General features: G+C 58.2%; 174 protein-coding genes, 4 pseudogenes and 3 riboswitches (2 of these 181 only partly in view). Of the genes and pseudogenes, 42 read left to right on the forward strand and 136 right to left on the reverse strand.

Features of this window, described 5'->3' with window-relative positions:
* The 12 genes from ACOYW0_RS00060 to ACOYW0_RS00115 all read right to left on the reverse strand — a co-directional run.
* On the reverse strand, positions 1–11,547 hold the beginning of the coding sequence (locus ACOYW0_RS00060) for an Ig-like domain-containing protein (protein ID WP_482416584.1). It extends 29,676 nt beyond the left edge of the window; 11,547 of the gene's 41,223 nt are visible here — the first part of the coding sequence; its start codon is at positions 11,545–11,547; the stop codon falls past the left edge of the window.
* Positions 11,548–13,049: 1,502 nt separating this feature from the next.
* A complete protein-coding gene (locus ACOYW0_RS00065; protein WP_482416585.1) occupies positions 13,050–13,715 on the reverse strand; it encodes a hypothetical protein in 666 nt (221 codons plus the stop codon).
* Between the two features lie 53 nt (positions 13,716–13,768).
* Positions 13,769–15,214 carry an acetaldehyde dehydrogenase (acetylating) gene (locus ACOYW0_RS00070; RefSeq protein WP_482416586.1) on the reverse strand — a complete coding sequence of 482 codons (1,446 nt, stop codon included), beginning with the start codon at positions 15,212–15,214 and terminating at the stop codon, positions 13,769–13,771.
* A 15-nt stretch (positions 15,215–15,229) separates the two neighbouring features.
* Positions 15,230–15,805, reverse strand: a complete 576-nt coding sequence (locus ACOYW0_RS00075) for a BMC domain-containing protein (RefSeq protein ID WP_482416587.1) — start codon at positions 15,803–15,805, stop codon at positions 15,230–15,232.
* 15 nt (positions 15,806–15,820) lie between these two features.
* Positions 15,821–16,474, reverse strand: a complete 654-nt coding sequence (gene eutL / locus ACOYW0_RS00080; RefSeq protein WP_180141234.1) for an ethanolamine utilization microcompartment protein EutL — start codon at positions 16,472–16,474, stop codon at positions 15,821–15,823.
* A 345-nt stretch (positions 16,475–16,819) separates the two neighbouring features.
* The gene (locus tag ACOYW0_RS00085; protein WP_482416588.1) at positions 16,820–18,337 is read right to left on the reverse strand and encodes an ethanolamine ammonia-lyase reactivating factor EutA; all 1,518 of its coding nucleotides are present in this window, start codon (positions 18,335–18,337) and stop codon (positions 16,820–16,822) included.
* A gap of 5 nt (positions 18,338–18,342) precedes the next feature.
* Positions 18,343–19,236 (reverse strand): ethanolamine ammonia-lyase subunit EutC, encoded by an 894-nt coding sequence (gene eutC / locus ACOYW0_RS00090; protein WP_482416589.1) that lies wholly within the window; start codon positions 19,234–19,236, stop codon positions 18,343–18,345.
* Between the two features lie 18 nt (positions 19,237–19,254).
* Positions 19,255–20,616, reverse strand: a complete 1,362-nt coding sequence (locus ACOYW0_RS00095; protein ID WP_482416590.1) for an ethanolamine ammonia-lyase subunit EutB — start codon at positions 20,614–20,616, stop codon at positions 19,255–19,257.
* A 114-nt stretch (positions 20,617–20,730) separates the two neighbouring features.
* Complete coding sequence (eutH, locus tag ACOYW0_RS00100; protein ID WP_482416591.1) at positions 20,731–21,933, reverse strand: ethanolamine utilization protein EutH; 1,203 nt, start codon at positions 21,931–21,933, stop codon at positions 20,731–20,733.
* Between the two features lie 1,338 nt (positions 21,934–23,271).
* Positions 23,272–24,759 carry a sigma-54-dependent transcriptional regulator gene (locus ACOYW0_RS00105; RefSeq protein ID WP_482416592.1) on the reverse strand — a complete coding sequence of 496 codons (1,488 nt, stop codon included), beginning with the start codon at positions 24,757–24,759 and terminating at the stop codon, positions 23,272–23,274.
* A gap of 57 nt (positions 24,760–24,816) precedes the next feature.
* Positions 24,817–27,399: a hybrid sensor histidine kinase/response regulator gene (locus ACOYW0_RS00110; protein WP_482416593.1), complete on the reverse strand. Its 2,583-nt coding sequence runs from the start codon at positions 27,397–27,399 to the stop codon at positions 24,817–24,819.
* A complete protein-coding gene (locus ACOYW0_RS00115; RefSeq protein ID WP_482416594.1) occupies positions 27,396–28,547 on the reverse strand; it encodes an ABC transporter substrate-binding protein in 1,152 nt (383 codons plus the stop codon). The genes ACOYW0_RS00110 and ACOYW0_RS00115 overlap by 4 nt, the downstream gene beginning before the upstream one ends.
* Positions 28,548–29,190: 643 nt before the next feature.
* Here ACOYW0_RS00115 and ACOYW0_RS00120 point away from each other — a divergent pair.
* From ACOYW0_RS00120 to ACOYW0_RS00165, 10 genes are all read left to right on the forward strand, one after another.
* Positions 29,191–29,730: a hypothetical protein gene (locus ACOYW0_RS00120; protein WP_482416595.1), complete on the forward strand. Its 540-nt coding sequence runs from the start codon at positions 29,191–29,193 to the stop codon at positions 29,728–29,730.
* A 978-nt stretch (positions 29,731–30,708) separates the two neighbouring features.
* Positions 30,709–30,795: riboswitch (cyclic di-GMP riboswitch) on the forward strand.
* Between the two features lie 41 nt (positions 30,796–30,836).
* Complete coding sequence (locus ACOYW0_RS00125; RefSeq protein WP_482416596.1) at positions 30,837–31,715, forward strand: DUF6160 family protein; 879 nt, start codon at positions 30,837–30,839, stop codon at positions 31,713–31,715.
* A gap of 86 nt (positions 31,716–31,801) precedes the next feature.
* Positions 31,802–31,907: riboswitch (cyclic di-GMP riboswitch) on the forward strand.
* A gap of 21 nt (positions 31,908–31,928) precedes the next feature.
* Positions 31,929–32,924: a DUF6160 family protein gene (locus ACOYW0_RS00130; protein ID WP_482416597.1), complete on the forward strand. Its 996-nt coding sequence runs from the start codon at positions 31,929–31,931 to the stop codon at positions 32,922–32,924.
* 176 nt (positions 32,925–33,100) lie between these two features.
* The gene (locus ACOYW0_RS00135) at positions 33,101–33,745 is read left to right on the forward strand and encodes a hypothetical protein (RefSeq protein ID WP_482416598.1); all 645 of its coding nucleotides are present in this window, start codon (positions 33,101–33,103) and stop codon (positions 33,743–33,745) included.
* A gap of 177 nt (positions 33,746–33,922) precedes the next feature.
* On the forward strand, positions 33,923–34,669 hold the full coding sequence (locus ACOYW0_RS00140) for a C39 family peptidase (RefSeq protein ID WP_482416599.1): 747 nt from the start codon (positions 33,923–33,925) through the stop codon (positions 34,667–34,669).
* A 71-nt stretch (positions 34,670–34,740) separates the two neighbouring features.
* Positions 34,741–35,796, forward strand: coding sequence for a transporter (locus ACOYW0_RS00145; RefSeq protein WP_180141207.1), 1,056 nt, complete (start codon positions 34,741–34,743; stop codon positions 35,794–35,796).
* 63 nt (positions 35,797–35,859) lie between these two features.
* Positions 35,860–37,725 (forward strand): OmpP1/FadL family transporter, encoded by a 1,866-nt coding sequence (locus ACOYW0_RS00150; RefSeq protein ID WP_482416600.1) that lies wholly within the window; start codon positions 35,860–35,862, stop codon positions 37,723–37,725.
* On the forward strand, positions 37,688–39,232 hold the full coding sequence (locus ACOYW0_RS00155) for a TolB family protein (RefSeq protein ID WP_482416601.1): 1,545 nt from the start codon (positions 37,688–37,690) through the stop codon (positions 39,230–39,232). The genes ACOYW0_RS00150 and ACOYW0_RS00155 overlap by 38 nt, the downstream gene beginning before the upstream one ends.
* Before the next feature lie 55 nt (positions 39,233–39,287).
* Complete coding sequence (locus ACOYW0_RS00160; protein WP_482416602.1) at positions 39,288–40,178, forward strand: hypothetical protein; 891 nt, start codon at positions 39,288–39,290, stop codon at positions 40,176–40,178.
* Between the two features lie 83 nt (positions 40,179–40,261).
* Positions 40,262–42,526, forward strand: coding sequence for a hypothetical protein (locus ACOYW0_RS00165; protein ID WP_482416603.1), 2,265 nt, complete (start codon positions 40,262–40,264; stop codon positions 42,524–42,526).
* A 394-nt stretch (positions 42,527–42,920) separates the two neighbouring features.
* Here the strand turns inward: ACOYW0_RS00165 and ACOYW0_RS00170 are convergent, their stop codons facing one another.
* The 27 genes and pseudogenes from ACOYW0_RS00170 to ACOYW0_RS00300 form a co-directional block, all read right to left on the reverse strand.
* Entirely contained in the window at positions 42,921–44,090 is a 1,170-nt protein-coding gene (locus ACOYW0_RS00170; RefSeq protein ID WP_482416604.1) for a YibE/F family protein, read from the reverse strand.
* A gap of 59 nt (positions 44,091–44,149) precedes the next feature.
* Complete coding sequence (locus ACOYW0_RS00175; RefSeq protein ID WP_482416605.1) at positions 44,150–45,745, reverse strand: alkaline phosphatase; 1,596 nt, start codon at positions 45,743–45,745, stop codon at positions 44,150–44,152.
* Between the two features lie 171 nt (positions 45,746–45,916).
* Entirely contained in the window at positions 45,917–46,486 is a 570-nt protein-coding gene (locus ACOYW0_RS00180) for an ANTAR domain-containing response regulator (protein ID WP_482416606.1), read from the reverse strand.
* Between the two features lie 106 nt (positions 46,487–46,592).
* Entirely contained in the window at positions 46,593–46,952 is a 360-nt protein-coding gene (locus tag ACOYW0_RS00185) for a BMC domain-containing protein (RefSeq protein ID WP_246317792.1), read from the reverse strand.
* A gap of 275 nt (positions 46,953–47,227) precedes the next feature.
* Complete coding sequence (cutC, locus tag ACOYW0_RS00190) at positions 47,228–49,633, reverse strand: choline trimethylamine-lyase (protein ID WP_482416607.1); 2,406 nt, start codon at positions 49,631–49,633, stop codon at positions 47,228–47,230.
* Between the two features lie 155 nt (positions 49,634–49,788).
* Entirely contained in the window at positions 49,789–50,340 is a 552-nt protein-coding gene (locus ACOYW0_RS00195; RefSeq protein WP_482416608.1) for a BMC domain-containing protein, read from the reverse strand.
* 94 nt (positions 50,341–50,434) lie between these two features.
* The gene (locus tag ACOYW0_RS00200) at positions 50,435–51,766 is read right to left on the reverse strand and encodes a 4Fe-4S dicluster domain-containing protein (RefSeq protein WP_482416609.1); all 1,332 of its coding nucleotides are present in this window, start codon (positions 51,764–51,766) and stop codon (positions 50,435–50,437) included.
* A gap of 17 nt (positions 51,767–51,783) precedes the next feature.
* Positions 51,784–52,467: a dehydroquinate synthase/iron-containing alcohol dehydrogenase family protein gene (locus ACOYW0_RS00205; RefSeq protein ID WP_482418810.1), complete on the reverse strand. Its 684-nt coding sequence runs from the start codon at positions 52,465–52,467 to the stop codon at positions 51,784–51,786.
* A 6-nt stretch (positions 52,468–52,473) separates the two neighbouring features.
* Positions 52,474–52,892: pseudogene (locus ACOYW0_RS00210) on the reverse strand (iron-containing alcohol dehydrogenase); the annotation flags it as partial.
* Positions 52,893–52,907: 15 nt separating this feature from the next.
* On the reverse strand, positions 52,908–53,360 hold the full coding sequence (locus tag ACOYW0_RS00215; protein ID WP_482416610.1) for a cupin domain-containing protein: 453 nt from the start codon (positions 53,358–53,360) through the stop codon (positions 52,908–52,910).
* Between the two features lie 177 nt (positions 53,361–53,537).
* On the reverse strand, positions 53,538–53,816 hold the full coding sequence (gene eutM / locus ACOYW0_RS00220; RefSeq protein ID WP_180141182.1) for an ethanolamine utilization microcompartment protein EutM: 279 nt from the start codon (positions 53,814–53,816) through the stop codon (positions 53,538–53,540).
* 241 nt (positions 53,817–54,057) lie between these two features.
* Positions 54,058–54,603, reverse strand: a complete 546-nt coding sequence (locus ACOYW0_RS00225) for a BMC domain-containing protein (protein ID WP_482416611.1) — start codon at positions 54,601–54,603, stop codon at positions 54,058–54,060.
* A gap of 5 nt (positions 54,604–54,608) precedes the next feature.
* Complete coding sequence (locus ACOYW0_RS00230) at positions 54,609–54,884, reverse strand: EutN/CcmL family microcompartment protein (protein WP_482416612.1); 276 nt, start codon at positions 54,882–54,884, stop codon at positions 54,609–54,611.
* 54 nt (positions 54,885–54,938) lie between these two features.
* The gene (locus ACOYW0_RS00235) at positions 54,939–55,529 is read right to left on the reverse strand and encodes a hypothetical protein (protein WP_482416613.1); all 591 of its coding nucleotides are present in this window, start codon (positions 55,527–55,529) and stop codon (positions 54,939–54,941) included.
* A gap of 10 nt (positions 55,530–55,539) precedes the next feature.
* Positions 55,540–56,373, reverse strand: coding sequence for an ethanolamine utilization protein EutJ (gene eutJ / locus ACOYW0_RS00240; RefSeq protein ID WP_180141176.1), 834 nt, complete (start codon positions 56,371–56,373; stop codon positions 55,540–55,542).
* Positions 56,373–57,038, reverse strand: coding sequence for a phosphate propanoyltransferase (locus ACOYW0_RS00245; RefSeq protein ID WP_180141174.1), 666 nt, complete (start codon positions 57,036–57,038; stop codon positions 56,373–56,375). Before ACOYW0_RS00245 ends, eutJ (ACOYW0_RS00240) begins: the two co-directional genes overlap by 1 nt.
* Positions 57,039–57,046: 8 nt before the next feature.
* Positions 57,047–57,805 (reverse strand): hypothetical protein, encoded by a 759-nt coding sequence (locus tag ACOYW0_RS00250; RefSeq protein ID WP_482416614.1) that lies wholly within the window; start codon positions 57,803–57,805, stop codon positions 57,047–57,049.
* A 6-nt stretch (positions 57,806–57,811) separates the two neighbouring features.
* Positions 57,812–58,096, reverse strand: a complete 285-nt coding sequence (eutM, locus tag ACOYW0_RS00255) for an ethanolamine utilization microcompartment protein EutM (RefSeq protein WP_092215742.1) — start codon at positions 58,094–58,096, stop codon at positions 57,812–57,814.
* Between the two features lie 129 nt (positions 58,097–58,225).
* Complete coding sequence (locus ACOYW0_RS00260) at positions 58,226–59,668, reverse strand: acetaldehyde dehydrogenase (acetylating) (RefSeq protein WP_180141170.1); 1,443 nt, start codon at positions 59,666–59,668, stop codon at positions 58,226–58,228.
* A 13-nt stretch (positions 59,669–59,681) separates the two neighbouring features.
* Positions 59,682–60,317: a BMC domain-containing protein gene (locus ACOYW0_RS00265; protein ID WP_482416615.1), complete on the reverse strand. Its 636-nt coding sequence runs from the start codon at positions 60,315–60,317 to the stop codon at positions 59,682–59,684.
* 12 nt (positions 60,318–60,329) lie between these two features.
* On the reverse strand, positions 60,330–61,013 hold the full coding sequence (locus tag ACOYW0_RS00270; RefSeq protein ID WP_482416616.1) for a cupin domain-containing protein: 684 nt from the start codon (positions 61,011–61,013) through the stop codon (positions 60,330–60,332).
* Between the two features lie 80 nt (positions 61,014–61,093).
* Positions 61,094–62,026: a choline TMA-lyase-activating enzyme gene (cutD, locus tag ACOYW0_RS00275; RefSeq protein ID WP_482416617.1), complete on the reverse strand. Its 933-nt coding sequence runs from the start codon at positions 62,024–62,026 to the stop codon at positions 61,094–61,096.
* A 66-nt stretch (positions 62,027–62,092) separates the two neighbouring features.
* On the reverse strand, positions 62,093–64,633 hold the full coding sequence (gene cutC, locus ACOYW0_RS00280) for a choline trimethylamine-lyase (protein ID WP_482416618.1): 2,541 nt from the start codon (positions 64,631–64,633) through the stop codon (positions 62,093–62,095).
* Positions 64,634–64,673: 40 nt separating this feature from the next.
* The gene (locus ACOYW0_RS00285) at positions 64,674–66,173 is read right to left on the reverse strand and encodes an aldehyde dehydrogenase family protein (RefSeq protein ID WP_482416619.1); all 1,500 of its coding nucleotides are present in this window, start codon (positions 66,171–66,173) and stop codon (positions 64,674–64,676) included.
* A gap of 69 nt (positions 66,174–66,242) precedes the next feature.
* Positions 66,243–66,860, reverse strand: coding sequence for a BMC domain-containing protein (locus ACOYW0_RS00290; protein ID WP_180141160.1), 618 nt, complete (start codon positions 66,858–66,860; stop codon positions 66,243–66,245).
* Between the two features lie 522 nt (positions 66,861–67,382).
* Positions 67,383–67,649 carry a hypothetical protein gene (locus tag ACOYW0_RS00295; protein ID WP_482416620.1) on the reverse strand — a complete coding sequence of 89 codons (267 nt, stop codon included), beginning with the start codon at positions 67,647–67,649 and terminating at the stop codon, positions 67,383–67,385.
* A 1-nt stretch (position 67,650) separates the two neighbouring features.
* Positions 67,651–68,496: a hypothetical protein gene (locus ACOYW0_RS00300; RefSeq protein ID WP_482416621.1), complete on the reverse strand. Its 846-nt coding sequence runs from the start codon at positions 68,494–68,496 to the stop codon at positions 67,651–67,653.
* A 1,101-nt stretch (positions 68,497–69,597) separates the two neighbouring features.
* Here ACOYW0_RS00300 and ACOYW0_RS00305 point away from each other — a divergent pair.
* Complete coding sequence (locus ACOYW0_RS00305; protein ID WP_482416622.1) at positions 69,598–70,443, forward strand: choline utilization transcriptional activator; 846 nt, start codon at positions 69,598–69,600, stop codon at positions 70,441–70,443.
* Between the two features lie 78 nt (positions 70,444–70,521).
* Here the strand turns inward: ACOYW0_RS00305 and ACOYW0_RS00310 are convergent, their stop codons facing one another.
* The 30 genes and pseudogenes from ACOYW0_RS00310 to eutH (ACOYW0_RS00455) all read right to left on the reverse strand — a co-directional run bounded on the left by ACOYW0_RS00310 (position 70,522) and on the right by eutH (ACOYW0_RS00455) (position 100,752).
* Positions 70,522–72,591 (reverse strand): methyl-accepting chemotaxis protein, encoded by a 2,070-nt coding sequence (locus ACOYW0_RS00310; protein ID WP_482416623.1) that lies wholly within the window; start codon positions 72,589–72,591, stop codon positions 70,522–70,524.
* A 113-nt stretch (positions 72,592–72,704) separates the two neighbouring features.
* Positions 72,705–74,222, reverse strand: a complete 1,518-nt coding sequence (locus ACOYW0_RS00315; RefSeq protein ID WP_482416624.1) for an ethanolamine ammonia-lyase reactivating factor EutA — start codon at positions 74,220–74,222, stop codon at positions 72,705–72,707.
* Positions 74,223–74,470: 248 nt separating this feature from the next.
* Complete coding sequence (gene eutC, locus ACOYW0_RS00320; RefSeq protein ID WP_482416625.1) at positions 74,471–75,349, reverse strand: ethanolamine ammonia-lyase subunit EutC; 879 nt, start codon at positions 75,347–75,349, stop codon at positions 74,471–74,473.
* Positions 75,350–75,363: 14 nt separating this feature from the next.
* On the reverse strand, positions 75,364–76,725 hold the full coding sequence (locus ACOYW0_RS00325) for an ethanolamine ammonia-lyase subunit EutB (RefSeq protein ID WP_482416626.1): 1,362 nt from the start codon (positions 76,723–76,725) through the stop codon (positions 75,364–75,366).
* Positions 76,726–76,917: 192 nt separating this feature from the next.
* A complete protein-coding gene (locus ACOYW0_RS00330) occupies positions 76,918–78,177 on the reverse strand; it encodes an HAD family hydrolase (protein ID WP_482416627.1) in 1,260 nt (419 codons plus the stop codon).
* Between the two features lie 235 nt (positions 78,178–78,412).
* Entirely contained in the window at positions 78,413–78,964 is a 552-nt protein-coding gene (locus tag ACOYW0_RS00335; RefSeq protein ID WP_482416628.1) for a BMC domain-containing protein, read from the reverse strand.
* A 92-nt stretch (positions 78,965–79,056) separates the two neighbouring features.
* Positions 79,057–80,388, reverse strand: coding sequence for a 4Fe-4S dicluster domain-containing protein (locus ACOYW0_RS00340; RefSeq protein ID WP_180141140.1), 1,332 nt, complete (start codon positions 80,386–80,388; stop codon positions 79,057–79,059).
* Positions 80,389–80,405: 17 nt separating this feature from the next.
* A pseudogene (locus ACOYW0_RS00345) lies at positions 80,406–81,514 on the reverse strand (1-propanol dehydrogenase PduQ).
* Positions 81,515–81,529: 15 nt separating this feature from the next.
* On the reverse strand, positions 81,530–82,069 hold the full coding sequence (locus ACOYW0_RS00350; RefSeq protein ID WP_218951026.1) for a cupin domain-containing protein: 540 nt from the start codon (positions 82,067–82,069) through the stop codon (positions 81,530–81,532).
* A gap of 192 nt (positions 82,070–82,261) precedes the next feature.
* Positions 82,262–82,540 carry an ethanolamine utilization microcompartment protein EutM gene (gene eutM / locus ACOYW0_RS00355; RefSeq protein WP_152004558.1) on the reverse strand — a complete coding sequence of 93 codons (279 nt, stop codon included), beginning with the start codon at positions 82,538–82,540 and terminating at the stop codon, positions 82,262–82,264.
* A gap of 108 nt (positions 82,541–82,648) precedes the next feature.
* The gene (locus ACOYW0_RS00360; protein ID WP_482416629.1) at positions 82,649–82,927 is read right to left on the reverse strand and encodes a hypothetical protein; all 279 of its coding nucleotides are present in this window, start codon (positions 82,925–82,927) and stop codon (positions 82,649–82,651) included.
* A gap of 39 nt (positions 82,928–82,966) precedes the next feature.
* Positions 82,967–83,512, reverse strand: coding sequence for a BMC domain-containing protein (locus tag ACOYW0_RS00365; RefSeq protein ID WP_180141134.1), 546 nt, complete (start codon positions 83,510–83,512; stop codon positions 82,967–82,969).
* A 3-nt stretch (positions 83,513–83,515) separates the two neighbouring features.
* Positions 83,516–83,791: a EutN/CcmL family microcompartment protein gene (locus ACOYW0_RS00370; RefSeq protein WP_180141132.1), complete on the reverse strand. Its 276-nt coding sequence runs from the start codon at positions 83,789–83,791 to the stop codon at positions 83,516–83,518.
* Positions 83,792–83,845: 54 nt separating this feature from the next.
* Positions 83,846–84,436, reverse strand: a complete 591-nt coding sequence (locus tag ACOYW0_RS00375) for a hypothetical protein (RefSeq protein ID WP_180141130.1) — start codon at positions 84,434–84,436, stop codon at positions 83,846–83,848.
* Positions 84,426–85,277 (reverse strand): ethanolamine utilization protein EutJ, encoded by an 852-nt coding sequence (gene eutJ / locus ACOYW0_RS00380; RefSeq protein WP_180141128.1) that lies wholly within the window; start codon positions 85,275–85,277, stop codon positions 84,426–84,428. The genes ACOYW0_RS00375 and eutJ (ACOYW0_RS00380) overlap by 11 nt, the downstream gene beginning before the upstream one ends.
* 2 nt (positions 85,278–85,279) lie before the next feature.
* Positions 85,280–85,942 carry a phosphate propanoyltransferase gene (locus ACOYW0_RS00385; RefSeq protein ID WP_482416630.1) on the reverse strand — a complete coding sequence of 221 codons (663 nt, stop codon included), beginning with the start codon at positions 85,940–85,942 and terminating at the stop codon, positions 85,280–85,282.
* Between the two features lie 8 nt (positions 85,943–85,950).
* Positions 85,951–86,727, reverse strand: coding sequence for a hypothetical protein (locus ACOYW0_RS00390; protein ID WP_180141123.1), 777 nt, complete (start codon positions 86,725–86,727; stop codon positions 85,951–85,953).
* A 6-nt stretch (positions 86,728–86,733) separates the two neighbouring features.
* Complete coding sequence (gene eutM / locus ACOYW0_RS00395; RefSeq protein ID WP_092210417.1) at positions 86,734–87,018, reverse strand: ethanolamine utilization microcompartment protein EutM; 285 nt, start codon at positions 87,016–87,018, stop codon at positions 86,734–86,736.
* 146 nt (positions 87,019–87,164) lie between these two features.
* Positions 87,165–88,607: an acetaldehyde dehydrogenase (acetylating) gene (locus ACOYW0_RS00400; protein WP_180141121.1), complete on the reverse strand. Its 1,443-nt coding sequence runs from the start codon at positions 88,605–88,607 to the stop codon at positions 87,165–87,167.
* Positions 88,608–88,621: 14 nt separating this feature from the next.
* On the reverse strand, positions 88,622–89,230 hold the full coding sequence (locus tag ACOYW0_RS00405; protein ID WP_180141119.1) for a BMC domain-containing protein: 609 nt from the start codon (positions 89,228–89,230) through the stop codon (positions 88,622–88,624).
* 15 nt (positions 89,231–89,245) lie between these two features.
* Entirely contained in the window at positions 89,246–89,899 is a 654-nt protein-coding gene (eutL, locus tag ACOYW0_RS00410; protein WP_092210414.1) for an ethanolamine utilization microcompartment protein EutL, read from the reverse strand.
* A gap of 23 nt (positions 89,900–89,922) precedes the next feature.
* Positions 89,923–90,795 (reverse strand): ethanolamine ammonia-lyase subunit EutC, encoded by an 873-nt coding sequence (gene eutC, locus ACOYW0_RS00415; RefSeq protein ID WP_482416631.1) that lies wholly within the window; start codon positions 90,793–90,795, stop codon positions 89,923–89,925.
* 14 nt (positions 90,796–90,809) lie between these two features.
* The gene (locus ACOYW0_RS00420) at positions 90,810–92,174 is read right to left on the reverse strand and encodes an ethanolamine ammonia-lyase subunit EutB (protein ID WP_180141115.1); all 1,365 of its coding nucleotides are present in this window, start codon (positions 92,172–92,174) and stop codon (positions 90,810–90,812) included.
* A 544-nt stretch (positions 92,175–92,718) separates the two neighbouring features.
* Positions 92,719–94,179 carry an ethanolamine permease gene (gene eat / locus ACOYW0_RS00425; protein ID WP_482416632.1) on the reverse strand — a complete coding sequence of 487 codons (1,461 nt, stop codon included), beginning with the start codon at positions 94,177–94,179 and terminating at the stop codon, positions 92,719–92,721.
* Between the two features lie 173 nt (positions 94,180–94,352).
* Entirely contained in the window at positions 94,353–95,783 is a 1,431-nt protein-coding gene (gene eutA, locus ACOYW0_RS00430; protein ID WP_482416633.1) for an ethanolamine ammonia-lyase reactivating factor EutA, read from the reverse strand.
* A 191-nt stretch (positions 95,784–95,974) separates the two neighbouring features.
* Positions 95,975–97,438, reverse strand: a complete 1,464-nt coding sequence (locus ACOYW0_RS00435; RefSeq protein WP_482416634.1) for a sensor histidine kinase — start codon at positions 97,436–97,438, stop codon at positions 95,975–95,977.
* A gap of 29 nt (positions 97,439–97,467) precedes the next feature.
* Positions 97,468–98,037: an ANTAR domain-containing response regulator gene (locus tag ACOYW0_RS00440; protein ID WP_482416635.1), complete on the reverse strand. Its 570-nt coding sequence runs from the start codon at positions 98,035–98,037 to the stop codon at positions 97,468–97,470.
* A gap of 65 nt (positions 98,038–98,102) precedes the next feature.
* Positions 98,103–98,543 (reverse strand): EutP/PduV family microcompartment system protein, encoded by a 441-nt coding sequence (locus ACOYW0_RS00445; protein WP_482416636.1) that lies wholly within the window; start codon positions 98,541–98,543, stop codon positions 98,103–98,105.
* A 3-nt stretch (positions 98,544–98,546) separates the two neighbouring features.
* Positions 98,547–98,906, reverse strand: a complete 360-nt coding sequence (locus ACOYW0_RS00450; RefSeq protein ID WP_281374493.1) for a BMC domain-containing protein — start codon at positions 98,904–98,906, stop codon at positions 98,547–98,549.
* Between the two features lie 610 nt (positions 98,907–99,516).
* The gene (gene eutH / locus ACOYW0_RS00455) at positions 99,517–100,752 is read right to left on the reverse strand and encodes an ethanolamine utilization protein EutH (RefSeq protein ID WP_482416637.1); all 1,236 of its coding nucleotides are present in this window, start codon (positions 100,750–100,752) and stop codon (positions 99,517–99,519) included.
* Positions 100,753–101,375: 623 nt separating this feature from the next.
* Between eutH (ACOYW0_RS00455) and ACOYW0_RS00460 the strand changes: the two genes are divergently transcribed.
* Positions 101,376–102,203: a hemerythrin domain-containing protein gene (locus ACOYW0_RS00460; RefSeq protein WP_482416638.1), complete on the forward strand. Its 828-nt coding sequence runs from the start codon at positions 101,376–101,378 to the stop codon at positions 102,201–102,203.
* A gap of 181 nt (positions 102,204–102,384) precedes the next feature.
* On the opposite strand, the gene ACOYW0_RS00465 is transcribed toward ACOYW0_RS00460, so the two are convergent.
* Entirely contained in the window at positions 102,385–102,951 is a 567-nt protein-coding gene (locus ACOYW0_RS00465) for a LolA family protein (protein WP_482416639.1), read from the reverse strand.
* Positions 102,952–103,859: 908 nt separating this feature from the next.
* Here ACOYW0_RS00465 and ACOYW0_RS00470 point away from each other — a divergent pair.
* Positions 103,860–104,351 carry a GNAT family N-acetyltransferase gene (locus ACOYW0_RS00470; RefSeq protein ID WP_482416640.1) on the forward strand — a complete coding sequence of 164 codons (492 nt, stop codon included), beginning with the start codon at positions 103,860–103,862 and terminating at the stop codon, positions 104,349–104,351.
* 434 nt (positions 104,352–104,785) lie between these two features.
* On the opposite strand, the gene ACOYW0_RS00475 is transcribed toward ACOYW0_RS00470, so the two are convergent.
* The 6 genes from ACOYW0_RS00475 to ACOYW0_RS00500 all read right to left on the reverse strand — a co-directional run bounded on the left by ACOYW0_RS00475 (position 104,786) and on the right by ACOYW0_RS00500 (position 110,679).
* Positions 104,786–106,378 carry a PqiB family protein gene (locus ACOYW0_RS00475; protein WP_482416641.1) on the reverse strand — a complete coding sequence of 531 codons (1,593 nt, stop codon included), beginning with the start codon at positions 106,376–106,378 and terminating at the stop codon, positions 104,786–104,788.
* Positions 106,379–106,437: 59 nt separating this feature from the next.
* Entirely contained in the window at positions 106,438–107,709 is a 1,272-nt protein-coding gene (locus ACOYW0_RS00480; RefSeq protein ID WP_482416642.1) for a paraquat-inducible protein A, read from the reverse strand.
* A gap of 195 nt (positions 107,710–107,904) precedes the next feature.
* Positions 107,905–108,123, reverse strand: coding sequence for an amphi-Trp domain-containing protein (locus ACOYW0_RS00485; RefSeq protein WP_180141088.1), 219 nt, complete (start codon positions 108,121–108,123; stop codon positions 107,905–107,907).
* Positions 108,124–108,222: 99 nt separating this feature from the next.
* Positions 108,223–108,879 carry a flavodoxin family protein gene (locus ACOYW0_RS00490; RefSeq protein ID WP_482416643.1) on the reverse strand — a complete coding sequence of 219 codons (657 nt, stop codon included), beginning with the start codon at positions 108,877–108,879 and terminating at the stop codon, positions 108,223–108,225.
* Between the two features lie 267 nt (positions 108,880–109,146).
* Positions 109,147–109,851 carry an FkbM family methyltransferase gene (locus ACOYW0_RS00495; RefSeq protein ID WP_482416644.1) on the reverse strand — a complete coding sequence of 235 codons (705 nt, stop codon included), beginning with the start codon at positions 109,849–109,851 and terminating at the stop codon, positions 109,147–109,149.
* A gap of 483 nt (positions 109,852–110,334) precedes the next feature.
* Positions 110,335–110,679: a GNAT family N-acetyltransferase gene (locus ACOYW0_RS00500; RefSeq protein WP_482416645.1), complete on the reverse strand. Its 345-nt coding sequence runs from the start codon at positions 110,677–110,679 to the stop codon at positions 110,335–110,337.
* 391 nt (positions 110,680–111,070) lie between these two features.
* Here ACOYW0_RS00500 and ACOYW0_RS00505 point away from each other — a divergent pair, with 391 nt between their 5' ends.
* Positions 111,071–112,708: a metallophosphoesterase gene (locus ACOYW0_RS00505; RefSeq protein WP_482416646.1), complete on the forward strand. Its 1,638-nt coding sequence runs from the start codon at positions 111,071–111,073 to the stop codon at positions 112,706–112,708.
* A 138-nt stretch (positions 112,709–112,846) separates the two neighbouring features.
* Here ACOYW0_RS00505 and ACOYW0_RS00510 read toward each other — a convergent pair whose 3' ends face one another.
* The 3 genes from ACOYW0_RS00510 to ACOYW0_RS00520 all read right to left on the reverse strand — a co-directional run bounded on the left by ACOYW0_RS00510 (position 112,847) and on the right by ACOYW0_RS00520 (position 119,168).
* Entirely contained in the window at positions 112,847–114,532 is a 1,686-nt protein-coding gene (locus ACOYW0_RS00510) for an amidohydrolase family protein (protein ID WP_482416647.1), read from the reverse strand.
* A gap of 414 nt (positions 114,533–114,946) precedes the next feature.
* Positions 114,947–116,296, reverse strand: coding sequence for a metal-dependent hydrolase family protein (locus tag ACOYW0_RS00515; RefSeq protein ID WP_482416648.1), 1,350 nt, complete (start codon positions 116,294–116,296; stop codon positions 114,947–114,949).
* 154 nt (positions 116,297–116,450) lie between these two features.
* Positions 116,451–119,168, reverse strand: coding sequence for a winged helix-turn-helix domain-containing protein (locus tag ACOYW0_RS00520; protein ID WP_482416649.1), 2,718 nt, complete (start codon positions 119,166–119,168; stop codon positions 116,451–116,453).
* Between the two features lie 677 nt (positions 119,169–119,845).
* Here ACOYW0_RS00520 and ACOYW0_RS00525 point away from each other — a divergent pair.
* Together ACOYW0_RS00525 and ACOYW0_RS00530 are read left to right on the forward strand one after the other, a co-directional pair.
* Positions 119,846–120,790: a hypothetical protein gene (locus tag ACOYW0_RS00525; RefSeq protein WP_482416650.1), complete on the forward strand. Its 945-nt coding sequence runs from the start codon at positions 119,846–119,848 to the stop codon at positions 120,788–120,790.
* Positions 120,791–120,930: 140 nt separating this feature from the next.
* Entirely contained in the window at positions 120,931–122,883 is a 1,953-nt protein-coding gene (locus ACOYW0_RS00530) for an amidohydrolase (protein ID WP_482416651.1), read from the forward strand.
* 178 nt (positions 122,884–123,061) lie between these two features.
* Here the strand turns inward: ACOYW0_RS00530 and ACOYW0_RS00535 are convergent, their stop codons facing one another.
* The 4 genes from ACOYW0_RS00535 to ACOYW0_RS00550 all read right to left on the reverse strand — a co-directional run bounded on the left by ACOYW0_RS00535 (position 123,062) and on the right by ACOYW0_RS00550 (position 128,709).
* On the reverse strand, positions 123,062–124,510 hold the full coding sequence (locus ACOYW0_RS00535; protein ID WP_482416652.1) for a DUF1214 domain-containing protein: 1,449 nt from the start codon (positions 124,508–124,510) through the stop codon (positions 123,062–123,064).
* A 673-nt stretch (positions 124,511–125,183) separates the two neighbouring features.
* Positions 125,184–125,912 carry an esterase/lipase family protein gene (locus ACOYW0_RS00540; protein ID WP_482416653.1) on the reverse strand — a complete coding sequence of 243 codons (729 nt, stop codon included), beginning with the start codon at positions 125,910–125,912 and terminating at the stop codon, positions 125,184–125,186.
* A gap of 127 nt (positions 125,913–126,039) precedes the next feature.
* On the reverse strand, positions 126,040–126,834 hold the full coding sequence (locus ACOYW0_RS00545; RefSeq protein WP_482416654.1) for a hypothetical protein: 795 nt from the start codon (positions 126,832–126,834) through the stop codon (positions 126,040–126,042).
* 354 nt (positions 126,835–127,188) lie between these two features.
* A complete protein-coding gene (locus ACOYW0_RS00550) occupies positions 127,189–128,709 on the reverse strand; it encodes a DUF1846 domain-containing protein (RefSeq protein ID WP_482416655.1) in 1,521 nt (506 codons plus the stop codon).
* Between the two features lie 699 nt (positions 128,710–129,408).
* On the opposite strand from ACOYW0_RS00550, the gene ACOYW0_RS00555 reads away from it, so the two are divergent.
* The 5 genes from ACOYW0_RS00555 (at position 129,409) to ACOYW0_RS00575 (ending at position 134,639) form a co-directional block, all read left to right on the forward strand.
* The gene (locus ACOYW0_RS00555; RefSeq protein ID WP_482416656.1) at positions 129,409–130,443 is read left to right on the forward strand and encodes an NAD(P)H-dependent flavin oxidoreductase; all 1,035 of its coding nucleotides are present in this window, start codon (positions 129,409–129,411) and stop codon (positions 130,441–130,443) included.
* A 103-nt stretch (positions 130,444–130,546) separates the two neighbouring features.
* A complete protein-coding gene (locus tag ACOYW0_RS00560) occupies positions 130,547–131,266 on the forward strand; it encodes a BON domain-containing protein (RefSeq protein ID WP_482416657.1) in 720 nt (239 codons plus the stop codon).
* A 341-nt stretch (positions 131,267–131,607) separates the two neighbouring features.
* Positions 131,608–132,138, forward strand: coding sequence for an ATP-dependent zinc protease family protein (locus ACOYW0_RS00565; RefSeq protein ID WP_482416658.1), 531 nt, complete (start codon positions 131,608–131,610; stop codon positions 132,136–132,138).
* Between the two features lie 3 nt (positions 132,139–132,141).
* A complete protein-coding gene (locus tag ACOYW0_RS00570; protein WP_482416659.1) occupies positions 132,142–133,653 on the forward strand; it encodes a UUP1 family membrane protein in 1,512 nt (503 codons plus the stop codon).
* Positions 133,650–134,639, forward strand: coding sequence for an alpha-L-glutamate ligase-like protein (locus ACOYW0_RS00575; RefSeq protein ID WP_482416660.1), 990 nt, complete (start codon positions 133,650–133,652; stop codon positions 134,637–134,639). The genes ACOYW0_RS00570 and ACOYW0_RS00575 overlap by 4 nt, the downstream gene beginning before the upstream one ends.
* 64 nt (positions 134,640–134,703) lie before the next feature.
* Here the strand turns inward: ACOYW0_RS00575 and ACOYW0_RS00580 are convergent, their stop codons facing one another.
* The 17 genes from ACOYW0_RS00580 to ACOYW0_RS00660 form a co-directional block, all read right to left on the reverse strand.
* Positions 134,704–135,969, reverse strand: a complete 1,266-nt coding sequence (locus tag ACOYW0_RS00580) for an OmpP1/FadL family transporter (RefSeq protein ID WP_482416661.1) — start codon at positions 135,967–135,969, stop codon at positions 134,704–134,706.
* Positions 135,970–136,445: 476 nt separating this feature from the next.
* Complete coding sequence (locus ACOYW0_RS00585) at positions 136,446–137,279, reverse strand: alpha/beta hydrolase (protein ID WP_482416662.1); 834 nt, start codon at positions 137,277–137,279, stop codon at positions 136,446–136,448.
* Positions 137,280–137,426: 147 nt separating this feature from the next.
* Positions 137,427–139,010, reverse strand: coding sequence for an FmdE family protein (locus tag ACOYW0_RS00590; protein WP_482416663.1), 1,584 nt, complete (start codon positions 139,008–139,010; stop codon positions 137,427–137,429).
* A 275-nt stretch (positions 139,011–139,285) separates the two neighbouring features.
* A complete protein-coding gene (locus tag ACOYW0_RS00595; protein WP_482416664.1) occupies positions 139,286–141,625 on the reverse strand; it encodes a molybdopterin-dependent oxidoreductase in 2,340 nt (779 codons plus the stop codon).
* Positions 141,626–142,078: 453 nt separating this feature from the next.
* The gene (locus ACOYW0_RS00600) at positions 142,079–143,251 is read right to left on the reverse strand and encodes a thiolase family protein (protein WP_482416665.1); all 1,173 of its coding nucleotides are present in this window, start codon (positions 143,249–143,251) and stop codon (positions 142,079–142,081) included.
* An 87-nt stretch (positions 143,252–143,338) separates the two neighbouring features.
* A complete protein-coding gene (locus tag ACOYW0_RS00605; RefSeq protein WP_482416666.1) occupies positions 143,339–145,753 on the reverse strand; it encodes a 3-hydroxyacyl-CoA dehydrogenase/enoyl-CoA hydratase family protein in 2,415 nt (804 codons plus the stop codon).
* A gap of 310 nt (positions 145,754–146,063) precedes the next feature.
* Complete coding sequence (locus ACOYW0_RS00610) at positions 146,064–146,828, reverse strand: LytR/AlgR family response regulator transcription factor (protein ID WP_482416667.1); 765 nt, start codon at positions 146,826–146,828, stop codon at positions 146,064–146,066.
* The gene (locus tag ACOYW0_RS00615; protein WP_482416668.1) at positions 146,815–147,882 is read right to left on the reverse strand and encodes a sensor histidine kinase; all 1,068 of its coding nucleotides are present in this window, start codon (positions 147,880–147,882) and stop codon (positions 146,815–146,817) included. Before ACOYW0_RS00615 ends, ACOYW0_RS00610 begins: the two co-directional genes overlap by 14 nt.
* Before the next feature lie 242 nt (positions 147,883–148,124).
* A complete protein-coding gene (locus ACOYW0_RS00620; protein ID WP_180141041.1) occupies positions 148,125–148,895 on the reverse strand; it encodes an enoyl-CoA hydratase/isomerase family protein in 771 nt (256 codons plus the stop codon).
* 179 nt (positions 148,896–149,074) lie between these two features.
* Positions 149,075–149,359: a hypothetical protein gene (locus tag ACOYW0_RS00625; RefSeq protein ID WP_482416669.1), complete on the reverse strand. Its 285-nt coding sequence runs from the start codon at positions 149,357–149,359 to the stop codon at positions 149,075–149,077.
* Positions 149,356–150,873 (reverse strand): sensor histidine kinase, encoded by a 1,518-nt coding sequence (locus ACOYW0_RS00630; protein ID WP_482416670.1) that lies wholly within the window; start codon positions 150,871–150,873, stop codon positions 149,356–149,358. The genes ACOYW0_RS00625 and ACOYW0_RS00630 overlap by 4 nt, the downstream gene beginning before the upstream one ends.
* The gene (locus ACOYW0_RS00635) at positions 150,870–152,279 is read right to left on the reverse strand and encodes a two-component system sensor histidine kinase NtrB (protein WP_482416671.1); all 1,410 of its coding nucleotides are present in this window, start codon (positions 152,277–152,279) and stop codon (positions 150,870–150,872) included. The genes ACOYW0_RS00630 and ACOYW0_RS00635 overlap by 4 nt, the downstream gene beginning before the upstream one ends.
* A gap of 172 nt (positions 152,280–152,451) precedes the next feature.
* The gene (locus tag ACOYW0_RS00640; RefSeq protein ID WP_482416672.1) at positions 152,452–153,378 is read right to left on the reverse strand and encodes a methylenetetrahydrofolate reductase; all 927 of its coding nucleotides are present in this window, start codon (positions 153,376–153,378) and stop codon (positions 152,452–152,454) included.
* Positions 153,379–153,455: 77 nt separating this feature from the next.
* Positions 153,456–153,854 (reverse strand): 4Fe-4S dicluster domain-containing protein, encoded by a 399-nt coding sequence (locus ACOYW0_RS00645; RefSeq protein ID WP_482416673.1) that lies wholly within the window; start codon positions 153,852–153,854, stop codon positions 153,456–153,458.
* Positions 153,855–153,889: 35 nt separating this feature from the next.
* Positions 153,890–154,525 carry a hypothetical protein gene (locus tag ACOYW0_RS00650; protein ID WP_482416674.1) on the reverse strand — a complete coding sequence of 212 codons (636 nt, stop codon included), beginning with the start codon at positions 154,523–154,525 and terminating at the stop codon, positions 153,890–153,892.
* 138 nt (positions 154,526–154,663) lie between these two features.
* Positions 154,664–155,335 (reverse strand): methylenetetrahydrofolate reductase C-terminal domain-containing protein, encoded by a 672-nt coding sequence (locus tag ACOYW0_RS00655; RefSeq protein WP_180141029.1) that lies wholly within the window; start codon positions 155,333–155,335, stop codon positions 154,664–154,666.
* A gap of 104 nt (positions 155,336–155,439) precedes the next feature.
* Complete coding sequence (locus ACOYW0_RS00660) at positions 155,440–155,862, reverse strand: cytochrome c3 family protein (RefSeq protein ID WP_482416675.1); 423 nt, start codon at positions 155,860–155,862, stop codon at positions 155,440–155,442.
* Positions 155,863–157,029: 1,167 nt separating this feature from the next.
* Between ACOYW0_RS00660 and ACOYW0_RS00665 the strand changes: the two genes are divergently transcribed.
* The 4 genes from ACOYW0_RS00665 to ACOYW0_RS00680 all read left to right on the forward strand — a co-directional run bounded on the left by ACOYW0_RS00665 (position 157,030) and on the right by ACOYW0_RS00680 (position 160,865).
* The gene (locus tag ACOYW0_RS00665; RefSeq protein ID WP_482416676.1) at positions 157,030–157,632 is read left to right on the forward strand and encodes a penicillin-binding protein activator LpoB; all 603 of its coding nucleotides are present in this window, start codon (positions 157,030–157,032) and stop codon (positions 157,630–157,632) included.
* A 149-nt stretch (positions 157,633–157,781) separates the two neighbouring features.
* Positions 157,782–159,086, forward strand: coding sequence for a COG3014 family protein (locus ACOYW0_RS00670; protein ID WP_482416677.1), 1,305 nt, complete (start codon positions 157,782–157,784; stop codon positions 159,084–159,086).
* 215 nt (positions 159,087–159,301) lie between these two features.
* The gene (locus ACOYW0_RS00675; RefSeq protein ID WP_482416678.1) at positions 159,302–160,423 is read left to right on the forward strand and encodes a hypothetical protein; all 1,122 of its coding nucleotides are present in this window, start codon (positions 159,302–159,304) and stop codon (positions 160,421–160,423) included.
* Positions 160,424–160,442: 19 nt separating this feature from the next.
* The gene (locus ACOYW0_RS00680) at positions 160,443–160,865 is read left to right on the forward strand and encodes a DUF3783 domain-containing protein (RefSeq protein ID WP_482416679.1); all 423 of its coding nucleotides are present in this window, start codon (positions 160,443–160,445) and stop codon (positions 160,863–160,865) included.
* Between the two features lie 78 nt (positions 160,866–160,943).
* Here the strand turns inward: ACOYW0_RS00680 and ACOYW0_RS00685 are convergent, their stop codons facing one another.
* The 18 genes from ACOYW0_RS00685 to ACOYW0_RS00770 all read right to left on the reverse strand — a co-directional run bounded on the left by ACOYW0_RS00685 (position 160,944) and on the right by ACOYW0_RS00770 (position 183,403).
* On the reverse strand, positions 160,944–161,501 hold the full coding sequence (locus ACOYW0_RS00685) for a GNAT family N-acetyltransferase (RefSeq protein ID WP_482416680.1): 558 nt from the start codon (positions 161,499–161,501) through the stop codon (positions 160,944–160,946).
* Between the two features lie 75 nt (positions 161,502–161,576).
* Complete coding sequence (locus ACOYW0_RS00690) at positions 161,577–162,395, reverse strand: SDR family oxidoreductase (protein WP_482416681.1); 819 nt, start codon at positions 162,393–162,395, stop codon at positions 161,577–161,579.
* A 174-nt stretch (positions 162,396–162,569) separates the two neighbouring features.
* Entirely contained in the window at positions 162,570–163,691 is a 1,122-nt protein-coding gene (locus ACOYW0_RS00695; RefSeq protein ID WP_482416682.1) for a sensor histidine kinase, read from the reverse strand.
* Positions 163,692–163,794: 103 nt separating this feature from the next.
* Positions 163,795–166,197, reverse strand: a complete 2,403-nt coding sequence (gene lon / locus ACOYW0_RS00700; RefSeq protein ID WP_482416683.1) for an endopeptidase La — start codon at positions 166,195–166,197, stop codon at positions 163,795–163,797.
* A gap of 370 nt (positions 166,198–166,567) precedes the next feature.
* Complete coding sequence (locus ACOYW0_RS00705; RefSeq protein WP_482416684.1) at positions 166,568–167,368, reverse strand: amino acid ABC transporter ATP-binding protein; 801 nt, start codon at positions 167,366–167,368, stop codon at positions 166,568–166,570.
* Positions 167,355–168,377: an ABC transporter permease subunit gene (locus ACOYW0_RS00710; protein WP_482416685.1), complete on the reverse strand. Its 1,023-nt coding sequence runs from the start codon at positions 168,375–168,377 to the stop codon at positions 167,355–167,357. Before ACOYW0_RS00710 ends, ACOYW0_RS00705 begins: the two co-directional genes overlap by 14 nt.
* Positions 168,378–168,524: 147 nt before the next feature.
* The gene (locus ACOYW0_RS00715; protein WP_482416686.1) at positions 168,525–169,310 is read right to left on the reverse strand and encodes an amino acid ABC transporter substrate-binding protein; all 786 of its coding nucleotides are present in this window, start codon (positions 169,308–169,310) and stop codon (positions 168,525–168,527) included.
* Between the two features lie 339 nt (positions 169,311–169,649).
* Complete coding sequence (locus ACOYW0_RS00720) at positions 169,650–171,356, reverse strand: long-chain-fatty-acid--CoA ligase (protein ID WP_482416687.1); 1,707 nt, start codon at positions 171,354–171,356, stop codon at positions 169,650–169,652.
* 212 nt (positions 171,357–171,568) lie between these two features.
* A complete protein-coding gene (locus ACOYW0_RS00725) occupies positions 171,569–173,278 on the reverse strand; it encodes a long-chain-fatty-acid--CoA ligase (RefSeq protein ID WP_482416688.1) in 1,710 nt (569 codons plus the stop codon).
* 210 nt (positions 173,279–173,488) lie between these two features.
* Positions 173,489–175,195 carry a long-chain-fatty-acid--CoA ligase gene (locus ACOYW0_RS00730; protein ID WP_482416689.1) on the reverse strand — a complete coding sequence of 569 codons (1,707 nt, stop codon included), beginning with the start codon at positions 175,193–175,195 and terminating at the stop codon, positions 173,489–173,491.
* A gap of 211 nt (positions 175,196–175,406) precedes the next feature.
* Positions 175,407–176,234, reverse strand: a complete 828-nt coding sequence (locus ACOYW0_RS00735) for a prephenate dehydrogenase/arogenate dehydrogenase family protein (protein WP_482416690.1) — start codon at positions 176,232–176,234, stop codon at positions 175,407–175,409.
* Entirely contained in the window at positions 176,222–177,283 is a 1,062-nt protein-coding gene (gene aroC, locus ACOYW0_RS00740; RefSeq protein ID WP_482416691.1) for a chorismate synthase, read from the reverse strand. Before aroC ends, ACOYW0_RS00735 begins: the two co-directional genes overlap by 13 nt.
* 314 nt (positions 177,284–177,597) lie before the next feature.
* Positions 177,598–178,122, reverse strand: a complete 525-nt coding sequence (gene aroL, locus ACOYW0_RS00745) for a shikimate kinase AroL (protein ID WP_482416692.1) — start codon at positions 178,120–178,122, stop codon at positions 177,598–177,600.
* Positions 178,123–178,156: 34 nt separating this feature from the next.
* Complete coding sequence (aroA, locus tag ACOYW0_RS00750) at positions 178,157–179,416, reverse strand: 3-phosphoshikimate 1-carboxyvinyltransferase (RefSeq protein WP_482416693.1); 1,260 nt, start codon at positions 179,414–179,416, stop codon at positions 178,157–178,159.
* A gap of 93 nt (positions 179,417–179,509) precedes the next feature.
* The gene (locus tag ACOYW0_RS00755) at positions 179,510–180,325 is read right to left on the reverse strand and encodes a shikimate dehydrogenase (protein WP_482416694.1); all 816 of its coding nucleotides are present in this window, start codon (positions 180,323–180,325) and stop codon (positions 179,510–179,512) included.
* Between the two features lie 5 nt (positions 180,326–180,330).
* On the reverse strand, positions 180,331–181,473 hold the full coding sequence (gene pheA, locus ACOYW0_RS00760) for a prephenate dehydratase (protein ID WP_482416695.1): 1,143 nt from the start codon (positions 181,471–181,473) through the stop codon (positions 180,331–180,333).
* A 5-nt stretch (positions 181,474–181,478) separates the two neighbouring features.
* Positions 181,479–182,474 (reverse strand): 3-dehydroquinate synthase II, encoded by a 996-nt coding sequence (locus ACOYW0_RS00765; protein WP_482416696.1) that lies wholly within the window; start codon positions 182,472–182,474, stop codon positions 181,479–181,481.
* Positions 182,475–182,596: 122 nt separating this feature from the next.
* Positions 182,597–183,403 (reverse strand): 2-amino-3,7-dideoxy-D-threo-hept-6-ulosonate synthase, encoded by an 807-nt coding sequence (locus ACOYW0_RS00770; RefSeq protein ID WP_180140989.1) that lies wholly within the window; start codon positions 183,401–183,403, stop codon positions 182,597–182,599.
* Positions 183,404–183,920: 517 nt separating this feature from the next.
* On the opposite strand from ACOYW0_RS00770, the gene ACOYW0_RS00775 reads away from it, so the two are divergent.
* The 3 genes from ACOYW0_RS00775 (at position 183,921) to ACOYW0_RS00785 (ending at position 188,027) form a co-directional block, all read left to right on the forward strand.
* On the forward strand, positions 183,921–184,664 hold the full coding sequence (locus tag ACOYW0_RS00775; RefSeq protein WP_482416697.1) for a 16S rRNA (uracil(1498)-N(3))-methyltransferase: 744 nt from the start codon (positions 183,921–183,923) through the stop codon (positions 184,662–184,664).
* Between the two features lie 332 nt (positions 184,665–184,996).
* Complete coding sequence (locus ACOYW0_RS00780; protein WP_482416698.1) at positions 184,997–185,497, forward strand: FKBP-type peptidyl-prolyl cis-trans isomerase; 501 nt, start codon at positions 184,997–184,999, stop codon at positions 185,495–185,497.
* A 277-nt stretch (positions 185,498–185,774) separates the two neighbouring features.
* Entirely contained in the window at positions 185,775–188,027 is a 2,253-nt protein-coding gene (locus tag ACOYW0_RS00785) for a nitric-oxide reductase large subunit (RefSeq protein WP_482416699.1), read from the forward strand.
* A gap of 519 nt (positions 188,028–188,546) precedes the next feature.
* Here the strand turns inward: ACOYW0_RS00785 and ACOYW0_RS00790 are convergent.
* The 7 genes from ACOYW0_RS00790 to ACOYW0_RS00820 form a co-directional block, all read right to left on the reverse strand.
* Positions 188,547–189,725, reverse strand: coding sequence for an NAD(P)-dependent malic enzyme (locus tag ACOYW0_RS00790; RefSeq protein ID WP_482416700.1), 1,179 nt, complete (start codon positions 189,723–189,725; stop codon positions 188,547–188,549).
* Positions 189,726–190,270: 545 nt separating this feature from the next.
* Complete coding sequence (locus ACOYW0_RS00795; RefSeq protein WP_180140979.1) at positions 190,271–191,578, reverse strand: 2-hydroxycarboxylate transporter family protein; 1,308 nt, start codon at positions 191,576–191,578, stop codon at positions 190,271–190,273.
* A 24-nt stretch (positions 191,579–191,602) separates the two neighbouring features.
* Positions 191,603–192,778 carry an NAD(P)-dependent malic enzyme gene (locus ACOYW0_RS00800; protein ID WP_482416701.1) on the reverse strand — a complete coding sequence of 392 codons (1,176 nt, stop codon included), beginning with the start codon at positions 192,776–192,778 and terminating at the stop codon, positions 191,603–191,605.
* 230 nt (positions 192,779–193,008) lie between these two features.
* Positions 193,009–195,327, reverse strand: a complete 2,319-nt coding sequence (locus ACOYW0_RS00805; RefSeq protein WP_482416702.1) for an ATP-binding protein — start codon at positions 195,325–195,327, stop codon at positions 193,009–193,011.
* A gap of 50 nt (positions 195,328–195,377) precedes the next feature.
* Positions 195,378–198,020: an ATP-binding protein gene (locus tag ACOYW0_RS00810; RefSeq protein ID WP_482416703.1), complete on the reverse strand. Its 2,643-nt coding sequence runs from the start codon at positions 198,018–198,020 to the stop codon at positions 195,378–195,380.
* Positions 198,021–198,343: 323 nt separating this feature from the next.
* Positions 198,344–199,672 (reverse strand): NADP-specific glutamate dehydrogenase, encoded by a 1,329-nt coding sequence (gene gdhA, locus ACOYW0_RS00815; RefSeq protein WP_482416704.1) that lies wholly within the window; start codon positions 199,670–199,672, stop codon positions 198,344–198,346.
* 259 nt (positions 199,673–199,931) lie between these two features.
* A complete protein-coding gene (locus ACOYW0_RS00820) occupies positions 199,932–200,960 on the reverse strand; it encodes a dihydroorotate dehydrogenase-like protein (protein WP_482416705.1) in 1,029 nt (342 codons plus the stop codon).
* A gap of 500 nt (positions 200,961–201,460) precedes the next feature.
* Between ACOYW0_RS00820 and ACOYW0_RS00825 the strand changes: the two genes are divergently transcribed.
* The 3 genes from ACOYW0_RS00825 to thiE all read left to right on the forward strand — a co-directional run bounded on the left by ACOYW0_RS00825 (position 201,461) and on the right by thiE (position 204,859).
* On the forward strand, positions 201,461–203,149 hold the full coding sequence (locus tag ACOYW0_RS00825; protein ID WP_482416706.1) for an alkaline phosphatase family protein: 1,689 nt from the start codon (positions 201,461–201,463) through the stop codon (positions 203,147–203,149).
* Positions 203,150–203,225: 76 nt separating this feature from the next.
* Positions 203,226–203,317: riboswitch (TPP riboswitch) on the forward strand.
* Positions 203,318–203,396: 79 nt separating this feature from the next.
* Complete coding sequence (thiM, locus tag ACOYW0_RS00830; protein WP_482416707.1) at positions 203,397–204,230, forward strand: hydroxyethylthiazole kinase; 834 nt, start codon at positions 203,397–203,399, stop codon at positions 204,228–204,230.
* The gene (gene thiE / locus ACOYW0_RS00835) at positions 204,227–204,859 is read left to right on the forward strand and encodes a thiamine phosphate synthase (RefSeq protein ID WP_482416708.1); all 633 of its coding nucleotides are present in this window, start codon (positions 204,227–204,229) and stop codon (positions 204,857–204,859) included. Before thiM ends, thiE begins: the two co-directional genes overlap by 4 nt.
* Positions 204,860–205,345: 486 nt before the next feature.
* Here thiE and ACOYW0_RS00840 read toward each other — a convergent pair whose 3' ends face one another.
* From ACOYW0_RS00840 to ACOYW0_RS00850, 3 genes are read right to left on the reverse strand one after another with little or no spacing between them, the layout of a single operon-like run.
* Complete coding sequence (locus ACOYW0_RS00840) at positions 205,346–206,020, reverse strand: M15 family metallopeptidase (protein ID WP_482416709.1); 675 nt, start codon at positions 206,018–206,020, stop codon at positions 205,346–205,348.
* Positions 206,017–206,508 (reverse strand): hypothetical protein, encoded by a 492-nt coding sequence (locus ACOYW0_RS00845; RefSeq protein ID WP_482416710.1) that lies wholly within the window; start codon positions 206,506–206,508, stop codon positions 206,017–206,019. Before ACOYW0_RS00845 ends, ACOYW0_RS00840 begins: the two co-directional genes overlap by 4 nt.
* Before the next feature lie 46 nt (positions 206,509–206,554).
* Positions 206,555–208,174, reverse strand: coding sequence for a sigma-54 interaction domain-containing protein (locus tag ACOYW0_RS00850; protein ID WP_482416711.1), 1,620 nt, complete (start codon positions 208,172–208,174; stop codon positions 206,555–206,557).
* 203 nt (positions 208,175–208,377) lie between these two features.
* Here ACOYW0_RS00850 and ACOYW0_RS00855 point away from each other — a divergent pair, with 203 nt between their 5' ends.
* From ACOYW0_RS00855 to ACOYW0_RS00865, 3 genes are all read left to right on the forward strand, one after another.
* Positions 208,378–210,180: an acyl-CoA dehydrogenase family protein gene (locus ACOYW0_RS00855; RefSeq protein WP_482416712.1), complete on the forward strand. Its 1,803-nt coding sequence runs from the start codon at positions 208,378–208,380 to the stop codon at positions 210,178–210,180.
* Positions 210,181–210,224: 44 nt separating this feature from the next.
* Positions 210,225–210,968, forward strand: a complete 744-nt coding sequence (locus tag ACOYW0_RS00860; RefSeq protein ID WP_482416713.1) for an enoyl-CoA hydratase/isomerase family protein — start codon at positions 210,225–210,227, stop codon at positions 210,966–210,968.
* Between the two features lie 140 nt (positions 210,969–211,108).
* Positions 211,109–211,516 (forward strand): hypothetical protein, encoded by a 408-nt coding sequence (locus ACOYW0_RS00865; protein WP_482416714.1) that lies wholly within the window; start codon positions 211,109–211,111, stop codon positions 211,514–211,516.
* Between the two features lie 180 nt (positions 211,517–211,696).
* On the opposite strand, the gene ACOYW0_RS00870 is transcribed toward ACOYW0_RS00865, so the two are convergent.
* The 7 genes from ACOYW0_RS00870 to ACOYW0_RS00900 form a co-directional block, all read right to left on the reverse strand.
* Positions 211,697–212,065 carry a (2Fe-2S) ferredoxin domain-containing protein gene (locus ACOYW0_RS00870; protein ID WP_180140954.1) on the reverse strand — a complete coding sequence of 123 codons (369 nt, stop codon included), beginning with the start codon at positions 212,063–212,065 and terminating at the stop codon, positions 211,697–211,699.
* Between the two features lie 104 nt (positions 212,066–212,169).
* On the reverse strand, positions 212,170–212,730 hold the full coding sequence (locus ACOYW0_RS00875; protein ID WP_482416715.1) for an ATP-binding protein: 561 nt from the start codon (positions 212,728–212,730) through the stop codon (positions 212,170–212,172).
* On the reverse strand, positions 212,727–213,497 hold the full coding sequence (locus tag ACOYW0_RS00880) for a PHP domain-containing protein (RefSeq protein WP_482416716.1): 771 nt from the start codon (positions 213,495–213,497) through the stop codon (positions 212,727–212,729). The genes ACOYW0_RS00875 and ACOYW0_RS00880 overlap by 4 nt, the downstream gene beginning before the upstream one ends.
* Positions 213,494–213,835: a DRTGG domain-containing protein gene (locus tag ACOYW0_RS00885; protein WP_482416717.1), complete on the reverse strand. Its 342-nt coding sequence runs from the start codon at positions 213,833–213,835 to the stop codon at positions 213,494–213,496. The genes ACOYW0_RS00880 and ACOYW0_RS00885 overlap by 4 nt, the downstream gene beginning before the upstream one ends.
* Positions 213,813–215,189 (reverse strand): [Fe-Fe] hydrogenase large subunit C-terminal domain-containing protein, encoded by a 1,377-nt coding sequence (locus ACOYW0_RS00890; protein ID WP_482416718.1) that lies wholly within the window; start codon positions 215,187–215,189, stop codon positions 213,813–213,815. Before ACOYW0_RS00890 ends, ACOYW0_RS00885 begins: the two co-directional genes overlap by 23 nt.
* Positions 215,186–215,620 (reverse strand): ATP-binding protein, encoded by a 435-nt coding sequence (locus tag ACOYW0_RS00895; RefSeq protein WP_180140943.1) that lies wholly within the window; start codon positions 215,618–215,620, stop codon positions 215,186–215,188. Before ACOYW0_RS00895 ends, ACOYW0_RS00890 begins: the two co-directional genes overlap by 4 nt.
* A gap of 212 nt (positions 215,621–215,832) precedes the next feature.
* Positions 215,833–216,186, reverse strand: coding sequence for a DRTGG domain-containing protein (locus ACOYW0_RS00900; RefSeq protein WP_482416719.1), 354 nt, complete (start codon positions 216,184–216,186; stop codon positions 215,833–215,835).
* Positions 216,187–216,640: 454 nt separating this feature from the next.
* On the opposite strand from ACOYW0_RS00900, the gene ACOYW0_RS00905 reads away from it, so the two are divergent.
* The 5 genes and pseudogenes from ACOYW0_RS00905 to fdhF (ACOYW0_RS00925) form a co-directional block, all read left to right on the forward strand.
* On the forward strand, positions 216,641–217,135 hold the full coding sequence (locus tag ACOYW0_RS00905) for an NADH-quinone oxidoreductase subunit NuoE family protein (protein ID WP_180140939.1): 495 nt from the start codon (positions 216,641–216,643) through the stop codon (positions 217,133–217,135).
* A 153-nt stretch (positions 217,136–217,288) separates the two neighbouring features.
* On the forward strand, positions 217,289–219,076 hold the full coding sequence (nuoF, locus tag ACOYW0_RS00910; protein WP_482416720.1) for an NADH-quinone oxidoreductase subunit NuoF: 1,788 nt from the start codon (positions 217,289–217,291) through the stop codon (positions 219,074–219,076).
* 27 nt (positions 219,077–219,103) lie between these two features.
* The gene (gene fdhF / locus ACOYW0_RS00915; protein WP_482416721.1) at positions 219,104–221,821 is read left to right on the forward strand and encodes a formate dehydrogenase subunit alpha; all 2,718 of its coding nucleotides are present in this window, start codon (positions 219,104–219,106) and stop codon (positions 221,819–221,821) included.
* 357 nt (positions 221,822–222,178) lie between these two features.
* Positions 222,179–223,627: pseudogene (locus ACOYW0_RS00920) on the forward strand (FAD-dependent oxidoreductase); the annotation flags it as partial.
* 402 nt (positions 223,628–224,029) lie between these two features.
* Positions 224,030–226,306 (forward strand): annotated as a pseudogene (fdhF, locus tag ACOYW0_RS00925) (formate dehydrogenase subunit alpha); the annotation flags it as partial.
* A 247-nt stretch (positions 226,307–226,553) separates the two neighbouring features.
* On the opposite strand, the gene ACOYW0_RS00930 reads toward fdhF (ACOYW0_RS00925), so the two are convergent.
* Positions 226,554–227,429: a leucine-rich repeat domain-containing protein gene (locus ACOYW0_RS00930; RefSeq protein WP_482416722.1), complete on the reverse strand. Its 876-nt coding sequence runs from the start codon at positions 227,427–227,429 to the stop codon at positions 226,554–226,556.
* A 675-nt stretch (positions 227,430–228,104) separates the two neighbouring features.
* Between ACOYW0_RS00930 and ACOYW0_RS00935 the strand changes: the two genes are divergently transcribed.
* The 3 genes from ACOYW0_RS00935 to ACOYW0_RS00945 all read left to right on the forward strand — a co-directional run.
* The gene (locus tag ACOYW0_RS00935) at positions 228,105–229,043 is read left to right on the forward strand and encodes an ABC transporter ATP-binding protein (RefSeq protein WP_482416723.1); all 939 of its coding nucleotides are present in this window, start codon (positions 228,105–228,107) and stop codon (positions 229,041–229,043) included.
* A 6-nt stretch (positions 229,044–229,049) separates the two neighbouring features.
* A complete protein-coding gene (locus tag ACOYW0_RS00940) occupies positions 229,050–229,751 on the forward strand; it encodes an ABC transporter permease subunit (RefSeq protein WP_180140931.1) in 702 nt (233 codons plus the stop codon).
* A gap of 252 nt (positions 229,752–230,003) precedes the next feature.
* Positions 230,004–230,686, forward strand: the 5' end (the start) of a protein-coding gene (locus ACOYW0_RS00945; RefSeq protein WP_482416724.1) for a Gldg family protein. The gene runs 1,474 nt beyond the window's last position; 683 of the gene's 2,157 nt are visible here — the first part of the coding sequence; it begins with the start codon at positions 230,004–230,006; its stop codon lies off the right edge, out of view.

Genomic DNA, 230,686 nt, shown 5'->3' on the forward strand with positions numbered 1-230,686 from the left:
CCAGGCACGAATCACGATACCGTCATGGAAACCGTACCCGGTGATTTCAACACGGTCGTCGGGGCCATCCTGATTGATACGAACCACCGCAGGATAAAGGTGAGAAACATGGAGAAGGTCCACATAGGTAAACCCGCCCATCACCTCATCTTCAAGGCCGACGTCATTCACCACCCTGACGGAGGCCGGCCCTGCATAGCCGGGAACGGTTCTGCCGCGCAGGGTGTCATAGGTTATCCCCTCGATCTCTGTTGTACCGACGTCTTCCACCACAATACGCCGCCCTCCGATGTACAGCTCGGGAGCCACGCCAAAGTCGGTCCCTGCCACAACAATCTCCGTGTTCCCATCAATAGTGCCTGTTGACGGAGAAATCCCCTCAATGACCGGTGCTGAGGCAGCTCCTGCCTGAGAGGTCGTGAAGGCGAAGGTGTAATCACTGGAAAGGGGAACACCTGTTAGGGGAGCCAGCCCCTTCTTGATTGTCACGAGATAGCGGGTACCGGGTAACAACTCGTCCTCGGAAACACGGGTGAGGAGAATCCTTGACATAACGAGTTCCCCGTCCCACTGAAAAAACGACGGGGTAAAATCATGGGAGACGTCTTCGCCCATAAGGAGATCCCCAACCTGCACGGTAATGGCTTCTTGAAGCACCGTATCCGAAGGCAGGGGGGCAGAGAGCTCTATTTCAATGATTTCGAGGTCCGTGCTAAGGTTCGATTCGTCCGAAACAGGAGAGTGAGAAATGACGGAAAGCTCCGGCATCTCTATCCGTTGGATTCCCTGGCGACAACCGGCCACCTGCACACCGCCCCTTGCAACGACGATTCCTCGCCCGCCCATGTCGGTAGCGCATGCCCTGTGATGCGTTACAGCCGGCACCGTGGGATCCGTATATGGGTTGCCCACTTCAGAAAGGTCAATCACCTCCACCACGGCTTGGGCTGGTTTGTCCTCCTGATCGGAATAATGGACAACTGCATATGCTTTGCCTCCTGCCACCGTAACGTCATACACTCCGTCGGCAACCCAATCGGCACGCATGGGATGAAGGGCCACGGTTCGCAAGAGCACCGGAAGGCAAGGTTCAGTGACATCCACCACATTGATTTGAGAGACCATCCCCTCACCGGCCATGTCCGCGACATAGAGCGTTGATCCATCCAGGTAAAGGCGATTTGCTACCCCCAGGGTATCCAGGGTCGCCACCACCGGCATGGTGGGATCACTCACATCGGCCACCACGACTCCCTGATGGGAAGCGGCGATAAAGGCATAGCGGCCCTTGACCACCACATCCCGGGTGTACCCGTCCGGCTTGATATACCCCACATGATAAGGGGCTGACAGATTGCTGATGTCCACCACCTGCACACCGCCGTGGCCATTGGCCACAAAGGCGAGGTCATCTTTTCTTGCCAGCCCGTAGACGCCCTTGTACGGCATATCGATCCGTCCTTTGAGTACATAGGGCAAACCGAAATTCGCTTCCCGGTTCACAGTGGTAAAAATCAGCAATTCACCGCCGCTGTTTTCGAAGTAAAGCTTACCCGAGTCGGGATCTTCAGCTATCTTTGCCTTGAGTTGTTTTACAAAATCTGCGCCTTCTGTTCCTCCGAACTCCACACCGGACTTGGCAGCCAACACAAAATTGGCGTCAGCATGAAGAGAGGTAATGGTCCCGGCAAAGATCTCCGAGGCACCGTTTGTGAGATCTGAACCGGCAAAGGCATCTCCCGATCCCCCAGACCCGCCATTGGGGTCTGTTACGGCATCGGCCATAAACAGCCCGGTGCAGCCCTTAAGTTCCGAATCCACCCGGTGACAACTGAGAAGCCCGTCTGCCGTTTCGAGGTCAAAGGGATTCCTCGTTGACCAGGCCCCAACCAGTGCGCCGGTCTTGTCAGGGGCCTTGAACTGGGCAACCGCACCATAATAAACAGACCTGGCAGCTGCCTCGGAACCGCTTGACGATGGCCACCCCGGGCTGAAGAAAAGCCGCCTGCTCACCGGAAGCCCTACCTCGTGAGTGCTCTCCCTTTTCACCACATGGTTCCGGGTATTGACCTTCACCACACTGCGAACGCGTTCATGGTCCTTGCCTTCGCGCTTGAGAAGGTGACCGTTCGCGTAGTCCTTCAGTTCATAGACATACACGAAATTAGCGACATCACTCTTTTCAAGGTTCAACGCCAGGGCAAGCTCCGGAGATTCGTACAAGGCTTCCCACTGACCGGCGTCTATCAACGAGATTGATTGACCGTTATCGCTCTGATCTGCAATCACGACTTCAAGGGCAGAAGCACTGCTCAGCCGGACCAAATCGCCTTCCCGGCTCACAGAAACCCCTGGAGCGCCGTGTATCTCATCGCCAAGGCAGGTAACGAGGCCCTCGGCATCACCAAAGGTACGGGTGTCCGGTGACGTTGAGGTCCCCATGGTATAGGCGACCCTGTTCACGTAGACCTCATCACCGACACCACCGCTGCTCAAGTCCATCAGGTACACAAACCGACCCGCCATGTACTCTCGGATAAAATGCACGTTGACCTGACGTTCATCAATGGAACCGATATCCACCACTTCAGCAGTGATATGAACCGGTTTTCCGGCTGTCAGGATCTCTCCATCTGCAGGAGAAAGAATTGACAGCACAGGCTTGACCGTATCCTCCACTGTGCCGACACGAACAGGTGCTGTCCTGACCGAATGCCCCATCACATCATAAATGTCGGCATAGATCACTACCCCTGTCACTCCCTCAGGGGGCGCCACGCGTGTCCTGTAGAGGTTGTCCTGGGCTGCAGAACCCGACTGGTCACTGATGGAATGGTACACCGTCTCCACGGGCACATCGTTCACATAAAAAACGACCCTGTCGATGCCGTCCGGCCCCAAATCGTCCCAGGTCTCCACGGTAACCTGAATTTCTTCCCCTTTGACCACTTTGGACTCATCGTTATCCGGCTCCACGATAACGCCTTCAGGGGGCTGGTCTGCAAGGATGGTAATGGACCGTTTCTTGTCTCCAACGGAAGCGTACCCGTCCAGGTCAATGGCCGTTGCCGAAAATGAGATCGTCTGGCCAACGGCTCCGCGGGGAACCTCCAGATGAAACTGGAACGGTGCGGCATCGTCCTTACCCATGGATATAAAGTCCGATGCCTCAAATGCCCCATCCCCCAACGCCCTTTTGAGACTCACCGACGCCACGCCGGTCTCCGGGTCCTGGGCCAGCACGTTGACCACAATGCCCCGCCCTTCAGTAACCCCTGAAACGGCATCCCCGAGGTTGTACCCCCGTTGGTCCAGAATCTGAAGCTGCACAACCTCCGGAGGCTGATTCCTCTTCAGTGTCACGCCTCGCGTATCTGAAGAGACGTTGCCCGCGCCGTCCACAGCCGTCATCACAAGCTTCATCGCCACCTCAGTGACATCAGACGCATCGTCTTCCAGATAATCTTCGAAGGCTCCGAGGGGAAGGTTCCCCCGATACGGCGAAGAGATCAGAAACGCCTGGGCTACTTTTTCTGCTTCTTTAAATTCATGGTCCCGATTTTTATCGGCAAACAACGAGAGCCGAACCGAGGCAACCTCGACGTTATCTTTGGCTGTTGCTTCATAATAGAGACGTTTTTTCTCAACCACATATGCGTTGCCCTCAGTTGGTTGGACAATTGAAATGTCAGGCTTTGTCTTGTCCTGTTCCACGATGACTGTAACGGGAGAAGGCGTGGTAGCCGTTCGGGCTTCACCGGAGTGCCTCGTCTCCCTGGCCGATGCCCGCAGCTTAAGATCGACACCGGCCTGGCCGTAGGGAATCGCCACCAGGAATTCAAACGGGTAGATGGTATCGATAAAGGTACGATCGCCTCCAAGGTATCCCTCAACATGAAGCACCACCTGGTCAATACCGATGTCGTCCACGGCATTTACCTGGACGAGAAGCTGATTGCCCTCACTGATCTTATCGTTGTTTTTGGGCTCTCCGATGCTTACGGCAGGGGGCGCATCCCTCAAGATCTGAACGGGTACCACCTCACGCACTCTGTGATCATCAGCCTCTTCAAAGACGTGTCCGAAGGTATCGATGGCTTCGGCCAAAAGATACAGCGTGTTGTTGCCTGCAGTCTCCTGATCAAAGGCGGGGACGGAAAACGTAAACTGATACGGAGGGGCAGTTAAATCCAGATGATATTTCGTCGCATCCTCAATTTCCTGGGGCGACATATCCAGAGGCGATTTCGGCCCCTGTATCACCTTCAGGTCAACCTTTGCGATGCCGATATCGTCAAAGGCATTGATGTTTATATTGGGACGACTCCCCTCAACCAGGCCCGCATTGGGAACAGGCGAAACGATGTCAATGACGGGCCGTTCATCGGGCCGGATAAGGTAGCCGATCTCCCGCTGCCTTGCGTTGCCTGCGGCATCGTATGCCACCACCTTCATCCAGATATGATAGATATTGTCGGGGTGAAAACTCAGCCCCTCAACGGCATCGTCCATTGTTGTCAGGCGCGGCGCATGGATAATCTTCCGATACTCCGGCGTGTCAATATTTACTGTGGTTACCGGCTCATAGTCCCGCGCCTTGATACCGGAAACGGAAAAGAAGGGCGAGGTGCCGTAGGCATTCTTCACGTATTCACCACCCGGAGATTGGCCCCCAAAGGTGGTATAAAGCTCAAGCCTGTCCACTTTTACATTGTCATAGCCCCTGAACCCAAACGTGAAATCCGAGGACTCCACCACAGAGAATCCTGTCCCCGGTTTTGTGACAGCCACTTCCGGACGGATGTCATCGGGCGCAGCGATCATGTTGACCTTGTCCCGCCCCATTTCACCGTCTGTGTCGAGGATTTCAGCTCGGAGAACAACATCCTCCTTAAACCGAATCAGGTTTGCAGGCACTTCCAGCGTACAGGATACCATTCCGGCATATGGGCTGGTCCACCGGCCGTACTCATCTGCAACAGCCATTGAGTACTTGGCACTGAGACTGTCGTATATCGAGTCAACAGCATCGCTCACCCGGCTGTCCGAACGCAACCCAGCCAGGGCAATGGGGGTTCGTGTTTTGATGGTCAGAGGGACATTGTTGGCATACACCTTCAACTGCTCGACGGAAACCGCCCGATCATCGGAAAAGACCACGTCCACCTTGATGCGGAAGGTCCCGGCCACAACGTTCTGGTTATCGGCAGGTGACGTAATACGGATTTCGGGTGCAACGTTGCTGATAGGATGGACGATAAAGGTTTGGCTGGTTGTTTGATCCAATCCGTCGGTTAATTCCACCAGGTATTCGGTGGCCTCGTTCCGGTCATACGATACTTCCGCATGTTCCTCGTGCGACACCACCGGATACGCCGGGCAATCGCCGACAGGGAAGGTATGATCATAGACCCGGTCCACACGGTTGCCCGAAGCATCAAGGCGCCATATGCTGAATTCCTTCAGCTCAGTGTCGTCTGAGACGCGGGCAACATACTTAAAGGTCTCATCCGGTCTCAACCAGAACTCACCGGATGCCAGGGCCTCTTTGGATGTCACCGCTTTCTTGTAGGTTCCACCTGGTACCAGGTAACTGTAAAACCCTTTGAGCTCTAGCTCCGGAACCCTGTTTTCACCAATAGGCAACGTGACCCGCTGAGTGGTTTTAAAGCCTGATGGGTCTTCTGCGATAACAAGCAGGTCCACTTCCCCCCCGAAAAAATCTTTTGGGACGGTGTATGGAATCGAATATTCGGATACGCCATAGAAACCACCATACTCTATGAGAGTTCGTGTGTTGTTCTCGATCACTTTCAAAGATGTGGCACACTGGGTGTTGTCCGAGGCAAGAAGATTGATGTCCAGCCGCTTTCCGGCCTGCACGAAGGAACCCGTTCCGGGCGAAGAGATAATCAGGGAAGGAGGTTCTTCATCGGCAACAAGCTGCTTTGTAAGCAAGGGGACAAGGGGTTGAGATTTGGGGGTTCGGTCGAAGGAACGACAATCCACCCCATGGCCAAAAATCGAAATTTTCGGAGCATCCCGAAGCACCGGCACCGGGATACGCGTGCTCATGGCCGAGGGCGACGACGTAATCTTCTTAACCCCGTGTGAAGCGATGAATGCGTCTTTGCTCTCTTCCAGGCCCCTGTCTTCAATAAATAGAAAAACAGCAACCTGATCCTTTTTGAATGTATGTTTCGTTCGAGCAGAATAGGAGGTAACCTCCCTGAGGTTTCGAGCATCAATACGAATGCGCTTGATAAAAGGAGCCAGCAATTGGCCATCCTCACCTCGAACCTGGGGCACAACGTCTGCATACCGGACTCCGGATGAATCCAAAGAGCCCAGCAGATCGTTTAAGGAAACCCCTTCTCCTGAGACAACCTCAAACTCTTGCCTTCCTGACGAGCACTCTGAGCCCTCCAGGGTCGTCACAAGGTACGAAACCGTCTTTCCTTCACCAAAGTCCAATGAAAGATAGCTGCTTGCAAGGTCCTTTTCTGGCAGGGGCCAGATTTCCAGTTTCCCGTCAACGGCCGTTACATAAGGCTGCGCTCCCACGAACAAGGTACCGGGAAGCTTGTCACCTTCCGGATAAAGCAGTTCCACAAAGGGGACTGTCTCGTCATCCGGGTTTTTCGCCACCTGGCCCGTGGGACCTCGGATACCGCCCTCCCCCACACCGGTCAGCGAAGTATAGACAGGGAAGACAGACACCGGCAAATCAGAAGACACGTTATCGTCATCCACGCGAAAGGTCTGACACGAAAGTGCCCCTTTAACCACAGGAGAATCGGGGTAGGAATCGGAAATTGCAACAACAGGGGCCTGGTCCTCCACAATCGTTACAGGCCTGACCTCACGGGTGCGGTTGCCTGAGGTATCTTCAGCAACAACAACGACCGTTACGCTGTTTTTCTCAGGATCGTGGGGGGCGTACCCGCTGATATCCACTTCAAACGACCGCGTCACCTTGGGGCTGTCAAGATTCTCCTCATGCACTACGGACGTGCTCACATCCTCTATGTCCACATCACCGATGAACACAGCATAGGACCCGATGCCAAAGTCATCTGTCATGGTGACACTCACCTTCAAAGGACTATGGGCAAATGCGGTGTCCGAGGGAGATTCCAGGCTTATCATCGGGGCATTCTCATCCCCTTTGATGGTCACATGACGATGCCCTGTTTCATGGGTATTGTAACCGTGATCCCTGACTCGAAGAAAAAACTCATATGTTTCATCAACATGAATAGCGGGCTCTTCGGGCAATGTGACGCCACCTTTGAAGTCCAGATAATATCGTCGACCTGCAAAGGAAGAGCCGAAGGAATCCGGATTGGGAACTTCAATGGTTTCAACCCGCTCCACAGGTGAGTAATGATCCCAAGCCAGCTCGATCTCCTGTCCCTCTTTGTCCAGAAGGATGGGGGTAACATCAAGAACATGGACATTGTCTTCGGCATGCCCCTCAACGGAAAGGATCGTACCCGGATAACACGAGGTATCCCCGGCAGGTATGTCTAAAGCCGCCAACGGAGATTCCAAATCGTCCCGGGTATCAACATCCAACAAACACTCTTTCACTTGACCGGCCGAATCCTTGGCAGAAACCCCGATCACCCATTTTGTTTCAGCGTCTTCCCCACGATGGGGCACCCGCATTTTTGAAGAGAGGTAGGCTCCGTTGGTATTTGCAGTGAAGACCTCTGCGCTGTTAAAGATTTTGGAAAAATGGGGAGTTCCGTCTTCACCACGGATAAACATCTCCAACTGAACGACCTCTCGATCGTCAGAGGCGGTTGCAGATAAGGTAAAAGAGTCGCCTTCCATCATCTGGATACCGTTTGCCGGACTTCGAATGGACACGGTGGGCGGGAGATCGGTTGTGACATCGTACGAGTAGTAAAATGTGTTGCTGTTCCCGTTAAAATCCGACGCAACAAGCGCGAAGGAAAAGGTCTGAACGTCTGTGGGAACCGTCAATGTAAAGACCCCACTGTCCTTGGGTTTGGACAATGAGGCCGTCTTGATTATCTGACCGCCCTGCATGAAAACCACAGATGAAAGCTCTGTGTCATCAACGGCGTTCCACGCAAAATCAACCGATGATCCGGCGTAAAGCAATGTCCCTGCAGCGGGTTCCGCTATGGAGGCAAGGGGTGGGGCGCTATCTTTGGATACCTGAATATCATGGCTTTTTGTTTCTGATAACTGCCCCTGGGTATCGACCGCCGTGACCCATACCTTCAATGACTGGTCGGTATTGTCCAGCCCGTAATCTCGCAGATTAAGGGAGACTGTCTTTTGGGAATTGATAAGAGGCGGCGTGATGGAAACCGTTGACTCGAAGAGGGTTTCACTACTGCCACCCACCACCTTGTCCCACTTCACCTTTAGCTCTTTCACGCCCTGGTCGTCCAATGTACGGATAAACAAGGTGGCACGATCGAGGCAAGAATACGTATTTTTATTTGACGTTATCTCAACAACTTCAGGCGCCCCATCTGGAACAACCGCAATCTTAAGGGACGCTGTCGAGGCATTGCCCGAAGCATCAACGGCTTCAACCTGAACCGGGTATGTGTCTGCAACAACCCCTTCCCCGCCGGTAAAGGCAGGGGCCGTCATCATTTTTGTTGCTGAAAACGCATGGAGCACACCGGGAATCTGCTGGGGTTTAAAGTGCTCACCATCCAATCCCGCTTTCAGGTTACCGGCCAACTGGAAGTAACCATCCTGAAGCGTGATACCTTTAACGGTCAGGCCCGTCACTTCGACGTTATCGTATCCCGACACCTTAAAAACAAAGGGACTGCCCTCCGTGACAAATGCCGTTTCATCGCCGGTTTGGGTACCTTGCACGTCCGGGGAGACAATATTAATCACAGGAGCCTGGAGATCCCGGCCCAGCGTCACCCTGACATCTGCACTGACAGTCGAAACGCCCCTGGTATCATATGCAACGGCATGAAGTTTCACGGGGACGTCTTCATCCAGATTTTTTGCCGTTTGATACGCCACACCGTAAGGGGCCGTGGCATCGCCCCCCACAAGCCTGTCATTCACGTAGAAATCGACCCTGGTCACCCCAACATCATCCGAGGCTGTTGCTGAAATCGGCATTGGAGCGCCTGCGATAAAATGGGCTCCCTCCAAGGGGGCTGAAATGGAGACAAAGGGAGCCTGATCCTGCTTCACATGCACACGTATCTTTTCGGTTGTATCTTCTTCACCATGAAAGTCCCGGACCTGGACCTTGCAATCCAGGGTGCTCCCCAGCATTTCCTCCCCAATACCCAGGCGGAACGTCTCCACATGCGTCTGTTCCTGAAACGCATCATCGCGTTTTTTATCATGGTCCACATAGAAGGCTTGATTCGTAAGCTTTCCATTCACCCAAAGCTCAATCCTGGTTCCGGAAGCCAGGGTGTCATCGATAACTTCCGCCTTGAATGTCAAAGTCTGCCCTGCACAAACCTCAGCACCTGAAACAGGTTCGAGACAGCGCACGGCAGGGGGAGTATTGCCGACAATACGGATCAAACGTGCATCACTTTTGGCATGATTTCCCTTTGACCCGTGGACAACGGCATGAAACGACCGGCTTGTCTCGTCTACAGAAATCTCATCCACCACTCCGTCATAGGCCCACAGCTCGTAAAAAGACTCGCCTCGCTTCTTATACATAGGAAAATAGGTGGTGCCCAGCAGGGAGCCGTCAAGAAAGAAGTCAACATGATCTATATCTCGGGATTGTGTGGCTGTCTCTATGTCCACGGCACGGGAAAGTTGATAGCGAACTGGCGTTGCTTCAACAAAGCGCTGCATCTGCGAAGGCATGTCCACAGCAAGCGTGGGAACCGGGACAACATCCTGTTTCACAACCGTCACCACTTTGTCACCGGATAGAGTTGTTTGCCCGGCACTGTCGGTAACGCGTGCAGTAAAGCAAAGCTTCTTTCCCACCAATGCCTCACTTGCTTCAAGGAACAACTCATAAGGAGGATTTTTAAGGGTCCCTGACGGTGCGTCGTTAATTAAAAAGGTCACCTCTGAAATACCGACATCATCCGTTGCCAGGGCCTTGGCCTTGATGCGCTCTCCAACGCAAGCGCTTTCCGTGACCTTCAATTCCACGTCGGGCAATGCATCCATTGCCACCACAGGGATGTGCGTCGACCAGGCCCCAGGCCCGTTTTGCAAGGTTACCGCGACCTGAAAAGGCGCGGTATCGCTTACGGGTGCCGTTGCTGCGATGCGATCCTCCACCAGCGTTAAAATACCTTGAGCAGATTCAGGTAATTCAAAGTGAATGCTAAACTGGGTACCGATTTCTGCCTCCGTTCCGTCGTCAAAAACACCCATAATGGACGGAAGCGTTACAGCATGGTTTAAACGATCAATAACAAAGGGATTATGGGCATCCACCCCGACAGCCTTAATACTCACAAGGGTCCGTTGAGAATCAACAACGACAGGCACCGCCAGCTCTTCTCCGGAAGCGGCATGGGTCACATGAATCGCCACCGACTCCACAGAGGCAGGAAAGGTTTCAACCAGAGGGTAAACAACGCCGGACGTCGTGACCCCCACCAAATCAGGTCGAGATGACGTGTAAGCAATCCCTTTCCCGTAGCCAGACAGGTTGATCCTGCCCCGGAACTGATACGCCACCGATGGAGCAAGACGGGCTGTTTCGAGAATATTCGTAAAAACAATACGCTGAGGCGTAACCTGAAGCCCCTCGGACGATTCCGAAACGTCGCTTCCGGTAAATGCAATTTTGGACATTGTATTTCGGTTACCGGAAGAATCCACGACACTGGCGTCAATCATTACGATTCCGTTGTGTTCAATGTCTTCAGAGGTAAGGGAAGAAACAATAGGAAGGGTCACTGAATACTCAGACTGAGTATCAGAATCCGGATAAACACGAAGGAGTTCGCCGGAATTTGCAAAAGCCTTGGGCAAGGCCTGATCAATCACACCAGAAGCCATACGGAGATCAGATGCCAGCAGACCGACAATTCTCATCTCAACATACGTCACGTCCACATCATCCTGTGAAGAGACAGATGTCGTTAAGTACTGATTGCCCTCTTCCCCTGTTGAGATATGTGTCTCTTTGAAAGAAATGGAGGGATTGTTTGTCTCCTGTTCAAACTGCTCTGAGTAGGGCTCAGATGTGCCGTCAGCAAAATACAACTCGACGTGGGGGTTTAAGCGTCGCTCCCCTGAACATGAGAAATAAAGTTCCCCCGAAGCACTGAGGGGGTCAATTCGTTTAAAGGCATCGTCAGACAGAGAGTATACGTTTTTGCCTTTCCCGCTGTCGACAGCTATGGAAACAATACTTCCACATTGCTTCACATGTAAAATATAATCTTCCGTCTCACTGTTTCCAGAGATCGCATTGGACTTTCTGATATCTATTCCAGGCCTGGCATGAGCATATGGAACAAAAATAAAGCCACTACAAAGAGTCAGTATAAAAACAAAAGTCGTGATTAATCGTAATCCATCAACTATCCGTTTCAAACCATTCCCTCCGGAAAAGAAGACTCAGGTTAGATTGCTTTTTTATTTATCGTAGAGGTGGCATAAGCATTCAGAGATATGGCCCAGACAATTTATTCGGGGCTTCAGAAATCGCGTATTATCTAGAGGCGGGACTGACAAAATAATAGCCAAATGCGCCCGGCACAGACCCTTCTGAGCATGAATACACGCTACTTATGCTACATTCTCATGTTTCACTAATATGATACATATAAATTTCAGGTCACCATACCAGAGCCCTGAATATACGGCATTTCGTGAATTATTTATTTTGATTAAATGGGCACAAACGCCTCATTCAAGACTCATAACACTGTGTACCAGCAACGATGGAAAGCTGTAAGGCCCAGCTTAATCCATACCCGAAGGCAAATGGAGAGGCTATGCTATCCTTACAATTAACTTTGGCAATACGAGTACAATCGAAATAATTTCCACAAACAGCTACAGGGAAATATTTCGAGTTGGTAATATAGATTGGCTATACAATTAGGCGGTAACCACTGGCTTTTAATGAACCAAGCCCAGTAGTTACTTATCAGTTTGGCTGAGCTTTTAGGGTCTAAATAAAGCAGAAGCGACTCATACCAAAAACAAGAATAAATACTACCTTAAAAAAGGTAGAACGACACACAGCAATATTACCTACAACACACCAAATGAAACAACAAGAAAAAAACGGAATTTCTCATATTATCAACGTTAACAATTTGTATTCATAAAAGATATTAATTATTCTCAAGTCATAAGTTCCTTGACCTACAAATCACCAACAAACAAATGATACAATTTCAAGAAATTAGAATTCCGAACCTATTTCTATTCAGTATTACAATCGGCTCAAAAGCCACTTATCAAGGAACATCAACCGAAATCAAAAAAGGAATCGGGTACCGCTTCGAATCAATTATCAGGGCACAGGGGGCATAGAAATTTTTCCTTATATTTCATTAGAAAGTACAGGCTCGCCTGAGGGGTGAGAAAAGCGATCAGAAAACGCTCAATGGCACTTTGCAGCTTTGAAATATCTCAATTTTACCAACAACAACTTTTAATAATGGCCTTATATTCGAAGCATTCGTTTCTTCATGTAATATCCGGGCTAAAACGCACACATCCCCACACACGAAAACCATTTCTTTTGGTTTCATGGTGGGGATGTGGATGCTGCGACAAGAACTGGATAGCCCATTGACATGAGGACACAAGTGGTGCCCCTCGCCCGGAGATTTCACAAGTCAAGTGCATTCATATTTAAGGCATCAAAGCTGCCGATGTAATGGTTTACCTAAAAGCTCTGATAGCGCTGAAGGTAGGTGAACTCGGCTCTCCCGAAGGGTGAGAAAAGCGACCAGAAAATGATGAATGACATTTTGCATTTTTCAAACGTCCAAGTATTCTCCAGGTAACAGTTTCGATCGTTTTCCCATGAAATATCCGGACTTGCTATTGACCAGCCCTGTCTTAATTGAGCTGGCCCTTTATTGATTTGCCCAGTCCGCAGGATACGTCACAAACATAAACCGGGCCGAGTCCGGGGTACTGAAGGTGATGGAGGAGTCTTTGGGGATAAAGAGGATATCTCCTTTGCTGGCCGTGACTTTCCGGTCGTCCAGGAGAATTTCCAGAGTGCCGTCGATGATGTAGTCCACCTCGTCGTAGCGGAGGGTCCAGTCAAAGGCGGAGCCTTCCTGCATCTCCATGATGCCGAAGCCGAGACGGGGGCTCTCTTCCAGGGTCGCCACGTCGGTGATAAAGACTTTGTCTCCTTTTTTGCCGGTGTCAAAGGGCTCGGGGGTGACCGTTGCGGCTTTGACGCAAAACACCCCGCTCTCTTTGTCGACGATTTTTTCAAACTCGCCGGCCTTGCCTGTGAGCTGCTCGGCGACGATCTTGCGAATCAAGGCTTCGATATTGACTTCTTGTTTATCCATGACACACTCGCTGCAGTTCATGCACACCGGGGCACCGCAAGGTGCCAGGGGCGCGATTTGGTTGTGGGCGCTTGTCCCCGCCATGAGCAACACCCGGTTGTCCCGTAACAGGTCCCGGGCGGCCGGGGTGAGGATGATCTCCTCGTTCAGGTGGAAGACGCCGTCCGTCACGTGGTTCATGACGGTCTCGGCGCCGATCAGTTTCTTCTTCATTTAGTCTCCCTTTCATGACGCCTTGTATGGCGCGAACATGCCGCCCAGGGCACTCATCTCCCGGACACCGCGCTCATCTTCTTGAGCTGCTCCATGATCATATGGGTCACTGCCTGGACGTCGACGGTATCGCCGGACCGAGCCGGGACGGTGGCCGCATCATCAACGCCGTAAGCCATGCGCCGGATATTAAAAAGGTGCTGCGGGCCGACGTTCTCCGAGGTGGCGCTGCCCCCCACCGTGCCGCACCCCAGGGTGAAGGAGGGAGAGAGGTTGGTGGTGATGCCCACGGCACCCTGGGTGGTGGGGGTGTTGACCAGGAAGCGGGAAACGGGCTTTTTCAAGGCAAACTCGCGGATCACGGTCTCGTTGTTGGAGTGGATCCCCATGGAGTGCCCCATGCCCCCGTTTTTGAGGAGCTTGTAGCAAAGCTCGCAGGCCTCCTGCCAGTCGTTGACCACGTAGAAACCAAGAAGGGCGGTGAGCTTCTCCTTGGAGAAGGGGAATTTGAGACCCACGCCGGGCTCGTCGCAGAGCAGCATGGTGGTGCCGGCGGGCACGTCAATGCCGGCCACCTTGGCGATGTCGGCTGCACAGCGGCCCACGATGGCGGGGTTCATGGAGCCGTTGGGGCGTTCCATGACGCGCTTGACCTTGGCCAGCTTCTCCCCTTCCAGGAAGTAGCCGCCCTGGGCGATGACGCTAGCCTTGACCTTGTCTGCGATGCAGGCTTCGGTAACGATGGCCTGCTCGGAGGCGCACACGGTGCCGTTGTCAAAGGTCTTGGAAGCAAAAATCTTCTGGACGGCCACGTCCACGTCGGCGCTGCGCTCGATGAAGGCGGGCACGTTTCCGGAGCCCACGCCCAGGGCGGGGGTGCCGGAGCTGTAAGCCGCCTTGACCATGGCGTTGCCGCCGGTTGCCAGAATCATGTCGGAGATCTTCATCAGCTCGTCGGTGCCCTCCATGGTGGGTACGCTGATGACGCCCACGAGGTCCTCTGGAAGGTCCATGGCCTTGAGGGCGCTCCGGATCATGTTCACGGTGGCCGTGATGCACTTCACCGCGCTGGGGTGGGGCGAGAACACGATGCTGTTGGCGCTCTTCAGGGCGATGATGGCCTTATAAAGCGTGGTGCTCGTAGGGTTGGTGGAAGGAATGAGCCCTGCGATGACCCCCATGGGCATGGCGATCTCGACGATTCGCTTTTCGGTGTCCTCGTTGACGATCCCGACGGTCTTCATCCCCCTGTAATAGGCGGCCAGCTTTTCGGTGGCGTGGATGTTCTTCTGGGTCTTGTCCCGCCATTTGCCGAAGCCGGTCTCTTCGGCGGCCATCTTGCCAAGTTCTTCGGCCATTTGTGCGCCCACCCCGGCGATGGCGTCCACCAGGGCGTCCACACGCTCCTGGCCAGCCTGTTCAAGGGAGGGCTGCGCTGCCCGCGCCGCTCGAACCAGTGCCCGTGTTTCCTGAATGGAGAGTAAATCCTTGTCTACCATAGTGTATCTCCCTACCTACGACTCCGATGTCGTTATGTACTGAACAAATGCTTCGAGAAGGTCTTTTTTCCTGGCGTATTTGATTTCGCTCCGTGCCAGGGGAAACCCGGGAATCCCCCGGGCAATCCGCCTCAGCGCGGTGACCTTCTTCTTCTTGAGATCGTCCATATCCGGAGCAACGGGTTCCCCTGCATCGGTTCTCCCGTCACCTGATTTTAAACTTGGCCCCGGCAAAGGTGCCTGGACGGTGTCACACGCCGCCTCTGCCCTGAGCCCTTCGCCCGGGTTTGCGGCAGGCACGCTTTTGGGCCGTGCCCGCTCCCGGACCAACACCTCCTCCAGCCCTTCTGCGGTGCGGGCGATAACGGTCACCGAGTGTACCTCGCCCAGGCGTGCCGCCGCCGTGCTCCCCGCATCCACCGAGGCTTTCACCGCAGCCACGTCCCCTGTCATCAACACAGAGACGAGGCCGCCGCCCACTGCCTGGGAACCCAGGATGGAGACGTCGGCGGTCTTCACCGCCACGTCCCCTGCCTCCACCGCAGGAACAAGCCCCACGGTCTCGATCATGCCCAAGGCCTTACCCTTCATGGCATCCCCCCCTCATCAGTATTTCAAAGGGTTGTCCGCCACGTGCTGAACGGCATCGGCAAAGGCGTCGCAGGCTGCTTTGCAGGCGGACTGGCTCCCGGTGAGAAGCGCCCCGCCGAAGTTGGTCTCCGAGGGAGGGCCGTAGAAAACCGCCATCTTCACGTCCGCCGCTTTCAGGGCCGCGTCCACGGCATACACCGCCTCGATGGGAGGGGCGATAAGATAGGCCATGGCCTCCCCTTCCTGAATTCCCCCTTCGGCAGAGAGAAACGAGCCGGTGCGGGAGATGCAGTGGGCGTAGTAGCAGATGGAGTCGTCGTCGTTGCAGCTGTAGAAACAGGCGTCGTTCTCCAGGAAATCCACAGCCGCGTTGAGGCCGCTCTTCACCTCCGCCGGATTCGGCCCGGAGAGAATGGCGATGAACTCTCCGGCAAGCTTGGTGTTGGCATTGACAGCCCCGCCGTAGAAACTCTTGGCGTAGGCCACCTTCACGTCGGCCTTCTTGGTGGCCTCGTCAATGGCGGTGTAGCCCACGTCGTCGATATCGCAGGTGAGCATTCCCACGCTGCGATGCCCGTCGGGAAGCGAAAGCTCCCGAACCATGTCCCGGTCCACGTTGGGTATCATTTTTATGCTCAGTACCTTGGACTTCAGGGCATCCCCTTTCATATCTCTCCTCCTTGCCGGTCTGTGCCGGTATCATTCATCGGTTGAAGCGACATCTCACCACCATGCGTCATTGCACGGAAACGAATCGGTCGTCGTATAAGCGTCGCAGGAGCTAAATCAACTCGTCTCACCCTTTTGTTATGCGACATCCTGCAAGGCTTGCTTGCGCATCATGTGTCCGCAAACCCAACGCGGGTTTGCCATTTTAATGTGCTTTGAATATCAGCCGGGGACATGATCGTTACGATTATCCGGCGGTGCGCAAGCGCACCCTACCTCACATCACCGGTACCGTCGGCTTCGCGTCACCCGTCACATAAAAAGACAGGTTGCCTTCATGTCCACTCACGACTGCCGGGTCTCGAACACCAGGGTCTTGATCACCACGGGCACCACCGTGCCTCCGGCCATGGAGCGGCCGATGTCGATGTAGTCCCCTTCGCTCACCTCGATCTGGTCCACGCAGATAACCTGGGCACCGGGGTTCAGGGCCCGAAGGCTCTGCCCCAGGACCTTGCCGCTGTCCTGCTCCATCACCACCACCACGGGGTGACCGGCCCGGATCAGAGGAGCCAGGCCGGAGAGCAGCCCCCGGGCGAGCACCTGCACCTTTTTATAGGAGAGGTACCCACCGCCCTGGATCCCGATGGCAAGGGGCTCCAGGTCCATGGCCTCGTAGAGGCTGGAAACACTGCGGCCCACGGCTTCGGCCATCTCATCCGGGGTGTCTGGAATGCCCTCCACAAAGGGAATGACCACGGGAACGTTCTTCATGGGCAGGCGCTCGTCGCTCACCACAATGGTGCTCCCGCTCACATCCACGGTCTGGGCACCGGCGCCGATCACCGTGGCCCGGATGGTCTCGGCAGGACGGATCATCTCCATGCCCTCGTCCCGGAACACCTGCCGGACCTGACGCCCCAGCAAGGGACCGATGTCGCCGTAGCGTGCAATCTCGTCCAGAGTGTCACATGGGGCTGTTGTGTAGGCATGGTCGGCCACGCCACCTGAGATCATCACGCAATCCACCTGGTAATCGAGGCGCAGGGCCGTGGTCATCATCAGCGCATCCTCCAGGCCGGTGAGGTGATTTTGCTTCAGGGCGTTTGACACCACCTCGGCCATGCGACGGCAGAGGATCTCCAGAAGCGACGGGTCCACACGGTCCCCGGGTGAAAGGGAAAGGCCCAGGTCATCCAGCACGCGGGCCATGGGCTCGCTCACCTGGACCACCCGCCCCTCAACCGGGTCAACCCGGAGCAGGCGCCCGCCGACGTTGATGCAACAGCTGTCGATGGCTTTGCCGCTCCGGTAAATCCCGATGTTGGCCGTGCCGCCGCCGATGTCGATGTTGGCCACGGTGAGAAAATGCCTGCGGGAGTAGTCCGAGGCCCCGGACCCGCGCCCGGCGATCACCGACTCCAGCTTGCCCCCTGCCGTGGCCACCACAAAGTCGCCCGCGTAACTCGCCATCTCGCCGGAGATGCGGCGGGCGTTCTCTTTTTTGGCGGTCTCGCCGGTGATGATCACCGCCCCGGTGTCGATGTCCGAAGGGGAGATCCCCGCCTTGGTGAACTCGGCGTTGATCAGGCGAAACACCGCATCCGTATCCACGAGGTTGTTCCCGGTGATGGGGGTGAAATGGATGCCGCTCCGGTAGACCACCTCCTTGTCCGTGATCTCCATACGCGGCACCAGGGTCCCCGGCGCCGTGTTTTTCACCGTCAGCCGACTCACCACGCACTGGGTGGTGGTGGTGCCGATGTCGATGCCCACGCTGGTCACCACCTCGGCGGCGGAGGACTCCGCCGTACCGCTCAGGTGAGCAGCATAAAGGGACGATATGGTTGAACTCTCAGACATGGCCTTTACGCTTTCATGGCCTCGGACAGGGCCACGCCGCTGGCTTTGTGGGCGAGCATCTGCTTGACCACGGTGGCCATGTGAGCCCCGGCCTCGGCAGGGGGCGTCCCGCCTTTGTGAATGTTGGAAATGATGGTGCGATCGGCCTCCACGGTTTTCTCGCCAGCCTTGTAGACCATATAGGCGCTCATGGACTCGGCGGTGATCAGCCCGGGGCGCTCGCCCACCAGTTCCACCACCACATCACAGCCCAGGAGGGCACCCACCTCGTCCATAACGCCCACGCGGCCGTACTTCACAAAAAAAGGCGTGCCCACGGTCAGGCCCTCGGCCTTAAGCCCCTGGATCAGGGCGGGGACCGTGTCCCCGATGTTGGCTTCAATGGCCGTGGAACTCAGGCCGTCCACCACGATGATCTGCACCTGGGCGCCCTTTTCGCAGCGCTCGGAAATCATCTTTTTGGCATCTTCGCTGAGCCGCTTGCCCAGCTCCGGCTTCATGAGGTACTCGTCCTTGTCCTTCACCACGGTCTGGACGCCGAACAACCCGTTCTCGGCCAGGCAGGCATCGGAGACATCCAGAAAAACGGCGTCCACGGCGGCTGCGTGGTCGGCCTGGAAATGGAGAAACGAGTGGGTCTTCTGACGCGCGCCGCATCGGCCCATGAGGATACGGGCCGGGGTGGTCTTGCGCATGGCCTCAAGGGCCGCCATGTTTTTGGGGCTGTCCACCTTCACCTCGTCCAGCGGAGGCAGGGTCACGGGGTCTCCGGAACAGAGGCCGGAGCCGGTGGAAGCCACCGGCGCAGCCCCCCTGTCCCTTGCCGAAGGGGCGCTTTGAAGCACTCCCTGCTCCACCAGCTTGCCGATGACGCTTTGAATCAGTTCCTGTTCGTTCATTGATCTGTGGTTCCTTTGCTATTTGTCAAACATTGATGCGTCGCCGGCAGCCTCGGTGAGGCAGCCGTCTTCCATGATACCCATCTTCTCAAGCCAGGTTTCGAACTCGGGGGCCGGCCTGAGGCCCAGGATCTCCCGGGCGGACGCATCATCGTGGAAACTGGTGTCCTGGTAGTTGAGCATGCAGTCGTCGCCGCCCGAAACCCCCATGAAAAAGTTGGACCCGGCCATGGCGCAAAGCATAGTGCCGATCTCCTGATCGTCCTGATCCGCCTTCATGTGGTTGGTGTAGCAGGGGGCGATGCCCATGGGCAGGCCGTGCATCTTGCCCATGAAAAGGTCCTCCAGGTCTGCCCGGATCACCTCTTTGCCCGTGTAGATGGTCTCCGGGCCAATGAAACCGGAGACGTTGTTGAGCATGAAGGGGGCATAGCGCCTTGCCAGGCCGTAAGTGCGGGCCTCCAGGGTCATCTCGTCCACGCCGTGGTGGCAGTCCAGGGAGATCTCCGAGCCCTGGCCGGTTTCGAAATACATCACGTTGGGGCCGGTGGAGGTGGCCCGGTGCAAGGCCAGGTCCCGGGCCTCGCCCAGCATGGCGGCGGAGATGCCGAATGCATCGTTAGCGGTCTGGGAACCTGCGATGCTCTGAAACAGAAGGTCCACGGGCACGCCCTTTTCCATGGCCTGCATCTGGGTGGTGATGTGGGCCAGGACAACGCACTGGGTGGGCACCTCGTATAGATCCCTGAAATCGGTGATGGCCCGCATCACCCGCGAGTACCCTTCCACGTTGTCTTCCACCGGGTTCACCCCGAAGCAGGCGTCCCCGGAACCAAAGGAGAGGCCCTCCTTCAGAGAGGCCAGAATCCCTTCGATGGCATCCGTGGGATGGTTTGGCTGACACCGGAACGACAGAGTCCCGGGCAGGCCGATGGTGGTGTTGCAATGGGCCGACACCTTGATCTTCTTGCTGGCGTACACAAGGTCCATGGTGGACATGAGCTTGGCCGCGGCGGCAATCATCTCGCTGGTGAGGCCCCGGCTGATGTTCAGCAGGTCCCCCTGGCGGCGGCTCTTCAGAATGGTTTCGCGCAACTCGGCCACGGTCCAGTTCTTGATGCTCTCGTAGATGGTGGTGTTCAGGTCGTCGTAGATCACCCGGGTCACCTCGTCATCGTCGTAGGGGATGACCGGGTTCTCATAGATGTCCTTGAGCTGCAGGTTGGCCAGGCAAAGCTTGGCCGCAACGCGCTCCGTGGCGGACTCCGCCGCGATACCCGCCAGGGCGTCGCCGGATTTCTCGTTGTTGGCCTTGGCCAGGACATCGCGGACCGATTGAAAGGCAAATACCTTATCGCCGATCTTGCTTCTCAGATTCACGTGTGTATCTCCTTACTTGATTATGGCAAATGCCTTGATAACGCCTTCATACACACGTCACCAAAGCACTCGCCCAGAATTTCAAGGCGCCCCCCTGCCGCCGGAGGCGCGCTTTTACTCGTCCCCCTGCTCCTGTTCGATCTTCACAGCAGCGGGAACCGAAAGAATGTAGGCCAGGCAGAAGCCTGCAATGCCCCCCGCCAGCTTGCCGCTCATGACGGGCAGGATCATGTTGGGCTGGAAGTTGGCGGTAAAGGCGAGATGATCACCGAACATAAAGGCCGCGCATACGGAAAAGGCGATGCACAGCACCTTGTCCTTTGCCCGCATGTCGGCGATGAGACGGAACATGGCCAGGATGTTGGCGGCGGCGGCCAGGATACCTGCGGCGCCTTCGCTCTTCAGCCCGAGCTTTCCGCCCACGGCTTCCATGGGCCCGGCCAGGTAGTGTTTGATGAGATAAACCATGGGAAAGGCGCCGCAGAGCATGATGCCGATGTACCCGGCGATCTCAAGGGCCCGGAACTGATCGGCCTCGTCGGCGATGATGGGATCAAACCCCCAGCCCCCCAGGACCGTGGAGAAGATGCCGGTGAAGTACTCCACCACGGAGAAGACCAGCACCAGGGTCAGGCCGATGCCCATGGCCCGGCCAAAGACGAGAAACCCCTTGATCATGGCCTTGGGGGCGAGCTTCAGGCCCACGGCAAGGGCCACGCAGAAGATGGTCAGGGGCAGCAGGTTGGCAAAAATGGTTCCGAAACTTAACGAGAGGATATAAGCAGACTCGGCGTTGGCCGAAATCACGCCCCGCACGGCAAGATCCGTGACCGAGAGAATGGCGCTGCTCACAAAAACGCCCACGGGGATGCTCAGGATCCCGGACATCACCCCCAGGGCCATGTACTTGTGGTCTTTCTTCTCCAGCATGGTCAGCCCCACGGGGATGGAAAAAACGATGGTGGCACCGGACATGTAGCCCACCACCATGGCCATGATCCAGCTCTCCTTGGTCTGGGCCAGGACCTCGGCCAACTGGTACCCGCCCATGTCCACGGCAATAAAGGTGGTGGCGGCAATGGCCGGGTCCGCTCCGATGGCGGAAAAAAGAGGCCCGAAAACGGTTTTTACAAAAGCAGAGATGTACGGCGTGGCCGCCATAATCCCGGCCACGGGGACGAAGATGGGGCCGATGCTGTTGAGGCCCTCGATGAACTCCCGGCCCAGGCCGCTCTCATCGTCCTTGATGTAGGCAAAGGCGCCTAAGACGGCACACCCCATGATAATGTAAATGATAATCGTACCGATGCTTCCCATAAGGCAATTCTCCTGATCTGTGGTGTCACTTCATCATGACGGTTGGTCAGGGCCGGGGTAAGACGACCGAGGGGGCAGTTCCTGTCCCGCGGTCGGAAAATCTTTGTGCCCGGCTCCCTCCATGCTTTAAGCGGCTCCCCGGTATCGTTCCGGGCCCGGTGCACGCACGGCCCGGTGCGACCGGCCCCTTTGCCTGTCACGCCGAGCGGAAGGCGCCCCTTCCCTGCACACGATCGCCACCCATGCCTGAGGTCCCCGCAACGCATCCATCCCGTTGCAGGTACACCCCTTCCTCAATCAAAATGCATACCAACCCGAAGAAAATGACTTTTTAAGTAGAATTACAGGAGATTAAACTCAAAGAAGAAATACTGATGAGATACCGGCGCGGTGTCCGTCCGGCAGGGATACGGATGTATTCACTTTTTATGAACGCTTGTGCAGGGGAAAGGGAGAAAGGGAACGGTTCAAGTCATAGGGGGAAAATAAGCCTCCGGCGGCAAGGGGCTACAGCCCCTTGACCCCAGGGTCGGGAATGCTCTTTCGCCTTTCGTTGTGGCGCCGTAGCCCGGTGACGTTGGTTGAGTGGTGACTCACAGACACGGGCGTAGGCGAATTCCTCAGGCTCATCACATTCCCTGACGGGCTTCGCCCGTGTGGAATACCGAACCCTTGCCGGGATACTGTTATCTTTCGTTCCCAGGCTCTGCCTGGGAATGCCCCTCGGAGGCTCTGCCTCCACCATCGATACCCCCGGCCCTGTGACGAACGCCACCCACGGAATGATTTTGCATACCGGCAAGGCGGAGCCTTGCTATTCACACTCCCAGGCAGAGCCTGGGAGCGAGACAAAGGTGGCACACCTTCCCGCCGGAATTATTGCGGCTACACCGATAATGGACAAGTGGTAACAACGTATCCCGTGACTTCGAAACTTATAAGTCAGCCCGCAGCGTTTATGTCGGGCGTAGCCCGAGCCGAAGGCCATTGCGCTTTGCCCTGAGGAACGAAGGGCAAAGCGCAATGACAATATGCTTCTTTCGTTCCCAGGCTCTGCCTGGGAATGCCCCTCGGAGGCTCTGCCTCCACCATCGATACCCCCGGCCCTATGACGAACGCTACCCAAGGAATGATTTTGCATACCGGCAAGGCAAAGCCTTGCTATTCACACTCCCAGGCAGAGCCTGGGAGCGATACGAGCGCCCAGAAGAAAAAAAGGGGCCTCCCCTGCAAAGACTTCTGCCCCATGTCACACATCACGCGAATGCCCCGAGAACCATGGCATAATGACGGCCTTCATGCATTCGCCACAGGGTTTCAAGGTGCCCCCACCTTGTTTTACGCCTGCACGCCCCACCCCATGCGATCCACGCTGTGTTTTTTAAGGAGGGTGTACAGACGGGTGCGGCCGAGGCCGGAGATGGCGCAGGCCTCTTTGATGGACCCACGGGTGGCTTTCATGAGTTTCTGGAGGTATTTTTTTTCTGCCTTGTTGAGGACCGACTCCCGGTAGGCCTTGTAGGTGGACAACGGAAGATCCGAAACGTCCTCGGCGTCCGCAGCAGGCTTTGGCTCCGATGGTAGGTCTACCGGTACGGCAACGGAGACTGACTCTTTTTCCTTACCAGGGTCTCCGAAGGTTTCGGCCACCGACGACCGGGCCATGGTGATTCGGATCTGTTCGGGCAGGTGCTTGGAGAAAAGCTCGGGCTCGTAGTAGGCGTCGCTGATGGAGGACTCCAGGGTGTTCACCAGTTCACGAACGTTGCCCGGCCAGTGATAGCTGCCAAGGGCGGCAATGAAATCCTGGGAGACCTCCTTGGGCTTGATGCCCAGGGCGCCGTACACTTTGGCGCTGAGCTGCTTCACCAGGCCGGGCAGGTCTTCGAGGCGCTCCCGAAGAGGGGGAAGGGTCAGAGAGACGGCGTTGAGTCGATAGAGCAGGTCTTCCCGAAACAGGCCCTGCCTCACCATGTCCGAAAGCTTCCGGTTGGTGGCAGCCACCAGCCTGAAATCGCTTTCCACCTCCTTTTTGCTCCCCACGGGACGATAGCGCCGCTCCTGAAGCACCCGCAAAAAGGCTTTCTGGAGGTTAAGGTTCATCTCCCCCACCTCGTCCAGGAACAGGGTGCCTCCGTTGGCAAGGCCCACCAGCCCTTCGGCGGCCTTGTCCGCCCCGGTAAAAGAGCCCTTCTCATGGCCGAACAGGGCGCTCTCCACCAGGGTTTCGGGCAGGGCCGCGCAGTCCACCACCACAAACCGGTGCCGGGAGCGTCCGCTGTTGGCGTGGATGGCCCGGGCAAACAGCTCCTTGCCCGTACCGGTTTCCCCGGTGATCAGCACGTTGGAGAGGCTCTGGGACGCCTTGGCCACGGTGTCCAGGCACTCCTGGACCTGGTGGCTGTTCCCGACGATCCCCGCCCGCTTGAGGGTCCTGGCGGGCCGGGCCGCGGTACGGATGTTGTCCCGGTACTGGAGCACACGGTCCAGGGGCTGGATGATCTTTTTGGGGGACAGGGGCTTCTGGATGTAATCCCAGGCCCCGTTTCGGATGGCTCGCTCCGCACCATCGGAATCGCCCATGCCGGTCATGACAATGATCTCCGGCGGAAAGTCGATCTCCAGAATCTCTTTCATGGCCTCAAGGCCGTTGCCGTCGGGCATGCGCACGTCCAGGAAGACCACGTCAAACCCGCCGGAAAGGGCCAGTCGCAGCCCATCGGCCAGGGTCTGGGCGTAGGCCGCTTCATGGTCCATATGGTGGACAAGGTCGCACAGCATGGTGCACATCTGCAGGTCATCATCTATGATCAATACATTGGACATCTCTTACTCCTCCGGTATCCGGTTCCCACTTCGCCTCCTGCCCGGAGACCTGATCCATCATGCCACCGGCTCGCGGCGCAGCACCCGGGAGACCAGGTCGGCCAGCTGTCGCGCCCCGATGGGCTTTTTCATAAAACATCGTATGCCCGCGGCCCGGGCCTCCTCCTCCAGCCGGGAGGAACTGAACCCAGTGCAGAGCACCACAGGCAACTCGGGCCTCACGGCCATCACCTCCAGGGCAAGATCAAACCCCGTCATTTCGGGCATGGTCTGGTCCGTGATGACCAGGTCAAAGGCTCCGGGATCCTGCATGAACCGCCTGCGGGCCCGGATGCTGGAGGTCTCTGCCGCCACGTCGTATCCCAGGTGGGAGAGGATCTCCGAGCTGAAGCTCACCAGCTCTTCTTCGTCGTCCACAAAAAGGATCTTCCCACGCCCCCGGGACATCGTCACGCGGGCCTCCTCCGTCACTGTTTCCCCGGCATCAGGGCAGGCGGGGATCAACACGTAAAAGGCGGCCCCCTCCCCAGGCTCGGAACTCACCGTAACGGCTCCATTGAAGTGCTTGACGATGCCGTGCACCACGGCAAGGCCCATGCCCGTGCCGTCCCCGGTCTGCTTGGTGGTAAAAAACGGATCGAAAATCCGATCGATCACCTCGGGTTCGATGCCAGGCCCCGTGTCCGCAACCGAGAGCTGAACATGGGGCCCTGGGAGCACCCCGGAGAGGCCCCAGGCCTGATCCGTGTCCACGTCCACGTTGCACAACGAGACGGTGAGGGTCCCGCCCCTCTCATGCATGGCGTAGGATGCGTTGGTGCACAGGTTCATCAGCACCTGATGCACCTGGGTGGCGTTGGCCACCACGGCATCGTCGGGGCAGTCGATCTTCTCGCAGATACGGATGGTGGACGGAATGGATGCCCTCAGGAACTTCAGGCTCTCCTTGACGATGGGGGACAGGGAGAGCTGGCTCTTCTCCTGCTCGCCGTGACGGCTGAAGGTGAGGATCTGGTCCACAAGCTCCCGGGCCCGGTACGCTCCTTTGAGGATGTGCTCGATGCGCACGGCCACCCGGTCGTTGCCCTCCACGTCAAACATCTCTATCATCTCGGCGTACCCGATAATCCCCCCTAAGATATTGTTAAAATCATGGGCAATGCCCCCTGCCAGGGTGCCGATGGCCTCCATCTTCTGGGATTGCTGGAGCTTGGTCTCAAGGGTCTTCTGTTCGGTAAGGTCCCGCTCGTTGACCACCACCCCGCTCACGGCCCCCGCCGCATCAAAGCTGGGGTAGAAGGTAAAATCCACAAAACGAAGCCCCCGCTTCGGAAACCCTACCCAGGCCCTGTGCCGGACGTTCTTTCCCAAAAGGCAGGCCTCAAGATAGGGTTTTACATGCTCTGCAAAGAGGGGCTCACCCAGTACCTCAGCCACGGGCCGGTTGATGAGCTCGTAGCGATCCCGACGCGTGGCAAGCAGGTAGGCCTTGTTCACCGCCTGCATGGAAAGAGCCCTGTCCACCAGCCACATGCAGTCGCTGGAGGCGGCCACCATCTGCTCGTATTTCCGCAACTCGTCTTCCGAGTGCTTTCGCCGCGTGATGTCCCGGGCAATGCCCATGGCCCCCATGGGGCTGCCGTCGAAATCCTTCTGGATGGTGATGTTGAGCTCCATATGAATAAGGGAGCCGTCTGCCTTGATCAGCTGGATTTCATGCAGGTTGGTCCTGCCCTCAAAGGCGCCCTGCTTCAGCTGCTCAAAGTCATCCGCCCCGTATCCCGAGGCAAGAAGTTCGAAAAAGGGTACGCCCAGAAAGTCGGTCACATGAAAGCCGGTCCATTTCTCAAAGTTCTGGTTCATATAAACCAGACAACCATCGAGATTGGTTCGAAAAATAATATCCGTTGTTCCCTCCACCAGGTTCCGGTAATTGGTCTCGCTTTCCCGGATCCTGCTGTCCCGCAGGGCCACCTGCTCCACCATGGTGTTGAACTCATGGGCAATGACCGAGAGCTCGTTGTTTTTCCTCAATCGCACCCGCCTGGAATAATCCCCTGCAGAGATCCGGTGAAAGGCTTTCTCCATCACCCCCAAGGGCTTTAAGATCTGTCGGTTCAGGAGGATCCAGGTGGTGCCAACCACCGCAAAAAGGGCTGAAAACATGATGGCAAGGTCGGAAAAAATCATCTGCTGGGTGAGCCGCCACACATCGCTGTTGGTAAAGGTCATGACCACCCGGCCGATGCCCTTGCCGTTGTAGCTCACCGTGCGATCAAGCTCCCAGCGGATACGCGCCGTGGCCGGGGCGTCTCCCGTGCGGTCTTTGACCACCAGGGTTTTGCCCTGCTCGTCAAAGACCTCCAGGTGGACCAGGCTGCTGTCGTTGGCCAGGATATCGGCAAAGGTCCGGATAAAATCCACGTCGTAGTGCCAGAGGGGCTGCTCCAGGGTCTTCACAGCCCTTTCCATGGTGCTCCCCGCATTTTTCTCCAGCATGCGGGTGTTCCGCACGTAGACCATGTAGCAGTCGATGATGGTCACGATGATGCAGGTGACCCCTAAGACCATGAAAAACGCATAGATAAAATCGGACCGCAGGGAGGTCTGCTTGCCCGACTCGCTGTGAAACGGCCTCATCGCCCCTCCCCGGCCCATTCAGACGGTCTCGTCTTCATGGCCTCGCTCCATAAGAATTTAAAGGCATTGCGATCCCGGGTCTCCAGGATCTGCCAGGGAATCCGCTTCTTCAGCAAGAGCCTCAAGGTGTCCCCGGACGCCGTGTCCGGAAGGGAGGCCACATAGTCTGAAAGCCCTTTGCGGGTCACGGGATAGGTCCCAAGTTCCATGGCAATGGACCGGGTCTGTACCTCATCGGTAAGCAGATAATTGATCCACTCTTCGGCAATGCGGCGCAACAGGGGCTTCTTTTTCAGGGTATGACTAATGAGCATGGCATCCACCCACCAGGGGGTGCCCTCTTCGGGGACCGCAATGCGCCATCCGTCAAAGGCGTCGTCCGCCGTCGGGAACATGCACCGCCAGGTGGTGGAAAGGGCCAGCCCCCGATAGTTTTCAGGCTTGTCAAACCCTTGCCAGAACGAAGCGGACTCGGCTGCAAGGTAGTCGATCTTCTCCTCCAGCGGCCTTCCCTTGATGGCGTCAAAGCGGAAAATGTCCGGGCTTCGGTGGCCCAGGGCCAAAGCGGAAATATAGACGTTCAGCTCGTAGTAATCCTTGTGGACCATGAATTTTCTTTTCCAGGCAGGCTCCCAGAACACCCGCCAGCTGGTGGGCTCATTCCGCACCAGGGCCGTGTTGTACGCCAGGGCGTAAGGCCCCTGCACCACGGGCACCGCATACACGTCGCCCCCTTCCATGGCCCAGGGCTGACGGTAGAGTTCCGGGACGAGATGCGCATAATTAGGGATGTTTTCCAGCCGAATGGGCAGGGTCAGGCCGTTGGTGGTGAGGTTGTACCGAAAATCCTTGGGCAGGTTGTGGGCAGGGGAGATCAGGTCCACCTTGTCGTTTCGCAGGGCATCAAAAAAATCATCGGGGTTGGAGGCATACGTAATGGAAAAGGCAAGATCCACGCCGTAGGTTTTCCGGACATACGTCACAAAGGTGTCCTGAACCGCCTTGGGAGCGTATCCATCCCAGATGAGGAGCCGCAGGGTCATCCGCTCCGGGGAGGCCGCGCCATCCCGACCGGCGAACGCAGCGCCGCAACATATGACCAGGCACAAGACGGCTCCCACAGCCGCCACACACCACTTCAGATTCATACCATTCATTCCCCGTTCCCCCGGCGACCTGCACCGATGTGGTCACCTTGATAACACCATAACCCGGGCTTGCCATGGGCTCGTAAATCATCGGCCAGCGACGGGTCTGTTTGCCGCGGCCACACATCCAGCGACACGAACGCCTGGCCTGATCACAGCAAAAAACCTGCCGCCCACCCTTAAAGCCGACACGATTTTCCAAACCGCTTTCATTGCATCGGTTTTTTCACCACACCGGCAAAAAGAATGTTCCCCCTGGACGCACCACTATCCACTATTTGTGAACATTCCGCCAGCCCTGAAGAACATCCGACCCATTTCTCTCACCCCGACCGGACCTGAAAAACCCTCCGCAAATTGAAGCGAAGTAAAAGGAACGAACCCGTCAAACGGGGAGCCGGGCCGCCCCCTACGCTACGAACCCACTGATTTGGTGAGCAATTCGATTTGACATCCAGCCTGCCACATGGGATATGTAGGGTATACGTCAACACGACCCAAAGCTTGCCTGTCCCGCAACACCCAAGTCCAGCGAGTAACACCGATTTTTTTAGAATAGAAGAATGAAGCACCCTGTCCGAGGCCCGGATATGTCACGGGTCGAGTGCACCCATTACCTTCCATTTGTTTCGGGGAGACAAATATGCTGAAGAGATCCCTTCGATCATGTGTCGTGGTTATCGCCGTCACCCTCTGGCCCCTTGGCACCATGGCCTTCACCCCCATGTCCGCAGACGCGCTCAAGGCAGCCACCGGCAGGGCCCTCACGCCCTCGGCGGAACACAGCGCAGACACACTCCTGCAAGCCTATTACGATCTCTTCGACACGTGGGACTACAACCTTTCCGCAACCACCTACGAAGAAAATGAGGCCTTTGCCAACGGTGAAGAGACCGGCGAACTCGGCGTCATGGGCTGGGCCTACCGCATGCTCAGCCCGGCCCCTGACGGTTCCCCTTCCCTGTTCGACCGCATGGGCACCTTCAATGCATCAGCAGCAGCCCATCGGATACCCCTTGTGACCATGGACATTCCCCGCCTGGTCATCATCGCACCCAAAACCTCCTATACCGTCATGTTCCGCTCCGATGACGAGAGTGACGACAAGGATTTCCTGACCATCACGCGGGACACCTCCCTCATGGCCCTCCAAACAGGCACCATGGAAGTGGCGGCGCGCTGACGGGCCTTGCGCCTCGACTATTTTTCCAGCCCCCTCACACTCCAAAGCGGCTGAACCCATCAGGGAACGCCGCGCCATCAGGAAGAAACCAATCCACGGCTTTCTGCCGTCGGCCTTTCGTATCCCCCTCGCCCCTTAAACGGCTTCACAGGTCGGTCCGTTCGCCCCTCCCACATTGCCCCCCTTGGGCCTGCCATATGAGTCCACCCACCTTCTGTGTTATCAGAGCGTTGAGGTAACAACGACATCAACAGCTCCGATGCCTTGAATATGGGTGCACTCGCCCCGTGACATATCCAGGCTAAAACGCAAAGCACAACGTGACACGTTTTGACTTACTCACTTTTTCGCCTAAGGGTTTACCATACGTACAAAATTGACTTAATTTTATTGTACGCCCATACAAAAACTTCCCATCCTCCACCACCACCCGCACCAACGCCCCCTCAGCCAATAAGTCTATTCTTTATTACTTTCAATACATTAGAATAAAGATACACAATTCAGAGCATCGCCAAGAAGGGCCACCCAGACGCCCAACTATCCAGAATAGTGGACAAAATCATCTTTCCACCGTTCTAAAATTATTTTCAGTTTTACTTTCAATAAGTTAAAAGCATTCCCTTGCCTTTATACCAAAATAAAATTTGACACGAAATATCATGCATGGCATATGAAAAACAAATCATACAAACTCTATCGACGTTCTAATATTAAAACAGAGTTCACTCCATGATGCGACCGACAACAGCCCCGCATCATGCCGTTTTCAAGCATTCCAAACCAATGAGGTGCATGTGACGGCCGCGTTACCAAAACACCCCCACGATGTGAACTTGTTTTCCATTGCCCCACGTTTTCATGTGGGAATGATTTCCCCCGCAATTGATACGCAATGCCGTCGCCAACGCTGGTTTTAAACACTTTCGTGTTTTGACGTTTCATAACAGGTTGTACCCAGGCATACCACACCACAGCCACCGACAAAGCCAAACCCGGAGCAATCCGGCGACGGAAAGCCACGAGTCCGCATTCCTGAAAAGTGCGGATCGTCGGGCCGCCTCTGGCACCATCTATTCACTTATTTATTTTGGAGGTAATTGTAGATGAAGAAATCAGTTCTTTCCCTCATCGTTGGTGCTGCCATCACCATCGCCCCCATGACGGCCTCTGCCCTCTCCCCCATGTCCACCGACAGCCTCAAGGACGCCACCGGTCAAGCGGGTGTAAGCATCGCCCTTGACAACATCGTGCTGTATCAGTCCGTGGGTGCCACCACCTATACCGATACCGACGGCTACTACGACATGGACGCAGCCAGCGGCAAGGGCGGCGTGGCTGAGGGCGCTGCGGCTTCAGTTGTTATCGGTAACAAAGAAAAGGTAACCACCATCTACGCCATTTTGGATGACACCGATCGCGGCGGCAAGCTTGCCAGGTCTTACAGTTCGGCTTCCCTGCTGAACAACGGCGACGCCTTCGGCGCCATCGGCATTGACCAGGGCGACATCCGTCCCCTGAACATTGACGTGGCCTCCCGCACCCAGGCACTCTCCTCCGGCATGATGTTCAACGCCTCCGGCATTGCCGTGGCCGATCAGGATGCTGCTGTGGCCGCATCCACCGCCGACATTGCTGCTGCTGTACAGACTGACTACACCGCCTATGTCACTGGCGGTGGTGCTGATGACTACGATACCTGGGCTGCTGCCGAAGTCTCACCCGGCGTCACCAATTACGATGCCTCCGTCGCAACCTTTGCCGCAGGCGGCGGAAACACCGCAGCCATTGCTTACGCAGGCACCCAGGTCGCCGGTGTTGTCATCGGCCTCCCCACCGTTGAAATCTGCACCACGGCTGATTCCTATGACGTAGGCATCGCAGCCTCCGGCGCTCACAATGACGGCGCCAAGTTCATCCACATCTCCAAGGGCAAGTCCGTTATGGCCATCCTCGGCGGAACCGTTGAGATCGCTGCTCACTAAGGGCCTTACCCGTCTCACGTTTCGCATCGTATGACGCTTGACGCGGGCCCCTTTCACCTGAAAGGGGCTCGTTTTTCACGCACCGAGCCAGACAAAGCCAAACCCGGAGCAATCCGGGGACGGAAAGCCAACGAGTCCGCAAGCGGTAAAGCCACCTGAGCAATGCGTGGAGCGGATGGTCGGGTTGCCACAGTGTCTGAGGATATCATGCCCATGACAAAGCCCCTGGTACCAACCGGCACATCCCCGCGCCATTGTTTGCCCGGCATGGCGAAAAGCCTCGCCCGCAAAAGCCATGGCGTCTTCACGCTCCTGGCCGTACTCTTTGCCCTGCCTTGCACTGCCCTGGGGCTGCACCCCCTTTCCAACGACCAGATGAAAAGGGCCACCGCCCAGGCGGGAATCAGCATCGCCATGGATGATGTGGTCATCTACCACCACGTCGACGCATTCCGTCTCACCGACCCGGACAACCCGTCCGGCACCATGGAATTCCAAAACATCGAATCCCTCACCACCATTGATGTGGGGACCTCGGATGTGAACGGCGACAATACCATGGGCTGCATCACCCTGGACATGTTCACCGTCTCCGACGCAAACAGCCCCATCAACGGGACTCCCCTGATCTACCTGGCGGGAGAAGATATCGATTACCACAAAGACCTCACCATCGAATCCATCCTTGTCTGCGGCAACGACATCGGCTCGGCATCCGTCGACAACCTCTCCAAAACGTCTTTTCATCTCACCCTCGGCGCCCACGACTGCGGGGTGGACATGGAGTACGGGGCCAGCATCACCATGGACCGGTTCTCCTACGGCACCGGGCCAGGCGACGAGCTGGCCCTCTCCGGAATCACCCTTGCCGGATCCTTTACGGACAACCCCACAGACACCCCCAGCGATCCGTCCACCTGGCAGGCAGGCGGCGAATTCGTCCTGGGAAACATCGCCTCAGGCAATCCCATGACCATCGACGTGGCAACGGACACCACCGCCTCCTGGGCCGACGACGCCGACGGAAACCCCATCCCCAACCCGCGCCTGGGAAGCGGGTTCATCGCCATCAACATGCCCATGGAGGGATCGCTGCGCATAGAAAGCATGGCATTCGGTGAAAATGATTTCGGGGCCCTGGCCCTGGATAACATCAAGGCCCACAAACTCTACATCGAAATCCCGGGACGGGGGTTGGGGGTACCGTAGGTCAGGTCATAGGGAATAGGGAATAGGGAATAGGAAGAAATAAAAAAACAGTGGTGCAGGGCAATAACAAACACAGGCTCACGGGATCACCCATGCTGACACAGACTCTTCACATAGCCTTGGCGGGCGTTTTTCCAGCAGGCAGACGAGCTGCCAGGTGGCGTGCGGCGGCCTTTGTGCTCCTTTGGTTTTTCTGTGCTGCAGCCCCGTCCGCGGCCAAACTGAAACCACTGGCCCCGTCCGAGATGAAAGAGACCACGGCCCAGCAGGGGTTTACCCAGTTCGTCATGGACAACAACACTGCGCGGATGTTCCTCGATATCCACATGGAAACCTACACCACGGTCAATGCCTTTTCAGCCGGTTACTATGAAAAAAACGGCGTCACAGCCTGGGACCAGCAATGGTCACAGGTCTCCATCGGAAACTCAGTGAGTGATGACATGGACATCGACGGCCTCATGTTCATGGCTGATTTCAACAGCTCCACCAACGAACTCCAGCGCGTGGTTTTAGGAAGCAACCGGCTCCAGGGTGATTTGACAGCCACCTTCAACAGCTACTCCGGGACCTACAACACCGCCCTCACCGGCGGAGACTGGGAGGCTGCCGAGCTCACCCGGGCTCCGGTGACCGAGCCCGCCACCCCGGGGGACCCGGTTCCGTCCACCACCTTTGCCTTCAACTCCGACGGATACGCCGACAAAGACATGGGGCTCTTCTTCATCATCAACATGGAAGGCCCCCAGCAGGGCGTCCAGGTGGTGGCCGGGTTCGACGAGCAGTCCCTGACGCCGGGCCAGTGGTGGGACAGACCTTAGCAAAAAGGCCAAAGACCGAGGGCTAAAGGCCAAGGGAAAAAAAGAACGCCCGACGGTTCATGCCACCGCTGCCGGGTAACTTAGTTTCAAAAACAACGCGCTCGTTCACAAACAAACAGATCACGCGCCCACACACGAGCACACGGGTTTCACCGCATCACACAAAGGAATGGTTTCATGCACGCTGCCCTGGGCATTATCCTCTGCATCTGCTTTTTTGCCGGGTTCCATCCCCAAAAGGACCTCCCGCAAGGTGAGCTCAACCTTGCCGTGGGAAACGAGCACCAATTCAGGGTGCGCCAGGAGGTCTCCCCCCTCTCCGAAGACCTTTTCAAAAACATCGTCAAGCAGCAGCACGATTACAGCTGCGGGTCCGCCTCCCTGGGCACCCTCCTCAACCATTGCCTGGGGGAAAACCTCACGGAAACCCAGATTATCAACGGCCTCATGAAATTCGGGGACATCGAGCAGATCAAGCGGCTCAGGGCCTTTTCCCTCTGGGACATGCAGCAGTTCGTCGGGGCACTGGGCTATGAGTCCGGGGGGTTCAACGCCGAACTCGAAGACATCAAGGACGCTGAAAACTGGCCCTGCATTGTCCCTCTGGAGCTCTTCGGCTACCGTCATTTTGTCGTCCTCAAAGGAGTGAACAAGGACCACGTCATCGTGGCAGACCCCTGGCGCGGCAACGGAAGCTACACCATCAGCCAGTTTGAAAAGATGTGGTACAAGAGCATCCTTTTTAAAATTTTTCCGGACAAAGGATGCGTGGTCTCCGGCCTGCGCCTGAAGGATGAAGACATGCGATTCATCGATCAGGACATGCAACGGAGCCTCATCATTGACAAGGAAACACCCTTTGACCTCCCCAAAGAACTTGAAACGGATTTCTACGTCGGGCCGTCGCAGCGCTACAAGCCGTGACGCCGATTTTCGCCATTGCAGGGCCCGTAACCGAAGGTCCGCCACTGTTGCCAAAGACCAAGGAGATTCTATTGACGAGGCGCCTACACATACTTCCCTTTCTGATTTTCGCGGTTCTCTTCTCTTCCGTTGCCCTGTGCGAGGAGTCGCAGGAGGTGCAGCAACTCAAGGAAAAGCTCCAGCTCCTCGAAGAGAGGCTCTCACAGATGGAAAAAGAAAACGACGTCCGAAAGGAGCTGCAAAGCACGGAAGAAGAAAAAAAAGGATCCACGGAGGACGTCCTCTCCGCCGCTGGCAGGGCCTACACCCTCATGCGGGAGGGAGCCCTGGGGCTGGAGTACAGCTTCCGTTACACCGGTTACACCTACGATGCCATCGTCGAGGCCTCAAAGGTCGAGCACAACGCCATGCACAGCATCACAAACGCCGTCCTCGTGGAATACCCCCACAAGGACAACATCACCCTGAGCATGAACGTTCCCTTTGTGTACAAAAAAAACAGTTCGAGCGGGTCGGACGCCAAGGACGTCACCGACCTGGGGGATGTCTCCTTCAGCGCCCAGTGGCAACCGGTGAAAGCCGGGGGCGGCACCACCTCCAAGATCCTCAGCGCCTCCCTCATCGTCCCCACGGGCAGGAGCCCCTACAAAATCGACAGCACCACGGAGATCTCCACGGGTTCGGGGGGCTACGCGGTCTCGGCCGGGTTGAGCCTGAGCAAGCCCATCGACCCCCTGGTGGCCTTTGGTAGCATTCTCTACCAGCACGGCTTCGACATCACGGGCCTTAACTACAAAACCGGCACCCAGGGCGAGGCCGGGATCTACTTAAGCGAAGTCCAGCCCGGCGACACCTACTCCCTGAGCATGGGCATCGGCTATTCCCTCTCCTACAAGGTCTCCCTGAACTTGAGCTACCAGTACAGCTACTCCATGAAAACACATTACGACTGGGTGGGCATCGACGACACCCGGTCCGAGGCCACCATGTCGTCCACCTTCAGCGTCGGCACCGGATGGAATTTGTCTCCCAGGCGATCGGTCAACGTCAAACTCAATTTCGGCCTGACCAACAACGACCCTGATTTTTCCGTTTTGGTGCGAGTTCCCTTTGAGTTCGAACTTTAGCCCGGATCGTCCCGGGTCGGATGCGCTTCCATGCAAGGCATCCCCTACAGGCGCGGAGGAATAATGGACGTGTTCCGTCACAGCAAAAAACGCCCCTCACCCAGAACAGGCTCCAGGCCGGACCATACCTGGCGATGCGCCGCATGGCTGGTCTGTGTCCTGGCAATTTTCTGGGGATCTCCTCCCCTGTGCCGCGCCGTGTTTAACGAACAGGTTGCCACCGACGCCCTGGCCCTCTCCCTGGCCAACACCGTCACCGCCGATCCCCCGGGCATCATGTCCATCCACTACAACCCGGCCGGGTTGTCCCTGCTCCCCGAAGGCAAGACCTTCGGCAACAGCCTGGTGCTGGCCCGCATCGAACGTACCGGTCGGTTCAACGCCGACCCAGACTGGCCCGGGCTCATGAGCGGCCAGTGGGGGCCGGACCCCGAAAAATGGCCGGACACCTACTCCAAGGAGACGGACCCCAACAGCGACCACGCCGGTCCCGATCCCCTGGACGGCACTGAGGGCACCAACTCCGCCAACCAGATGTACATCCCCTTTGTGGGCCCGGTGGAGGTCCCGGTGATGCCCAGCCCCAACCTCGGCATCGCCTCCCGGAAAAAAAACAGCCCCTTGACCTTCGGCATTGCCAACTACGTCCCCTACGGGGCCGGTTTTGTCCACGGAGACGAGGACGACCCCTACCGGTTCAGCGCCAAGAGTGTCTACACCCAGCACCTGGTCTATGCCGCCCCGGCCGCCTCCCTGAGGCTGTCGGACACCCTGTCCGTAGGGGTCTCCGTGGGGTTTGCCCAGCGGGCCATGGGCGTGGAGGTAGACCTCAGGACCCCCAACGAGCTGGTGGCCATGACCCGCGTCATCGGCGACGCCACCAAGGACCTGGAGATCCCCGTGGTCTCCGAACAGACCCTCCCTCCACCCTGGCTCGGGGGCGGCCTGGGCCCCTATGAGCACGTCCTGAGCCTCCAGCTCGACGAGCTGCGGGACGATTTCGTCCCTTCGTTCAACCTGGGGCTCCTCTGGCGTCCCAAGGATTGGTTCTCCTTCGGTATCTGTTACCAGAGCGAGTCCGTGGCCGAGCTCACCGGGGAGTACACATGGACCTACAGCGACCAGTTCCAGCGCCATGTGGAGTGGAACGGTAAAACCGAGATGACCATGCAAAGCGCGGGCATGCTGGACCTTCCTTTCATCCCTGTGGAGACTCAGACGGGCACGGTCACCGCCACCCAGACCCTGCCCATGCGCGTCCAGACCGGTATCATGGTCAAACCCTTCGACCGCCTGAAAATCCTGGCGGACCTCCACTGGGCCAACTGGTCCGTGGTGGAGGAGGACCGCTTTACCTTTGACCAGCGAATCCAGATCTTACGAATCGCAAAGCTCCTGGGTTACGCCCACGGCGACAACGATTACGTGGTGGAACGGAACATGAAAGACACCTGGCACTGGAGCGCTGCCATTGAGTACCAGGCCACGGACAACCTCGCCTTCCGCCTGGGCTACGAACGACGCCCCACCTCCCTGAACCAGGACCAGATGGATGCCCTCTACTTTCTCCCGGACGCCACCCTCTACGGGGCAGGCGTGGGCTTGAAACTCGACAAGGGGATCAAGCTGAACCTCACCCTGGGCCTGCTCCTCTCCGACGAACTCAAGCTGGCCAACAACGAGAGCACCAACCTCAACTCAACGGATTTCACCAAAATAGGCAACCACTATGCGGGCCTCCACTATGAACAGGAGGCGGCCATCTACATGGCCGGGTTCTCCATTGAGATGCCCCTGGAGGTCCAGATGGAACTCCTCCACCACCAGATGGAGACCGTCAAGCACCTGGTTGGAAAACTCAACCCGTTTAAAAAGGACAAAAAGGAGACGCATGAAGAAGTGGAAATACCGTCCCATGAGATGCACTGACAGTCGCCCATGGTTACGGGCCCTTGCGCTGACCCTCATCCTGAGCCTGCCCGGCGCGCACATTGCCCTGGGCTCGGAGATCCGGTTGAAAGAGACTCCCGTCTCTTTGGGAAAAATCCCGGCCAATGCCAAAATCTTCGGCATCCGGGTCAACCTGCCCGACGCCGATCACCTGGCCTACGCCACCCGGGTGAACGACATCATGGCGGTCTATGTGGACGGTATCAAAGGCCCGGATGCCAAGGCCGTTGCCAAGGGCACCCCCATCTTCAGCCCGTACACAGACCGCGTGGCCTATATCGTCTATGAGGGCGACAAAGCCCGCACCGTGGTGGACGGAGAAAAAGGGCCCGCCCTTGACGGGGTCTCGGATCTCATCTTCAGCCCGGACGGCCTCTCCTGGGCCTGCAGGATCCAGGAGGGAAAAAAGCAGGCCGCCATGGTCAACGGCAACATCGGGGAGCGCTTCGATTTTGTAAGCGGCATGCCCCTGTTCAGCCCCGATTCGCAAAAAACAGCCTTCCTGGCTGCCAACAACAAGGCGTGGTTCGCCGTGGTAGGGGATAAAAAATACGGCCCGTACGAAGGAGTCAAGGAACCCGCCTTCAGCCCGAACTCACGGCATTTTGCCTTTGCGGCCAGGACGAAAGGAAAGTGGACCCTTGTCTGCGACGGCGCCGAGGGCAAGGCCTACGAAAACATCAGCGCCGTCACCTGGAGCCCCGACTCCAGCCACCTGGCGTGTGTGGCCCAGGCAGACAACATGCTCCTCATTGTTGAAGACAAGAAGGAACACGAACCATACCGAACGGTAAGTGCCCCGCTCTTTACCCCCGACTCGGCCCGTCTCGTTTACTCTGCCCAAAAGGGGAAAAAATGGATGGTGATCACCGACGGCAAAAAGGGCCCGAAATTTGACCAGCTCGGCCCCACCATTACCAGCGCTGACTCGGCCAGGCTGGCTTACGTGGGCATTAAAAAGAACAAACCCGTTGTGGTGGTCAACGACAAAAAAGGAAAAAAATACGATTCCGTGGGCATGCCCGTTTTCAGCCCCGACGGCAGGCACCTGGCATACAGGGCCATGAAGAACAACCGATGGTTCATGGTGCTGGACGGCACCAGGGGCACCCCGTACGACGAGGTGAGCCGACCGACCTTCAGCCCGGACTCCTCATCCGTTGCTTATACGGCCTCCCTGGGCGACCGCAGGGTCATGGTGGTCGACGGCAAAGAGCAACCCTCCTTTGACGACATCGGCCCACCCTGCTTCAGCCCCGACGGCACCACCCTGGCTTACAAGGCCCTTGTGAACAGTCAATGGGGCATCTGCATCGACGGTACCCTCACGGACAACCGGTACGCGGGCTTTCTCAAATCCGTGCCCATCGTCTTCGGGTCCGACACCCGCCTCCACGGCATCGCCCTGAAAAGGGAACCCGAGGCCGAGTTTTTTCGGCTTGAGGTGGAGATAGAAAGGGCTGAAAGGCTAAAGGCTAAAGGCTAAAGGCTAAAGGCGAGGATAGCGGACAAAGCTGAGAACGAAAGGCTAACGTGGATATATGATAAACATTCGGTACACACGAGCACTCTTCACAACCGTCATGCTGCTGCTTATTCTGCACGCAGCCACGGGACGGTGCGCACCCGTGGGAAACATCGGAGACCCTGCCCTGTGGAACGGCAGGCTTTTTACGGAGCCGGGCTCCCGGACACTGTTTGTGGCGGTGGAGTACGACATCCAGGACAACACCCTCGACGACCAGCAGCGAAGGGTTCGATGGGACGATCCCAGATCGTCCACCGAAGAGGTGAGGCACTATGAGCAGATCCGCTCATCGGAAAGCACCTTCACCTGCATGGGCCTGCGCATCGGTGCGGTGATGTCCGACGCATGGACCCTTTACGCCCTTACCGGTACCTGCGACACCGAGCTCACCTTCCACTACACAGACACCACCATCAACTTCGGTTTTGATACCAGCAGCGATTTCGAGTCGTCGTCGGATCTCTACTTCGGCATCGGCACCACAGTGCTCCTGCACAAGGGGACCTTTCGCGAGGAGGTGCCCTTTACCCTCGGCATGGATATCACCTACCGGAGGTTTGACTTTGAAGACGACAGCTTAAGCGACAACGGTACCTTTTATTCCGCCACCCTGGATGAGATTCAGCTTGCCGTGGTGCTCGCCGCCGAGCTCTGGGGGATTCATCCCTATGCCGGAGCACGGATCTCCAGTATCACGGGCAACGAGCGCTACATCAACAAAACCATCCGGAGCTACTGGTACCCCCACGGGTACATCGACTACGAAGACGACATCACCTGGTCAAAAAACGTCGGGTTTGTCGTCGGCGCCTCGGTGCAGCTTCCCGGGGAAGCCTCCCTGACCGTTGAATCCCGGCTCGGCGACGAGGAGGCCCTTGGGATCTCCGCCGCCGTTGCCTTCTGACCATGGCCGGTCCCATGTGTCATGCAACCCGTCGGCCCCCGGGCCGAGAACCCAGAACCCGCTCCTTCACGGTGGATCGCATCATGAACCTCAAACACTGCACCTTCGCCCTGCTCCTCCTCTGCACCGCCACCACCCAGGCCCTGGCCTCCGCAACCCTGAGCGCCCTGGCCCGATGGCCCTACACCCCGGTGGCCTCCTTTTTAAACCCGTCCCCCAATGCCGTGACCTCGGGGGACCATGGGAACTATGCCCAGCCCCTTGTCGCCTGGTCCGTGGGGGACACCGTCTCCATCCTCCAAAGCGACACCATGGCAACGGTGAGCGCCATGCGTGTGGAGACCCGCACCGTCATCCACGACATCCACTACAATCCCGCCCCCGGCGCGGAAACCCTTTACGTGGCAGCAGGCCAAAACGGCCTGCTCATCTACGACCTGACGGGGCTCAGCGGAACACCCTCCGCCTCAGCGCCGGTCCTCAAGGGCAGCTTGAGCCAGGCCCCGGGAAACCCGGGCTCACGGCTCATTTCAGAGACCCAGACCCAGGCCGTGCCGCAGATCGACGCCAGGGGCCTGGGGTATCATGACGGGTTTATCTTTCTTGCGGACATGAACTTCGGCCTGCGGGTCATCAACGTCGCCGACCCGGAAAATCCCGTGGAAGAGCCCCTGACAACCCAGACCGCAGACCGCATCTCCGGGTACAAGCAACCCGACATCAACGGCACCTACAAAACCACCGGCGGCTATACCAACGCCACGGCATGCCGCTTCAACGGAAAGACCTTCGCCCTGGTCCTCGACTACTACCACGGTCTGCGGGTCTTTGACGTCACCGATCCCAAGGTGATTGCCGACCCGGTGTCCAAGGACATGCGAAGCAATCTCCTGTACGGATCCATCGCCCTGGTCACGGGCCTCTTTGCAGCCGAGGCACCGGACGGAAACCTCTATGCCTACGTCACGGCCATGGACGCTTACGCCGAATATTCCGTGGCCTCCAAGCTCAAAGTCCTTACTCCCGGCGCCGCCCTGGGAGCCAGCCCCATCGTCAACACCGGGCGAAGCCTCAGCCCGGGAGATGCCACGGGGATCGTTGTGGCAGATGTCACGGGCTTTCTCGCCGACGGGGACAAGGGCCTTCAGGTCATTGACTTTTCGGCCCCTCCGGTGGACGGCGTGGTACTGGACTACCCCATTATCGGAGCCTACCATACCGACACACGCGGCTCTTACAGCGTGGACCTCATCGGCGACGACGCCTTCATGGCCGCAGCCCAAAACGGCCTGCAGAAGATCGATGTGGCCACCCCTTCCGCCCCGGCCCACATCCAGACCGTCACCTCTCCGGTGAGCGGGGATGCGGTGTGGTACCATGCCGGATATGTCTATCTCCTGGACGGCGACAGCGGCCTCTTCATCTTTAACGCGGCCGAGCCCTCGGCCCCGTCCCTTGAAGGAATGTACGAAAACGAGGGCCCCGCAAACGACGTGGACGTCACCGGAAACACCGCCTGCATCGCCGACGACGCCAAGGGGCTCACCCTGGTGGACGTCTCCACCAAATCCGCCCCGGTCCTCTTCTCCACCACAGACACCTCTGGCACCGCCACAGCCGTGGCAACCTTTGTCTCGGCCTCCAGAACCTATGCCTGCGTGGCCAACGGCGCCGCACAGCCCTATGTGGTTGTAGAGATCACCGACCCGGCTTCACCCGGCACGCCCCGGGCCGCAAACCTCGCTGGCTTTACCCCGGGCACGGCCCGGGATGTGGCCACCATGGGCAACCATGCCTTCTTTGCCGACGAACGGGGGCTAAAAATCGTGGACATCACCAACCCGGGCGCCCCTGTGGTCATTGCGGAAAAGGCCACCCCCGGAACCGCTGTGTCCGTTGCGGTCTTTGGCCACGAGGGCCGCACCTATGCTCTCATCGCCGACCAGGGCCGGGGCATTGCCGTGGAAGATGTGACCAACCCCCTTGCCATTCCGGGAACCGTCGCCCTGATCCCGCCACCAGGAACCGGCAGCTACCAACACCTGGCCGTCCAAAACCAGGTGGCCTTTGCCGCCGCAGGGGCGGGAGGCCTCTTCACCTTTGGCCTGAACGACCCCGAAGCACCCGAGGCCCTTGCCTCCTACACCACCAAAAGCAGCGCCGAGCAGGTCTCTGCCTTTGTGAAAGACGGCACCGTCCACGGGGCCCTGGCCGAAAAGTACAATGGTCTGGTGATAACCGCACTGAGTCAGACCACGCCCCAGGAACCGGCCCCTCCCATGGAGAGCCCCTCCTCGTCCTCGTCCAGCTGCTTCATCAACAGTGTCGAAGGAGCTGCAGGGTTTTAACATACCTGTTTATTGGATTGGGTTGCGGCCGGGCCGCTCTATATGGATATGAGGCGATATCAACACTGGAGGGGATGTAAGATCAGGGTTAACGCATTTAGATTTTTGCCTCCGGCGGCCCTGCCGGGGGCCAAACTTTTGAAAAGTTTGACAAACAGATTTTGTTTTTTGAGGATGCATCCCTACAGAGCATAGCCCCTCTTCTTTATTAATTACCGGAACGTTTTTGCGGCTTGTCACGGCGTAGCCGAAGGCGCAGACGGAAGCTTTTTTCAAAAAGCGACCCGCCGGAGGCAACTGATTTTTTAAATGCGTTGCCCGTGGGTGGAAGGTAGGGTGCGCTTGCGCACCACAAAAAAGAAGGGGAAGGGGCAGGCACAACGCCCCACGCGGCTCAAAATGGCCTGCGGCGTGTCAGGGCTTGGCGCCATCCGACGATCCGCCATGCCTCGCTGCCTGCACTCAGGAGCACCCCGGCGATGACGGCCGTCACCGGGGCCACCATGACCAGGCCGATGCTGCCGATCAAAATCCGGAAGACCTCGGCGGCCACCAGTTTCATGTTGGCGATGCGGGAAAAACTTGTACCCTGGGAGACAAACACCATGAGCATGGTGAGGTAGCCCCCTGAATAGGCGAGCAGAAGGGTTGTTGCCATGGTGCCGATGACCATGCGGCCCACATTGAACCCGGAGGCGATGAGCTCACGCACCCCGATATCGGGCCGCTTGGATTTGACCTCCCCCATGGAGACGCTCACGTCCATGGCAATGTCCATGGCCGCGCCCGAGGCCCCCAGCAGCACCGCGGAATAAAAAATATGCTGCATGTTCAGGCCGTAACCGCCCTGGACCAGAAGCAGGGTGGAAAAAGGCGTGGTCATGCCCCCTAAATGAAGACGGGCTCCGAAAAAAAGGGTCAGCCCCAGGGTCACGCCCAGGCCGCAGACAGTGCCCAAAAATGCGGAAACCCCCTGACGGGTGATGCCGGACACGGTGAAAATGATCACCATGGAGAGAAGCACAAGAACCACAAGGCTCAAGGGGAGAGGCGAAGCACCATCGAGGAGGTTGGGGATGTAAAAACACCACAGCACCCCCAGGGCCCCCACAAAAGAAAGCAGGGCCTTGACGCCCACCAGGCGAGAGTAGATCAGCAGGGCCGCGGCAAAGACACCGAAGAGGGCCAGTTCCCAGTTCTGGCGATACATGTTGATGGCCTTGGCATTGGTGATGGTTCCATCCACCGCCTGCACGGCAAGGAGGATACGGTCCCCCGGCGCATAGATCTCATCCATGTCCAGCTGCCCGTTGAGGTGGTTGATCGCCCTCACCTGCCGACCCTTCCATTTCCCGTCCACGATCACCACGTTGAGGATCTGTATCCCCACGGCCCCGGCCCCGGCGTTAAGAATCTCGCCGTTATCCACGGAAATGACGGTTCCGGCCGTTTCGCAAACAGGTCGCCCTTTCCCGCCATGCAGCCAGCGCTGGCCACCCAGGCACACCGCCGCCAGGATAATCAGGAGAAGAATCCCCTCCAGTGACCTTTTCAATGCTCGCATGGGGCCTCCGGGCCGTTGGGGGGCGGGAAAACCCGCCCCCTTTTTAGCATGGATATGCGTTAGTTCTTCCCTGCCACGTTCTCGGTATGGCCGTAGGGAATTTTAGAGTACTTCTCGTTGGGACCGACGGTCTTGCCCAGCAGGGCCTTGGAGGGATCCACATCAAAGGAGGAGAGCTTGACCCCCATGATGTCCGCCATGATGCGGGGCAGATCCGTGTTGTCCCTGAAGCCGTTGAACTGTTCGGCCTGGTAGCCTGTTGCGGACAGGGCGATGACCGACGAGGTGTGGACATAGGAGGTCCAGCTGATGCGGGCACGCTCGGACACCAGGTGTGCCACGGCGATCATGGTGGGGGTGTAGGCATAGCCGTAGGTGGTCTGCTGCTCGGGTTTGAGGGTCTGGTTGCGATCCTCTACGGCCATGGCCGCCTCCAGCTGCTTGAGCTCCCGGGGGTTGAGGTCGGTGAGGCCAAAATTCTCGGCCACGTAGGCCAGGTAGGCTTTGCGGCGGCTCTTCACATCTGCATACTCCTTGATCATCCCGGGGTACACATAGGCAAGAACGTCTTCCACAGAGGCTTTCACCTTGAAGAGTTCGTCCAGCTTCAGGAAGTAGCCCTTGGAATCGAGGCTGATGCCCATGGCCATGCCGCCGGTTTCATGGTCGGCAGCCACAACGATGAGGGTCTCTTCGGGGTGTTTTTTGTAGAACGCGTAGGCTTCGGCCAGGGCGGCGTCCAGGGCCAGGGTATCGTAAATGGTACCGGCGGCGTCGTTGCAGTGGGCAGCGTAGTCGATGCGGCCCCCTTCCACCATCATGAAGAAGGGCTTCTCCTGGGCAGCCAGGAGCTCAATGCCCTTTGCGGTCAGCTCGGAAAGCGCGGGCATGACGTTTTCTTTTTTCGTGGTGAAGCGGCGGTCAATTTCCATGCCCAGGGCGCTGTACCCCAGGGGTGCCAGGACTTTCTCGCCCTTTTTCGGCTGGTAGGCACGGAAGGCGTCTCGGGCCTTGTCACCCACAAAGGTGGTGTACCCTTTGGCCTTGAACTCGGCTACGAGGTCGCGATCGTCCTTACGCTTGGACTTCAAGCCCTCGGTGTTGCCCTTGGCCACAAAGTGACGGAACCCGCCGCCTGCCAGGTAATCGAAACCGGAGTTCAGCTGATCCACGGCAATCTCGTTCTCGTTGCCGCGGCTCATGTTGTGGGCGGAAAACGATGCGGGGGTGGCGTGGGTAATGCGGGTGGTGGTGGCCAGGCCCACGGCATAACCGGCGTCGCGGGCAGCCTCGGCAATGGTCTTGACGTTCCTGCCGTCGGGAAGCTTGGCAACCAGGCCGTTGGTGGTTTTAAAACCCGTGGCAAGGGCGGTGCCCCCTGCGGCGGAGTCGGTCACCAGGGTGTTGTCCGAATGGGTGGTTACCAGAGCCGAGGTATCCAGGCTGTTCATCACCAGCTTGGCTTCGGGGTCTTTGGTTTCCATCTTGTAAAAATACTCGGCGGACTGGCGCTGGACAGGCCCCATGCCGTCTCCAATAAAATAAAACACATACTTGGGCGTCCCTGCTGCAAAAGCTGCAGAAGCCATCAGGATCAGCCCGGCGGACAGCACCATGGTGCGGACCGCCTTTTTACCACGTCGATAGAATGTCATGTATGTCTCCATTATGTAGCATGTTACGGATTACAGCCGACGGATGATTGCACCTCACCCGCCGACATCTCCTCTCAACATTGTTTCTCCAGTTCTCATCGTTACCATTGTTCACAACCAATGGTAAAAACGACGGGCCACGAATCCCCGCCCACGGCCCGCCTCAACACATCAGGCGTTCATGACAATGACCTTTGCGATCTCCTTCATGGAACAGCGCTTGTCCATGCTGAGCTTGCGCAGCCTCTTGTAGGCCGTATCCTCGCTGATATCGAAGGTCTTCATCAACAGGCCCTTGGCCCTGTCCACCAGCTTTCGGGCTTCCAGCTGACCACGGGCTTCCTCAACGTCGCCCTCCAGCTCGGCGATCTCGGCAGCCCGGGCCACGGCGATCTCCACCATGGGAAGAAGGGCCTCCTCCTTCACAGGTTTCACCACGTACCCGATGACGCCCGCTTCTTTGGCCAGGTCCACGCTCTCCTTGCCGGTGTTGGCCGTCACCAGGAGGATTCCCCCTGCTGTCTTTTCCGAGCGGATCATGCGAGCCGCCTTCAAACCGTCCAGAAGGGGCATGTTGATGTCCATCAACACCAGGTCGGGCCTGTGCTTGTGGCAGACCACCACCGCGTCCAGGCCGTCGGAGGCTTCGGCCACCACATCGTATCCCGCGCCTTCGAGAATCTCCCGGATGCCCTTGCGGATCAAGGGCTCGTCATCGACTACGACAATTCTGTATTTCATGCCTGTTTCAACACCTTGCGTTATGTCATGCACCACGGGCCGTCGGTACTCCCAACGGCTCCGGGTAATCTGTTTTTGTTTTTTGGTTCATGCTCTCACCGTCCGGTCACGAGCGCGTCATCTCAACGGAGGCGTACCGAAGCACCCCGTCGAAGAAATCCAGCACCCCTTCAAGGGCCGATTCCACGCCGGCTACATCCCCCACCAGCACCAGGGAACCGCCGAAGCGATCCAGAAAACCGATCTCCACAGCGGCCGCCTTGGTGGCGATGTCCGCTGCGATGATCACCCCTTCCGGCGGGGTAATGGTGAGGATGCCGATGGCGTCCCCGGCCTCGTCGTCGAGGCCAAGTTTCATGTAGATCCCCTGCTGGGGGCTTGCGATCACATGGGCCAGGGTCACCTGCTTACCCGGCACATACTCCTGGATGACCCGCTGTTTGTGTTCGTTTGCCTCTGTCTTCACATCATCTCCAAAAATGTTGGCCTTACCCCGGATATTTCACGAGTCGAGTGCACCCATATTCAAGGCATCAGAGCTGCAGATGTAGTGGTTTACCTCAAGGCTCTGATAACGCAGAAGATGGGTGCACTCGGCTCGCCCGAAGGGTGAGAAAATCGAGCAGAAAGCCATGAATTCATTTTGTATTTTTGAAATATCTATTTTTTTACAGTAGCGGTCCCTATTAACACTCCATTACCTCGGTCTGGCCGTTTTCTCATGAAATATCCGGGATAGAATCAATCCAGCATGGTACGGCTGATGATTTCGTCCTGCACCTCTTTGCAAAGTTCCACGAAAAAGGCGCTGTACCCTGCAACCCGCACCATGAGGTCACGGTACTCCTCGGGCGACTCCTGGGCCTTTTTCAGGGTGTCGTTATCGATATAATTGAACTGCATCTGCCCGTTGCCGAAAAGAGAGGCCGTGCGGAGCAAGGCGATGAGCCCGGCCTCGCCCTGGGGTGTCTCCAGGGAGCCTTCCATCAACTTGAAATTGTGAGCCATCCCCAGGCTCATGGACTCCACGTTAAGTTTTCCCACGGACTTGATGACGGCTGTGGGGCCCTTGGTGTCGGCCCCCTGGGAGGGACTCATGCCGTCTGACAGGGGCGCTGCGGCGGCCCTGCCGTTGGGGGTGGCCCCCACCATCTCACCCAGGGGGGTGTTGAAGGACTGGGACAGGGTGCCGTGGATCATGCGGGCGTAAAGGGTGGTGAACCCGTTGATGGTTTTCTCGGTGTAGTCCACGATGTCCCGGGCGATGAAATCAGCATAGTCGTCGTCGTTGCCGTATTTGGGCGCCAAAAGGCAATCCCGGCGGACCTCTTCATACCCTTCCCAGTTGGCGTCCATGGCTGCTTTGAGCTCGGCAAGGGTGACCTTTTTCTCATCAAAAACAAGTTTTTTCACGGCGGCCATGCTGTCCACGTAAGTGCCCAGCCCGGCAAAGATCGTTCCGGGCCCTTCGTAGAGCACTGCGCCCCCTGCGGTCACGTCTTTGCCGCTCTGCATGCACCCGTCCACGAACAGGGACATATAGGGGGTGGGCATCATGTCCCGCACCAGGGTCTGATTGATCACCGTGCCCCTGGCCGTGAGGGCCATGATGTGGTCCAGCTGCTTTTTCACGGCCGCGTCAAACTGCTCGAAGGTGGTGAACCGGTCCAGTTCACCGGTATCGAGCCCCTGCCTGTCGGGGCCGTAGGATGCCAGCACACCGCGGTTGAAGACAAACTCAATGGCAATGGGCCACTGGGTAAAGCCCCCGGCCGTCCACTGGTGGATCCGTCCGGATTTCTGGGGTTCCACGCAGCCCATGAGGCTGTAATCCCGGGCGTCCTCAAAATCAAAGCCCTTCCTCAGCATCATCTTGATGTGGGCGTCGTCAAAGTGGCAGGCGGGCATGCCTCCCCCGGCCTTGATCACCTCCACCACCTTTTGAAGATACGCCTGGGGGGACTGGTTGTGGATGCGGCAGGCCAAGGAGGGCTGATAGACACCCACCCTGGCCACGGCGTCCATCACAAGGTAGGTCAGCTCATTGGTGGCGTCCCCACCCTCGCGCTTCTGGCCCCCAACGCACAGGTTGATAAAGGGCATGTACCCGGCAAAATAGGTGGCGGTGGCCTCCGGGGTGTACCAGATCATCTCCGAACACTTGATGATAAAGCAGCCCATGAGCTCAAGGGCCAAGGCTTCGTCCAGGGTCCCCGCCTTGATGTCGGCCTCGTAACAGGGATAGACGTACTGATCAAAACGGCCCAGGGAGGTGCTGCACTGGTTCTCTTCCATGAGAAAGAGGGACTGGATGGTCCAGATGGACTGGAGAGCCTCCTGAAACGTCTCGGGCGGATGGGCCGGAACCCGGGCGTTGACCTCAGCGATCTTTTCGAGTTCTGCCTTGCGTGTTTCATCCTGCTCCCTGCCTGCAAGCTCCCTGGCATGGGCCGAAAGGCGGTCCGCATAGATGAGGATCCCCTCGCAGGTTTCAATGGCCGCCTGATAAAAGGATATTTTGTCCTTGTCTTCGGGGGCGTCGCCGGAGAGCTCTGCCAGATGGGCCTCGGCTTCGGCCTTGATGCCGCCGATCCCTTTGGTAAAGAGGATGATATCGTAGCCGGGGCTGGTGTCTCCGCCGCCGCTTGACATGTGATAGGTCAGATCGCTTACGCAGGACTCGGCACCGAACTCCCACAAGCCCTCTTTGCGAAACCAGTCTTCGCAGGCTTCCTCAAGGGACTTGCCTTCCCAGAAGGGAAAAATCTCTTCCCTCAGAATTTTTTTGTCTTCCTCGCTGATCACATACGGGTCCTGGGGACGGGAGCCGATGGTGTCGAGCTCATCACGCACCCATTTCCAGGCTGTGTCCGGTGAAAAGGCCCCTGCCCTTGCCCTGCCGCAGGGGTGCCCCACAATCAATTCGTCATTCTGAATCAGCATGGGTGCTGTCTCACAGGCCCTTTTAAAGCCCATGGCTCTGCGCAGGTTGTTGGGCAGCTCGGGGTACTCTCCGGCCACGGCCGTATAGGCCTGGGCACGGCCGATGGTCATGCTCGGTTTGACGCTGAGATACGCCTCTTTCAAGCGGGCAAGGCGCGCCGGGAGCTGGGCTCTCTTTTGACGGGGGTCTGTTGTGGGATTCATTATCACGTTCCTCGAAAATGGGGGGTACATACCGTACTGCATGATCCTGATCCGCGATATGCGAATAAACGCATATCGCGGATCAGGATCATGGGGGAACCGCAAAGCTCCCCCATGACGGAAACCGGTCCAAGGAAATAAACCGGTCGGCTGCGTTACACGAGCTGTGCCTTGAGGTCGTCGCTGGGTGAGGGAATGACCACATGGCTGTAGACGGGGCCGGACTCGCCCACCCCTTCGATGCCGGCGGCCACAGAAGCCTTCACCGAGCCCACGTCACCGGTCATGGTGACAAAGGACTTGCCTGCAAGGCCTGCGGCAAAACGAATCTCGATGAGATCAACCTGGCCGGACTTGGCTGCGGCATCGGCGGCAAGGATGCAGGAAGCCACGGTGTAGGTCTCGATGACCCCCAGGGCGTTGATGCGGGGCACGATGGTGGCCCCGGAGAGAGCGGGCAGCACCATGTGGTGAACGCTGGGAATCACGAACCAGTCGATGACCAGCTCCCCTCCCATCTCACGACCCACTTCCACGGAGCTCTTGACGGATCCGGTGTCCCCGGCCACCATGATCAGGTACCGTCCGGGACAGGTGGGGCGTGCCATCACCAGGTCAACGGTGGCGGCCTTGCTCATTTCGTCTGCGGTCTGGATCCCCAGGGCGATGCTGTTCATTTCGACAACACCGATTGTTCTGTAATTCATACATTTACCTCATTGATCTTCACGACGCCGAGCGCTCGGGCGTGACGTGTCGTTTTTTTGCTGCGGATATCTATTCTGGTGCGCACAGTGCACCCTACCCTCTGGAAATCCTCACCACACCGCCCTCCACGGAGGTCACCACGCCGTCGATGCTGGCGTGGATACGTGCGCCCAGTGCCCCTTCGGGAATCTCGCCGATGAGGTCGCCCTTGGCAACGCGATCGCCCTCCTTCACCACGCAGGCGGCGGGAGCGCCGATGTGCTGGGCAAGGGGAATGGCCACGCGCTCAGGTACGAAGGTCTCTTCGGGCATGCCGGGGTGGGTGTCGTACTTCAGCACGTCCAGGCGCTGCATCAGACGCTTGGTGGGAATGTAGCGCACGTCGCGCAAGGGGTGGTTTTCCGGCTCTTCGCCGGTGCCGTTCCAGCGGATCCCCTCTTTCATGAGCTCCTTGCGAATCATGGCGTTTACCTCACGGGGCGAAAGGCCCATGGGGCACGCGAATTTCTCGCAGGCACCGCATTCGCAGCAGAGAAGGGCTGCCTTGCGGGCCTCGGGATCGGCCACCAAGGCCGACAGGGAGCGCATGAGCTTGTGGGGTGCGATGGCGTGCCCCAGGAGGTGCCGGGGGCAAAGGTCGGTGCAGTGGGTGCACTGGCAGCAGATCGTCCCGGTGATGCGCTTGATGGACGCCGGATCCTTGATCTTGCCCTTGACCACGTTGTGCTCGGGATCAAGAACAATAAGACCGCTGGTGGTCTTGGTCACGGGCTGATCGGTATCAGGGAGCACGCGCCCCATCATGGGGCCGCCGTCCACCACGCGGTAATCGGAAATTTTGGAACCGCCCGCAAACGCCAGGAGGTCGGAGACAATGGTGCCCACGGGCACCTTCACCACCATGTCGCGGCCCACCTCACCGGTGACAGTGACGTAGCGCTCGGTGAGTGGAATATCCTTCATGGCATTGGCGATGTTGTACAGGGACTCGGTGTTGCTCACCACCACGCCCACCTGAAGGGGAATCCCGGCTTCGGGCACGGTGCGGCCGGTGACCTCACGGACCAGGACCTGCTCATCGCCTGCCGGATAGAAATCCTTCAGCTCAAAGGCTTCCAGGCGGCCGGTGGTGTCCTTGGCCACGGTGTCCTTGATGGTCTGAAGGGCCTTGGCGTGCTTGCCCTTGATGCAGATGACCCCGCGGGAAGCGCCTGTGGCGTCCAGCACCGCGTTCAATCCCTCGATCATGATATCGAGCTCATGCTCCATGATGTAGGGATCGCTCATCAGAAGGGGCTCGCAGGAGGCACCGTTCACAAGGACCGTGTCCACCGTCGCGTTGATCTTCACATGCGTCGGGAACCCGGCGCCCCCGGCGCCTACCACGCCGGCGTTTTTAACCTTCTCTACAATCTGCTCTCTCATATGACATTCCATTTTTGTTAGTAGGCTTTACGCAGCAACTGCCGGATGTCCCTCAGGGAGGGGCGCCTCGGGTTGGTGGATGTGCAGGCATCCTCCATGGCATGGCGGGCCATGGTCTCAAGGGATGTCTCGAACTCGTTTTCGTCGATATCCAAATCCCGGATGCGGTTGGGGATCCCCATCTGGCTGTTGAGCCAGCGCACCGCCTCGATGAGGCTCTCGTTGCCCTGCTCCACGGTCTCGCAGGGGAGTTCGAGCTTCTTGGCGATGGTGCGGTAGCGGTCCCGGACGTCAAAGCTGTTGAAACGGATGACGTAGGGAAGCAGCACGGCGTTGGCCTTGCCGTGGGGGATGTGGAACAGGCCCCCCAGGGTATGGGCGATGCTGTGGGCCACGCCCAGGCCACTGTTGTTGAAGGCCATGCCTGCCATGCACGAGGCAAGGAGCATGTTCTGGCGTGCTTCCATGTCGTCGCCGTTGCGGTAGCAGCGCAGCAGGTAACGGAACACGTACTTGATGGCGTGCACCGCGTACAGGTCGGTGAAGGCGTTGGCCGGGGTGGAGACAAAGGCCTCCAGGGCGTGGGTCAGAACATCCATGCCCGTGGTGGCCGTCACCGACGGGGGCACGGACCGGGTAAACCGGGCGTCCAGTACGGCCATGTCCGGAACCAGCAGGGGGTCGATCAAAGGGATCTTCATCTGCTGCTCGGTGTCGGTGACCACGGTGACCGCCGTCACCTCGGAGCCGGTGCCGCTGGTGGTGGGGATCACCACAAGCTGGGGCTTGCCCTTGGCCGGGTCCGCCTTGTGGGCGAAGTACATGATGGCCTTGGCCGCGTCGATGGAGGAACCGCCCCCCAGGGCAATGATCATGTCCGCACCGTCGGCCAGGAGTTTGACCGTGCCCTCACGCACGGTCTCCAGGGAGGGTCGGGCTCCACCTTGTCATACACGCTGCTGGTGATATTGGCGCGCTCCAGCCCGCTGATGATGCGATCGGCAAAGCCGATCTTCACCATGAAGGCGTCGGTGACGATAAAGGCATGTTTGCCCTTGAGCTTTTCCAGGGTGTTGATGGCGTTTTCGCCGTAGCAGATCTGGGTGCGTCCGTTAAATTGTGTCAATGCTGCGTCCTCCGGTTACTGCGATTCCCAGTCGGCGGGATAGGTAACGTACATGAAGCGTGCGGACTCGGGAACGCTGAAGGCGATGGAGGTGTTTTTGGGGATGAAGATGATGTCCCCTTTGTTGCCCACCACCTTGCGGCCGTCGATGACGATCTCCAGGGTGCCGTCAATGATGTAGTCCACCTCATCGTACTTGAGGGTCCAGTCAAAGGAGGTGGCCTCCATCTCCATGATGCCGCAGCCGAGGCGGGGGCTCTCGTCCAGGGTCACGATGTCGGTGAGAAGGACTTTGTCTCCGGCTTTGCCCGTGTCAAAGGGCTCAGGCTTGACGGTTTCGGTCTTCACGCAGAGCACACCGCTTTCTTTGTCCACGACTTTTTGAAAGGCCGGTGCCTTGGCGCCACCCATCTGCTCGGTGACCACTTTTCGGATCAGCTCTTCAAGGACTTTTTCATTGATATCCATGCTCGGACTCCTTTTTTCTTCGGTGTGGTGTATAGGATAACTCAGGTCGTGGGTGTCCCGGTGCCTGGTTCGTCGTCCCATCAAAGGCGCGTGCGCCCCTTGTTGAACGAAAAGCCACGAATCGGGACCCTGCCGCCGGCGGCATGGGAGTTCCCCACACCGCCGGTCACGGGCGATTTATGCTTCCTGCTTCTTGGGGAGGATGAGCTCCACCTCTGAGTGGGGACGGGGAATCACGTGAACACTCACGAGCTCGCCCACACGGTCGGCGGCGGCTGCACCGGCGTCGGTGGCTGCCTTGACGGCGCCTACGTCTCCGCGTACCAGGGCGGTGACAAGACCGGAACCAACCTGCTCACGACCTACCAGCTCTACGTTGGCTGCTTTAACCATGGCGTCCGCTGCTTCGATGGCGCCCACAAGACCTTTGGTTTCTACCATTCCCAATGCTTTCATTGTGCGTATCTCCTTTTTTAAAAAAGTAGGTATCCTGCTTTTAAAAAATGTTGCGTTCTACCTTATTATATAGATCCGCTTGCAACATACCGCCGTTGGCTGAGCGTTGCCTGTGATGCCGTACCGGAAATCAAAAGAGCAGCGACGGTGGTTTCAAGTTGATCACTTGGTACCGCCCGAGGGCTTCAAGCGCGCCCCGAGCGATGGTTATATGGTTTTAAAAAATCAAACGATTGGCCCGTTACGGGCGCTTCACCAGGGCGTTGACCACCGAGGTGTCGGGGGACGGAATCACCACCGCCTCCACAAGGGCCTTGCCCAGGGACTCCCGCGCCGCGTCCACGGCTTCCCGGACCGACGCCACATCGCCCGTCAGGACAAAGTAGGACTTCCCGTTGATGCCCTGCCCGGTGACGATGCGGGCCAGCTCCACGGCAGATCGCTTTACGGCCTCATCGGCTGCGGCGATGCCCGATGAAGCGGTGCGGCATTCCACCACGCCGATGGCACCCTGTCCCTGCACGGCCAGGCCCCTTTTGAGGGCCTGGAGCACCTGGGGCGAAACGCCCCCGATTGTGTAGCTTCCGGCCAGGGCATAGCCAGCGGCTTCGGCGGCCGTCACCGAGGCGGCCACGGCCGCCCGGTCTCCGCCCACATGGATCATGTAGCGGCCGGAGCAGATGGTGCCCGCCTTGAGGAGAGTCACCTCCGCGGCCTTGAACATGATATCGGCAAGGACCGCACCGGCGGCGATGCTTCGGCTCTCTATGATGCCCAGGGAATCCATGGCCCTTACATCCCCTCCTGAACCTCGACCTCGTCGATGATGCCGACGATGGTGGCATCCACGGGCGCATCTGAAATGGAGCCTGCGTTGCGGGCGGAGCTGCCGGTGGTCACGAGGACCCGGTCTCCGATCCCCGCACCGATGAAGTCAACGGCCACCAGGGAGTCGAGATCTTCGTTGGTGCAGGCGTCCAGGCGCCTGACCACCATGAGTTTCATGCCGCTTAAGCCGTCTTCTTTTCGTGTGGCCCACACATTGCCGATCACTTTTCCAACGATCATCCTGGTCGCCTCGTAAGGGTTGGGTCCGGCCCAGTGGCCATGGCCCTTTGGTTGTTATCCCCGGGTAAGGGTGATGCCGAGTTCCTTGGCGCTCTCCACGGCAAGGGGGGTGACCTGGGCGTCCGCGGGAAGCCAAAGCTCCGTTGCACCCCTGCGGCCAGCCTCTGCCACGTCCGCTTCGGTCACCAGGGGTTTCCTGATCCGAACGGTGTCGCGTTTCGTCATATCCATGGCGGACAGGCCGAAGGAGGCCAGTGCCGCCTCCTGTCCCTCGAAGAGCCGCATGAGGCCTTCGGGGGCGGTGTCGGCGTACCGCTTGTATTCAAACTCCATCACCTCCACCGGGTGACCGGCCAGAAGAGCGGTGAGGACCTTTTCCATCAGGGGTCCCTCGGCCTTGCCCGCGGCCATGTCCGCCATGTGGCGGATGGAAAGATACGGCACGATGCGCCGCAGGCTCTCCTTGGGGCCCGGGTCTTCATCCGGGTAGAGAAAGGCGTGCCCGTCGCCCAGCCGCTTTTCGGCAGCCTGGCACTTGGGACAGGTCTTCTCACCGATGATGAGTACCCTGGGTGCCTCGTCACCACCGCCGATCTGCTTGAGGACCTCGGCGGCGATGGCTTTTACCAGTGCTTCCACATCCATGGTGTCTCTCCTATTCGCCCTGTGGTACCGAGCTCAGGGCAATGCCCATGGGGGTCACGAGAAAGGGGTTGGCAGGTTTGTACACAGGGATCCCGAGCTCTTTTTCAAACACGGTCTCCATGTCCGTAAGGCAGCAGGTGCCGCCCACAAGGTAAACGGATTTTATGTTCCGCCCCTCGATGTGCCCTTTCACGATGGTGGCCATCTTCTGGATCACGGGACGGACCGCAGCAAAGATCTCCTTGTGCCGCCCGTAGTCCCGTTTGATCTCCTCGGCCTCTTCGAAGCTCACCTTGTAAGCGCCGGAGAGGACCAGGGAGAGATGGGTTCCGCCTGTGGCTTCGTCGGCCACGTAGACCACCTTGCCCTTCTCCAGGATGGAGAGGCCGGTGGTGCCGCCGCCGATGTCCACGATGACACCGTCTTCAACCCCCAACACGGCGTTGGCCGCCGTGGGCTCGTCCAGCAGGTTGGTCACTTCCATCCCCGCACCTTCCACCACATAGCCGTGGGTCTTGCAGTCCGACTCGCCGGTCCCGGGAGGCACGGCAATGGCCGCCTTCTCCAGTTCCCGTCCGAGGCGTTCCTCCAGCTGGGCCTTGAGACGCCTGACCACGGTCATGGCGCCCATGTAGTCCACCACCAGGCCGTCTTTGATGACCTGAGCGAACTCCATGGCACAGGCCACCGGCTCCCTCTTGCTGTTCATGACGACCAGCACGATGAAGGCGGTACCCAAGTCCACCCCCACCAGGAGCTCTTCGGTGGGAGAGACCTCCCGCGTGGTGTCGAGGCACGTTTCCAGATCGGCGATGAGCCGATCCACGGATGAAAAGTCCAGCATTACGCCTCCTGGGTGACGCCCACGATCCTGCCCCGGGCGTTTTTGCCCAGGCCGCAGCTGTTGGCTTCGTCAAAGTCGATGTGCATTGCCAGTCGGAAGTCCTTGTTCACCCGCACGATGACATCCTTGAACACCGCAGGGCGGGAGCCGTCCATGTGGACATCCACCTTCTGGTTGTCGGACACGCCGAAACGGGCCGCGTCCCCAGGGGACATGTGGATGTGACGGGCTGCAACGATCACCCCCTCTTCCAACCCGGCAAGGCCGCTGCCGGAGGTGAGGACGACGCCCGGGGTACCGGCCACGTCGCCGGACTGGCGAACCGGGGCCTTGATCCCGAGGATACGAGCGTCGGTGAGGGAGAGCTCCACCTGGCTCTTGGGTCGGGCGGGCCCTAAGACCGCCACGTTGTCGATGACGCCGCTGGGACCGATAAGGCGAACCCGCTCCTTGCAGAGATACTGACCCGGCTGGGAGAGCTCCTTGACGTGGGTCAGGGGGCCGCCGAACAGCTCTTTGATATCTTCTTCACACAGATGGACATGGCGACCGGAGAGCTCCACGGGGATGGCTGCGTCGCAGGACGCCGCCGCCTTTTCCGCCGGGGTCTCTCCCATCTGGTCCATGACCTTCTTGATAATGTCTTCTACGATAGTCTGTTGCATCGGATCTCCTAGGTGTACATGCCGCCCTTGTCTTTGAGCATCATGATATAAATGGCGCTGCTCATGCGGTTCAGGGCCTGGACCATGTCGGGTGTGCCCAGCTGAAAGGACTCTTTGAGCACGCTGACGGCCGACACCTCCAACTCACGAACCAGGGCTCGCAGGCGGTTGAGCTTCAGAATCATCTCCCCCATGTCGTACGTGGGGAGAAGGTGACCCACCCCGTAGTATTTTTTGGGGTTGTGGGAGTGGGCCCGGAGCTCCCCGTCGGTAAGCCCAATGATGGGCTTGTCCGGCATGGGGGTGTCCAGGACATCGCGGCGCATGATGTCGCGGGTCCACTCAAGGATCTCAGCGAGATCCGCCACCAATGCCTTTTTACCGGCATCGTGGGCTTTGGCCTGCAGCAGGAGAATCTCCCCCTGGCAGGTATCGAGACGGCCCCTGAACACAATGCGCGGATGGTCCTTGGGGACCAGGCGGTTACCCGTGAGCTGGGTCATGTGCTCGGGCTTTGTGTCGTAGAAGCTGCCGTCAACGGCCGACACGTATGTCGGGCCGGTTTTCCCTTCCGCCTCTGTTTTCTCCGGGGCGGCCTCGGGCTGCGAGGCGCATGACGCTTCTTCCCCCCTGACGACCTTGACCCCCTTCTCACCGAGAAGCTGGGATGCGGAGGGGGTCAGGATCTGACCCTCCTCCAGCTTGAAAGTCTCAGGAACGTCCTTTCTGAAGATCTCCCTCAGATAGGTTTCCGATATGACTTTCATGGCTTATTATCCTTCAATTTTGGGGAGAATCAGCTCCACTTCACCGTGGGGACGGGGAATGACGTGTACGCTGACCAGCTCGCCCACGCGGTCGGCGGCTGCGGCACCGGCGTCGGTGGCTGCCTTGACGGCGCCTACGTCACCTCGGACCATCACGGTCACGAGACCGGCACCCACCTGGCTGCGGCCGATGAGGGTAACGTTGGCAGCTTTTACCATGGCATCTGCTGCTTCTACTGCGCCTACGAGACCTCGGGTTTCGATCATTCCAAGTGCATTCTGTGAACTCATGATTCTTTTCTCCTAAAAATAAAGTATCTGTGACTATCTGTCGCCGGGGCCCCGCGTAAAGACCTGAAGGGCCCCGGTGCAACATCGTGTTTGGTTCAGGCCGCCGGCAAAGGCGACCTTGTCTTGCAATTAAACAGTGCCGCTCATCTTTTTGAGCTGCTCCATGATCATGTTGGTCACGGCCTGCACGTCCACGCTCTCGGTGGAGGCGTTGCAGGTGGTTGCAGCGGCGTCGTCCAGGCCGTAGGCCATGCGACGAATGTTGAAGAGCTGCTGGGGACCGACGTTCTCGGAAGTAGCGCTGCCGCCCACGGTCCCGCACCCGAGGGTGAAGGAGGGAGCCATGTTGGTGGAGATGCCCACGGCGCCCTGGGTGGTGGGGGTGTTCACCAGGAAACGGGAGACGGGCTTCTTCAGCGCGAACTCACGGATCACGGTCTCGTTGTTGGAGTGGATGCCCATGGAGTGGCCCAGGCCGCCGTTGTGGAGGAGCTTGTAGCAGAGCTCGCAGGCTTCCTGCCAGTCGTTGACCACGTAGAAACCGAGGAGGGCGGTGAGCTTCTCTTTGGAGAAGGGGAATTTGGGTCCCACGCCGGGCTCGTCGCAGAGCAGCATGGTGGTGCCGGCGGGCACGTCGATGCCGGCCACCTTGGCGATGTCGGCTGCGCAGCGGCCTACGATGGCGGGGTTCATGGAGCCGTTGGGGCGTTCCATGACGCGCTTAACCTTGGCAAGGTTCTCCCCTTCCAGGAAGTAGCCGCCCTGGGCGATGACGCTGGCTTTTACCTTGTCTGCAATGCAGGCTTCGGTGACGATGGCCTGCTCGGAGGCGCATACGGTGCCGTTGTCAAAGGTCTTGGAGGCAAAGATCTTCTGGACGGCCACGTCCACGTCGGCGCTGCGCTCGATGAAGGCGGGCACGTTGCCGGAGCCCACGCCCAGGGCGGGGGTGCCGGAGCTGTAAGCCGCCTTGACCATGGCGTTGCCGCCGGTGGCCAGGATCATGTCGGAGATCTTCATCAGTTCATCGGTGCCCTGGAGGGTGGGAACGCTGATGACGCCCACGAGGTCCTCGGGAAGATCCATGGCCTTGAGGACGCCGCGGATCATGTTGACGGTGGCCGTGATGCACTTCACCGCGCTGGGGTGAGGAGAGAACACGATGCCGTTGGCGCTCTTAAGGGAGATGATGGCCTTGTAGAGCGTGGTGCTCGTGGGGTTGGTGGAGGGGATGAGGCCCGCGATCACACCCATGGGAGCAGCGATCTCAACGATCTTGTTCTCGGTGTCCTCGTTGATGATCCCCACGGTCTTGACGCCGCGGTAGTAGCTCACCAGCTTTTCGGAGGCGAGGATGTTCTTCTGCTTCTTGTCCTGCCACTTACCGAAACCGGTCTCTTCGCTGGCCATCTTGCCCAGCTCTTCAGCCATCTCGGCACCCACTTTGGCAATGGCCTCCACAAGGGCGTCCACGCGTTCCTGACCGGCCCGTTCAAGAACGGGCTGCGCAGCGCGTGCCGCACGGACCAGGGCTCGGGTCTCCTGAATTGAGAGCAAATCCTTATCTACCATCTTACGTCCTCTCTTACTTCTCTAATGTCTTCATGTATTGAACAAACGCCTCAAGAAGATCTTTCTTCTTGGCATACTTGATCTCACCCCTCGGGATGGAAAAGGTGGGGATCTGCCGGGCGAGGCGCCGCAGTTTGGTCACTTTCAGTTTTTTCAGGTCTGCCATGTCAACGGTCAGGGCATCCTCGGCTCCGCCCTCATCTGCAGGGCTGGGGCTGTCGGTGAGGTCGGGTGTCGCCGCATCGGGCAGTGCCGCGGGCTCCGGTTCCGGTTCAACCTCGGGTTCAAGGATGATCTCCGGTTCCTCGGCCTCGGGGGCCTTGCGCTCGGGAACGCAGGTGGGCCGCTTGGCCTCTTCAATCAAAATGCCGTCCAGGCCTTCTGCGGTGCGGGCGATCACGGTGATGGAGAGAACCTCCCCAAGACGCGCGGCCGCCGTGCTTCCGGCGTCCACCGACGCCTTGACGGCAGAGACGTCACCGGTCATCAGGATGGAGACAAGGCCCCCACCCACGGCCTGGGAACCGAGAATGGAGACATCGGCGGTCTTCACCGCCACGTCACCGGCCTCGATGGCGGGGACAAGACCCACGGTCTCGATGATCCCCAATGCCCTGCCGTTTAGCTTCATGACTCCGTGTGCCTTCATGGCTTACCCCCTCTACTCTACGACGTAGGTGGCGAAAAAGACCTTGGCCTTGTCGGGGGAGCCCCAGACGACCTTGGCGCCGGAGGGGACAAAGAACACATCCCCGGCCTTGGCGGTGAAGGTCCGGTTGTCGATGCTCACGGTGAGGGTCCCTTCGATGACGTAGTCGATCTCTTCGTACCCTTCCATCACCCACTCAAAGCGGGAGGCGTCGATCTCAAGGAACCCGGCACCCATATGGGAGCCGTCGTCACCGCCGACGACCTCACGGAAGCAGGCCTTGGCATCGGGCGTTCCGGTGTCGAGGACTTCCATGGCCACGGACTTGCCGCGGACCAGCTTGACCCCGCCGCCGGTTTCGGCGCAGTAGGGTTCGGAGGCGGCGGTGCCGTCGGTCATGATGCCGTTCAAAAGCCCTTTGTTCATCATGGCTTTAAGGGCCCCGTAGATTGTCTCACAGCTGATCTCGCCCTCTTCTTCCGGGGCGGCGGCGTCACCTGCGGCGGCGCACTCAGGTGCCTGGGCCTTGCACGCGACGCACTCGGCTTCGGTCTTGCCCTCGCACAGCGTCAGCTTGGCGGCTTTTGCGGCGTCTTTTGCCGACGGGGTCAAAATCATCCCCGGTTCGACGCAAAGGGTGGTCTCCCCCTGCTTCACCAGCTTTTCGATATCATCCGCACAAATCAGTTTTTTCATGTGTTTTTCAACCCTTTCATGTATTTGCGCACGTTCCTGTTACCAACCTTGTATAAAATATCCATCCATGGGACCGTTTTTCAGTGTCTCACCACGGTCACCGGAAAATCTGAGTTCTTAATCCACGATTCAATACGGTCCAGATCTGCGTCGGAGAGGCTCGGATCTCCCTGGATGGGATAATCCCAACCCAGCTGCTTGTATTTGTTGACCCCCATCTTATGGTAGGGGAGCAGGTCAATGCCTTTGAAGTTCTTGTAATCCCGGTACGGCATCAGAAAATCGATGAGGGCGCGAATCTCCCCTTCGCTGTCGTTGACGCCCTTGAGCAGCGGCATCCGGATCTGGACGTTGTGCCGGTTGTCCAGCAGGGTTTTCAGGTTGCTTAAAATCATCTCGTTGCGGACCCCGGTCAGTTCATGGTGGCGATCGGAGTCCATGTGCTTCATGTCAAAGAGAAAAAGGTCCGTGAATTCGGCCACCTTCATGAGGGCCTCGGGCTTGGCGTAACCGCAGGTCTCGATGGCGGTGTTGATGCCCACCTGCTTGCAGACCATCATCAGGTTGGCCGCGGCATCCGGCTGCATCAGGGCCTCGCCTCCCCCTAAGGTCAGGCCGCCACCGGACATCTCGTAAAAGGAGCGGTCCTCCTCCACGATCTCCAGCAGCTCCGAAATCGTTTTCACATCCCCGACAACGGAGAGGGCGGACTGAAGGCAGGCCTCTTCACACTTGCGGCACCCGATGCACTCGCTGCCCTTGACGAACTCGTGGGCCCCGGTGTCCGGGGAGAGCCTGTGGACACCGGTGGGGCACACCGAGACACATGCCCCGCAGTTGACACACAGGCTCTCCTTAAACAGGACCTGGTGTTTCTTCTTCTGACTTTCGGGATTCGAGCACCACTTGCAGCGCAGGGGACACCCTTTGAAGAACACGATGGTCCTTACGCCGGGCCCGTCATACATGTTGTATTTCTGGATGTTGAATATCAGTGCTTTTCGTTCAATCATGGTTCCGCCTGTGCTGCTCATGGTGCTAAAAATCCCTATGTGTCTGTCAGTCTCGGTGTGATCCCCTTAGATCTCGTGCAACATGGTCCTGCTGATGATCTCGTCCTGAACATCCTTGCAGAGTTCCACGAAGAAGGCGCTGTAGCCAGCCACGCGGACCACGAGATCGCGGTACTTCTCAGGCGTCTTCTGGGCTTCCAGCAGGGTCTCGTTGTCGAGGTAGTTGAACTGCATCTCCCCGTTGCCCAGCATGCAGGCGGTACGGATCAGGGTGATGACACCGTTCTCCCCTTCGGGGGTGTCCAGCAGGCCGCTCATCAGCTTGAAGTTGTGCACCATGCCGATGTTCATGCTGTCGTTGGACATCTTGGACACGGACTTGATGATGGCGGTGGGGCCCTTGAAGTCGGCGCCCTGGGTGGGGCTGATGCCGTCTGAAAGGGGCATCCACGCATCACGGCCGTTGGCGGAGGCTCCCAGGAGCTGGCCGAAGGGCGTGTTGTTGGAGATGGACAGGGTCCCGTGGCTCAAGACAGAGTAGAGGGTCTTGTACTTGCGGTGCTCCTGCTCGGTGAAGCTGACGAGGTCGGCGGCGATGAGGTCGGCGTAGTCGTCGTCGTTGCCGAACTTGGGAGCGGCAAGACAATCGGCCTTCACCTGATCGTAGCCCTTGAACTCGGCCTTAAGGGCTTCGTTCATCTGCTCCAGGGTGTACTTCTTGTCGTCAAAGACCAGCTTCTTAATGGCAGCCATGGAGTCGGCGTGGGTGGCCAGGCCGCTCCAGATAACGCCGGGGCCGAAGTTATACATGGCGCCGCCTGCGGAGACGTCCTTGCCGGAATCCATGCAACCCTCGTACATCATGGACATGAGGGGCTTGGGTGCCAGGTCACGATGGATGCGCTGGGAGATAACGGTGCCCACGCTGGACCACTTGGTGACGTGCTTGATCATCTCTTTGACGGCCGCGTCGAACTTCTCGTAGGTGTCGTACTGGCTCAGGGGGCCGTAGTCGGGGCACACCTGCTTTTCGTACCAGAGGGGCACACCGTGGTTGAGGACCATCTCGATACAGATGGGCCACTGGGTGTAGGCCGTGGAGGTCCACTGGTAGAGACGCCCTGCTTTCTGGGGCTCAACGCAACCCATGAGGCAGTAGTCGCGGGAGTCTTCGATGGAGCATCCCTTGGCCAGCATCATCTTGATGTGGGTGTCGTCGAAGTGGATGGCGGGGAAGCCCATGCCGGAACGGATAACATCCACGATCTTCTTCAGGTACTTGTGGGGGGACCTGTTGTGGACACGGGTGGCCAGGGAGGGCTGGTACACACGCACGTGACGCACAGCGTCCATGAGCAGGTAGGTGAGGTCGTTGGTGGCGTCGATGCCGTCACGGGTTACGCCGCCCACACACATGTTGACGAAGGGCTGGTACCCGGCAAAGAACTTGGAGGCGTCTTCGCTGGTGAGCCACATCATCTCGGACATCTTGATGAGCATACAACCGGCCAGGTCAAAGGCTTCGTACTCGGTCATGCGACCGGCATCGATGTCCGCCTTGAAGAAGGGGTACATGTACTGGTCCACACGGCCGATGGACATTCCGGTCTGGTTCTCTTCCACCACCAGGAGGGACTCGATGGTCCAGACCGCCTGGATGGCTTCCCAGAAGGTCTCGGGCTTGTGGGCGGGAACGCGTGCGTTGACCTCGGAGATCTTCAGCAGCTCGGCCTTGCGCTGGGGGTTGGTCGCCTTGGCGGCCAGCTCAGCGGCGTAGTCGGAGATACGCTTGGCGTAGATCATCACGCCTTCGGCGGTGAGGATCAGGGACTTGTAGAAATAGATCTTGTCAAAGTCTTCGGGGTTCTCGTAGTCCAGCTCGGCCAGCTTCTCCTCGGCATCCTTGACGATGTCGAGCATCCCCTTTTTCATGAGGATCACGTCGTAGCCGGGGTTGGAGTCACCCCCGCCGTTCACGGCGTGGTAGGAGCAGTCGGTGACATAAGACTCACCGGAGATCTCCCACATGCCGGCTTCGCGGTACTGCTGTTCGCAATATTCGTCCACGGACTGGCCTTCCCAGAAGGGGAAGATCTCATCTTTCAGAACCTTTTTGTCCTCTTCGGAAATAAAGAAGGGGTCCTGGGCACGGGTACCAATGGTGTCCAGCTCGTCGCGGACCCAGCGCCAGGCAATGTCGGGAGAGAAGGCACCGCTTCGGGGAGAGCCGCAGGGGGAACCAACGATGAGTTCGTTGTCCTGAATGACCAGGGGCGCAGTCTCGCAGCAGCGCTTGAAGCTCATGCCGCGGAGGATGGCCTTGGGAAGACCGGGGTTCTCCTTGGCGATCTGGGTCATCACCTTGGCGCGGTGAATGGTAATGGAGGGAACCTGCTTGAGGAAATTCTCCCTCAGCTGGGCATGACGCGCGGTGGGGCCGTCGGGAATACCGGGGCCGTGGGTTGTGGCGATACCTGCAACGCCAGGGGCTGCCTTGGTGATCTCAGAAGAGATGCCCTCAAACATCTTTTTGAGCGATGCGCGCTCTTGAGGGGTCAGGTTCTTAGTCGCTTCTGCAAGCTTGCTTGAAAATTCATGAAGATCCAAAAGTATTCCTCCCTTATAACTGATCCTCTTCCAATGGTATCTACTTTGCGCCACCGATGGTTCGGATGGCCTCGTCCAGTAGCTTCTGGAAGGTCTGCATATTCACTAAATTGTCCTCTGCCCCATGTGCAACGGTGCCCGGGGCGGGGTTATCGTCGTGCTTGATATCGCTGTCGATCTCTTCCATGCGCCTGACCCCGTAGCCCACCTTGCGGGTGTAGATCAGGTTTAAGGGGGAGACGTTGTCCGAGGTAATGCCGTCCCCTGCCGATCCGCTGCCCAGGGTCATGGAGGGGACCAGGTTCGTGGTGGCCCCCAGGCCGCCGAAGGCAGCCGGTGTATTCACAAGCAGCCGGCCCACGGGTTTTTTCAGGGCAAACTGGCAGATGACATCCTGGTCGTTGGAGTGGATGACGAGGGTGTGGCCGTTGCGCTCGGTCACCAGGAGCTCGATGCACTTTTCACAGGCGTGCATCCAGTCGTCTTCCACGTAGTAGGCCAGCACGGGGCAGAGCATCTCCCTGGCAAAGGGGTCGGTGTCGGAGACGTATTTTCGCTCTGCCATGAGCACGGAAACATCGTCCGGGACCTCAAACCCTGCCCTATGGGCCAGGGTTTTGGCTGAGACCCCGACCATCCCGGGGTTAAGCTTGCCGTCGGGACGGAAAAAGAGAGCGGTAAAGGTCCGGGTCTCCTCTTCGGTCATGAAATAAGCGCCCTTTGCCCGGAGTGCTGCCTTGACGTCCCGGTCAATGCAGCTGTCCACCACAATGGACTGTTCGGCAGACGGCACGATACCGTTGTCAAAGGTCTTGCTGGCGATGATGTCGGCAACGGCCCGGGTGATGTCGGCGGTGCGTTCGATAAACGCAGGCCCGTTGCCGGTACCCCCGTAAATCACCGGTTTCCCGGCCTTGTAGGCTGTCTTGAGCATCCCCGGCACCCCGGTGTTCATGATCAGGGAGGTGCCCTTGTGCCTCATGAGCTCCCGGGTGCCGGAAGCGGTCACCGTGCCCAGGTAGGTCAGGCATCCTTCGGGCAGCCCCTTGGACTCTGCGGCCTCAATGAGAATGTCCAGCACCTTGCCCATGGTCTTGCGCGCCCTGGGATGGGGTGAAAACACGACGGCGTTGCCGGACTTTACGGCAATGAGCGCCGTGTAGATGGTGGTTGAAACCGGGCTGGTCGCAGGACTCAGCGCCACCACGACACCGACGGGAACGCCGATGTCCATCATGCGGTTCTGAGGGTCTTCGCCGATGACGCCCACGCAGCGCATGCCCCTCAAATGCTTGCGCGCGTACCCGCACACAAACCGGTTCTTGACGGCTTTGTCCTGACATGAGCCGTAATCAGTTTCTTCATGGGACAACACGGCAAGCGTTTCAGCGTGCTCCTGGGCGGCGTCCGCCATGCACTCGACGATCTCGTCCAGCTTCTCCTGGGAAAAGGTGGCGAGTTTCTTCTGTGCTTCAAACGCATTCTCTGCAAGAATCCGTGCTTCCTGGATGGAGAGTAAATCATTGTCGATGATCGTCATGCTGTCTCTCCCTCTCCTTTGCTTCATGGTCGTCTTTCGTAAAAGTCCCCTCTGCCGAGCCCGTCAAAATCAGGGCAGCAGCTTGTCGAGGGCGTACTGGCTGGTAATTTTTGTCAGCGCAGGATGGGGCGTGGGGATCACGCAGGAGCTGTGGGGGTCGACGCCCATCTCTTTGACGGCGGACTCGCCTGCCTCAACGGCAGCCTTAACCGCACCCACGTCACCTGAAACCAGAATGGAGATGTAACCCGACGCGGTGTTCTCGTAACCGAGCAGGTCCACATCCGCGGCCTTTACCATGGCATCCGCCGCTTCAAGGGCAAACACGATACCGAAGGTCTCCACCATGCCCAGGGCCTTGGACCGGGGAAGGTCTTCGGCATCATCGATCTGGGCATCCACATCGTGTACGGAGACAATGTCGCCGACAGCGCTGATGGGACGCGGCATGACGTTGTGCGCGGTAAGGGGTCCGATCTCCTTTGCCGCGGCAGCACCGGCTTCCACCGAAGCCTTGACGGCGGCGACGTCGCCCTTCACAAAAATCGTCACCAGCGTGGAGCCGATGTTCTCGTATGAAATCAATTCAACATTGGCAGCTTTGAGCATCTGGTCGGCGCCGTAGATGGCCGGAACCATGCCCGTGGTTTCGATGAGTCCTAACGCCTCTTCTCCGTAATATCGCATTAAAATCCCTTCCCTGATTTGATCCTTAATTTTGAACGATTCAGCCCTATGCTGGCAGTACCTTAACCCTTCCCCCATAGGGGAAAGTCAATGGTTTTTTAGGCTAAAATGCAAATTGGTCCGGCCAGTTTTTAAACCCGACAGCCCCAAACCCAACACTCTGTTTTTAAATAAGATAATTCACACAAAGCAAAACCCTTTCCAGGGCAAAAACCATCATGTGCGCTTAAAAAGCTGATTTTTCAAATGCAAAAAAGAAACCCTGCTTCATCATAGCCGTTACCCAGGGGGCACCCTCCCCCGGGACAAAACCACTGCCCCGGAGGCAACAACCTCAAACCCGCTTTCAGCGGCCCTGTCCGCTTCGTAAAAAAACGATGCGCAGCCGCCTGTCGCACAACAAAAAAAAAGGGCCCTGCCCCCATGGTATGGGAACAGGGCCCTTAAGGGCCGGCTGAAAACTCAAGCCTTCTATCGGCGACGCGACGATGGAACCAAGGCCACCGGCGCGTCAGAGCGTCATCAATCCTTGATGTAGTGGTTGATGGTCTCCGCCCCTTCCTCGTGGGCACGATAGTAGACGCGCAGCTCGTTGTTGGCGTCCATGTCGTAACGGGTCTCCTCAAGGAGACCGTTGGCCTCGGCGGTCATGATGGCCGCGATCATGTCGGGCTTATTGAAGGCCTTGAAGTTGCTGTATTCACCCTTGAGAGCGGCCATGACATCGTCGGCACACGCCTCTTCAACCGTGGTGAAAAACTTAAGAATCGCGTAGTTAAGGGGTTTCATCTTATTTATCCTCCTTGCCTTTGAGCAGGTCCAGGGGGTTCAGGGCAATGGTAAAGATACCGGCAACCATAACAACAGCTGCGATCCAGGAGATGGGAGCCATGGCCCAGCCATCGAGACCGAAGATCATGCCGAGGACAACCCAGCAGCAGAAGGGACCCCAGAAGGAGAAGGTGCCGTTGCAGGACATTCCGAGGGCGGCACCGCACATGCTGTTGCCTTTGTACCAGAACATGAAGGCGCCGTAAGCAGCAAGACCGGCACAGGCAAACCAGACAATGGATCCGTCGGTGACAGCTTCAGTCACCAGCGCGGCGGTGTTGCCGCCACCGGAAATCATACCGAAAAGGGGAACGAGGATGATGAAGTTGGAGAGGCCGGAGGTGACCTGACGGATGGTGATACCCACTTCGGAATCGATGAGGGCCGTGCCGTAACCGCAGACGCACCCTTCAAAACCCCAGCCGAAAGCGGCAAGGAAACCGAAGAAGATACCAAGGGCCATGCCTTCGGGGGCGTCGCCACCGAGGGTGGGATAGGCGATCATGACGCTGGCGCCGAAGCAGATGGCAATACCCAGCATCATGCGGGCATTAAGCTCCTGCTTGAACCAGAATCGGGCCAGGATAGCGCCGATGGCGGGGCACAGGGCGCTGATGGGAACCACAATGGAACCGGCTTTCTGAAGACCGATAACATAACAGGTACTTGCAAAGGGACCGCCGATAAGAGCGCCTACCATCATCACCACACCGGGCTTGGTTTTCAGGCAACGGAAAAAGTCGCCGAGCTTGCCCCTGATAATGGCGATCAAAATGGACCAGCAGGCGCTGCAGGAGTCAGTCACTGCCGCGCCAAGGGCACCGAGAAGATAGGTGATGGCAAAAGCGGACAGGCCTGCTGTGTTTGCGCCATACCAATCAATCCAAGGCCCCTTGGACATGCCAAGAGTCATAAAAGCAGTATAAAATCCGTAACATAAGCCGGAGAAGAGAGCAATCAACACGCCCTTTCTCTTAAAATCGGCTGCCATCTTGTTTTTGGCCTCCATCGCGGCCAAATTCTGTGAACCTGATGCTTCAAACATGAATGAACTTTCCTCCCTAAAAACCAAAACTTTTTTGGATAAACCCGGACACGCAAAACATACGTCTGCTGCATGATCAACACGGATTTCAGCTTTTCGAGGACTATAACTGTGCCCCTAAGGGGAATGTCAAAACCTTTTTTACCGAAAAATTGAGCCGTTCCGTGGGGTCCGGGAGGGGCAAATATCTCTTCGGGCCACCCTAGTATAATAAAGAGAATGTCCATGTCAGAGGTGCCTCAGCACGTCATGTCACCGCATTTTTTTTGTGACGTCTCCCCAAAAATTTGCTCATTGCCTCCCCATATCGGGGCCTTTGCCCACCAACTCCGGACATCGGCCCATGCAATGCCTCCACCTTTGTTCCCGGCGGCAAGGCGGCATCACCCCACCACAAGCCCGGGTTTCCACAGTCTTTAACCCCGGACACAGGCTTTTTTAGCGAGAAAAAGGGCCCATTCCGGAAACGCCGGGCATCCCCAAGGGAACATCCACCTTTTTTACACTAAAAATCGGCAATCAGTTGACTGAAAAGGGATACATGGGTATCATCTTTTCCATCATTTGCTACAAAAAGTGTCCCCCGTCATATGAAGGTTTCCTGTTTTTTGTTGGAGTTCGGAACCTTCAGGACAGCGCCGGTCCGACACAGGCAGCCTGTATCATCGGAAACATGTACAGGATTATAACAGCATGGCATACCTTTAAAAGGAACATCGCCGTTTTTTTTGGGTTGGCTGACATGCTGAACGGGGTATGCAAGGGAGGGATCGGTTTCCGACGGCAGGATACGCCGGTCCGGGTCAGGGCTTATGGGATGAGTTCATTCCCCGAGCCTTCATCAAGCCAGAAGGATGGTTCATGAAGTACAAAGACAGATATTCCATTGGCGAAGTCAGCCAGATCTGCAATGTGTCCAAAAAGGCGCTCAGGCACTATGACAAAATCGGACTCATCAAATCCGAGCGCTCCTGCAACAACAACTACCGGTATTATTCCAACGAATCCTTACTGGCGGTCCCCGTCATCAAGTATTACAAGCAGATGGGGTTCAAGCTTGATGAAATGAAAGATTTCATCGAGGGCACTGTGGACGCCCGCGGCAGGATCTACGCCTCCATCAAGCGCTCCTTCAACGCGAAGATCGAAGAGTTGAAAAAAGCCCAGGAAGAAATCCGGAGGCAGTACGAGTCCGTCAGGGACTGGCATGACCTGATCTTAGAAGCCGAAATGGTCATCGACAACAACATCCAGGAAGTCGCCGTCAAGTATGTGGAGGCCTCGGACTACCTGTTCCATGAGCAGGTCTTCACCAACGACATTGAGGCATCCATCATTAACATCGAGTTCACCAATTACGTGGAGAAGGTGAACAACGAAATCACCGGACCGGTGATGATCAATTTTTCATCGCTTGAGGACAGGGTCAAAAACAGGCATCAACCTGTCCGGATCATGCAGAAAACACTGAAGGAATGCAAAGAACACGAAAAAATGTCCTTCGGCGGGCAGATGATGATCACCTGTTACCACATCGGGTCCCATAAAAACATCAACGAAACCTACGAAAAGATCTGCAAATGGGCCCGAACGCACAATTACGTGCTGGGGAAAAAATCATACGAGCGGTACGTCACCGATTACTGGACCACCCGAAAGAGCTCCAAATTCGTCACGGAAGTCATGATCAACGTATCGCGCAATTAACCGGGAACGCCCAGCCCCCTGGGCATTCCCGGATCATTCCAAGATACCTTGCCGCGGCCGCGGCAACGCCTCACGTTTTTAAATCTTAAAGGTTTCCACCACCTGCTTCAGGGCAAGGGACATCTGGGACAGCTCTTCGGCATTGCCATGGACCCTCCTGCTTCCTTCAGAGATGTCTGCGGCATTGGTGTTCACCTCGGAGATTTCCCGGGTGATCTCGGTGATCACCCCGGAGCTCTGGGCCACCATACCGTTGACCTCCTGAATCCCCTGGGACGCCTGGGAGATATTCGCCGCGATTTCGCGCGTGGCAACAGACTGCTCTTCCACGGCCGTGGCGATGGTCCCTACGATGTCGTTTACCTCGGAGATCACCCGGGTCACCTCTTCGATATCGTCGACACTTTCGCCGGTGATTCCCTGGATCCCGTCCACCTGGGCCTTGATGTCCCGGGTGGCCTCAGCGGTCTGGTTGGCCAGGGCTTTGATCTCCCCTGCCACCACGGCAAATCCCTTGCCCGCTTCCCCTGCCCGGGCCGCCTCGATGGTGGCGTTCAGGGCCAGCAGGTTGGTCTGCTCGGAGATCTCGCTGATGGCTTCGGTGACGCTTCCGATGGCGGCGGCGGCTTCACCGAGACGGGCCATTTTCGTGGAGGCGCCCCCGGCCTGTTGAACGGCTTTCTCCGAGATATGTCGCGCCGTCTCCGACTGTTTCGCCACTTCGCCGATGGTGGCGGTCATCTCCTCGGCAGCGGTGGCCACCATGTCGCTGTTGGCCGAGGCCTGCTCCATGGAGGCGGCCACTCCGTTGATATTGGAGGTCATCTCTTCGGCGGCACCGGACACGGAAGTGGCGCGCTCTGACGTATTGTCTGCACGGGTGGAAAGATCTCCCGCCACATCGAGAAGAGCCCCGGACGCCCCTTCCATGGCACCTGCCTGGCCGGACAGGTCCCCCACGATGCGCTGGAGTTTTTCAATGAAGCTGTTGAACCAGGTGGAAAGTTCCCCGATTTCGTCCTGGGTGTTGACGGGCAGCCGAAGGGTGAGATCCCCCTCCCCTTCGGCGATATCGCGAAGGCCCTCCACCACGCCGTTGATGGGTTTCACCACCAGGGCAATGGCGATGAACCACACCACGGCCACCAGCAGGAGAAAACCGGCCAGGCCGATGACGATGCTGGTGTTCCGGAGCGTAACCGCCCCTTCCATCACCTTGGCAAGGGGCACGACGATGCCGATGGCCCAAGGTGTATTGGTCTTACCCACGGTAATGGGCGCAAGCACCTGGAAGGTCATCTGGCCGTCTTTGACCGTTTTCCGCTCCACGGCAAAGACCTGCCCCTCTTCCAGGGCGCTCAGCAGTGACGCCTGGACCTTTCCCGTCACGAGCTCTCTCAGATTTTTTCCCACCAACTCATCGGCGGGGTGCGCAACGATATAGCCCCCGCTGGAAACCAGGTAGCCGTATCCCGTGCCGAAGGGTTTCACCTTCTCCATCATCTTGCCGAAGGTGTCCAGGGCGATGTCTGCGGCCACGATGCCTAAAAACCGCCCCTCCACCATGATGGGGGCCACCACCGTGGCCATGAGCACATCCTTGCCGCCCACCGGATAGACGTAAGGTTCGGTGATAACTTCATGTCCCGTCCTCTTGGGATCCTGGTACCAGGCCTCGGTATCGAAGTTCACCAGGGGCTCCACCTCGATGGTCCCGCTGCCGCGGTTCCAGTAGGGCACGAAGCGACCCGTATCGTCATGGCCCGGCACACCGATGAACTCGGCGTCGCGCCCGTCCAGGGCGTTGGGCTCCCAGCAGGTGTCGATGGCTATGAGATCGGGATTCTGGCGCAGCACGTTCTTAAGCATGGCGTTGATCTGACCCCGATCCGGGGCGGTTTCGCCTTTTTTGATGCCTTCAAGGGAGTGGGCCACGGTGCGGACCACGTCCATGGCCCGGTCCAGCTCCGACTTGATCATCCGGCCGTGGTTGGAGGCGATCTCAAGGGTCTTCTCCTCCGCCTCGGCACGGGCCATCTTCGAGGCATTGTAAGTAATGTACGAGATACTCACGGAGTAGGATAACAACACCACCCCACAAATACTAAGCAGCATTTTGCCGCGCAGACCCATTTTTCCAAACATCATCAGTCTCCTTCAAATATACTCAAACCACATTTCTATCACGAATACGTCACGGGAAAGCGAGCCGTTAGTCACTACCAACGGTTGTTATAGATAGACCCCATGAAATACCGGAGTTATGCCTGACGCGTTTCAAACACCAGGGTCTTGATCACCACGGGCACCACCGTCCCCCCGGCAAGGGGGCGGCCGATGTCGATGTAGTCCCCTTCCGCCACCTCCAGCTGATCCACGCAGATCACACGGGCGGACGGGTTCAGGGCCCGAAGGCTCTGGCCAAGCACCTTGGCGCTGTCCTGCTCCAGCACAACAATAACGGGCAGTCCGGCCCGCACTGTCCGTGCCAGGCCACCCAGGATCCCCTTTGCAAGCAACTGCACCGTCGGATAATTGAGGTAAGTTTGCCCCCGGATCCCCACGGCGATCTGTTCCGGGGCCTCTTCTTCTTCGTACTGATTTGCGCTTTGGAAGACCGCCTCGGCGATGTCGTCGGCCTGCTCCGGGATCCCTTCGGCAAAGGGAACCACCACCGGGATGTTCGTCAGCGGCAGCAAGGTGTCGTCTGCCGAAATGGTGCTGCCGCTCACATCCACGGTGCGGGATCCGGCACCAATAACCGTGGCCCGGATCGTCTCGGCAGGCCGGATGAGCTCTACCCCTGCGGCGTCGAACACCCGACGCACCTGCTGCCCCAGCATGGGGCCGATGTCCCCGTAGCGGGCAATCTCGGAGAGGGTGTCGCACGGCGATGAGGTGTAGGCGGAGTCGGCCACGCCCCCTGAGATCATGACGCAATCCACCGTGTAGTCGAGCCGGAGGGGAGCGGTCATGAGAAGGTCTGCCTCCAGCCCCCGGGGCTCGGGGTCCCGGAGGACCGATGCCACCACCTCGGCCATGCGGCGGCAGATGATGTCGATGACAACGGGCTCAGCGGCATCGCCGGGCTTAGCCCTTACCCCCAGATCGTCCAGAACCCGCTGCATGGGCTCCGCCACATGGAGGATCCGTCCCTCTGCGGCGTCCACCTGCATCAACCGACCACCCACATTGATGCAGCAGCTGTCGATGGCTTTACCGTTTCGGTAGATGCCGATGTTGGCCGTGCCGCCGCCGATGTCAATGTTGGCAACGGTCTTGAAACGGTTTCGGGAGTAATCCGAGGCCCCGGACCCTCGCCCGGCAATGATCGACTCCAGGTTTCCCCCGGCCGTGGCCACCACGAAGTCTCCGGCATACCCGGCCAGCTCGCCGGAGATCCGGCGAGCGTTCTCCTTTTTGGCGGTCTCTCCGGTGATGATCACCGCGCCGGTGTCAATGGACGAAGGCGACACCCCGGCACGGGAAAACTCACCCTCCACCAGGCGAAACACCTCCTCTGTGTCCACCAGGTTCCCGTGGGTGATGGGGGTAAAATGGATGGCGCTGCGGTAAACCACCTCTTTATCGGTGATCTCCATGCGCGGCACCAGGGTCCCCGGCGCCGTGTTCTTCACCGTCAGGCGGCTGATGACGCACTGGGTGGTGGTGGTGCCGATGTCGATGCCGACGCTGGTCACCACCTCGGCGGCATCGGACACCTCCGCGCCGCCAAGATGGGCTGCATACAAAGACGCTATTTTGGGGCTGTCGGGCATAAAATGAACGCCTCCCTCCCATGGAATCGGGTTTGTTAAAAAAAGCCTCCGGCGGCCCTGACGGGGGCCAACCGTTTAAAACGTTTGACAAACAGGCCTTATGCAAGGATTTCCAGGCTTCGTTTTGATCACCCTTCAGGGCAATCAACCGAAGCGTGGGTGCATGAAGACCGTTTTTTGCGGAGCTTTTTTTCAAAAAAGCAACCCGCCGGAGGCAACGCTCCGGGTTTCCCAAAAACACCCGTAACCTACAGGCCCTTGCCTTTCATGGCTTCGGAAAGGGCCACGCCGCTGGCTTTGTGGGAAAGCATCTGCTTGACCACGGTGGCCATGTGAGCCCCGGCCTCTGCCGGGGGCGTGCCCCCTTTGTGGATATTGGAAACAATGGTGCGGTCGGCTTCCACGGTCTCTTTCCCGGCCTTGTACACCATGTAAGAGCTCATGGACTCGGCGGTGATAAGACCCGGGCGCTCTCCGATGAGCTCCACCACCACATCGCAGCCCAGCAGGGCACCCACGTCGTCCATGACGCCCACCCGTCCGTACTTCACAAAAAAGGGCGTCCCCACGGAGAGGCCCTCGGCTTTCAGGCCCTGGACCATGGCCGGAAGGGTATCGGCGATGTTGGCCTCGATGGCCGTGGAGCTTAAGCCGTCCACCACGATAATCTGCACGTTGCAGCCCTTCTCGCATGTGTCGAGGATGGTCTTTTTCGCCTCCTCGCTGAGCCTCTTGCCCAGCTCAGGCTTCATGAGGAACTCATCCTTGTCCCTGACCACGGTCTGGACCCCGAAAAGGCGATTCTCGGCCAGGCAATCCTCTGAAACATCCATAAACACGGCATCCACGGCAGCGGCATGATCGGCCTGAAAATGGAGAAGGGAATGGGTCTTCTGGCGTGCTCCGCACCGTCCCATGAGGATGCGGGCGGGGGTGGTCTTTCGCATGGCCTCAAGGGCCGCCATGTTGTGGGGATTGTCCACCGTCACCTCGTCCAGGGGAGGCAGGGTCACGGGCGATTCGGCTCGGGCCGCATCGGTGCCGGCGGCAGGCCCCTCGGCTGACGCCAGGGCCCCCTCTTCCACCAGCTTTTTGATGATACCTTCAATCAGTGCTTTCTCGTTCATGGTGCCTGCTCTCCTTATTTATCGAAAATGGACGGGTCACCGGCCGCCTCGGTGAGGCAACCCTCTTCCATGATGCCCCGGCTTTCCAGCCAGGTTTCAAACTCCGGCGCGGGCCTGAGGCCCAAAATCTCCCGGGCGGACGCATCGTCGTGGAAGCTGGTGTCCTGATAGTTGAGCATGCAGTCGTCTCCTCCGGAGACCCCCATGAAAAAGTTGGCCCCGGCCATGGCGCAAAGCATGGTGCCGATCTCCTGATCGTCCTGGTCGGCTTTCATGTGGTTGGTGTAGCAGGGGGCGATGCCCATGGGCAGGCCGTGCATCTTGCCCATGAAAAGATCTTCCAGGTCGGCCCGGATCACCTCTTTGCCCGTGTAGATGGTCTCAGGGCCGATGAAGCCGGAGACGTTGTTGAGCATGAAGGGGGCGTAACGCCTGGCCAATCCGTAAGTACGGGCCTCCAGGGTCATCTCGTCCACGCCGTGGTGGCAGTCCAGGGAGATCTCCGAGCCCTGGCCGGTCTCGAAGTACATGACGTTGGGGCCGGTGGAGGAGCCCCTGTGCAGGGCCAGGTCCCGGGCCTCGTCCAGCATGGAGACGGAGATACCGAAGGCGTCGTTGGCGCTCTGGGACCCAGCGATGCTCTGGAACAGGAGATCCACGGGCACGCCTTTCTCCATGGCCTGCATCTGGGTGGTCACGTGGGCCAGGACAACACACTGGGTGGGCACCTCGTAGAGGTCCCTGAAATCGGTGATGGCCCGCATGACCCGGGAAAAGCCTTCCACGTTGTCTTCCACGGGGTTCACGCCGAAGCAGGCGTCGCCGCATCCGAAGGAGAGGCCCTCCTTCAGGGAGGCGAGGATCCCTTCAATGGCGTCTGTGGGGTGGTTGGGCTGGCAGCGGAACGACAGGGTGCCGGGAAGGCCGATGGTGGTGTGGCAGTGGGCGGAGACCTTGATCTTCTTGCTGGCGTAGACAAGGTCCATGGTGGACATGAGCTTGGCCGCGGCGGCGATCATCTCGCTGGTGAGGCCCCGGCTGATGTGGAGCAGATCCCCCTGGCGGCGGGTCTTGAGAATGGTCTCCCGGAGCTCGGCCACGCTCCAGTTCTTGATCTTTTCGTAGATGGTGGTGTTCAGGCCGTCGTAGATGGTCCGGGTCACCTCGTCGTCATCGTAGGGGATCACCGGGTTTTCATAGATGTCTTTAAGCTGCAGGTTGGCCAGGCAGAGCTTGGCGGCCACGCGCTCGGTGGCGGACTCTGCCGATATGCCGGCCAGGGCGTCGCCGGACTTCTCGTTGTTTGCTTTTGCCAGAACATCTCGGACCGATGAGAAGGTAAAGACCTTCTCACCGATCTGGCTTCGTAAATTCACACGCACTCCTCCATTAAGTGACTGATTGGCAGGCCCGTCCCCGTTGACGCGCCCTTCACCGGGTCCCCGAATGCAGGGTCCCTTATGTGATGCCGAAGGCCCGGCCTGTGACAGCGGACCTTCGGATTGTATCCAACACCCATGGCCCGGGAGGCACCCCGGGCCATGTTTATCTCTTTTTTTCAGCGCACTTTAGAATGCCTTCAGTGCGCCGTTCTCTTCGAGGAAGCCTGCCACCTTCGCCGTCTTTTCAATGGCGGAGGGTTTGGGTGCCAGGCGCGCGTCCAGATCCGCGCGGGTGGAGACAAACCCGGGGGATTTTTTGTAGAGGACAGGCTGGATCATCCAGTTGCCGGGAAGGGAGTCTCCCATCTGCTCAACGAGCCCCTTCTGGTACCCCATTTTTTCAAGACGGGTGATCCAGAGGCGGTTCTCTGCGCGGTCCAGCATGGGCAGGTCGTTGGAGCTGTCCCCGCCGATGAGGTAGGGGCGTTCTTTGGTGACATACTTGATGATGTTGGCCACCTTGCCGAAGTACCCGGTGATGGGGTAGACCACCTGGGTGGTGAGCTCGTAGTTGGAAAGCTCGTCACGGTCCAGGGCAGCGTATTTCGGGTTGTTCTTCACAAGGAGACGGTCCTTGTAGAGCTTGCCGTCACGCTTGTCCTTCAGAAGCACGTTGACGCCGATGACATGGTCCGGGGCAATGGCCACCCCTTTACCGAACTTGGCTTCAAGAAGCTTGTTGAGGTTGGCGGCCACCATCCAGCGCACGGTCCAGACGTTGGACGCAGAGCAGACGTAAACCTCGTACCCGTTTTTCAGGAGGTTGCCGTAGAGGTCCACCATCTCGGGATAGAAGAAGGGCATGCGGTAGCCGTTGATCTTGGTCTCTTTGAGGTCGGCAGCTCCGGAATCCTGCTTGGCGACATTATTGCCGAAGGCTTTTTCGCTGTAAGGGAGGATCTGGTCGGGGGTCATGCCGGCCAGGATCTGGACCACCCAGGCGTAGCTGTTGGAATAGGGAGTCTTTTCGCCTTTCTGGTGCTTGGTGGCGGAGAGAAAATCTTCGTAGAACTCGGGAAGGTTTTTCACGGTCTCAAGGGAGACCTTCTTGTCCCCAAGGACAAAGGAGGGGGTGATGTCCCGGGAGATCCCGTCCAAGGTCAGCTGACCGGCCTCCACCATGGCGGCAAAGGTGGCCTCGCCGATGTCCCGGCAGATGGTGGTGTTGTCAAAATCGAAAACAGCTTTCTTTCCCTGGAAGGCCCCTTCGGCGATGAGGGTTTCCAGTTTTGCCTTGACCGCCGGATTCCAGTGACCTTCATCCAGCTTGACCACGGGCTTTGCAGGGGCAGTCTTCACATCGGCCTTGACGCCGCAACCGGTGAGCAGTGATCCGCACACGAACAGTGTCCCCACCATCCATGCCATGTGTTTCTTGAACATCATACGTCGAACTCCTTTACGATTGAATATAACAGCAGGCATGCACCCGTCGGATACGGCCGCATGCACATCAGAATCAGCGTTCGTTTTTTCAAAGAGTCTTGGTATTGCCGTGAACCTGAGCCCCGATACCACTGCAGGCATCGGGGCTCAGGTTCACGGGGGGAGGCGTATGAGTCCCCCCGTGAGGCGGACCGGTTCAGGGAAGAGACCGGTCCGCGCATATCTGGGCCGGGCCTTACATCAGCTGGGCTTTCAAATCGTCGCTGGGTGAAGGAATGACCACGTGGTTGTAGACGGGACCGGAGTTTCCCACGCCTTCCACACCGGCAGCCACAGAGGCCTTCACTGAGCCCACGTCACCGGTCATGGTGACAAAGGACTTGCCGGCAAGGCCAGCGGCGAAGCGGATCTCGATGAGATCCACCTGGCCGGATTTGGCTGCGGCGTCGGCGGCCAGGATACAGGCGGCCACGGTGTAGGTCTCGATGACCCCCAGGGCGTTGATGCGGGGCACGATGGTGGCACCGGACAGGGCGGGAAGCACTGTGGGATGGACGCTGGGGATGACGAACCAGTCGATGACCAGGTCCCCTCCCATCTCACGGCCCGCAGCCACGGAGCTCTTGACGGAGCCGGTGTCCCCGGCCACCATCACCAGGTACCGTCCGGGACAGGTGGGGCGTGCCATCACCAGGTCCACGGTGGCGGCCTTGCTCATTTCGTCTGCGGTCTCAATGCCCAGGGCGATGCTGTTCAGCTCGACAACACCGATTGTTCTGTAGTTCATACATTTACCTCATTGTTCTTCACGACGCCGAGCGCTCGGGCGTGACGTGTCGTTTTTTTGCTGCGGATCTATGGCGGTGCACACGGTGCACCCTACCCTCTGGAAATCCTCACCACACCGCCCTCGACGGAGGTGACCACGCCGTCGATGCTGGCGTGGATGCGTGCCCCAAGGGCCCCTTCCGGGATCTCGCCGATGAGGTCGCCTTTGGCCACGCGGTCACCCTCTTTAACCAGGCACTGCGCCGGGGCGCCGATGTGCTGGGCAAGGGGAATGGCCACGCGCTCAGGCACGAAACGCTCTTCGGGCATGCCGGGATGGGTGTCGTACTTCAGCACGTCCAGGCGCTGCATCAGCCGCTTGGTGGGCACGTAGCGCACGTCGCGCATGGGGTTGTTCACGGGCTCCTCTCCGGTGGCGGGCCAGCGGATCCCCTCTTTCATCAGCTCTTTTTTGATGAGCATGTTCACCTCCCGGGGGGAGATGCCCATGGGGCAGGCAAACTTCTCGCAGATGCCGCACTCACAGCAGAGGAGCGCTTCCATGCGGGCCTGGGGGTCCTGAACCAGGGCCGACAGGGAGCGCATGAGCTTGTGGGGATGGATGGAGTGGCCCAGAAGGTTTCGGGGGCAGAGCTCGGTGCAGTGGGTACACTGGCAGCAGACTGTCCCGGTGATGCGCTTGATGGCCGCGGGATCCATGACCTTGCCCTTGACCACGTTGTGCTCGGGGTCCAGGACGATGAGGCCGCTGGTCACCTTGGTGACGGGCTGATCCGTGTCGGGCAGGACGCGGCCCATCATGGGCCCGCCGTCCACCACGCGGTAGTCGGAAATTTTGGAACCGCCCGCAAACTCCAGGAGGTCGGAGACGATGGTGCCCACGGGCACCTTTACCACCATGTCGCGGCCCACCTCACCGGTGACGGTAACGTAGCGCTCGGTAAGGGGAATATCCTTCATGGCGTTGGCGATGTTGTACAGGGACTCGGTGTTGCTCACCACCACGCCCACCTGAAGGGGAATCCCCGCTTCGGGCACGGTGCGGCCGGTGACCTCACGGACCAGGACCTGCTCGTCGCCTGCCGGATAGAAATCCTTCAGCTCAAAGGCTTCCAGGCGTCCGGTGGTGTCCTTGGCCACAGCGTCCTTGATGGTCTGAAGGGCCTTGGCGTGCTTGCCCTTGATGCAGATGACCCCGCGGGAGGCGCCTGTGGCGTCCAGCACCGCGTTCAATCCCTCGATCATGATATCGAGCTCATGCTCCATGATGTAGGGATCGCTCATCAGAAGGGGCTCGCAGGAGGCGCCGTTCACAAGGACCGTGTCCACCGTCGCGTTGATCTTCACATGCGTCGGGAACCCGGCGCCACCAGCGCCTACCACGCCGGCGTTCTTTACCTTCTCTACAATCTGATCTCTCATATGACATTCCATTTTTGTTAGTACGCTTTGCGCAGCAACTGCCGGATGTCCCTCAGGGAGGGGCGCCTCGGGTTGGTGGGCGTGCAGGCATCCTCCATGGCATGGCGGGCCATGGTTTCAAGGGAGGTCTGGAACTCGTTCTCGTCGATGCCCAGGTCCCGGATGCGGTTGGGGATGCCCATCTGGCTGTTGAGCCAGCGCACCGCCTCAATGAGGCTCTCGTTGCCCTGCTCCACGGTCTCGCAGGGGAGTTCGAGTTTCTTGGCGATGGTGCGGTAGCGGTCCCGGACGTCAAAGCTGTTGAAGCGGATGACGTATGGGAGCAGCACGGCGTTGGCCTTGCCGTGGGGGATGTGGAACAGTCCCCTAAGGTATGGGCGATGCTGTGGGCCACGCCCAGGCCGCTGTTGTTAAAGGCCATGCCCGCCATGCACGAGGCCAGGAGCATGTTCTGCCGCGCCTCCATGTCGTCCCCGTTGCGGTAGCAGCGCAGCAGGTAACGGAACACGTACTTGATGGCGTGCACCGCGTACAGATCGGTGAAGGCGTTGGCCGGGGTGGAGACAAAGGCCTCCACGGCGTGGGTGAGCACGTCCATGCCCGTGGTGGCTGTGACCGACGGGGGTACCGACCGGGTGAACCGGGCGTCCAGCACGGCCATGTCCGGGACCAGCAGAGGATCCATGAGGGGGATCTTCATCTGCTGCTCGGTGTCGGTGACCACGGTGACCGCCGTTACCTCGGAGCCGGTGCCGCTGGTGGTGGGAATCACCACCAGCTGGGGCTTGCCCTTGGCCGGGTCCGCCTTATAGGCGAAGTACATGATGGCCTTGGCCGCGTCGATGGAGGAGCCGCCCCCTAAGGCGATGATCATGTCCGCGCCGTCGGCCAGGAGTTTGACCGTGCCCTCACGCACGGTCTCCAGGGAGGGATCGGGCTCCACCTTGTCGTACACGCAGCTGGTGATGTTGGCGCGCTCCAGGCCACTGATGATGCGGTCGGCAAAGCCGATCTTCACCATGAAGGCGTCGGTGACGATAAAGGCGTGCCTGCCCTCAAGTTTCTCAAGGGCGTTGATGGCGTTCTCGCCGTAGCAGATCTGGGTGCGTCCGTTAAATTGAGTCAAGGCTGCGCCCTCCGGTTACTGAGATTCCCAGTCGGCGGGATAGGTGACGTACATGAATCGTGCGGACTCGGGAACGCTGAAGGCGATGGAGGTGTTTTTGGGGATGAAGATGATGTCCCCTTTGTTGCCCACTACCTTGCGGCCGTCGATGACGATCTCCAGGGTACCGTCGATGATGTAGTCCACCTCGTCATACTTGAGGGTCCAGTCAAAGGAGGTGGTCTCCATCTCCATAATGCCGCAGCCGAGGCGGGGGCTCTCGTCCAGGGTCACGATGTCGGTGAGAAAGACTTTGTCTCCGGCCTTGCCCGTGTCAAAGGGCTCGGGCTTGACGGTATCGGTCTTCACGCAGAGGACGCCGCTCTTCTCGTCCACGACTTTGGTAAAGGCCGGGGACTTGGCGCCGCCCAGCTGCTCGGAAACCACTTTTCTAATCAGCTCTTCAAGGACTTTTTCATTGATACCCATGTGAAACTCCTTTTCCGGTGCGATGGTTCGGGGTGATGACAACGGCCGGTGACCTTCCATGCGCTCATGGCCAAGGTCACGGGTCATGCCGCCTCCCGCCGCGTCGGTTCATACAAAGCGGACATCCGTCCACTTTCGGTTGGCATGCATTCAAGATGGCAGTACATGGCGTCTCTGCCATCGCGTGACTGGGGAAAGGGACAACCGGCAGGTCCTCCCCTTGCCCGGGCACGCGAGGGCTGCCGGCGGCACCCCGAAAGGGGCCGCCGGCACACATCCCTATGCTTCGCGCTTCTGGGGGAGGATCAGCTCCACCTCAGAGTGGGGACGGGGAATCACGTGAACACTCACGAGCTCGCCCACACGATCAGCAGCTGCGGCACCGGCGTCGGTGGCGGCCTTGACGGCGCCTACGTCCCCGCGGACCATGGCAGTAACAAGGCCGGAGCCTACCTGCTCACGACCCACCAGCTCGACGTTGGCTGCTTTGACCATGGCGTCCGCTGCTTCGATGGCTCCCACAAGACCTTTGGTTTCAACCATTCCAAGTGCTTTCATTATTCTCTCCTCTTATGTATAGATTGGGTTGTCTGCCCGAAGGCGTTTCCGCACCCTGTGCACCCACGTGCCCAAGGTGCCCTGTCTCGGGCATCACGCCCTCAACACCTAAGCGTTGTTCTTGATTGCCTCGACCACCTTGCAGCACACCGCCTTGACCTGGGCATCGTCGGTGATGCCGTACTCTTTTTTGAGCAGGTCGGCGACCATGGCTGCAAGCCGGTCTTCTTCACACGTCTCGGGCCTGGGGCCGTAGACGATGGTGACGCCTTTGTTGCGTAAAACATCTTTGGCGCCGGGAGTCAGGATCATGGAGCCGTCCATGTAGACGGTACCGTCCACGATGATCTCCTCCACACCCTTTTCACTCACAAGTCTCTTTGCCATAATTCACCTCGTTATTTGTGCAAGGCCCCCGCAAAATGGCTACGGGCGCCTCACCAACGCATTGACGACCGAGGAGTCGGGCGACGGCATCACCACCGCCTCCACAAGGTCTTTTCCAAGGGTCTCTCTTGCCGCCGCAACCGACTCTTCCACGGAGGCCACATCACCTGTCATCACAAAATACGACTTGCCGTTGATGCCGTTGCCCGTGACGATCCGCGCCAGACAGGCCGTGGACCGCTTGACGGCCTGATCGGCAGCCACCACGCCCGAAGAGGCGGTGCGGCACTCCACCACGCCGATGGCGCCGCAGTGGGTAACGACGGGGCTGTGCTTCAGGGCATCGAGGACCTCCCGGGAGACGCCTCCGATGGTGTAGCTCCCCGCAAGGGAGTAACCGGCTGCTTTGGCTGCTTTCACCGAGGTGTCCACAGCCTGGCGGTCACCGCCCACATGGATCAGGTACCGGCCGGAGCAGATGGTCCCGGCCTTGAGGAGGGTCACCTCGGCAGCCTTGACCATGATGTCGGCAAGGACAGCGCCTGCGGCGATACTCCGGCTTTCTATGAGTCCCAGGGAATCCATGTCCTAAAGTCCTTCCTGGACCTCGACCTCATCGATGATCCCGACGATGGTGGCGTCCACAGGTGCATCGGTAATGGCCCCGGCGTTACGCGCCGAGCTGCCCGTGGCCACGAGAACCCTCTCGCCGATGCCCGCACCGATGAAATCGACGGCCACAAGGGTGTCGAGTTCTTCGTTGGTGCAGGCGTCCAGCCGCCTGACCACCATGAGTTTCATGCCGCTCAGGCCCTCTTCCTTTCTTGTGGCCCACACATTGCCGATCACTTTGCCAATTATCATCCTGGTCGCCTCGTATGCTGATGGAAAGGCCGGGTGGTCATGGCCTCTCCGTTGTTATCCCCGGGAAAGGGTGATGCCGAGTTCTTTGGCGCTCTCCACTGCCAGGGGAGTGACCTGGGCGTCGGCGGGGAGCCTAAGTTCCTTGGCACCCCGCTGCCCTGCCTCGGCCACATCCGCGTCCGTCACCAGGGGTTTCCTGATCCGGACGGTGTCGCGCTTTGTCACATCCATGGCCACAAGGCCGTATCCGGCAAGGGCAGCTTCCTGGCCCTCGAAGAGCCTCATGAGGCCTTCCGGGGCGGTGTCGGCATGGCGTTTGTATTCAAACTCCACCACCTCCACGGTCTGACCGGCCAGAAGGGCGCGGAAGGCCAGCTCCATGAGCGGTCCTTCGGCCCGTCCTGCGGCCATGTCCGCCATGTGGCGGATGGAGAGGTAAGGCACGATGCGCCTGACGGGCTCGTTGGGCCCGGGATCCTCATCCGGGTAGAGAAAGGTGTTCCCCTTGCCCAGACGCTTTTCAGCGGCCTGGCATTTGGGGCAGCTTCTGTCCCCGATGATGAGCACCCTGGAGGCTTCGTCCCCCCCGCCGATCTGCTTGAGAACTTCGACGGTAATGGCTTTCACCAGTGCTTCAACATCCATGGTCTGTCTCCTGTTCGCCCGTGCTCACGGAGCTCAGGGCAATGCCCATGGGGGTCACGAGAAAGGGGTTGGCCGGTTTGTGTACCGGGATCCCGAGTTCTTTTTCGAACACGGTCTCCATGCCGGTGAGGCAGCAGGTGCCGCCCACAAGGTAAACGGATTTTATGTTCCGCCCCTTGATGTGCCCCTTCACGATGGTGGCCATCTTCTGGATCACGGGACGGACCGCGGCAAAGATCTCCTTGTGCCGTCCGTAATCCCGTTTGATCTCCTCGGCCTCTTCGAAGCTCACTTTGTAAGCACCGGAGAGGACCAGGGAGAGATGGGTTCCGCCCGTGGCTTCATCGGCTACGTAGACCACCTTGCCCTTCTCCAGGATGGAGAGGCCGGTGGTTCCGCCGCCGATGTCCACGATGACACCGTCTTCGACCCCCAGGACGGCGTTGGCCGCCGTGGGCTCGTCCAGCAGGTTGGTCACTTCCATCCCCGCGCCTTCCACCACATAGCCGTGGGTCTTGCAATCGGACTCACCGGTACCGGGGGGCACGGCAATGGCCGCCCTCTCCAGTTCCCGTCCGAGGCGTTCCTCCAGCTGGGCTTTCAGGCGTTTCACCACCGTCATGGCGCCGATGTAGTCCACCACCAGGCCGTCTTTGATGACCTGGGCAAACTCCATGGCACAGGCCACGGGCTCTTTTTTGCTGTTCATGACGACCAGCACGATGAAGGCGGTACCTAAGTCCACCCCCACCAGGAGCTCTTCGGTGGGAGACACCTCCCGAGTGGTTTTGAGACACGTTTCAAGATCGGCAATGGTCCGATCAACGGATGAAAAGTCCAAGGTTACGCCTCCTGGGTTACGCCCACGATACGGCCGGTGGCATTTTTGCCCAGGCCGCAGCTGTTGGCTTCATCAAAGTCGATGTGCATGGCCAGGCGAAAATCCTTGTTCACCCGAACGATGACATCCTTGAACACGGCCGGACGGCTTCCGTCCATATGGACATCCACCTTCTGGTTGTCGGACACGCCGAAACGGGCCGCGTCCGCAGGGGACATGTGGATATGACGGGCAGCCACGATCACGCCCTCGTCCAACCCGGCAAGGCCGGTGCCGGAGGTGAGGACAATGCCCGGGGTGCCGGCCACGTCGCCGGACTGGCGAACCGGGGCCTTGATCCCGAGGATACGAGCGTCGGTGAGGGAGAGCTCCACCTGGCTCTTGGAGCGGGCGGGTCCCAGGACGGCCACGTTGTCGATGACACCGCTGGGCCCGATGAGACGAACCCGCTCCTTGCAGAGGTACTGTCCCGGCTGTGAAAGCTCCTTGACATGGGTCAGGGATCCGCCGAACAGCTCTTTGACGTCCTCTTCACACAGATGGACATGGCGACCGGAGAGCTCCACCGGAATGGCGTCCCCGGCTGCGGGGGCCCCCTGGGTACCGGTGCTGCCCACCTGGGCCATGACCTTCTTGATAATATCTTCTACGATTGTCTGTTCCATCTGATCTCCTACGTGTACATGCCGCCTTTGTCTTTGAGCATCATGATGTAAACGGCGCTGCTCATTCGGTTCAGTGCCTGGACCACATCGGGCTTGTCCAGGTGAAAGGTCTCTTTCAGCGCACTGACGGCCGATACTTCCATTTCCCGAATCTGGGCTCGCAGGCGGTTGAGCCTCAGAATCATCTCCCCCATGTCGTATGAAGGGAGCAGGTGCCCTACCCCGAAGTATTTTTTCGGGTTGTGGGAGTGGGCCCGGAGTTCCGCATCGGTCAAGCCGATGATGGGCTTGTCCGGGATGGGGGTGTCCAGGACATCGCGACGCATGATGTCGCGGGTCCACTCGAGGAGCTCTGCGAGATCCTCCACCAATGCCTTTTTCCCGGCATCATGGGCTTTGGCCTGCAGCAGGAGAATCTCCCCCTGGCAGGTGTCGAGGCGACCCCTGAAGACAATCCGGGGGTGGTCCTTGGGGACCAGCCGGTTGCCCGTGAGCTGGGTCATGTGCTCGGGCTTTGTCTCGAACTGACCGCCGTCCACGGCCGATACGTATCGGGGACCGGCCGCTTTGGGTTCTTCTGTCTTCCCTTCCGCCTCTGTTTTCTTCGGGGCGGCCCCGGGCTGTGAAGGGCTTGGCTCTTCAGCGCCCCTGACGACCTTGACCCCCTTCTCACCGAGAAGCTGGGATGCGGAGGGGGTCAGGATCTGACCCTCCTCCAGCCTGAAAGTCTCAGGAACGTCCTTTCTGAAGAGATCTCTCAGATAGGATTCCGATATGACTTTCATGGCTTATTATCCTTCGATCTTGGGAAGGATCAGTTCAACCTCGCCGTGGGGACGGGGAATGACGTGTACGCTGATGAGCTCGCCCACGCGGTCGGCGGCTGCGGCACCGGCGTCGGTGGCTGCCTTGACAGCGCCCACGTCACCACGAACCATGACGGTGACGAGACCGGCACCCACCTGGCTGCGGCCGATGAGGGTAACGTTGGCAGCCTTTACCATGGCATCTGCTGCTTCTACTGCGCCTACAAGACCTCGGGTTTCGATCATTCCAAGAGCGTTCTGTGAACTCATGTTGTTTTCTCCTCGTGTTATCATATGAAAATCGTTCGTTTTAAAAACCTGCCACTGAGCAAAGCAATTTGCTTGCCAGCGTCCTTGGGAAACCGGCCGGAAGCGGCAGGTTTCAAAAACCCCGCAAGGGGTGTGTCACGCCGTAATTAAACGGTGCCGCTCATCTTCTTGAGCTGCTCCATGATCATGTTGGTCACCGCCTGCACGTCGATGCTTTCAGCAGGGGCAGAGCAGCTGGTGGTGGCTGCGTCGTCCAGGCCGTAAGCCATGCGACGGATGTTGAAGAGCTGCTGGGGTCCAACGTTCTCGGAGGTGGCGCTGCCGCCCACGGTCCCGCACCCGAGGGTAAGGGAAGGAGCCATGTTGGTGGAGATGCCCACGGCGCCCTGGGTGGTGGGGGTGTTGACCAGGCAACGGGAAACGGGCTTTTTCAGGGCGAACTCACGGATCACGGTCTCGTTGTTGGAGTGGATGCCGATGGAGTGACCCATGCCGCCGTTCTGGAGGAGCTTGAAGCAGAGCTCGCAGGCTTCCTGCCAGTCGTTGACCACGTAGAAACCGAGCAGAGCGGTGAGCTTCTCCTTGGAGAAGGGGAATTTGGGTCCCACACCGGGCTCGTCGCAGAGCAGCATGGTGGTGCCTGCGGGGATGTCGATACCTGCAACCTTTGCAATGTCCGCTGCGCAGCGACCTACGATGGCGGGGTTCATGGAACCGTTGGCACGCTCCATGACGGCCTTGACCTTGACGAGATTCTCCCCTTCCAGGAAGAAACCGCCCTGGGCGATGACGCTGGCCTTGACCTTGTCGGCGATGCAGGCTTCGGTGACGATGGACTGCTCGGAGGCGCACACGGTGCCGTTGTCAAAGGTCTTGGAGGAGAGGATCTTCTGCACGGCCACGTCCACATCGGCGCTGCGCTCGATGAAGGCGGGCACGTTGCCGGAGCCCACGCCCAGGGCGGGGGTACCGGAGCTGTAAGCCGCCTTGACCATGGCGTTGCCGCCGGTGGCCAGGATCATGTCGGTGATCTTCATGAGCTCATCGGTGCCCTGCATGGTGGGAACGCTGATGACGCCCACGAGGTCCTCGGGGAAGTCCATGGCCTTGAGGACGCCGCGGATCATGTTCACGGTGGCCGAGATACACTTCACCGCGGTGGGGTGAGGGGAAAACACGATGCCGTTCCCGCTCATCAGGGCGATGATGGACTTGTAGAGCGTGGTGCTCGTGGGGTTGGTGGAGGGAATGAGACCGGCGATGACGCCCATGGGAGCGGCAATTTCAACGATCTTCTTCTCCTTGTCCTCGTTGATGATACCGATGGTTTTGGTGCCTCGGTAGTAGCTGACCAGTTTTTCGGAAGCGAGGATGTTCTTCTGTTTCTTGTCCTGCCACTTGCCGTAGCCGGTCTCTTCGCTGGCCATCTTGGCCAGCTCTTCAGCCATCTCGGAGCCCACCTTGGCAATGGCCTCAATCAGAGCGTCCACACGCTCCTGACCAGCCTGGGGGAGCGTGGGCTGTGCAGCGCGTGCCGCACGGACCAGGGCTCGAGTTTCCTGAATTGAGAGCAAATCCTTATCTACCATCTTCACGTCCTCTCTTACTTCTCTAATGTCTTCATGTATTGCACAAACGCCTCAAGAAGATCTTTCTTCTTGGCATACTTGATCTCCCCCCTCGCAATGGAAAAGGAGGGAAGCTGCCGGGCGAGGCGCCTCAGTTTGGTCACTTTCATTTTTTTCAGGTCCGCCATGTCGAATCCCGGTGCATCGTCCGCATCGGGAGCCGGTGCCGCTTCCTTCGCCTCGGAAGCTTCCCGGACAGGCTCGGCAACCTGGACAGGGCCGTCGCCTGGCTCCGCCCCAGGGCGGGCGGTGGGCTCAGACGGGGCATTGCAGGGGGCCTTGGGCTCGGGAACACACTTGGGGCGTTTTCCCTCTTCGATCAAGATGCCTTCAAGGCCTTCGGCGGTCCGGGCGATGACGGTCACGGAGAGAACCTCACCCAGGCGGGCAGCCGCCGTGCTGCCGGCATCAACAGATGCCTTGACGGCGGACACATCGCCTTTCATCAGGATGGAGACCAGGCCCCCGCCCACCGCCTGGGAGCCCATGATGGTGACATCGGCGGTCTTCACCGCCACGTCACCGGCCTCCACGGCGGGAACGAGTCCCACGGTCTCAATGATTCCTAATGCCTTGCCGTTCATAAGGACCTCCCGTGATTAGTATTTCAGGGGATTGTCGGCCACATGGATCACGGCGTCGGCAAAGGCGTCACAGGCTGCCTTGCAGGCAGACTGGCTCCCGGTGAGCAGGCCCCCGCCGAAGTTGGTCTCTGAAGGGGGACCGAAAAATTCCACCATCTCCACGTCGGCTGCCTTCAGGGCCGCATCCAGGGCGTAGATCGCCTCGATGGGAGGGGCGATGAGATACGCCATGGCCTCGCCTTCGGGGATGCCGCCCAGGTCGGACAGAAAAGAGCCGGTGCGGGAAACGCAGTGGGCGTAATAGGGGATGGAGTCGTCATCGTTGGCGCTGTAGAAACAGGCGTCGTTTTCGATGAACTCGATGGCCGCGTTGACACCGCTCTTGACCTCGGCCGGGTTGGGCCCGGAGAGGATACCGATGAATTCACCGGCGAGCTTGGTGCTGGCGTTATCGGCCCCACCATAAAAACTCTTGGCGTAAGCCACCTTGACGTCGGCCTTTTTGGTGGCTTCATCAATGGCGGTGTATCCCACGTCATCGCAGTCGGTGGTGATCATGCCGATGCTTCGGTGCCCCTCGGGGAGCTCCAGGCGTTTGATCATGTCCGAATCCACGTTGGGGATCATCTTGACGCTCAAAACGGTCGTGCGAAGTGCATCACCTTTCATGTGTTCGTGTCTCCTTGGTCTTCCTAAATTTGAAGATCGATGCCGCTTGCTTTCTGCTCGAGCATCTTTTTAACGATATCCGCAATCTGTGCACCGGCCTCAACGGCGGGGGTCCCGCCCTTGTGGATGTTGGAGATAATGGTGCGCTTGGATTCGGAGATCCCTTCGCGGCACTGGTACACCATGTAGGCGCTCATGGACTCGCCGGTGGCCAGGCCAGGACGCTCGCCAACGAGGGCGACGGTTACCTGGGGCTGGGTCACTTCGGAGGCGCTGTCCATGGAGGGCACGCGGGCGTATCGGACGAAAAAGGGCGTTCCCGCTTCGATGCCGAGGTTCTTCAGGCCCTGGAGGGCCGCTGCCATGGTGTCCTTGGCGTTGGTCTCGATGGCGGTGGAGCTCAGGCCGTCGATGACCACAAACTGAACCGTGGGGTTCATCTTGCACTCGGCCTTGGCCTTGGCGATGCTCTCGTCATCGAGCTTGCGCCCCAGGTCCGGACGGGTGAGGTACTCGTCTTTGTCGGCACACTGGGTTTTCAGCTCCAGCAGGCCCCAGTCCTTGATGAACTCGGAGCAGACGTTGTTGAAGACCGCGTCCTGGGCCACGGCGTGGTCGGCGCGGAAGCGAAGCGAGCTTCCGGTGAGGTACCGGGCCCCTGTGCGCCAGATCCCGATACGGGCCGGGGTGGTGGCCTTCATCTTGAGGTAGGCCTCGCGGTTGTTGGGCTCGGGAACCAGAAGCTGCTTGCGAAGGTCGACAGCGGCCAGGTCCTCGCCCACTTCGCAGGAGGCTGCGGCACGAGGCTCGTCTGAAGCAGCCGGAGCCGCATCAGCGCTGTCCATGGTGGTCAGCACCTCGGCGATGATATTTTTAAGTGTGTTTTCTGAAATCACGTCGATCCTCCCTGCTATCGAATGAAAAGGGACGCGTCGCCTGCGCGGCGGGTCATTTTACCGTTTTCCATGAGGCCCATCTTCTCGAGCCAGGCTTCGAACTCGGGAACAGGACGCAGGCCCATAATCTCACGCAGGGCGGGGGTCTCGTGGTAGCCGGGGCACTGATACATAAGCATGATATCGTCGCCCTGGGGTACGGAGATGAGGTAGTTCACGCCCGCTGCGCAGAGGAGCATGCCGAGGTTTTCGATGTCGTTCTGGTCGGCCTTCATGTGGTTGGTGTAGCAGGCGTCCACACCCATGGAGATGCCGGAGAGCTTGCCCATGAAGTGGTCTTCAAGGCCTGCACGGGTCACCTGCTTGGCGTCGTAGAGGTACTCGGGACCGATGAACCCGACCACGGTGTTGACCATGAAGGGGTTGTAGTGACGTGCAAAACCGTAGCAACGGGCTTCCATGGTGAGCTGGTCCACGCCGTGGTGGGCGTCGGAGGAGAGCTCGGAGCCCTGGCCGGTTTCAAAGTACATGACGTTGGGACCTACGGAGGTGCCCTCTTTCAGCATCAGGTCGTGGGCTTCGGAGAGAAGCGCGGCGGAGACACCGAAGTCTTCGTTGCCCTTCTGGGAGCCTGCGATGGACTGGAAGATCATGTCGCAGGGGGCGCCTTTACGGATGGCGTCCATCTGGGTGGTGACGTGTGCCAGCACGCAGTTCTGGGTGGGGATCTCATACTCATCCATGATCTCGCGGAACATGGTGAGGATGTTCAGGCAGGAATCCGTGGTGTCGTTCACCGGGTTCAGGCCAATCACCGCGTCACCGGAACCGTAGGAGAGGCCCTCCAGGGTGGAGATGCGGATTCCGTCGGGATCGTCGGTGGTGTGGTTGGGCTGAAGGCGCCAGGCCAGGGTGCCGGGCATACCGATGGTGGTGTTGCACTTGGCGGTGACGGTGATCTTCTTGGCGCCGTATACCAGGTCCATGTTGCTCATGAGCTTGGTGACGGCCGAGATCATCTCAGAGGTCAGGCCGCGGGAGGCACGGAGCAGGTCAGCACCGGTGGTCTCGCTTGCAAGGATCCACTCGCGAAGCTCGGCCACGGTCCAGTTTTTCATGGCGCCGTAGATCTTCTCGTTGAGGTCGTCCTGGATGATCCGGGTAACTTCGTCCTCTTCGTAGGGCACCGCGGGATTGTTTCGGATATCTGCCAGGGTGATATTGCTCAGGACCTCTTTGGCGGCGACCATCTCCGTGACGGAAGCAGCGGCAAGGCCGGCAAGGCGGTCACCGGACTTCTCCTCATTGGCCTTGGCCATGACATCATAGAGATCCTTGAACTCATAGACGGCCCCGAAAAGGGTTGTTTTCAATCTCATGTGTACGTCCTTATCTTAAGTAGAGTAAAACGCTGCGTCTTTATTTCCTGCGCACGCCTCAACCAATGACGAGTGCACAGAGTGCGGGATCATGCCTGACGGACATGGAAGTCTCCCATGAGCAGGGTGTTTCGTTGGAGTAAGGAAACAAGGCACACACCTCTTCCGGTAATGCGGCCAAAGTCATCGGGCAAATTGGAGTTTGCAGGCCCCACCCGTTCAAGGTCGGCCTGTTCCCTTACATGACGCAGAAACGGCAAAACACCTGCGCTGCATGGCGCTTCATCAGCCCGGCGCATCTTGTGATGCTGCGGGTCGCCTGCGTGTCGAGTCGCCATTGAGTCGAACGCGTGCGCTCCTTCCGAGCTCGGCGGAGGCGCGGACATGGGTCCGTCCTTCCACCGTGGTGCACTTCTCCCGAACGCCTTTGTAAGGGAATCCGCTTTGGGCGCCCCCGCCTGGGGCAGGGGCGCCATGTCATCATATGTTGCTTCATCGGTCGGCCCCGGCTGTGACAAACCAGGGCCGACCGATGATGTAAAACCTAGTTCAAATCGTCTTCGGACGGGTCGTAGTCGATGAGGTGGTGCCGACTGTAGACCAGGTAGTAGATGATCAGCAGCACGAAGACGAGGGCTGCGATCATGGTCATCTTGGCGTTGGCCAGGTAGCAGGCCACAAAAGCGAAACAGCCGAGGACCGTGCTGACGCCGGAGGTGATCCTGCCGCCCGGGGTTCTGTAGGGACGGTAGAGATCGGGTTCCTTGACGCGCAGCACATAGTGGGATGCCGTCATCATGATGTAGGAGATGGAGGCACCGAACACCGCCACCACCAGCAGGCTGTCGCCGTCCACCACAAGGGAAAGGGCAAAGCCGATGGACCCGATGACGATGAGCGAGACATACGGGGTCTTGCGCGTCCCGGTGAGGGACAAAAACGTGGGCAGCATGCCCGCACGGCTCATGGCAAAAAACTGCCGGGACGCGCCGTAGATGAGCGAGAAGAAGCTGGCCACAAGCCCGGCCAAGCCCACCACGTTGATCATGCGGCTGACAAAGGTCGGCCCGCCGTACGCGTTGGGAGACTGGATGGCCCCGATGAGGGGGTCTGCCGCGTCACGGATCAGGAAAGCCGAGGAGCCGCCGGGCCCGAAAAAGAGAATCAGGGCGGCAAAGATCAGAAGCGTGGTCATGGAGACGATAATGGCTTTCGGCATATCCTTGGTGGGATCCTCGCACTCTTCAGCTGCCAGGGGCACCCCTTCCACGCCGAGGAAGAACCACATCCCGAAGGGAAGCGCCGCCCACACACCGAGCCAGCCGTTGGGCAGAAAGGTGGTGGCACCTGCCACATCGGCAGCGGGCTTCATGTCAAAGAGGTTGGCCATGTTGAAATGGGGGATCATCGAGACGATGAAGGCCACAAGGGCTGCCACGGCGATGACGGTGACCACCATGATCAGGGTCAGGGCCTCGCCCACACCGTAAAGGTGCACACCCACAAAAATGCCGTAAAAAAGGGCCTTGGTCATCCAGGTGCCGCCCAGCAGCATGGAGACCCCTCCCTGCATGGCCTCGGGGACCATCCCAAGAAGAGAGCCTCCGGCTCCGAAGAGCGAGCCGCAGTACCCGGCAATGAAACATGCAATGGCCGCAGGGGCGATGGCGTATTCCAAAAGAATGGCCGTGCCTGTGATGTAGCCGCCCAGGGGACCGAAGGCCCGCTTGGCAAACTCAGACCCACCGCCCGCAGAGGGCATGATGGTTGCCAGCTCGGCCTCGGAGAGAACCATGCTGGTGTACATGACCGCCATGAGGACCGTGGCGATGAGAAGACCGCCCCACCCTGCTTTTTCGATACCAAAGTTCCACCCGGCGAAGTCACCGGAAATTACGTACGCGACGCCCAGAAAGGAGAGAAGGACCCAACCGGCCGCTCCTTTTTTCAATTCCCTCTGCGCGTAATAATCGTCTTGAACTTTTACAGCACTCTTGCCTGACATAACGCCTCCTTGAAAAACAGTATTCTTGAAAAAATCATCTCGTCGACTTCATCAATAAAACCGTCCGCTCTGTCTCGTCTCTTCTATCGCCCTCCTTGTCTCGTTTGACGGGGCGGTTTGCCCGGCATAGGGCTCACCGCCTCCGGATGATTCCTGTGGGTTGCGTCGCCGTGTTAGTAGCTGAACAACAGTGTCTTGACGATGACGGGGACCACGTTGCCCCCGGCAAGCTTGCGACCGATGTCGATGTAGTCTCCGTTTTCCACCTTCACCGTATCGATGCAAATCACTTCCTTGCGGTCCCCCAGCTTCACCTGGAGGGTCTGGCCCAGGGCCTTGGCCAGGTCGTTTTCCACCACCACGGTGAGGGGAGCCTCCTCCTGAAGCACCGCGTCCATGCCTTCCAAGATGCTCTCGGCAAGGCAGTGGATCTCCTGGAACCCGATGTCCCTGGGGCCTTTGAAGGCCAGGGCGGGCATCTGCTTCTCCCCTTCCTGGAGCCTGAACCAGGCCACCTTGTCCCGGATGATCGCGCCCCAGGACTCGAAGGGAAGGGCCTCGTCCTCACGTGAAAGCTTCAGCACCGGGATGTTCTGGATGGGAAGGGTGGAACAGCTCACAGAGATGGTGCTTCCGCTGATATCCGTGGTATGGGAACCGGCCCCCACCACCGTGGCGCCGATGGTCTCGGCCGGGATAAGCACGGGGATCTTTTTGCCGATGAGAGAGTGCGCGATGGCCTGGCCCAGCAGAAGGCCGATGTCCCCGTATAAAAAGGAGTCGCAGGTGATCTCGTCTTTCAGGCAGTCGGCCACGCCCCCTGAGATGGTCACGTAATCGATGGTGTAGTCCCGGCGCAGGTCCTTGTCCGTGCAGATGAGGGCCAGATCGTCCGTGGGGGGCCGGATGCCCACCACCTCTTCCAGGAGTTCGCTCATGCGGATGACGATCTTGGTGAGAAAGCCGCGGTCCACGGGCTGTCCCACGGCAATGGGCACATGGTTGGCCTCTGCAAGTTTTTGCATCTTCTCGGAGATGTAGGCGATCTTACCGCCGTCCACCTTGATGAGCCGACCGCCGATGTCCAGGCAGCTGGTGTCGATGACCTCCCCGTTGTCGAAGACGGCGATGTTGGTGGTACCCCCGCCGATATCGAGGTTGGCCACCACGGCCCCCCGCTTCTTGGATTCACCCGAGGCGTTGGCCCCCTTGCCTGCGATGATGCCCTCAAGGGCAGGCCCTGCCGTGGCCACCACAAACTCTCCGGCAAAATGGGAGAGGGCTTTTTGAACCTCGGCGGCGTTCTCTTTACGGGCGGTCTCTCCGGTGATGATGACGGCTCCGGTCTGGACCTGCTCGGGGACGACCCCGGCCTTTTCATACTCGTGCTTGACGATGAGGCGCACCTTCTCCCCATCGATTTCGGTGTTTGACTTCAGGGGGGTAAAGTGGATATCACTTCTGTAGACCACCTCTTTGTCGGCAATGGTGATACGGGGGACGGATATCATGGAGGCTGTATTTTCAATGGTAATCCGGCTGAAAACCAACTGTGTGGTGGAGGTACCGATGTCGATACCGACGCTTAAGATGCTCTCTTTCATGAATAAACTCCGTCCTTTTCTACGATACTGACCCGTTCCTGCGGTCCTGAAACAAAAAAAGCCTGAAGATCTCCGCACCACATCCGCGGGTTCTCCAGGCTTCATCGCCTTTAAGGCGCCCCCACCCCATTGTGGAGGCTTCAACTTGTATGCTCGTCGGGTTGTGCCGGTCTTACCGGCCCCGTTTATGTTCAGCTGGTTTGCGGAATCGAGGGATACTCCGGTCGTTCCTGGCTGGTGGCCTCATCCAGGGGAAAATCAAAGAGCACCTTGGTTCCCCCCTCACCCGATTCCGTGGTGAGGGTCCCGTGGAGCTTGTCTTTCACAATGCTGTTGACGATCCGTGTCCCAAGGGCCCCTTCCCGGACCTGGCCCAGGTCAAAACCCACCCCGTCATCGGTGATGATGATGTTTCCGTAGGTGGACGCCTTGCAGATCTCCACACAGATAGACCCCTTTTCCCGGCCCTTGAAGGCGTGCTTCAGGCTGTTCTGGATCACCTCGTTGGCCACCAGGGCGATGGAGGTTGCCGTGTCGGAGTTGCACATGAAGGTGTCCCCCTGAATAAGGATCCGCACCTCCTTGCCGCCCACCACCGAGTAGTCCACGATACTGCTCTTGATGCGCTGGAGCATGGTAAGGAGGTCCACGTCATCCACGCCGTTCTGGGCGAGGATCTCGTGGGTGGCCGCGATGCTCAGCACGCGGCTGATGCTCTCGCTGAAAGCGGTCTTTGCCGAGACGTTGTCCACCCGGCGGGATTGCAGCCGAAGCAAACTTGCGATGGTCTGCAGGTTGTTTTTCACCCGGTGGTGAATCTCCCGGATGGCCACGGATTTAAGGATCAGCTCCTTTTCCTTGGCTTTGGCGTCCGTCTCATCCCTCATCAGCATCACCACACCGGAAACCTTGAAATCCCGGCTCTTCATAACAGCATACTTCAGGTTCAACACCAGGCTGCCAACCTTGACCTCATTGTGGCTCAGCTGCCTTTTTTCAAGGACATCCTGAAAGACCACCTGGTCCAGGGCCATGTTGGAAAAATGGATCCCTTCCAGCTTGTCCAGATACCCCAGCTTCCGATAGATGGTCTCGGCAACGGGGTTGACGTAGGTGGAGATCCCGGTTTCGTTGAACATCACGATGCCGTCGCTGTCGTGGTACGGCAGGTTGTGATCCCGGTGACGCGACGTCATCAGGGCTTCCATGAGCTGCTCGGTGGTGCGGGAGAGGACCGAAATGTTGTTCTTGGTCTTCACATGATCGGTGATGTCCTTTTCCGCAATAAGCACCCCGATGACGCGGCCTTCGTCGTTCTTGATGGGCGAGACGTTCTGGCGGACGTTCTTGTTCTCCTGGGTCACGGCCCACATGTCGGAGGTGGGCATCCCCACATCCATGGTCCTTAAGACCGCGGGTTCCTTGCTGCGGTAGGCAAGCTCCCCCACAACCGAGCCTTTGTAGAGGGACTCCTGGCTGTTGGGCTTGGCCTGGGCCACCACCACGGCCTCGTCCGGGTCGCGCGTGATGCAGTCGATAAAGATATCGGCACCCGTGCAGTCGGCGATCATGCCGAGGTTCTCCGCCACGGACTTCAGCTTGGCGATGTCCTTGGCGGTGAGGTCGTTGTGTTTGCGGCAAAGTTCTTCGATCATGTGAATTCCCATCGATTTCCGTCCACCGGTCAACCGTTCAGAACGATGACCTTGGCGATCTCCTTCATGGAGCACCGCTTGTCCATGCTCAGCTTACGGATTCGGTTGTAAGCGACATCTTCGCTGATGTTGTAGGTTTTCATCAGGATGCCCTTGGCGCGTTCCACCATCTTGCGGCCTTCGAGCTGGCCCTGGGCCTTCTGCATGTCGCTTTCCATCTTGGCGATCTCGGCGCCCTTGGCCACGGCAATTTCCACCATGGGCAGCAGGGACTCTTCTTTCACGGGCTTAACCACATACCCCATGACGCCGACATCCTTGGCCTGCTCCACAAACTCTTTGCCGCTGTAGGCCGTCAACAGGAGAATCCCCCCTGCGGTGCTTTCATCCCGGATCATCCGGGACGCCTTGAGGCCATCCAAAAGCGGCATTTTGATGTCCATCAACACCAGATCCGGTTTGTGCTTGCGGCACATCTCCACGGCATCGAAGCCGTCGGACGCTTCACCCACCACTTCGTAGCCGGCCCCTTCGAGAATTTCCCGAATGTCCATGCGTGTAATGGGCTCGTCATCCGCTATGACAATTCTGTACCCCATGCTTTCTAAACTCCTGCGTGTCTCGTGTGCTGCCGTAAACTCAAAAAAAAAGAGATGCCCTTAAATCAGGCCAGCAGCTCCTGCAATTTATCAAGGCCGACGTTCGTCTTTGAACTGGACCGGATAATCTCTTTGACCCCGGCGTTTGCCAGGAATCGTTCCGCCCTCTCCACGTTGCACCCCTCGACATCTACCTTGGTCACGATACCGATGACCTTTCGGGTGAAGATGGAAGAAAACTGCGGCGGAAACAGGCTGCTGATCCGCGTGGCGTCCTGCACCATGGCCACCACATCGCAATCTGCCGATGAGGTGATCAGGGCGGGATAAAAACGCCTGTTTTCAAGAAACTCCCCGGGGGTGTCAATGAACCGACCGCAGAACTCCACGGCCTGGGTCTTCTTCGATGAAAAGCCTTCGCCGGAGAGCACCTGAATCAAGGTGGTCTTCCCCACCCCGGACTCCCCGATGAGCATCATCTTTTTCTGTTTCGTTTCATCTGCCATGGATCAGGACCTTGTCATTTCAACGGAGGCGTAATGCAGCACCTCGTCAAAGTAATCAAGGACCCCTTTCAGGGCCGACTCCACGCTGGCCACATCCCCCACCAGAACCAGGGAACCGCCGAACCGGTCGAGAAAACCGATCTCAACCCCGGCAGCCTTGGTGGCGATGTCTGCGGCAATGATCACCCCTTCGCTCGGCGTAATGGTCAGGATCCCGATGGCGTCTCCCGCCTCGTCGTCCAGCCCGAGCTTCATGTAAATGCTTTTGTGGGGGCTGGCAATCACATGAGCAAGGGTAACCTGCTTACCCGGCACATATTCTTGAATGACCCGTTGCTTCTGTTCGCTTGCGTCAACTATCACTTCATCCCCCAAAAACAAAAAAAGCCTGTAACGGGAATCTGAAACTTCCAACCCCGATACAAGCATCATCGCTGACATTACACGCCGTTGTGTAACAAAATAAGTTGCTTAGTGCGTACCATAACCACATAAATATTGACAAGCCTTTTTTTCAACACAGACGTCTCGCCTTGATGTCCAACCCTTAAGAAGAATCAAACACCATAGGTGTACAAGCCTGAATTTACGTACCATTTCCCCGACACAACCATTAACTAACCCGTGACAGGGCCGTATGTATTTCAGCAAAAAAAATCAGCCACACCCCCCATGGGACAACCCGCGGGCTGCCGAGGCCATCCGATGTGACATCAGGGAGTTAGCCAATAATAGGTATAAGCAATTCACATGCCAACAGTTCACTGTATTTTCTTTTTTTGCCACACGGGTCAGATATGTTCCCGATAGGTATACACCAATCAGCCTCGCACAACAAAAAAAGGCCGCGCACGTTTTCGTGCGCGGCCTTTCATGGCCTTACAGTGCCGTGTCCGGAATTTGCGAACAGATGTTACGCCATGGCGAGATTCTCACCACATATTCAGGACACATGCTGTGCTTTAAGCCGGGATCAGGCAGCAGCGCAAACCTCTTCGGAAGCAACGCCGTTTTCCTGCTCCTCTTTCTCCAGGGCCAGAGCCGCGGGAACAGAGAGGAGGTAAGCCAGACCAAAACCGGAAGCCCCGCCGAGAAGCTTACCTGCCATAACGGGAAGGATCAGGTTGGGCTGGAAGTTGGCGGTGAAGGAGAGGTGGTCGCCAAAGGTGAAGGCGGCGCATACGGAGAAGGCCACACAGAGAACTTTGTCCTTGGGACGCATGTCGGCGATGAGGCGGAACATGGCCAGAATGTTGGCGGCGGCGGCGAGAATACCCGCAGCGCCTTCGCTCTCGAGACCCACCATGCGACCAATCTTGTCCATGGGACCGGCAGCGTACTTCTTGATCAGGTAAACCATGGGGAAGGCACCGCAGAGCATGATACCGATGAAACCGGCAACCTCCAGGGCACGGAAGTTGTCCGCCTCGTCTGCGATGATGGGATCAAAACCCCAGGAACCGAAGACGCTTGCGAAGAAACCGGTGAAGTATTCAACGATGGAGAAGACAAGCACCAGGGTCAGGGCAATGTTCATACTGCGACCGAAGAAGAGGAAGCCTTTGATCATGGTGTTGGGAACCATCTTAAGACCGACGGCCAGGGTCACACAGAAGATGGTCAGGGGCATGAGGTTCAGGAAGATCATCTTGAACGTCAGGCCCAGTGCGAAGGCAGACTCTGCGTTTACAGAGATCATGCCACGAACCATCATATCGGAGATGGAGAGCATGCTGCAGGAGATGAATACGCCGATGGGAATACTCAGGAGACCGGCCATAACACCGAGTGCCATGTATTTGTGGTCTTTTTTATCCAGCATGGTCAGACCCACGGGGATAGAGAAGACGATGGTGGCACCGGACATGTAACCGACAACCATGGCCATGATCCAGCCTTCACGGGAGAGGGCCAGAACATCGGCAAGCTGGTAGCCGCCCATATCAACTGCGATGATGGTGGTTGCCGCAATTGCGGGATCAGCACCGATGGCACCGAACATGGGACCGCATACGCTTTTTACAAAAGCAGACAGGTAGGGGCTGGCGGCAAGGATACCGGCGGTGGGAATGAAGATGGGACCGATGCTGTGGAGGCCTTCGAGGAACTCCTGACCGAGGGGGCTCTCATCGTCCTTGATGTATGAAAATGCGCCCAGCACAGCGCAGATCATAATAATGTAAATAATAAACTGACCAATATTGCCCATGACAAAACTCCTAAATTCTACAAAAGTCTGTGGTGGATCGCCTGCCTGCACCGCCCAATAGCGTCTGGACGGATATCTAAGGTGCGACCAAAAATTATCCTCTTGTTGTGCAATTACCCGATAATTTTGGCCAAAAAAAAACTTGCAACTGGGTATTCCTCTCCCGGTAGCAAGCTTCATCGACTCTCTTCAGCAGCACGCCATTGTGCCGCCCTACTCCAATTTTTGAGAATCTTTAACACAGATAAACTCACATTGACAAGAGACCTTAGTGAATAATTTTATTTTACAAACAATGTTCATAGTTGGTCCGTTTATTGCTTTAGCCCTTCCCCTATAGGGGAACCCCTTCACAGCCGGGGATTTCAGAGCTCGTTTCATGAAAAAAACCGTATCTCACCATCCCCTTCCTGCCACTGCCCCCCCCCTTTTTCCGACGTGGGGCCCTGGCCTTCGTCGACTCGAATCGCCACACGCTTTGCAAGGGCACCCGTACCCACGGTCCGAAACCCGAGGACTACTGAATTGAATAATTATTTGCTACGGGACCCTTATGGCTTTTCATCCACACGAGGCTCGCATATGATAGGAGAAAAACTCACCCGAAACCAAGGTTGGCTCACATGACGAATCACCCGGAAAAACGAGACCATGAGCGCTACCAGGCGCGCCAGACCATTTCCTACCGCTTGGCATCAAGTACCGAGTACAAAAAGGGAACAACCCGCAACCTGAGCAAAACCGGTTTTCTCCTTGAATCCGACGAAACCATCCCCGAAGGGGAATCCCTTGACCTGGCCATACAGATTGACGACACCCCCGTCCATTTCAAAGGCCGATGCATCCACAGCGTACAGCCAGAGACCGGCCCTGCCCTCTCCGGTATCCTGGTGATGAAGATCAGCACAGCCGGCATGGCCCCCTTTCTCTCTTTCATCGACAGCCTTGAGAAACAGCAGCAAACCAACCGATCCGCCATGGACAACGTTGTCCAGCGCATCGCCTCCGAACACAAAATCATCACCCAATACGTAATGGTCGTCCAGGGCATCCTGGCCGACGCCAAGACGGGGGGCAGCTCCATGGAGCTCGACACCGTCCTTGACCTGATGCAGAAAGAGCTGTCCACCCATTTTTATATTGAGGAAAAACTGCTCTTCAAAACCGGGCTGATCCACCTTCCCGCAAAATTCCACGGCCTCATTGCGGAGTTGACCCATGAGCACTCGGAACTGGAAACGGCCCTGGCCCAGATTATCGAAGCGGTTCAGGGGCTCGGTGCCGATGAAGGGATCCTGCCAAAAGGGCTTGACGTACAGATTGAAGACTACCTGACCGCACTAAAACACCATGCCACAAGGGAACTCATGGAGCTTTTTCCCATCCTGGAATCCAATGAAAAAGCCGTTCAAAAGCTGACACAGGCCGTGGGTGAGATTGTGAATGGATAGATGGGGGCTAAGGGCTAAGGGCTAAGGGCTAAGGGCTAAGGGCTAAGGGCTAAGGGCTAAGGGCTAAGGGCTAAGGGCTAAGGGCTAAGGGCTAAGGGCAGGATATGCTGGGGGGTTTGTCCGTACAAGGGAAATCGGGCGCGGACACCCTGCGGATGAAAAAAACCGACCATTCGAATCTCTAAGGTTCGAACACGGCGTCGTCCAAGGGGCCGTCCACCTCCAGGTTCCGGAGAAACACGGTCTCCTGGGAGCTGTCTGCGTAAAGCTTGACCACCTTGACGGGGAGCAGAAGCTCCGGATGAACCCACAGCAGATAGGTGACCTCGCTGCCCTCCACCAAAAGCCGGGGACACAGATGAGACTGCACCGATTCGGGCGCAAGACGCGTCACCGAGCCTTCCCGGGCGTATCGCCGCACCGAACGGATGAGGGCGCCGATATCGGAGCGGTCCACGGTGTGCCCCTTGGGGTCGGTAATCAATGGGTTGTTTGGTGACAGGGTAAAGGCCGGCAGGCGGGTGGCAAAAGGACGAAGGGACACCTGGTTTTCACGGGGGTTGTAGATCAGGCGGGCGCCCTTGTGGGGATGGATAAAATCCATGCGGATAAAGCCCGGTTTCTTGTAGGTGTAGACAATACGGTTGCGCTTTGTCTCCCCTTCCGAGTCCAGCAGGGTGACATAGTTATTCAGGGAATTGAAGCGCTCCTGCATCTGGTCAAGGAGAGAATCCTGTCCACCCCACACCGTCCCTGCATGCAAAAAAAAACACACAAACAGCAAGGCCGGCAGTAACAAAAAAAAGGCGGGGTGTTGGCGTTTCACCCTGCTCTCCTTGTGCACCGGGGAGACCCTCACAGAACGACGGCTCCGCCGCCGCGACACTCTTCCTTCCACGTCGCCTCCCCTCTTCCTGTTGCCATGGTTTTTTGCTCCTGGCGGTGTCCCATCGTCGGACACCCGAGCCCGGCACAGTAACACAGACAGAATCGGGAGAGAAGACGTTACCTCGTTGGGCCCGTTTTTGTCTGCCACTGCCACCGGCATGGCACAGGCTTCCCATGCGGCAAATCAAGTCCGCGCATTGGGCGAATAAAAGCCCTGCCACCCCAGAATCCGACATAAACAGCCCAGGAGTCACACCCCTTGAAAAAAAGCCCCAGGGCTTGACAAGCCCCGGGGTCCGGGAGCAAGGTGATCTTGTCGCCTCCACCTCTTGCAAGGACGACACCCGATCTGGGGACACCAACGATGACGCAGACCGCCACCGCCGGAGCCGATTGAAAGAGGAAGACTTCCATCAATACGCCGAGGACATATGTCAAAATCAGTTGATTCAAAGCGAAACGTTAAAAAGAAACCCCAAAAAACCCTCAAGGAAAAGAGACAGGCCAAACATGAGAAAAAACTCAAAAAGGCCGCTCACTCAGACATCTAAGAGCCCGGGACCGCAAAAAAGCAACAGGTAGACAGCGCGGACGGTTTGCCATCAGGCCATGACCGACGCCGAGCGGGCACCCCGCGGGGCCATGTCTCCGGCTGCCAGACACCACGCTTTTTTTAAGGTCCCACCGCCTGACCCGCCCCCTGACGATGGGTGCACACCCCGTAAGGGGCGGGTACCAGAACCCAGGACACAGATACGGAATCACCCCATGCTTACGTACAGATCCATCTCGGTAACCGACTGGCCCCGTATCCTTGATATTCAACGTGAAAGCTACTCTCAGTCTTTCGTTGAGAGCCTTGAAGCCCTCCAAAGCCGATGGCTCGCCTCCCCGACCACATGCCTTGTGGCCGAAGGCCCGTCGAATATTTTAGGGTACGCATTGGCCCACCCCTGGAAACAGGGTCACGCCCCGGCCCTGGATACGCCCCTCGATGGAGGTCTCAGCCCGGAGCTTCTCTATATCCATGATCTTGCCGTTGCCAAATCCGCCAGGGGCTCCGGAGCCGCATCCATTCTGGTTCGCGCCCTTGCCTCCTGTGCTGCTGAGGCAGGCATGACCCGCATGGCCCTCACCTCGGTCCAGGGCAGCGTCCCTTTTTGGAAGCACCATGGATTTGTCCCCACCCCCATTGAAAATTCCCTGGCAGGTTACGGCGCAGATGCCGTTTACATGACCGCCACCATCCCTCGCCACTGACATTCCCGCATTCTGCAAAAAACGGCCACGATTCAGGGCATTTCAGCCTTCTATGGTTAAAGTGGGTGATAAAAGAAGGCCTCCGGTGGCCAGGTGGGTACACCTGGAAACCCTATGGCGAATGCATGGAGGCTGACTTCATGCAACCGTTTGCGGGGCATTCGCGTGGTGTGTGACATGTGGCGGCCGTTTTTGCAGGGGAGGCCCATTTCATTCTTCTGGATACACGATGAGGAGCACTTGAAATGCCCTTGACGTTAACCGGAATAACTCCGGTGGTCCTGACGGGGGAAATAAATTTGAGCCCAATATCCCTGCCCCCACCAGCCTGCCCATACAGGCGCTACGGCACCCCATAACAACAAAGGGGGGCCGTAAAGCCCCCCTTCTTTCGTTCGCTGCGGGATTCGAACCCTATAAAACAGTCAAGGATTTCATGGTGCGGCATTCTTTTCTTCAAGGGAGACAACAACATCGGAATCCCAGGCCAGCCAGTCCCGCCACTTCTCGTCCATCTCCCTGTGCAGGACAAAGTGGTGATCCTTTTTCACCCGCTTTCCCTGTGCCTCCGTTTCAGGAGTGGCAAAGGCGATGCCCCCTGCAATCAAGGTCTCAAAGGATTCGGAGGAGATTTTCATCTTTGTCATGAGGCCGCCCTGAATGCGGATTCCGCTGACATTCCAGAACCGTGTATCGGCGCTGACAAGGTCGGCGAACTGCTCATATATATTGATATACACATAGACTTTATCCCTTTTTTCAGACAGTTCGGAGCCGGTCACATGCCCCACCTTGACCTGTCTGTAGGTCACCGGGCGATTTTTTTTCAAAGAGCCTAAAGTCTCGCTCTCCAGAACGAGGTTCAACCCGGCCGGCTCATGCATGCGGACCGGAGGCTGTTCATACACCCTGAATTTCCGGGCCGGTTTTCCTCGCCCCGGTTCCATCTTCAGGTAAGCCCCTTTGATGATACTGCCGACGTTGCGGATCCCAGACACGGATATCTCCGGGGTCACCACCCAGATATAAGAGCCTTTGCGTAAAAGGGCCGCCGATTTTTTTGTAATGCTGGCAGTGGCCACCAATCCCTGCATGTCTTTGGCCAGGAACACATCGGTGACCGTTCCGATGGTGACATTGCGATAGGTGATCTTCGCACCGGTGTTGACGCCATGGTGCTGAGGCATGTAGAGGGTCACCTCGATGTTATCCGCATGGCGGGCATCGTCAATATCCTCATAGAGCGGAAACGATTGATCGGGAGCCACCGCTTTGCCCCCTGCAGGGGTTTCAAATTCGATCCCCCCTGCAAAAATAGACTTGAAGGTTCCGATCTTCAAATTGATGTTGGGCAGACTGGCCTTCAACTTGATGCCACTGACATCCCAGAAATAGGACGTGGTGGTCACAAGGTGTGAGTATTGCTCGTACACAAGGATCTCCACAAGAATCGTCGCCTCCTCTGAGAGCCATGACTTAAGCACCTCACCCACCTGGATTTTCTTGAAAAGAACCGGGGCCCCCTGGTCATGCATACTGGACGCTTTGGTCTGAAGGACCAGACGAAGGCCCGGCGCGCTTTCCATAAGGGCCGGCGGTTCCTTCTCCACGACAAAAAAGGAGGAAATAGCCGTAGCCTCGCCCGGTAGCACCCCGATGTAGCTGCCGGACACCAGGGTATCGAGGCCCGAGATCTGATTAACGGACACCTCCGGGCGAACCACCCAGAACAAGGTGTCCTCAACGATATGCTCCCTGGACGCCTTTTTCATTTCAATGATGGCATCCACATAAAGAAGGTCCCGCGAAACGGTCAACCTCTTGACCATGCCCACGGGAAGCCCCTTAAAAAGCACCTGGGTCTTCCCCGGGGTGATCCCCACCGCGTCTTCCATGCGCACAACAATCTCGTACCCGGCCTCACGAACACTCTTAAGCACCAGCCACCCTCCGATCATCAACGCGATGATGGGGAGAATCCACACGGGAGAGATGCTTTTCCTGGTCTTCACGACGGCTTTGTTCATGGTGTTCATTCCTTGACTGAAAGATGACTGTAGAGATACGCCCTGCCCGCCTCTATAAATCAGGTTTTTTCATGACGTTCGTCCCAAAGGAGACGCGCGTCAAAGGTCAGGGCCGCAAGCATGGTAAAGGTCACCACCCCGGCAAAAAACGGGGCTCCGATGGCCGCATGGGTGGAGGAAAACTCTCCGAAATTCACAAGCACCGCCATCAACGCAATGACAAAGATATCGAGCATGGACCAGCGCCCGATAAACTCGATAAATCGAAACATCAGGGTTTTTTGACGCCGTTTGCCACGCCACCCCAGCTGCACGGATAACAGCGCCAGGCCCAGGCCGATGATCTTATAGACGGGCACAAGAACCGAAGCGGTAAAGATAACAACGGCAATTCCGTATTCCCCGGAGTGCATAAAATAGATAATCCCGTCCATGATGGTGGAGTATTGAGAGGCCCCGAGAAAATCCACCCGCATGATGGGCAACACATTGGCAGGCACCAGAAAAATCGCGGAAGACGCCACCAGAGCCCAGGTCCTGCTGAGGCTGTCTGGCTTGCGATAATGCAGGTCTGCTCCGCAGCGGGGGCACTCTGGCTCCTCTTCTGTGGCGACATCATCGCCCTTTGTCAATTTCCCGCACTCGTGGCAACACATCAGCCCCGCTTCCATGGCGGTCTGCATCTCGGCTACAGGCCCGGAAATGCACCCATCGCCTTCCAACCCCAACTGTTCGTCTATCTGAAGCCAGAGACTGGATTTATCCAGGACGGACAATGCACAGAGGTTCATGACAACCATCACCAGAAAGCAGAAAAATCCAATATTAAAGGTGATACTTGCCATGGAGTACACCTTGATAATGGTCACCAGGACCCCGATGAGATACACCTCACCCATCCCCCACTCCTCAAGGGACTGAAAGGTCCTCAGGAGCCAGGCCTGAAAACGGGGAAAACGTTTTAGCCTGGCCAGAGCGGCAAGCAGGAAAAGCAGGGCCGGGTTTAAGAATGGAAGCAGGATCGCCGTGAGAAATACCATAGAAGCCACGGCAATATACCCCTGGCGGTACATGAAGATGCTGTTGTCCAGGATACTGCCGCTGGCCTCCATCCCCAAGGCATTCAGGGTCATGAGCGGCGTAAAAACAGCAGGGACGTACACGAGAAGGACGATAAACGTAAAGGCAAGCGTACGGTTGAGCGAATCCGTCTTGGGGGTATGGATTTTTGAACCGCACCTCGGGCAAAAGGCCGTACTGCCCGGCAGGACATCCTCTGTTTCCAAAAGCAAATCACAGCCATGGCACGAGGTTACGTATGGGGAGTTCATCGGTCACCTTGAATTGAAGGCCCCGTGGACGAGGCACATCATGGTGCATCGGTACCCACGGATAAAGGAATGCTCTGCGAAAGGGGGGAAAGCATGACGTCTTGACATGGACACACATCGTTTTAATTCTACCAAAGATATAAGCATCTTGTCACGTTCCATGATCACAACAGGAGAATGGACGCCCCCCTTTGGCTAATCGTTTCTCCACCGGACTTGAAACTCGATCTCTTCCTCGGCGCCTTCCCGTTCATGTTCCACAGTAAAGGTGGCTCGCACCGGGACGTAAATCCGTTCCCCGGCTATCTGGATCTCAAATTTCTTCCCCGTTTCCAGCGCATCGGCCAGCCGCCTGAGCTTGGCCACGAATTCCGAAGTGCTGTAGGCTTTTTCAATATCGCGTTCTTTCTTCATGGTGCTCCTTCTATCCATGGGTTGTCCCCTGAAGGTGGCGGGCTGCTCCCCGGCCACCCGATCATCTTTTGCAGGGGCGTCCCGTGCCTGTTAAACATGCTATCCTCTGGTTACGTCCCGGGTCATCCTGCACCCCAAAGCAAACGCTTTTTCACAATCTACGGGAAACACATCCCGCCGCCGACGCATTTTGGCGTCCACATCCACCCTGTCGCACACGACCTTGTCATGGTCTTCAAACTGGAGAGTATCGTAACAATACTGAGCCTCCGAGGCACCGAATATCATGGCAAGGGTCATCTCAGTGGATTCAAGGGCATATCGCATGCGCATCTCGGTCATCTCCTCTTCCGTGATGTTCATGGTGTAGATGAACCCGGTGGCCATGGTGCGGGGAAAAAGTGTCCGCCAGGGATCCCCATACTCAAGGTAGGGGAACATAAGACGCTCCAGAAAGGACCTCATCTCCCCGGTGACCCGCCCAAAATAGATGGGCGAACCCAGGATCAGGGCATCCACATCCCGGATAGCGTCCAGCACGGGCGCCAGCTCGTCTTTCACCGCACAGGCACCATAGCTTTTGCCATCTTTCTGCTTGCAGGCAAAGCAACTGCGACACCCCTTGTAATCCAGGTCGTAAAGATGAATCAGCTCGGTCTCCGCCCCTTCCGAAGCGGCCCCTTCCAGGGCTTTTTCAAGCAACGTCGCCGTGTTCCATTTCTTCCTCGGACTGCCGTTGACTGCCAGAACCTTCATGGGGTCGCCTCCTTCGTCTGTTTGTGCCCTGCCCCCGAGCCCCTGTTCGGCTGCCGGAGAGAGCTTGAGGTAAAACCAAGGCGTGACAGGACCATGGGAATCACATTGAAAAATTTTCGTAACAGGAAAAAAAAGCCGGATGATGACGCGAGCTTCGCACCCTATAATTAAAGAGCCAAAACGGCTGTGATGGCAACAAGTTAAACAGATAAGAATTTACGCCACACCATGATCAGAATCTAAGTCAATGACTGAGGCCACCAGACTTTATTGTTTTGGGTGTAGTGAGTGTTTAATTTTTTTACTTACAATTTTCCTAGCAAATTTCATCTTCAATCGAACTTTAGAGCTCACAATTTTCATTTTATCCAACAGTGTAACTGTTATTATTCCATTATTTACATAAACAGAATCGCAATCATCCAAGTACCACAAACTATAACCATGCGTTTTAAACCAGCTTGTTAATTGATCAAGGTAAGGATTCGTATAAATACCACCATGGGTTTCTATAGAAATAATGGCAGGCCTGCTGGTTAAATTTTTTATGATGAACCACTCACTGCCTTCGGTATCCACCGATAATAAATCTATGGACCCGTCATCAATGCTGCTGAACCTTACGGCCTTAGCGGTGAACTTTTCAGTGTCCTGAACAACACAGTTATCGTTTGTAATAGCCGGACTATTCGGAAGAAAGCTCACAAATGTGGAGCTTTCCCGCTTACAAAGCTCGACTTCACCATCAAAATCACAGACAGCAACCTCGTGTAACGTAACGTTTCCCTGGTTGAATTTCTTTTTAATCAGATTGATCGAATCAGGATCAGGTTCAACAAGAGTTGCTTTGATGCCGTTTTCAATATAACGAAGAATATTGGATGTATCTGGATGCCATACACCGACTTCAGCAACATGTGACGGAGAAAAACCATTTTTTATGGTTTTTTTATACAGCAAAGAGTTACTCATACCGTGTCCCTATCTATAAAAAAATATATGTGGTAATAAAGGTTGAAGCACCTCTGTAGCCAAAGCATGAGTACCTTACACGAGACAAGCGTATAAAAGAAAAGTATCCCTCAGGACAGACACCTCAGCGATAGGCAGCCTCAGCAATTCAAACAGACCACGTGCCGGGTGAATGCAAACTGGATTTGCCAGCGTCGTGAAACATATGAGAGTTGCAATGACGACCCATTATGGAAAATCAATACAAATTTTGCAACTAACAAGTACTATCGAAAGAAATCACTCATTCCCCTCATAGAGGGATAAACCCTTACAAGCCAGCACGTGCAAAGGGATTATGCAAAACGAATCGCCCCCTGACCCAAGCCTAAAGAAATCAAACAAGGTGCAACCCAACTCAATACTCTCAAAACGTATTTCAGAAATGGTTTCACAAGCTTGTAAAGTAATGAACCTGAGCCCCGTCGGACGAAATCAATATGATCAGGACATGATCCGAAACATCCCCGGAGCCTTCGCCTCCCGAGACACAAAACCAAAAGCAGTGTAAAAGGCCTCCAGCCCCTGTGACGCCATGAGCCCGACAAAGGCACCGGGTGGGGCCTCGGCACCGATGTACCCCATGACCTTTTGCATCAACTGCGTTCCCAGGCCTTTGCTCTGAAACGACGGATGGACCATCACATCCTGGACATAAAAATAGAGTCCGCCGTCCCCCACAACACGCCCAAGCCCCACCAGTAAACCGTCGTCCTCGGCGACAACGGAAAACAGGGAATGTCCCAAGGCGCGGTCAATGGCCTCATCATCCGGGATGTTCCAACCCACGGACGCCCTCAACGTCTTATACTCTTCAACCGTAGGAATCCTTTGCTGAAAATGCATTGCACTTAGCCCTTTAAAACCATATGGCTATGATGAGTCATGGAATATGTGTCGCGCCGAAGTGTAATTCGGAGATAATATGAGATAGCATTCCTTACTCCTTTACCACAAATCAAGCCAGACAGGTGACTGAAAAAAATATAAAAGCTCAGCATCTTCTCCCACGCCACCAAGGGAGATAAAATGGTTTCTGATTTTTTCTCATTGAATTCTTATCCATCACACATCATCACCTCACAACTCGCTGAACATATTTCACAGGACAGCCCCCCCCGGCAACTGACAGCAAACGCCCCACATCATGAAACGGCCCTTACCCCCACAGGAGGTTACGATGCAAAAACACCTTACACCGCATGCCGCATGGGCGGTTCTTTTTCTCTCCGCGATCCTGGTATTGGCAACACGACACCCGGCATCCGCCGACTTCGGCCGGAACACCGGCCTGGACTTCATTGTGGCCCCATACCTTATCAAACCCGGCCCCGATACCATGACGATCATGTTCGAAGCGTTTTGCCTCTCGCCGAGCCTCCTTGTCCAGGAGGCGGGAACATCTGCCTGGAACCGCGTGGAAACCAGGGTCACACCGGTCCTGCCCACCCTCCATAAAGCACGGCTCACCGGGCTCAAGCCGGACACCACCTATCTCTACCGTGTGGAAACAATCTTTCGCAGAAGCCCGGTATACCGCTTCCATACATGGCCCCGTACCGGAGGAGACACCACCGTCGCTAAACTCGTTGCCATCAGCGACAGCCAAGGGGATCACCCGGAACGCCTTGCCGATATCATCACCAACGGAATTATCGCCGTGGAAGGAAATGGCAGCGCGGACACCTGCGCAGAAACCATCTCCGCCCTTCTCGTAACCGGGGATCTGGTGAAAAACGGCGACAACAAGAGCCAGTGGACCGATGAATTTTTCGCGAACCTCCAGCCTCTTGCCTCCAGGGTCCCCCTGATTCCGGCTCTGGGCAACCATGATATGACGCCCTTCTTCTATGCCTGCTACTTTGACATGCTTCCCGACGGTAGCCTTGAGCACTGCATGAAGCTCTCCCGTTACAACCTGCTGAACACCATGATCCTCACCCTCAACAGCAACGACCTGATCCAGATCGACGCACTACCGGATACGGGGGGACTCCTCCAGCGGGAATGGCTCCTGGACCACCTCTACGACGCCCAGGACGACCCGGCAACGGACTTTGTCCTTACCCAGTTTCACCACCCCTGCAAATCCGAGCTCTGGCCCCCGGGTGAAGCCGAAAGGTCCTGCCGCTTTGTTGCCATGCTCGAACGGTTCACCGAAGACACCGGCAAACCAAGCTTTCACCTTTTCGGGCACACCCACGCCTACTCACGGGGCCAGAGCCGGGACATGCCCCATATCTGGCTCAATGTGGCTCCCACGGCAGGTGACATCGACTATTGGGGCGAATACGACATGACCGATTATGATGAGTTCCAGAAATCGGTGGATGAATTCGGCTACTGCCTCATCACACTGCACGCAGGAGAACGCCCCGCCGTGCAGGTGGTGCGCAGATCCGGTGGAAACGGCATCCAGTGGTTTCACTACACCGACGACACCATCAGCGATGCCTTCACGATCCGCTACGATAACCAGCCCCCCGAGATGCCGGGGATCTCAGCAACCGAACCGGGCGCCCTTCTCCTCCGAGGCACAGCCTTTAACGACCCGGATGGGGACTCTCACCTGGAGTCCCATTGGCAACTCCTTGCAGAATCAGGAGAGAAGCCCATGGACATTTGGGGCAACCGCACCCGGGCGGAAAACATCTGGATGGGAGAAAACATTCAGAAAGATGTGGACATCACAACCCATCGGGTAACAGGCCTCTCACCCGGTACCTACAACGCGCGTGTGCGGTACAGGGATGAAGGCCTTGTCTGGTCGCCTTGGTCTGAGACGGTATCCCTCACCCTGCCGGACACAAAACAATAGTAAGGAATATGCCTGCCCGCGTTTCGAATAAACAAAGCCCACCTCGAGATCATGAGGTAGGCCTTATTGTTCACCAAAACGTATGTGACAGCTCGCTCGCTTCAACTCAGAGGTAAGCTATTTCACCTGGCATCCATATCAATGCTTATGGTCACATGGCTTTTTGAAATCACAGCATCCCAGGTTGCTTGAGCCGCCGATGTCTTTGGGCAGTACGTAAAACGTTCTGGTCCAGTGGTCTGCATCAAGTTGTTGAAACCTGCCTTTTTCCTGCGGCTCAAAACGAATTGCCTGCCCGGCGTCAAAACGCTTCAGCGGCACTTCATCCCTCATAACAATAATGCCGCTGACAATGACATGCGGAATCCCCGACGAGGGGAGCGTTCCCGTCTCGTAGGTGGCATTGTCGGTGATGGTTTCAGGATTGAACATGGTGATGTCCGCAACCATGCCCTCCTGCATACGGCCCCTGAGCTGCATGGCTTTCAGCCCCATGTCGCCGAGGGGTTTTGCATAGTTGTAGCTGGACATGGACACGGCCTGCATCAGGGGAATGTTGTTTTCCCGGGCCATGCGAAAAACCTTGGCAAAGGAACCTGAAAATCGTGGATGGACATTGGGCAGCTTTTCGTAAGGAGTCTCCCATGCCAGGCCCTCATCGGGAATCATGGGCATGCCGTCGCTGCCGATGGCAACACCCGGCATCTTGATCCAATCCAGGATGGCTTTTTCGGGCATCTTGAATATCACCACAAGGCGAGTGGGCTCTTTCTTCAACATCTCTTCGCGGCTTTCCCGGGTGTAAAACTCACCGGTCGCCACATCCATCAGGGTTTCTTCATATGTGTTGCCGAGCTTTTCAACCCACACCTCCGGTTCAAGGAAGACGGCATTCAAGGCCGTGGAGCCTGCGTGATAGGGATATACCTCACCCCAGACATTGTAACCCTTTTCACGCATACGGAGCATCAGTTCGTGAACCATGGCGTAACCGGGGTTGTTAAAGTGAAAGGCAATGCCCGGTGACCCCAGAGCTGCAGAGTTGGCAAGCATCTCCTGAATGCCGAGCACTTCTTCAACATCATTTCCCGGCGTGAACCTGAAATGCATCCCGATCTGACGCCCATAATAGCCCCCGAGCCGCTGCAACTCGAAGATCTCGCGCGAAGAGACGCCATCCCGCATGTAGCCCACGGTAGAGCCGATACCAATGGCCCCCTGGCGCAGTCCTTCATCGATAATGGCCAGGATTTCGTTCCCCTGTGCCAGGGTGGGGCGTGTTTCTGACCATCCCTGTTTCACGCGGGACGCGATGGCATCGGGTGTGTGGAGGTATTTCCAGTCCTTAAATCCGTCCAGGACCTCTGCACGCGCAAATTCATGGGATACCGAAACCCCAAGGTTTAACGGTGTATTCCCCTCGATTTTATTGTAAAAGTCAGCCACCTGATTACCGGGAGCCCCCACTTCGAGATCCATGATGGTTGTGCGGCCGTCGCGCGCCATCAGGCGGTAGGCATAGGGTTCCAAACAGTGCTGGTGGCCATCGATAAACCCGGGAGCGACAACCAGCCCTGTGGCATCGATTGTCTCCTTTCCCTTGATCTCTTTGGGCGTGATCAATCCGATAACCCCATCTTTGATCCCGACATTACGGATGGCATCGAAGTTGGTTTCCGGGTCCATCACCCGGCCATTGAGGATAACGATATCAAAATCGGTATCGGCCGACATCGGCTTCATTTTGGTTCCTTGTTGGTTAACGCACCCGACCGTCATTCCAACCAGTAGCAAACAGATCATCCGGACAACACGTCTTCTCATGATCATCTCTCCCTGGGAGCTTTGTCATCTTTCACCATAAACGGTGGTCCAACTCAATTCGACGCCTACAGATTCAACGCAGGACGACGAAACGAGAAATTCGCAAAAGTCTCCCTTTCGCGACCCCCCGAATCTTCAGTTAAGCATGGAATTTGACATACGTATTTCAACAACACTCTCAAGATATTGCTGTAGTCATATCCGCTACACTGCCCAAATGATTCTGTCAACAACCAGAGATGTGCCTTTATCTAGCTCCATGTACCCCTGACACGTGTTGTGCCAGGGGATCATACATTCTCAAAAAGGTGCCGCCACCCCATAGATAACTTGCAGGGCAAGCAGTGAGCGCAATATCAGCTTGTCTCTCGTGGCGAGTTCCATAGCCGGAGTTTCCTTTCTGTGCCTGGGAGCCTACTCAATGGTATTCTTGTAGATCTTTCCGTCTTTCATGATCAGGGCGAGGTGCTCTTCAGGCTTTGTCAAAATACGTATATTTTCCAAAGGATTCCCGTTTATCAGGAGAATATCGGCCAACGCCCCTTCTTCAATAACACCAAGCTTCCCTGGGTAGGGGTTGCGTGGACCGGACAGCGCAAGCACCTCGGCGTTAACCGATGTGGCCTGCCTTAAAATTTCAGCATTGGAGAACCACTGGGTACGGTTGGTAAACTCCGTGACCTGGAGCTTTTTCAGCTCCATAGAGCCCACCATGTCGGTCCCGAACAGAACCTTGGCCTTGTGTTTTTTGCAGGCCTTCATCAGGTTGTCCAGTCCCTGCTTGGCCTGCTGCTGGCGATCCCTCTGGGCCGGGGTGAAGCTCTCGGGTGCAGGGCTCATAAAGAGTGCTGTCTGTGCGCTGATATAGACCCCTTTCTTGGCTGCCATCTTTACTGTTTTTTCGCTTATCAGGTTGGCGTGTTCCAAGGTCATGGCCCCGGCTTCAATGGCCATCCTGGTTGCGGCATCGGTGTAGGTGTGCACGGCAACGTAGGTGTTCCACCGCTCTGCTTCCCCGACTGCCGCCTTGAGCTCTTCAAGGGAGTATTCGGCGATATCGAGGGGATCGTAAAGCCCGGAAACGGCCCCGCCGGTAAACACTTTCAGAAAGTGCGCCCCTTTTCGAAACTGCACCCGGCTGGCAGTCAGAACTTCAGGAACGCCGTCAGCAAAGACAATCAATCCCGCATACTCGAGGTCGGTTACTCCGGGGCCACCCATCATTCGGGGCATGGTGGGCGGAGACCTGAAGTCGCCATGGCCGGTGGTCATGCTGAGGGCTGCACCGCCGGAATAGATGCGGGGTCCCGCAAAGTAGCCTTCGTCTACGGCTCGTTTGACACCGAAAACGGTCCCTGCAACATCCCTGATCGTCGTAAAACCCCTCATCAGAGTACTTTCCGCTTCAACCAGGCTGAGGGCTGCCTGATAATCGAGCGGCTTAAACATATGATCCGTCACGCCCATATTCCACTGAAGATGGGTGTGGGCATCAATAAAGCCAGGGGTCAGGGTCCTCCCGTTTCCATCAATCACCTTGGCACCTTCGGGCGCATCGATTTTCTGGCCGATCTTTTTGATGATATTGCCCACCACCAGCACATCTTGGTTAGGAATCAGTTTATCGGTTTTTCCGTCAAACACGTTGACATTTTTAATCAGAACACCAGAGGCGGTTTCCTCGTCATGCGTTTCGGCATTCACCATGCCGGCAAAGCAGAGGAAAAGGGACAGGATCAAGACAGAAACAATCTGTTTTCTCACCGGGGATCTCCTTGTCTTTAGAATGGTTTGAGAAGTATTCGCCTTTTAACGGGAATGGTGACATGGTGTACTTGATTTGTAAGAACAGCGTCAATACCACTTAAGTGGTAGACGCGATGTTTACCCCTCGCTTTTGCACCGAAAAGTTGGTGTTTCATTCAAAAGGTGAATCGATAAATCCCATTTCACAAGCTTTGCTCACGGCACCGATACGGTTTGTCGCATTCAGTTTCTTAAACACATTTCGCAAATGGACTTTTACCGTGGCAACGGAAATTGACAGCTCGTGGGCTATTTCCTTGTTGCTCATCCCTTCTGCCAGATAGGAAAGGAGCTCTGCTTCACGCTGGGTTAAAAGGTCGGAAGAAGGTAGCTTCAGGATGGGGCGCTCCGGTTTACAGGAAGGTATGTTGGGAGAGGTTGAAACAGCATCCTTGCGGCAAGCACCAAGGACAACGCCGGCAAAGGCGTGATCGGGGTGGTGGGTCACATAACATTCCAACAGGGGGACCATGGGCTGCCCCATGTCTATAAAGGAGCGGATCCACCTGCCGCCCTCAGCCAATTCCAAAGCGGTTCGAAGACACGCCACCGCCAGGGAGTCCTCTTGCCTTGACCGGTGTAAAATTGCTTGAAGAACCAAAACGTTGATACGCACATTGCTGCGATGGATCCTTCGCATCTCTTCGTCCATTTTGGTCAGTCGCTCGCAGGCCTCTTCACGGCTTGTGTCGGTACCTTTGGCCAGCAGGCATTTCACGTGTGTGAGAAGGGGGACATAGAAGAACCACCGAGGCGGGCCGGCGTCGAAGCACGCCTGGTCCCGGAGTTGAAGGGCCTGCCGGACATCACCCCGCCGAAGGCAGAATTCCGTTTCAAAGGAGTGGATCAAGTCCCCTGCCCTCATATGGTCATTTTCACGAAAATATGCCTTTAAGTCGTCCAGGACCTTTTCAGCCTTGGCCTCGTTGCCCTGGGCAAGGTAAATACAAGCAAGGATGCACCCGCCATCGGCAAGATAATTCGGATTTGCCGAATAGGGATTTGACTGAGCTTTAAGAAGGTAATATTCAGCGGCTTCGAGGTTATTGCGCATATACAACGCCGAGCCATAAAAGTAATACGCATAGACCTTGGTATGGCGAAACGGACCATCCTTCACGGAACCCAGGCATGCCTGGGCAGCATCTATTACGCCCGCCGGGTTGGCATTCAGGTAATGGACATAGCTTAGGCATATATGCATTCGTGCCCGGATATTCTCTGGTGTAAACGGATGTGACGCGGCCTCTTTGACCACGTTCTCTGCCATGAAACTGTCTCCTGTCATCTGGAACCCGGCAGACAGCCCAAACACAAGAAGGGATCTGACCATATAGGCATCGTCACGAAGATGGACCGACGCACCTTGCCCGCAGGCAACAGCTTTTACGGGATCGCCCTCAAGGACACTTATAAGACCTTGAAGAACAAGCACTTCGCCTTTCAATTCATTGTAGATGCCAGACTCGGGAGAAAGCCCTGCAAGCAAATGTTCGGCTTTCTGGGTGCAGGAATAGATGTCGATATTTCGCCCCAGATCGGTTCCCAAAACAGCTCGTGTTGTGAGCAACAAGGGGTCCTTCTCCAAAACGGCAGCGGGAAATGTCGCCAGCCAATGGCCAAGCCGCGTAAACTGTGAGGCGTTCATGAGCGTGTGGCGATTTCTCCTCACCACGCCAACCGCAGCGCCATTGTCCCCGGCAGCCACATAGTGCTGGATGGCCTCTTCAAACAAGCCGTTATCGGCAAACCACCCCCCCACGACGCGGTGCAATTCAGCAACCTGCTCTGCGGATCTTTTTCTATTCAGCTCCTTTCTCAAAAAATCTTGAAACAGGTGATGATATCGGAACCAATACCCGCGATCATCCAGACCGACAATAAACAGATTCTGTTGGGTAAGCCATCGGATGAACCCTTCTGCACGGGTGCACGGAGCCGGTTCTTTTTGCTTGTCGTGAAGTGTTTGGCACAAGGGCGCGCAAAACCGGTCTAAAATGGCCGTGCTTAACAGAACCGAGACCATGTCAGGGCTCAACCGAGAAAGAACTTCGGCAAAAAGGTAGTCGGCAATATGAACGGAACTTCCGCTCAGGATCTCGGCCTTTGACTTCAGGTCCTTATGCCCCTTCAGGTACAGCCCTGTCAGGCGCAACCCGGCAGGCCAGCCTTCTATTTTTTCTTCCAGGATGGCGGCCGTGGCATCATCCACGGAAAGCTGTCCCATCTGTTTTAGAAAAAGACGAACTTCCTGGGGAGAAAGGCGCAATTCATCCCCTCGGATTTCATTCACAAGCCCGCGCGCTCGCATCCCTGCAACGGACAAAGGAGGATCTTTTCGCGAAAGAATCACAAGGTGCAGCGCCTTTGCCGGGAAGTCCATGAGCCCAGCGACCAGGTCGTGGACCCGATGGTCCGTGATGCAATGATAGTCATCCAGCACAAGACAGAAGGGCTCTTTGAGCTTATTCAGGTCATTGAGAAGAGACCGCGTCAGGGTTCCCACGGGCGGAAGGGACTGGGCTTCTAGCAGCGACTCGGTCTGCAGGGCCCCTTGAGGCAAAACAGGTTCAATTGCGGCCAGAACATAGTATAAAAACTGTTGTAAATCGTTGTCTTCGGCTCCAAGGGAGATCCAGCCGCAGGCAGCCCCTCGTACCCTGGCCCACCGACTCGCAAGGGTGCTCTTCCCGTATCCGGCCGGTGCGATGATCAGGGTCAGGGGCCTTCGGGTTCCTTCATCAAGGCGCAGGAGGAGGCGCTGCCTCGGAACAATGTCCCCCGCCACATCGGCTCTCTGGAGTTTGGTATGAAGCAGTGCGTTTTTCATATCTTTCCCAGCAGTTGACAATGCAGACTCAAAGAGTAAAAGGGATCGTCGTCATTATGTGGCCGCATCTTACGATTACAGAGAGTTAACAATAAAAACCCGGCATTGGAAAAGCAAAGTGTTACGGCAACATAAACCCCTGACGCGGGCTGCTCTCAGGCCTTCGCCAAGCGCTTTGCAGGCCAAACGCGCGAGAGCCTGCCCATTCACTATCCATTACTCAAAATTTCCTATTCCCCAACTACCCATCACCAGCTTTTCCTATTTTTACTATTTACTCTCCAATCATCCACATCCCACCCCATCCATTACTTTGCCTTGATCGAAACATCTATTGCAAGCCACATCTGACAGGAGAACAAAAAAATCACACCATCAGCATTTGGCAAGCAAGAAAGAAAGAAAGTTCATCCGCACAACATCAAAACAAAAAAGCCACACTAACTATCTATGATACATAAATTAAATAGCACAATTGATTATTCATCACTGGAGAGGTCCCACCCCATAAAAAAACGTCATCTACCCCAAAAGGGGTAGTCCCAAACACTCAAAAATACCCCTTTTGGGGTATTGACGCTCACACATGAATATCTTACTCAGTACGCCACAAAAAATCCACTTTCACAAATCAAAAGTACTTCTCAGACACCACAGAACCGACTCAAGGGGACGTTATGCAGGCTTACATGAAGAAAAACGTGGCAAGAAAAAGCAAAACAACATATATCCTTTTAGCATCATGGCTTATTGTTGCTTCGGCAATCTCCGCATCAGCAAAGATCCCCGACGCTATCGTGGATACACCGGAAGAACTGCACACAGTAGAGCAAAAACCGGAGAGCCAGTCCTCCGAGGCCCTCTCAAAAGAACTCTCAAACCCGAACAACCCGCTGGCAAAGTTAACCCTAGAAAGCATCACGACCTTTTATCAGGGGGATCTTCCCGACAGCGACGATCAGGTGGGCAACCTGACTCTCTTTCAGCCGATTTTTCCTTTTCCGCTGACTGATGACGGTACCACCAACCTGTTTGTCCGACCGGCATTCACGTTCCTGACCGGTCAACCCACGTACGACCAAACCCAAGGCACATTCAACGAAACCACAAGCCTTGGTGACATGGGCTTTGACGTGGCGCTGGGACAGACCTATCCCAGCGGCTGGATCCTCTTAGGCGGCATCCAGGGAACGGTCCCGACGGGAACGAAAAGCGAACTCACCGGTGGTCAACTTCGGTTGGGCCCGGAACTGGTTGTGGTTTATATCAACACAACAGGGTTTATCGGTGCGTTTCCTGCACACCAGTGGGATGTTACCGGCTGGAGGGATGAGTCCTTTTCAACCTCCACCCTTGAACTGTTTGGCGGGCTGTTTCTGGGCAATGGCTTAAACGTACAGACCAACCCGGTGCTCTCTTACAATTGGGAAGATGAACAATGGACCGTTCCGCTGAATATCACGGTCAAAAAAGTCATAAAAATGGGCAATCTTCCAGTGCAGGTCGGAGCGTCCATCGACTATTTTCTTGAAGCAAACGATAACTTTGGACCGGATTGGGCGTTTAGCCTGAGCTTTACACCCATCGTACCTAATTTTGTTTATTCATGGCTGACAGAGTAACGCAGGAAGCATGAAGAGACGCTGTCAGCCCTGGTCACAGTAAAAAACTCGCATGTTCTCTCAAGTGCGTTGAAAACGCGATACACCGCCCATCGTACGAATAATACACACACGGCAATTACCCCCATAAAAAGGAAATCATGATGAACATGAACAGCTCCCGGAAACGGCCGCCTCGACACCTCGTGGTGACAGTCCTTTTTTGTTTTGTTTGGCTTTGTTCCAACGCATTCGCAGCAGAGTCGTTGCAAAACCTGTACGACACGCCTGCCCCTCCCCCTCCCGGGGTGACCGTGTATATCGCCAAAGAGGTGGTGACCATGTCTCCCACCCTCAAAAAGGCATCTGCCATCGCTGTTCGAGACGGACGCATTATCGATGTCGGAGACAAAGCAACCTTACTTTCCCGATTCGAACATGCCAAGGGGCTGGTCGTGGACAAGACCTTTTCCGATAAGATCCTGACCCCGGGCCTTATTGACCCTCACCTGCATTTCTGGCTGTTTGCCCTCGTGAGCAACACGCACTTCATTACCCCGGTGAGCTGGCAGCTTCCTTGGGGAGACGTTGAGGGGGTTGTGGGAGAGGCAGCTTACCTCAATCGTCTGAAAGAACTTGAGAAAAGCCTCAAAAACCCTGACGAGCCTCTCATTACCTGGGGGTACCATGCGGGCTTCCATGGAGAATTAAACAGAAAAAAACTTGATGACATCTCACGCACCCGTCCCATTATTGTCTGGCAACGATCGGTCCATGAATTTTATTTCAACAGCAAGGCTTTGGAGTTCCTGAAAATTAAAGAGTCCGACTGGAAAGGCCAAGGTGAAATGTCGGCCATGGCAAACTGGAAGGAGGGGCACGTCTGGGAAAAGGGCATGTATTTGGTGGTGTCAAAAGTGCTGCCGGTGATCGCATCAGAAGAGAAATTCAAGACAGGCCTGAAGCGCACACTGGACTATGTGCATGCAGGGGGTGTTACCGCAGCCAGCGACCCGGGAGTTCAATTACCGGAATCCATGATTATGCAGATGATCAGCACCCTGGAAAACAGCACCATGCCATTTGATTACTACCTGATCCCAGCGGGCAACGCACTTTACGACAAAAACGGAAAGGATGCCGACAAGGCCATCGCGGCAGCACGCAAGCAGGTAAGCAAACTGAGCAGCGAACACGTCAAATGGGTACCTGATCAAATCAAATTATTCACTGACGGCGCAATTTTTTCTCAGCTGATGCAGATGAAGGACGGCTACCTGGATGGGCATAAAGGCGAGTGGATCCAGACACCGGAGGATTTTGCCGACAGTGCCTGGGCCTTCTGGAAAGAGGGGTACCAGCTTATTGTGCATCAAAACGGAGACATGGGCATGGAGCTCTGCCTGAACACCCTGGAGGGGCTGTTGCACCGAGCCCCTCGATACGACCACCGTTTTCGCATCGACCATTTTGGCTATTCCGAAAAGCCGCAAGTGCTGCGGGCGGCCGAAATGGGCGCTGAGATCAGCTCCAACCCGTTTTATATCCACATGCTGGGAGAGTTGTACAGCAAGGTCGGTGTCGGCCCCGAGCGCTCCGAAGTGATGGTACGCGGTCGAAGCGTCGTCGATGCAGGGGCTCATCTGTCATTCCATTCTGATTCCCCCATGGCACCGGCCCGCCCCATGCTTCTGGCCTGGGCCGCCGTGAACCGCATCGGTTTGTCCGGCAAAAAAGTCCTTGGGCCCAAAGAAAAGATGACCGTAGAGGAGGCTTTCAGAGCCATAACAATCGAAGCCGCCCACGCTATACGCAAAGAGAATGAAATCGGCAGCATCGATATCGGTAAAAAAGCCAATTTTGCCGTCTTTTTTGAGAACCCACTGAAGTCATCCCCTAAAAAATTGAAGGACCTGGCTATCTGGGGGACTGTTTTTGAAGGAAAGCCCTACCCCGTAAAAAAGATTGCCAAAGGACTGACCTTCACCCCGGGTGTTCAGCAAAGACTTCTGGAACTTGCCGAAACTGACGCCAACCTGTTTCACCACCAGGGAGATGCCTGCGTCATCAACCAGATGTTCCAGGCATTCCTTGCCATGCACGAAAAGGAATAGCCATTCCGTTGCCTCTGCGGCAGGTCGCTTCGCGTGGAGCTCCCCGCCGCACGTGGCAACTTAGAATGCCTTGCACCGACTCATTCATCCACAAAACAGTCCGCCCAGGCACCCCGAAGAGGCACCTTATAGTGCTGACTGGGTATTGCGATTCCTTGTAATCCGGCTACAGGCCTGCTTATTCGACCAATTCAATATCGTTCAGCTCGAAGCTTCCGTCGAACAATGCAGGCTTGGGCCCGTAAAAGCGGCCAAGCAGGAAAAAATGCCGATCAGGGTCGGTGCGAAGCCAATTGCCCTTTTTATCTTTCTCCGGCTTGGGGCCGAAATAAATATCAACAGAGCCATCGGTGTTTTTTTTCACGTCTTTCATTGTGGAATCGATGCTGCTCTTTTCAATGTTGCGCAGGTAAGAAGCCGTCTTCAAATCATATGTCGTGACGGACCAGAAGTTTTCTACCGGGACATTGGGCGGCATCACAAGCTTGTAGTTCTTGCTGCCGTCAAGCCATTCGCCATCGGGTGTCTCCGCCAGGTCTAAGTAGAAGGTTGCTGTGCCATAGTTTTTGATGCTGGTGATGATCGCGTAATAGAGAGCACCCCGGGCCTGGTAATCATAGTAGGAAGGGAACTCATACCGCCACTCGGTCTCACGGGACCCGGGCTCCGGCACCAAGCTTGACCATTTTTTGCCTTTCCACATCCATGGATTCAAATTCCGGTGATACTGTTCAATCATGTAATCCAGTGCTTCTGGGCCAGCCTTATCGAATATGGCCTGTCGCTTTGCGTCCGGCTTGTATGCCTCACCCTTTTTGATCCCGAGGCGCGCCAGTAGTCCCATCATGGTGAGGTCGCGATCCAGAACAACCTCTTCCTGGATCATCTCATGGATGTGCTGATAAATGGTTCCGTCCATCTTGGGCGTCATCTCAAGCATCTTGCCGTAGACGTCCACGTACTTTGACTTTGTGGGGCTGTCAGCATTTGCTAAAGGATAAATCTTAATCTGCTTCGTGAGTGCCGTTGCCTTGGCCAGGTTGTCCTTGGTGGCGCCACCAGCCAGAATGGGACGCAGGACCGCAAAGCCGTAATAGGTTTCCTGCTCGTAAACCATCGCTTTTGGAAGAAGCTTACCGTCATACCCGGGTGGAATCAGCAAATACTTCGCTCCAAGTCCCCGGTCACGCCCTTTGGCACCCACATCCTCAAGGGGGCGCTGCCAGGCATCCATGAGCGTTCCGAAAACGCCCACCCCGTCGGCAGACGCCGGCATCTCAACCACCACAGGGCCATTCTCGAAATTCCAATACATATGGATATAGGGTGTTGTGTTGTTGGGTGTCGCGGTCTGGAACCTCCAGTCCTGAAGCTTTGAGTTATACCCCACATCGTTTGGGCCTACCCCGTTGTCGGCCAGTGAATCCCGGTAAAACTTAAAATTCATCAGCGGCATGGCCCAGACGGCGGCATCAATAGCACGATGGTAGGTCATTCGATCAGCCAGGTTGGCCTTGGATATATCAAACCCCTCCGCCCCTGCTCTGGCGGTAACGGTTACCGCCATCGTCATCAGAAAACCTAAGATCACTAAACTGCTTACGCTCCCTGGGCCTTGTTGTTTCATTTTTGGTTCTCCCTCATTTTGATTTACTTGATGTCGAAATGCTCCCGTAACCGCAACGCATATTGGCCCCCGCCGAGCAGACCAATGAAGCGTACCCCAGGCTTCGTACAGAAACCGTGGTTAACACACTGCAAACCGATGCCATTGAATGTATAGAAGGGCCCATGAAAAACGGATCAAAGAGTAAGGAAGGGAGATCGAAAGGAGACGAAACCAATGTCACGTCAGCAGGCGCGAAACTGCACGCAAAAGGGAATTTATTCCATGGGTTGAAAAACGCCCCAAAAAGGCCTTGGGTTTCCAAAGAGAATACCACACCATCAACAAAACCCAAACATCCCATTGAAAATATAAGCACTTCATATAGCATGAATTACGATGATTTATCTGAAATAACACCAGCAGCTGGATGGGTCGATGGAACCTCTTCGGTGGTTAACCTGTCGATGATGGGGACGCTTCGGGTTTGCCCACCCTACCCATGGCCCACGACAGCGTCCAGACAGACGTTATCGATGGGGCACTCTGGCAAAGAAGGTTGCCCTTTGTCACACCTATCCCCCCCCAATAACCCGTCCCATCCATTCGCCATACGCTTAACGGTGTTCCACGGGCACAGCCCGTCAGTACATGCGATGCCCTGAGGAGCAAAGGGACAAAGCATGTGCGGCCCCTACTCCCCAAAGTGCCCGGTTTCCAGAAACCTCAACGTCTCGTGAATGGCTGTTTTGTTTTTCATGATAAAGGGATGGGTGGCGGGGATGGCAAGGAAATCGGTCATGCCGGCGACAGGGGCCTTGCTTACAGCCACTTTGCCGTCGTCGGGGCCGGGAATCAGGGCGGAGAGGAGAAAATTGATGGTGCGGGTGCCGGTGAGGACGCCCACGGGGAAGGTCACAGGCCCGAGGGTGGCAGGGAGCTGATGGGGACCGGTGCCGAGCTGGTTTCCTGCGGGGCCGTTGATGAGCGTAAAGAGACGGAGCCGCCCCAGTTTGTCCACTACCTCGCTGCCCTGGTTGGGAGGACTGAGCATGACGGCGCGATATGGCAGGTTGATAAGCTCCTCTTTCACCAGATACCGAAGGACAATCCCGCCCATGGAATGGGTGACAAAGGCGATGGAGCCGCCGTTGGCTTCAGAAAAGACGTTCACCATAGGGGCCACGTGGTCCCGGCAGAGGACCTCCACCGGGTAATCGGTGGAGGGGTAGTCGATGTTGAGGGTCGTATAGCCTGCGGCCTGGAGGGCTTTTTCCATCTTTTCCATGGACGAGGCGGACCGCGCCAGGCCGTGGAGAAGAACCACGCCGCTGGGGCGAGTCGGGGCTGTATCCGCCGGATGAGCAGATGCCGTGGAGAGAATAAAAAGGATACTGAAAAAACAGGCCACGCCATGTTTCATCACTTGACCTCCAAAAGAATGTTCCCGTGTTAACGCAGGCACAACAACGCAGCATAGCGATGCCCCCCTCCCTCGCCCTTCGCCTTTCGCCCTTAGCCCTTAGCCTTTAGCCTTTAGCCCTTTGCCTTTAGCCTTTTCCCTTCCTCCCTCGAACAGCACCCATCACCGCCTCTTCCACCACACAGGCCCGTTCGGGAAGCAAGGGATCCGCCAGCACCCGCACCGTGCTGCCCCTTTTCTTTCCGTGCCAGCTTTCGTCAGCCACCACCACGGTGGAGCCCTTCACGGCCCTGCCCTCCTCTGTGACGCCGGTAAAGGCGACCTGCATTCGGGTTGCGGTAAAAGGCACGCAGTAAGCCGAAGAAAAGGAGTCCACGGTGCCGTTGATCAAAGCGCCCCGACGGTAGAGCCGCCTTTTGGCGGCAGCACCCGCCCAGGCATAAACCAGAAAAGGAAGGCCCATCATGGCAAAAATGCCACTGATGACGGCAATGGCCCACCCGGGAAAGACCACCGGAGGATAATCGGGAAGAATGGAATCGCCACCAGACACGAGGGCTGTCAGGGCCTGGCCGGGTTTGAGGCTGTAGCCTGCCTCAGCCATGGTCTGGACCGTGTCGATGACAGAAGCACCGTTTTCCCTGTAGCTGTAGGTAATACGCACTGGATTGCGGTGCTCGATGGTGATGCGTGTCACCGGCTTGACATCCACCACCGTGGCGGTAACCGGCCTGCCCTTTTCAAGGAGGGAATCAAAGTCCGGCCCCTTACCGTCCATGGAGGTGATGAGCCAGCTGAGCAGAACAAGGGTAAGGACGGGACAAACCGCCAGCATGAGCCCCACCCCAAGGGCGCGGGGTCGGTCCAGTAAAAACCGGATAAACAGACCGGCGGACACATGCCGGGAACTCGAACGGTTCATTACAGGGTCTCCTTATATAAGAATAAACACAATGCCCCCACAATGAGGATCGCGAATGCTGTAGGGTTATGCCATCGAGGTCCTTTGGCAAGGGCTCCAGGTAACGCTGCATACCGAAACACACTCGTATCACAGCTAACAAAAAAGACAAAAGGTGTTCTTTGTTCCAGCGCACATGGAATCCATCTCGCGGCCACAAAAAAAACGCACAGGAACAAAGGTGCTCCGGTGCGTTTCTTTGTGGTGTTCTTATATAAGGTCCAGGGCAACGCTTCACCCGAGCTTGCCGCCCGGGAAATCATGTTTCTCCCCTGGCCCTGTCACCTGTCAATCTAAGCCCTATGACCTGTTTCTTTAGGCCGTATACAGGTTGTTGGACGAAAAGAGGGGGTCGGTGGTGAGGTAGACACCCAGTCGCCTCAAACCGGCCTCGTCGCCGGGGGTGGGCATATGGGTCATGTGCATCTCACAGCCTTTGAACTCCTTGAGCCCTTCCATGGCCAGCTGGACCGCGTGGTTGCTGGTGGCGCTGATGGCCAGGGTGATGAGGGTCTCCTGGAGGTCCAGGGAGAGGTTCTTTTCTCCCAGCACATCGGTCTTAAGGTTGTTCACCGAGTCCACGGTGGCCTGGGGAAGGAGCTGGATCTTACCGGGAATCTCCGCCAGGTATTTGAGAGCACGCACAATGGCGCTGGCTGCGGCGTGCATGCGGGGAGAGTTGGAGCCGGTGATGATGGTGCCGTCTTTCAGCTTGATGGCGGCACCGCAGTGGAGCCCTTCGTTGCCCAGACGTGGGTCGGACTTGGCCTCTTCTGCGGCTCTTCGTGCAGGACCCACCACGGAGCGATCCTCTTCGGTAAGGTCGAACTCCTTCATCAGGAGTTCGGCGCGCTGAACCGTGTCTTTGTCCACCATGCCCAGGACATACTCACAGCGGTAACGAAGATAGCGCCGAATCAGCTCCTGCTTGGAGGCATCCTTGGCTCCCTCGTCATCAGCGATGGCAAAGCCCACGCGGTTCACGCCCATGTCCGTGGGAGAGAGGTAGCAGGACTCATCGCCGGTGATCTTCTGGAGGATCCTCTTAAGCACGGGAAAAACGTCCACGTCCCGGTTGTAGTTCACCGACTTGGTGTCGTAGGCCTCCAGATGAAAGGGGTCGATCATGTTGACGTCGGCCAGGTCTGCCGTGGCCGCTTCATAGGCGATGTTCACCGGGTGCTTCAAGGGCAGGTTCCAGACGGGGAAGGTCTCGAACTTGGCGTAACCGGCCTGGATACCGTGCTTATGATCATGGTAAAGCTGGGAAAGGCAGGTGGCCATCTTACCGCTGCCGGGACCGGGTCCGGTGACGATGACCAGGGGCTTTTCGGTCTTTACGTAGTCGTTGACTCCGTAGCCCTCGTCGCTGACGATGGTCTCCACATCTGTGGGGTAGCCCTTGGTGAAGTAGTGGGTGTAGACGTTGATCCCGCGGCGTTCCAGTTTGGTCTTGAAGAGCACGGCGGCAGGCTGATTCTCAAAACGGGTGATGATGACGCCCCGCACCTCGATGCCCCACTCGGAAAGGTCGTCGATGATCTTGAGGATGTCGGTCTCGTAGGTGATCCCGAAGTCGGCGCGGACCTTCTTGCGTTCGATGTCCCCGGCGTAAATGCAGATCAGTACCTCGGCCTGGTCTTTGAGCTTCTGCAGAAGGCGTATCTTGATGTTGGGGTCATAGCCCGGAAGCACGCGGGCGGCATGGTAGTCGAACATCAGCTTGCCGCCGAACTCCAGGTAGAGCTTGTTGTCGAATCGTTCAATACGCTTCCGGATCTCACCGGCCTGCTCCCGCAGGTACTTCTCATTATCAAAAATCTGATTTGCACTCATAATCAAAACCTCAAGGGATCGGTTCTCAAGCCGTGATGAGCACGCAGGAATTCTTTAGACACAGCAAAGCTGTGCCGCAATACCGGCATGTATCATTCAAACGACTCTTTCAGGGGGTTGGCACGATGGTCCCAAAAAACGCAGGACCCCGCCGCAACGGAACACTGCATGATGGCCGCTCCGCCACAAGTCACTGCCTGGACGGTGCGGTCGTCTCATCGACTTTGCAAGACGACATCTAAACTCAGCCCGGAACCGGGTTAAGGGGTGGTGAACGGGTTATCTATTGCCATAACGTTTGGGGATTACCATAGGTGGGAGGCAACTGCAAAGAAGATTCTTTGCATCCCTCCGAGGAGCGTTCCTGTAAAAATCCTGTAGAAAGCCCAATGACGGGCGGTCCGGGGTTTGAGCCTGCAACGGGGAAAAAATGAAAGAGACACCCGGGGCCCCCGGGCAGGGAAACACCGGTTCTGTAAAGGGCCGATGACGCCACCCGAAAGGGGGAATCCACAGGCCTTCCCCCCCGGAAAAATGGATACTTCCGGCGCCCATGCCTCCATGACCACGCCATGGTCCACGGGACGCGCCCTATCATTGACCCCATTTCCAAGCTTGTGCTAACGTATAGTCATCTCAACATATCTCACTCAGCACGTCCCGACATCCCAAACCCGTTCAACCCGCAAAGGACACCCCATGAAGACACGCATGACGGATCTCTTCGGATGCAGGTACCCCATTCAGTGCGGCGGTATGCTCTGGATCGCCAAACCCTCCCTGGCCGCGGCCATCAGTAACGCGGGTGCCCTGGGAAACCTCACCTCGGGAAACTACAACAGCGCAGACGACCTGCGGGCCGCCATCGATGACACCCGACGGCTCACGGACAAGCCCTTCATCGTCAACATCACCACCATGCCCTCCATCCGCCTTCCCGTGGAGCTGCTTCAGGACTTTTTCCGGGTCTGCTGTGAAAAAAGGGTCACGGCCCTGGAAATTGCCGGGGCCCCTGTGGACCGGTTCCTGGGGCCCGAATTCATCCCCATGGCCAAAGAGGCCGGGGTCAAGGTGCTGCACAAAGTCGGAACCGTCAAACACGCGGTGCACGCCCAGAAGGTGGGCTACGATGCCGTCACCATCGCAGGGTTCGAGGAGGGGGGCTTCCCCCACATGGACAATGTCTCCACCCTGGTGCTGGTGCCCCGGGTGGTCTCCGAAGTGGACATCCCCGTCCTGGCCGCAGGGGGCATGGCCACTGGCCGGAGCCTGGCAGCGGCCCTTTCGTTAGGTGCCGACGGCATCATGATGGCCACGCGGTTCCTTGCCACCCGGGAGAGCGGGGTCCACGCCAACATCCACAAGGTGCTCATGGAAAAAAAAGAGAACGACACCTCCCTGAACCTCCAGTCCCTCTTGAGCGCCTTCGGCCTTCAGGTTCGGGCCCTGTCCAACACCGTCATGCGCCAGGTGGCGGAGGTGGAGCAAAAAGGCGGGGACCTCACCGACCTTTTGCCCCTCATCTCCGGTGAACGTGCCAAGGCCGTCTGGAAAGAGGGAAACGCAGAAGAAGCCATGCTCACCATCGGTCAGTCCGTGGGGCTCATCGAGGACATCCCCGGTGTTGACGAACTCATCCGACGAATGATCGAAGAGGCCCGGCAGGCCCTTGCTGAAGCCGTGGGTCTCTTGTCCGACCCCGAAGAGACGTTACGCCGGAAAAACTCGGCTTGAGGGGTTCGAGCAGCCCCTTTTGTAAGGGTTCGAACCCTTGTTGCCCCCGATGGAAGCAGGCTGAATGGTATCAGAATAGTGACCCCATTTTTGCGGTGGATGCATGAAACGATATATGACAGCCACAGCCCTGGTTCTTTTACTGATGACCTCCTGCAGCGTGGGGTCGGCCATACGCAGTGGGGCTCGGACCGTCTACAAAACCGCCGTGGACGAGCGGAGCCTCAAGCACATCCTGAACGACAAAAAGCTCACCGCCCTGCTCATGGAAAAAATCCTGGCCGATGATGTCACCATGGTCCTGGATGTCTCGGCCAAATGCTACTACGGCTACCCCTTTATCGTGGGGCAGTGTGACACCCTGGGGGAGGCCGAGCGCCTCGTGACCATCGCCCGACAAGTCACGGGCAAGCCCCCGGTGCCCTACATCCTGAAAAAAGGGGACGAGCGATTCTGCGCCATCACCGACGACCTGCGCATCACCACGGAACTCAACGCCAGGCTGGTTGCCGACAGCGCCATCTTCTCCACCAACGTGTATGTCAAATCCGTGCAGTGCCATGCCGTGCTCCTGGGGGTGGTCGGCTCGGACAGGGCCGTGCAGGCCGCCGAGTATCACGCCCGCCACACACCGGGAGTCAAAAAGGTGCGCTCCTTTCTCCTGTCCACGGGAACCGGCAGGTCCTGGGAATCTGTCCTGGACACCATCGCCGAAATGGCCATGAAAGATGATGAGGAATTGATCACCGACGATCAATCCGAGGCACCGGCCCCCCAGCCCCCTGGCCAAGCCCCGGTAGAGAAGGCCGTTCCCTTGCCGTGACGTGGCCATACCCATGTCAACCACCCGTTTTCAATGCGGTACACACATCGTTTTTTCATTGAATCGCCCGGCCATATCGCGTATGTTTTTCTTAATCAAACTGAGAAGTTAAAGCAATCCAGCCATTCCATACCGTGACAACAGAGTCGACTCACGGTGTGACCCCGACACAAAAAAGAGCATTCAAACCCACCGCCCGACCCGGCCATTGCCCTGTCCCCTGGCATCCCCCCCTTTTTCTGCGCCTGCCGGGCCGTCGCACCTGAGTACCACTCAGCATGTTTGGCCAATTTACGCATGACAGAAGTCTCTTCACCCCAAAAGAAGGACAGCGTGCCTCCATGAAAAAAACTGCCTTTGTGTCCACCCGTCTCGTCATCGCCTCATCCGTTGCCATTCTGTGCGTCTCCTGCGCCGGGCACCGGTCTCACCCTGATATCCCGTCAGACAGAATGGTCATCGGCGAGGTGGAACCGGTGACCCTCGTCAAGGCGGGTATCACTCTGCCTGCACGTATTGACACGGGTGCCACCAGCTGCTCACTGGACGCCACGAACATCAAGCACTTCGAACGCGACGGCAAAAAATGGGTCCGTTTTACCCTCACCGAGAGAAAAAGCGGCGACACGCATGAGATAGAGAAAAAACTGACCCGAACCGTAAAAATCACCAGACACGGCGAGGAGAGCCAGAGGCGGCCCGTGGTCAAAATGAAGGCCTTGCTCGGCGGCGTTGCCCTCTACAAGGAGTTTACCCTTACGGATCGTTCGGAGTTTACCTACCAGGTGCTCATCGGGCGCAATTTTCTGGAGGGTGAATTCATTGTCGACGTGACCCTCAAAAACGTCACCACCCCCTTGGGCGAGGAGTAACTCATGAAACAACGTATCCAGATCATCGCCATCATCGTCGTACTCATTGCCCTTGGGGCAGGGGCCGCCGCATACAAGCACATCAAGCTCGGCTTTCCCTTGTTCCCGGAGCAAAAAGAGACGGTCTGGACCATTGAGGCGACCATCACGTTCACTGCCCTCGGCGGCCCCGCACAAGTCTCGGTCAACATGCCCAAAACCGACTCGCTCTCCATCACGGGCAGGCAATCCGTGACCAAGGGGTATACATTCGAACGGCAAAAAGACCAGGGCATCTGGACCACCGACAAGGCAGACGGCGATCAGAAAATCTTTTTCCGCACCACGGCATACCGCCATGCAAAGGACGTCAGGCTGAAACCCGGCGCCATGCAAACAACGCCTCCCCTCTCCTTTACGGGCCCGCAGCAGGCCGCTGCCACCAACATTGTATCGGAAGCAAAAAAAACAGAGGACCAACCGGTTGATCTTACCGATACCATCCTCAATGCCCTCAACGATCCCCTGAACGAGGACGCTGCCTTGCTCCTCTCCCATGCGGAGGAGCACGGCGGCAAGTACATCCTTACCAGCGGCCTTATCAACATGGCGGGGGTCAAGGCAAGAAAGGTCAAAGGGCTCAAACTATCAGAAGGAAAGAAAAAACAGACCCTCAAAAGTTACATCGAGTTTCTTGACGGCGACAAGTTAAAGCTCATCAACCCAAGAACCGTCGAAGTTGAAGAACGAAACGAATTTCTTCTCTGGAGATACGGCAACGACGCCATCCTCGATATCACCGGTGGCACTGGGGGAAAGATCACCTTTGCCACCCTTGAAAGGACCGTCTCCGCACAAAGGGCCGCCGTCACGCACGGGAAATTCAACAAACACATGCTCATCGATTTTTCCATCTACAGCCTCCCCGTCTCCCAGCAGAACACCTTCAAGCTCCTGCTGCTCATCCCCATCGGGGCACTCATCGTGGTGATCCTTCGCAACCTCGTGGGAATCCAGACCTCAGGGACCTTCATGCCCATCCTCATCGCCATGGTCTTTCTCCAAGTCAACCTCCTGGCTGGGCTGGCCCTGTTTCTGCTCATCGTCGGGGTCGGCCTGTTTCTGCGCTCTTACCTCAGCAGCCTCAACCTCCTGCTCGTGCCCAGGATTTCAGCGGTTCTGGTCTTTGTCATCATCATCTATGTGGCCATCAGCGTCATCAGTATCAAAATGGGATTCGAAGCGGGCCTGAGGGTCACCTTTTTCCCCATGATCATCATCTCATGGACCATCGAACGCATGTCGGTGCTCTGGGAGGAAGAAGGCCCTCGGGATGTCCTGATCCAGGGGGGAGGCAGCCTCTTTTCCGCTTCCCTTATCTTCCTTGCCATGCAGAGTAAACTCATCGGCCACCTGGCCTACTCCTTTCCGGAGCTGCTGCTGGTGGTCCTGGCCGTGATCATCATGATCGGGAGCTATTCAGGGTACCGGCTCACCGAACTGCGCCGGTTCGAACCCCTTGCCGGAGGGAAATGACCATGTTCTTCACCTCTCCTTCAAAGCTGAAAAAGGCGGGCATTGTGGGCATGAATCGCCGCAACGTGGTGATGATCGCCCAGAACAACCCCAGGCGGCTCTACCCCCTCGTGGACGACAAGCTCAGGACCAAAATCATCCTGGAAAAAGCGGGTATCTCAGCACCGAAACTCCTCGGCGTGATCAAAACCCAGGGCAATGTGGGGGAACTGGAAGATTTTCTGGAAGGGTGCCCGGCCTTTGTGATCAAACCGGCCAGGGGAAGCGGTGGGAAGGGGATCCTCGTCATCAGCGGCCGCCAGGGGCGGGATTTCCTGAAACCCGGCGGCGGTCTCGTTACCCTTGCCGAGGTCAAACGTCATGCGTCCAACACCTTGAGCGGCCTTTTCAGCCTGGGCGGCAGCAATGATGTGGCCATGATCGAAGAGATGGTGGAGTTCTCCACTGCCTTTGACGGGTTTTCCTACCAGGGAGTTCCCGACATTCGCGTCATTGTGTACAAAGGATACCCTGTGATGGCCATGACCCGTCTCTCCACCGCAGCATCGGACGGCAAGGCCAACCTTCACCAGGGGGCCGTGGGGGTGGGCATCGATATCGGGACAGGCAAGGCCCTGAAAGCCGTTCAATTCGGCCGCCCCCTCACCCACCACCCGGACACGGGCAAAGACCTCTCCACCTTTGTTGTGCCGGACTGGCCCAAATTTGCAGAGCTGGCAGCCCGGTGTTACGACATCACCGACCTGGGGTACCTCGGTGTGGACATCGTCCTGGACAGCACCAAAGGCCCCATGATCCTGGAATTGAACGCCAGGCCCGGCCTTGCCATCCAGATTGCCAACGGCACCGGTATCCAGCCCAGGGTCACCTGCATTGACGGTGAACGCCACACACCTCGAACACCGCCGGAAAGGGCCTTGTTTGCCATGGGCACCTTTTCGGCCCATGGCAACGCCCCCCAGCTGCCATCCGAAGCGCAGCTCTGATCCCGCCTCTTTTCCCGAGTCCGGGCACCGGTCCTCGACGCCTCTGTGGAGGACCGGTCTCTTTTTAAAACTTGTAATTAAAATTCACGGCAAAGGCATGGATCTCATTGGTGGCGTAATCACCCCGAAGGGTGCCGCGCAGGGGCTCGCTCTCAAGATCAATATTGGCCGCCCCCGCATCAATGAACTCATAGGCCGCCCCCACGGTCATGTCTGCGTTGATATCATACTGAATCCCGGTACCGATCCGTACCTGGCGATCCAGCGGGGCGTCCGGTGTTCGTGTGGTTCTGTCCAGGGGCGAGGTGTCGTAGGCCATGCCAAAGGACCAGAGCCAGGGGTCGTCAAAACGGTACTGGGCTCCCAGGGCAAAATGCCAGGTGTCGTCATAATCATGGTCCTGGGTCAGGCTTGTGGACGTGTTCGAACGAAACGTCAGGGTCTGCTGTCCGAAGGCGCTCCAGTCCTGCCAGCCGACGTTGGCCATAATTGCCCATTGGTCCGAAAGCTCAAACACCCCGCTGGCCATGATCGCCTGGGGAATATTCAACCCCAGATCCACGGTGCTCCCAACGAGCCCCAGGCTTTCCAGCAGCGCCTGCAACCCCGGTCCCACATTGGTCAAGGTCGCGGAATCCTTGAACTCCATCTCCACCTCCGAACGGTAGGTCAGCCCAAGGCGGAGCTTATCCATGGGCTCCACGAGAACGCCCAGGTTGAAGCCAAATTCGGTGTCGTCTTCCTCAATACTCAGCTGGCCATCCGCTCCGGGCTCCAGATTGGCCAGGGCCACCTTCTGGTCCAGCTCTCCGTAGACCAGGCTGATGCCGAACCCCACGGACAGCATATCATTGACCCGGTAAGAGACCCCGGGGTTGACCGCATAGGTGATGAGTTCAGCCTCCTGGATAAAGTAACGACCGGCCCAGTTGGCACCGTAATCCAGCCCCAGGCCGAAGTAGGACCCGGTGGAAATGCCCAGACTGACATCGTCGTTGAGCTTGTGCACGTAATTAAAACCAAAAATCGGAACAAACCCCCCGGCATCGCCGCCGTCCCCCCCGCCCTTGCTCGACTCATACGAAGAAAACTTGGCTTTGACCTCCAGCCCGACCAGGGCGAGCATGAGCTGGGACCGATCAAGGCGAGACATGCCGGCCGGGTTAAAACTTGCCGTGGAGGCATCATTTGCCAGGGCCGCGCGACCGGCCTGGGCCGTGCCCATATCCGGTGTCCCGGCCTCATAAAGCCAGACCCCCCCGCCAAAGGCCGCCTGTGCCGAAAGAAACAACAACCCAATACCCACCCATAGCCATCCCATAATTTTCATAGCGTCACCTCTGAGGAAATGATGGATTCAAATAAACAATCTCGCGTATTGGCCGAGGAGCAGAGCATCCCATGATCAGCCCCTTAGGCACACCGACCAATCGGTATTGCCATGCAATCGGACACGGTCCGCCTGAACCGGCGCCCGCACAATAAAGTGGGGAGCCAAACGCTTTGTTGATGATTTATCGGGAATACATTCGTGCTGATCGCAGGGATACGATCCAGCCATGGAAATGGCTACAGAAAGAGGTATCGGACAATGGAATGGACAGAACCAGAAAGACGTTGCCGGTCATCCCCCCAAATGAAGAGGGAGTCCATGGCGGCTTGATGGAAACCTACCCGCGGGTGTGGCAGGCATTCCACACGACATCCCGCAGGTAAAAAAAAGGGGTAAAACAAACCAACACAGCCTTCACTAATACTCTGTAAATATACGCAATACATCGCCATTATTCAAGCGATAAAACCTATTCACAGGAAACCGGCCGCCGGAATCGCCATCCGATGGGCGGTCTCCGACCACACGGCCGACCACGCACCTGAGAAGTAATGATCACCGGCATCGGGGACCTCAACGGCGGTCAGCCTTTCCGAACACCCGTCGAGGGTTTCCCTGTGGGGATACCAGTTGTCCCGTGCCGGAAAAAAAAGGGTCACATCGGCTTCCCGGCATCCCAGCTCTGGCATGGCATCGACCCCGGGGATAAAAAGCTCACGGAGGAAACTGCCCATGGGAAAAGAGCCGTTGCCCCCGTTTAAGACATGCTCCAGGTTGTGTGCATGCCAATACTCCGGGTCCAGCCAGGCGGTGTCGGCAAGGATGCGTTTGAAATGGGCAGGATCGGCGGCAAGACGGGAGGTTACGAAGACAAACTCCCCGATGGTCCCGGTCTCGTACATGTAAAACAGGGACCTGCGGGAATTGAGCACCGGAGCCGTAAAGAAAAATTCCTTCACAGCGAGCCCGGCAGCCGAGGCCTTGAGCCAGGCGGCACAGGCGCCGGAGTGCCCCATGGCGGTGAGGGGCAGCCCGGAAAGGTCAAAACGGTCCAGGAGGCGCTTCAAATCCTCCCCTGCCGTTTCAACGGATAGATACCCCGTGGACCCGCCATGGCCTCGCGGGTTGTAGAAAAGCACATGCCAGCCCGCTGACGCAAAGGTCTCCACGGGCATGGCATACATGCGGCAATCGCCCCCCATGCAGGGCCAGAGCACAACACATCCTTTGGGCTGCGGCGTGCTGCAGGGGCTCCATGCGGCTTCTATGGTCACGCCGCCGGGCATGGGATGGTGGGTCCAGGTCATGTTCATGTCAATACGTGAAGGGCATCAGAAAAAAGAAGGCGTTCATCCATAGCGTCTGTCATCAGTATGATGCAGACGCCCCATGAAGACAGGCCATGAAACGGGTCGATTTACGGCCGGTTCGGTAACGGCTTTACGACTCTCTGGTTATGCGCCGACAAGCAGCCCGCCAACCCCCATGGCGTACACATCCTCAGGCGTGACGTCCATGCCGGCCAAAAGCCGCGGCAGCACCAGATCAAATGCTGTCTTTTCCGAGGCCAGCGCCCCTGCGGGGACTCCCACCACGGCGGTATCCCCCAGGCTCCCAAGGAGCGTCATGGCCCCAGGGAGAACGGGAGACCGTGAAGAGGTGACGGTGACGCCCGCCTTTTCCAGGCCACGCTGGGTGACATCGTCGGGGTCCACGGAAAGTCCGCCCGTGGTGATGATGAGTTTGATCCCCTCCCCTGCCATACGGGTCACCTCGGCAGCGAGCCGGGCAGGCTCATCGGGCACAAAGGCAGACGCGGCAACACCGGCCCCGTAGGTTCCGAGGATGGACTCCACGTAGGGAAGGAACCCGTCCTTTATGCGGCCTTCGTAGACCTCGGTGCCTGTGACAATGACCCCTGCCTCACGGATGATGTAAGGAGCCACATGAAATAGCGGCGTATGGGCAAGGGCCATGCACCGGGCAAACTCGGGCCGAGACAAAAACAGAGGAACGGCCCGGGTCCCGGCAAGGAGCTGTCCCCCGGAAACGGGCGTGCATGAAGGGAGGGTGGACAGAATCACGTTGGCCATGGAGTTGAGCCTGTTGACCCGCTGGGTATCCACATAGAACAGGCCGTCATGCGCCGCACGGAACTCCACTTTTCCCTCTTTGGGCGGCCCGGCAACCACCGCCCCCTCCCCGCCCAGGGTATCGCCGAAGGCAATGGCCACATCGTCTTCGTGGACAAGGCTCTCCCGATGATTCTGCTCTTCGAGGTAGACCCTGTTTTTTCCCATGCGCTTCAGGACCTCCACGTCGGCATCGGTGATGCGCTGTCCCTTGACGATGGCCGGCCCTTTTTGCTTACGCGGTACGATGAGGGTCATGTCGTGGAGGGCGTGGCCGCCCACGGCCTCTTCCAGGGCAGTGGAGGTCAGGATCACCTCATCTTCGGTGCTGCGGACGTAAAGGGTCGCTTCCCCGGAACAGGCCGGACAGATCTCGGCCCGGTCAACAGAGCGGAACCCCTCGCCGCAAAGTGAGCAGCGGTGGATATGGCTCACGTGCTTTTTCTTGCCGCCCAGAAACGAGGGGTCCAGGGAAACAGGCTCACAGGTAAACAGGGAGATGCCCCCTTCCCTGATCTCATTCATCAACGCAGGGGTGTCCTGCTCTTTTTTGGGCACCAGCTTGAGCAGCCAGGCCTTAAACTGGGGCCACTGATCCAGGATATCGTAATCGGGGGCCACCCGCACGCCCTTGCCGGTATGCTTGTCGTAAAGGGAAAGGGCGAAACGCCCGGTGGGGACAATCTTGAGCCATCCGTTACCGATGGTGCAGGGGGTGAGGAGCTGAACCGCGTCCGGAATACAGGCCCGGGTCTCGCTCACCGCATCGTAGAGCCCGCCGTCCGGCAGGCGGGACAACGCCAGCTCCACCATAAAGCCGCCGGCCACCATCCCCGGGGCCACATGACCGTGAAATGCCTTCACCTCATCCACATACCCGTCAAACGAATACCCACGAATTGTCATAAAAAACCTCTCATCAGAACAGGAATTAGAATCATCCACAGAGTCACCAAGGTAGGCCAGAGACATAAAAAAGCATCTTTTGTATACTACCTACCTCGTGCAGACTCAACCCGGATATTGTACGAAGGGTGAGAAAATCAAACAGCAAACACTGATTTACATTTTGCATTCTCAAAAAAACTGGCATTTTTATTGTAGCCAGATGAAATCAGATTATTTTCCTTTTGAGCGGTTGTTTTCTCATGAAATATCCGGGTCAAGACCGGATTTTTTTACTATACCGCCTCCACCCGGCAAGGCACGTAACGGTGCAGGGGTGTTGCGGCAAAGGAATCCCTGTGGGTATTCTTGGTGAGGCGGTTGACGTTCACACCAAAGGCCTCTCCGTTGTGCACCAGGCCGAACCCATGGGGAATGGCCACCTGGCCTTCGCGCATGTGGTCGGTGATCTCCAGTTCTATCACCTCGGAGGCCGCCTCGGTGGTGATCGTCACCATCTGGCCGTCCGTCAGGTTGAACCGCTCAGCATCCGCCGGATGCATGGCCAGCGTGCAGGGGCGCCTTCCCTCGTTCCAGGCGGGATCGCGCATGAGGGTGTTGCTGTTGTTTGAGGTGTGCCGCCCGGCCATGAGCACAAGGGGGGCCTCCTTCGTTCTTTCAAGGGCTGCGGCCTCGGCCTCGGGGGTGACGGTCTTCACCCACGAATCCATTTCCGGGACATGGAGATGCATCTTCCCGTCAGGGTGCCGGATCTCGGCCAGATTCCCGTCCAGATCCATCTTGCCCACCCACAGGCCGCCGGGGTGATCGACAATGGCCTGGAACACCGCCTCACTCTGGGCAATCTGCGGGGTCAGAAGGGCCACCGGGGCCAGGGCGCGATACCGCACCATGCCTGCAAGGGCCTTTGCGAAATTGACAGGGTTCAAGGCGGTCTGCCAGGCTTTGGGCAGGCCAAACCCGGCCCGGGCCGCGTTCTTCCGGTTGGTCTTGGGCATGGCCAGGGTGATCCCCCAAAGGGCCGCCAGGTTGGCTGAGCCCAGCTCTTTCCCTAAGGTTTTGGCCAGCACAAAGGGGAGCACCTTCATGGCTTTTTTGTTTTTGGAAGCAAAACTGAACAGGGCCGCGGCAAAGGTTTTCCGGTCTTTTTTGGCCGCCTTGTACACATAGGCAGGGATCTCGGGGATGTACCCTGCAGCCTCAGCGATGCCGGTGTAAATCTCCCCAACCTCCTTGGGGTCCCCCTTGGCCGTCACCACGGGGGGACGCATCTGAAAATAGACTTCCGGATAGTTCCAGGGAAAAAAGGTGCCATCGTAGGACTCGTAACCGCTCTTGGCCGGAAGCACGTAATGGGCCAGCTCGGCCGTCTCCGTCATGGCAAGCTCCGAGACCACCAGCAGGTCGAGCTTTTTGAAAGCCTCTTCGTAGGCCGTGGTGTCCGCGTAGCTCCGCAGGGGGTTGGACCCGGAACAGAGCACCGCCCGGAGTCGCTCGGGGTGATCCGAAAGGATCTCCTCGGGCATGACGTTGGGAGGGTAGGCCCCATTCAAAGCGGGGAACCCGGTCTTCACGGTGCGCCAGTTCTTTTCGTCCCGCTCGTCGGTGTGGCTGCCCAAAGGCACGATGGTACCGGGAATGACGTTGCCGCCTGCCACCCCACATCGGCCGCACACAGCCGCCAGGAGCATGTAAAGGTAGCTGGTGAGGGTGCTGTGGCGGTTCATGTAAACCCCCAGGTCAAAGTGCATGCACCACTTCAGGGTCGCCAGTTTTTCGCACAGGGCAAGGACATCATCATAGGAGACCTCGCACACGGCAAGGGCCCCGTTGATATCGAACCCGCGGAACCAGGGCTCGATGTCGGCAAAACCGGTGCAATACGCATCAAGGTAATCGCGTTTTTCCCATCCCTTCTCCAGAATGATGGCTATCATGGCCCTGGCCAGCAGGGCATCGGTGCCGGGCCGCACCGGGATATGCAGGTTGGCAACCCGGGCTGTCTCGGATTTCCGGGGATCGATAATGGCCAAAAACTTGTCCGGGTTCTTTGAAAACTCCTTCAACACCAGAGGAGCCCTGGGCATCTGGTGACTCTCCATGCCGTTCCAGCCGATGCCCAGGATCATCTCTGCATGATGCTCGTCGGGAATGGCAAAACGGTTCTGGCGCCCCATCATGCGACCGCAGGCCCAAAAATATCCGGTGAGCTCCTGGCCCAGGGCGTTGTAGGAAAACTTGGAACCCACGGCCTTCATGAGGGTCATGCCGAAGGCCGCCTCAAAATGGCAGCCCTGCCCCCCTCCCCCCATGTACGCGTAAGACTTTGGCCCATGCTCGTCCACGATCCCCCGGAGCCTGGAGCCGATCTCGGAAAACGCCTGCTCCCAGGAGATCTCCTGAAACCCCTTTTCTGTGCGCTTCAGAGGCTGGGTCAACCGCCCCTCGTGGTTCTGGTGAAAGGCCACGTTGCCACCCTTCCGGCACATGTACCCCCGGCTCCTCACGTTCTCCTTGTCGGCACGGGCCTTCACGATACGATGCCCCTCGGTCTGCACCTCAAGCCCGCAGTTCTGCGCACACAACACACACCCCGTCTTCTTCCACTCGCCCATCTCTCTCTCCTTAGCCCTTAGCCCTTAGCCCTTAGCCCTTAGCCCTTAGCCCTTAGCCTATTTTATTTCACATGCGTAATACACAATCAAAAAAAAGAGCATCCGACAAGTAAAAACAGCGTCCAGACACCTCAACGGCATCGGTTTATGAGCAAAGCACGTGCATTGGAAGCAAACCCGAGCCCTTTCCAACCGCAGGGAATCATAGAACCTTGAGCAAAAAAACGGACCGAAGCACCATGTTAAGAAAAATCCACATACACACAGAAGGGAATCAGGCTTTTGAATATATGCGCGGAAGGAATCCGTGATGTTTCCTGTCCATGGCGTTCCGGTCCCTTGCCAGACCGGGCTTCGGTCTTAAGGAACCAAAAAGATGCGGAAAGAGGTGTCCGGCCCCTTTCCGCATCTTCGTAGAAGCCCTTTCATGCCCGCCGAGGCGGACACAACAGTCTAGACAAGTTCAAACACACCGGCAGCGCCCATGCCGCCTCCGATGCACATGGAGACGATGCCGCGCTTGGCCCCCACCCGCTTCATGTTGGCCAGCAGGGTGGCGGTGAGCTTGGCGCCGGTGCAGCCCAGGGGGTGGCCCAGGGCAATGGCGCCGCCGTTGAGGTTGATCTTGGATTCGTCGAGGCCCAGCTCCTTGATGCAGTGAAGGGACTGGGTGGCAAAGGCCTCGTTGAGCTCAATGACGTCGATGTCGTCCAGGGTGAAGCCGGTCTGCTCCAGAACCTTGGGAATGGCGTACTTGGGGCCGACCCCCATCTCATCGGACTTGCACCCGGCAACGGCGTAGCCCACGAGCCTGGCCAGGGGTTTCAGGCCGAACTTTTCGCAGGCCTCCTTGCTGGCAAGGAGGGTGGCGGCAGCGCCGTCCGTGGTCTGGGAAGAGTTGGCGGCCGTGGCTACCCCGCCGGCCTTGAAGGGGCTGTTCAAACGAGCGATGCCCTCTACGGTGGTACCGGCACGGACGCCATCGTCTTTGTCCACGATGAACTCTTTCTTCTCATAGGTCCCGTTTTCGCCAAGCACAAAGTTGTAGGCCGGGGTGGGGACGATCTCAGTGAACCACCCTTCCTCCTGGGCCTTGGCAGCCTTGGATACAGACCGTACGGCAAACTCGTCACACTCCTGTCGGGTGATGCCGTAGCGATCGGCCACGTTCTCGGCCGTCACGCCCATGGAGATGTACATCTCGGGATTGGTGGCGGCAAACTCGGCGTGGGGGCGCGGTTTGTTGCCCCCCATGGGAACGTAGGTCATGGACTCGATCCCGGCCCCCAGGGTCACCTCGGACCACCCGGCGGCGATGCGTAAATGGGCCAGGGCGATGGCCTCGATGCCCGAGGAACAGAACCGGTTGACGGTGGCCCCGGAGACCGACTCGGGGAATCCGGCCATCTGGTTGGCCACGCGGCCGATGTTGAGCCCCTGCTCCGCTTCGGGAAAGGCGCAGCCGCACATGACGTCGTCAATCTCTTTGGGGTCGACGCCGGCCCTCTCCACACAGGCCTTCATGATAAAGGAGAGGAGGTCTTCGGGACGGGTCTCCTTGAACTGCCCTCTCTTGTTTTTGCATCCGGGGGTTCGTACGGATTCAACGATATAAACTTCGCGCATATGTCACTCCTTACCTGGTGTCGTTTTTTTTCATCTACTTGGTCGCTTCACGCAGGCTGCGCTTAAAGCGCACGCCAAGGCTCCCCCTTAGTTGCGCAGGGGAGCGCCTTTCTTGAGCATGTGCTCGATACGGGCGATGGTTTTTTCTTCCTGGGCAAAGTCGATAAAGGCTTCCCGCTCCAGCTTGTACATGACGTCTTCGTCGATGGCCGTGCCCTCCTTGACGGAGCCGCCGGAGATCACCGTTGCGATGCGGGTGGCGATGAGAGCGTCGTGCTCGCTCAGGAAACCGCCCTTGAGCATGTTGTAGATCTGGGCGTGGATCATGCCGGTACCGGCCTCACCCATAACGGGAACGGGCTTCTTCACGGGCGGTGCGTACCCGGCATCCACCATGGCCAGGACCTCTTTTTTGGCCTCGCCGATGAGCAGGTCGCGGTTCATGACGATGCGGTCTGCCCAGGGATGCATGTGGCCGAGGCTGAAGGACTGCTTGGCGCTCATGGAGTACTTGGCCATGCCGATGGCCATGAAGACCGGCACGAAGAGTTTGGAGAGATCCGTGTCTTTCTGAACGGGATCGGGCAAGGCAAAGACAAACTTCTTCCAGAGGTTGGTGCAGCCGCCGCCTGCGGGCAGGAGCCCCACGCCCATCTCCACGAGGCCCATCATGAGATCGGCGGCACCCACGATCTTGTCGGCCGCGCCAATGCACACCTCGCAGCCACCGCCCAGGGTCATGCCATAGGGAGCGGCCACCACCGGAACGTTGGCATAGCGGATCTCCTTGATGCCGTTCTGGGCCATGGAGAGGAACTCGTCCATCTCTGCGAATTTCTTGCCTTTGCACAGCCCCAGGACATAGTCGAGGTCGGCACCGGCGGAAAAAGCCCCGGGCATGCCGCCAGCCTGATTGCCGATGACGATGCCTGCCGCGTTCTCCTGGGCAAACTCCTTGATTTCGCCCATGAACTCGATGATTTCACGGTTCAGGGCGTTCATCTTGGTGGTGAACTCCACACAGAAGACGTCGTCTCCGATGTCCACCAGGGAGACAGAGGGACAGCTCTTGACCACCTTGCCGTCGGCCTTGCAGGTGGCAAGGGAAAGGGCCGTTTCGCTGAGCTTCACGGGCTGGTAGCTCTCGGTGGCAAAGTCGTAGAAATACTGGCGCCCGTTTTCCACCTTGTAGAAGGAGTCGTTGCCTGCGGCCAGCATGGCCTTGACCTTCTCGGGAACGGGCAGGCCGTCTTTTTCCATGCGGGCAACGGACTCTTTGACACCCACCAGGTCCCAGGTCTCAAAGGGGCCGGTTTCAACGGCGTAGCCCCACTTCATGGCGTTGTCGATCTCCACCACGGAGGCTGCAATCTCCGGGATCCGGTTGGCGGCGTAGATGAGGCCGTTGGCCGAGCAGTCCCAGGCAAACTTAGCGCCCTTGTCGTCGCCGTAAACAACGGCCTTGATCTTTTCAGCAGGGGTGGACGCGGCCTTGGCCGCGGTGAGGCAGGGAAAGTCCGCCTTGACGAATTCTACGTACTCGCAGGTGGCCGGATCGAGCATCAGCTTGACCTTTTTGCCGTCGGCGTTCTTCTCTTTCTTGAAGAAGCCGCCCCTGGTCTTGTTCCCCAGCCAGCCCTTCTCCACCATGGTGGTAACGAACTCGGGGAGCACGTGGGTCTGACGCTCTTCGTCGTCGGGGCAGAGGTCATAGGAGTTTTCCATGACATGGGCCATGGTATCCAGGCCCACCAGGTCGGCGGTGCCGAAGATGGCGCTGGAGGGCCGGCCCATGGCCGGGCCGAACAGGGCGTCCACCTCGGCAAGGGTCAACCCCTGCTTCACCACCTCCTGCATGATCTTGCCCATGCCCTGGATGCCGATGCGGTTGCCGATGAAGTTGGGGGTGTCCTTGGCCCAGACAATGCCTTTGCCGAGGTTGATCTCACCGAAACGCTCCATAAAACGGAGCACCTCGGGGGCGGTCTCTTCCCCGGGGATCAGCTCCAGAAGATGCATCCAGCGAACGGGGTTGAAAAAGTGGGTTCCGAGAAAGTGGGTCTTGAACTCGGGGCTCAGGCCCTCGCTCATGGCTTTTAAGGGAATACCCGAGGTGTTGGAACTCACGATGCAGGAGGGCTTTCGGATGCCCTCGATGCGCTTGAAAAGCTCCTGCTTGATCTTCAGGTTCTCCACGACCACTTCACAAATCCAGTCGCAATCAGCCAGTTTGTCGAAGTCGTCGGTGAGGTTACCGATCTCGATGAGCCCTGCGTCTTTCTTGTTGTAGAAAAGCGGGGGCTGAGCCGCCAGGGCACCGTCCATGCCCGCCTTGACAATGCGGTTACGGGCTGCGGGATCGTTTTTCTCTTCATCCGAAAGGTCAAAGGGAACGATGTCCAGGAGCAGGACCTTCACCCCGGCACCGGCGAGGAGTGCGGCAATTCCGCCGCCCATGATACCAGAACCGATAACCGCAGCTTTACTGATCTTTCTAACCATAAATCCCTCCTACGTGTATATTTTGTTGACAATCATGATAGGCGAGTAAAAACAGTTCACACGGTTTTTGGATCCTACGGAGGGAGAGAAGGGGCTGGGAAATGGAAAGCGACGAATGGTCGTATACTCTGACGGCCGACTGTATATTATGACAAACGATGTTTATTACGCGACCACAATGAATTTACATTCACCGTTATTCATTTGGAAAAACAAACCAACTTCGGCGCATTGTCATGAGGAAAGAAAAAGGGCCCGGATCCATTGCGCGGCACCCCTTTAAAGCAGTGCCGAATCAGGAGAGGCCCTGCTACATCTGCTTGAATAAGTGGGAATAGCTGCGACTGACGGTGAGGATTTCTGAAGAGCCCTTCAGCTTGACGGCAAGGCGGCCGGTGAGGGAGTGACTGATCTTGTCGATGCACCCGGCATTGATGATGGTGCCGCGATGAATGCGCCAGAAGGTCTCGGGATCCAGCTCCTCGCTCAACTCCTTGATGGGCTTTTTGATAAGGGACTCCCCTTCGGCGGTGAGCACGGAGGTGTATTTGGCGCTGGACTTGAAGTAGATCACGTCATTGACATAAATCAGGCGGATGCTGTCCCGGTGCTGGGCCTTGATCCACTTCAGGCAGGGTGCGGGGGCCGACCGGCCCACGGCCCGGATCACCTCTTCGATGGCCGCCGTGAGTTCGGCAGGGGGCGGCGTCTTGGCCACCCGTTTTTTCAGGCGGGTGACGGTTTTTTCCAGGCGGGCATTGGTGACGGGCTTTAGAAGGTAATCCATGGCCCCGCTTTCAAAGGCATCCACCGCATACTGATTAAAGGCCGTGATGAACACCACCCGGGTGGAGCCACCGCACCGCGCCGCCACCTCCATGCCGGTGAGGCCGGGCATCTTGATGTCGAGAAAGGCAATATCCGGGGCGTGGGCTTCGATGAGCGCAAGGGCGTCCCGGCCGTTTCCGGCCCTGCCGCAGATCTTCAGCTCCGGCCAGATCCGGGAAAGCATGGACTCCAGATAGATGACGAGCTGCTCCTCGTCGTCTGCGATGATGGCTTTAACCTGTCCCATGGGGCACCTCAATGGTGGCCAGAAATCCGTTGGGCCTGTTCCCCCCCAGGCGAAGGCTGGCCTTGCCGTCGTAGAGGGTGTCGAGCCGTTCCTTGATATTGGTAAGACCCACTCCCCAGTGGCTGCCTTCGTGGAACCCCAGGCCGGAATCGGCCACGTCGATGCGCAGGGCCCCCGGGCGATGCGAGGCGGTGACACGGATATCCCCCCCTTCAATGCGTGGCTCCAGACCGTGCCGGACGGCGTTTTCCACCAGGGGCTGAATCAGCATGGGGGGAAAGGGGATGCACCTCAGGGAATCGGGGACGTCAATCTCGTAGGAGAGCCGTTCCCCCATCCTGATCTTGAAGATGTCCAGGTACGCCCGGATCATCTCCATCTCCTGGCCGATGGTGGCCATCTCCTCCCGGCTCGTGCACAGGGAGATGCGCAGGTAGGCAATAAGATCGCTGATCATCACCTTGCCACGGTCCACATCGGTGTCCAGAAGGCTCAATATATTGGAGAGGGTGTTGAAGAGAAAGTGGGGTTCGATCTGGGCCTGGAGCATGCGCAGGTTGGTCTCCACCACCTTTTTCTCGATGGTGAGGCGCTTGATCTTCTCCCGCTGGATCCGCTCCCCGGCCTGCCTGATCTTTTCCTGGGAGTTGAGGATAAACCGGAACAGGGAGCCGCCCATGACGGTTAAAATCACCACCTGGACGATGAGTTCGCTCCTCTCCGGGAGGTAGAAAAACAGATCCTTTCCCGAAAAAAACGCCCCCAGGATGATGCCGGTGCAGGCACCGGCCGCCATGGCAAGGGCAGCCCCGGTCATCTGGGCCAGGGGGCCCTTCCACCGGAGGCACACCAGGGCGGTGAAGGTAAAGGCGAAGGCACAGGTCCCCACGCACTGCCCGATGATGAAATTGGTGGCAAAGCCCTCCCCAAACCCCATCATGGTGCTGAGCATCACGATGACGGTCACCGTGAGCACAGCCGACACATACTTACGCGCTATGAGCCTTGCGTGGTCACGCAACACAAACGCCTTTCCGGGTTCAACCTCACGCATCTCGCACCTTGATGTCGGGCCCGGGAAAAAACGGTCGGTCAGGCAATGGGCGGCCAGCCCCTGTGAAGGCCATGGCGCCATGCCAAAGGCAGGTGACAACGACCCGTTGCCCGGCATGGCGAGGGCTTCGAAGCCCTCGCCTTGAGTCAATCTTGTCTATTCCAATCCGTGTGGCAGAGGGCAGCGGAAAAAATCACGGCGCCTGCAAGGGGTGCCCATGTTTTCCCCGCCGTCCCCAGGAATCAGTTCTTGCCGTCCATCATGGACTGAACGAATTCAAGGGTGCCGCGCACTTCCGGCTTGGTGAAGATGTCGAAACCGGCTCGCCAGGGCTCGCTGGCCAGGCGGCTGCGGATGCTGTCGGCGGTGTCCTGACGCATCATCTTCTTCATGACCAGGAAGGGCCGGTTGGGGGTGTCGATCCAGGAGGTAACGATCTGCTTGGCGCGTTCCACCAGCTGATCCTCTTCCACGATCTCGTCCACCATGCCGATCTCAAGAGCCTTCTCCACGCCCACCATCTCACCGAAGAACATGACGTTGCGGTAGGTGCGGTCGTCGTTGAGACCAAAGCGGACCACGTGGTACTGGGCAATGGACAGGGGCAGGCCGATCTTGATCTCGCTCATGCCCATGCGAATCTTAGGATGGTTCTTGACCAGGCGGTAGTCGGCGGCAAAGGACCAGATGAGGCCGGCGGCGGCGCAGTGGCCGTTGATGGCGGAGACCACGGGTTTTTCGCAGGTAAAAAAGTTGGTAAGGAGCTCCTCCTCCTCCTCGAACCAGGCCACGGCCTCTTCGTGGGACTGAAACCCGATAAAATCGGGGAGGTGGAACCCGCTGGAGAAAAAGCGGCCATCCCCGGTCAGGACAATGCCCTTCAAGGCGTCATCTTCGTTGACCTTTTTGACGATGGCATCCATCTGGCGCAGGGTGTCAAGGGTAATGGAGTTGGTGGCACCATGGGACAGGGTGATAATGACAATTCCGTCTTCGACTCTTTCCTTAATCATAATTCCCTCCGAAACGACCAATGGTCACAAAATACACAAAAATACCTACATAAACACACAGAACTTTGTTCACCTGCCGCCTGTCGTTTTTTTTACAGGCGGCAAAAAATGGATATACCCGACTTGCCCTGAAAAGTCCATCCCGCATTTCGGAAAGCGCTGGCTGTGAGACGGACGTCTCAGGGATTCCGGAGAGAGCCCGCATGGGCCATTTTCATGTAACGCTGCCTCTGATACATCGCTTTTCGTCTGACCTGATCCACAAACATGGATCGGCGTTCCCTGCCGGGTTCCTCCACCACCATCCGCTCAATTTCCATGGAGAGGCTGTGCAACTCCCCGAGCACTGAGGGGTCTGTGGTGGGAAGCTCTCGCATGAGTCGCTCCATGCGGGTGGCGGCCCGCCCCAACTCAGTGATATAGCCCTCAACGTTTTCGTTTCTAAAGGGGTTTTTAGGGTTCATGCATCCTCTGCAGCAACCTGGTATTTGTCTGGAAGCGTGACGGTAAAGGTGCTGCCCACTCCCGGCCGGCTCGTCACCTCCACGGCCCCGGCAAGTCCGTCCACCAGCTGGCGGACAATGGAAAGCCCGAGCCCCGTCCCTACGATAAACCGCCTTTTATCATCTTTGATGCGGTAAAACTTGTCAAAAATCTTTTCCAGGTGCTTTTCTTCGATGCCGAAGCCGTCGTCGGTGACGGCCACGCAAAGCCCGCCTCCCTCCGGCACGGACACGGACACCGTCACATGGCCCCCGCTGCCCGTGTACTTGATGGCGTTGGTGATAAGGTTGCCGTAGATGCTCTCAAGGGCCGTGGGGTCAGCGAAAAGCACGGGCAACTCTTCTTCGGGGAGGGCAAGGGTCAGGGAAACCCCCTGCGCCTGGGCACGGGCCCTTAAAAAGTCCACCATGGAGGTGAGAAGACCCGCGGGTTCCACCTCACGGGGGTGGGTAAACTCAGCCCCCCCTTCGATGCGCTGAAGGTCCAGGAGATCGCCGATGAGGGAGATCAACGCCCCGGCCTTGTCCCGGGCCCTGCGCACCATGCCCCGGTTCTCCTCCCCCAGGGCCGCCCCTGCCTCCTCGTCCACCATGCTGAGCTGCTCACAGATGGCCGTCAGGGGAGAGCGCAGTTCATGGGAGACCTTGGAGACAAACTCGGACTTCATCTGGTCGAAGGTCTTGAGGTCGGTGATGTCTGTGAGGGTCACCACGGCCCCCAGGCACTCTCCCTCGGCCGAGAGCACATGCTGGCCCCGGGCAAGAAAAAAGCCTTTGTCCGCCACCTGGAGCTCGCACGAGGGAATCTTGCCGTCGGTCATGAACACCCCGGTGGAGATGCTGTTGATCCAGAGGCAGAACTCGGCCTCCTCGATATAGCGTGAGATGTGATCCGGGGACCTCAAGGGTGCCCCACCGGCAAAAAGACGCTGGAACACCGAATTCATCAGCACCACCATGCCGAAGGCATTGGTCACCACCACGCCGTTGGGCAGGGATTCCAGAATCGCCGCCACCCGGCTCTGCTCCGTCCCCAGGTCCGCCAGGGTGCGTTCCCGCTCCCGTTTGAGCTCTTCGGCCCGCCGCACCACCCGGATATGGGCCAGGGCGCGACCGGCCACCAGGCGCAGCTGCTCGGGCTCGAAGGGCTTGGCGATAAAATCGTAGGCCCCGCTCTTCATGGCCATGATGGCAGACTCCACCGTGGCAAACCCGGTCATGATGATCACCAGGCAGACCGGAGCCGTCTCCCGGATCACGGCCAGCACCTCCATGCCGTCCATGCCCGGCATCTTCAGATCCAGGAAGACCACCCTGGGGGCCTCTGCGCCCAGGATCTCAAGGCCCTTACCACCGTCCGCCGCCGTGTACACCTCGCACCCCACCTTGGCAAGCGAACGCCGACACCCTTCCCGGATGTCCTCCTCATCGTCGATGATCAAGACCTTGACGACATCCTCATCCATGGGCTTCATGGCTCCCCTTGTGGCGGGCTGCAGGGAATCTCCACATGGAAGGTTGCCCCGTTCCCTTCGTTGTTGGACGCGGTAATGCTTCCCCCATGGCTCTCCACAATCCCGTATGCCAGGCTCAACCCCAGGCCCGTGCCCTCACCGGCCGCCTTGGTGGTGAAAAAAGGCTCAAAAATCCGTTCGAGAAGCTCCCCGGGAATGCCGGAACCCGTGTCGGACACCTCGGCGAACACGCGGCCGTTTTCGGCCACGCCGCTTTTCACCGTGAGGGTGCCTTCGTTGTCCATGGCATCGGCGGCATTCAAGATGATGTTCATGAACAGGTGATTCATCTGCTGGCCGTCGGCCAGCACCTGGGGAAGGGAGGGGTCCAGCTCCGAAACGATCTCGATGTTCTGGAAGATGGTCTGGCTCTCCAGGAGGTAGAGGGTCCGCCTGATGGCCCGGTTGATGTCCAGGGGGGACATCTCCCGCCGGGTCTGCCGGGCAAATTCGAGGAGTTCCCGCACGGTGTCCCGACACCGGCCTGCGTCGCGCAGGATCCGGTTCACATCCTGCCGGGCTTCCTCGGGAAGATCGTACTCTTCCAGGAGAAGCCGGGCAAAGAGCAGGATCCCCCCCAAGGGGTTGTTGATCTGGTGGGCGACCCCTGCGGCCAGCTTCCCCAGGGAGGCCATCTTTTCGGCCTGGAGGAGCTGGAGCTGGGTCCCTTTCAGCTCGGCCTCCATGCGCAACACCTCGCGCATGTCCCGGAAAAACCCGATGGTGGCCACCTCCCTGCCCTCTTCGTAGACAATGGCCGCGTCAAGGTTGATGGGCACGCGCGCCCCGTCCTTGTTCATTCCGTCCACCGGAAGGGCCTTGACCATGCCCGGCCCGCCGTATTCCGTGCCGCGCATCTTCTTCATGATCTCCTCGGCCACACCCGGCGGGTAGACCTTTCGGATGTTCATGCCGTCCAGGGCTTCGGAAACGGGAAACCCGCAGATGTCCGAGGCCGCATCGTTGAAGATCACGATGTGTCCCTGCATGTCGGCGGCGATGACCCCGTCCACGGCGCTGTTGATGAGGTTCTTCAAAAACGCGTTGGAACGCATGAGGTCCTCTTCCATCTCCTCAAAGGAGGAGACGTCGTAGTCCAGCAGCACCACATAGGCCACCTCATCCCCGCTGTAGAGGGGATAGGCATAGTGGCAGGCCTCATGGACCGCCTTGCCGTCCACCGCATCCACCTTCCGGACCGCGCGCATGCCCGTTCGGAACACCTCCACGGCAAGGCAGGGACTGCAGGGCAGGTCCCGCCGGTAGAGAAGCTCATGGCAGGTGCGGCCCAGGCACTGGCGACCCATGCGGCGGAGGCCCGGCCTGAAGTTGGTGGCGATCACCCGAAGATCCTGCGAAACCAGCATGAGGTTTCGCTTCTTCTCCTCAATGGCCCGTATGGTTCCATCTCGTTTGTCCGGATACACAGTGAGTCGGCTCCATCAAAAAAAAGGCCGCGTACAACGGTCTTCCTATTGCATCGCGGCCTTATCATTTATTCCGGTGGTTGTCTGGACACTCACATCATGCACACACCCGCTACTCGACGACAGGCCTGGGAAGCACACCGGCGCGTTCGGCAATCTCCGGCACCCTGTGTTCCCACTCGATGGCCATGAGGTGCACGCCATCCACGCCCTTCATCTCCTTGAACTCCTCGATCTGTTCGCAGGCAATCTTGATGCCCTCTTCGGCCACCTTGCCCTTGCCCGCATCCTGGAGCCGCTTGATGAGCTCGTCGGGGACCTCAATGCCGGGCACCTTGTTCTTCATGTATTTGGCCATACCCACGCTCTTCATGGGCGTAATACCGGCCAGGATGTGTACCTTTTCGGTGAGGCCCATGTCCACGGCCTGCTTCACCCACTCCCGCATCTTGTCCATGTTGTAGACACACTGGGTCTGGACAAAGTCGACCCCGGCCTCCACCTTCTTGGCCAGGCGGTGGACCCGCCACTCAAAGGGGTCGGCAAAGGGGTTGGCCGCGGCGCCGATGAACATCTTCGGGGGCACGTCGATCTCCTCGCCGGAGAGGAAGGTGCCTTCATCGCGCATGGTCTTCACCGTGTTGATGAGCTGGATGGAATCGATATCAAAGACCCCCTTGGCGTTGGGGTGGTCCCCGAACATCTGGTGGTCGCCGGTGAGGCAGAGCATGTTGCGGATTCCCATGGCCGACGCCCCTAAGACATCGGCCTGGATGGCCAGGCGGTTACGGTCGCGGCAGACCATCTGGTAGTTGGGTTCCAGACCCATCTCGTTGACCAGCAGCGCGGCGGCCCAGCTGGACATACGCACCATGGCGGTCTGGTTGTCGGTGATGTTCACAGAATCCACATGGCCGACCAGGTGCTGGGCTTTCTCCTTGACATGCTCGACATTGGAACCGCGTGGGGGACCCAGCTCGCCGGTGAATGCAAAGTGTCCTGCTGCGAGAATTTTTTCAAGATTGCTTCCTGATTTCATATCGGCACATTCCTTCGCTGTGTGTTACGTTTCCATGGCCTCGCACAAGAATAGATCAAGCCATATCGACGTGTCTGTTAACCCGCGTGTTTCTGCTCTTTCTCAAAATCTGGAAAGACGCCCTGCTCGCGACAGATGGTGCGGGCAAAGGCGAGCATTTCCGGGATGTCGATGCCGAAGGGACAGTAGCAGCGCGTGCAGAGCACACACCGTTCCCACACCACATCGCGGATATCCTGCAGGGTAGCCCGGTCCACCATCCCCTTTTTCTTGTACAGCACCCCGATGGAGTTGATGAACTTGTAGGAGGGCATGTAGGTGGGATCCTTGTCCCTGGCGTTGAAGAGAAAGCAGCTCTCGGCGCAGAGGGTGCAATGGGCACAAGCGGCCAGGGAAAGCTTCATCTTCGCCTTTCTGCTGTCGAGCCGTTTCTTGATCAGGTCGGTATCGACCCCGGCTGTGTTTTTTTTGAACATGTCGACTCTCCGTATGGAAGGGAGCCCTGTGGGGGCTACCAGTTTCTGTTGCCGCTGCCCAGTGCCCACTCACTCCTGACGGTGAAGCGCACCGCAAAGAAGTAGACCATGTGGACAAATTTCGTAAAGGGCGCCAGGATCAGCATGGCCTCACCGGCCAGGATATGCAAAACGATCATCAGCTTGTAATCGAGTACCTGGTGGTAGGCGAGAAACCCCGTAATGAAGGGCGCCGTGGCCAGAAGCAGCATCAGGTAATCGTACCCGCTGGTGATGATCCGCACCCGGGGCAGAAAGAGCCTGCGGTAGAGAAAAAAGACGCCGCAGAGCAGGAAGACCACAGTGAGAATATCCGAGGTTCTCTCGCTGAGGGAGAACAGGGAGAACCCGATGGCCCGCTCAATGAGGATGTTGTGCCCCAGAAGGGTCAACGGCACAGCCACAAGACAGAAGTGAAACACCGTGGTGACGATGATCATTCCCGGGCTCGTCTTAAAAATGGAGAGCTTCAGGGCATGGAGAAATCCCCCTGCCCCGGCAGGCGGCACCTCGGCCGCCAGGCCGGCCGGACGCTTCAGCTTCGGGTCCTCGACCGAGCGGGAGAGGGAGAGAAACCGAACCACCTGCCAGATGATGCCAGCGAAGAAGATCGCAATGGAAATCCAGACCATCGGACCCCTTATAAAATCATACATGAGAGCCCCACTTTCCTTTTCAATGGGTTGACGTCTGCGTGAAAAGGGACGCCCTTTTCACCGGTGCCCGGAGCCGATGACACGCATCGGGTAAAGGCCCCGTGCAACAAGGCATCACTTGTAATAGCGTTTCTCGTATTTGGGCTGGACCACGGTGCGCTGCATCTGGTTCTGCCACTGCATCACCTGCTGGAGCTTCAGGATATCGTCCAGACGGTCCTGGGCCTTGAGCCGCTCATAGATGTCCAGCCATGCACAGGGAATCTCCTGGCTCACCTCGCACATGCCGTTGTTGGTGCCCCCGCAGGGCCCGTTGAACAGCCCCTTGGCGCATCGGGTCACCGGGCAGATACCGCCGGTGTAGGCCAGCACGCACTCACCGCAGGCCCGGCACTTCTCTTCGTACATGCCCAGGCTCCGGTCCACCCCGATGAACATGGTGTTGACCGCCGGGAACACCGGCTTGTCCGGGTAGCGCTCGGCCATGAGCTGCACCCCGGCCCCGCAGGCCATGGAGAGTATGCAGTCGTAGCCGTCGGCAATGTCGTCGAGTTCCTGCATCAGATCCATGTTGCACTGACGTTCCACCGTGTAGTTGCCCAACTGTTTGGAGGTGCCGCTCTCCTTGAGCGTCAGCTCAAGCTCGGCATTGAGTTCGTAAACTTCCCGCTGCCCTCCGGCCAGACACACCGATACGCAACCGCCGCACCCCACGGTCAACACCTTGCCGTACGGGGATATGGCATCTGCGATCTCTTCCAACGGTTTTCTCTTGGCTTTAACCACGGTTCCCTCCCAATTATAAGTTGTCTCAACCCCACCTTGGGATGGGGCTGTCATCTGGCATAATCCACAGGCCAACGAGTGACCCTTGCCGTCGGCATCGTCCGTTATTCAAGCGTTTTCGGCCTCACATGGCACTCACCGCACATGACCGGGCCGGCTTTTTCCGCCTCATGGCAGGAGATGCACTGGTTGTGATAGGCGTCCATGGGCCCAGTTTTCGCATCGTCATTGTGGCAGGCGATGCAAGAGACAGCGCTGAGTTCTTCCCGGTTGATGCTGTCGAGTTCCATGGTCTCGTCGGGCTCCGTCTCCATGAGCAGGTCCTCATCGAGGACATTCTCCCCGTCCTGATAATCGTGATGGCAGGAGAGGCAGTCATCGGCCACATCGAAATGCATCTCATGGGGAAAGGAGACCGCGGGCCTCTGCTTGGTTGCCGCCTCCTGGGCCCCGGCAGACGACGCCACGGTAAACAGGGCCAGCACGGCGAGAATGAAAAGCGACGGTACGCAAGATCGTGTTCTCATTTTATCCATGGGATTGTCACACTCCTCGCAGGTATGGATGATCATAATGATGATGGGAGGAAGCACCCCTTCCAGCCATCACAACCAGGTGTCGTCAAAGGGAAAAACGTAGAGAGAGAGAAAATGCACGGATCGTGTCCTGAATCGCAACGAGCGACGCCGGGCCCGCCATTCGCGTACACCGTTCAGCCTCAAGCACACCTATCAGACACGTGATACTTTCAATACGCAAATTGACTTCTGATGTCAAGTAACTATAAAACTCAACTTTTGATTTCTTCGTAGCCAATTCGGAAATGCCCTCAAAACAAGAAAGAATTTCATATTCATAACATAAACACCACGTAAGGAACACCTGAACCAATAGCTAAACATTTGTCTTCACGGTCCCTTTGCACGCCTCCCGTTCCAGGCGTGGCCCCGGGCCGCCGACCCCACGCAACAACGGGCAACCCCCTTAAGGCCTGGTGCGAAACGCCGCCCATTATAGACGTCTCCGAAAATTTTACAATCGGACAATTCGCCTCCCCTTTGCTCAACACACCGAGCAAAGGGTCACTCTTCCCCCTCCATCCTGTCGCTTTCAAAGCATATATCGACCAAGCTGTTCCACAGGGGAAATCCCCCCACGCGATGAAACGCCGTGTGATCTATATCACTCGAAATTCACACAACATTCACGTCACACGGACGACTTTCCGGGAAACCATTTTTCATGTTGACATCACTTGATCCCGCTTCCTATAATTTCTAAGTTTGCAGGCGGGGAAACCGCAAGATTGCAACGGGAAGTCCCCCTCGGTACAGAGTGAAAACCGATGGTTATCCGACACACGTCGTCGTCTTCCCCACGGCCTGCACCATGCGTCCCGGGACGTCCCCGGCGACTTGTTTTCATGCAACCGTAAAAAATCGTACCCCGGTCAGGACACCGGCGTGCCCCGAGATTCGAGACCGCCACACCCTGCGCAACCGGAGTTCAGGCGACCTGATCGAATGATTTTTTACGAAGCCGTCAGTCCGGCACAGAAAAAGGAGAGACCCGTGAACACCGCAACGGCAGGCACCTTGCCTCCTGCCCCTCAGAACAAGCCATGGGTTTGGTGTCGTCTCCCTCATTTTCCGCGCCCCAACATCCAGACCCAAACTCAAGGAACCTTAAACATTATGAAAAAGAGCGCCCTTCTTGTTGCCTTTGCCCTGCTTGCCCTTACGACGGCATGCCAGACCATGTCCACCCAGCGGGTCGAGACCGACAGCGTCACGGATGTGGGGGACAAATGGAACGACACCGACTCCCGACTTGTTGCCGATGAGATGATCGACGACGTACTCTCCCGGCCCTGGCTCAATAAGTTCTACAAAGAGAACAACGGCGAGAACCCGGTGGTTATCATCGGTTCGGTAAAAAACAAAAGCCACGAACACATCAACGTCAAGACCTTTGTCCGCAACCTGGAGCGGGCCCTGCTCAACTCCGGTCAGGTGGAGTTCGTCGCGAGCCGCGGCGAGCGCGATGAAATTCGCGACGAGCGCCTGGACCAGGCCTCCCATGCCTCGGAAGAGACCGCCAAATCGGCCGGTCAGGAGATCGGGGCGGATTTCATGCTCAAGGGGGAGCTCAACAGCATCGTCAACAAGGACGGGGGAAAATCGGTTCGTTTCTACCAGGTGGACATGACCCTTATCGACCTGGAGAAGAACAAAAAAGTGTGGATCGGGGAAAAGCAGATCAAAAAAGTGATCAAGCAGAGCCGTTTCAAGTTCTGATCTGCCTGCTGCTCCGACATTCCATTGACGACACGCCGCCCGACCCTCCAGTGGAGATCGGGCGGCCCTTCGCCTGGTCGGTCTACGGCCGTACCGGCTGCCCGTTCAGACGCTCCGTGTAATGCTCTCATGAGGAAGGTGTGACCCCCATGAAACGACTTGTTCTCCTTGTGGCGCTGCTCATCGCCACAACCGGCTGTGCCCCGAAATTCGACTACGCCAACCTTGACAGCCTTCTCAAGGCAGGTGACTGCGTCGCCTCCAAAGAGATGATCAAAACCAGGCAATCCGACTACGGCAGCCACGCTCAGCTGCTCTATCACCTCGACTGCGCCATGATCTACTATGAGTGCGGCGACCTGAAAAATGCCGCCGCTGAGTTCAGTGAGGCCGATGAGATGGCCCAGGCCCTCTGGACCAAAAGCCTCAGCGCAGGGGCCGCCTCCTACCTGGTCAACGACCTGGTCATCGACTACCCCGGTGAAGATTTTGAGCGGGCCCTCATCAACTTGATGGCCGCTTTCACCTACATCCGGGACGGCAACTACGAAAGCGCCCTTGTGGAGTGCCGAAAACTCAACACCCTTTTGACGGAGTACAACGACCAGTACGAAAAGAAAAACGTCTACAAGGAGGACGCCCTGGGCCGCTACATCAGCGGTATCCTGAGCGAGATGGACGGCGAATACAGTGAAGCCTACATCTACTACTACGAGGCCCTCAGGGCCTACAAAGACTACAACACAGCCTACGGCACCCCCACTCCGCCCTCCCTGTACGCAGACCTGCTTCGCGTGGCGGTTCCCGCAGACCGGCTCAGTGAGGCCAAAAAGCTGACAAAGGGCTTCACCGGCACCACCCCCTCCTACCGGACTGCCCGGAAAAAGGGGCGTGTCATCTATGTCCAACTCAACGGAAAGGCCCCGAAGAAGGTGGAGGACAAGATCACCCACATGGCCCCCACGGGCCCCATCTCCATTGCCTTTCCCCGGTATGTCACCTTTCCCAAGGGCTGCACGGACAGCAGCCTGACCCTGAAGGACGACAAGGGCAACACCCTGACGTCGCCGGCCACCGTGGCCGAAGACATCACCGCCATCGCCGTCAAGAACCTGGACGACAGGAAAACCCGCATCTGGACCAAAACCATTGCCCGCGCCGTGGCCAAACAGGTGGCCGTCCATGCCGCGGCCAAAGAGATCGAAAAAGAGCAGGGCGAGTTTGCCGGTATGCTGGCCCAGCTCGCCGGCCAGGTGGCTGCCAGCGCAACGGAAAAGGCCGACACCCGCTCCTGGCGCACGCTGCCCGGTCAGATCTTCCTGACCAGCCGGTTTGTGGAGCCCGGCGAATACAAGGCCTTTGCCGGCAACTGCTCCGTGGTCGACACCTACCTTGAGACCATCAACGTCAAGGCAGGAGAAACCGTTTTCGTCTTCAACCACACCATGCACTAACCGGCGCTCCGCCCGGGCCCCTGACGCCGGGGCTCCGGGGGAGCCATGATGCCGCTGACCATGCCCGGAGATTTCACGAGCCGAAAGCGCTGAATTACATGGTGCATTATGAACATATTTAAATGCGTCTCACTAACCAGCTGCAATGACATCTTACTTATTTTGGCCTGGTCGTTTTCTCATGAAATATCCGGGCAAGGGAGATACATGACCCCATGAAACAACTGATACCCCTGATACTCGCCGCCTCTCTGGCCCTTTCCGGTTGCGTGGCCTCCTCGCCCACCAAGGCCCGCAGCGGCAGCAGCACCGACGCCCAACGCGAACGGGCCCGGCAAGCCTTCGACGAACTCGACGGACGTCCCCCGGCCCAGACCGCAACGTCCGCACCGGCCCCTGCGCCCCGGCCCGAGACAAAACCGGTGGAGACCGCCCCCGCCACCGCTCATGCGCCCCAGGTCTCCGAGGCAACCCACCTCATGGCCACAGGCTACGGCCAGTCCCGCCCCGAAGCCGTAAGGCGGGCCAAGGCAGAACTCTCCAACATCTTTGAATCCCGCATTGAAAGCGACATCTCCTCTGTGACCCGGTCTGTCACCGACTCCGGCACGGGGGACACCCTGTACAAAAACGTGCAGTCCAAAATCCGTGTGGCTTCGTCGGTTGAGCTGGAAGGTGTGGAGGTAGGCCCCGTCACCAAAGAGGGACGGGAATATGTGGCCGTGGCGGGCCTGGACAGGGCCCGTGCCGCAGAAAAATGGCAGCGGGACATCAACCGGCTCAACGCCCGCATCACCGTGGAAGAAAAAGCCGCAGCAGCAAGCCCCGGAAAGTTGATGCAGCTGAAACACCTCAACGAGGCCATGGACCTGTTCATCGAGCGGGAAGCCCTGGTGAGCCGCCTCCGGGTCATCAACCGGCCGGCTCACGGGGCCGGGCACAAAGAGTTTGAAGCCCTTGTCTCCCAACTCCAGGAGGTCAAGACAGACTTCCGGATCAACCTGGAGGTCAATGCCCCCAGCGGTCAGGACCTCACCTCCAAACTGGCCAGGAAGCTCACAGAGGCCGGGTACCTGGTATCAGCCAACGGGCGCAGCGGGGATGTCACCCTGCGCATCGCCCTGTCCCTGTCCCGGGTGGAGCTTAACAACCCCAACTTCAAATTCATGCGGGCGACGGCGGATGTGGCCATCATCGATCCCGTGACAGGCACCATGGTGGGAAACTTCAACGAGAACAAGCGTGAAGGCCACCTCACCTACCAGGAGGCCGGCGTCAAGGCCACCCGCAGCCTCGCCGGGGCCCTGTCAAAGAAAATCGTCGCCTATTTTAACTGACCCTCGAAAGGAGAACCCCATGACAGACGGCACCATGCGACCCATGGATATCGACGACACCCCGATTTACGGTCCCAAGGGCCTGCTGGTCTGCGGCCTTGATACCAAAGCGGCTGACGCCCTTGTGGCCCTTGTACGCACCCTTGGGTGGAGCGATGTCCCCGTTTCCTTTGCAGGACGAAAGGACCTGAAGACGTCTGTTGGATCCCTTTTTGAAGACCACCCGAACAATCGGGAAGACCTGGGCGGAGTGGCCGTGATCATGGCCGGCATCACAGGCAACCAGCTTCAGCAGCTGATGAAAAGCTGGCGGGAGCATGCATTTCCGCGACCCCTGTGGGCCACCCTCACGGAGACCAGCGAAACCTGGTCTTTGGGCACCCTGCTCAAGCATCTTGCCGAAGAGCAGCGGGAGATGGCCGAAGCGGCCCGCCGCGGCTGATCCCCAGGGACATAGGACAAAAAAAACCGCTTCGATATCATCGAAGCGGTTTTTTTATGCGTTTATGTGCAGGGATCGTCACCCATGGGTGCCGCAGATGCCCGTGCGGGTCACCGGCCGCACCTTCAGGTCAAAGGCAACCCGATCCACGGAGGCGGTGAACAGATTGGATCCGTAGCAGTCAAAGCGCTTATCCGGGAGCATGCCCACCTTGGTGAGTACGGCCACCGAGGCCTTGTTCTCCGGCATGGCCGCCCCGAAGATCCGGGGCAGCTGCAACCCCTGAAAGCCGTAGGTCACAACCCGCATTGCCGCCTCAAAGGCAAGCCCTCGCCCCTGGGCCGACTGGACCAGGCCGTAGCGCAGGTCGATGAAGGGGGTCTCCGTCACATGCTCGAGGCCGCAGTATCCCACGGGCCCCTCCCCGTCCCTCTCCTCCAGCACAAAGGTCCCGAAACCGTGCTGGTCCCAGTGCTCGAGCCGCCGATCCACATGGAGGTGAACCTGTTCCATGGGACAGGGGTAATCCACGGGAAGCCAGCGTGTCAGCTCCCCATCGCTCAGAAAACGCCGCATAAACCGCCGGTCCCGCTCCTCCATGGGGCGAAAGAGCAACCGGGAACTGATCAGATCCATACCCACCTTCGAGTCAAAGGTTCCGGGAACCCAAGGCCGACAACACGGCCCCGGGCCCCTCGGCTCGTCCGGGCTTCAGCAGAACATCCGCTCAAAGCCCCGTTTTTTCGTAAACACAGCCATGCCCCGGTGGAAAAGCTCGGGACTGAGCCGTTTCATCCACCACATGACCTTTCCGTCCCATTGGGGGATAACATAAAGCCTTTTTCTCCGCACGGCCTTTTCGATATCCCGGGCCACATCCTCTGCGGTATACCGGGTCTTGGCAAAAAAGCCCTCGGCCACCTTGCGCTGCTGGTCGTCCGTGGAGTGAAACCTCTCCATGAGATTCGTCTTGAAGAAGGTGGGAGCGGCCACGGTCACCCCGATGCCCTTGGACGCAAGCTCCGAATAGAGGGTCTCGGACAGGGAAATCACACCGGCCTTGGTGACGTTGTAACTGCTCATTTCGGGAAAGGAGACAATACCGGCGCTGGAGGCAACATTGACGATGTGCCCGCTTCCCTGGGCCTCCATGAGGGGAGTAAAACGACGGCATCCCCGAATCACCGCCTTCAGGTTCACATCCATGATCCACTCCCACCGGTCTTCGGGGATGGCATCCAAGGTCCCGGCGGCTCCCACACCGGCATTGTTGACGAGGACATCCAGGCCGCCCCAGCACTCCTCAACCGTTTGAGCCAGCTCTTTGAAAGCCCCTTCCTCGGTGACATCGCACTGCCGGGTCAATGCTTCGCCGCCCCTTTCGTCAATCAGTCGCCCCGTCTCCTCCAGGGTTCGCGGATCCATATCCGCGATGCAGACCCGCCATCCTTTTCGCGCATAGACAAGGGCCAGCGCCCTTCCCAGCCCGGAGCCTCCTCCGGTGATCACGATTCGCTTCTTCTGAGACATCTCCGCTCCTTTACCGTGCGATTTATATTGAGAATAACCCATTAAAAATCAGAGAGAAATACTTCATCACAAAACGATCACTACCCGGACAAACCACACCGGTCCAGCCATCCATCCATGGACACCAAGACTAAGGGGATCATACACCATGCGCCTGAGGAATCAAGGCATTCGTCACGACGCGTCGCGACAGGGGAGAAAAAGGGAAAAGGTGGTGCCGGAATCCGGCGAAGAGGTAAAACTGACGGTGCCCCCGAGGTATCGCTCGGCAAAGAGTTTCATGGAGTAGGTCCCCACCCCGCGGCCGCTGCCCTTGGTGGAAAAGGAGCGCTGAAAAATCCCGAGCTGCACCTCACGGGGAATATAGCCGGGGTTGGACACGGAAAAATGAACGGCGTCGCCCCATGGGGAGCAGCCGGCATCCACCCGTCCCCCTTCAGGGGTCGCTTCCAGGGCGTTCTTGAACATGTTGATGAGGATGCGCCGCAGAAGGACCGGGTCGGTCTCAACCACGGCATCCCGTGCCTGGGGAGAGAGAACCAGATTGCGGGAGTGGGTGGACTTGTTGCGGGTGTAGAGGCCCAGGCACTGGCTGAGGGTCTCCAGGGCGGAGACTGGCATGAGCTGGGGCTGAAGCTCTCCGGCTTCGGCCTCCAGGAGTTTTTTGTGGGAACGGATCTCATCCAGGAGCCACTGGGAGGCGTAAAACACCGTCTCCATCTCCTCGGTCTCCCCTCCGGGGCCGGAGTTCTCCATGAGCAACTCGGCCGTGCCGGAGATGGCCGCCGCCGTGTTGGAGATATCATGGAAAAAGGTGCGTTCCAGGCTTTTCCTCCGGTTCTCGTCGGAGATGTCCACGGCAGAAAAAACGGTAAACAGCTCCCCGTCCCGCCAGATGGGTGAGGTCCGGACCCGCAGCTCCAGCACCTCGCCCCCCTGGGCCGTGATGACGCACTCCATCACCGACGGCTGTTCGTTCTGGGACGCCAGGATCGATTTGACGGCACCGCAGACACTGCAAAACTCGGTGGTGCCGCAGCCAGCGCCCGAAGAGAGGGCGTTGACACAGCCCAGGGCCTCCCCGGGCCGCTTTCCGTACACCTGTTCCGGCTCCGTAAGCCCCACGACCTCGACAAACCGTTGGTTGGCACAGACGATCTGCCGGCAGCGGTTGAGAACCAAAAAGACCACGGGAAGGGCTTCGGACAATTCACGCATCTCAAAACTGGTGAAAAGCTCGCTCTGGGACCTGATCTCCAAAGGCCCCAGCCTCTCTGCAGAAGCAAATTGCGTCACCGCCTCATTCACCGGTCGCCCCTCCATTCTCGTGGTTAAGGAAAGCCATGCCACCGGGACCCGGGGAAAAGCGCCTCACCCCGGGCCCCAGGGCACACCATACTTATGTTGCCCGGCCGAACACCACCTTGAAGACATCCCGGTAAGCCTTGGCAAAGTGAAAGGTCATGCCAGAGCAGATGTAATCGGGCAGCTCGTCCACGTCCCGCCGGTTGTCGTCAGGCAGGACCAGCTCCCGGATCCCTATACGACGCGCGGCAATGACCTTTTCGCGGATGCCTCCCACGGGAAGGACTTTTCCCGTAAGGGTGATCTCCCCTGTCATGGCCAGGGGGCGGTCGATCTTGCGCCCCGTGGCAAGGGAGATCAGTGCGGTGGTCATGGTGACACCGGCGCTGGGGCCATCCTTGGGCGTGGCCCCTTCCGGCACGTGGAGATGCACAAAGGCCGTATCAAAATAGGCCTTGTCCACACCAAAATTCTCGATATGGGAGGAGACAAAGCTGTAGGCGAGTTCCGCCGACTCCCTCATGACATCCCCAAGCTGTCCGGTCTGTTTGAACCCCTTGGCGAGATCGTGGATCTTGGTGGCCTCCACCGACAAGGTGGCCCCTCCCATGGTTGTCCAGGCAAGGCCCGTGACGATACCCACCCCATCCATGGGACGCTCTTTCCTGAAAATGGGGGGCCCCAGATACTCAGGGATGTCCTTGACCCCCACGGATATCGGCTTGTCCCCGTTTGACAGGAATCCCACAACTGCCTTGCGGACAATACGGTTCATCTGCTTTTCCAGGTTCCTGACCCCTGCCTCCCGGGCGTATCCGTCGGCAATGTTTCGAATGGCCGCATCGGTAATTTTCAGTTGTTTCTTTGGAATCCCGCTTCGTTCCATGAGGCGCGGCCAAAGGTGCTTGCGGGCGATCTCCACCTTTTCGGCGGTGATGTAACCCGAGAGCCTTGTCATGTCCATGCGGTCCAAAAGGGGCTGGGGAATGGTGTCCAGTTGGTTGGCCGTGCAGATGAACAGCACCTTGGACAGATCCAGCCTCAGGTCGAAGTAGTGGTCGAGGAACTCGCTGTTCTGCTCCGGGTCCAGGGCCTCCAGAAGGGCCGAGGCCGGGTCCCCCTGGTAAGAGGCGCCCACCTTGTCTATCTCATCGAGCATGATCACCGGGTTGGAGACACCGGTCTCCTTGAGCGCATGCACGAATTTGCCCGGCAGGGCGCCGATGTAGGTCCGCCGGTGGCCCTTGATCTCGGCCTCGTCGCGCATGCCACCGACGCTGAAGCGGTAAAATTTCCGTCCCAGGGCCTCTGCAATGGACTTGCCGATGGAGGTCTTGCCCACCCCCGGGGGACCCACCAGAAGCATAATGGAGCCCGAAACCTGCTTTTTGTAGACGCCCACGGCCAGAAACTCGATGATGCGATCCTTGACATCGCCAAGCCCGGAGTGATCGCGGTCGAGGATTTTCCGCGCGGCCTTGATGTCCAGCTTGTCTTCGGAAGAGACCCCCCAGGGCACGGAGGTGATCCAGTCAAGGTAGTTGCGGCATACCGCATACTCCGGCGACCCTTTTTCAAGGACCTGCATCTTGTCGATTTCGCTCTCCACCCGCTCCAGCACATGCTCCGGCGGGTCCAGCTTTTCCAGGCGCTCGCGGAACTGGTCGATGTCGGCCGTGCGATCGTCCTTGGCGATGCCCAGCTCCTCCTGAATCACCTTCAGCTGCTCCCGCAGGAAAAATTTGCGCTGATTCTCGTTGAGGCTCTTGTTCACCTCCTGGCTGATCTCGCTCTGGAGCTTTAACGCCTCATGCTCTTTTTTCAAAAGGACCAACACCTTTTTCATGCGGTCCATGAGGGACGTGGTCTCCAGGATATCCTGGATCTCCTTTCCCGGCGCCGTGGTGATGGACGCCCCGAAATCGGCCAGGGGAGAAGCATCGTTGGGGCTGAACCGGGTGACGAAGTTCTTGACCTCCTCCCCGTACAGGGGGTTCAGAGGAATGATCTCCCGGATGCCCTTGATCACCGCAACCGAGTAGGCCCTGAGCTTTTCCGTGTCCCCCTTGATCTCCACGGGGTACGTCACCCGGACATGGAACGGGGCCTCTTTGGATAAGAAGTCTTCAATGGCAAATCGCCGGACGCCCTGGGCCACCACCTGGAGCTTTTCTCCGTCGGCCATGACGTTGTGAATCTGCGCCACGCACCCCATGCGAAAAAAACTGTCGGGGCCCAAGACCTCTCCGGCATCGGGCCTTACCAGGACAAGCCCCACCAGCCCGTTGCTGTCGTTGATGGCTTTTTCAATGGTGGGCTGCCACTTCTCCTGATTGATGATAAGGGGCTGGGCCTGAAACGGCAGGAAGGGCCGTCCGGTCACCGGCAGGACCACCAGGTTGTCGGGCATGATCTGGTGAGGAATGGCAAGGCTGGAGGTCTGGTCATCCTCGTTCTCGGATACGACTTCAGGAGTAATAGGCTCATCGTTTTCCATGGTCAGGCTCCTTTCACGAATAAGCATCGGTTGTCTGCGTAAGGAAATGATGCAACGATTCAGCGGGACCGTAAAATGGATTGACGGGAGTCGGGCTTTCCTTAAGGGGTGCCCTGCCCCGGTATCGATCACCGCTTGATAAAAAGTAAGGCACCTTCTCTTCATTTCAACCCGATGAGTCATTATTGCACAAACCCTGTCATCTGTGAACTTCGCAATCCGTCATCAACTATCCGGAATCAGACCCGGAACCCCTTCTGAAAAACGCCCTGCCTGTTTTTTCCGGGCTTCTCCGGCTGCCACAAAAAAACCCCGCCGCTTTAAAAAAAGCGACGGGGTTTTCAGTAAACGAAATATCTCTGCGAATGCTTTATAGAATGGAGTCCACAAAGCTCGCCACACGGGAGTGGGTCATGCAGGCCCCGAAAAACTCATCGGGAGGCGCCTCGGTGACAAACTGTCCTTTTTCCATGAAGATCACACGATCGGCGATCTCACGGGCAAAGCCCATCTGGTGGGTAACGATGATCATGGTCATGCCTTCATCGGCCAGACCCTTGATGGTGTTGAACACCTCCCCCACAAGCTCGGGGTCCAGGGCGCTGGTGGGTTCGTCAAAGAGCATGATCTTGGGCTTCATGGCCAGGGCGCGGGCAATGGCCACTCGCTGCTTCTGCCCCCCGGAGAGGGTCGCCGGGTAGACCCCGGACTTCTCGGACAGGCCCACCTTTTCCAGCATATCTTCGGCCAGGATGTGTGCCTCTTCACGGCTCTTACCCTGGACCGTTACGGGCCCTTCCATGATGTTTTCAAGGACGGTCATGTGGGGAAACAGGTGAAAGTGCTGAAACACCATGCCGATCTCGGCCCGTAAGGCGCAGATGTTCTTCTGGGTGTCCAGGACCCGTTTGCCCTTCTTCTCCACGTAGCCCACGGAGCGGCCCTCAAAGACAATATCCCCGTCGTCGATCTCTTCCAGAATATTCACCGACCGCAGCAGGGTGGACTTACCGGATCCCGACGGCCCGATGATCACCACCTTCTCCCCGGGCATGACGGACAGGTCCACGGCGTCCACGGCCGTTGTCTTTCCAAATCGCTTGGTGATCTTCGACAGGCTGATGATGGGCGCATCCGCCGGGGTCGGGTTTGATTGGTTATCTGTTTTCATAAGCTCCGACTCGTTTTTCAATTTTCTCGAAGGTCACCGTGAACACGGTGGTAAAAAGCAGGTAGATCATCGCCGCAATAATCAGCACGTTCACGTTGAAATAGGTATTGAACATCTGGTTTGCAGAGCGCATCAGCTCCACCATGGCGATGGTGGAGACCAGGGCGGTGTCCTTGATCAGGGCGATGAATTCGTTGCCCACAGGGGGCATGAGCCGCTTGTAGGTCTGGGGAACGATGACCCGCCGCATGGCCTGGGTATAGGTCATGCCGATGGCCTTGGCTGCCTCCATCTGGCCGCCGTCGATGCTTTCGATGCCCGCGCGGATAATCTCCGCCAGGTAGGCCGAGTAGTTGACCCCCAGGCCGATGATGGCCGAGGTGGTCGGGGAGAGCGTTATCCCCAGGGACGGCAGCCCGTAGTAGATGAAAAAGAGCTGGAGGAGAAGCGGTGTTCCCCGGAAAAACCAGATGATAAACCAGCAGACCCACCGAATGGGCGGCACGCCGCTGATGCGTCCCAGGGCGATGAGAAGCCCTCCCAAAGGCGAAATAACCATGGTGATGAGCACAAGGAACAGGGTGATGCCCGCCCCCTGGATCAGGGACGGCAGAAACATCCTCATGTCGTCGATGAAAAGAACCCACTTGGGCTTTTTGGCCTTGGCAAGGGAGGCCAGCATGTTGGTGGCTTCCACGTGATCAGGGAAAAGGGCCAGCACCTCCTTGCAGGATGCCTCCGCATCATCCGCCATGCCGAGGGCATGGTAGAGTTGAGCCTTCTGGATGCGGCTCTTGACAAAATCCCCGGCGTTCTCGGGGCCCTCCGGGGCCGGGATTCGATCCAGCACCTCCAGGGCAGTCTGGTAGTCACCGGAGGCAATGAGGTTGCTTGCCTCCCTGAACACCTTGTCCGGGTTGATGTCGCCTGCGGCAAGGGCCGCAGTCGGCAGGGCCAGCAGAACCAGCCATATGAAAAGCAGAAAGCCTCTGCGTATCGTGGGTTTCATGGATATGTCTCGCCTTCGTTGGACGGCTGTAACGTGGAAAAACGGCATCAATCTACACAGAGCCCCCATGGTGGTGCCGTTCCCACCAAACAGGAGAGGACGGCATCGCCGCCCTCTCCCCGGAATCTGACTATGGTCGGGTATCCACTACCACTTGGTGGGGTCGGTGATGTCCTCGCCAAACCATTTTTCGGAAATCTTGGCCATGGTGCCGTCGGCGACCATTTCGTCGAGGGTTTTCTGGACAGCAGCGCGAAGGGCATTGTCCTCTTTACGGAAGGCTACGCCAAAGGGCTCTTTGCTGATAAAACCGGGAAGGGTCTTGAAGGAACCTACCTGCTTGGCGATGGCGTCGCGGCCGGTGACGTTGTCGATGACAACGGCGTCAAGACGACCGGCTTTGAGGTCCAGCAGGGCCTTGGGGTTGTCTTCGTACTCGTTGATGGCCTTGGGGGCGTTGGGAAGCTTCTTGGCTGCGGTAACCGCAGGGGAGCCTTCCTGGCAGCCGACGATCATGCCGCCGAGGTCTTTGTAATCGGTAAAGCGTTTTTCAGTGAAACGAACCACCACAACCTGGCCGTCGAGGATGTAAGGCTTGGTGAAGTTGACGCGGGCGACACGCTCCTTGGTGATGGTCATGCCGTTCCAGATGCAGTCGAACTTGCCTGCATACAGGGAGTTGATCACACCTTTCCATGCTGTGGGCTGCAGAGCCAGCTCGATGCCGAGACGCTTGCAGACCTCGTTGGCGGCGTCGATGTCAAACCCGACAATGGTGCCGTCGGCAATTTTGTATCCCATGGGAGGGAACGAGTCATCCAGGCCGAGCACAAGCTTGCCTTCTTTCTTGACACGATCCAGGGACCCGTCTCCTGCAAAGGCCATGGTCGACATGGCAAACAGACAAATCAGGAAAACAACCGCTCTCTTCATAACATTCTCCTTAAGGTGTAGTGGTTTAATCTGAAACGTATGGGAAATATACGATCAGGCCTTATTTTGCAAGGTATTTTCGTTTTCGGGCCTTCTCGAATCCCTTAATTTTCAAAACAAAAAAGTCATTTTACACCCTGTATTCAGATGCGTTGAAAGCCTTAAAAGAACAAAAAAGGGAGGCGTTTTCACGCCCCCCTTGCCTCCCATTTCACCGGACGCCCACTGCGCCCCGCCAAAGGCGCGCAGCCAGCCAACCGCCTCCGCAGACATGGCACCGTACACAACAGACCGGTTTCACGCCCCATCCGCACAGGCAGCCCCCCTGAGGTGCATCCGTTAACGTTCAGAATCCGTTTTCTTGGCCATCTCTTCGTCTCTCAGGTCCTTGCGCAGAATTTTTCCCACCGTGGACTTGGGCAGGTCCGATCGAAAGGCAACGGCCACGGGCCACTTGTACTTGGCAAGCTTGCCCGCGCAGTAGTCGATGAGTTCCTTTTCCGTGGCGCTCTCACCTTCTTTAAGGACAACAAAGGCCTTGGCAGCCTCCCCCCGATGGGCATGGGGAATGCCGATGGTGCACGCTTCCTGAACCTTGGGGTTCTCGTAGAGCACCTCGTCGATGTCCCTGGGGTAGACATTGTAGCCCCCGGAGATGATCATGTCCTTTTTGCGGTCCACAATGTAGAAATAGCCGTCTTCGTCCATCCTGGCGATATCTCCGGTGTGGAGCCAGCCGTCACACAGGGTCTCGGCGGTAGCATCCGGACGGTTCAGGTAGCCCTTCATCACCTGGGGCCCGCGGACAACGAGCTCTCCTATTTCTCCCTGGGGCACCTCGGTCACCCCGTCGGCAATGTCCACGATACGGGCTTCGGTGTTGCTGATGGGCACCCCGATGCTGCCCACTTTCCGGGGGCCGCCGTGGAAGGGGTTGACGTGGGTCACCGGCGAGGATTCGGTCATGCCGAAGCCTTCGGCGATCACGGAGCCGGACCGCTTCTCAAACTCGCGGATCACCTCCACGGGCAGGGGCGCGCTGCCGGAAAAACAGCCTTTAAGGCAGGAGAGATCGGTCTTCTCAATGGCGGAGTCATGGACCATACTGATGTACATGGTGGGCACCAGGGGCGCAAAGGTGGGGCGGTACTTCTGAATCGCCTCCAAAAGCTGGGGGCCCTGGGGCTTGGGCACCAGAACAATGCCCCATCCCATGGAGACCGGCAGGTTCATGGCCGTGGTGAGGCCGAAGATATGGAAAAACGGAAGGGCCCCCACAAAGCTCTCTTCCCCCTCTTTCAGCCCCGGAAACCATGCCGTGGCCTGCTGGGCCTGACAGCTCAGGTTCCGGTGGGTGAGCATCACCCCTTTGGAGACACCGGTGGTCCCCCCGGTGTACTGGTACATGGCCACATCGTCCCAGTCCAGCTCCGCGCGGAAGTCGGACGGCGCGTGGGAGGCGACCATCTCCTTCCATTTGTAGAGATCAGGTGCCGGGGCAACGGAAGCGGCCATTTTTTTGCGCTTGCCCACCAGGGGAAAAAGCAGGTTTTTCGGGAAGGGGAGGTAATCGCCGATGGAGGTATAAATGATTTTTTTGATGCCTGTCTTGCTTCGCAGGGCCACCATGCGATCCGCGAGCAGATCCAGGGTGATGAGCAGCACGGCACCGGAATCGTTAAACTGATGGCTCAGCTCCCGATCGGTATACAGGGGGTTGTTCATGACGGCCACGGCCCCCATGCGCATGATGGCGTAATAGGCCACCACGCAGGGAATCATGTTGGGCAGGAGGATGGCAACGCTATCCCCTTTCTTGACCCCCATGGCCTGAAAGCAGGCCACCATGGAGCGCACCATGCGGTCCAGCTCCCGGTACGAGACCTTGTACCCCTGAAAGTTCAATGCGGTGTTTTCAGGGAATCGACCCACCGAACGGTCCAGGAAGTCCGAAATAAAAAGCTTTTCAAAATCAAGAAACTCCGGAACCCCTGCTTCGTAGCTGCTCAGCCACGGCTTGCTCTGGTAAGTCACTTTGTCGGTCACGCGTCTGTCCTCCATCTGATTTTCATACTGGCGTTGAAACTCATTTCTCAGAGTGTATGAATTAAGGGAGTGACGATGCGCTGTCAACAGGATTCGAACCTGGCGGTTCACATTATCAAGTTATTTTTATTAAACATCTTTTACGCGCATTAACAACCGATTAAACAAGGCATTTTCTTCGTCGCGGCCATGGGTTCGTCCCTCGGCAAAGATCAATTTCCCCCGGCTGATGGTGCCTGGCCCATAACCTCCTGGCGAAGGTCTTTTCGCAGGATTTTCCCCACCGTGGACCTGGGGAGTTCGTCACGAAATTCCACGGCCACGGGCCACTTGTACTTGGCCAGCTTGCCGCTGCAAAAATCGATCAGCTCCTGTTCGGTGGCAGTCTCCCCCTCTTTGAGCACCACAAAGGCCTTCACGGCCTCTCCCCGGTGCGCATGGGGAACCCCGATGGAGCAGGCGTCCTGGACCTTGGGGTGTTCGTAGAGTACCTCGTCGATATCCCGGGGGTAGACATTGTAGCCGCCGGAGATGATCATGTCTTTCTTGCGGTCCACGATGGAGAAGTAGCCGTCCTCGTCCATCCTGGCGATGTCGCCTGTGTGGAGCCAGTCCCCTGCCAGCGCCTCGTCGGTGGCCTCAGGGTTGTTCAGATACCCTTTCATCACCTGGGGCCCCCGGATGACAAGCTCCCCAACCTGCCCCACCGGTACGTCGGTTACTCCGTCGGCAAGGTCCACGATACGGGCGTCGGTGTTGCTGATGGGAATCCCGATGCTGCCGGCTTTCCGGGGTCCGCCGTCAAAGGGATTGATATGGGTCACCGGGCTGGACTCGGTCATGCCGAAGCCTTCGGCGATGACAGCCCCTGAGCGCATTTCAAACTCACGGATCACCTCCACGGGAAGGGGGGCGCTGCCGGAGAAAAGGCCCTTGATGCAGGAAAGGTCGGTCTTCTCAATGGCCGGATCATGCATCATGCTGATGTACATGGTGGGAACCAGAGGGGAAAAGGTGGGACGAAACCTTCGAATGGCTTCGAGGAGCTGGGCTCCCTGGGGCTTGGGAACCAGAACAATACCCGCCCCCATGGCCACGGGAAAGTTCAGGGCAGTGGTCAACCCGAAGATATGGAACAGGGGAAGCCCGCCGATAAAGACCTCTTCCCCGTGGGTCAGCCCGCGAAACCATGAGGTGAGCTGCTGTACCTGATAACTCTGGTTCCGGTGGGTCAGCATGACTCCTTTGGAAACACCGGTGGTGCCTCCGGTGTACTGGTACATGGCCACGTCGTCCAGGTGGAGTTCTTCACGGAAATCAGATGGTGCATGGGTGGCCAGCACCTCTTTCCACCGGTACACATCCGGGGCCGGGGCAACGGAAGCAGCCATCTTCTTTCGCTTGCCCACCAGGGGAAAGAGAATATTTTTGGGAAACGGCAGGTAGTCGCCAATGGAGGTGTAGATGATCTTTTTGATGCCGGTGTGCTCCCGCAGGGAGACCATGCGGTCGGCCAGCAGGTCAAGGGTGATGAGGAGCACGGCCCCGGAATCGTTGAACTGATGGGTCAGCTCCCGATCCGTGTACAACGGGTTGTTCATGACGGCCACGGCCCCCAGGCGCATGATGGCATAATAGGCCACCACACAGGGGATCACGTTGGGCAGAAGAATCGCCACGCTGTCCCCTTTTTTAACCCCCATGCCCCGGAGGCAGGCCACCATGGACCGCACCATGGTGTCGAGTTCACGGTACGAGACCTTGAATCCCTGGAAGATCAACGCGGTGTTGTCCGGAAACCTTCGAACCGAGCGTTCCAGAAAGTCAGCAATAAAGATATCTTCAAAATCAATGAATTCGGGAACGCCTGTCTCGTAGCTGCTCAACCACGGTTTGCCCTGGTAAGTCACCTTGCTGGTCACGCCCTGTCCTCCACTCTTCTCACTTGGGGTTAAAATCATCATCGCAAGGCGTATGAATTAAGGGAGTGGCGAAGCGCTGTCAACAGGATTCGATCTGTGGATTCACATTATCAAGTTATTTTTATTAAACATTTTTCACGACCCCTAACGCCCCATGAAACCTGATGGATCCCTTTCAGGATCACCGGCGTTACCAGCGAGAAAAATGGATCAAGCTCCCTTTGCCTCAGCACTTTTTGCCACTTCTTCCTCCCGGAGATCCTTCCTCAAAATCTTGCCCACCGTGGACTTGGGAAGGGAGTCCCGGAACTCCACGGACACCGGCCATTTGTACTTGGCCAGCTTGTCGCTGCAAAATTCGATCATCTCCTGCTCGGTGGCGGTCTCCCCTGCCTTGAGCACCACAAAGGCTTTCACGGCCTCCCCCCGGTGATTGTGGGGAATCCCGATGGAGCAGGCTTCCTGCACCTTGGGGTGTTCGTAGAGGACCTCGTCGATATCCCTGGGGTAGACGTTGTAGCCGCCGGAGAGGATCATGTCTTTTTTGCGGTCCACAATAAAAAAATACCCTTCCTCGTCCATGCGGGCGATGTCGCCGGTGTGCAGCCAGCCGTCGGTGAGGGACTCGGCCGTGGCGTCGGGGCGGTTGTGGTAGCCCTTCATCACCTGGGGACCCCGCACGAACAGCTCACCAATCTCGCCAACGGGCATGTCGGTCTCTCCATCGGCAAGGTCCACCACCCGGGCTTCGGTGTCCGGCGCGGGAATGCCGACACTGCCCACCTTCCGCTTGCCGCCGCTGAAGGGGTTCATGTGGGTCACCGGGCTGGATTCGGTCATGCCGAAGCCCTCCACGATCACCGAACCGGAACGCCTCTCGAACTCCTTGGTCACCTCCAAAGGAAGGGGCGCACTGCCGGAAAAGCATCCCTTGATGGAGCTTAAATCGGTGCGATCAATGGCCGGATCGTTGAGCATGCCGATGTACATGGTGGGAACAAGGGGCGCATAGGTGGGCCTGAATTTACGAATGGTCTCCAGAAGCTGTGGCCCCTGGGGCTTGGGTACCATCACCATCTCCCACCCCATGGAGACAGGGTAGTTCATGGCGCAGGTAAGCCCGAAAATATGAAACCACGGCAGGGCGGCGATGCAGCACTCCCCTCCCCTTTCGAACTCGGAGAACCAGACGCTGGCCTGCTGGATCTGAAACGAGAGGTTTCGGTGGGTAAGCATGACCCCCTTGGCCGCGCCGGTGGTCCCCCCCGTGTACTGAAACATGGCCACATCGTCCAGGTCCAACGCCTCGCGAAATTCCGTGGGGGCGTTGGCCGCCACCATCTCTTTCCACTTTATCACGTCCGGGGCCGGCGCCACGTCCGCAGCCAGTTTTTTGCGTTTTCCCACCAGGGGAAAAAGAAGGTTCTTGGGAAAGGGAAGGTAATCGCCGATGGAGGTGTAGACGATCTCCTTGATGGAGGTCTTGCTGCGCAAGGCCGTCATGCGATCGGCCAGGAGATCCAGGGTAAAGAGGACCCGCGCCCCGGAATCGTTGAACTGGTGGAGCAGCTCCCGGTCGGTGTACAGGGGGTTGTTCATCACACAGATGGCCCCCACCCGCATAATGGCGTAGTAGGCAACCAGACAGGGAAGAACGTTGGGGAGCAGAATCGCAACGCGATCACCCTTCTCAACGCCGATGGACTTCAACCACGCGGCCACGGATTTGACCATCCGATCCGTCTCCCGGTAAGAGAGCCTGAATCCTTGGAAATTGAGGGCCGGATTGTCCGGGAACTCCTTTACGGAGCGCTCCAGAAAATCGGTAAGGAAGATCTCTTCATAGTTCACCTGGAAGGGGACACCCTCCCCGTAACTGCTGAGCCACGGTTTATCCTGATAGGTGGTCTCGGTCATGGGTCCTCCATGGAAAGTGGGTTGAGCAGGTCGAAACGCGGTTTATAGAAGCAAACTTATGTTAGCCTCTCGCGGTAACATTATCAACCCAATTCCTCAATTGCCTTCCATTTATAAGCCCTGTGCCCTCAACGCAAAACAGCTGCATCACCCCAAAACAACGAGGAAAAATGCAGCTGATTCATGTGTACCCGCAAAGGAGGTGAACGGGTCAGACCATGGATTTCAGGATTTTATTGGATTCCTCAAGGCCCGCCTCGCAACTGGGCCCTAAAAAGGACCGGATCTCCGCCATATAGTCCAGGGCCCCGCCCCGTTCGGCTCCCACCATCTCCCGTGCGGTCTCGGCCAGGGCGCCCCCGAAGGCCTCCACCATCTCGCCCACGTAAGGATTGTCTCCCACCATGGCTGCATACAGGTCCGGGTCCTGGGCAAAAAGACGCCCGATGAGGTCGTTTTTCAGCTTAAAGATGGGCGTGGCATAGGGCTGGGCGTCATCCGGGGTAACCCCCAATTTTTGAAGGGTCCGTCCCATGGCAATGGTCACCACGTGGGTCAGCCCCTGGGCCAGGGCCATGGCCCGGTCATGGTCTTCGGCGGCCATGCGCGACACGTGGGCCCCGCCCGCTGAAAACTCACCTTCAAGAAACGTTAGCCACCGCTCCCCTCGCCCCGGGGTGAGGATGATGTTCTGCCCGACGACCCCGTCGGTATGGGGCCCAAACATGGGGTGGGTCCCCACCACCTCGCAGGAGGTGGCCGAAAGCATGGCACCGGTGATCTCTTCTTTGAGGGAACAGATGTCGAAAAGGCCCTGCTCCCTGGACATGCGAGGTCCCAGCGCTTCGGCCACGGCAGGGGCCACGTCCATGGGCGTGGCGATCATGATAAGGTCGCAACGACGCGTCAGCTCCTCGGCCGTGGTGGTTGTGTCCACATCGGCCAGGAGCACCCGATGGCCCCGCCTCACAAACCAGGCGTCAAAGAGCCGTCCCATGCCCCCCTTGCCGCCGACGATCCCAAGGGTTACCTGTTCCATGACACCGCCCTCTGCCTTAAGAAATGATCCACCAGAACCAGGGCCACCATGGCTTCGCACACCACGTTCACCCGGGGAACGGCTGCCACGTCGTGGCGGCCGCGTGTGCGGATGGTAGTGGCCTCCCCACGGGTGTTGATGGTCTCCTGCTCCCGCGTGATAGACGGGATGGGCTTCACCGCCACGCGCATCACCAAAGGTGCCCCGCTGGAGATCCCTGCCAGAACGCCCCCGGCGTGATTGGAGGCAAACCCGTCCGGGGTGATGGGATCGTTGTTTTCAGAGCCCGTAAGTCGGGCCGCGTCAAAACCGTCCCCGATCTCCACCCCCTTGACGGCGCCGATGCCCATGAGGGCCCCTGCCAGGGCCGCATCGAGCTTTTCAAACACCGGCTCCCCAAGGCCTGCCGGAACCCCGTCGGCGATGATCTCAACCACGCCACCCAGGGAATCGCCCTTCCGCCTCACCTCGTCCACCCGGGCGTCCATGGCCTCGGCAGCCTCGGCATCGGGACAGAGGTAAGGGTTTTCCGCCATGGTCCCGTAATCGCGCTTCAGGGCCCGCACCCCGCCCAGTTCAATGGTGGCGGCACGTACGGAGATCCCTGCGGCGGCCAGGATCTCCCCTGCCAGGGCCGCTGCTGCAACCCGGCCCACGGTCTCCCGGGCCGAAGCCCGTCCACCGCCCCGGTAATCCCGGATTCCGTATTTGGCGTCGTAGGTGATGTCCCCGTGGCCGGGCCGGTAGAGATCCATGATATCGGCGTAGGAACTTGACCGGGCATCCTTGTTGGCCACCATGATGGAGACCGGAGTGCCCGTGGTCTTGCCTTCAAAGGTCCCGGAAAGGATCCTCGCCCGATCCGGCTCCTTTCGGGAGGTACTGGTCTTGGCCCCTCCGGGTTTTCGTCGATCGAGCCACGCCTGGACATGCTCCTCGGTAAAGGGAATGCCTGCCGGGGCGCCGTCGATGACCACGCCCACGGCCTCTCCATGGGATTCTCCCCATGTGGTTATGCGAAACAAACCGCCAAGGGTGTTGCCTGCCATATATCTCTCTCCCTGGTATGCAAATGGGTTCCCACTCGCGTCGGGCATCGCCCGGGTCAAAAATCAAAGTAGCTATTCAAATCAAAAAAGCCTCCGGCGGCCCTGCCGGGGGCCAAACTTTTAAAAAGTTTGATAAACAGGTTTCAAGTGATCATTCATAGGCTCCGCCGAAGCAATTCCGACATTTTCTTAGAAACGTTTTTTGCGGAGCTTTTTTTCGAAAAAGCGACCCGCCGGAGGCAACTGAACAGTTACAAATCAAAATAGATACGAACGGCTTTCGAGGTGGCACACCTCGCCGCCGGATGCTTGCCTTACGCCTCTTTCACCTGTCGCAGGATCTCTTCGGCCACCTCGTCCGGGGACATGCCGTCGGTATCGATGATGATGTGGGCGGCCTCCCGGTACAGGGGTTCCCGTTCCGCAAGGACCGAGGCGATCTCATCTGCCACCTCCCCTCCGGTGAGGGAGGGCCGCTGCGACGCCGTGGTCTCATCGTCGGTGATGCGCCGGGCCAGGGTGCGGACGCGGGCTTTCAGCCAGATCACCACACCGGACTCGCGCATGAGGCGCCGGTTTTCAGGGCTTAAAACAATCCCGCCCCCGGTGGCCACCACCGCCTTATCCCCGCCCGCCACCTGCCTTAGAGCAAACCGTTCCAGCTTTCGGAAACCCTCCCAGCCATCCCTTTGTACAATCTCATCCACGCTGGCCCCGGCATAGCCGACGATAAACCCGTCGGTATCCACGACATGCCGGTGCATGCGCTCGGCCAGAATCCTGCCCACGGTGGTCTTTCCCGTGCAGCGATACCCTGTCAGGTAGATGTTGTTTCCCATGGCGTATTGCCTCGCTGTCTCTTGGCACCAATGTTTACTGCAAGGTCTCGAACACATCCCAATAGGTGGGGAAGGACTTCTTGACGCAACCGGGATCCAGGATACGAACCCCCGGGGTGGTGAGGCCTGCCACGGAAAAGCTCATGGCCATGCGGTGGTCATCGTAGGTCTCCACGTCGGAGCCTGTCAGGGTGCCGCCGGTGATCTCCAGGCTGCTCTCCTTTGCCACGGCGTCGATGCCCATTTTTCGGAGTTCGGTGGCCACGCAGCCCAGACGGTCGCACTCTTTCTCACGCAGGTGGGCCACGTTCTCGATGACCGTGGTGCCTTTGGCGTGGGCCGCCACCACGGCCAGGGTGGGCACCACATCGGGCATCAGGGCCATGTCCACGGTGACGGCGGAAAGCTCGCCCCCGGTGACCGTGGTGCCGTCCTCCTCGTGGGTGACGGTGCAGCCCATCTTCTCCAGAACGTCCACAAGGGCCACGTCCCCCTGGCGGGATTTTTTGGTGACGTTCATCACCTTGACGCTCTTGCCGGTCACGGCCGCAGCCGCCCAGAAGTAACTGGCGTTGGAGCCGTCGGGCTCGCAGTGGTAGGCTCCGGGACGGTAGCTCTGGTTGGGCGCCACTTTAAACACCTTGAAGTCGTCGTGGGTCACCTCGACGCCGAAGCGGCCCATGATGTCCAGGGTGATCTCCACGTAGGGCCTGGAGACCAGCTCACCTGCCACCGTCACCTCGATCCCCTTCGGGGCATAGGGCCCGGCAAGGAGCAGGGAGGAGAGGAACTGGCTGCTGATGCGGCAGTCCAGGGTCACCTTGCCGCCCTCAAAATGCCCCCCCGTTACTTTTACGGGCGGGCAATCGGTGGGGTTCACGCACTGGGCCGGGACCCCGGCCTGGCGCATGGCCACCAAGAGGTCCTCAATGGGCCGCTCCCCCATGCGCTTGGTGCCGGTAAGCACCGTCTCCCCCTCACCCAGGGCGGCGATGCCCGTAAGCAGCCGCATGGACGTTCCGGAGTTGGCCAGGTAGATGGGCTCGGCACAGGCTTTCAGCCTGCCGCCGGTGCCGGTGACCACCATGGCCTCCCCATCGTCTTCTATCACCGCGCCGAAGGCCCTTAAGGCGTCACGGGTCAACAGGGTGTCCTCGCTTCGCAAAAGGCCTGTAATCCGGCTCGTTCCATCTGCCAGGGCCGCTGCAATGAGCAGCCGGTGGGAGTAACTCTTGGACCCCGGAAGGGTCACCTCAACCTTATCTCTGCCCATGCCGGGCGTAATCTCTCTCATGGTCTGCCTCTTTTGTCTGCGCATTGCATCCGCATCACGCTCAATCTGTTCATGGGCTCCTGAGCCGTCGGTAACTCGACCCACCACTCACCATTAATGGCCCAAGGCCTCCAGCACGGTACGCCGCATCAGCTCCACCGGGGCTGTTTGGCCTGTCCAGAGTTCACACTGGGCAACGGCCTGGAAGACAAACATGGCCGTGCCGTCCACCGTGGGGCACCCTTTGGCCCGGGCCGCAGCCAGAAGGGCTGTCTCCAGAGGGTTGTACACGATGTCCATGACCAGGGTCCGGGAGGTCAGGCCCTCCACGGATACGGGCATCGCCTCGGTGCGGGGCACCATGCCCACGGAGGTGGCGTTGATCAGAATATCCACCCCGGCCAGGTCCAGGTGGTCAAGGGCGGTAAACCCGGCGCCAAGGTCCCGGGCCAGGGCCTGCCCCTTCTCTTCACCGCGGTTGGCGATCACAAGGGAACCGCCCCTCTGCACGATGCCGTACCCAACGGCACGGGCAGCGCCTCCGGCGCCGATGAGGGCCACCTTTTTCCCGGCGATGGCCCCCCTGGTCTCCAGGGCCCGCATGGCCCCTTCCGCGTCCGTGTTGAACCCCACAAGCCTGCCGTCGCGATTAACGATGGTATTCACCGCCCCGATCTTCCGGGCGGTGTCGTCCACCTCGTCCAGATGGGCCATCACCTCGGTCTTATGGGGAATGGTGACGCTTGCCCCGCCCATGTTCAGGTGCCGCATGGCTAAAGCCGCCCCTTTGGCCTCATCCAGACCGAAGGCAAGGTAGACGGCGTTCACCCCCAGGGCGTCAAAGGCGGCATTGTGAATGGCCGGCCCCAGGCTGTGGGTAACGGGATTCCCAAACACCCCGAAGAGCTGCGTTTTTGCATCGATTCCCATGGCCATCACACCTCCAGGGAGCTTTCATCGGCGCTGCGGTACCCGCCGTGGGCCCCTTTGGCGTAGGAGCCAAGGACCTTGAGATAAAGGCAAAGCCCCTTCATGGTGGCCAGCACCCGCTTCACCCTGGCGTCGTCTTTGTGGCCTTCGATGTCCATGATAAAAAAGTAGCTCCAGTTTTCCCGCTTGGTGGGCCGGGACTCCAGCTTCACCATGTTGAGCCCGGCGTCGGCCACCGGCTCCAGGGTGGTAAACAGGGCGCCTGGAATATGGGAGGTCACGAACATCACCGAGGTCTTGTCGTCCCCTGTGGGGCCCTGCTCTTCTTTGCCCAGGACGAGGAACCGGGTTTCGTTCCTGGAAGAGTCCTCGATCTTGGACTCCACCACCCGCAGGCCGTAGACCTGGGCCGCCTTGGAGCTGGCGATGGCCGCGGATTTGGGGTTGGCCGCCGCCTTCAAAGCGGCCTGGGCCGTGCTGCTGCACTCCTCCAGCACCACGTCGGGCAGGTTCCGCTGGAGCCAGCTCCGACACTGGGCAAAGGGCTGGGGATGGGAATAGACCACCTCCACCTCATCGAGGTTCCCCCAAAGGGAGAGAAGGTCGTGGCTGATGGTCTGATAATACTCCGCCGTGATGGTGACCTCTGACTCAAAAAGCAGGTCCTGGGTATGGGTCACCGCCCCTTCAATGGAGTTTTCAACGGGCACCACCCCGTACTGGCAGCCTCCGCGCTCCACTTCCGCGAAGATTTCAGCGATGTTGCGGTAGGGGGCAAAGCGCCCCGAATGGCGAAAGTGGTTGAGGGCCGCCAGGTGGCTGTGGGTGGCCTCCGGCCCCAGGTACGCGATGGTCAGGGGCTTCTGGAGCTCCCTGGACGCCGCCATGATGACGCTGAAAATGTATTGAAGCACGGTGTCGTCCACCGGTCCCTCGTTGAGGCGGCAGATGCGGTCCATGATCAGGGATTCCCGGGACCGGTCCAGGACCTTGCTGTCGTAACGGCGCTTCAGCTCCCCCACGGCCGCGCTCACGCCCAGCCGCTGGTTGATGAGGGCCACGATCTGGGTGTCGATGCCGTCGATTTTCTCCCGCAGACCGGCCAGCTCTTTTTCAAAGGAGTCCCCATCGGGGTGAGGCTTTTCCATGGTGGTTACTTCTCCGTAATGGTTTCGTCGACCTTGTGACCGAAATGGCGACCGCCCTCTTCATGGTAGGCCAACACGCGATCCCCCGGTGCAAGGGACACCACGGATACGGGCTCACCCTCGGGGGAGGTCAGGCGAATGGTCTCGGCGTTCTGGACGATGGTGGCAACACCCTTGTCCCCGATACGCGCCTTGATAAGGAGCATGGGGCGTTTCTCGATTTTCAGTCGTCCCACCACGGCGCTTGAAACGGAGCCGTCGTGGTTGACGATCTCCACCTCATCACCGGCCTCCAGCTCGCTCAGGTACCGGGTGCGCCCGCCGGGAACACGGGTGTAGGCATGCACTGCACCGGCGTTAACCCTGAAGGGCCTCGGCGCCACATAGGGGTTGGAGACGGTCTCGGCATGGACCAGAAACAGGGCGCTGCTTGAATTGCCCACCAGCATACCCTGGCCTTTCTCCATGTTCAGGCAGGTGTCCACACAGACGCGATCGCCCATGCCGATGTTCTTCACGTCGATGACCTCGGCCTCCACCAGGGAGAGGCTCCCGGTCTCGCCCTTGAGAAGCTCCAGGGTCTTTTTCAGCTCCATGGGATCCCGGGTGTCGAGCATCACCTGCTTCACCCCTTTTTCCAGGATGCCGAAGGCCAGCTGGGCCTCGTCAAAGGAGTGCACCAGGGCCGCCACGTCCGCGCCCTTGGCGATGAGGTTCTCCAGGGGGATGATGGTCCAGTCCGTGCATTCCAGGATCACCAGCTTCTGGGCGGCAAGGCGGCAGATGGCCTCCTCGTCGTCACCGCTGGTGATGGTGAAGATCTCCACGTCCTTGCCGGGGACCAGGTCGCCGTCGGCGCAGATGGTGGTGACGCGTCCCAGCTCTTTGATCTTTTCCGAGCATCCGTCGGGGACCATGATCCCGTCAGCACCTGACTCCAAGGCTGTGAGCACCAGTTCTTTGTCCCAGGGGTCTGCTTTTACCCATATTTTTCTCATCATCAAACCGTCCTTCATGTTTAAATGCATACATTCCGTTTCAGGAAGATATAAAATATCAATACCCTTGCAGGATAGCCCTGCGAATTAGGCGTTGGCAGCGGGTCATCCCTAAGCCGACGCCCTTAAGCCATGGACTCCAGGTGATCCAGTGCCTCATCCACGGAGAGGTCCTGATGGATGATCATGTGCATGGCCTTGACGAGGTTTTCCGGGTCGCGATGCTGGAACACGTTGCGGCCGATGGAGATACCGGCACCGCCCGCGTCGATGGATCCCTTGACCATCTCCAGGATCTCCCGGTCGGAATCCATGGTTTCGCCCCCGGCGATGACCACGGGCACGTTGCACCCCTCGGTGACCTCACGGAAACTCTCCGGGCTTCCCGTGTAGTTTACCTTGACGATGTCCGCCCCCAGTTCACCGCCCACCCGTGCCGCATGCTTGACGAAATTCACATCGTAGCTGTTGGTAATCTTTTCGCCGCGGGCGTAGCACATGGCCAGGAGGGGCAATCCCCAGGTTCGGCAATCGGCGCTGACCCGGCCGAAGTCGTGGAGCATCTCCTTTTCGTCGGCGTCCCCCAGGTTCAGGTGGAGAGAGACGGCGTCGGCCCCGAGCTTGATGGCTTCTTCAACACTGCAGACCAGGGTTTTTGCGTTGGGAAAGGGGGAAAGACAGGTGGAGGCGGAGAGGTGGATAATCAGGCCGATGTCGGGGCCGGTGCCCCGGAGCCCTTCGGCCACAAGGCCCTTGTGCTCCACAATGGCGTTGGCGCCTCCGTTGGCGACCTTCTGAATGGTGGATTTCATGTCGATGACCCCTTTGATGGGGCCCACGGTGGTCCCATGATCCATGGGGACGATGATGGTACGGCCGGTGGTTCTGTTGAAAATCCGTTCAAAACGAATCATCTTGCCGATGCTGCTCATGGTGTTCTCCTTCAGCGAATGGCCCCTCTCACAAGAGGCGCCCGAGGGTTTGAAGCATAAAAAAAGGCCGTGAAAGGTATCTTCCACGGCCTGGGTGCTTCTTTTTTGCTGATCTGGAGTGCCGTGGGACCTTGTGTTGGTCTACCCACGGCTGTTTTACGCTTACAAGTGTGTGTGGTTCAGCGCATGCCTGGGTACACCGATGTGATACCAGTAATAAAAATAATAAAATGCGCTGAAAAATCGAATCATTTTTTTTCTCTTTGCCGATTATCTGTACGTTTCACATGCGAAAGGCGCGTGTCGCCTTCCGTCACTTTTAGCGATAAAACTTCGTGAAGAATTAATCTATGGAAATGAGGTTGTCAAGATGTTATTTACCGAAAGATACCGGCCGGGGGTGCTTCCCGGCCCCGGCGAACAGTTACTACAGACAGTAACAATGCGCATATCCGGCCGCTGACCCCTGCGGATCGCGCCCACTATTTTCCCGAGAAAAAAGGAACACAACAAGCCCATGAGACGCTTTTTCATCAACAAAGAGGACATCACGGACACCCACGGCACCATCACAGGAGACGAAGCGCGTCACATGACGCGGGTACTCCGGCTGAAGCCCGGGAACACCGTCATCCTCCTTGACGGCCAGGGTGGAGAGTACGATGCCGTCATCGACGAAATCCGGGAACAAAGCGTCTCCGTCACCCTCTCCGCCTCCCGGCAGGAGACCCCCTCCTCCGCACCGTCCATCACCCTCTGCCAGGCCTTTTTAAAAGAGAAAAAGATGGACGACCTGGTGCGCCACCTGACCGAACTGGGCATGGCGGCCTTTCAGGCCTTCTTTTCCAGCCGCGTGGTGGCCCGTCCCAAAGGGGACAAGCTGGAAAAACGCGAAGCCCGATGGGAAAAGATCGCCGGAGAAGCCGTCAAGCAGTGCGGACGCACAACGGCCCCTGCCATCTGCCGCACCACCGAGCTGAAAACCCTGCTTGAAGGGCTGCCCTCCGGCCCCCACACCCTGAAGCTCTTCTTCTGGGAAGAGGCCCAGGTCTCCTTTAAAGAACTGGGCGCCATGGACACGACCGGCATCACCGACATCACCCTGATCATCGGCCCCGAGGGAGGATTTACCGCGGAAGAGGCCGAGCTGGCCAGGGAAGCGGGGTGCCTCATTGCCGGACTCGGCACGCGCATCCTCCGGGCAGAGACGGCCCCCCTGGCTGCCCTCTCCATCGTCCAATACCTGTTCGGGGATATGTAATGTAGCCCGGGTATTTCATGGGAAACGCCAGACCGAATCAATAAGGGGACACCCATCCTCACCGTTATCAGATCCTTCGACTCGTGAAATGCCCGGGTTAAGGGCGCCCCTTCACAAACCGCCCTTGACAAGTGACCAATCACCCCTATCTTTAACTGAAGTTCATGTCCTGCGGAACATTGCCGTCCCGGGACTCATCAATTCTTTTGCCGAGGAGCCCCTTATCCAGGGATCACGGCTCAAGGATTGGATACCTATGGATGCCCCGGACCCCGCCGTCACCCGGTCTGGTTGTTCCCGGGCCATCGCAAGTCTTCCAAAAAGGAGACCCCATGGAAAAAGTAGAAAACGGATTGTTCGTTCAGGTCGCATATAAAGGAACCCTTGCCGACGGCGAAGTCTTTGACAGCAGTGAAGGACGCGATCCCCTTGAAGTACAGATGGGAACCGGCCAGTTGATCCCCGGGTTTGAAGCGGCCCTGATGGACCTTTCGGTGGGTGACAAAAAAACCTTCACCTTAGGGCCTGAAGATGCATACGGCGAACGTTCCGATGATCACACCATGGACTTTCCCGCTTCCGACGTTCCCCCGGAAATGAACCCCCAGGTGGGCCAGGCCATTGCCCTGTCCACCCCCCAGGGCCAGCAGGTACCGGCGGTCATTACCCACGTGGACGACGAAAAGGTCAGCGTGGACCTGAACCACCCCCTGGCCGGCAAGACCCTCACCTTTGAGATCGAAGTGGTGGGTATCTCCAAAGAGGCCACCCAGCAGCCCGCGGGAGGATGTTCCCCCAGCGATTGCAGCGGGTGCGGAGGCGGTTGTCACTGATCCGAACCGGGCCCTTTCTCCTTTAGGGCCCGTCCGTATAGCAAGCCGATGCCCCGGGGCCACTGGCCGCGGGGCTTTTTTATTTTCTTCTCCCTTTGCTCCCTTCCGCGTCAAGGCCAATCGTTGACGCCTCCCTCCAGAAAGAGTACTATCCTTTCAACATTCCTACGCATTGAACCGTCGGCAACCACCCCGGAGCCCCTCCCCTGCCGGCAGATTCCCCAAGGTCGATCGCCCTTCCAACAACGCAGGTTTCCACTTACACAAGAGGTGTGCCATGCTCAGCCAACGGATGAAACTCTATTTTCTCCTGGCCATTGTCAGCTCCATCGCCATCGCATTGGTCGGCTTCGTGTACACAAAAAAAGACCTTCCCCCCTACCCCGGCACCGTCAAATCCATGTACGGCCAGACCCTTTCAAGCAAAAACGCCATTATGGCGGGCCAGCAGGTATGGCAACGGTTCGGCCTCATGGACCTGGGCAGCGTCTGGGGCCACGGCACCTACCGGGGGCCGGACTTCACGGCCCAGGCCCTGCACAACATGGGCGTCACCATGCGGGAAGTGATGGCCCTTCAGCGTTTTCGCACCAGCTATGACAGGCTCCTGACAGAAGAAAAAGGGGCGGTGGACGCGGTGGTTATCAACCAGATCAAAACCAATCGCTACGACAAAGAGAGCGACACCCTGACCCTGACCTCCCTTCAGGTGGCAGCCCTGTTCAAAAACCGCGACTTTTATCACAGGCTCTTCACCGAAGGGGACGAAAACGGCCCCATCAACCCCGGCACCATTACCGACCCTACCCAGCTCCGGGATCTGGCCGACTTCTTCTTCTGGACGGCCTGGTGTGCCGGGACCATACGCCCGGGAGACACCCACACCTACACCAACAACTGGCCCCACGACCCCAGCGTGGGCAACATGGTCTCGGGCAAGTCCCTGGTCTGGTCGGCCATCTCCCTGGTGGCCTTCGGGCTCTGCCTGGGGGGCATGATCTACCTTTACCACAAATACGGGTTCAACAAAGGCGCCCAGGGCTATAAACCGGAGCCTGCCATGGCCCTGGCCGGTGCCCCCATCTCAGCCAGCCAGAAAAAGGCCGCCAAGTTCTTCCTGGTGGTGGCGGCCCTCTTCTTTGTGCAGGTCAACGTCGGGGGGCTCATGGCCCACTACACGGTGAGCCCGGACTCCTTCTACGGCCTCAAGGCCATCGCCGCCTTTATCCCCTACAACTGGGTCAAATCCTGGCACCTGCAGCTGGCGATCTTCTGGATTGCCGTCTCATGGATCGGCATGACCCTGTTCGTGGCTCCCATGGTGGGCAACCGGGAGCCCAAAGGGCAAGGCTTCCTCGTGGATTTTCTCTTTATTGCGGTTCTGATCGTTGCCGTTGGCAGCCTCACAGGGGAAGTCCTGGGCATCAAGGGAATGCTTGCAGACTACTGGTTCTGGCTGGGACACCAGGGGTGGGAATACCTGGAGCTGGGACGACTCTGGCAGATCCTTCTCTTCATCGGCCTCATCCTCTGGCTCTTTCTGGTAGTCAGGGCCCTGAAGGATCACTTCAAGGCAGGCCAGGACAAGTGGGGGCTTCCCAATTTCCTGGCTTACTCCGGGGTGGCCGTGGTGGGATTTTTCAGCTTCGGCCTCACCTACGACCCCCAGACCCACATCACCATCGCCGACTTCTGGCGCTGGTGGGTGGTCCACACCTGGGTGGAGGGAGCCTTTGAGTTCTTTGCGGCTGCGGCCGTGGCCTTTGTCATGGTCAACCTCGGGCTGGTGCGCCTGGAGGCCGGTCTCCGGGCCGTCTACTTCACCGTGGGCCTTGCCCTTTTTGCGGGCATCATCGGGGTGGGGCACCACTACTACTGGTTCGGTGAGCCCTCCCTCTGGCTCGCCCTGGGGTCCACCATCTCCGCCCTGGAGCCGGTGCCCATCCTCCTTCTCCTCTCCGAGGTGTGGCACGGCCAGAGCGCCCTGGTAAAGGGGGGCAGCGACTTCCCATACAAATACCCCCTGATGTTCCTCATGGCCGCCATCTGCTGGGAGTTTGTGGGGGCCGGAGTCATGGGGCTCTCCATCACCACCCCGGTGGTCAACTACTACGAGCACGCCACCTACCTCACCGTCAACCACGGCCACACCGCCCTGTTCGGGACCTACGGAATCCTGGGTATCGGCCTCGCCCTGTTTTCCATGCGCGGGCTGGTGGAAGACAAGGGATGGAGCCCCACCCTGCTCAAGCTCAGCTTCTGGAGCATCAACATCGGGCTCTTTGTCATGTTCACCGCCACCCTCCTGCCCACGGGGATCCTCCAGGTGCTGGACAACATCAACCACGGGTTCTGGCACGCCCGTTCCAACGCCTTCTGGTCCAGGGACATCATCCAGCTCCTCGGCAATACCCGCATGGTGCCCGATGTCATGATCATCATCGGGTCCGGGGCCTTTCTCCTGTTTATGCTCAAAGCCATGGGGAATCTGAAAAAGGTAACCATCGGCTCAGGCGAGCCCTTTGCGTAAGTATGCCTTCTATGGTTAAAGTGCATGGAAAAACCTGCCTCCGGCGGCGAGGTGAGCCACCTCGAAAGCTTATTGCCATTGCGCTTTGCCCTTCGTTCCTCAGGGCAAAGCGCAATGGCCTTCGGCTCGGGCTGCGCCCGACATGAACGCTGATGGTTTATGCGGACTGGATCGCAAGCTTCGACGTTACAGGATACGTTGTCACCACTTGCCCTGTGTTGATTTAACCGCACGGCCTCCGGCGGCGAGGTATGCCATCTCGAAAGCTGGTTGCCATTGCGCTTCGCCCTTCGTTCCTCAGGGCAAATCGCAATGGCATTCGAATGAAGTTTGTTGAGGTAAAACGTGGCAGGCACGGTGCATGAAAGCCGAAACAAACATACCCAGACAATTCAATTGCCTGGGTATGGGGCTTGCTTCGATCAGGCCCGGTGATTCAGGTCGGCACCAATCAAAAAAAACTGTTTATCAAACGTTTCAAACGTTTGGCCTCCGGCAGGGCCGCCGGAGGCTTTTTTTTTATGATTTCTGCGTGGCAGCGCCCGACTCAAATGCCGCCTGCTTCACGGCTTCGGCAACGCGCTTGCCCACGCGCCGGTCCAGGGCATCGGGGATCACATACTCGGCGGTGAGTTCGTCGTCACCGATGATGCCTGCGATGGCATAGGCCGTGGCAAGGGTCATGGCGCTGTTGATCTCCCGGGCCCGGGCGTCCAGGGCGCCGCGGAAGATGCCGGGAAAGGCCAGGACGTTGTTTACCTGGTTGGGAAAATCGGAACGGCCGGAGCCCACCACAGCGGCCCCCGCGGCCCGGGCGTCGTCGGGCATGATCTCCGGGGTGGGGTTGGCCATGGCAAAGACCACGGCGCCCTCGTTCATGGAGGAGACCATCTCCTTGCTCACCACGTTGCCTGCAGAGACGCCGATGAACACATCGGCGCCTGCCATGGCGTCGGCCAGGTCACCCGTGCATTTTTCCTTATTGGTCAGGCACGCCAGGGCTTCCAGGTGGGGCGGGTTGTCCCCGCACTGGCGACAGAGGATCCCGCTCTTGTCGCAGGCCAGGATGTCTGTGACGCCCAGTTCCAGGAGAAGCTTGATGATGGCTCCCCCGGCGGCACCGGCCCCGTTGACCACCACGCGCACCTCGGAAAGGTTTTTCTTCACCACCTTCAAGGCGTTGATAAGGGCGGCGGCCACCACAATGGCCGTGCCGTGCTGGTCGTCATGGAAAACCGGAATCTCCAGTTCGGCCTTGAGCCGCTCTTCGATCTCCATACAGCGGGGTGCGGAGATGTCCTCCAGGTTGATGCCGCCGAAGGTGGGGGCGATCATCTTTACGGACTGGACGATCTCTTCCACGTCGGTGCTGGCTAAACAAATGGGAAAGGCATCCACATCGGCGAACTCCTTGAAGAGAATGGCCTTGCCCTCCATCACAGGCATGGCCGCCTCGGGACCGATGTCCCCCAGGCCGAGGACGGCGGTGCCGTCGGTGACCACAGCCACGAGGTTCCCCTTGGCCGTGTATCGGTACACCTCGTCTTTGGTCCCGCTGATCTCCCGGCATGGCTGGGCCACCCCGGGGGTGTACGCCAGGCTCAAGTCATCCCGATTCTCGACGGCCACCTTGGAGACCACCTCGATTTTACCCACACTCTTCTCGTGAAGCGCTAAGCTCGCCGCGTTGTAATCCATGTTCAGTTTCCTTCCCCTCCGGTCGGTTCCGCTCCGAAGTGCTCATCATGGGACCGGAGTCATTGCGATCATTGATAGAACAAACTGTCCGAATCCTTGGATTCGGGTCTCTCTTTACCTCAAGGTGGCGTTCCATGTCCCGCCCTTATTTGATCCTGCCCGGGGTGTTTCCATGGGCCCACAGGCCATCCATGAAAGAGACCTGTGAGATCACAGCGTTTTTTTGTCATTCCCCGGCACAATCCGCCGCCATAAAAAAAACGTGTACCGATTCAGCTTGCCTCCGGCGACAAGGTGGGGGCACCTTGAAACCCTGTGGCGAATGCCTGGAGACTGCCATTATGCAATCGTTTTCGGGGCATTCGCGTGATGTGTGACATAAGGCAACCGCTTTTGCCGGAGAGGCCCGTTTCATTCGTCTGAAAACACGATTCAAGGCACGTTGAACTCGCTTGACTTTAAGCGAAATACCCCCAACGACAAAACACCCCACGGCATCATTGCCGGAGGGTGTTTTGGTCGGGGGGATAGCCCGGGAGGTTACCTTACATAATCATCTTCAGCAGGGCGGTTGCCAGGATCAGCATAAAGGCTCCGCCGATCCGTGAGGAGATCTGGGCAAAGGGCATGAGGTCCATGCGCTTGGAGGCGGAGAGAACCGCCACGTCGCCGGTGCCGCCCATGTTGGCCATGCAGAGCCCGCCGGTGATGGCGGCTTCGATGGGGTAGAACCCGAAGAGACGGCCCACAAAACCGGAGCCGATGATGGAGCCCACCACGGTGACGGCCACCAGGACCACATACTGGATGGAGAAGGCGTCGATGACCTGGTTCAGGTTGGTGTAGGCCACACCGATGCCCACGAGAAGGGCCGGGGTCATGCTGACCATGACGAAGCGGAACCACTGGAAGGCGCCCAGTTCGTATTTACGGGGAAGAATCCCCAGGGCCTTGACCACGGCCACGCTGATAATCATCAGGGCATAGGAGTGCAGGGGAATAAAGCTGCCGAGGAGCTTGCCGAAGACGAAGAAGGTGGTGGCCATGAGCAGGCCGATGCCCATGAGCTGATAATCGATGGAGGTCTCTTCCTCGGTCTCCTCGGCCACGGCGTCCTGATTCTTCATGAGGGTGCCGTTGCCCGTGAGGGAAGGAGAGGATTTGCCGATCCTGTCCAGGATACCGGCGGCCACGATGGCAAAGGCGTTGCCCAGGGCCAGGGCGGGAACCATGCGGGACATCATGGCCGCAGGGTCGAGGTTCAGGGTGCTGCCGAAGATCTGGGACAGGGGAACCGCCCCTGCGCCCATGCCGCCGCCCATGATGGGAATGGCGATGTAGAGAATGGCCTCTTTAAACCCGTAACCCATGAGCATGCCCACGGTCCCGGTCATGAGAATGGAGACGAGCACGCCCCCAAGGATCACCGGCAGGTACCTCACCGAGGCGCGGATCAGGAGCTTGCGGTCCATGCCCAGGATACTGCCCGTGATAAGGGCCGCGATGTAAAAGCTCAAAAAGCTCTCGCTCTTCATGAAGCTGGTCATGATCTTCACCGAGGGCTGGGGAAGAACCCCATAGGTGACCAGGGCGGCAGAGCCGAAGATAATCAGGATGGGCCCGCCCCCCAAGTAATCCTTGATGCCGGGGGTGCGGTCACCGATTTCATTGAAAATGGCGCCCAGGGCCATCATCAGGGGCAAAGCCCCCACCATGCCCTTGGGAAGAACCTGGAGATAGGTGGTGAGAAACACCACGCCGGTTAACACGAGAAAAAACGGAAGGGGAATCCCCATGATCTTGTAGTCGCGAAGGCCCTGTGCGGGCATGACGGCGGTCGTTGCTGTGGACATCTTCATCTCTCCTAAAATAAAACGTTATTTCCTGATGGCTGCACCGGATTCATACGCCGCCTGCTTGACGGCATCGGCCACCTGCCTGCCCACGCGCCGATCCAGGGCGTCGGGGATCACATACTCGGCGGTGAGTTCATCGTCTGTGATGATCCCGGCGATGGCGTAGGCCGCGGCCAGGGCCATGGAGGGGTTGATCTCCCCTGCGCGGGCGTCCAGGGCGCCCCGGAAAATCCCGGGAAAAGCCAGGACGTTGTTCACCTGGTTGGGAAAATCAGAACGGCCGGAGCCCACCACGGCAGCCCCTGCGGCCCGGGCGTCATCGGGCATGATCTCCGGGGTGGGGTTGGCCATGGCAAACACCACGGCCCCTTCGTTCATGGAAGAGACCATCTCCCTGCTCACCACGTTCCCGGCAGAAACCCCGATGAAGACGTCGGAGCCCACCATGGCATCGGCAAGGTCGCCCGTGCGTTTGTCCCGGTTGGTCCTGCGGGCCAGGGCCTCAAGGTGGGGCGGGTTCTGGGGGTCCCCTTCCCAAAGCAGGCCGCTTTTGTCGCAGGCAAGAATGTCGCTGACGCCCAGGTCAAGAAGCATCTTGATGATGGCGCCCCCGGCGGCTCCGGCCCCGTTAACCACCACCCGAACGTCGGAGATCTCTTTACCCACCACCTTCAACGCGTTGATCAGGGCCGCGGCCACCACAATGGCCGTGCCGTGCTGGTCGTCATGGAAAACCGGAATATCCAGCTCCGCCTTGAGCCGCTCTTCGATCTCCACGCAGCGGGGTGCCGAGATGTCCTCCAGGTTGATCCCCCCGAAGGTGGGAGCGATCATCTTGACCGACTGCACGATCTCATCCACATCGCAGGTGGCAAGGCAGATGGGGAAGGCGTCCACATCAGCAAACTCTTTAAATAAAATGGCCTTGCCCTCCATCACGGGCATGGCCGCTTCGGGCCCGATGTCCCCCAGGCCCAGGACCGCGGTTCCATCGGTGACCACAGCCACAAGGTTGCCCTTGGCCGTATACCGGTACACCTCGTCCCGCTCATCGCTGATCTCCCGGCACGGCTGGGCCACCCCCGGGGTGTACGCAAGGCTCAGGTCATCCCGGGTCCCGATGGCGACCTTGGAGACCACTTCGATTTTGCCCACGCTTTTGGCGTGAAGCGCTAAACTCTCAGCATTGTAATCCATCCTGTATCCTTCCCCTTCGGTTCATCCTGCACCGTCATGGTGCGAATGGTTCGTTTGATCGGATGTATTGCAGCCCCCGTACCAAAAAGCATATTTTTTCATATCCCCTTCCGTTCCAGGATGTTGAACACAAAGACGCAAAAACCCCGCTTTTTCCAAAGCGGGTTTTTTCTTGCCGGACAGGAATTTTTCCCGGGGGACAGGAAGCTCGTCCCCCACATCCCTTCACGTCACCGGTTGTTCGTTGCCTCCGGGTTCAAGACCTTTCGAATGGTCCTGGCGAGCTCTGCCCGATTAAAGGGTTTCTTCATAAAGGCACGGATGCCGTGCTCTTCAAGATCACCTGCCGGGGGGCTCCCGGTGCCGTCCTGATAGCCGCTGTACAAAATGATGGGCATCTCAGGGCACAGGGCCCTGATCTCGCTGGCCAGCTCCATGCCGTTAAGGTAGGGCATCATGTGATCGGTCATCACCAGATCAAACCCGCGGGGGTCCGTGCGGACCGCTTTTAAGGCGGCCAGGCTCTCGGTATGGGCCACCACCTCGTACCCCATGCGGCACAGCATCTTCTCGGTGCCGTAAATCATCTGCTCGTCGTCATCCACCAGGAGGACCCGCTCCTTGCCCTTTGGAATCGGCGGTGCCTCCCCCCCGTCCCTGGCGGGCTCTGCGGCGTGGGCACAGGGCAGGTACACGGTAAAAATGGTCCCCCGCCCCGGGTGGCTGGCCACGGTAATGGCGCCCCGGTGACGCTTGACAATGCCGTGGGACATGGAAAGCCCGAGACCCGTGCCGCCCTGCTCTTTCTTTGTGCTGAAAAAGGGATCGAAAATCCGCTCCATGTCTTCGGGGGGAATCCCCTTTCCGTTGTCCCGAACCCTGAGGCGGGAGTAGCGCCCCGGACTCAGGTCCGGGTGGACCAGGGTCGCGTTTTTGTCCAGGTCCACGGCGTCCAGGGTGATCTCGATGATCCCCTTCTGGTTTTCCACGGCATGGGCGGCATTGGTGCACAGGTTCATGATCACCTGATGGATCTGGGTGGGGTCGGCAAGCACAAGGCCGGACTCGGCCTGAAGGTCCAGGCGAACGTCGATGGTGGCCGGGATGGAACTCTTCAAAAGCTGGCGGCACTCCGTCAGAAGCCTCGCCATCTGCACCGGCTGCTTCTCCTGCTGTTTGTCCCGGCTGAAGGCAAGAATCTGACGAACAAGGCCCTTGCCGCGCCGGGCGGCCTTGAGTACATGGGTCAGGTCTTCATGGGCTGGTCCCCCTTCCGCCACCTCCTCCAGAGCCAGTTCCGTGCAGGTGGTGATTCCGCCCAGGATGTTGTTGAAGTCATGGGCAATGCCCCCGGCAAAGGTTCCGATGGCCTCCATCTTGTGGGACTGCCGAAGCTGTGCTTCCAGTTTCTTCTCCCGGGCCTCGGCCCGTTTGCGCCGCGCAATGATCCGCATGAGCACCACAATGGTCACGGACTGGTAGGCAAGAAAACCAAGGGTGGCCCAGATGATGTATTTGTACTGATAGTAGACCGTCACCGGCTCGTTTCGGATCACGCTTCCCCTGGGAAGCCGGTTGTGGGCAATGGAGAAGTGCCGAAGAATCCGGTAATCGAAGATGGGCTCAATGGCGCTGTGGCGAAGGACGGGAATCTCACCGGGTGCTTCCCCGTTCAGGATACGCAGGGCAATGCGCGCGGCCTCTTCGGCCTGCCTTTGGCCGCTGAGCATCAGGCCGCCCAGCACCCCGCTGCCCAGGGTATACTCCCAGGGGGAATAGACCGGGCACCCGGAATAGGTAAAAACCAAGGACGTGCTCTCCTGCACGGTGAGCCTTACCCCGTCGGGGGTCAGGTAATAGGAGAGGTAAAGGATCAGGGTCTTGTCGGGAAGAGAGGAAAGGGAGGCCTTCAGGTCATCAATGGATTTCATGGACAGGTCCAGGAAGGTCACGCGCTCTTCATAGGCCGGTATGAGTTCGAGGAGCCGCTGCCGGTTGATGCGGCTGGAGGTGGAGGCCCCGCTCACATAGGCGACGTAACGCGCCTCCGGATGCATGGCAAGGGCCAGGTTCAGGGTGCCCGCCAGGTCGTAATCTTCGGCAACGCCGGTGTACCCCGCATGGCCGGCGATCATCGCCTTATCAAACCCGTTGATACCGCAGAACACCACAGGGGTCCCGGGAAACAGTTCATTGCGGTGGAGCAGGAGGAAGTTGAGGGCGTTGTTGTCGGCGGCCACGATCACATCAAAGCGCACCGCCCCGTACTTCAAGCGATACACCTCTTTCAAGGTGCCGAAGATCTCCTCCGGGCGATACCGCTTGGTGTCCATGTACTCAAAACTGACCCGAAGGGAACTCCCCCGGGTGTCGAACACCGACCGAAGCCCCTCGGTGACTGAGTCCGCCCACACATACCCGGGATGGTATGAGTTCAGGACCAGTACCTGACGAACAGGAACCGCCTTTGCAGGCTCCGCAGCCTGTGCCTGCCCGCCCAAAAGAAGCAAACACACGACCAGCACCAAGATAAAATTCAGACGCCCCATTCGGTCACCGAGGGGTTTGCATGTAATAAAAAGAGTTAAGACAGCACACGTCATCCCTTTTCGATCCCTTTTCCCGCCTCATCCAGAAGCCTTCGGACGACCCGCGCCAGCTCTTTTTTGACAATGGGCTTGATCATAAAGGCCTTAACGCCCATCTCCTCCAGGGCCTCTTCGCTCAGCCTGGTGCTGTACCCGGTGCAGAGAATAACCGGTAGGCCCGGCCGGATACGCAGCAGCTCCTCGGCCAGGAGCTCCCCTGTCATGCCCGGCATGGTCATGTCCGTCATCACCAGGTCAAAGTGCTCCGGCCCCGACCGAAACAACTCCAGGGCCTCGACGCTGTCCGTCCTGATCACCGCTGTGTACCCCAGGCGCCCCAGGATCTTGCCGATCATCCTGGCGATGGGCGGCTCGTCGTCAACCACCAGGATCCTCTCACCGCCCGTGGGCAGGATGCCGTCATCCGAGGGTGGCTCAGGCTCCTCGCGATCCGCCTCGGTGACGGGCAGGTAAACGGTAAACACGGCACCGCGCGGGATGTTGTCCTCCACCTTGATCTCTCCCCCCCACTTTTTGACAATGCCGTGGACCATGGCAAGGCCCATGCCCGTGCCTTCCCCGGGGCCCTTGGTGGTAAAAAAAGGCTCGAAAATGGAGGATTTCACCTCAGCGGGGATGCCGCACCCTGTGTCGGCGACCCTCAAGGTCAGGTAGTTCCCCGGAAGGAGCGAAACCGGAACCGGCGTCCCCCCATACCCCAGGGCCGTGTCAAAGAGCTTCACATCCAGAACCCCGCCGTCCCCCTCCATGGCGCTGGCCGCGTTGGTGCACAGGTTCATGAGAATCTGGTGCACCTGGGTCTCATTGCCGAGGATCCTGGATTCGCTTTCAATATCCCGGGTAATCTCCACCGTGCTCGGAATGGAGGAGCGGATGAGCTTAAGGGCCTCTTCCACAACGGGTTTCACCCGGATGGCCACGGTGGCTTCGTCGCCCTGGCGGGCAAAGGTGAGGATCTGTCGAACCAGCGTCACGGCCCGGGTCCCGGCCAGGTAAATCTCCTGCAGGTGGCCTTCCAGCCGCGTGTCCGGCGTCACATCATCCAGGGCAAGCTCGGCATAGCCCAGGACCGACGAGAGAATATTATTGAAATCATGGGCAATCCCCCCTGCGAGCCCTCCGATGGCTTCCATTTTGTGGGTCTGGCGAAGCTCCTCCTCCATCTTTTTGATCTGCGTGATATCCACCCCGTGATGGAACCGCACCTGCCGTCCGTCCACCCACTGGATGCTCCGCTCGTAGTTGATATAAAAGGCCCCGGCCTGGTTGCGGCTCTCCCACACCAGCGCCCCGGCACTGTCCGGAATCCCTCCCCGGGGGGAGCTGCCCGGAGGCCCTTCCCTCTCGCGACCGGCCATAAAGAGGGCATGGTACTCCTGCCCGGTGAGCCCCTCTCCGAAGCTTTCAATCATGGCCTTGTTCATAAACAAAATCTTAAAGGTCTTCGTATCCGATACACAGATGATGGCGTCCACGCTGTCCAAAACGGTCTTCAAGGTCTTGAGGGATCGCCTCTGGGCCTCCTCCGCCTTGACGGACTCGGTGATGTCCATCATGTTGCCCACCACGCGGACCACCCTCTCCCCGTCGAAAACCGGACGCCCCGTGGTTCGAATCCACTTCTTCTCCCCTTTGTGGGTGGTGATCTCACAATCCAGGTCATAGGGGCGACCCAGCTCGACACACTGGGAAAACGCCTTGGCCACAGCCTCCCCGTCGTCTTTGCAGTAACAGGACATGGACGCCGTAAAATGGTCCAGTGTCGGATCCACCTCCAACCCGTGAATTTCATAAAGCTGGTTGGTCCAGAGAAACAGCTCATCGTCCACGTGGAACTCCCAGCCCCCGATGTTGCTCAATCTCTGGGTTTCGTCCAGAAGGGCCCGGTTCCGCGCCAGCTGATGTTCCACCGCCTTGCGCCGCTCCATGTCGTGATACAGGCGCTGTCGCATCTGGTTCAACGCAGATACCAGTTCGTCGATCTCGTCCGGGCATTCGGGGTCGGCCTTCCTGTTGGGCAGCTCCAGGCGCGTGCCCAGCTCCCGGGGCCGTATGGACGTGGCGTAACCTGCAATGGCCGTTATGTGCCGCGTCACCAGGCGGTGAAGGACCGCAAGGATCGCCATGGAGACCAGCAGCGTTTTCAGGGCCTGGGTCACCAGGACCACAAAAAGGCGCTCAAACAGTCGGCGATGGACCCCCTCAAGGGAGGCATAGACGTCCAGCACACCGATGTGCCGCTCCCGGTTCCCGTGGGAAAAGAACATATCAAAACCCCTGCGAACCCACTGCTCGCCCTCCTTCAACCGACCCGCCGTAAAGAGCACCTCCCCGTTCTCGCGAATCTCCAGGTAGATGAGGTCCCGCATGGTGAGCATGTCATTGAGATGGGTGGTGATCTGAAGGTCATCGAGCTGCCACAGGCTCCCCGAAAGGCTCTCCAGGTGCCCTTCCCTGACCTGCGTGAACTGGTCGTCCACGGCGCTCAGGTCTTTTCTGTACTCCAGGAACAGGTTGAAGCTGGTCCCGATAAAGGTAATGAGAAAGCTGAAGACAAGGATATAAAACAGCTGCTTTGCAGCCAGGGAACCTTTAAGGCGACGCGAGATGGTCTTGATGCGGTGAAAGGGCATACACACCTCTGTTGGGAGTCAGGATCCCTCGGCATGTGGAGAAACATCCCGGCCACGGGATGCGCGATCCCCCAAACATAAGGGGGGATGAACGGGGGTACGGACCGCCGAAGAGACAGACACGGTCAACGGGCGGGGTGCGGAAAAGCAAGCAACAGGAAAAGACAGGGCAGAGAAAAGCACATGGTGCGGAAAAATCGGCAGGCTACCCATGGCATGCCGACATCCGCACCATCTGCCATCACGTCAGAGGTGTATCGATAAAACGGATGCCCGCCTTCGGCCGCAGGTTACGGCCCAACGGGCGTCCGTATGGGCAGGAGTCAGACAACCCCCTGGTCTATCATGGCATCCACCACCTTGATAAAACCGGCGATGTTGGCCCCGGCCACATAGTTGCCGGGCATGCCGTACTGTTCGGCCGCATTCAGGCAGGTGGCATGAATGTTCCGCATAATGTCCTTGAGGCGCCGGTCCACCTCCTCCCGGCTCCAGGAGAGACGCATGCTGTTCTGGCTCATCTCAAGGCCTGAGGTGGCCACCCCGCCTGCGTTGGCCGCCTTGGCAGGGCCAAAGAGGATGTTGTTGTCTTTGAAATAGTGGACCGCCTCCAGGGTGCAGGGCATGTTGGCCACCTCCACCACGGCGCGGCATCCGTTCTTCACAAGGGTTTCGGCGTCCGAGCGGTCCAGCTCGTTTTCAAGGGCCGTGGGCATGGCCACATGGCAGGGGACCTCCCAGGGACGCCTGTTCGGGACCCACTCGCAGCCGAACCTGTCGGCGTAATCCTTGGCGGGCCGCCTATAAACGGTCCAGAGATCGGCCATGTAGGCGAGTTTTTCGCCCTTGATCCCCTCGGGGTCATGGACGTAGCCGTCCTCGTCAGCAATGGTAACCACCTTGCCGCCCAACTCATTGACCTTCTCGATGACATAGGTCCCGACGTTGCCGTATCCTGAGATGGCAACGGTCTTGCCCTCCATGGTCTCGTTTGTGAGCTTGAGCATTTCTTCAAGGAAATAGACGGCGCCGTACCCCGTGGCCTCGGGCCGGACCAGGCTGCCGCCCCAGTTGAGGGCTTTGCCGGTGAGCACCCCGGTAAATTCATTGGTCAGCTTCTTGTACATCCCGAACAGGTAGCCGATCTCCCGGGCGCCCACCCCGACATCCCCTGCAGGCACGTCGGTGTTGGGGCCGATGTGGCGAAAAAGCTCGGCCATGAAGCTCTGGCAGAACCGCATCACCTCGTTGTCCGATTTGCCCTTGGGGTCAAAGTCGGACCCGGCCTTGCCGCCGCCCATGGGCAGGGTGGTCAGGGCATTTTTAAACACCTGCTCAAAGGCCAGGAACTTCAGTATCCCGAGGTTCACCGACGGGTGAAACCGGCACCCGCCCTTGTACGGCCCGATGGCGCTGTTCATCTGAACACGAAAGGCACGGTTGACCTGCACCTGCCCGTCGTCATCCACCCAGGGCACACGGAACATGATGACCCGTTCGGGCTCCACGATCCGCTCCAGGACATTGTGCCTGCGGTATTCGGGATTCTGCTCCAGGACGGGGGCCACCGACTCCACCACCTCGGTGACGGCCTGGTGGAACTCGGGTTCGTGGGGATCTCTGCTCTTTACGACCTCTAAAATGTCTGGCATATCGCATCTTCCTGTTTGATGAATAAACGAACGCATCAAAACAATGCGTCAGAATTTCGTATTGCGTATTTTTTCAATACAAAAATCCCGATCTTAGAAATGGCGTATGCCAAACAGCGCAAAGGGGTCAAGGAAAAAGGTCGCTGATCATGGCAGGTTGCCGCAGCCACGGGGAATATCTGGAAATCTAAAACCGTGCCAAACCAAATGGGAGCCTGCCGGCCACCCTTTCCTTGTTTTTTGGTAACGTTCAGCCCTTTTATTTCACGGCCAGTCTTTTCTTGTCCGCATAGTACTTCATAAATTGAGCCCGCTCGTAAACCGACGGGTCGCTGCTCTTCTCCTGGGAGAGGCGCCCCCTGAAGTCGGCAATGGTCTGGATCCCCTTGCTGCCCATCCACGTCTCCAGCTCCTCGATCATCACCCCCAGGTGCTTGACCCCGTTCTTGTAAAGGGTTGAGACCACCTGCACCACGTCCGCACCTGCCAGGATCTGCTTGACCACCCCTGCGCCGTCATGGACGCCGGTGGAGGCCACGAGGGCGCAGTCCACCTTTTCGGCCATGATGGCGACCCAGCGAAGGGACAGGGCCATCTCCGCAGGCGTACTGAAAAGGTACGAAGGCACCACCTCGATTTTCTTGATATCCACATCGGGGCTGAAAAACCGGTTGAAAAGCACAAGCCCGTGAATCCCCGTCCGGGAAAGTTTCTGGATCATGGGGCCAAGGTCGGTGAAGTAGTGGGAGATCTTCAGCACCACAGGAATGGAGAGGACCCCAAGAATCTTTTCGATAATCTTAAAATAGAGCTCTTCCTTCTCCTTACGACCCTGGTTGAACTGGGTCGGGGAAAAAAACATGTTGAGCTCCAGGGCGTCGGCCCCTGCCCTTTCCAGCTCCCGGGCAAAAGCGATCCACTCCAGGGAATCGGAATAACAGTTGATGCTGGCGATAACGGGTATATCCACCGAAGCCTTGGACTCACGTATCAGGGTGGTGTACCGGTTGAGGTTGTCTTCCCGGACCTTGTACCCGTAGAATTCAATGGGATTTTTCCTTCCATCGTAGTCAAAATACTGAACCGAGGCGTCCGCTGCCTTGGTGTCCCGGATCACCTTGTCGCTTTCAAGGTTGATCTCCTCCTGGAAAAGGGATTTCAACACAACGGCCCCTGCCCCGTTTTCCGCAAGGCGCCTGACCCCTTCCACCGTGCCGGACAATCCGGAGCTTCCCACGACAATAGGGTTCTTGATCGACATTCCCAGGTACGAGGTGGACGTATCCATGCGTCATCTCCTTAGATTTGGTGGTGATCGGACAGGAGCCGTCCCGTCCCGAAGGCCATGGGCCTCGCCCGGGAAGGGCGGCACATGTATTGGAATAAGCACCGCAATGAGGCGTCGGTGATGGAGCATGATGCCCCGGTGGATATGGGGGCGTGCCCTGCCGGGGACAAACGCAGGCGAGATATGGAGAGAAACGAACAGAGGGCACGCGATGTCAGGGGGAGGCAGCGTAAAGGCGCAACCGTAACCCCTTGGTTGAACAGACTTACATCTTACCCGATGCCAATTGGAGAATCAAGTTGCGGTGCTCGGCCCGACACTGGAAGCTTCAGCCCATCCGTTGACAGAAGCTGGCGGCCTTGATACGAATACATCCATCGCAAACAACAACATTGTTTCTAATACAAAACAAGACAGTCATTCTATACCGTACAAAAAACCCGACACCACGTTCATTGTAACCCATCACCGGCCCCGCCAACCCAAAAGAGGACACACCCATGAAAGCATGCCGACCCGTCTATTGGATGTTGCCGCTCCTGATGCTCGCCGCCGCCACCTGGACCCATGCAAAACCTCTGCGGGAAAAGCCCGCCCTGGTACTCCAGATCACCGTCCATGATATGCGCGGCGATTTTCCCATGCGATACAAAGACCGCCTGGGCAAGGGGGGCCTGCGCTACCTGATGACACAGGGGACCCATTACACAAACGCCAGCTTTCCCCATGCCGGAACCGAGCCCACCGTGGGCCATGCAGCCCTGTTCACCGGCACCTCCCCTTCCCGCAACGGCATTGTGGCCGGAAGCTGGTTCGACCGGGCCAAAGACCGCGTCATCACCAGTTGCGAGGATGACAGGTATCACCTCATCGGAAAAACACCGGTCGAAGGAGAAGGCCGGGCCCCCTCGCAGATGCTCGCGGCCACCATCGGTGATGAGCTGACAATAGCCACCAACGGGGGAGCCAGGGTGTTCAGTGTCTCCCTCAAGGATCAGGGCGCCATCCTCCAGGGAGGCCACACCGGCAAGGCGTTCTGGTACTCCACAACAGACGGTTCCTTTATAAGCAGCAGCTACTATTTCACCCAGTACCCCGACTGGGTTGCGCAATGGAACGCGGAAAAACATGCCGACGCATACAGAAACAGATCGTGGCAGCTTCTTTACGCCCCATCCACCTACCTCTTCGGCACGGATGACAGGCGCCCCTTTGAGGTGGACATGTTCGGCCTGGGCACGACCTTTCCACACCCCCTCAACGCTGAGCCCTCGCATTTCTACGCCAGCCTTGCCGCCACACCCTTCGGGGACGAGCTCACGGCGGACTTTGCCAAAGCCCTGATCAGGGAAGAAAAACTGGGGCAAGGGCCCCGCACCGACTTTCTGGCCGTGGGCTTCTCGGCCACCGGTTCCATCGGACGCCTCTTCGGAGCCTCAAGCCTTGAGGCGGAAGACACCATCCTACGGGTCGACAAGCTGTTGGCCGACCTGTTCCGATACGTGGACAAGGAGATCGGCCTGGACCGGACACTTGTTGTTCTCTCATCCAACCACGGCATGTGCGAGACACCCCAGCACCTGGCAAGTCTCGGCTTTGACGTGGGATGCCTGCCCTCCGGTCCCATAATCCGGGAGGTCCTGGCAAAGGCCCTGAACAAGCGGTTGGGTGTGCCCGAATCAATCGTCCGGCTCTACGACCACCCGTACGTCTATCTCGACGAAGAAGAGATCGCAAAAACCGGAGTCAGCCTTGCCCTGGTGGAGACAACAGCCGCCGAAGAGATCGTGAGTATCCCGGGCATTGCCGGAGCCCTGACCCGAACGGACCTTCTCAAAGGGACCGTGGCCCCCACCCCCACCAACATGGCGATCCTCGACAGTTTCCATGCCGGTCGCTCCGGCAACATCCACGTCATCGCTTCGCCTTCCACTTACGTTACCGGCAAAACGCCCTCCGCCTTGCCCCAGGGCGACGACACCTATGTTCCCCTCTTTTTCGCAGGCTGGGGCATCCCCGCCCAACGTATCACGCGACCCGTCACCCCCTACGACATCGCCCCAACCCTTGCAAGCGTCCTTGAAATCAAGGCACCTTCGGGCGCTGTGGGGATTCCCCTGGAAGAGGTGCTGAAGGAGGATACCCCTGCTGAAAACTGGATCACGGCAAGCCGCACCGCACTGCCATGAGATAAGGGCGAATGTGTTGACAACCTCGCCTGACCACCCTATACAAACTGCATCACACGATGCGGCTTTCCACAAGCCGTACACGCAGGGGTGGCTTAAGGCCTGAGATCATACCCGTTGAACCTGATCCGGATCATGCCGGCGAAGGGAATTGCGAAGCGCATCGATCTTTCTTTTTGGGGGGCAGTCGCCCCCCTCTCAAGCCCTCCTCAGCCGTTTTTCAACCAATGCATAAGGATTTAGGATTGTGAACGACCTTGCCCTAAAAGCAGCTGAGAACCTATCAAAAATCAGGGAATCCAACCCCCTTGTCCACAACATCACCAACTACGTGGTGATGAACTACACAGCCAACGCCCTCCTTTCCCTGGGGGCCTCGCCGGTGATGGCCCACGCGGAAAACGAGGTGGAGGAGATGGCCTCCTTTGCCGGTGCCCTGGTCCTCAACATCGGCACCTTGAGTGACCCGTGGATCCGGGCGATGATCTCGGCAGGAGCCAAAGCCCGCTCCCTGGGCACCCCGGTGATTTTAGATCCCGTGGGCTCCGGGGCCACCGCCTTGAGGACCCGCACCGCCACCCGCCTCATCCGGGAAGCGGGGGTCACCCTTATCCGTGGCAACGCCTCGGAGATCCTCTCCCTGCAACAGGCAGGCTCCGGCACCCGCGGCGTAGATGCCGTGGACACCGTTGAAGAGGCCGCGGCCATGGCCTCGACCCTGTCAACGGAACTGGGCGCCACCATCGCCATCACCGGCCCGGAGGACATCGTCACCGACGGCGCACGCACGGCAAAGATCCGGGGCGGCCACCCCCTCATGGCACGGGTCACGGGAACGGGCTGCACGGCTACGGCCATTACCGGGGCCTTTGCGGCCGTGGATCCCGACCCCTTTACCGCGGCCTGCTCTGCCCTGGCCTTCTTCGGAATGGCCGGGCAAAAAGCGGCCGAAAAAGCCTCGGCACCGGGAAGCTTTATGATCGCCCTTCTGGACGCCCTCTACACCCTCACCCCCGAGGAGCTGCACACCGGGTGCGCCATGGATGTCATTGGCTCTGGCCCAAAGGAACAGCGCCCATGAACCGCCCTTCAACCGTGGACTACGCCCTGTACCTGGTGACGGACCAAAAGCTCTCCAGAGGACGCAGCACCCTGGAGATCGTCCGTGGGGCTGTCTTCGGGGGCGTCACCTGCGTTCAGCTGCGGGAAAAAGAGGCCTCCACACGCACCTTCATCGAGGAGGCCCGCGCGCTAAAGGCATGGCTGGATGATAAAGGGGTGCCCCTGATCATCAACGACAGGGTGGATGTGGCCCTGGCCGTGGGCGCCTCCGGCGTCCACCTGGGACAGAGCGACATGCACATCCGCGATGCCAGAAGACTTCTGCCCCCGGAGGCCCTCATCGGGATCTCCGCAGAATCCCTGGAGGATGCCCTGGCCGCAGAGCGCGAGGGAGCGGAGTACATTGGCGTCAGCCCTGTGTTTGCCACCCCCACCAAAACCGACACCGCCCTGCCCCTGGGCCTTGACGGGGTGAGGCGAATCCGTGCAGCGGTGGGCATCCCCGTTGTCGGCATCGGGGGCATCGGCATGGCAAACGCGGCCGAGGTCATGGCGGCAGGGGCCGACGGCATCGCCGTGGTCTCGGCCATCGTGGCCGCAGACGATCCGCAAAAGGCCGCAAGGGGTCTTAAAAAAAAGATTGGATAAAACGAGGCGAGCGGGCGTACGGCTGGGCTGAGGGTAAAACGGATTTCAGCGCCCCGCTCGGATAGCCATTGGGGAATAATGATTACAATTCAGTTTATGCCTCAGGAGGCCCTGCCGGAGGCTAAACTTTTGCCTGATCTTACAACGACGGGTTTAACAAACAGGGCTTCACAGTTCTTCGAAAATGCCGTTTGGGCCTTGATTATCGTTTGGCCGCGACCTTCAAAAAAAACCGGAAAAATCGACCGAAACGGAGCGCCGCACACAGGGGCGGCTTTTTAATCCGTCGTTACCCGTGCCGCACAGGAGTGCGGCGCTCCATAAGGACAAGGGTGTTTGGGACGTGATGCAAATAGACCGATGGCCCAAACGATGATCATGTTTGAAGGGCAACTGCGATTTTCTCTGAGGAACGAAGGGTAAGCGCATTGGCTACCGGCTTTCGAGGTGGCACACCTCGCCGCCGGAGGCTCTTTTTATGATACCTTACTCTATGATGTGATACCTGGCCCGTGCTTCTGATTTGGGCATGCCGTTAAAATGCCACCACTCAAAGGAGAGGGGCAAAAATCCGGCGCCCGTCATGACATCGGCCAAGAGCTTTCGGTTGTCGCGCTGTCTTGGGGAAAGCTTTTTGCCGAGTTTTTTCATGGCAAACATGGCGCAGAGTTCAAGCCTGCTCTTGCGAAACGGGGTAAAGCCCATGTCCAGCTCCTTGCCCCGGCCGTCCACGATGGTGATGTCCACGGCAATGCCGTAGTTATGCATGGACCCTCGGGCGGGGTTTGCCACGAACTTTTCAAACCGGGTCCCCTTCATTTTATCGTACATCCTCTTTGAAACGCTCCGTGGGCGCGCCGCATCCAGGATAAGGAGAGAGTACTCCGAATGCCTTCTCTTCAGCCCGTCCTGGGCTTTGGCGAGCTTGGCGGCAACCTCTTTTTGGAGGTAGGCCGCCTTAAGGCCGGAGTAGAAGTCTTCCCGGAAATAATTTTTGCGGGGATCCGAGTTCACCAGGTCCACCTGAATGGTCACATCCATTTGATGCACGTCCACAAGACCGGCTTGGATAAAGATCTCCTCGATCCCATTTGCGTGGGCCCCACCCGCGGCCCACAGCATCACCATGCTCAACAGCACATATTTTTTCAAAACAGTCATCCGGCCTCCTTACCACGGGCAGAACGGATCACGCGCAGCCCCATGAGCCCAAGGGCCAGCCCCAAAACCGACATCCAAAAATCGGCCTCCACGGTCCATCGCCAGTCCCCGCGTTCCTTGTGAAACGTATAGGAGGTTTCAACCGTTTTCCCCCGGCTATACCCCGTGTAATCCAGATACGAATCCACATCGATAAAGCACAGCTGGCCGGTCTCGGTGGTCCCCCACACGGTATACGACTGCCGGGAAGGAGACGCCATGGTGGAAAACCGGGTCCCACCGCTTCCCCCGGGCCTTCCCGGTTCATACAGCGACATGGTCAAGGTGATGGTCACCGGCCCTTCACCCCGGCAACGGCCTTTGTCGTAACAGGCATACACAACAAGAAAAAAAAGGGGGATCAAAACCACCCCCACATACCCCAGGATAAACACACGCTGACTCTGCCACACCGATGCCGATCGCTTCCCGGCCCCTATGTCCATCATTTCCTCTACCACCTGATGCCTCTCCCCCATGACCTTTTGTTCCCTGTCACCTGTTTTCCCTGTTTCCCCTATCACCTGTTTTCCCTGTTCCCCCTGCCTTATCCACCTTCTTCCTCACCCCCAGCCCCAGCTTCTTCATCCGGCTCCTCAAGGTGGACGGGTGCATCCCCAAAAGCTCGGCTGCGCCCCCCGGCCCCTCCACCTTGCAACCGGAAAGGGACAGGGCCTCGCGGATATGATTTCTCACGGCCTCATCCATGGACGGGAACCCTTCCACGGCGTTATTCGGCAGACGGGTCTCGGACAAGGAAGCCTTCGGCTCCCAGAGAAGGTTGTCAAAGGAGAGATGGCGGCCCCTGCCGACGATGAGGGCCCGTTCGATGACGTTCTGGAGTTCCCGGATGTTGCCGGGCCAGTCGTAGGCAGTGAGCTGGCGAACCGCCGATTCGGTGAGCCCGGGCGCTGGTTCCATGTTCAGCTCCCGGGACTTGCGGGCAACAAAGCAGGTGGCCAGCTCAGGGATATCCTGTTTCCTGGCCCGCAAGGGCGGCACCCGGATGGGAAAGACGTTGAGTCGGAACCAGAGGTCCTCACGGAATCTCTTCTCCTTGACCATGGCAAACAGGTCCCTGTTGGTGGCCACCACCACGCGCACATCCACGGAGACGGGCCAGCTGCCCCCCACCCGGTTGAACTCCAGGGTCTGGAGCACCCTCAGAAGCTTGACCTGGGCGGCAGGGGGAAGCTCCCCGATTTCATCTAAAAAAATGGTGCCGCCGTCGGCCTGCTCGAAGTAGCCCCGCTTCAGGCGGGTGGCTCCGGTAAAAGCCCCTTTTTCGTGTCCGAAGAGCTCGCTGTCCAGAAGGCCTTCGGCTATGGCCCCGCAGTTCACCCGGACCATGGGGCCCCTGCTGCGCCCGGAGGCCCGATGGATGGCGTTGGCCACCACCTCTTTGCCGGTGCCGGTCTCCCCAAGGATCAGCACCGGGCTGTCCAGGGCCGCCACCTGATTCACCATGGCCGAAACCTCCCGGAGCCCGGAGTCCACCCCGATCACCTGCTCGTCTCGGTTATGCCCCAGGCGATGCTCCAGCTGTTTTTTTTCCGATGAGAGACGCTCGTTCTCGCACACCAGGTCCCTGTGGTGCAAAAGGTTCAGCACCGCACCGATAAGGGGCCGCCGGATAAGCTTCATCAGGGCGACGTCCCTTGCCCCGTAGGCATGGTCACCGCCCACCACCATGCCGAACCCACCCACCAGGGGCGGCACGATATCAAACCCCATGGTCACCACGGAAAAGTCGTTCTTCCGTGAATAGAGGGGTTTTTCCACATGGCTTAAAAAATGGGCATGGATGCTCTTGAGCATGGGGCTGTCCGCACTCTCCAAAATCCGAACCACCCCGTGGGCCTGGTCCCTGATCTCCTTGAAGTGCTCCCAGGAGAGCTGGATGTGCTCGTCGATGAGCCTGCCGCGCTTCACCGTGGCTTCGGCGAGGTACCGCATGGTCTGGGCCGAGGTGTCCAGCACAAAAACGTGGACCAGGTCCAGGGGCAGGAACTCTTTGAGCAAAAGAAGGGTTTCATGGAGCGACTTGTCGATCTCAAGGCTGCTGTAGAGGCACTGGGTGATGTCCCGTACCAGCCTGCTCTCGTCCTGTGTCATGGGCTCTCCCGCGAAATACAGTGGATAGTCTAAATACCACCGAAAAGAACTACTACATATCGCGGAAATTCACCAGAAACAATCGCAAGGGGCCCGAGAAGAGGGCCTCGCTGAAATGGCATGCAAGTTGCTGATCACAATAGCACCATCTTCTTGCTACGTTGACCATAGAAGGCTGTTTTTTATGAGCTGAAAGGATAATCATGGCGAACAAATTCGTGAGTATGCGCAACCTCAAATTCACCCTCCACGAAGTCGTGGGCACCGATGCCCCGGCCACGGGGACCCCAGCAAACGGTCACACCCGAAAATCCATGGACATGGTTCTGGATGCGGCCTTTGATTTTGCCAAAAAGGCCCTGCACCCCATCTTCGAGGAAATGGACAGGAACCCGCCGGAGCTTGTGGACGGCACCGTGGCCGTGCACCGGGATGTCCGCGCCATATTGGAGACCCTTGGAAAAGACGGCTGGATTGCGGCGACCTTTCCCCAGGAGTGGGGTGGGGAGGACATGCCAGCAAGCCTCTTGCACGCCGTGTACTTTATCTTTGCGTCTGCCAACTACTCGGCATCCGTCTACTCCGGGCTCACCATGGGGGCTGCCAACCTCATCCTCACCTTTGGTTCGGATGAGCTGCGCAACCAGTTTCTTCCCCCCATGCTGGAGGGAAAGTGGCAGGGCACCATGGCCCTCACCGAGCCTGAAGCCGGTTCTTCCCTGGGGGACCTCACCACCTGCGCCACTCCCATGTCCGACGGCACCTACCGCATCAAGGGGGAGAAAATCTTTATCTCCGCAGGGGACCACGACGCCGTGGACAACGTGGTGCACCTCATGCTTGCCCGCATGGACGGGGCACCGGCAGGGGTCAAAGGGATCTCCCTGTTTGCCGTGCCCAAACTGAGGCAAAGCAGGGACGGGGAACTCATATCCAACGACGTCACCGTCACCCAGGTTTTCCACAAAATGGGGTACCGCGGGGCTCCCATCACCGCCCTTGCCTTGGGCGACCGGGACGACTGCACGGGCTATCTGGTGGGCGAGCCCAACCGGGGCCTCTCCTATATGTTCCAGATGATGAACGGCGCCCGCCTGGAGGTGGGCATGGGAGCCACAGCCATTGCCACGGCAGCCTACCACGCAGCCCTGGACTACGCCAAAAGTCGAAAACAGGGCCGCCGAATCACCGACGGCACCGGTGGGGCGCCGGTCCCCATCATCGAGCATCAGGATGTCAAGCGCATGCTCCTGTTCCAGCGGGCCATCTCCGAAGGGGCCCTCTGCCTCATCCTGCAATGCAGCAGATACGAGGAACGCATGCACACCGGGCCTGAAGAAGAGAAGGCAGACCACAAGCTGCTTTTGGAGCTGCTCACCCCGGTGGCCAAGACCTTCCCCTCTGAGCTGGGGATCCACTCAACCAGCGCCAGCATCCAGTGCTTCGGAGGGTACGGGTACTGCGAAGACTTTCCCGTGGAGCAGCACTTTCGGGACATGCGCATCCATGCCATCCACGAGGGCACCACCGGCATCCAGGGCATGGACCTTTTGGGCAGGAAGGTGATGATGAAAAACGGAAAAGCCCTTCAACTGCTGGATCGGGAGATGGAGGCCACCATGGAACAGGCCAAGGCCTGCCCGGAGCTCCTCGACCATATCCAGGCCCTTTCCGACGCCAAAAAGGCCCTGGCCTCCACCACCATGGGGCTGGGCGGCGTGGCCATGGAAAAGGGGCCCGAGGCCTTCCTTGCCAACGCCACCGTCTACCTCGAACTCTTCGGGTACGTCGCCGTGGCCTGGCAGTGGCTGGCCCAGATGACCGTGGCCTCCCAAAAACTCTCTGAACAGAAAATCCGCACGTCGGATCGCCTCTTTTACCAGGGCAAACTGGCGGTGGGCCGCTACTACTTCACCCACGAACTGCCGAAAACAGGGCCGTTGTCCGTTACCCTCACCCGGCCACCCGTCTCCCTCGAAACAGAGACGGCCTGCTTTACAGACTGATAAAGGGTACCCACCCCGTATCGCAACAATCGAAGGAGAACCACATGGAACCGTTTGTTTACAAAAAAGAAGGAAAAATAGGCCGCCTGACCTTCAACCGGCCTGAAAAATACAACGCCTTTGACTTAGAGACAGTGGAGGCCTTTGAGGCCTTCCTGGCCGAGCGACGGCACGACGAAGAGACCACGGTCCTTGTTCTGGACGGAGGCGAATCCAAGGGCTTTTGCGCGGGCCTGGACACCGAGGCCTATGCCCCGGAGATCTTCAAAATGACCCCGGTGAAGGCCTATGACGCCCAGGCCCGCATGAGCCGTTTGTTCCTTGCCATGCGCCGCATTCCCCAGCCCGTTATCGCCTGCGTCCACGGAGCGGCCGCTGGCATCGGGTTTTCCCTGGCCATGGCCTCGGACATTCGAATCCTTGCGGAAAACGCACGGTTTTCCGCCGCCTACATCAACATTGGCCTGGGTGGGGCGGATATGGCCTCCAGCTACTTTTTACCCCGGCTCATCGGATCGGGGAGGGCCTACGAGTACCTTTTGACCGGAAACTGGATGGATGCCCCCACCGCCCTATCCCTGGGCTTTGCCTCCCGTGTGGTCACCAAAGGGGAGATGATCGACACCGCCATGGAGTTGGCCGTTGCCATGACCGAAAAGAACCCCATGGGGGTCCGCATGACCAAGGAGGCCATCAACGCCAACCTCGACTGCGCCGGGCTGGAAGCCGCCCTGCAGATGGAGGACAGGAACCAGATGATGATCGCTTACACCTACAGGATGAAATAAAAACAGGTGATAGGTTAATTAGGTCATAGATTATAGGGTAAAGGGCAATAGGATGCAGGGAGCATCCCTGCACCCCGCCAAAAAAAGAGCGGACGCAACCATGCACCTCACATGCCTTATTAATAAGGGGACTCAAAACGATGCAACCCTTTGACACGTCCAGCGGCGAGGTAAATCATCGGCCCCACATGGCCCACGGCCCATGCGGGTTCCGCTTGCTCTCCTGCGCCGGAGAGTCGGCCGTGGTCGCAGTCGCCCAGATACCGGAAGCCATGTGCGGCCACGGCAAACTGATCACAAGCGGTCTCCTTGTAGCCGTACTGGACGAATTGATGAACCGGACGGCCCGGGTGTATCTCGGGCCGGGCTTTACCATGAGCAACATGCGCGTTGTCTTTCCCTCTCCCCTTTTCAACACAGGCACCCTCAAAGGAAAGGGCTGTGTGACCGATTTCGGGAAGCAGGGTGAGGCAGCCGTGGAAGGGATCGTCTTCGACCACGGACACGGTATCGCCGCCAGGGCAACCTCCCGGTGGGTAAGGCCATGATGGAAAAGGCGTTTTAAGGGCAATGGCCCTTTGCGTCGCTTCATCCCACAAAAAAGGCGGCACGGCCACACTGAAGCCATGCCGCCTCATCGACGGATTCTCTTGTCACTTGTCACGAGTCCGTTTGTCTCCGGCAGGGCCGCCGGAGGCAAACTCTCGTTGAAAATCCCTTGCCGACAGCTACATCGTCGCCATGGCAAAATCGGACTGCACCTCCCCCAGGATCACGTGGCGCTTAAACACCTGCCTCATCTTGTTGGCGTCCATGAACTGATACGCCACGGGCTGTTCCCCGTCGATCTCCACGGTGACGTTGGGCTCACTGCTGCACATGCCCAGGCAGCCTGCGGCCATCACGCGGATGTCGCTTCGATCGCACGCGTCCATCTCTTCCATCAGGGCATCCATGACGGCCCGGGCACCGGAAGCGATGCCGCAGGTCCCCATGTGCACCGTCACAAGCACCCTGGCCTTTCCTTCACGAAGTGAAATATCCTTGGATACTTTTTCTTTGAGTGCTTTGAGGTCTGCAACAGAGAGCTTTGCCATATCAACGTCTCCTTCCCAATAGGATAATCGTAGGTAATGTAGGTCATAGGGTTCAGATCATAGATCATTGGGGCCAGGGAACCATGCGTCCTGGCCATGGCCCGTCATCTATCATCTGCCCGTTCAGTTCTGAGGGTTTCAAGTTCCTCTTCGATACCGGCTTTCAAGTGCCTGAGCACGGCGGGTTCATTTAAGGGGATCCCTTCCAGCTCCTGCCGAATGGTTCGCGTGTCAAACAGAAATTCGCGCCCATTGTACAGGTGGCGATAGAGAAAATCCACCTCCGGGTACCCGGCCATGAGAACTTCCATGGTCATGGCCATATCCCCCAAGGGGGCCCGGTCGATATGATCATACACAAAGGAGCAGAAAACACGGGAGCCTTTTCCCTCCTCGGAGGCAAAGGAAAAACGCCCGTCACACCGTTCGGCCGCGGCCTGGAGCAAGGAGAGCCCCATGCCCACGCGCCGGGTGGTGCGGGAGGTAAAAAAGGGATCCGCCACCTTTGCCTGCTGCTCGGGCGAAAGCCCCTTACCGTTGTCCGACATGGTGATGGACAGCCAGTTGTTTTCAACATCCTCATCCACCACAAGGGTCATCAGGTTGCCCCCTGCGGCGATGCCGTTTTCCACCACGTCCAGAATGTGCAGGGAGATCTCTCTCACGCAGACCTCCACGATGACGCCACACATTGCTGCCCTTCAAAGCCTTGCACGGCCCGTCCGGCCTCCCCGCGAAGGGCCATGGAGAGCTCGGCAAAGGTCGGTGCTTCCACGTCCAACAAGGTGATCCAGCGCCCCACATCCTCGGGGTAGTGGGCATCTGAGGCCGTCACCACAGGAAACCCGGCGGCCTGGGCAAGATCAAAGCCTCCGTGAATGCCGGGCAGTGTCACCTCCACGGCGTCCGGGGCAAAATCGGGGGGCATAAAACCGAGCTGGGAGATCACGGAAAAACTGGGCCGATCGATGTGGGCACAGATCACCAGCCCGCCTGATCTTCGCACCGCCTCCGCCACCTCCCTTAGCCCCTGGTCCAGGGCGCCCATGAGCAAATCGGTGCACTCCTCGGTAAACCGGCCCTCGGCGTCGGCTTCAATCTGGTACCCGAACACCTCCGGGGTGTTGGTCCCCGACAGGTGGGCATCCAGGTACCCCTGAAACCCGCGGGCCTCTTCAAGGCCTTCAAACAAAGCCACCACATGGACCTCTTCGGCCGTGCAGATCTCGCAGCCGGGAAGCACGCAGAGTTTTTCTCCCCGGGCAGCTTCCATCACGGCGGCGCAATTGCCCGTGCTGTTGTGATCGCAGATGGCGATGAGGTCGAGCCCCGCCCGTAATGCCCTGTCCACCACCCGCTTGGGATCCATGGAGAGATCCCCACAGGGCGACAGGCAGGTGTGGATATGCAGGTCGGCGGTTACGCGCCTCATGGGCAGCCGAGCCCTTCGCTGTAAAGTTGTCCGGCAAGCTCGTAGGCATTGCCCTTCCAGGTGAGAAGCGGGATGCCTTCGGCTTCGGCCTTGGCACAGGTCTCTTTGTCGGGGGCATTTCCCGAGGCGATGACCACCGCCGCAAACTCACGGAGAACAGCCACGGCCACGATGTTCTGGTGCCCCTGCACGGTGATCCAGACCGAGGCCTGGCCTGCGTGGGCGATCACTTCACTTAACAGGTCGCCGCAATATCCGAACCGAACCTCCCGGTCCAATCCTTTTTCTCCGGCCACAACTTCCAGGCCGTATCGTTCAACCAAGTCCCTGACACGCATGCCCGCACTCCTTGCTGTTGATAAATGTCATCACCTGCTCGCCTGTCATGCCCCTGGCCCGAAGCAGCAGGCAGGCATCCACGGGCACTTCACCACGCACCACGTCCTCTGCAAAGGTGCGGCAGTCCGGGGCGCCGCAGGCAGCGCAGTCCCGGCCGTTGATCAGCTGGATCAACCCGTCGATCTTTCGCATCTCCTCAATGGTAAAGGGGGTGCCGGTAAACCCGTCCCCTTCGCTCCCCTTCTGCTCCGAACGCTTGGAAAAAAACCACTCTTTTTCGTAGAGCCTGTTGATGCGATCCCGGTTGAGGCGCTTGCCCGTGCCCAGAAGGTTAATCATCCGAAGGCTGGCGCTCTTGGCCAGGTATTTATCGATGGCTGTCAGGGCACCGCCGATGCACCCTTCGGTGCAGGCGCGAAGCTCGATGTACTCCGTGTCGCGAAACAGGCCCATCTCAATTTTCTCAAGCATGCTCACGGTCTCTTCCAGCCCGGAGACAGACAGGGATTTTTCGATATCCGAGGCCACGGTCTCCCCCCCGCTCATGCCCCAGAGAAGGCCGTCGCCGGAGGTGCACTGCTCGAATTCGTAACTGGCAAAGGCCATGGGGATGGCCTCAATGTTTCGCACATGTTCCACCTCTTTTGCCAGTCGGGAATAGATATCACAGATACCCATAGCGTATGGGCCGTCATTGGTAAAGCTCTGATCCGGCAACGCGGGGTCGTCCCCCTTTTTCGTGGGGCAGGGGTTGATGTAGACCATGTTGATGAACCCCTCGTTGACCCCGTAATGCTTGCTCAGGATGCGGGTCACCTTTTTGGCCATGATGGCCACGGGGCGCTTGATGGGATGGATGTGGGGGATCAGGCTCGGAAATCGGGCGTGAATCAGGCGCAGCACCACGGGGCAGACAGGCGAAATCAGGGGCCAGGGAGCCTCGCCGGTGCGCCGATTCTGGCGGACAAACTCTTCGGTGGCAAACTGGAACATCTCGAAAAAATAGGACATGTCCACGGTGTGGTGAAACCCGAGGCGCTTGAGGCCCTTTAAGATATCTTTGGGGAGGACGCCGGGAAACTGGGCGTAGAGGATGGGTGTCACAAGGGCCACGGAGATGTGGCTCTTTTTCAGTCTCGTCAGCTCGGTGGTGGCGGCACGGACGGCGCCCATGGGGCAGATCCTCAGGCAGTTGCCGCAGCCGATGCACGCCTCCTGCTTGTGCACGACCTTGCCGTTCCGGACGCGCAGGGCCTTGGTGGGGCACCCCCTGACGCACCGCGTGCACCCGTCGCACAACGTCGCATCAAAGCTGACGTAGCAACCCGCGGCCCCGGCATGTTCGGTGCTCATGGTTCCCCTCCGCCGACGGTGAACCGCATGGTCACGGCCGTCCCCCGGCCCGGCACGGAGTCCACCACAATGTCGTCGGAGTTTCGCTTCATGTTGGGCAACCCCATGCCGGCGCCAAATCCCATTTCGCGAAAGGCGTCGCTGGCCGTGGAGTATCCCTCCTGCATGGCCAGCTCGGTATTTTCAATCCCCGGCCCCGAGTCTTCCACATCCAGCCGAATCTCCTGGGGCGAAATCACCACCTTCAGCACCCCGTCTCCCCCGTGCATCACCAGGTTCATCTCCGCCTCATAGCCGCAGATGGAGACCCGCCTGACCAGCTCCGGGCGGAAATTAAGAGACTTCAACGTGTTCTTCACATGGATGGACGCTTCACCGGCGTGGTTGAAATCCCCGTACCGCACCGCATAGGTCCGTCTGAGTCGATTCATAGTTGCATAACTCCAAAAAAGCCTTCATCTATGACACACCCTCGAAAACACATGCGGGGACGGCCCACCCCGCCTTTCCCAGGCAGGCCCGGCCCCTGTTGCAAACACTGTAGCCCGAATATTTCATGAGAAAACGGCCACATCAAGACAATACGAGATCATTACAAGCTGTTACCCGAAAAAATCAGGTTTTTGAAATATCCGGCGTAGATCTATCGCTCCCCGTTGTGCCCCGCCATGCCGCTTGAGTAGAGCCTGCCGCAGGCCACAAACATGGAAAGCCGGGTAATCATCAAGGGAATCTCCTCTTTTTGCGCCAGGGCCACCACGTCTCCTGCGGGCTGCTTTCCCCGCACGAACACGAGGCCCCCCACGCCGGACACGGCGGCTGTGCGCACGGCCTGCTTTGTGGGCAGGCCCGTCAGCACAACGCCCCCGTCCGCAAAATAGGCCAGGATGTCGCTCATGAGGTCGCTGCCCCGGCAAATCTCAAACTCCCTGTCCAGATGCTGCTCGCCCGAAAGCAGTGTCGCATCCAGCACATCGACGATATCGGCAAGTTTCATGGTTCGACCCCGGTTGATCTGTCGTGGGAGGCACCCCGATAAACCGGGATGCCCATATTAAACGCCGTTTCACCTTGAAACAGCAGCCAAGTCCAGGCCGGCAGAGGGAAGACAAGAGGCCCCCCGGCATCTCAATCGGATCATTCACTAACAGAACAAAAAAGAAGGACGGTCAGACGCAACAGGTCCGGAGGAATGACCTTTCATCCTATATTTCATTGACCTACCACTGTCAATGGAAAGTAATTCCCCGAAAGGTATTCAATTTCTAATGCCAATTCCAATTTTCCCTTGCATTCTCCTCGACAAGCAATTATTCATCTTTAATGATACATAATAAATGACATTGAATGCCCTGAACGGCGTTCATACCGTAAACCACAGTCATCATATGACAACCTTACTAAATCACACGTAATCGAAGAGCACGGTTCTTCGGCTTGGAGACTTGCCCATGGCTATGGATCACCATCCCGAGCATCCGGATATCACCGCTGAGATGTGGACCCGCATCGACACCATCCTTGATGAGAACAGCCCCGTTCCCGGTTCGCTTATCACCGTCCTGCGCCTCTGCCAGGATACCGTAGGCTACCTTCCACCCATCCTTCTTGATTACATTGCCCAGGGCCTGGGCCTGGCATCGAGCCAGGTTTTCGGTGTGGCCACGTTTTACTCTCTTTTCTCCCTGAAACCCAAAGGGCGAAATATCATTAAAGCCTGCACCGGCACAGCATGTTATGTCAAAGGCATCAAGGAGGTCATGAACCATATCGGCAACAAATACGGCGTTTCCGAAGGCGAAACCATGGAGGACCGCCGTTTCACCCTGGAGGGTGTCCGCTGCCTGGGTGCCTGCGGCCTCGCCCCTGTCATGATCGTCAATGAGGACATCCACGGCAACGTTGACCCCAAAGATGTCACGGGAATCTTGGAGGAATACAAGTAACCGTATCGCGTCGAACGGCCTGACCGGGCAGCCCCTGCCGACGACAGGCCAAAGAACCCAAACTGCATGACGCCCCTGTCATCCATACCGTGAAGGCAAACGTCCACAAGGGCCCCAGGGCCTTCACAAGCGATTCCAACCCAGGAGAAAGAGATGAGTAAAACAAGAATGCAGCTGATGCTGTGCGGCGGCACGGGATGCCACGCCACCGGCAGCAAGCCTTTCCAGGAAGCGCTCAACGCCGAGCTGATCAACCGCGGGCTCGCAGACGAAATAAAAGTGGTGGAGACCGGCTGCAACGGCTTCTGCGCCGTGGGCCCCGTGATGCTGGTTCAACCCGAAGGAATTTTCTACCAGAAACTGTCCGTGGACGATGTTCCCGAGCTGGTGGAGGAGCACTTCCTCAAAGGCCGCCCCGTCCCCCGTCTCTTCTTCAAAGAGCACATGAGCAAGGAGAAGATCCCCCATATCGACGACATCCCCTTCTTCTCCAACCAGGTCTACCGGGCCATGAAAAACAAAGGGGCCATCGACCCGGAGGTCATCGACGAATACATCGCACGGGAGGGCTACTTTGGTTCGGCCAAGGCCCTGAACGAAATGAAACCCGAGGAGATCATCGAAGAGATGCTCACCTCCGGCCTCAGGGGCCGCGGAGGCGCCGGTTTCCCCACGGGTCTCAAGTGGAAATTCGCCAACTCCAGCATCGGGGATGAAAAATACGTCCTCTGCAACGCCGACGAAGGGGACCCGGGCGCCTTCATGGACCGAAGCATCCTGGAATCCGACCCCCACGTGGTCCTGGAAGGAATGACCATCGCGGCCAAGGCCATCGGCGCCAGCAAGGGTTACATCTACTGCCGCACCGAGTACCAGCTGGCCATCCACCGCCTGGAGATCGCCATTGCCCAGGCCAAGGAGTACGGCCTGCTGGGAGACGATATCCTGGGATCGGGATTCAACTTCGACATCGAAATTTACCAGGGTGCAGGCGCCTTTGTCTGCGGCGAGGAGACCGCCCTGATGCGCTCCATCGAGGGCAAGCGCGGCATGCCCCGCCCCCGTCCCCCCTTCCCCGCACAGAAAGGCCTCTGGGACAAGCCCACCATCTTGAACAACGTGGAGACCTTCGCCAACGTGCCCCAGATCATCATGAAAGGGGGCGAATGGTACGCCTCGGTGGGCACAGAAAAAAGCAAGGGAACCAAGGTCTTTGCCCTCTCCGGCGATGTCAACAACATCGGCCTCGTGGAAGTACCCATGGGCCTTCCCATCCGCACCCTGGTCTACGACATCGGCGGCGGCATCCCCAACAAGCGCAAATTTAAGGCGGTCCAGCTGGGCGGCCCCTCCGGCGGCTGCGTTCCCGAGCAGCATCTGGACACCCCCATCGACTATGAAGAGATCGCCAAGGTGGGAGCCATCATGGGCTCGGGCGGCGCCATCGTCATGGACGACCGCACCTGCATGGTGGACATGGCCCGCTTCTTCATGGATTTCATCCAGGAGGAGTCCTGTGGCAAATGCACCCCGTGCCGGGAGGGCACCCGCAGGATCCTTGAGATACTGGAAAAAATCTGCGAAGGTAAGGGGGAGGAGAGCGACCTCAAAGCCCTGGAAGAACTCAGCGAAGTGGCCAGCAACTCTGCCCTCTGCGGTCTCGGCCAGACCGCCGCCAACCCCGTGCTCTCCACCATGCGTTTCTTCATGGACGAGTACAAGGCCCACATCTTCGAAAAGCGCTGCCCGGCAAAAACCTGCCAGGCTCTCCTCAAGTTCACCGTGGACCCCGACAAATGCAAGAAATGCGGTCTCTGTTACAAGGCCTGTCCGGCGGATGCCATTGCCTGGCAGAAAAAAGAGGTGGCCGTCATCGACACGGACAAATGCGTGCAGTGCATGAGCTGCTACGACAAATGCCCCTTTGACGCCATCGACTAATGCATAACAGAAGGTGAGATTTTGGAGATGGAACACAAAGAGAAGAGAGTCGTCATCGACGAGACCCCCCTTCCCTTTACCGAGGGAGAGACCATCCTTGACGTTGCCCGACGCAACCACATTGATATCCCCACCCTCTGCCACCTCAAGGGGAGCACACCCACCGGGGCCTGCCGCATCTGCATGGTGGAGGTCAAAGGCGCCCGCACCCTCCTGACCGCCTGCACCGTTCCGGTGGAAGACGGCATGACGGTGCGCACCGAGACCCCCGAGATCATCCGCTCACGGCGCATGACCATTGAGCTGATGCTCTCCTCGGGCCGCCACGACGACTGCCTGGTATGCCCCTCATCCGGCGCCTGCCGCCTCCAGGAGCTCGCCTTCCGTTACAAGGTCAAGGGGACCGCTTTTAAAGACACCGGGGTCACCTACCCCATGGAAGCGGTGAACCCCTTTATCCTGAGGGATTTTTCCAAGTGCATCCTCTGCGGGCGCTGCGTCCAGGCCTGCAACGAGGTCCAGGTGAACGAAGCCATCGACTTCGGCTACCGGGGCGCCCGCACCAAGATCATCACCAAAGGCGACCTGCCCCTGAAGGACTCGGACTGCGTCTTCTGCGGGGAGTGCGTCCAGGCCTGCCCGGTGGCGGCCCTGGTGCCCAGGGACGCCCGCATGGTGCCGCGCCTCTCAGAGACCGATGCCGTCCGGACCACCTGCTCCTACTGCGGGGTGGGCTGCCAGGTGAACCTCCACGTCAAAAACAACCGGGTCTGGCACGTCACCGGCTGCGAAGACGCCGCCCCCAACTTCGGGAGCCTCTGCGTCAAGGGGCGGTACGGGTTTGACTTCATCGCCTCGGATCGTCGCCTCACCACCCCCCTCATCAAAGAGGACGGAGCGTTCCGGGAGGCCTCCTGGGACGAGGCTTTGGACCTTACGGCCAGGCGCCTCAAAGAGATCGCCGGTGCCCACGCAGATGCCGTGGGGGTCCTCACGTCCGCCCGCATCACAAATGAAGAGAACTACGTGGCCCAGAAGTTCACCCGCACGGTGCTGAAAACGAACAACATCGATCACTGCGCACGATTATGACACAGCTCCACGGTGGCCGGTCTGGCCGCCTCCCTCGGCAGCGGTGCCATGACAAACCCCATCTCGGACATTGATAAGGCCGATGTGATCCTCGTGACGGGCTCCAACACCACGGAGACCCACCCCGTCATCGCGGCGGCCGTGAAACGGGCCGCCAAATTCGGCGGGAAAAAGCTCATTGTGGCAGACCCCCGCGAGATCACCCTGAAACAACACGCCCACCTCTCCATGGCCCCCAGGCCCGGCGGTGATATTGCCTGGATCAACGGCATGATCCACGTGATCCTTGAGGAAGGACTTCAGGACAAGCGCTACATCCTGGAGCGCACCGAGGGCTTTGACGCCATGGCCAAATCCGTGGCTCCCTTCACCCCGGACTACGTGGAAACCATCACCGGCATCCCCAAAGAGACCCTGGTTGCCGCGGCGCGTCTCTACGCCAGCGCGGAAAAGGGCTCCATCCTCTATTGCATGGGCATCACCCAGCACGTCAACGGCACCGATGCCGTAAAAGCCCTGGCCAACCTGGCCATGCTCTGCGGCAACGTGGGCATTGAAGGCGGCGGGGTCAACCCGCTGCGCGGCCAGAACAACGTGCAGGGCGCCTGCGACATGGGGGGCCTGCCCGACGTCTACCCCGGCTACAGAAAAGTCCATGAAGAGGCCCACGCCCAGACCATGGAGAAAGCCTGGGGCGTCACCGGCCTCTCCCGCATCCCCGGCCTCACCGCCACGGAGATGGTGGACGCGGCCATCAAGGGCGACCTCAAAGCCCTGTACGTCATCGGCGAAAACCCCCTGGTCTCCGAGGCCGACCTCACCCACACGGAAAAAGGATTCGGCAACCTGGAGTTCCTCGTGGTTCAGGACATCTTCATGTCCGAAACCGCCCGGGCCGCCGACGTGGTCCTTCCGGCCCTGTGCTTTGCCGAAAAAGAGGGGACCTTTACCAACACGGAACGCCGCGTGCAGCGGGTGCACAAAGCCGTGGACGGCCCCCAGGGGGTCTCCACGGACTGGCAGATTATCTGCGACATCGCCCGGCGCATGGGAGAGGAGATGGGCTTTGGGTCCGCCGAAGCCATTTTCAACGAGCTGGCCACCGTAACCCCGACCTTCTCCGGCCTCTCCTACCCCCGCATTGAAAAGGAGGGCATCCCCTGGCCCTGTCCCACGGCAGACCATCCGGGCACGCCCCGCCTCCACGTCGGGACCTTTGCCAAGGGCAAAGGCACCTTCCACCCCATCGCGTGGACACCGCCCGCTGAGGTCACGGACGAGGAGTATCCCCTGGCCCTGACCACCGGCCGGGTCCTGTACCACTACCACACCGGCACCATGACCCGAAAATCCAAGGGGCTCAACGAACGCTCACCAGAGTGCTTCGTGGAGATGGAGGGCACCGACGCCAAAGCCCTCGGCCTTGCCGACGGCACCATGGCCACCATCACCTCCCGGCGGGGAGAGATCACCGCCAAGGTCAAGGTCAGCCGCCGCATGGGCAAAGGGACGGTCTTTATCCCCTTCCACTTTGCCGAGGCTGCCGCCAACCGCCTGACCAACGCCAAGCTGGATCCGGTATCCAAGATCCCGGAGTTCAAGGTGTGTGCGGTGCGCATCGCCCCGGCTCCCGGAGGCCTGGGAGAAACCTGAGACCTTGCAGGCGACAGGTAGAATAAACCGAAGCCCCATGCCCCTCAACCCATGACCTTCATAATCCGACCTCCTGCGCCTTGCCGCAGGAGGCGGTTTCATGTAGGCTGTGGGTCTTCAACACAGAATATAGAAGCGATCTGGTGCTCACAGGTGGCCGCTGTTCGGCCCCGAAACCCCGGTTCAGGGATTCAACAGATGATTCCGTGCCCGGGGCTGCGTGCCCCTTGTGGAAGCCCATCGCACCAAACGACAGACCGGGGCGTCACCCCTTTCGGATGACGCCCATTTGTTTATATACCCATTTGTTATCTGAATGTTTCCGCCGGTCCGAGACCTTCCGGCACGGAGTGATGTATGGCCAAGTTAACCATCAACGGCGTCCACGTAGAAGCCGATGAGTCCAAGACCCTGCTCGATGTAATCCGAGAGCACCGCATTGCCGATATCCCAACCCTTTGCCATGTGGAGAAGACTGCTCCCTTTGGGGCCTGCTCCCTCTGCGTGGCCGAAGTGGAAGGCGCCCCCGCCCTTCGACGCACCTGCGCCACCCCCGTTGCCGACGGCATGGTGGTCCGCACCGAGACCGATGCGGTCAAACGATCCCGGAAGACCAACCTGGAGCTCCTCCTCGGTCGCCACACGGCCGACTGCTACGCCCCCTGCCGCCTGGTCTGCCCGGCCAACGTGGACATCCAGGGCTATGTGGCCCTTGCCAAGCGCGGCCTCTACAAAGAGGCGGTCAAACTCATGAAGGAGACCAACCCCCTGCCCATCGTCTGCGGCAGGGTGTGCGCCAAGCCCTGCGAAAGCGCCTGCCGCCGGAACCTCATGGACGAGCCCGTGGACATCAAAAACATCAAACGGTTTGTGGCCGACCGTGAGCTGGCTTTAGGCGATATCTACGTCCCTGAGCCGGGCAAGGCAACGGGCCGCTCCGTGGCCATCATCGGCACCGGCCCTGCCGGGCTCTCCGCCGCCTACTTCCTGCGCCTTGCCGGACACCGGGTGATCATGTTCGAGGCCATGCCCGAGCCCGGCGGCATGATGCGTTACGGCATCCCCGAGTACCGCCTCCCCAAAAAAGACCTTCGGGCCGAAATCGACGCCATCTTCGCCATGGGCGTGGAGGTGCGCTACAACGTGGCCCTGGGCCGCGATTTTACCCTTGCCGAGCTGCGGGAAGATTTCGACGCCGTCTTCATCGGCCACGGGGCCCAGGTGGGCTCGTCCATGGGCACCACCGGCGGCGACCTTTCCGGGGTCATGCAGGGTGTGGACTTTCTCCGGGAGGTCAACCTGGGCACGGCCAAAAAACTCAGCGGAAACGTCTTTGTGGTGGGCGGCGGCAACACCGCCATCGACGCGGCCAGAACCGCCCTGCGCTACGGAGCGGACAAGGTGACCATCATCTACCGCCGCACCGAAAAAGAGATGCCCGCAGCCATCGAGGAGATCGAGGACGCCAAGGAAGAAAAAATCGAAATCCGCATCCTCACCAACCCCGTGGCCTACACAGGGGAAAACGGACGCCTTAACGGGGTCACCTTCGTGAAGATGGAACTCGGTGAACCCGACGCCAGCGGCCGACGACGCCCCGTTGTCATGGAAAACAGCGAGTACACCGAACACGCCGACCATGTCATCGAAGCCATCGGCCAGAAGGTGGTCACGGACTTCCTTGGCGGTATCGGCCTCACCCGGTGGAACTCCATCGACGCGGACGGCGCCCTCTTCTCCACCAACATGGAAGGGGTCTACGCCGGGGGCGATGCCGTCACCGGTCCCAGCGTCATCATTGAAGCGGTGGCCCACGGCCGCAAAGCCGCCTTTGCCATGGACCGCCTCCTCTCAGGGCGCGCAGCCAAGGCCGAAGACCGCCTGGGCTTTCACGTAAAAAAGGAAGACTTCGGGGCCCTTTCCGCCGACGACCTCAAGGGAAAACCCCTCCTTCCCCGCCGCCACATCGAAAAAGCCGACCCCGAGACCCGGGCGGAGAGCTTCACCGAGGTGGAGCTGGGATTCACAGAAGAGAACCTCCTGGCCGAAACCGGTCGCTGCCTTGAATGCGGCTGCCAGGATGTATCAGGGTGCGACCTGAGGCGCTACGCCACGGACATGGAAGCCGACAAGACCCGCTTCATGCCCAAGGAGCCCCTAAAAGAAACGTTTTCAGCCCACAAATCCCCCCACGGCATTGAAGAGGTCAACCCCTTCATCATCCGGGACTTCAACAAGTGCATTCTCTGCGGCTCCTGCGTCCAGGCCTGCAACGACGTCCAGGTCAACGAAGCCATCGACCTGGGCTTCAGGGGCATTGGGGCCAAAATCGTGGCGGGCATCGACCAGCCCCTGAAGGACTCGTCCTGCGTCTTCTGCGGGTCCTGCGTCCAGGCCTGCCCCGTGGGCGCCTTAACCGAGAAGAATGTGGTCTACAGAGGAAAGCCCTGGGACGAGACAAAAACGCGATCAACCTGCGGTTACTGCGGGGTGGGATGCCAGATCGATATCCACGCCAAAGCAGGTAAGGTCACCCGCATCACCGGCGTCGAAGAGAGCGCACCCAACTTTGGGAGCCTCTGCGTCAAGGGACGCTACGGCTTTGACTTCATCGGCTCGGATGAGCGCCTCACCACGCCCCTCATTAAAGAAAACGGAACATTCCGGGAAGCCACCTGGACCGAGGCCCTGGATCTCACGGCCAGGCGCCTCAAAGAGATCTCCGAGGCCCACGGCGATGCCGCAGGGGTCCTCACCTCGGCCCGCGTCACCAACGAAGAGAACTACGTGGCCCAGAAATTTGCCCGCACCGTATTGAAAACAAACAACTTAGATCACTGCGCACGATTATGACATTCCTCTACGGTGGCCGGTCTGGCCGCCGCATTCGGAAGCGGTGCCATGACAAACCCCATCTCGGATATCGAGAAGGCAGATGTCATCCTTGTTGCGGGCTCCAACACCACGGAGACCCACCCCGTCATCGCCGCGGCCGTGAAACGCGCGGTGAAATTCGGGGGAACCAAGCTCATTGTGGCAGATCCCAGGAGGATCGAGCTTAAAAAACACGCCCACCTCTCCCTGGCCCCTGCCCCGGGCAGCGACCTGGCCTGGATCAACGGCATGATCCGCGTGATCCTTGAAGAGGGACTCGAAGACGCGGCTTACATCGAAAAGCGTACCGAAGGCATCGACGCCTTACGGGAGGCCGTGGCCCCCTATACCCCGGAACACGTCGAAGAGCTCACCGGAATTCCCGCAGAGCAGCTTGTCCAGGCGGCCCTGGTCTACGCAGGTATGGAAAAGGGGAGCATCCTCTACTGCATGGGCATCACCCAGCACACCACGGGCACGGACAACGTAAAGGCCCTGGCCAACCTGGCTATGGTCTGCGGCAACGTCGGCATCGAAGGCGGCGGGGTTAACCCCCTGCGCGGACAGAACAACGTCCAGGGTGCCTGCGACATGGGAGGCCTGCCCGACGTCTATCCCGGCTACCGAAAGGTCCACGACGAAGCCCACGCCCTTGCCATGGAAAAAGCCTGGGGCGTCACCGGCCTCTCCCGCACGCCGGGCCTCACCGCAACAGAGATGGTGGACGCAGCCATCAAAGGGAGTTTAAAGGCCCTTTATGTGATCGGGGAAAACCCCCTTGTGTCTGAAGCGGATCTGAACCATGCGGAAAAAGCATTCCACAATCTTGATTTCCTCGTGGTCCAGGACATCTTTATGACCGAGACTGCCCAGGCCGCTGATGTGGTGCTCCCAGCCCTCTGCTTTGCGGAAAAAGACGGCACCTTCACCAACACCGAAAGGCGCGTGCAGCGCGTGCGCAAAGCCGTGGACGGCCCCGAGGGCGTGCCCTCGGATTGGGAGATCACCTGCGAGATCGCCCGGCGCATGGGGACCAACATGAGCTACCCATCGGCCGACGCCATCTTTGACGAGATCGCCTCTGTCACCCCTGCCTTTGCCGGACTGAACTACGGACGCCTCGACGGCGAGGGTATCCCCTGGCCCTGCCCCACGGCAGACCACCCCGGCACCCCGCGCCTCCACGTGGAGCGCTTTGCAAGGGGCAAAGGCATCTTCTTTCCCGTGACCTTTACCCCGGCAGCAGAGACCCCGGATGCCGACTACCCCCTGGTCCTCACCACCGGCCGGGTGCTCTACCACTACCACACCGGCACCATGACCCGAAAATCGGGCGGTCTGAACCAGCAGGTGAGTGAATGCTTTGTGGAGATGAGCCGGGAAGACGCCCTGGAGAGAAACCTTGCCCACGGTGAGATGGCTTTGATCTTCTCCCGACGCGGGAAGATCAAAGCCCGGGTGAACCTCTCCGACCGCATGGAAAAAGGGACGGTCTTTCTGCCCTTCCACTTTGCCGAAGCCGCCGCCAACCGGCTCACCAACGCCGCCCTGGACCCGGACTCCAAGATTCCGGAGTTCAAGGTCTGTGCCGTGACGGTGGTGAAGGCTTAATGAAAAAAGCTGGCCTCCGGCTGCACTGCCGGGGGCCAAGCTTTTCCCGATTTAGTGAGTTGAATTTGACATACAGGCCGTTAAGAAACGGCGTGCCGATGACCACAACACCAAAAAGCCCCGGCAGCTTTCCTGCCGGGGCTTTTTTGGTGTTCTGTGACGCGCCGTGATGAAGCAGCTCAGGTTTCGGGAACGCAATGACATACGGCCATTTCAGGCCAATCTGAGCTCTCGGTGCCAGGGCCGCCTACCACTCACGCTGATCGCCTGCTTCGATAAAGCAATGGGGAAGCAGTTTTTTCAATTTGCCCAGCTCCTCGTCGTTAAAGCAGTTGCGCCTCACATTGAGGTATTTCAAATTTTTCATTTCGCCGTAGTAATCCCAGACCCGCGAAAGGCTGTTGCCATAGAGCACCAGAGATTCCAGGTTTGGCAATCGGCAGATCGTCTCCCAGAGGTCACACAGCTGGTTATCGGACAATTCCAGGTGCCTGAGCTGCTGCAGCCCTTCAAAGGGAATATCGCTGAGATCGTTCTCCCGCATGTCGTTTGAAAAAAAAGTCAACGACTGGAGATTAGGATACCGATCCAGCCTGGACAATTCATCGGCGATATCTTCGATAAACATATCCCCATAGTGGATACAATAGACATTTTCCGGCGCTTCCTCCAGGTTCTCCAAAACATGGTACATGCCCGGATTGGGGACCGAACAGAGAATGGATTCCCACACGTTTCGGGGGTTACCGGCAAAGACCGTTCTCCCCTCCCGGGTAACCCCACCGATGGTCTCTGCCAACTCCTGAAACAGCGGCTGCAACGCTTGAAACTGTGCTTCGGATTCAAACGTAAGTTCAATGGGGGAAAAACTTCGACGATACCCTATCTCGGCATCTTCCAAGACCCGCCTTGCCTTATCCAGCTGCACCAGCTTCTTTTTGACAGAGCCGGTAATCTCAGGGTGTCCATCGATATAATCCATCATGGATCCCGCCGCCAACAGGATGGTTTCCGGCCGCATGGCAGCCACCGGATGGGGGCATCGACGTTCATTACCCTGAGGATGTCTTTGACCTATTTTACGACCGTACAATGCAAGCAGTTTAGCTATAATTCTCAGCATGTGAAACACCCTTATATTAGATTCATGATCAGCATGGCGGCGTTGTCGCAAGTGCCGGGTCAACAAACAAGGTCATACCAGAAATGGCCGACTTAAGATAATTCAAATAAGGGGCCTTACTCAGCACGCCCAAGCGAATGCCTTAGTTAAGGATCAAAGTTACGACACCCGTCGTGCATCCTCCTCACAGCCGGAGGCAGGCTTTTCCATGCTTACTTTGTGCATTGAAGGCAATTTGAGTCACGACAAAAATCCCCCGCCCCCACAAGATCCCCTGGAAGTACACTAACCCCTCATTGCACCACCAAAGCATAAAGAGTGATTGCTTCACATGCCACTGGGTGTCCCGGTGGTATGCGCCAAACGAAAAAAACTGCCCACCGGCCCCTCCCCCTTGCCTCCATGCATATTCCCCCTTGCATTTTCCTTTGCCATATGTAAAAAAAACTTTGTTTAAATTGCTGCACAGCAACCGTCACCCGGCCTTTTCGGGCGTGAAGATTCCTTCCGGTGGCACGTTCAATACCGGATTTTTTAAACCCCGCGCACCGACCATCCTTTCAACCTGAGCCGGCTGACAAATCGGGCACGCATCAGGTGGCCGGATCCAAACCCACCACGCCCGTGTATTAAAAAGCACCTTATATTAAAAAGCTATTGTTCAAGGAGGAATCCATGATCAGGGTTGACGATGTCACCAAAGACTACGGCGCATTCCGCGCGGTGGACGGCATCAGCCTGGAGATTCGCAAAGGGGAAATCTTAGGACTTCTGGGCCCCAACGGCGCCGGCAAGACCACCACCCTTAAAATGCTCACCGGCTACTTCCGCCCCACCAGCGGAGAGATCTACTACAACGATACGCCCGTGTCCAACCAGCCCCTGGAGCTCAAAAAACGCATCGGCTACCTGCCGGAGTCGGCTCCCCTCTACCCCAACATGCTGGTGTATGACTTCCTTTGCTACACGGCGGACGTCCGAGGCATCCCCAAGGCAAACCGCCTTGCACGCATCAAGGAGATGTCTGCCCTGTGCAGCCTCACGGACATCATGGACAAACCCATCGGCGCCCTCTCCAAGGGCCTCAAGCAGCGGGTGGGACTGGCCTATGCCATGATCAGCGACCCGGAGATCCTCGTGCTGGACGAGCCCACCTCCGGGCTGGATCCCAACCAGATCGTGGAGATCCGAAAAATCATCCGGGACATCGGGGAAACCCGCACCATAATCTTCTCCACCCATATTCTGAGCGAAGCCGAGGCCACCTGCGACCGCATCGCCATTGTCCACAAGGGGAAAATCGTGGCCGACGGCACCACCGATGAAATCCGCACCGGCGGCAACGGCAGCGGCCCCTGCCTGAAGATGGACGTAAAAGGGGCCCCGGCCGACGAGGCAAAGACCCTGTTCCAGGGCATCGGCAGCGTGGCAAAGGTGGAGGCAGCCCAGAGCAAAGAGAACCGCTGCGAGCTTGCCGTTACCTTCAAAAAGGGGCAGGACGGCCGGGAAGCCGTGTACAACGCCGTCAAGGGGACCGACTGGGTGCTCATGAACTTCGCCATGGAAGCCAATACCCTTGAGTCCATCTTCCGAACCCTGACGAAGGAGAACTAAAAGCCCATGCAGACCCTTCACATCATGAAAAAAGAGCTGAAAGACTTCTTCACCTCGCCCATCGCCTACATCGTCATCGCCATCTTTCTCCTGGTGACGGGCTGGTTCTTCTTCCTCACCTTTTTCTTAAACGGCCAGGCAAGCCTGCGGGACTTTTTTGCGCTCTTGCCCCTGATCTTCTCCTTTGTGATCCCGGCGGTGACCATGCGCCTCTTTGCCGAAGAGCTGGCCATGGGCTCCTTTGAGGTGGTCATGACCCTGCCGGTCACCCCCCGGGACATCGTGGTGGGCAAATTCCTCTCGGCCCTGGTCTTTGTCTGCGCCATGCTCACCCCCACCTTTGCCTATGCCGTCACCGTGGCCCTCTTCGGCGACCTGGACTGGGGGCCGGTCATCGGCGGGTACGCAGGGGCCATCCTCCTGGGCGGGGCCTTTGCCGCCATCGGGCTTTTTGCCTCGTCCCTGACGCGCAACCAGATCATCGCCTTTATCCTGGGGACCCTCATCTGCTTTGCCCTCACCCTGGTGGACAAGCTCCTGGTCTTTTTTCCCACGGCCATCTTGGGCTTTTTCAGCCAGATCGGAGCCGATTACCATTTCCGGAACATCGCCCGAGGCGTGGTGGACTCCCGGGACCTTCTCTACTTCGGTGGGGTGATTTTTCTCTTCCTTTACGGGGCATCCATCTCCGTGACGGAGAAAAACTAAAAGCGCCTCCGGCGGCCAGGGGTCTTTATCTTAGAGTGGCTTCGCCACCCCCTGGACCCCAGGTTCGCGAATGCTCCGGGGTTCGTTCCTCACCCCTTCACATTCGCTGACGGGCCTCGCCCGTGATGTTTACACATATGACCAAAACTTCATCGAATTAGCCTGGGCATAAATAAAAACCTGTTTATCAAACTTTTCAAAAGTTTGGCCCCCGGCAGGTCCGCCGGAGGCATAACCATAGATAAGGCAACCATGAAAAAAGAAAAATATCTCAAAGGACTGATCTACATAGTGGTGGTGGTACTTTTGAATGTGGCGGGTGCCACCCTTTTCTTTCGGGCGGACCTCACGAAAAACAAGGTCTACTCCCTTTCCGACGCCAGCATCGAGGCGGTGAAGAACCTTTCGGAACCGCTGACCATCAATGTCTTCTTCTCCGAGGACCTTCCGGCCCCCCACAACACCACCGAAAAGTACCTCGCCGATCTGCTGGAGGAGTATGCATTAAACGCCAACCGCTACTTCAACTTTCGATTCTATTCCATCGGCGGGGACATGGAGACCAACCCCACGAGCAAGCGCAACGCGGAACTGGCGGGCAGCTACGGCATCCGGCCGGTGAGCATCCAAATCGTGGAAAGCGATGAAGTGAAGGTCAAGACTGCGTATATGGGGCTTGTGGTAATCCACGGGGACCTTATTGAGCGCATTCCGGCCATCACCTCCACCGAAGGGCTGGAGTACAAGCTCACCATGTCCATAATGAAGCTGGGCAACAAGATCAGCACCCTTCTTTCCCTTGACGGAAAGATCGAAGCCGACCTCTACCTCTCCCGCTCCATGGCGGAAGTAGCCCCCCTCATGGGACTGAAGGACCTCCATGACCTGCCGGGTCGCGTGGAGGCAGCCGTCACCAAAATCAGCCGACGCAGCTA

This window comes from Desulfoluna sp. HI9BLuna (assembly GCF_056829775.1).

Coding starts and splice junctions, on each gene's coding strand:
- ACOYW0_RS00065 (WP_482416585.1), bottom strand. CDS start 13,715: ATGAAGAAGAAACTGATCGGCGCCGAGACCGTCATGAACCACGTGACG.
- ACOYW0_RS00070 (WP_482416586.1), bottom strand. CDS start 15,214: ATGGTAGACAAGGATTTACTCTCCATTCAGGAAACACGGGCACTGGTT.
- ACOYW0_RS00075 (WP_482416587.1), bottom strand. CDS start 15,805: ATGAAGGGTAAGGCCTTGGGCATGATCGAGACCGTGGGGCTTGTTCCT.
- eutL (WP_180141234.1), bottom strand. CDS start 16,474: ATGAAAGGGGATGCCCTGAAGTCCAAGGTACTGAGCATAAAAATGATA.
- ACOYW0_RS00085 (WP_482416588.1), bottom strand. CDS start 18,337: ATGTCTGAGAGTTCAACCATATCGTCCCTTTATGCTGCTCACCTGAGC.
- eutC (WP_482416589.1), bottom strand. CDS start 19,236: ATGAACGAACAGGAACTGATTCAAAGCGTCATCGGCAAGCTGGTGGAG.
- eutH (WP_482416591.1), bottom strand. CDS start 21,933: ATGGGAAGCATCGGTACGATTATCATTTACATTATCATGGGGTGTGCC.
- ACOYW0_RS00105 (WP_482416592.1), bottom strand. CDS start 24,759: ATGTCCAATGTATTGATCATAGATGATGACCTGCAGATGTGCACCATG.
- ACOYW0_RS00110 (WP_482416593.1), bottom strand. CDS start 27,399: ATGAGGCCGTTTCACAGCGAGTCGGGCAAGCAGACCTCCCTGCGGTCC.
- ACOYW0_RS00115 (WP_482416594.1), bottom strand. CDS start 28,547: ATGAATCTGAAGTGGTGTGTGGCGGCTGTGGGAGCCGTCTTGTGCCTG.
- ACOYW0_RS00120 (WP_482416595.1), top strand. CDS start 29,191: ATGCTGAAGAGATCCCTTCGATCATGTGTCGTGGTTATCGCCGTCACC.
- ACOYW0_RS00125 (WP_482416596.1), top strand. CDS start 30,837: ATGAAGAAATCAGTTCTTTCCCTCATCGTTGGTGCTGCCATCACCATC.
- ACOYW0_RS00130 (WP_482416597.1), top strand. CDS start 31,929: ATGACAAAGCCCCTGGTACCAACCGGCACATCCCCGCGCCATTGTTTG.
- ACOYW0_RS00140 (WP_482416599.1), top strand. CDS start 33,923: ATGCACGCTGCCCTGGGCATTATCCTCTGCATCTGCTTTTTTGCCGGG.
- ACOYW0_RS00150 (WP_482416600.1), top strand. CDS start 35,860: ATGGACGTGTTCCGTCACAGCAAAAAACGCCCCTCACCCAGAACAGGC.
- ACOYW0_RS00155 (WP_482416601.1), top strand. CDS start 37,688: ATGAAGAAGTGGAAATACCGTCCCATGAGATGCACTGACAGTCGCCCA.
- ACOYW0_RS00160 (WP_482416602.1), top strand. CDS start 39,288: ATGATAAACATTCGGTACACACGAGCACTCTTCACAACCGTCATGCTG.
- ACOYW0_RS00165 (WP_482416603.1), top strand. CDS start 40,262: ATGAACCTCAAACACTGCACCTTCGCCCTGCTCCTCCTCTGCACCGCC.
- ACOYW0_RS00170 (WP_482416604.1), bottom strand. CDS start 44,090: ATGCGAGCATTGAAAAGGTCACTGGAGGGGATTCTTCTCCTGATTATC.
- ACOYW0_RS00175 (WP_482416605.1), bottom strand. CDS start 45,745: ATGACATTCTATCGACGTGGTAAAAAGGCGGTCCGCACCATGGTGCTG.
- ACOYW0_RS00180 (WP_482416606.1), bottom strand. CDS start 46,486: ATGAAATACAGAATTGTCGTAGTCGATGACGAGCCCTTGATCCGCAAG.
- cutC (WP_482416607.1), bottom strand. CDS start 49,633: ATGAATCCCACAACAGACCCCCGTCAAAAGAGAGCCCAGCTCCCGGCG.
- ACOYW0_RS00195 (WP_482416608.1), bottom strand. CDS start 50,340: ATGAATTACAGAACAATCGGTGTTGTCGAAATGAACAGCATCGCCCTG.
- ACOYW0_RS00200 (WP_482416609.1), bottom strand. CDS start 51,766: ATGAGAGAGCAGATTGTAGAGAAGGTTAAAAACGCCGGCGTGGTAGGC.
- ACOYW0_RS00205 (WP_482418810.1), bottom strand. CDS start 52,467: ATGAAGATCCCTTTGATCGACCCCCTGCTGGTTCCGGACATGGCCGTA.
- ACOYW0_RS00215 (WP_482416610.1), bottom strand. CDS start 53,360: ATGGATATCAATGAAAAAGTCCTTGAAGAGCTGATCCGAAAAGTGGTC.
- eutM (WP_180141182.1), bottom strand. CDS start 53,816: ATGAAAGCATTGGGAATGGTAGAAACCAAAGGTCTTGTGGGCGCCATC.
- ACOYW0_RS00225 (WP_482416611.1), bottom strand. CDS start 54,603: ATGGATTCCCTGGGCATCATAGAGAGCCGAAGCATCGCCGCCGGTGCG.
- ACOYW0_RS00230 (WP_482416612.1), bottom strand. CDS start 54,884: ATGATCGTTGGAAAAGTGATCGGCAATGTGTGGGCCACACGAAAAGAA.
- ACOYW0_RS00235 (WP_482416613.1), bottom strand. CDS start 55,529: ATGGATGTGGAAGCACTGGTAAAAGCCATCGCCGCCGAGGTCCTCAAG.
- eutJ (WP_180141176.1), bottom strand. CDS start 56,373: ATGCTGGACTTTTCATCCGTGGATCGGCTCATCGCCGATCTGGAAACG.
- ACOYW0_RS00245 (WP_180141174.1), bottom strand. CDS start 57,038: ATGCAACAGACTATCGTAGAAGACATTATCAAGAAGGTCATGGACCAG.
- ACOYW0_RS00250 (WP_482416614.1), bottom strand. CDS start 57,805: ATGAAAGTCATATCGGAAACCTATCTGAGGGAGATCTTCAGAAAGGAC.
- eutM (WP_092215742.1), bottom strand. CDS start 58,096: ATGAGTTCACAGAATGCACTTGGAATGATCGAAACCCGAGGTCTCGTA.
- ACOYW0_RS00260 (WP_180141170.1), bottom strand. CDS start 59,668: ATGGTAGATAAGGATTTGCTCTCAATTCAGGAGACCCGAGCCCTGGTC.
- ACOYW0_RS00265 (WP_482416615.1), bottom strand. CDS start 60,317: ATGAAGGCACACGGAGTCATGAAGCTAAACGGCAGGGCATTGGGGATC.
- ACOYW0_RS00270 (WP_482416616.1), bottom strand. CDS start 61,013: ATGAAAAAACTGATTTGTGCGGATGATATCGAAAAGCTGGTGAAGCAG.
- cutD (WP_482416617.1), bottom strand. CDS start 62,026: ATGATTGAACGAAAAGCACTGATATTCAACATCCAGAAATACAACATG.
- ACOYW0_RS00285 (WP_482416619.1), bottom strand. CDS start 66,173: ATGACGATCATCGACAATGATTTACTCTCCATCCAGGAAGCACGGATT.
- ACOYW0_RS00290 (WP_180141160.1), bottom strand. CDS start 66,860: ATGCGATATTACGGAGAAGAGGCGTTAGGACTCATCGAAACCACGGGC.
- ACOYW0_RS00295 (WP_482416620.1), bottom strand. CDS start 67,649: ATGAAACCCCTTAACTACGCGATTCTTAAGTTTTTCACCACGGTTGAA.
- ACOYW0_RS00305 (WP_482416622.1), top strand. CDS start 69,598: ATGAAGTACAAAGACAGATATTCCATTGGCGAAGTCAGCCAGATCTGC.
- ACOYW0_RS00310 (WP_482416623.1), bottom strand. CDS start 72,591: ATGATGTTTGGAAAAATGGGTCTGCGCGGCAAAATGCTGCTTAGTATT.
- ACOYW0_RS00315 (WP_482416624.1), bottom strand. CDS start 74,222: ATGCCCGACAGCCCCAAAATAGCGTCTTTGTATGCAGCCCATCTTGGC.
- eutC (WP_482416625.1), bottom strand. CDS start 75,349: ATGAACGAGAAAGCACTGATTGAAGGTATCATCAAAAAGCTGGTGGAA.
- ACOYW0_RS00330 (WP_482416627.1), bottom strand. CDS start 78,177: ATGATGTTCAAGAAACACATGGCATGGATGGTGGGGACACTGTTCGTG.
- ACOYW0_RS00335 (WP_482416628.1), bottom strand. CDS start 78,964: ATGAACTACAGAACAATCGGTGTTGTCGAGCTGAACAGCATCGCCCTG.
- ACOYW0_RS00340 (WP_180141140.1), bottom strand. CDS start 80,388: ATGAGAGATCAGATTGTAGAGAAGGTAAAGAACGCCGGCGTGGTAGGC.
- ACOYW0_RS00350 (WP_218951026.1), bottom strand. CDS start 82,069: ATGACCCGTGACCTTGGCCATGAGCGCATGGAAGGTCACCGGCCGTTG.
- eutM (WP_152004558.1), bottom strand. CDS start 82,540: ATGAAAGCACTTGGAATGGTTGAAACCAAAGGTCTTGTGGGAGCCATC.
- ACOYW0_RS00360 (WP_482416629.1), bottom strand. CDS start 82,927: ATGGCAAAGAGACTTGTGAGTGAAAAGGGTGTGGAGGAGATCATCGTG.
- ACOYW0_RS00365 (WP_180141134.1), bottom strand. CDS start 83,512: ATGGATTCCCTGGGACTCATAGAAAGCCGGAGTATCGCCGCAGGCGCT.
- ACOYW0_RS00370 (WP_180141132.1), bottom strand. CDS start 83,791: ATGATAATTGGCAAAGTGATCGGCAATGTGTGGGCCACAAGAAAGGAA.
- ACOYW0_RS00375 (WP_180141130.1), bottom strand. CDS start 84,436: ATGGATGTTGAAGCACTGGTGAAAGCCATTACCGTCGAAGTTCTCAAG.
- ACOYW0_RS00385 (WP_482416630.1), bottom strand. CDS start 85,942: ATGGAACAGACAATCGTAGAAGATATTATCAAGAAGGTCATGGCCCAG.
- ACOYW0_RS00390 (WP_180141123.1), bottom strand. CDS start 86,727: ATGAAAGTCATATCGGAATCCTATCTGAGAGATCTCTTCAGAAAGGAC.
- eutM (WP_092210417.1), bottom strand. CDS start 87,018: ATGAGTTCACAGAACGCTCTTGGAATGATCGAAACCCGAGGTCTTGTA.
- ACOYW0_RS00400 (WP_180141121.1), bottom strand. CDS start 88,607: ATGGTAGATAAGGATTTGCTCTCAATTCAGGAAACTCGAGCCCTGGTC.
- ACOYW0_RS00405 (WP_180141119.1), bottom strand. CDS start 89,230: ATGAACGGCAAGGCATTAGGAATCATTGAGACCGTGGGACTCGTTCCC.
- eutL (WP_092210414.1), bottom strand. CDS start 89,899: ATGAAAGGTGATGCACTTCGCACGACCGTTTTGAGCGTCAAGATGATC.
- ACOYW0_RS00420 (WP_180141115.1), bottom strand. CDS start 92,174: ATGAGATTGAAAACAACCCTTTTCGGGGCCGTCTATGAGTTCAAGGAT.
- eat (WP_482416632.1), bottom strand. CDS start 94,179: ATGTCAGGCAAGAGTGCTGTAAAAGTTCAAGACGATTATTACGCGCAG.
- eutA (WP_482416633.1), bottom strand. CDS start 95,783: ATGAAAGAGAGCATCTTAAGCGTCGGTATCGACATCGGTACCTCCACC.
- ACOYW0_RS00435 (WP_482416634.1), bottom strand. CDS start 97,438: ATGATCGAAGAACTTTGCCGCAAACACAACGACCTCACCGCCAAGGAC.
- ACOYW0_RS00440 (WP_482416635.1), bottom strand. CDS start 98,037: ATGGGGTACAGAATTGTCATAGCGGATGACGAGCCCATTACACGCATG.
- ACOYW0_RS00445 (WP_482416636.1), bottom strand. CDS start 98,543: ATGGCAGATGAAACGAAACAGAAAAAGATGATGCTCATCGGGGAGTCC.
- eutH (WP_482416637.1), bottom strand. CDS start 100,752: ATGGGCAATATTGGTCAGTTTATTATTTACATTATTATGATCTGCGCT.
- ACOYW0_RS00460 (WP_482416638.1), top strand. CDS start 101,376: ATGACGAATCACCCGGAAAAACGAGACCATGAGCGCTACCAGGCGCGC.
- ACOYW0_RS00470 (WP_482416640.1), top strand. CDS start 103,860: ATGCTTACGTACAGATCCATCTCGGTAACCGACTGGCCCCGTATCCTT.
- ACOYW0_RS00475 (WP_482416641.1), bottom strand. CDS start 106,378: ATGAACAAAGCCGTCGTGAAGACCAGGAAAAGCATCTCTCCCGTGTGG.
- ACOYW0_RS00480 (WP_482416642.1), bottom strand. CDS start 107,709: ATGAACTCCCCATACGTAACCTCGTGCCATGGCTGTGATTTGCTTTTG.
- ACOYW0_RS00485 (WP_180141088.1), bottom strand. CDS start 108,123: ATGAAGAAAGAACGCGATATTGAAAAAGCCTACAGCACTTCGGAATTC.
- ACOYW0_RS00490 (WP_482416643.1), bottom strand. CDS start 108,879: ATGAAGGTTCTGGCAGTCAACGGCAGTCCGAGGAAGAAATGGAACACG.
- ACOYW0_RS00495 (WP_482416644.1), bottom strand. CDS start 109,851: ATGAGTAACTCTTTGCTGTATAAAAAAACCATAAAAAATGGTTTTTCT.
- ACOYW0_RS00505 (WP_482416646.1), top strand. CDS start 111,071: ATGCAAAAACACCTTACACCGCATGCCGCATGGGCGGTTCTTTTTCTC.
- ACOYW0_RS00510 (WP_482416647.1), bottom strand. CDS start 114,532: ATGAGAAGACGTGTTGTCCGGATGATCTGTTTGCTACTGGTTGGAATG.
- ACOYW0_RS00520 (WP_482416649.1), bottom strand. CDS start 119,168: ATGAAAAACGCACTGCTTCATACCAAACTCCAGAGAGCCGATGTGGCG.
- ACOYW0_RS00525 (WP_482416650.1), top strand. CDS start 119,846: ATGCAGGCTTACATGAAGAAAAACGTGGCAAGAAAAAGCAAAACAACA.
- ACOYW0_RS00530 (WP_482416651.1), top strand. CDS start 120,931: ATGATGAACATGAACAGCTCCCGGAAACGGCCGCCTCGACACCTCGTG.
- ACOYW0_RS00535 (WP_482416652.1), bottom strand. CDS start 124,510: ATGAAACAACAAGGCCCAGGGAGCGTAAGCAGTTTAGTGATCTTAGGT.
- ACOYW0_RS00540 (WP_482416653.1), bottom strand. CDS start 125,912: ATGAAACATGGCGTGGCCTGTTTTTTCAGTATCCTTTTTATTCTCTCC.
- ACOYW0_RS00545 (WP_482416654.1), bottom strand. CDS start 126,834: ATGAACCGTTCGAGTTCCCGGCATGTGTCCGCCGGTCTGTTTATCCGG.
- ACOYW0_RS00550 (WP_482416655.1), bottom strand. CDS start 128,709: ATGAGTGCAAATCAGATTTTTGATAATGAGAAGTACCTGCGGGAGCAG.
- ACOYW0_RS00555 (WP_482416656.1), top strand. CDS start 129,409: ATGAAGACACGCATGACGGATCTCTTCGGATGCAGGTACCCCATTCAG.
- ACOYW0_RS00560 (WP_482416657.1), top strand. CDS start 130,547: ATGAAACGATATATGACAGCCACAGCCCTGGTTCTTTTACTGATGACC.
- ACOYW0_RS00565 (WP_482416658.1), top strand. CDS start 131,608: ATGAAAAAAACTGCCTTTGTGTCCACCCGTCTCGTCATCGCCTCATCC.
- ACOYW0_RS00570 (WP_482416659.1), top strand. CDS start 132,142: ATGAAACAACGTATCCAGATCATCGCCATCATCGTCGTACTCATTGCC.
- ACOYW0_RS00575 (WP_482416660.1), top strand. CDS start 133,650: ATGACCATGTTCTTCACCTCTCCTTCAAAGCTGAAAAAGGCGGGCATT.
- ACOYW0_RS00580 (WP_482416661.1), bottom strand. CDS start 135,969: ATGAAAATTATGGGATGGCTATGGGTGGGTATTGGGTTGTTGTTTCTT.
- ACOYW0_RS00585 (WP_482416662.1), bottom strand. CDS start 137,279: ATGACCTGGACCCACCATCCCATGCCCGGCGGCGTGACCATAGAAGCC.
- ACOYW0_RS00590 (WP_482416663.1), bottom strand. CDS start 139,010: ATGACAATTCGTGGGTATTCGTTTGACGGGTATGTGGATGAGGTGAAG.
- ACOYW0_RS00595 (WP_482416664.1), bottom strand. CDS start 141,625: ATGGGCGAGTGGAAGAAGACGGGGTGTGTGTTGTGTGCGCAGAACTGC.
- ACOYW0_RS00600 (WP_482416665.1), bottom strand. CDS start 143,251: ATGCGCGAAGTTTATATCGTTGAATCCGTACGAACCCCCGGATGCAAA.
- ACOYW0_RS00605 (WP_482416666.1), bottom strand. CDS start 145,753: ATGGTTAGAAAGATCAGTAAAGCTGCGGTTATCGGTTCTGGTATCATG.
- ACOYW0_RS00610 (WP_482416667.1), bottom strand. CDS start 146,828: ATGGGACAGGTTAAAGCCATCATCGCAGACGACGAGGAGCAGCTCGTC.
- ACOYW0_RS00615 (WP_482416668.1), bottom strand. CDS start 147,882: ATGCGTGAGGTTGAACCCGGAAAGGCGTTTGTGTTGCGTGACCACGCA.
- ACOYW0_RS00620 (WP_180141041.1), bottom strand. CDS start 148,895: ATGATTAAGGAAAGAGTCGAAGACGGAATTGTCATTATCACCCTGTCC.
- ACOYW0_RS00625 (WP_482416669.1), bottom strand. CDS start 149,359: ATGAACCCTAAAAACCCCTTTAGAAACGAAAACGTTGAGGGCTATATC.
- ACOYW0_RS00630 (WP_482416670.1), bottom strand. CDS start 150,873: ATGAAGCCCATGGATGAGGATGTCGTCAAGGTCTTGATCATCGACGAT.
- ACOYW0_RS00635 (WP_482416671.1), bottom strand. CDS start 152,279: ATGCTGGTTTCGCAGGATCTTCGGGTGATCGCCACCAACTTCAGGCCG.
- ACOYW0_RS00640 (WP_482416672.1), bottom strand. CDS start 153,378: ATGAAATCAGGAAGCAATCTTGAAAAAATTCTCGCAGCAGGACACTTT.
- ACOYW0_RS00645 (WP_482416673.1), bottom strand. CDS start 153,854: ATGTTCAAAAAAAACACAGCCGGGGTCGATACCGACCTGATCAAGAAA.
- ACOYW0_RS00650 (WP_482416674.1), bottom strand. CDS start 154,525: ATGGTCTGGATTTCCATTGCGATCTTCTTCGCTGGCATCATCTGGCAG.
- ACOYW0_RS00660 (WP_482416675.1), bottom strand. CDS start 155,862: ATGAGAACACGATCTTGCGTACCGTCGCTTTTCATTCTCGCCGTGCTG.
- ACOYW0_RS00665 (WP_482416676.1), top strand. CDS start 157,030: ATGAAAAAGAGCGCCCTTCTTGTTGCCTTTGCCCTGCTTGCCCTTACG.
- ACOYW0_RS00670 (WP_482416677.1), top strand. CDS start 157,782: ATGAAACGACTTGTTCTCCTTGTGGCGCTGCTCATCGCCACAACCGGC.
- ACOYW0_RS00675 (WP_482416678.1), top strand. CDS start 159,302: ATGAAACAACTGATACCCCTGATACTCGCCGCCTCTCTGGCCCTTTCC.
- ACOYW0_RS00680 (WP_482416679.1), top strand. CDS start 160,443: ATGACAGACGGCACCATGCGACCCATGGATATCGACGACACCCCGATT.
- ACOYW0_RS00685 (WP_482416680.1), bottom strand. CDS start 161,501: ATGGATCTGATCAGTTCCCGGTTGCTCTTTCGCCCCATGGAGGAGCGG.
- ACOYW0_RS00690 (WP_482416681.1), bottom strand. CDS start 162,395: ATGTCTCAGAAGAAGCGAATCGTGATCACCGGAGGAGGCTCCGGGCTG.
- lon (WP_482416683.1), bottom strand. CDS start 166,197: ATGGAAAACGATGAGCCTATTACTCCTGAAGTCGTATCCGAGAACGAG.
- ACOYW0_RS00705 (WP_482416684.1), bottom strand. CDS start 167,368: ATGAAAACAGATAACCAATCAAACCCGACCCCGGCGGATGCGCCCATC.
- ACOYW0_RS00710 (WP_482416685.1), bottom strand. CDS start 168,377: ATGAAACCCACGATACGCAGAGGCTTTCTGCTTTTCATATGGCTGGTT.
- ACOYW0_RS00715 (WP_482416686.1), bottom strand. CDS start 169,310: ATGAAGAGAGCGGTTGTTTTCCTGATTTGTCTGTTTGCCATGTCGACC.
- ACOYW0_RS00730 (WP_482416689.1), bottom strand. CDS start 175,195: ATGACCGAGACCACCTATCAGGATAAACCGTGGCTCAGCAGTTACGGG.
- ACOYW0_RS00735 (WP_482416690.1), bottom strand. CDS start 176,234: ATGGAACAGGTAACCCTTGGGATCGTCGGCGGCAAGGGGGGCATGGGA.
- aroC (WP_482416691.1), bottom strand. CDS start 177,283: ATGGCAGGCAACACCCTTGGCGGTTTGTTTCGCATAACCACATGGGGA.
- aroL (WP_482416692.1), bottom strand. CDS start 178,122: ATGGGAAACAACATCTACCTGACAGGGTATCGCTGCACGGGAAAGACC.
- aroA (WP_482416693.1), bottom strand. CDS start 179,416: ATGAGAGAGATTACGCCCGGCATGGGCAGAGATAAGGTTGAGGTGACC.
- ACOYW0_RS00755 (WP_482416694.1), bottom strand. CDS start 180,325: ATGGGAATCGATGCAAAAACGCAGCTCTTCGGGGTGTTTGGGAATCCC.
- pheA (WP_482416695.1), bottom strand. CDS start 181,473: ATGGAAAAGCCTCACCCCGATGGGGACTCCTTTGAAAAAGAGCTGGCC.
- ACOYW0_RS00765 (WP_482416696.1), bottom strand. CDS start 182,474: ATGATGAGAAAAATATGGGTAAAAGCAGACCCCTGGGACAAAGAACTG.
- ACOYW0_RS00770 (WP_180140989.1), bottom strand. CDS start 183,403: ATGAGCAGCATCGGCAAGATGATTCGTTTTGAACGGATTTTCAACAGA.
- ACOYW0_RS00775 (WP_482416697.1), top strand. CDS start 183,921: ATGAGACGCTTTTTCATCAACAAAGAGGACATCACGGACACCCACGGC.
- ACOYW0_RS00780 (WP_482416698.1), top strand. CDS start 184,997: ATGGAAAAAGTAGAAAACGGATTGTTCGTTCAGGTCGCATATAAAGGA.
- ACOYW0_RS00785 (WP_482416699.1), top strand. CDS start 185,775: ATGCTCAGCCAACGGATGAAACTCTATTTTCTCCTGGCCATTGTCAGC.
- ACOYW0_RS00790 (WP_482416700.1), bottom strand. CDS start 189,725: ATGGATTACAACGCGGCGAGCTTAGCGCTTCACGAGAAGAGTGTGGGT.
- ACOYW0_RS00795 (WP_180140979.1), bottom strand. CDS start 191,578: ATGTCCACAGCAACGACCGCCGTCATGCCCGCACAGGGCCTTCGCGAC.
- ACOYW0_RS00800 (WP_482416701.1), bottom strand. CDS start 192,778: ATGGATTACAATGCTGAGAGTTTAGCGCTTCACGCCAAAAGCGTGGGC.
- ACOYW0_RS00805 (WP_482416702.1), bottom strand. CDS start 195,327: ATGGGGCGTCTGAATTTTATCTTGGTGCTGGTCGTGTGTTTGCTTCTT.
- ACOYW0_RS00810 (WP_482416703.1), bottom strand. CDS start 198,020: ATGCCCTTTCACCGCATCAAGACCATCTCGCGTCGCCTTAAAGGTTCC.
- gdhA (WP_482416704.1), bottom strand. CDS start 199,672: ATGCCAGACATTTTAGAGGTCGTAAAGAGCAGAGATCCCCACGAACCC.
- ACOYW0_RS00820 (WP_482416705.1), bottom strand. CDS start 200,960: ATGGATACGTCCACCTCGTACCTGGGAATGTCGATCAAGAACCCTATT.
- ACOYW0_RS00825 (WP_482416706.1), top strand. CDS start 201,461: ATGAAAGCATGCCGACCCGTCTATTGGATGTTGCCGCTCCTGATGCTC.
- thiE (WP_482416708.1), top strand. CDS start 204,227: ATGAACCGCCCTTCAACCGTGGACTACGCCCTGTACCTGGTGACGGAC.
- ACOYW0_RS00840 (WP_482416709.1), bottom strand. CDS start 206,020: ATGACTGTTTTGAAAAAATATGTGCTGTTGAGCATGGTGATGCTGTGG.
- ACOYW0_RS00845 (WP_482416710.1), bottom strand. CDS start 206,508: ATGATGGACATAGGGGCCGGGAAGCGATCGGCATCGGTGTGGCAGAGT.
- ACOYW0_RS00850 (WP_482416711.1), bottom strand. CDS start 208,174: ATGACACAGGACGAGAGCAGGCTGGTACGGGACATCACCCAGTGCCTC.
- ACOYW0_RS00855 (WP_482416712.1), top strand. CDS start 208,378: ATGGCGAACAAATTCGTGAGTATGCGCAACCTCAAATTCACCCTCCAC.
- ACOYW0_RS00860 (WP_482416713.1), top strand. CDS start 210,225: ATGGAACCGTTTGTTTACAAAAAAGAAGGAAAAATAGGCCGCCTGACC.
- ACOYW0_RS00865 (WP_482416714.1), top strand. CDS start 211,109: ATGCAACCCTTTGACACGTCCAGCGGCGAGGTAAATCATCGGCCCCAC.
- ACOYW0_RS00870 (WP_180140954.1), bottom strand. CDS start 212,065: ATGGCAAAGCTCTCTGTTGCAGACCTCAAAGCACTCAAAGAAAAAGTA.
- ACOYW0_RS00880 (WP_482416716.1), bottom strand. CDS start 213,497: ATGAGGCGCGTAACCGCCGACCTGCATATCCACACCTGCCTGTCGCCC.
- ACOYW0_RS00885 (WP_482416717.1), bottom strand. CDS start 213,835: ATGCGTGTCAGGGACTTGGTTGAACGATACGGCCTGGAAGTTGTGGCC.
- ACOYW0_RS00890 (WP_482416718.1), bottom strand. CDS start 215,189: ATGAGCACCGAACATGCCGGGGCCGCGGGTTGCTACGTCAGCTTTGAT.
- ACOYW0_RS00895 (WP_180140943.1), bottom strand. CDS start 215,620: ATGAATCGACTCAGACGGACCTATGCGGTGCGGTACGGGGATTTCAAC.
- ACOYW0_RS00900 (WP_482416719.1), bottom strand. CDS start 216,186: ATGAAACTTGCCGATATCGTCGATGTGCTGGATGCGACACTGCTTTCG.
- ACOYW0_RS00905 (WP_180140939.1), top strand. CDS start 216,641: ATGGCTATGGATCACCATCCCGAGCATCCGGATATCACCGCTGAGATG.
- nuoF (WP_482416720.1), top strand. CDS start 217,289: ATGAGTAAAACAAGAATGCAGCTGATGCTGTGCGGCGGCACGGGATGC.
- ACOYW0_RS00930 (WP_482416722.1), bottom strand. CDS start 227,429: ATGCTGAGAATTATAGCTAAACTGCTTGCATTGTACGGTCGTAAAATA.
- ACOYW0_RS00935 (WP_482416723.1), top strand. CDS start 228,105: ATGATCAGGGTTGACGATGTCACCAAAGACTACGGCGCATTCCGCGCG.
- ACOYW0_RS00940 (WP_180140931.1), top strand. CDS start 229,050: ATGCAGACCCTTCACATCATGAAAAAAGAGCTGAAAGACTTCTTCACC.